Consider the following 230,686-nt stretch of genomic DNA (forward strand, 5'->3'; position numbering starts at 1 on the left):
ACCTCGAAGGACTACCTCAAGAAATTCGACGACACGTTCAAGCAGGAAAAGGACGCCGGCAAGGTGCCGGCGATTCCGAAGCGGGCCTGACCAACACAGGAATCCGCGAACCCTCTGAACGCAGCGACGGAGCGGCGCCAAACCGGCGCCCTCCCAACCTCTAGGCAATCTGCCATGCACCGGCTCTATCTCGTCCCGACGCTGATCATCAATTTCGTCATTGTGCTGGTTCCGGCATTGCTGACGGTCGCCCTGGCGTTCTGCAGCTGGGACGGCATTTCGACGCCGACTTTCTCAGGGCTGGACAATTTCCGGGCGCTGCTTGCCGACGGCGTCTTCTGGTCGGCGTTGACCAACAACATCATCTGGACCTGCATCTTCCTCGTCGTGCCGATCGCCATGGGGCTGCTGGCGGCCTCGATGCTGCTGATCGTCAGGCGCGGCAGCAATTTCTTCCAGGTCGTCTATTTCCTGCCCGTCGTCATCGCCACCGTCATCACGGCGCGGGTCTGGCAAGGCATGATCTACAGCCCGGTCACCGGGATTTTCGGCTTCCTGTCGCGCCTGGGATTGCCGCTGGCCAATCCGCTGGCGCAGCCATCGACCGCACTGTTCGGGGTCGCGACGGTCGACCTCTGGCATTGGTGGGGATTTCTCTGCGTGATCTTCTTCGCGGCACTGCGGCAGGTGCCGCAGGAACACATCGAGGCGGCGCGCATCGAGGGCGCCAATTACGGGCAGATGATGCGCTACGTGCTGCTGCCCGCGATCCGGCCGACCATCATGCTGATGATGATCATGACGGTGATCTGGAGCTTCCTCGCCTTCGACTTCGTCTACATCCTGACTCAGGGCGGACCGGCGTTTTCGAGCGAAGTGCTGTCGACGCTGGCCTACCGGCACGCCTTCTACGACCTCAATGTCGGCCAGGCGGCGGCAGCGGCACTGGTCATCAGCCTGTTCGGCCTGGTCGGCACATTCTTCTATGTCCGCCTGCAGACGCAGGAGGGCGAGCAATGAGAATGGTCGAGAGCCGGGCCACGCTGACGATCTCCTACGTCGTGCTCGGCATCGGTGCGTTCATCGCGCTGTTTCCGATCGCCTTACTGGTGCTCAATTCGTTGAAGCCGGCGGCCCTGATCGTGCAGAACCCGCTGGCGCTGCCCAACCCCATTCGTTGGGAGAATTTCGTCAACGCCTGGAATCACGCCAAGTTTTCGAAAACCTTTGTCAATTCGCTGCTGCTGTCCGGCACGACGATTGTTCTCGTCTGCTCGACGTCGTCGCTGTCGGCCTACGTGCTGGCGCGCAGGAAAATCGCCTCGTGGAAGATCTGGACCTTCTACCTGCTGGCGACGACCACGGCGCCGATCCAGCTCTATATTTTCCCGCTCTATTTCGGCTTCGCCAAACTCGGCCTGATCAACAACGTCTTCGGCGTCGCGCTGATCTATACCGCGCTCTACAGCCCTTTCGCGGTGATGCTGCTGAGGACGTATTTCATCGCCGTGCCGAAGGAGCTCGAGGAGGCCGCGCTGATCGACGGCGCCACCCATTGGCAGGTGTTTTCCAAGGTCATGTTGCCCATCGTCTCGCCGGGCATCCTGACGGTCGCGCTGATCATCGGGCTCAACTCCTGGAACGAATTCCTGATCGCCGCGACGTTCCTGCAGAAGGCGGACAAGGTCACCGCCGTGATCGGCTTCTACCTGCTCAGCGGGCAATACAGTTCCGACTGGGGTGAGATCATGGCCGCCGCGCTGATCATCGTGGTGCCGGTGGTGGTGCTGTTCGTCGCCATGCAGAAGCGGTTCATCGAGGGCATGGCGGGCGGCTCGGTCAAGGGTTGAACTTTTTCGGGCTGAACTTTTTTCGATTATCTGGAGCAGAACATGCAGATTCCAAACGACTATCTGGAACGGGTCTATGCCGGCGTGCTTGGCAAGCTGGTGGGTGTCTATCTCGGCCGGCCGTTCGAGGGTTGGACTTACCAGAAGATCATGAAGGAGCTCGGGCCGATCGACTATTACGTGCATGAGCGCCTGAACCAGCCGCTGGTGGTGACCGACGACGATGTCGCCGGCACCTTCACCTTCATCCGCGCGCTCGAGGACTACGGTATCTCGCCCGATCTGCCGGCCGAAGCCATCGGCAAAGCCTGGCTCAACTACATCGTCGAGGAGCGCTCGATCCTGTGGTGGGGCGGCTCAGGCAATTCGACCGAGCACACGGCTTGGCTCAATCTCAAGAAAGGCATTCCGGCGCCGCATTCGGGCTCCACCGCCACCAACGGTCTGACCGTCGCCGAGCAGATCGGCGCGCAGATCTTCATCGATGGCTGGGCGATGGTGGCACCTGGGCAGCCGGAGCTGGCAGCGAAGCTTGCCGAGCAGGCCGGCAAGGTTTCGCATGACGGAGAATCCGTCCATGCGGCGATGCTGTGGGCGGCGATGGAGGCCGAAGCCTTCGTATCCAGTGACATCGACCACCTCATCGATACTGGGCTGTCGGTTATCCCGCGCGACAGCTTGATCGCAAAACTCATCGCCGACATCCGCGGTTGGGTGAAACAACATCCCGACTGGCACGACACACGCCAGAAGATCGAGGACAAATACGGCTACGACAAATATCCCGGCAACTGCCATGTCGTGCCGAACCACGCCTTGATGGTGATGGCAGTGCTCTATGCGCCCGACGATTTCCAGAAGGCGCAGATGATCGTCAACACCTCCGGCTGGGACACCGACTGCAACGCCGGCAATGTCGGCTGCCTGCTCGCTTTGATGCTCGGCCTCGACGGCATCGAGGCCGGCCCGGACTGGCGCGGGCCGATCGCCGACCGCCTGCTGATCTCCTCGGCCGACGGCGGCAACTCGATCAATGACGCGGTGCGCACCGCCTATTACATCGCCAACCTCGGCATGGCGCTCGCCGGTGGAAATCCGCTCGATGCGCCGAAGGGCGGTGCACAGTTTCACTTCTCGCTGTCAGGCAGCCAGCAAGGCTTCCGGCCGGTTGAGGGTCATGGCTCCTTGAGCGGCGTTCGCATCGGCAATGTCGAATTTGAAAACGCCAGGGCGCTTACCGTGAACTACGAGGCGCTGGGTCCCGGCCAGAGTGCCGCGGTGACGACGCCGACATTCTCGCCGCGCGAGGTGCTGTCGATGCGCACCTACGATCTGATGGCCACGCCGCTGGTCTATCCGGGGCAAGTGGTCAAGGCACGCATCGTCGCCGATCGCCACAACAAGGGCGCGGTGTCCGCCCAGTTGCGCATTCGCGCCTATGATGGCGATGATCGCCTGCGCGACATCGACGGCGATGCCGTCACCTTGAATGCAGGCGAGGACCGCACGCTTTCATGGCGTCTGCCGGATCTGGACGGCCAGCCGATCGCCGAGATCGGCATCGTGCTGACCAGCGTCGGCAAGCGCGCGGACGGCCGTGTGCTGCTCGACTATCTCAGCTGGGACGGCATGCCGGAACTCACGCTGCACCGTCCCGCCGGCGATTGCGATTTCTGGCGCATGGCCTGGGTCAATGGCGTCAGCTTTTTCTCCAAGCGCTTCCCGCCGAGCTTCCGCATTTCGCAAAGCCGCGACGAGGGCATCGTCATTCACGGCACGCGGCAGTGGACCGACTACAAGGTTTCCAGCGACATCGTCATTCATCTCGGCAATTACGGTGGCGTGTGCGCGCGGGTTCAGGGACTGCGGCGTTATTACGCCGTGCGCGCCACCCGCGATGGCAAACTGCAGATCGTCCGCACAAGGGACGCCGACACGCTCGTCCTGGCGGAGACGAATTTCGATCTCGTCTTCGAAAAGGCCATCCCGGTGACGCTGACAGTCAAGGGCAACCGCATCGGTGCGCTTTTCGGCGGTGTGGCGCTCGAGGCGCAGGACACCAGTGCGGAGGCGTTCACGAATGGCGGCATCGGACTGCTGATCGCGGAAGGCGCCATGTCCACCGACAAGGTGCATGTGAGCGGGACCTGAACGTCTCGCGTCGACAATACCAGGAAAGATTCCGATGGCTTCAGTTGAAATCGCCAATGTCCTCAAATCCTACGCCGGGCACCAAGTCCTGCACGGCGTGTCGGTCAAGATTCCGGATGGTCAGTTCGTGGTGCTGGTCGGTCCGTCGGGCTGCGGCAAGTCCACGCTGCTGCGCATGATCGCCGGACTGGAGGACATTTCGGGCGGAACGATCAGCATTGGCGACAGGGTCGTCAACGACCTGCCGCCGAAGCAACGCGACATCTCCATGGTGTTCCAGAATTATGCGCTCTACCCGCATATGACGGTCGCCGAAAACATGGCGTTCTCGATGACGCTTGCAAAAGCGCCGAAGGCGCAAAAGGCCGAGCGGGTGGCAAAGGCCGCGGAAATCCTCGGCCTGACGCCGCTGCTCGACCGTTACCCACGTCAGCTGTCGGGCGGCCAACGTCAGCGTGTCGCCATGGGCCGCTCGATCGTGCGCAACCCACAGGTCTTCCTGTTCGACGAACCGCTGTCGAACCTGGACGCCAAATTGCGCGTCGCGATGCGCGCCGAGATCAAGGCGCTGCATCAACGCCTGCGCACCACCACCGTCTATGTGACGCACGATCAGGTGGAAGCCATGACGATGGCCGACCAGATCGTCGTGTTGAACAACGGCCGGGTGGAGCAGATCGGCACGCCGCTCGATCTTTACGACCACCCGGTCAATCTGTTCGTCGCCACCTTCATCGGTTCGCCGTCGATGAACATCATCAACGGTGTGGTCGCTCGCAACAACGGCACGCCGGTGGTGCGGACAAGCGACGGAACAGCGTTGCCGGTCGGTTCAGCCTTCGGCGTGGCGGACGGAAAGAAGGTCCATTACGGGTTCCGGCCAGAGCATTTGAGTGTCTGCGCGCCGGGCAAGGGGATCGCGGCATTGGTCGGCGTGGTCGAGCCGATGGGCTCGGAGACCCAGGTTCATCTGACGATCGGTGGCGAACCGGCTGTCGCCGTATTTCGCGAGAGGATCAGCGCCCGTCCTGGGGAAACGCTTTTTGTCGAACCCGATGTCGCCAAGTTGAACCTGTTCGACGCCGAGACCCGCCGATCCCTGGAGATTTGAGGAGCGATCCGACGGGCTCTCGCATCGTGCGCGTAACAGCCGTTTGAAATATTATTTGCCTCCAGGCCTTACCATGCAGCGCTGACTTTCTTCCATTCGGCGCGGATTGGAGTGTCCGTTGCTTTGATCGGAAGGCCCTGCGTGTCACCGTGGGTGCACTGTCCATGCCCAGGGTGCTTGCCGATGGTCGCTTCTACTTCTCGTGGGCAAGGGCGGGGAAAAGAAGGAACCTGACCATGCCCAGAATTGTGCCGGTACTCGATCTGAGCCGTCTCGAACAAGGTGCGTCCGAGCATCGCACCTTTCTCCTGGACCTGCGCACGTCGGCCCGGGACGTCGGCTTCTTCTATCTCGGTGGCCACGGAATTTCGGCCTCGGAGATCGATGACGTGCTCGACGTTTCGCGCCGGTTCTTCGCGTTGCCGGAGGCGGACAAACTGGCGATCGAAATGGTCAAGTCCTCGCAGTTTCGCGGCTACACGCGTGCCGGCGGCGAACTGACCAGGGGCGCGGCCGACTGGCGTGAACAACTCGACATCGGCGTCGAGCGCCAACCGATACCGCAAGGGCCGGGAATTGCGCCTTGGACGCGGCTGCAAGGGCCGAACCAGTGGCCCTCTGCACTGCCGGATCTCAAGCCGGCGCTGCTGGCATGGCAGACCAGGGCGACGGCGGTGGCGATCCGGCTGCTGAAAGCCTTCGCGCTGTCGCTCGATCAGCCCGAAGACGCCTTCGACGCGATCTACCGTGACGCGCCCAACCATCGCATGAAGATCGTGCGCTATCCCGGCCGTGACGCGACGGAGGGCGACCAGGGTGTCGGTGCGCACAAGGATGGCGGCTTCCTGACCCTGCTGCTGCAGGACAACAACAAGGGCCTGCAGGTCGAGTATGACGGAAGCTGGGTCAATGTGGACCCACTCCCCGGAACGCTGGTCGTCAACATCGGCGAACTGCTTGAACTGGCGTCGAATGGCTATCTGCGCGCCACCGTGCATCGTGTGGTGACGCCGCCCGCCGGCGTCGAGCGGATTTCCGTTCCCTTCTTCTTCAGCGCGCGGCTGGATGCGACCATACCGCTGCTGGATTTGCCCGAGGAACTGGCGGCGGAAGCACGCGGACCGGCGAGTGATCCGGACAATCCATTGTTTCGCGATGTCGGGACCAATGTCCTGAAAAGTCGTCTGCGCTCACATCCCGACGTCGCGCGCCGCCACTATGCTGATCTTCTGGAGACCGGAGCGGTACGGCCGTGAAGCCTTATGCATGTCGCCCAAAAGTGGTCCCGGTTTTGGGAGAACGACATGCATAAAAATAGAAACTTAAAGCAATGCGGAACAGATTTTCGCCGTTCTGCTCGTTCTTTGGAACGTCATTCGTCGCCAAGCCACTGAAATAAGCTCAAACAGGTAAAATCGTTCGGCGGTCTCCTCCCATTCCGCTGAACGGTGTTCCCCTCTGAAGGTTTTGACCTTCTTTTGGCCGGGCCGTTTTCGAGCCCGGCCATTTTTTGTGCCGTGGTCTTGGAAGGCGCGATAGCGGACCTCGGCGGTTCTTTTCCGTCTCTCGCGAAACCCTTCGGCGCGGCGGAAAGAAGCAGCATGGCGAGCAGAGTCGACATTGCATGAGGATGTCACTATATACCGGCGGCTTCGACCAGCGCGCCTGAGGGCAGCGCCCTCGAAGCAACTGTAAATGTGTTACGGATTGCGCCATCTATTGTGACGAAAATCGGCTCTGAAACCGGAAAAAAGCAAATAGAAACAGTGGCGCAAAGCTGGGCGTGATCCCGGCCAGCGGTACCGACCCCTCAGAAACAGAAAATGCTCTTGAACCCTCGATTTCCTTTGGCTCTGTGGACCTTGGACGAGATCGGCTTGCCGGTTGGCGACGACTCGGCTCGAATGGGCACATGCATCCTTCGCGGGGTGTCGACGTTTATGATTACCAACCGGCTTTGCCGCCAGGGAACAGCAGTATGAGTGAACACGCGATCGAGTTCTTGCGGGGATGGATCGGCGAAAAGGTCCAGTGCCAGCCTTCCCAGGCCAGGATCGACAAGCAGGCCGAGACGCTGGCCAGGGAATGCGCTGCCAAGGCGGCGGAGGTCGGCATCCCCCTGGAGGATATCCAGGAAGAAGTCGGCGACATTCAGGAACTGATTGCATCGCGGCTCGAGGAAGCGGCCGAGGCCGACGAGCACCAGCAGGCCTCCAGCAAGGCCGCGGAATGACCTTATAGGGGCACCCTGTCTGAAACGCGGGCTGCTCGGCCCGCGTCTTCTCTGAAACGCGGGCTACTTGGCCCGCGTCTTCGTATCAGCCATCCCGTCAGCCAAATTTTTCTTTCAGCCACATCTTCGGCAGCGCCGGCACGAAGTTGCCGTCGCGCCCAGTCATGTCGTCATTGGCGACCAAGGCGTTGAGGATCGCTTCCTCCACGCTCCGGATCACCGCATCGAAAAACGGATCGATGTCGGTGTCCGGAACAAACTCGGCGCTGGCGATGCGGCCTGATGGCGCCAGCGCCGCGCTCGCATTGGCGGTCGAGAAGGCGATAAAAATATCGCCTGAGCTGTGATAGCCGAAGCCGCCGGTCATGGCGACGCCGAGCGGCACGCGGCGGGCCAGCCGTTTCATCTGATGCGGCAGGAAGGGCGCGTCCGTGGCGATGACGGCGATGATCGAGCCCTTTTCGGCGCGCGGCGCGCCTTCGCGGATCGCCGGCTCGGCAAGTTCCGGCCCGGCACGCAGGCCACGAATGGTAAAGTTTCGCCGCTTGCCGAAATTCGACTGCACGAAGGCGCCGACCGTGTAGGTGCAGCCTTGCCATTCGACGATGCGCGATGCGGTGCCGGAACCGGCCTTGAAGCCGAAGGTGATCATGCCGGTGCCCCCACCGACACTGCCTTCCTCGATCGGTCCGCTGGCCGCACCGTCAAGCGCCTGGGCAACATGCTCTGATGTCAGATGATGGCCGTTGATGTCGTTGAGGAAGCCGTCATAGGTTTCCGCTGCCACCGGCAGGCCCCAGCCGCTGTCGAGTGCGGCCGGCAATATTTGCTGCATCCAGCGCAGCGTGCCGTCGCGCGAGACACCGCAGGAATGCGTGTTGGTGATGGTGATTGGGAAATTGAAAGCGCCGGTTTCCTCGACGATGTGCGAGCCGGTCAGTTCGCCATTGCCGTTCTGGCTGAAGATGCCGGCGAAGACCGGCGTGGCAAGCTCGGCGCGCGGCCTGGGCAGGATCGCGGTCACGCCGGTGCGCACCGGTCCCTTGCCGACGACGAGCGCGCCATCACCCGAAATCACCGTCGCGTAACCGACCGCTACGCCGGCCACGTCGGTGATCGCATTGAACGCCCCGGGCGTCCCGTCGAAGTCGATGCCGAAGCTTCGCGCGCGCGGCTTGCCGGAAGGCGTTGCCAGATGGTTCGGATTGTCGGTCATGGTCTCAGAACAGCGATCCCTGATTGCCTGGTGCCTTGGTCTTGGCCGCCGGCTTGGCCACGGCTTTCGGTTTTGCCGTGCCGCTGGTTGCAATCGCATCGGCGGTGCCGTCGGCGAACTCCAGCGAAAGCGCCATTCCCGACGCCACCTCGGCCGCATGTTTGATCACCGCTCCGTCGGCGTCCTTCACCAGGGCGAAGCCGCGCGCCAGAACGGCCTTGTGGGAAAGCGTGGTCAGCAGGCGCTCCGCCTGGCTCAACTGTCCGCGCAGGCGCTCGAGCCGGACAGAGATCACCCGATCCTGCCGCCGCGCCAGTGCCGCCAGCGTGTCTCCTTGCAGTTTCTGGCGTCGCACGATCGGTGCCGGCGAAAGCCGCGTCGCGGTGCGCGATAATCGTGCGCGGCGTTCGCGCACGATGGCAAAAAAAGCCGCCTGCGCGCGGGCGAGATCGCGCCCGATCAGCGTGCGGGCCTCATTCATGCGCCGTGACAGTGTGGCCGGCGTCAGCCTTTGGGCTTGAAGCCGTGCCCGCTTGCGGTCGACGCTGACGGACAGCGCCCGGCCGAGCCGGCTTGTCGCCTCGTCGAGGCGGCGGCGCGGCAGTGCCAGCAGTTGATCGGGCGAGGGGAGCGCGCGGGCGGCCGCACGGGCAGCCTGCCGCTTGCGCTCGAAATTGCGCAAGACCGCCGCCTTGAGTCGCGCGCCAAGGCTGGCAAGCGTCGCTTCGAGGTCAGCCCGCACCGGCACGGCGATTTCGGCGGCACCTGTCGGTGTCGGCGCCCGCACGTCCGCGACGAGGTCGATCAGCGTCCAGTCGGTCTCGTGGCCGACAGCCGAGATCACCGGAATGGCGGAGGCGGCGACGGCACGCGCCAGCGCCTCGTCGTTGAAGCCCCAGAGGTCTTCGAGGCTGCCGCCGCCGCGCGCCACGATCAGCAGATCGGGGCGCTGGATGGCGCCATCCCAGGCCAGCGCGTTGAAGCCATTGACCGCGGCGGTCACTTCCGCTCCCGCCGTCTCGCCCTGCACGCGCACCGGCCAGACCAGCACATGCAGCGGGAACCGGTCCTTGATGCGATGGATGATGTCGCGGATGACGGCGCCTGTCGGTGACGTCACGACACCGATGACGCGCGGCATGAACGGCAGCAACCGCTTGCGGCCGGTGTCGAACAGGCCCTCGGCCTGCAGCCGGCGTTTGCGCTCTTCCAGCAGCGCCATCAAGGCTCCGGCGCCGGCGGGCTCTAGATTGTCGATGACGATTTGGTAGTTGGATTTGCCGGGATAGGTGGTGAGCTTGCCGGTGGCGATCACTTCCATCCCCTCCTCGGGGCGGAATTTCAGCCGGCTCATCGTGCCCTTCCACACCACGGCGTCCAGCCGCGCGCGGTCGTCCTTTAGCGCGAAATAGGCATGACCGGACGAATGCGGCCCGCGATAGCCTGATATTTCGCCGCGCACCCGCACATTGCCGAAGACGTCCTCGACCGTGCGCTTCAGGGCGCCGGAAATCTCGCTCACCGTGTATTCGGTGGCGTTGGTGCGTGATTCGGATACTGCCTCGCTCATCGGCCGATTGGGGAACGGTTGAACGCCCGCGTCAAGGCGCCTGTGACGGACCACACGTCATAACGCGATCTTAAGCCTGGTTTGATTGACTTCGCTGCAACGAAGCTGGCCAAGGACGCATGAGCGCAAGCGCACATCGCAGCCCATTGACGCGTCAGGTCACGCTGACCGTGCTGGCGCTCGCCGCCTTCGCGCTGGCCATGGTCGTCGGATTTGGCTTCTACGCGGTCGTGCAGGCCGACCACGCCTCGCTTGAGCGCCAGAAGATATTCTTTGCCGACGGTTTGCAGGACCAGATCGCAGCCGTCGAGCGCGAGCAGGAAAGTGTCTCGGTCTGGGACGATTCCGTCACCAACGCCAAGGCCGGCAATCAGGCCTGGATGGCCGAAAACCTCAGCGTCTGGATGTATTCCTACTACGGTCACAACCGTGTCTATGTGCTGGACGATGCAAACCGGCCGATCCATGCCATGCAGGAAGGCAAGGTGGTGCCGCCGGCCGTCTATGGCGCGGATGAGCCCGCTTTGCTGCCGACCATCGAAAAGCTGCGCCTGCTGATCGCCCGACCGCGACAAGAGAACGCATCCGGCGGCCCGACCAAAATGGTCGCCGAGGACCTGGTGTCGCTCGGCGGAAAGCCTGCCATCCTCAGCGTCATGCCATTGGTGCCGAGTTCGGACCGGGTCACCCAGGCCCCGGGAAGCGAATATCTGCATGTCTCGGCCGAATTCATCAACGACGTCGTCATCGGCAAGATCGCCGAAAAATATCTGCTTGATGGCGCGCACCTGCTACCATTGTCGCAACCGGTCGGTTCGGCTGCCATTCCGCTGATGGATTCACGCGGTGTCATTCTCGGTTATATCGGCTGGGATCAGGAGCGCCCTGGCCTGACACTGGTGCGCAAGGCGGGTCCGGCATTGATCTTCGGCATGCTGCTTGCCGCGGGTGCGCTGGTGTTTTTGCTGCGGCGTCTGCGGCGTGCATCGCTGGCGTTGCAGACCAGCCAGGCGCAGGCGCAGTATCTCGCTTTTCACGATACGCTGACGGGCCTCCCCAACCGGGCTCTCTTCGAGGACCGGCTGCGGCAGGCCTTGTTGACGGCCGGGCGCGATACGGCAAGGATGGCGCTGCTCTATCTCGATATCGATCGTTTCAAGCACGTCAACGACACGCTCGGCCATCCGGCCGGCGACGAGCTTGTGCGCCAGACGGCTGCCAGGCTGCAGCGGACGATCCGCGAAATCGACACGGTGGCGCGGCTCGGCGGCGACGAGTTCGCGATCATTCTGGTCAATGTTCGCGACATCAGGGCAGCCGAGGATGTTTCGGAGCGGCTGCTGAGCAGATTGCAGGAGCCCTTCAGGCTGATGGACGACCAGGTCTTCGTCAGCGCTAGCATCGGCATTGCCCTGGCGTCAGGCCAGCAGGTCGATGCCGACGATCTGCTGCGCAAGGCCGATATTGCGCTTTACGAGGCCAAGAAGAACGGTCGCGGTCGCTATCAGGTCTTTGCCGGTGACATGGACGATCTCTTGCTGCGCAAGCGCAAGGTCGAGAACGAACTCCGCAATGCCCTCGTTGGCGGGACCGGGATAAAACTGGCCTATCAGCCGATTTTCGGCGCGGACGGAAGGACGATCGCCGGCGCCGAAGCTCTGATCCGCTGGGCGCATGAGATCCATGGCGCCTTGCCGCCGCAGCAGTTCATCGCCATTGCCGAGGAACGCGGCATGATCGGTGAGCTGGGCAGATGGGTGCTGCTCGAGGCCTGCCGGTTCGCCGTCGGCACGCAATTGCCCTGGGTGGCCGTCAATGTCTCGCCGCTGCAACTGCGTGACGCCGGCTTCGCCGAACAGGTCGCGTCGATCCTTGCCGAGACCGGGCTGGCGCCGGCGCGATTGCAGCTCGAGATCACCGAAAGCGTGCTTCTGGAAAACAACGACACCACCAGGATGGTTCTGGCGGCCTTGCGCCAAACCGGCATTGGCGTCGTGCTTGACGATTTCGGCACCGGCTATTCATCGCTGAACTATCTGCGCCGCCATGTCATCGACAAGCTCAAGATCGACCGTTCCTTCGTGCGCCTTCTCGACGATGACCGAAACTCCACCGCGATCGTCAAGGCGTTGATTGACCTTGCCATCGCTCTGGACGTCGAGGTCACAGCGGAGGGCGTCGAGACCGAGGCGCAAAAGGCATTGCTCGTCGGCATGGGCTGCCATCAATTGCAGGGCTATCTGCTGTCGCCGCCGCTTGAACCTGCCCAGCTGCTGGGCTTTCCGGGGCTCGCACTCAGTCAGAGCGGGCCGGCTTCGATCCAGGCGTAATCCTGCCTACCAGCCCGGCAGGATCTGGTTCGGCTTGGTTCGCCTCATCTTGCTGAAGGCGAGCGCCGCGAAGTCGAATGTCCCGGTCTCTTCGCTGATCGGCACGGAAATATTGTCCAGGCTTTCCGAAATGTGGCGGGCAAGCGCGTCGACGATCTCCGGTCGCGACGTCTGGCCTCGCATGATGCCGATGCGGCAATCGGGCAGGGCGCCGAAGCCGTCGGCTTCACCCAGCACCCGCATGCCGGGCCTCAGCGCGCATTCCGGGAGCACCGAGATCGCCAGGCCGGAAAGCACCGCAGCGGTGATGACGGTTGCCGAGAAGCTGGTGAACAGAATGCGATAGTCGCGGTTCTGCCGGTCGAGCACATCGACGGCGGCGCGCCGCCAGATGCAATTCGGCCGGCCAAAGGCCATCGGCAGCGTCTGCTGCTCGTGCGTCGCATGGTTGGCCGAGGTGACCCACAGCAGCGGCTCGCGCCGCACCACCTCCGACTGGCCGCGCGTGTCGTTTTGCGTCACCAGCGCTAGGTCGAGATTGCCGCGATTGATATGCTCGACCAGCCCTGGCGTCGGCTCGCAGATGACGGTCAGTTCGACGCGCGGATTGGAGCGCGTGAACCGCGCCATGATCTCGGGGAGGAAACGGTCGGCATAGTCGTCAGGCGTGCCGATGCGGATCGTGCCTTCTAGCCGCCGGTCGTCGAAGGCGGCCAGCGTTTCGCGGTTGAGATAGAGCAGCCGCCGCGCGTAGGAGAGCAGCTTGTCGCCTTCCTCGGTCAGTCTGTTGGTGCGGCCGTCCTTCTCGAACAGCGGCTTGCCGATCCGCTCCTCCAGCCGGCGCATCTGCATCGACACCGCCGACTGGGTGCGGTGCACCTCTTCGGCCGCCCGTGTGAAGCTGCCGGTATCGGCAATCGAGATGAAGGTCTGCAACTGATCGAGATCGAGCGGCGCTTTCATCGGCGTGATCCATCACTGGTGTTGATGCCTAGGATTAGAAACATTCGTTGGATTAATCAATCGGCTGATGTCAAATTGGCGTTGTCCACATGAAAGCATGTGAATTGGGACCGGAACGGCCGCTGTCGCCAGCGCCGTTAGCCAGGTTTCGTCCGTTCGAGTCTGAAGGAGACCGACATGACCACGTTCGATTTCGCCACCGAGACCTCGCGCATCACCTCGCGCCCGGCCGTTGCGACGCGCGTGGCAAACACCGTCTCCAACGTCTACCGCGCCTGGAAAAATCGCCGCGCCTTCTACCGCCTTGGCGAGCTGTCGGATTCCGAACTTGCCGATATCGGCCTGACGCGCGCCGACCTGCATGTCGCCATCGACGGGCCGTTTGGTCGCGATCCAACGGCGATCTTGCGAGAAATCGCCAGCGATCGCGTCGAAACGATCGAGGATCTCGCCCGCAAGGTGGCCTGATCGCCTGGATTGGTTGCTATCGTATCAGTTGCCGTGAACCTTTTTGAGGTTCGAGGCGACTGAAGAGTATGCAGGCTCCCACTCCCTGCCGGATCCCCGCCGGCCCGCCTGCACTCTGCCCGGTCCTCCCAGGACCGGGCTTTTCTTTTTTCTGCTTGGCCGAAGATCCGCCGCCAGCGCGCCAGCTATCGCCGGTCCATGTCCCGCTTGAACTGGTCGAAGATCGTTTCCACGCCCTTCTGGTACTCGTCACGCTGCTGGGCGCCGGTCTCGAACATCTTGCCAAACAGGTCGTCGAACGGGTTCCTCGGCCGGCCGCTCGGATTGGCCTGCGGCTGCGGCGCCTGACGCTGCTGTGGCGCCTGTGGCTGTTGCGGCGCCTTCTGTCCGCCCCCGCCGAAGCCGCCCCCGCCGCCTTGCCGCAGCATCTCCTCGAAGATTTTCCCCAGCGGATTGTCGCCATAGGGGCTCTGGGTCTGCTGCGGTTGCGATTGTTGCGGCTGTGGCTGCGGCGCGCCACCGCCGAACATGTCCTGCAGCACCTTGCCGAGCGGATTGTCGCCATAGGGATTGGGTGCCGGCTGTGGCTGGCTTTGCGGCTGCGGCGTCCCGCCGCCGAACATGTCCTGCAACACCTTGCCGAGCGGGTTGTTGTCCATCGGATTCTGGGGCTGCGGTGCTGGGCGCTGCTGCGGCGCCGGCGCCTGCATGCCGCCGCTCTGCCGCATCATCTGCTCGATGATCTCACCGAGTGGATTGCCGCCGCCACCACCGAAACCACCGGCGGCCTGCATCTGGCCTCCCGTCAATTGATTTGTCGTCTGCTTGAACAGTCCGCCCATGACCATCGAGGCGATGGCCGGCAGCATCTGCTGCAGGATCTGCTGGTTGACACCACTCGCTTGCGCGGCCTGGCTAGCCACGGCCCGCGACAGATCCTTGGAGCCGAACAGATGCCCGAGAATGCCGTTGCCCTCATCGACACCTTGCGGCGAGAAGGCTCTGGTCGCGTCCTCGAAATACTTGGCGTGCTGGCCGCTTGCCATTGCCGTCATGAAGGCGCCGAGCCCGTAGGGGTCGGCTGTGTTGCGCTGCAGCCCTTGCGAAAAGGCCGGCAGGAGAGCGGCGACGGCCGCCTGTGTCTGCTGCGTCGAAAGCCCGTATTGCTGGGCAAGCGCCTGCATGCCGTTGCCGTTCTGGGCCTGCGCCAGCATATCGAACAAGGTAGGCATCGGCTTCTCCTCCGGAAATCCTCGATGGAGAGCCTAATTCGTTTCGACGACCGATTGAAGCGGCTTTTGCCAATCAATCGGTCGCGCCGACTTCGCAAGGTTAGTAGGCGTATTCCATGAACACTGGCTCGATCGAGCCGCCCCAGCGCGTGTGATAGGCGGAGAGCATTTCCTCGGCGCTGGTGGTGCCGCGGGCGACGACTTCATCGAGCGTGTTGAGGAACGAGGTCTCGTCATAGCCGTCGCGGTTCTTGCGGCCGCGGTTCTTCAGCCCCATGCGCGAGATAACCATCACGTCGCGGGCGATCTCGCGCAGCGTGGTGTTGCGGAAGGGCGCGGAAATGCCTTGTTCGGGCACCGCGTTGCGCATCGCCAGCACTTCCTTGTAGCTCCAGCTGGAGGTCAAGGCCTCCGCCGCGTCGAGCGCGGCCTCGTCGTAGAGCAAACCGACCCAGAAGGCCGGCAACGCGCAGATGCGGCGCCACGGCCCGCCGTCGGCGCCACGCATTTCCAGGAAACGCTTCAGCCGCACATCGGGGAACAGCGTCGACAGATGGTTCGCCCAGTCGCCCATTGTCGGCAGCCAGTCCGGCACTTCATGGCGCGCGGCCCCGGCCATGAACTGGCGGAAGGTAATGTGCGTCATGTCGTGATAGCGGCCGTCGCGGATGACGAAATACATCGGCACGTCGAGCGCCCATTCGACATAGTCGGCGAAACCGAAATCGGGTGAGAAGCAGAATTCGAGCAGGCCCGAGCGCTGGTTGTCGGTATCGCGCCAGATGTCGCCGCGCCAGCTTTGCAATCCGTTCGGGTGGCTCTCGGTGAACGGCGAATTGGCGAACAATGCCGTCGACAGCGGCTGCAGCTTCAGCGACACCTGCATCTTGCGGCGCATGTCTGTTTCGCTCTCGAAGTCGAGATTCACCTGGATCGTGCAGGTGCGGTACATCATGTCGAGGCCCTTGGTGCCGACCTTGGGCATGTAGCGCGTCATGATCTCGTAGCGCGACTTCGGCATTTTCGGCGTCTCGGCCAGCGACCATTTCGGGCTGCCGCCGAGGCCGAGAAAGCGGATGCCCATCGGCTCGGCGATCTCGCGCACCTGCGCCAGATGCGCGTTGCCCTCGCGGCAGGTCTGGTGGATCGTCTCCAGCGGCGCGCCGGACAGCTCGAACTGGCCGCCGGGTTCCAGCGAAATCGCGCCCTGGCCGGTCGGCTCGACCAGGCCGATGATGCGGCCGTCATCGATGATCGGATCCCAGCCGAGCTTCTGCTGCATGCCTTCGAGGATGGCGCGGATGCCGCGCTCGCCGCCATAAGGCACAGGCGCGTTGCCGTCGACATAGAAGGGGAATTTCTCGTGCTCGGTGCCGATGCGCCACTTGTCGCGCGGCTTGTTGCCTTCGGCCAGATGCTCGACGAGTTCATCGACGCCTTCGATCGGGCGGAAATCGGTTGTGTCGCGCGCCATAATTAGCCCTCAGAGGCGATCGGACGACCGCCGGCGCTAAATGGACGAAATGTCAGCAGACGATCAAGCGAAAAATCCTGAGCCACAGGTCAACAGGAATTGAACGATACTACCCTGTCCATCCCTTGCAAGAGACCAAGTCTCACCAGTCTCCGATCGTTGCCTGGATCACCGCAAGGGCGGCCACTGCCGCCGTATCGGCGCGCAGGATGCGCGGGCCGAGCGGAATGGCCGTGACGAAGGGCAGGGCGCGCAGCATCTTGCGCTCGTCGTCCGAGAACCCACCCTCCGGCCCGACCAGCAGCCCAAGCTTCTTTTCCTTGACCGCCTGCAACGCCGGCAGCGGATTGTTGGTCGAGGCGTCCTCGTCGCAGAAGATCAGCCGCCGCTCTTTGTCCCAGCCGGCCAGCAGGCGATCGAATTTTTCCGCCTCGCGCACTTCCGGCACCGCCAGGATGCCGCATTGCTCGGCGGCTTCGACGACATTGGCGCGCAGGCGATCGATCGAAGGCTTGGCCACCTGCGTGTGCTGGGTGATGACCGGCTGCAGGACACCGGCGCCCATCTCGACCGCCTTCTGCACGAGATAGTCGAGCCGGCCCTGCTTCAGTGGCGCAAAGCAGTAGATGAGGTCGGGCAGCGGCGGCTGCGGCCGTTGCGGCGCCATAACTTTCAGCCGCACCGCCCTTTTCGTCTTCGCGGCGATGGCCGCCGACCACTCGCCGTCGCGGCCGTTGAAGACCAGGATTTCGGCGCCCTCGCCAAGCCGCAGCACGTGCTGGAGATAGTGTCCCTGCTGCTGGCCGGCATCGAATTCGATCTCCGGACCGAGGTCGTCGGGCACGAACAGACGTTGCATCTTGTAATTGGCGCGCATCACCGAGGAATGAGCGAGCCGGCCGCCGGCGTCAAGTCTCGGCCGCCGGATGCCACACCGGTCGAAAGCCATGCCGCAGGACGGCGAGCGTCGTGGCCGGCGTCAACAGCACAAGCGGCTTGCCGAGCAGGACGACATCGGCGGGCGGACCATACCCGGCAAACGACCAGCGCAGTGCCTTGCCGGCGCGCAAGGCATAGGCATTGCCGCCATCCGCAACCATCGCGCCGTCCGGAAGGCCGGCGAGCTCTTCAAGGGCCACCATCGGTGGCTTGCCGCCCGACGCCAGCCGCTCCTTGTGCAGCCGTTTGTCGACCTGCGGCGCGCGCGGCTCGGCAATGCCGAAGGCCTCGCCGAAACGCTGGACAAAGTCCTTGGCCCGTTCGCGCTGGCAAAAGAAGCAGGGGCGATGCCCCGCCGCTAGGGCCGTCACCTCGTCGAGGAAGAACAGCTCGGTCCAGCCCGCTTTGCCACCCAAATGGTCGTCGCTCTTTCTGTTGCGGCCCATTGGTTCGCGCCGCACATTGCGGAATTGGCACACGCAGATGATCCAGGCCTGAAGCGCCCAGCGCTTTTTCAACAGTGTCTTCGTTCCGGGGTCATGGACAATGCCGCGATTGCCGGTGAACAGCCCGCGCTCGGGCACGGCGTGGATGGCGCCGAACGGATCGACCCGGTTCTGCAGTGGCATAGTTTTCTCCCGCAACACGCATCTTGGCTGCAACGCTGGCGGCATGATATCGCTCGTCCCGTCCTTTTCATGTCAGCAGGGTTTTTCATGCGGGTGCTGGTGGTCCAGAACTACGACAATACCGGCCTTGGGCAGGTTGGCGCGGCCCTTGCGGAAGCGGGTGCCGATCTCGACCTGCGCTTGCCCTACAAGGGCGATACCCTGCCGGATGACGCGGCCGGGCATGACGCCATGGTGGTGCTCGGCGGCGGCCAGAATGCGCTGGCTGACGACGAGTACCCTTATTTCCCGGCACTGCTCGAACTGACCCGCGATTTCGCCGACAAGGATCGCGCCGTGCTTGGCATCTGCCTCGGCAGCCAGCTGGTTGCGCGCGCCTTCGGTGGTGAGAACCGTATCGGCGGCGCCAACGAGTTCGGCTGGCGCGGCGTATCGCTGACGCCGGACGCCAGGGCCGATCCGGTGCTGGCCAAGCTGCCGGAGAAATTTCCGATCTTCCAATGGCACGACGACACCTTCGTTTTGCCCGAAAACGCCGTAAGGCTCGCCGGCAACGATGTCGCCGAGAACCAGGCGTTTCGCGTCGGCCGCGCCGTCTACGGCTTCCAGTTCCATTTTGAGGCCGACCGGCCGATGGTGCGGGACTGGAGCACGTCCTTTGCACCGACCATCGCCGCGCGCCATCCCGACTGGGCCGGCAAGCTCGATGGCGAGATGGCCCGCAACGGGCCTGACGCCGATGCTGCCGGCCTGGCCATTGCCCGCGCCTGGGTGGCGACGATCTGAGCGTCGTCCATCGGTGCCCTCCAGCGTGACATAATTGGCACGCGGCGGTGAAACCGCCTGGGGAAAACGCCTTTCATTCTTGGCTTGTGTCCGGCCGCCATCCTAGAAGGCGCGCGCTCTGCATCGGCTGTGCAACCGCGACGAACCTTTTGTGTGACCCGCGCGACACACCGAAGATACAGAATGCGCCTAGAAGCGCGAAATCGTCGAAACTTTGAAGCGAATTTTCCGTTTCAACACATTGGTAACCGCCTGCTGCCCAGATGCAGAAAGCTCAACAAGAGATGACCTCCGTGAAAGCAGCGCTTCTGTCCTTTGCCATGTTGTCCGCCATCGTGCTGTGCGGCCTCGGCATCTATGCCGCCGACGCAGCCAACAACCACAACGCCGTCGACGGCTACGGCGTCACCGCCTCGCTTCGCTAAAAAGCGGGAAGCGTCTTTCGCGTCCTCGGACGCGCGAGGGCTCAAGCTTCCTTGATGGTCATGGTCAGGATGCGTTTGTCCGGGCCGTCGACGACGAGTGCGCTGAGCATGCCTGATTGCCAGGCAAGCGTGTCGACGTTGACGCGATTGGCCATCACCTCCGCCTCCGGCACGGGGGTGTGGCCATGCACGACGATCTTCGGGAACAGGCCGGTATGGTCGTGGAAGACATCGCGAATCCAGATCAGATCCTGCTGGTTCTGCCTCTCCAACGCGACGCCAGGCCTGATGCCGGCATGGCAGAAGAAGAAGTCGCCGAACGTCACCGAGAACGGCAGCGAGCGCAGGAAATCGACATGGTCCGGTGGCACGGCCTTGACCAGCGCCGCGTGACCCCGTCTCACCGTCTCCACCTTGCCGAACCAGCTGGCGTCGGCGGTCAGTGACACGCCATAGGACAGCGCCGTCTGGACGCCGCCATAGCGCATGAAAAGCCCTTCCGGGTCCGGGGTTCTCAGAAAATCGAGAAAGCCGATGTCGTGATTGCCGGCCAGCATCAAATGGCGCGGGTCGCGCTCTCGCGCTTCGATCAGGAAGTCGATGACACGCTTTGAGTCCGGTCCGCGGTCGACATAGTCACCAAGATGGATGACACGCCAGTCGGCAGGCGTCTCCTGCTCGATCTCGGCCTCGATGCGTTGATGCATGGCGACCAACAGGTCGAGCCGGCCATGCACGTCGCCGATCGCGTAAAGACGAATGTCGTCGGGGCCACACGCATCAAGGAAATGGATACCGGGTTCAGCCAACGTGTTGTTGTCTCCGTGGTCGGCGATCACGGACTTAGCGCCGGAGCTGGTCCTTGCCCATGTCGGTGACCAGACGTTTTCCGCACAGCGCCAGCGTGATGTCCATCTCCTTGCGGATGATTTCCAAGGCTTTGGTAACCCCTTCCTTGCCGAGCGCTCCCAGGCCGTAAAGAAATGGCCGGCCGATATAGGTGCCCTTGGCGCCGAGACAGAGCGCCTTCAACACATCCTGGCCGGAGCGGATGCCGCCATCCATATGCACTTCGATCGTGTCGCCGACCGCATCGGCGATCTCTTCCAGCGCCATGATCGACGATGATGCGCCGTCAAGCTGGCGCCCGCCATGGTTTGATACGATGATCGCGTCGGCGCCGGTCTTGGCCGCCATCAGTGCGTCTTCCTTGTCGAGAATGCCTTTCAGGATCAGTTTGCCGCCCCAGCGTTCCTTGATCCAGGCGACATCCTTCCACGACAGATGCGGATCGAACTGCTCGGTCGTCCATGAGGACAGCGAAGCGACGTCGCCGACGCCCTTGGCGTGGCCGACAATGTTGCGGAAGGTGCGGCGCTTGGTGCCGGCCATGCCCATCCACCAGCGCGGCCGCATCGCGATGTCGGCGATGTTGGCCAGCGTCATCCTGGGTGGCGCCGAAAGCCCGTTGCGGACATCCTTGTGCCGTTGGCCGAGGATCTGGAGGTCGAGTGTCAGCACCAGCGCCGAGCATTTCGCCGCCTTCGCCCGGTCGATCAGGTCGAGCACGAAATCCTTGTCGCGCAGCACGTAGAGCTGGAACCAGAACGGCTTCTTCGTCACCGAGGCGACGTCCTCGATCGAGCAGATGCTCATCGTCGACAGGGTGAACGGCACCCCGAATTCCTCGGCCGCCTGCGCGGCTAGCATCTCGCCATCGGCATGCTGCATGCCGGTCAGGCCGGTTGGCGCCAGCGCCACCGGCATCGCCACCTTTTCGCCGATCATGGTCGATTCCAGCGAGCGGTTGCTCATGTCGACCAGCACACGCTGACGGAACTTGATCTTGCCGAAATCCTCCTCGTTGGCCCGGTAGGTGCTCTCGGTCCAGGCGCCGGAATCGGCATAGTCGAAGAACATTTTCGGCACGCGCCGGCGCGCGAGATCCTTGAGATCGGCAATGGTGAGGATTTGGCTCATGAGGCTTCCCGCTGGTGCAATTGTTCGTCGACGGTTCGATCTTGGCCGGCTCTCACGAGCGTTTCCTCGCCGGCTCACTGTCGCCCGCCTCGGAGCGTTGTCTGAGCCTCAATCGCGAGACGCGTTGCCAGTCGCCGCTGCGCTCGGCCTCGGCCATCGATCGTTCGACATAGATCATGTGGTCCATCGCCGCTTGCCGCGCGGCCGCCGGATCGCCAGCCTTGACCGCTGCATGGATCGCCTTGTGCTGGGAAAGCAGTGCCTCGCGCGCGCCGGGGACCGTGAACACCAGCAGCCGGTTCTGGAACACGCCTTCCGACAACAGCCGGTAGCAGGAGCGCAGCGTGTGCAGGAGCAGGATGTTGTGCGCGCACTCGCAGATCGCCTGGTGGAATTCAACGTCGATTTCGGCCTCGTCGTCGAAATCGCCGGTGCGGTGCGCATCGTCCATGCGCGCCATGATGCGGTCGAGCAGCGCCAGGTCCTCCGGCGTGGCGCGCCGGGCCGCATATTCGGCCGCCACGCCTTCGATCTCGCGCCGGTATTCCAGATAGTCGGCCACCGCCTTGCGATGCGTCGAGATCAGGTCCGCCACCGGCTTGGTGAACAACTGGCCGATGATGTCGGCGACATGCGTGCCCCCGCCGGCCTTGGTCGTCAAGAGGCCGCGCCCTTCAAGCGCCTTCAGCGCATCGCGCAAGATCGGCCGCGACACGTCGAACTGGCGCGCAAGCTCGCGCTCGCCCGGCAACCGGTCGCCGGTGCGCAGCACCCCTTCGAGGATGAGGCTCTCGATCTGCTGCACCACCTCGTCGGCGGTGCGCGAATGCTCGATCCTGGAAAAAATGTCGCTCAACTAAAATGCCTGGAAGGTGAACCGGTGTCGCGCAGGATAAAGCCTGCGTCGCCAACTGGTCAAATTATTTATCCAATTGGTCGAAGTGAGTCGGTTTTGCCGCCCGACGCCATATCGTCTTCGGCTAAACTTTGCTGTTTGCGTCATCTGGCGGTTGGCACTAGAGGAACGCAATGCAAGAGGGTCTAGAGAAGTCCGGGGGACAAGCCGTGTCAGACGACCCGTCCAATCTCGAATTCCAGCCGCGCGCCAAGGGCAGCGTCATGGGTTTTCCCGCGCATGAGGGCCGGCCCGGCGCGCTTGGCGAGGTGCATGCACGGCCGCATCCGCTGATCGAAAAGCCGCGCGTCCTGGTGCAACTCGCCTTCATGACCGAGGGCGGCTCCGGCGTCGACCATGCGGTGCTGTCCGAACTGTCGCGGCGCCTCGGCATTGCCGCGCCCGACCGCCAGGCCCGCCACCACGCCATGAAATGGGGCAAGGGCTCGCTGCGCTGGGAGCGGCATACCGAGTTCTCGACCTATCTGTGGGAAGGGCCGCTTTCCGAAAACGGCAGGGCGCAGGAGGACTCGCCGTTCGGCAACGGGTTTTGCCCGCCAGGCACCGTCATCTCGGGCATCCGGCTCGAAATCCGCAGATGGACGCAAGCGAGCGAAAGGCTGATTGCCGGTTTTGACCCGACCAGCCTGTGCTATTCGCTGGTCGAGCGCGGCAACGCCGCCATCGTCACCGATTTCCGCCAGGATGGCGACGGCATGACCCGCATGCTGGTGCTCGACCGTGGCCTGACGCTGGCGCGCACCGGGGCGCTGTCGCAACGGTTGATCGACATCGAAACCTACCGCACGCTGGCCATGCTTGGCCTGCCGCTGGCGCTGACATTGTCCGGTCGCGCCCGCCGCATCGAGGACAGGCTGGCGCAGACCACGCTGGAAATGAAGGTCGCCGAGACCCGCGATAGCCAGACGCTGCTGGCCGACCTGACCGAGCTTGCCGCCGAGTTGGAGGCGGACGCGGCGTCCAGCCTTTACCGCTTCGGCGCCAGCCGCGCCTATGACGGCATCGTCGGCGAGCGGCTGGAGGCGCTCGAGGAAGAAGCCGTGCCCGGCTACGACACCTGGGGTGGGTTCCTGCAGCGCCGCGTCGCGCCGGCCATGCGAACCTGCCGCTCGGTCGAGGAGCGCCAGGCCAATCTGTCGCGCAAGCTGACCCGCGCCACGACGCTGCTGCGCACCTGGGTCGATGTCGAGGTCGAGAAGCAGAACCGCGACCTGCTGGCGTCGATGAACAACCGCGCCCGCCTGCAACTGCGCTTGCAGCAGACCGTCGAAGGCCTCTCGGTCGCCGCCGTCTCCTATTATGTGGTCGGTCTCATCGGCTATGTCGCCAAGGGCGCCTCGATCTTCGGCCATGCCTTCGCGCCGGAAGTCGTCACCGCCGCTTCGGTGCCGATCGCCATCCTGCTGGTCTGGTGGGGCGTACGCCGCGTGCGCCGGATGCATTCCGAACCCGGCAAGCTGGCCGGAGAGTAAGCTCCCTCCACCCTCCCCCTTGTGGGGGTGAGAAGCGGTCCGCGGAGCGGACGAAAAGCCAAATGCTTGGCTTTTCGAGCTTCGAACGCCCTGAGCCTGCGAAGGGCAAAGCGCCAACGCTATCTGCCCTGCCGGGTCCCCGCTGCTTCGCAGCGTCCCGGCGTTCGCTGGCCTTTCATCGTGCCACTGGCACGATGAATTCGCTTCGCGAACTGGCCGCTCACCCCCACAAGGGGGAGGGTAAAAGCAGCGGCAGATTGCCGCTGCGGAAGCCGTCCGACCGTGACTCCGGAATCTCCACAGCCGCAGGATTTGCAACCAACGCGCTTCACTGGTAAAAGATTTTGACCAGTCAAGCGAAACGAGGCTGCTGATGTCCGGCCTGGCCATGCCGAAACCTGACGACGCCACGATGCGCCGGCGCGACGAGATCGTCGCCGACATGCGCATCATCGTGCCGGGCGAGGGCGTCGTCGACGCCGCCAATTCCATGCGGGCTTTCGAGAGCGACGGCCTGACCGCCTATCGGCAACTGCCGCTGGTCGTCGTGTTGCCGCAGACGGTGGCGCAGGTTTCGCGCGTGCTGAAATACTGCAACGACCGCAATATCCGCGTCGTGCCGCGCGGCTCCGGCACCTCGCTGTCAGGCGGCGCGCTGCCGCTGGAAGACGCGGTGCTGCTGGTCATGAGCCGCTTCAATCGCATTCTCGCGATCGATTTCCCCAACCGCGTCGTCGTCGCCCAGCCGGGCGTCACCAATCTCGGCATCACCACGGCCGTCGAGCAGGAGGGTTTTTACTACGCCCCCGATCCATCCTCCCAGATCGCCTGCTCGATCGGCGGCAATGTCGCGGAAAATTCAGGCGGCGTGCACTGCCTGAAATACGGCCTCACCGCCAACAACGTGCTCGGCATCGAGATGGTGCTGATGAACGGCGAGGTGGTGCGGCTCGGCGGCAGCCACCTCGATGCGGAAGGCTACGATCTGCTCGGCGTCATGACCGGCTCCGAAGGCCTGCTCGGCGTCGTCACCGAGGTCACCGTGCGCATCCTGAAGAAGCCGGAGACCGCCCGAGCCCTGCTCATCGGCTTTCCGACCAGCGAGCAGGGCGGCCAGTGCGTCGCCGACATCATCGGCGCCGGCATCATTCCGGGCGGCATGGAGATGATGGACCGGCCGGCGATCCACGCCGCGGAAGATTTCGTTCATGCCGGTTATCCCCTGGATGTCGAGGCGCTGCTGATCGTCGAGCTCGACGGGCCGGGCGTCGAGGTCGATCATCTGATCGGCCTTGTCGAAGCCATCGCTTATAAGAACGGTTCGACCACCTGCCGCATCTCGCAGTCGGAGCAGGAGCGCCTGACCTTCTGGGCCGGCCGCAAGGCGGCATTTCCGGCCGTCGGCCGCATCTCGCCCGACTATTACTGCATGGACGGCACCATCCCGCGCAAGGAGCTGCCGCGCGTGCTCGCCGGCATGCGCGAGCTGTCGCAGAAATATGGTCTCGGCGTTGCCAACGTTTTCCATGCCGGCGACGGCAATCTGCATCCGCTGATCCTCTACGACGCCAATGTGCCGGGCGAACTCGACAAGGCCGAAAGCTTCGGCGCCGACATATTGCGGCTCTGCGTCAAGGTCGGCGGCGTCTTGACCGGCGAACACGGGGTAGGCGTCGAGAAACGAGACCTGATGCCGGAAATGTTCAACCAGATCGACCTCGACCAGCAGATGCGCGTCAAATGCGCCTTCGACCCCAACCATCTGCTCAACCCGGGCAAGGTGTTTCCGCAGCTTCGCCGCTGCGCCGAACTCGGCCGCATGCACATTTCCGGCGGCAAGCTGCCGTTTCCGGACATTCCGAGGTTTTAAGGGTGATGGCGGCGCTTGAACACCCCCCTCTGTCCTGCCGGACATCTCCCCCGCAAGGGGGGAGATTGGCTATCGATGACGTCTTCGCCAACCTTCCACCTTGGTGGGCGGGTGCGGCGTTGGAACTGCCAATCTCCCCCCTTGCGGGGGACATGTCCGGCAGGACAGAGGGGGGTGGGCAGGATCTCGGCATCTCCACACCGGTGTTTGGCACAGGCTTCGCCCCCTCTCCGTCTCGGGCTTTGCCCGAGCTACCTCTCCCCCGCTTCGCCGGGGCAAGGAACCAGAGATAGCCATGACCACATTCACCCCCACCACATCGGACGAAGTCCTGTCCACCGTCGGCTGGGCCGTGGCTGAAGGATCGCCGCTGGAAATCCTTGGCCATGGCTCCAAGCGCGGCATTGGCCGGCCGCAACAGAGCGAACACACGCTCGACCTGTCGAAACTCGCCGGCGTTACGCTCTATGAGCCGGCCGAGCTGGTGCTGTCGGCAAAAGCCGGCACGCCGCTGGCCGACATCGAAAAGCTGCTGGCGGAAAATGGCCAGCAGCTCGCCTTCGAGCCGATGGATTACGGTCTGCTGCTCGGTGGCGAACCCGGCAAAGGCACCATCGGCGGCGTCCTTGCCGCGAACCTGTCCGGCCCGCGCCGGCTGAAGGCGGGTGCCGCGCGCGACCATATACTGGGCATCAACGCCGTTTCCGGCCGTGGCGAGGCCTTCAAGTCCGGCGGCCGCGTCGTCAAGAACGTCACCGGCTATGATCTGTCGAAGCTGATGGCCAACAGCTGGGGCACGCTGGCCGCGTTCACCGACGTTACCTTCAAGGTGCTGCCATCAGCCGAGACCGAGATCACGCTTGCTGTCCGTGGCCTGCTCGACGATGCCGCTGCCAGCGTCATGGCGCTGGCGCTCGGCTCCAGCGCTGAAGTGTCGAGTGCCGCCCATCTGCCGGAGCGCATCGCCGCGCGTGTCGCCGGCGGCGCGCTCGGCAGCGAGGCCGCGACTTTGCTGCGCGTCGAGGGTTTTGGCCCCTCCGTCGCCTATCGCATCGCCGCGATGAAATCGCTGCTCGGCAAGGCCGGGCCGCTGGAGGAGATTTCCGGCGAAACTTCAACCGCCATATGGCGCGATGTGCGCGATTGTAGGCCCTTCGCCGACAACTGCGAGAGACCGGTCTGGCGCGTGTCGATGACGCCGGGAGAGGGCCACCAGATGGTCCTGACGCTGCGCATGCAGGCTGCCGTCAGCGCCTTTTATGACTGGCAGGGCGGGCTGGTGTGGTTGCGCATGGAAGAGGGCGACCCGGAAGCCGCTCTGCTGCGCGGGCTGTTGAGAAAACATGGCGGCGGCCATGCGACATTGGTGCGCGCCGCACCCTCCCACCGCGCCGCCTTGCCGGTGTTCGAGCCGCAGCCGCCGGCGCTGGCCGCACTCAGCCAGCGCCTGAAGCAGGAATTCGATCCCAAAAACATCCTCAATCCCGGCCGCATGGCCTAGGACTGGAATGGCGATGCAGACCAATTTTTCTGCTGCCCAGCTTGCCGATCCACATGTCGCGGAATCGGAAAAGATCCTGCGCAAATGCGTGCATTGCGGCTTCTGCACCGCCACGTGCCCGACCTATGTGACGCTCGGCAACGAGCTCGATTCGCCACGCGGGCGCATCTACCTGATCAAGGACATGCTGGAGAATGGCCGTCCCGCCGACAAGGAGATCGTCACCCACATCGATCGCTGCCTGTCGTGCCTCGCCTGCATGACCACCTGCCCGTCGGGCGTCAACTACATGCATCTGGTCGATCATGCCCGCGCCCATATACAGGAGACCTACAAGCGGCCGCTGCTCGACCGCCTGACCCGCGCCATGCTGGCCTTCGTGCTGCCCCATCCCGCGCGTTTTCGCGCGGCACTCAGGCTGGCGAAGCTGGGCAAGCCGTTCATTGGCCTGTTCGAAAAGGTCCCGGCGCTGAAGCCGCTCAGCGCCATGCTCAAGCTCGCACCGGCATCGATTCCCAAAACCTCGCCGATGGCCTCGCCAGGCATCCATGCCGGGCAGGGGACCAAAAGAGGCCGCGTCGCCATTCTCACCGGCTGCGCACAGTCGGTGCTTGATCCCGCCATCAACGAGACGACGATTGCGCTGCTGACGCGGCTCGGCATCGAGGTGGTGGTGCCGCAGGGCGAGGGCTGTTGTGGCGCGCTGGTGCATCACATGGGGCGGGAGCAAGCCGCGCTTGCCTCGGCCAGACAAAATGTCGATGCCTGGACGCGCGCCATCGAACAAGGCGGGCTCGATGCCATCGTCGTCACCGCGTCCGGCTGCGGCACGACGATCAAGGACTACGGCTTCATGCTGCGTCTGGATCCGGCCTATGCCGACAAGGCCGCACGCGTATCGGCGCTGGCCAAGGACATCACTGAGTATCTCTCGGGTCTCGACCTGCCAGAACCGGTGCGCAAACCCGGCACCATCGTCGCCTATCATTCGGCCTGTTCGATGCAGCACGGCCAGAAGATCACCCGACAGCCGAAAGAGCTGCTGGCCAGGGCCGGCTTCGTCGTGCGCGAGCCGCGCGAGGGTCATCTGTGCTGCGGCTCGGCCGGCACCTACAACATCCTGCAGTCCGAGATTTCGGCCAGGCTGCGCGACCGCAAGGTGAAAAACATCGAGGCGACGGGCGCCTCGATCGTCGCCACCGGCAACATCGGCTGCATCACCCAAATAGCTTCCGCCGCCAAGCTGCCGGTGGTGCACACGGTAAAACTGCTCGACTGGGCTTATGGCGGGCCGAAGCCGGACGGCATTCTGGAAGAGAGCCTTGTCGCCGCGCAGTAGAGTCGCCGCGTCGTGTCTCGGTGCTTACTCGGCCGCCAGCCTGTCGGCCGTGCCGTAGGTCGCTTCATAAAGCGCACGTTGCCGGCTGAGCGCCACCATCGTGTTGCGCAGCAGGATCGCGACCGTGATCGGGCCGACGCCGCCCGGCACCGGGGTGATCCAGGAGGCGACCTCGCGCACGCTTTCGGTGTCGACGTCGCCGACAATACGGCTGGACCCGTCAGGCCCGATCTCTGAATTGATGCCGATGTCGATGACCGCTGCGCCCGGCTTCACCATGTCGGCCTTGATCAGCCGTGGCTTGCCGACGGCGACGAACAGCGCATCGGCGCGCCTTGCGTGGGCAGCGACCGATCGCGTCATGTGGTGGCAGACCGTCACCGTCGCGCCTTCGCTCATCAGCAGGAAGGCGATCGGCTTGCCGACAATTTCCGAATGGCCGACGATGACGACTTCCAGCCCCTTGAGGTCGAGGCCGGTTTCCTTCAGCAGTTCGACCGAAGCGGCTGCCGTGCAGGGCGCGAGGTCGAGCTGGTTGTAGACTATGTTGCCGATCGAAGCCGGATGCATGCCTTCGACGTCCTTGAGCGGATGCACCGCCGCCTGCAGCGCCCTGATCGGGATATGAGCGGGAACCGGCCGCTGGATGATGATGCCGGTGACGCGCGGATCGGCGTTCAGGCCGTGGATGGCCGCTTCCAGTTCGCCCGAAGTGATGGTGGCGGGAAAGCGCCGTTCCTCGAAATCGATGCCCGCCAGTTGCGCCTTGGCGCGCTGGTTGCGCACATAGACGTCCACCGCCGCGGTATCGCCGACGGTGATCGAGATCAGCTTGGGCGGAAAGCCCTCGGCTTTGGCAATCGCCGCATCCTCGCGCACCGCGGCGATGATGCGCTGGGCAACCGGGCCGCCCTTGAGATAGCGGCTGTCGTCGGACAGGGGCATGGGTGAACTCTTTTTGCTTGGTCGCCGCCCACATAGCAAAAGGACATCGAAAAGGGCAGCACGAAAGCGAACCGCCATGCCTTTTGCGCGACGCGCCCAAGAATAGTCTCTCGTTATGCGCGCCAGGCTCCGGTCAAAACGGAAAGGGCAGCGCGGTTTCCCGAGCTGCCCTTTCTGACCGACCGCATCCCCATACGGCCCGTCCCCCGTTGTCTCTTCCGATCCCCAGGAAACGATCGCTTCCGGATCAGGTGATTCGCAGCACCCTTTATATCACCTCGACCGTGGTTCCGACATTGACCCGTTCATAGAGGTCGACGACGTCCTCGTTGCGCATGCGGATGCAACCCGACGACACCGCACCACCGATCGTCCACGGCTGGTTGGTGCCATGGATACGGTACTCGGTCGTGCCGAGATAGAGCGCGCGTGCGCCCAGCGGGTTCTCCATGCCGCCGGCCAGATAGGTCGGCAAATAGCGGCCCTTGGCGGCTTCGCGCTTGATCATTTGGGCTGGCGGGCGCCAGTCCGGCCACTCGCGCTTGTTGGTGATCTTGTGCGTGCCCGACCATTCGAAGCCGGGTTTGCCGGTGCCGACGCCATAACGCCGCGCCTTGCCGTCCTTCTCGATCAGAAAAAGGAAATTCTGCGTGGTGTCGATGACGATCGTGCCCGGCTTCTGCGGGCCGTCATAGGCGACTTCCTGCGGCAGATAGATCGGGTTGATCTGCGGGCGCATGGCCATGCGCTTGGCCGGCGCCTGCACCGCCGCCGTCTGCACCCGGTCGGGCCGCGCCGGTTGCGCGTAGTGAAGGCGCGGCTGCTGCACGACCTGGCGGTTCTGCCGCACGATGCCGGGCGCCTGGCCAAGCTGCAGCACCCAGGGTGCGGAAAGGTCGGGACTCACCATCACCGGCGGCCTGTCGGCATAGCGGTCGCCGGCGGTGGAGGGCGTGACGCCAGCGGCAAACACAGCCACGGCGCCGAGCACGGGAAACAGAACTGTCTTCATCGGAACGCACCTTGATCGTCTGATACAACCGGGTGGAAACGCCCCCCAGTTCAGCGATCATTGGCGCGCAAGCAGCAACCGAAACATGAATCGGAATGCGTAAAATGCGCAAGTGTCGGTAAAGCTTTTGGTGTGGTTACCGCCGGGTTCAGGAATCTGGTAAAGCCACGGTAAATGCAGCGCAAAAGCGCATTAACGAACGGATTTTGGTTATGGAAAAGGAAAACACCGGCCTGCTCGTCGGTCCCGACGGCGTCGCGCGCTGCTTCTGGCACGGCAATCTGCCTGACTATCTGCACTACCACGACCACGAATGGGGACGGCCGGTGGCGGATGACCGCCGGCTGTTCGAAAAGATCTGCCTCGAAGGTTTTCAGTCGGGCCTGTCGTGGCTGACCATCCTGCGCAAACGGGAGAATTTTCGCGCGGCCTTCGCCAATTTCGAATTCGACAAGGTCGCCGCCTTCACCGACAAGGACGTCGAGCGCCTGCTTGGCGATGCCGGCATCATCCGCCATCGCGGCAAGATCGTCTCGACCATCAACAACGCCAAGCGCGCCCGCGAGATGGTCGATGTATCAGGCTCGCTGGCCGCCTGGTTCTGGACGTTCGAACCCGGCCCGGACGAGCGGCCCGAAATCGTCGATCTCGCCCATCTGCGCGCCAACCCGACCACATCAGTGTCGGTCCGGATTTCGAAAGAGTTGAAGAAGCGCGGCTGGAGCTTTGTCGGCCCGACCACCGTCTACGCCTTCATGCAGGCCATGGGCCTGGTCAACGACCATCTCGAGGGCTGCGTCTGCCGCGAGGCGGTCGAGAAGGAACGGAAGGCTTTCAAAAGGCCGAAGTAAGCGTAGCGCTCTTCCTTCTCCCCTTGTGGGAGAAGGTGGCCGCGAAGCGGCCGGATGAGGGGTGTTCCGGGGAACACCAACGCCTCATTCCGTCCAGCACCCCTCAACCGTCTCGGCGCTGCGCGCCGATCCACCTTCTCCCACAAGGGGAGAAGGTCAGGCAGCGCCTACTTCATCAAGCGGGCAATCTCAGGTGCCGTTGACGCTGGCCAGGAAAAGCCCGGCGACGATCGCCGCTACGGTGGCCACGGCTGGATAGATCACCAGCAGGCCGGTCACCAATGCGTCGCGCATGGATGGCCCCTCGCTGGTGTCTGCCGGTGCGTCGAACGGGCCGGCAGCCTGGCTGACCATTTTCGGGGCGTGGATGTCGGCCGGGCGCAGGCGTGCTGGCAAGTCGCCGGCTTCACCGTCGATGGCATGGAATCTTGCTGTGCTGGTCATGGCCGAACCCCTTCGTGTCGGTGCGGGTTATCGGCCGTGATTGTGTCGGCACAATGCCGCACCCGTGGCGGGATTGTTTCATTTCCGGTGCGTTTTGTTTCAGATCTTGGCGCCCCTTTCCCTTCTCCCCTTGCGGGAGAAGGTGGCCGAGCGAAGCTCGGCCGGATGAGGGGTGTTCCAGCTTGGCACCGCCAGTACTCTGTCCAACACCCCCTCATCCGTCTCGGCGCTGCGCGCCGATCCACCTTCTCCCGCAAGGGGAGAAGGCAAAGCGCGCGCCCTTGCCGCACAAAGCCGCATCGGTTAGGACACGCGCGCTATGGAAAGCGGTAATTTTACCGCCCCACGAAGCCACGAAACACCGGGTGCCCAGCTCATGGCCGACAAATCGGAAAAGACGAAAGCGCGACTGCCGCGCGGTTTTGCTGACCGCGGCGCCGAGGACATCCGCGCAGTCGAAAAGATGATGGCGACGATCCGCTCCGTTTATGAGCTTTACGGTTTCGAACCGGCCGACCAGCCGCTGATCGAATACACCGACGCGCTGGGCAAGTTCCTGCCCGACCAGGACCGGCCCAACGAAGGCGTTTTCTCCTTCCAGGACGACGATGACCAGTGGCTGTCGCTGCGCTACGACCTGACCGCGCCGACCGCTCGCTTTGTCGCCGAGAATTATGAGCGCCTGCCCAAACCCTATCGCAGCTATCGTTCCGGCTGGGTGTTCCGCAATGAGAAGCCAGGCCCCGGCCGCTTCCGCCAGTTCATGCAGTTCGACGCCGACACGATCGGCACGCCGGGCGTGGCGGCGGACGCCGAGATGGCCATGATGATGGCTGACGTCATGGAAGCGCTCGGCATCAAGCGCGGCGACTACGTCATCCGCGTCAACAACCGCAAGGTGCTGGACGGCGTGCTGGAAGCGATCGGCCTTGGCGGCGACGACAATGCCGGCCGCCGGCTGACCGTGCTGCGAGCGATCGACAAGCTGGACAAGCTCGGGCCGGAGGGTGTGCGACTTCTGCTCGGACCGGGGCGCTGGGATGGCGGCAAGGAAGGCGAAGGCGACTTCGCCAAGGGCGCCGGGCTGAATAATTTGCAGGCCGAGGCGGTTCTTCTCGCGACAGCGAAGACTGGACAGGCTGGCCAGGATTCCAGCGTCAGCGCGAACGCGGTCTACCAGGAGGGCGTCAGCGAACTCTCGACGATTGAAGCCTTGGTCCGGGCGGCAGGATATGCCGAAAACCGTATCGCCATGGACCGTTCCGTCGTTCGTGGCCTCGAATACTACACCGGCCCCGTCTTCGAGGCCGAGCTGCTGGCCGAAATCCCCAATGAGGACGGCCAGATCGTGCGCTTCGGCTCGGTCGGCGGTGGCGGCCGCTATGACGGCCTCGTCTCGCGCTTCCGTGGCGAGCCGGTGCCGGCGACCGGTTTCTCCATTGGCGTGTCCCGGCTGATGACGGCGCTGAAGAACCTCGGCAAGCTGGACAGCGCCGACGTGATCGCGCCGGTCGTCGTGCTGGTGATGGACAAGGACACCGACAGCCTCGGCCGCTACCAGAAGATGGTAAGCGCGCTGCGTGCCGCCGGCATCCGCTCCGAAATGTATCTCGGCGGCGCCGGCATGAAGGCGCAGCTGAAATACGCCGACCGCCGCGGCTGCCCGGTAGCCATCATCCAGGGCGGCGACGAGCGCGCCAAGGGCGAGCTGCAGATCAAGGACCTGATCGAAGGCGCGCGCATGTCGGCCGAAATCACCGACAACGCCGAATGGCGCGCCGCGCGCCCGGCGCAGGTGACGGTTGCCGAAAGCGACCTGGTTGGTGAGGTGAAGAAGATTTTGGCGGCGCAGGCCGAGGAGAGGGCTCGTGGCGAGTAGAGGTCGCGTTCCTTCGCGCCCCCCTCTGTCCTGCCGGACATCTCCCCCTCCAGGGGGGAGATTGGCCGTCATCACCGCTTTCGCCAATCTTCTGCGTTGGATGGCTGGAGCCGCCGCCGAAGCCGCCAATCTCCCCCCACAAGGCAGGGGAATCGCACATGAGTAGATCGGGTCACTTGCGTGGTGGAGAGAAATTGATTCTGACGGACCTCTTGAAGACAGGAGGTCATGATGGTGTTTGTGGATATATTCGACGAGGTTCCGGACCCTCGAGACTTCACGGCCCAGCACGAATTGCCAGAGATTTTGTTCGTGGCGCTGGCGGCGGTGCTTTGCGGAGCGACGCACTGCACGGAGATGGTGCTGTTTGCCAAGTCGCGGCTCGATCTGTTGCGGCAGTTCATCCCCCTCAAGCACGGCGTGCCCAGCCACGACACCTTCAGCCGGGTGCTGGCCGCACTCGATCCGGTGGCCTTCAACGCCGCCTTCATGCGCTTCATGGCCGCCTTCGGCACACAGGCGCACATCGATGTGCCGAAAGGCCAAGTCGCCGTCGACGGCAAGAGCCTCAGGCGCGCCTACGCCAAGGGCTGCGCCCACATGCCGCCGCTGGTGGTTACAGTCTTTGCCTGCGACACCTTCATGAGCCTGGCTCAGGTCGTGGCACACAAGGGTGGCGAGGTCGAGGCTGCGATCGAGGCGCTCAAGCTGTTGTCGCTCAAGGGGTTGACCGTCACCGGCGATGCCTTGCACTGCCATCGCCGCATGACCAAGACCATCCGCGAAGGTGGCGGCAACTATGTGCTGGCCATCAAGGGCAACCAGTCGAAACTGGCAGTACAGGCCAATGCCGCCCTCGACGCGGCAGCTGCGAGCAAAAGAACCAGGTTCCATCAGGTCGACGAGGATGCCCATGGCCGCCACGAGGTGCGCCGTGCTTTCGTCGTCCCCTTCGCCCAGACGCCGGGCCAGAACGCGCTCGTCGACCTTTGCGCCGTCGGCCGTGTCGAAAGCTGGCGCACCGTCGATGGCAAGACCACCCACAAGGTCCGCTGCTATGCGTTGTCGCGCACAATGCCGGCCAAAGAACTGATCGCCTCCGTTCGCCGCCACTGGAGCATAGAGAATGAGCTGCACTGGCAACTCGACGTCCTGCTCTGCGAAGATCGCATCAGGGGTCGCAAGAACAACGCGCCGGCAAACCACGCCATACTTCGGCGCCTTACTCTCAACATCCTTAGAGCCGACCCGGAAAACATCCCGCTCAGCCACAAACGACTCAAAGCACGGTGGGCCGATCAAGACCTCATCAGCCTTATCACTCATATGCGATAGCCCTGCCCCTGGAGGGGGAGATGTCCGGCAGGACAGAGGGGGGCGCCGTGGAGCACCGACCTTCGGTCTAACCCGCTGGTCCCAAACCAGAGGGTCGTAGAGCATCGAGGTCGGCAAATTGACCTCCCGCTACCCCGCCATATCAGCCGACATCACAAACCTCTTCGCCACGCGCAACACGCATGCGGTCGAGGTCGCCGTGCTGCAGCCGGCCGACCCGTTCCTCGACATGGCGGGCGAGGATCTGCGTCGCCGTATTTTCCTCACCGAAAGCGAGACCGGGCAGGCGCTGTGCCTGCGGCCGGAATTCACCATTCCGGTCTGTCTCGACCACATAAGTTCGCAGGCCGGCACGCCGCGCCGTTATTCCTATCTGGGCGAAGTGTTTCGCCAGCGCCGCGAAGGCGGTAACGAGTTCTTCCAGGCCGGCATCGAGGATCTCGGCGATCGCGACACCGCGCAAGCCGATGCCCGCTCGCTTGCCGATGCGCACGCGCTGCTCGCCTTGGTGCTGCCCGGCCAGGCGCTGGCGATCACGCTCGGCGACCAGACCATTTTCGAGGCGGTGCTGGCAGCCCTTGGGCTGCCGCGCGGCTGGCGCATGCGCCTTGCCCGTGCCTTCGGCTCGGCGCCGATGCTGCAGGCGGCACTTGCCGATCTCGCCAACCCGCCGCGCAACGGCCAGCTCTCCGGTCCGGTCGCAGCCCTAGTGCTCGACGGCGACCTTGAAGGTCTTTCCGCGCACATCACCAGTGGCATGGAGGAGGCCGGCCTGTCGGCCTCCTCCGGGCGCGCGCCGGCCGACATTGCGCGGCGGCTGATCGAGAAGGCCGAATTGCGCAGCGTGCGGCTGTCGAACGAGGCTTTTGCCGCGCTGAAGACTTTTCTGGCGATCGACGTGCCGCTTGATGGCGCAGCCCAGGCCCTGGAGACCTTCGCCGCCGGCGCCGGGCTTTCGCTTGATACCGCGCTGGAGAAATTCGCCGCCCGCGCCAGGGCGATCGAGGCGCACGGCCTGCCGGCGGCAAGAATCCGCTACGATGCCGCCTTTGGCCGCCCGCTCGACTATTACACAGGCCTGGTCTTCGAGATCGCGGCGCAGGATGGCGACCGGCCGCTGGTCGGTGGCGGCCGTTATGACCGGCTGCTGACGCTGCTTGGCGCCAAAACGCCGATCCCCGGCGTCGGCTTTTCAGTCTGGCTCGACCGCATCGAGGCGTTGCGGGAGACGGCACCATGATCACGCTGGCGATCCCGTCGAAAGGCCGGCTCAAGGAACAGGCGCTGGAGGTGCTGGCCAAGGCCGGGCTCGCCGTCAGCCTGCCCGGCGACGAGCGCTCCTATCGCGCCCGCATCGAAGGCGCGGAAGGCATCGAAGTGGCGTTCCTGTCGGCTTCCGAAATATCGGGCGAGATCGGCCAGGGCGCGGTCGATCTCGGCATCACCGGCGAGGATCTGGTGCGCGAGAACCTCGCCGACTGGGAGGCGCGCGCCGAAATCGTCGCCCGTCTCGGCTTCGGCAACGCCGATGTCGTGGTTGCCGTGCCGGACATCTGGCTCGACGTCGACACCATGGCCGATCTCGACGACGTCGCCGCCGATTTCCGCCAGCGCCATGGCCGGCGGCTCAGGATCGCCACCAAATACTGGCGGCTGACCCAGCAATTCTTCTCGCAGAAACACGGCATCCAGGTCTATCGCATCGTCGAGAGCCTCGGCGCCACCGAAGGCGCGCCGGCTGCCGGGCTGGCCGATGTCATCGTCGACATCACCACCACTGGATCGACGCTGCGCGCCAATCATCTCAAGGTGCTCGGCGACGGCCTCGTTCTGCGCTCGCAGGCCTGTCTGGTGGCGTCAAGGAAGACGCGTGCGGCGGCCGATGAGGCGCTTCTGCGCGACATAGCCGCGAAGATGGCAGCGGCGGTCGGATAGCGATCCAGCCCCCGCGAGGGGCAGGGCTATCGCATACGGATTCTTGCGAAGATGGACCCTCACCCTAACCCTCCCACAAGGGGGAGGGAACGCTGCCGCGCTCTTCATCTTTGGCGTTGAAACCTCGACAATTTGCCGAGATCGGCGCCTACGGAAGTCTCCCTCCCCCTTGTGGGGAGGGGTTAGGGGTGGGGGTGTTCGTAGAGCGAAAGCCTCGGCTTCCCATATGCGATTGCCTCCCCACAAGGGGCAGGGATCGTACCATCGGCGGGATTTTCACCATCCCCTCAGGCTGATACGTTCAGGCCAATCCTGGGAGGAGACAGCGATGCCGATCAATCTCGACGAGCTGAAGAATGCCACCAATCTGCGCGGGCGTGGATCGCGCGATGGCGGTGTTTTCGTGGCCCCCGTCGATGGCCGGGCGCATGTCTCGGGCGAGCGCACCGTGCCGCTGCTCAACAAGACCATTCCGGCGCTGTTTTCCGACACGGTCGGCAAATATGGCACGCTTGATGCCGCCATCTTCGTCGACCAGGACAAGCGCTTCACCTGGAGCGAACTGTCGGACACGGTGGATGCGCTGGCCGCCGGCTTCCTGGCGCTCGGCCTGGAAAAGGGCGATCGCGTCGGCATCTGGTCGCCCAACCGCTGGGAATGGCTGGTGACGCAATTCGCCACCGCCCGCATCGGCCTGATCCTGGTCAACATCAACCCCGCCTACCGGCTGACCGAGCTGGACTATGCCTTGAACAAGGTCGGCTGCAAGGCGCTGGTCACCGCAGCCAAATTCAAGACCTCCGACTATCTCGGCATGATCGAGACGCTGGCGCCGGAAATCGCCACCGCCACGCCCGGCAAGCTCAAGGCGAAGAAGCTGCCAGCACTGAGGATCGTCATCCGCATGGGCGACGAGAACTCGCCCGGCATGTTCAATTTCGGTGACGTGCTGGCCATGGCCGGGCGCGACGAGCATGACAGCCTCGACCACATCTCGCAGGGGCTGAAGCCCGGCGATGCCATCAACATCCAGTTCACCTCGGGCACGACAGGGGCGCCCAAGGGCGCGACGCTGACCCACACCAACATCGTCAACAACGGCAATTTCGTCACCTCGGCGATCAAGCTGACCGTCGACGACCGGCTCTGCATCCCGGTGCCGCTCTATCATTGCTTCGGCATGTCGATGGGCACGATGGGCTGCGTGTCGAAGGGCGCGACCATGGTTTTCCCGGGCGAGGGGTTCGATGCCGGCGCCACGCTGAAAGCGGTGGCTCAGGAACGCTGCACCGGGCTCTACGGCGTGCCGACCATGTTCGTAGCACTCCTCGATCATCCGGATTTCCCGTCCTTCGATCTCTCCAGCCTGCGCACCGGCATCATGGCCGGCTCGCCATGCCCGATCGAGGTGATGAAGAAGGTGGTGTCGCTGATGCATATGGCGCAAGTGACCATCGCCTACGGCATGACCGAGACCAGCCCGGTGTCGTTCCAGAGCGGCGTCGACGACCCCTTGGAAAAGCGCGTCTCGACGGTCGGCCGCATCCACCCGCATGTCGAGGTCAAGGCGATCGATACGGATGGCGCCACCGTCGCGGTCGGCGCACCGGGCGAACTGTGCACGCGCGGTTATTCCGTGATGAAGGGCTATTGGGACGACGACGACAAGACCCGCGAGGCGATCGACACCGACGGCTGGATGCACACCGGCGACCTCGCCACCATCGACGCCGAGGGCTATTGCAACATCGTCGGCCGCGTCAAGGACATGGTCATCCGCGGCGGCGAGAACGTCTACCCGCGCGAGGTCGAGGAATTTCTGTACCGCCATCCCAAGGTGAAGGAGGTGCAGGTGTTCGGCATCCCCGACGCCAAATATGGCGAGGAGCTGTGCGCCTGGATCGTGCTCAAGCCGGGTCAGATCGTCACCGAGCAGGAGATCAAGGCCTTCTGCGCCGGCCAGATCGCCCACTACAAAATCCCGCGCTACATCCGTTTCCGCAGCGATTTGCCAATGACGGTGACCGGCAAGCCGCAGAAGTTCTTGATGCGCAATGCGATGGTCGAGGAGTTGGGGCTGGTGACGCAGAGGACGGCTTGAGGGCTGGCGCCCCGGTTGGGCTGCTTTGCGCCAACTGCCGGAGCATGGCGACGAGGCAATGAACGTCCCAATCGGGCCGGAAGCGGACCGGCAGGTTTCAGGCTATGATAGCTGACGTTGGAAATTATTCCGTGAAGGCCAGCAATCGACCCGTCGCGCACTTGCGCTAGTCTAGGATTCCCGCCCAATTCTGGCATTCGTGTCCGCTTGCGCCCAGGACGGCTTTATACATTCAGTGTTTGCCCCCTCAGGTCGAAAGGACTTGCTAGATGGCGGTACACACTACGATACTGTACAGGAACGATACTGTGCAGGATATCGAGTCGAGATTAAGCATGAAGATAGAAAGCATCCTCATTACGAACTTTCGAGGCATCGTGAAAAGCGAGGCGCGTGAGCTTGGTGACACAATTATAATTGCCGGGCAAAATGGATCGGGCAAATCGTGCATTTTTGACGCTATCCGCCTTCTAAAGTCGACATACGGTGGATATCAGCAGAATGAATGGCAGCAATTTTTCGGTGAATTCCAAATACAACTAACTGGCGGATCGAAAAACCTGAAAGGATTGTTCAACAATGAAGCGATGCCTTGTCATATAGAGTGTCATTTTAGATTACGGGAGAACGAGAAAATATATATCAATCCTAACGCTGTAGAACTTCTAGAAGAGACTATATGGCAAAGTGTTTTACCGGAAGCGTTTCAGTTTGGTGGCTATCATAAGGCTCTGTTCTCTATTCAGTTTAGAGAGCGTCAGCCTGAGGTAACCGCGCGCGTACAGGCAGAGTTACCGCTTCTCCTAGAAGAATTAGCAAAACCAACGATCGTCGGTGCCATCGAGATACAACCGGACGGACGCATAGCGATTTCGGAATCGCGCCTCCTATCGGTTGTGTTTAGCAACTACCGTCCTCGCCAGATCGGCGTCATCGATTTTCATGGCGCCCAGCGGCACTACGGACGCGAGAATGTGCAAGGCATTAATCTAAATCTCGAACAAGCGAACCAGACGTATAGTCAAAGCACATTGTATAACTACAACAATAAGTATAACAATGTTAAAAGTGAGATGGCTGGAAATTTTATCAAGGAGATTCTAGCGGAGAAGGCCGGGCCTACAGGGGATAACGCGCCGCAACCGTTGACTGCGACTTTGATAGAGCTTTTTGAAGCATTTTTTCCGGACAAGAAGTTTCTCGGTCCCTGTCCCACGACTGATGGCAGTCTATCCTTTCCGGTAATCACGCAATCCGGTACGCAACATGATTTGGATGAGCTAAGTTCTGGAGAGAAAGAGATATTGTATGGCTATCTTCGCATAAGAAGCTCAGCGCCACGTGATTCGATTATATTGTTGGACGAGCCGGAACTGCACCTCAACCCAAGACTTATCCGAGGACTACCAGAATTCTACCGAAAGCACTTGGGCGAAGCACTTCAAAATCAAATTTGGCTAGTGACGCATTCGGATGCCTTAATTCGTGAGGCAATCGGCAAACCTGGGTTTAACGTTTTCCATATGCTGCCCTGCGGGTCGGACGGCGCGGATGTGTCTCAATTGAGGCCTTTAACGGTATCGGGCGACCTTGACGCCGTTCTGGCAGACCTAGTCGGTGACTTGGCAGCTTATCGCCCTGGAGGCAAAGGTCTCATTTTTGAAGGTGGCGGGGATTCAGATTTCGACAAAACGCTCGCCGGATCGTTATTTAGCGAGGAACTCCGGGGTATTAATCTGATATCGGGGACAAACAAAATACGCGTTAACTGCTGCACGAGGTGCTTGAGCGGGCGCACGCGAGCGGTGCCGTGCCGACAAAGTTCTATGCGATTGTCGACGGCGATACCGAGGAACCGGTTGAAGACAGTCAAGCGGTAAACCGCCACGTTTGGGATGTGTATCACATTGAAAACTATCTTCTTGAGCCAGAACTCATCGCACATGTTGTTAGAACTATCGATCCAAGCCGGAGCGACGATTCCAACTCTGTTCGGAGCGCGCTAGAAGCAGCTGCCCGCAACGTTGTTCCTTCAGTGCTGATTCACCGAATCAGGTCTTCAACTAATTCCAAATTGGTTAGAGCGATAAATCTCGGTTTTTCGCCAAGCACGCTAACCGTTGCACACGACCTTCACGAGGCAATCTCAAGATCGATGACGCGCATGCAAGCAGAGATAGCCACAGGCCTCTCTGAGCCCTCGTTGTTGGTAGCCGAGCAAGCGCTTCGGGTAGAAATTGAAGCCAGTTTTGCGGACGGGACTTGGATAAAAAAGCTGCCCGGTCGTGACATACTTAAGCAGTATGTTTCATCGCAACAGATCGCCATAGGTTATGAGATTTTTAGGAATTTAATTGTCGGGCGGATGGTGGAAGTCGGTTTCAAACCAGTTGGGATGAAAGAAATCATTGACAAGGTTGCCGCTAATTAATTGCTTATCCTCAATTAGAATACATGTGGCGACTGATTTGAGGCGTAAAGCTGTCATCCAAGATTCAGCCTAGTTAGATTGTCTTTGGGTCATTAGCAGACCTTGATGGGTCCATTGCCCCAATCACCTCAGGCGCGGACCACGGCCCGCGCCTTTCTCATCTTCAACCTTCCAATCCTCAGTCCTTCTCGAACACTCGCGCCTTGGCAACCACACCCGCAATAGCGCCGCCGATCAATGGCGCGACGATGAACAGCCACAGCTGTCCGATCGCGGCACTGCCGGAAAACAGCGCCGGGCCGATCGAGCGGGCCGGGTTGAGCGACGTGCCGGTGACCGGGATGATGGCGAAGTGCAGTCCGGCCAGCGTCAGGCCGATGACCAGGCCGGCGAACGCCGTCGAGTGCTTTTCAGCGGTGACGCCGAGGATCACGGTGACGAAGGTGAAGGTGCCGATCAGTTCCCACAGGAACGCCGAGCTGACACCCCATTTCGCCACGTCCCAGCCATTGGCGCCGAAGCCGCCTGTGTGTCCGCCCGTCTGGCCGGAGACGATGATCCACAGCGCCAGCGAAGCGAGGATGGCGCCGATGATCTGCGCGATCCAGTAGGGGATGACGTCCTTGGCCGGCAGCCGGCCGGCGAGGAAGACGCCGAGCGTGACCGCCGGATTAAGATGCGCGCCCGAGATCGGACCGATCGCATAGGCGGCCGCGATGAGGCCGATGCCGAACGCCAGACCGATGCCTTCCTGGCCGAGCGGCAGCGCGCCGCCGAAGCCGCCCGTCACCACCGACGCCGTGCCGATGAACACCAACAGAAATGTGCCTAGAACTTCCGCAAGATAAGTTTTCATTGCCCTCTCCTCGTATCGATCCGCCGGTCCGCGTTTTCCGCGCCGCGAATCATGGGGGCAAGAGTATTCCCAACCGAAAAACTTGGAAAGCAAAGCGGTTGCGCCACATGCGGTGCTTGTAGTCGCCAGTTGCGAACATTAGAGACCTGTCATCTATTGATCGATCTGCTGTTGCCGGCTACGGACATTTACTGCTTGGGCGGATTCGCCAACCTCGGTCAGGATCACCTCGTCGCCATGAGACGGAAGCGGGGTTCAATCCAGACGTGAAAGGCTCTAAGAGCGGTTCATCGTTTCATGGAAACGCAGAACCGCTCCCTCTCTTTCTTCTGACGCAATTCCGAACGGAAAACCGTTTCACACTTTTCCTGGAATTGCTCTAAGAGCAGCCCCAGAGATCATGTTTTCGATTTGATGGAATGACGAATGCGACTGGGCGGACGGCTGGCTGCGGCCATCGAAGTGCTGGAGGACATCGGCCGGCGTCACCGGCCGGTGGCCGATGCGCTGAAGGATTGGGGCCTGTCGCACCGCTTCGCCGGCGGCGGCGACCGCGCGGCGATCGGCAACATCGTCTATGACGCCTTGCGCCGCAAGCGTTCCGCCGGCTGGCTGCTGGGCGAGGACACGCCGCGCGCCATCGGCTTCGGTGCGCTGCTGCTCGAATGGGGCCAGACGGCGCAGTCGCTCAACGATGCACTCGACGGCGACAAGTTCGCGCCGCCGCTGCTGACTGCCCCCGAGCTTCAGGCGATTGCCGAGCGCAGGCTTGCCGATGCGCCAGCGGCGGTTCGGGCGGATGTTCCGGATTGGTGCGCCCCGCTTTTCGAGCAGGCTTTCGGCGCTGATTGGGCCGTAGAGGGCGCGGCGCTGGCGACGCGGCCGCCGCTCGACCTCAGGGTCAACACCTTGCAGGCCAACCGCGACAAGGTGCTGGCCGAACTGACGGGAACCGGCGCGAAACCTGCCGCCCTCGCGCCGCATGGCATCCGCATCCCGCCGATCGACGGCGACGGCAGGCACCCGAACGTACAGGCCGAGCCGGCCTTCCAGAAAGGCTGGTTCGAGGTCCAGGACGAAGGCTCGCAAGTGGCGGCCGCCCTTGCCGGGGCCGAGGCCGGCATGCAGGTGCTCGACTTCTGCGCCGGCGCCGGCGGCAAGACGCTGGCGCTGTCGGCCGCGATGGGCAATACAGGCCAGGTCTTTGCCCATGATGCCGAGAAGGCGAGGCTGGCGCCGATCTTCGACCGCATCCGCCGTTCGGAAAACCGCAACGTGCAGGTCGTCGCCAAGCCGGCCGAACTTGCCCCGCTGGCGGGCCACATGGACATCGTTCTGGTCGACGCGCCCTGCACCGGCAGCGGCACCTGGCGGCGCCGTCCCGATGCCAAATGGCGGCTGACGCAGAGACAGCTCGACGCCCGCAAGGGCGAGCAGTCGGCGATCCTCGATGCCGCCAAAACCTACGTCAAGCCAGGCGGACTGCTGGTCTACATCACCTGCTCGGTCTTCTCCGAGGAGAATGGCGAACAGGTCGCGGCCTTCCGCGACCGCGACAGCGGCTTCGTTCCGGTCGATCACCGCGCGCTCTGGGACAGCCGTTTTCCCGGCCATGCGGCGGCCGCGCGCATCGGCCCGGCAGGCGATATCTCCCTGTCGCCGGCACTGAGCGGCACCGACGGGTTTTACTTCTGCGCCATGCGCAGGTCGGCCTGAACCCCACCGGATATCGCCAATCCCCGGCGGATGCGTGGTCTCCCCGCAAGGACAGGGCAATCGCATATGGATTCTTGCGAAGAAGGACCCCCACCCTAACTTGCCGGGGCGAGCCACGGGTCTCGCCCGTCCTTCGGACCCCCACAAGGGGGAGGGAAGCTGCCGCGCGCCTATCCATCATACTCGGCGTCGAACTTCGGTAGTTAGCCGGTATCGGCGTCTACGAGAGTCTCCCTCCCCCTTGTGGGGAGGGGTTAGGGGTGGGGGTACTCGTAGGGCGAAAGCCTTGGCGTCCAATATCCGATTGCCCCGCGCCTGCGGGTGTGCCTGATGTTGCAGTGCAGCAAAAGCATTTGCCTGTCGCCCATGCCTCTGCAATAAGCTTATCCGCATAAAGGAAGGCAGCGGCCATGGCAGCAAAGATCGTACCCGCCCCGGACTATGAGGATCGCGTCAGGACCTCCTTCGCGCGCCAGAAGGCGATGGCCACGATCGGCGCCGAGCTGAAGCTGGTGACGCCCGGCATCATCGAGATCGAGATGCCCTATTCGGCGGCACTGACCCAGCAGCATGGCTTTTTGCATGCCGGCGTCATTTCGACTGCGCTGGACTCGGCCTGCGGCTATGCCGCCTTCTCGCTGATGCCGGAAAACTCCGGCGTGCTGACCATCGAGTTCAAGGTCAACCTGCTGGCGCCGGGCAGGGGCGAGCGCTTCCTGTTTCGCGGCTCGGTGACCAAGCCCGGCCGCACCATCATCGTCGCCGACGGCCAGGCCTATGCCTTCGCCGCCGACGGCGAGGCCAAGCTGATCGCCACCATGACCGGAACGATGATGACCGTGGTCGGGCGTGATGGGATTGAGGGGTGAGTGGCCGGTTCGCCGCAGGCGAATTCATCGTGCCGGTGGCACGATGAAAGGCCACGAACGCCAGGAGCTGCCGCAGGCAGCGGGTCCCGGCGAGCGGCGGCGCAGATAAGCAGGTAACAAGGCAGGGAGGAGTAAATCGTGACCGGCAAAGTGTCTCGCCTCTCAGGCAAAGACGTTCTCTTCGTCATGGCGGCGCAAGCCGAATACGGCCCGCACCTGAAGCGATTGTTCGCACCTTTCATGACCGGCGTTGGGCCGGTCGAGGCCGGCGTCAGGCTTGGCGCCCAATTGTCCCTGATGAAGTCGCAAAAGGCCCTGCCGGACCTCGTCGTGTCGCTCGGCTCGGCCGGCAGCCGGACACTAGAGCAGACGGAGATCTACCAGGCCGTCTCGGTCGGCTACCGCGACATCGACGCCTCGCCGCTCGGCTTCGAAAAGGGCGCAACGCCCTTCCTCGACCTGCCGGTGACCGTGCCGCTGCCTTTGCGGATTCCTGAAATCAAGGAGGCGACGCTGTCGACCGGCGGCGCGATCATCACCGGCGCTGCCTATGATGCGATCGCCGCCGACATGGTCGACATGGAGACCTTCGCTTGCCTGCGCGCCTGCCAGCTGTTCGATATTCCACTGGTCGGGCTGCGTGGCATTTCCGACGGCGCGGCGGACCTGCGGCACGTCGGCGACTGGACCGAGTATCTGCACGTCATCGACGAAAAACTGGCTGACGCCGTCATGCGGCTCGAACAGGCGATCGGATCGGGCGCGCTTCGGGCTCAGTCAGCGCAAGAAGACGCAAGGCCGGTTTGAAAGACACGTCTTCCAACCCATTGCGCCGACTCGTTTCTTTCTCTAAACGCTCGCCATGAAAACAGCCAATCATCCCGACACCGTCCTGATTGTCGATTTCGGCAGCCAGTTTACGCAGCTCATCGCCCGCCGCATCCGTGAGGCCGGCGTGTTTTCCGAGATCGTGCCGTTCCAGTCGGCCGAAGCGGCGTTCAAACGCATCAACCCGAAAGCCGTGATCCTGTCCGGCGGGCCGGCCTCGACGTCGGATATCGGCAGCCCGCGCGCGCCGCAGATCGTCTTCGACGCCGGCGTGCCGGTGCTCGGCATCTGCTATGGCCAGATGGCCATGTGCGTGCAGATGGGCGGCGTCGCCGAAAGCTCCGACCATCGCGAATTCGGCCGCGCCTTCGTCGAGATCGAGAAGGACAATCCGTTGTTCGAGGGCCTGTGGGCGCCCGGCCAGCGGCATCAGGTGTGGATGAGCCATGGCGACCGGGTCATCTCCCTGCCCAAGGGCTTCGAGGTGTTCGGCAAGTCGGAAGGCTCGCCCTTCGCCATCTTCGGCAATATCGAGCGCAAGATGTACGGCATCATGTTCCACCCCGAGGTGGTGCACACCCCCGATGGTGCCCGGCTGCTGCGCAACTTCGTCCACAACATCGCCGGCATCGAGGGCGACTGGACGATGCGCGCCTACCGCGAGCACGCGGTCGAGGCCATCCGCAAGCAGGTCGGCAAGGGCAAGGTCATCTGCGCGCTGTCAGGCGGCGTCGATTCCTCGGTCGCCGCGCTGCTGATCCACGAAGCGGTCGGCGACCAGCTGACCTGCATCCTTGTCGACCACGGCCTAATGCGTAAGGACGAGGCGGCGGGCGTGGTGGCGATGTTCCGCCAGCATTACAATCTGCCGCTGATCCTGGTCGATGCCGCGGACAAGTTCATCTCGGCGCTCGAAGGCGAGGCCGATCCGGAAAAGAAGCGCAAGACCATCGGCCGGCTGTTCATCGAGGTGTTCGAGGAAGAAGCGAAGAAGCTCGGCGGTGCCGATTTCCTGGCGCAAGGCACGCTCTATCCCGACGTCATCGAGAGCGTCTCCTTCACCGGCGGCCCGTCGGTGACGATCAAGTCGCACCACAATGTCGGCGGCCTGCCCGCGCGCATGAACATGCAGCTGGTCGAGCCGTTGCGCGAACTGTTCAAGGACGAGGTGAGGGCGCTCGGCAAGGAGCTCGGCCTGCCCGAAGGCTTCATCGGCCGGCATCCGTTTCCCGGCCCCGGTCTCGCCATCCGCTGCCCCGGCGGCATCACGCGCGAAAAACTGGAGATCCTGCGCGAGGCCGACGCCATCTATCTCGACGAGATCCGCAAGGCCGGCCTCTACGACGCCATCTGGCAGGCCTTCGCCGTGCTTTTGCCAGTGCAGACGGTTGGCGTGATGGGCGACGGCCGCACCTACGAGTTCGTCTGCGCGCTGCGCGCTGTCACCTCGGTGGACGGCATGACGGCGGATTTCTACCATTACGACATGGCGTTCCTGGGTGCGGCCGCTACCCGCATCATCAACGAGGTACGCGGCATCAACCGCGTCGTCTACGACGTCACCTCGAAGCCGCCGGGTACGATCGAGTGGGAATGATTCAGACCCACTCAAACGCCGCCGAAACTAGGCCGATGCTCTCTGTAATCTATTGAAAATAAAAATAAATCATTTCAGGGACAGTCAGCAACTATCGGTGGGCAGAGATTGGCGGTGGCGGACCGCTTGACGGACCTCCGGCATATTGCCCGCTCCGATTTTTCAAAGTACCGTCACGAACAACGAGGCTCATGACGGTACTTTTTTTGCCTTAAAGCATTGAAAGTATAAGAGATTTCCTGCCGGGAGACCTCAAAATTGTACTGACGGTACTTTTCAGGAGGCAGCGGGCATGTTGACGGATGCCGCCCTTAAGGCGCTGAAACCAAAAGAGAAAATCTTCAAAATTGCGGACCGTGACGGCATGTATGTTCGCGTCATGCCCAGTGGCGCGATCTCGTTTCGACTGGATTACAGGCTCAATGGACGCCGCGACAGCGCATAGCGCCGGAATGCCCTTTCCCCAGCGTAAGCGTCAAACCTGATATGGTAGAGATCGTGCCACCGCCGATGGTGGAATCGATCCCAACCCTCTCATGAAGACGCGTTGTTGGAATGTGCAAAGGTCTGCGCGGCGTCTTCCAGCAGGCGCTTATCTGCTCGAATTTGCCCTTCGTTCGAGTCGGCAACCTCATTCGGAGTCCTCGCCACTGGGTTCGCCACCAAATACGAGAACATACGAAGGGCGACGGAGCGCGGCAAACCGACCTTAGAGGCGCTCCGCACTTGGTTTGCGAAGTTTATTTACAATTTTTGCACCTAGCGTTCGCTCTGCATACTCCGTCAGCAACGAGATCGCTTCGGCAGCGGTCAAATCTTCGCTGTGACCCCGCCTGAGCCAAAGCCCGTCGATCAGCGCCGCAAAGCCCTGGGCGAACCGATCAACGCCATTTGGGGTCAGAACACTGTTGAGTGCGGAGGAAAGGTTCGACCGCAATCTGCGATAGAAGAGCCGCTGAAGCATGGCATATCGGGCGTTCGCCGCTGCGGCGGCATAGAAGGACACCCAGGCGTTGGCGGTGTTTGCGTTGTAGGACGCTTCAGGAAAATTGCCTTCTATTATGGCGATCAGGCGCTCCCAATTGGTCTTCGCCTGCCGCAACCGCATCACCACATTGTCCATGAGGATCCGGTTCGCATAACGCACCATTTCGAAGAGCACCTCGTCCTTGTTCTTGAAGTAGTAGGTCAGGATGCCCTGCGACATGCCGGCTTCCTGACAGATCCTTGTTGTTGTCAGGCCATTCAGCCCGCCGTTGAGGAACACGCGGTGCGCCGCCTCGATCAGTTCGACGCGGCGGATATCTTCGATACGGGTTTTCGTTCTCGGGGCAGATTCCATGCCCTATGTGTAGTCCAACAAAAAGTCGTACGCTCTAACAATTTCTTGTATATATAAAAAATGGCACCTTTGTAGCTTGGGCGCTGGCCCAGATCAGCAAGAGGCCGATGGGAGAAGATATGAACCCAAGCATGATGAACGCGGCCGTTCTGGTTGCGCATGGGAAACCGCTCCAATTGGCTTGTCTGCCCGTGCCAAAGCCAGGTTCGGGAGAGATCCTGGTCCGTCTGCAGGCCTGCGGCGTTTGCCACACGGATGTCCACATCTGGCAAGGCGATGTTCGACCTGTCGATGACCCGAAGCCGTTTGTTCTTGGTCATGAGGGGGTAGGCAGGGTTGTGGAACTCGGTGGAGGCGTCGACAACTGGAAGATCGGTGAACCCATCGGCGTGCCGTGGCTTCACGACACCTGCCAGATCTGCGACGAATGTATCTCCGGTGCCGAGCCGTTTTGCCAGAAACAGCGGGCCCATGGCCTCAATGTTCCAGGCGCCTTCGCAGAACACGTCGTCGTCGATTCCCGCTTCGCGGTGCGTCTGCCGGAAGGGCTTGACCCTCTGCAAACCGCCCCGGTCATGTGCGCCGGCGTCACTGCATTTGGCGCCATACGCCGCGCCAACGTCCGCATCGGCGAGACCGTCGCTATCTTCGGCTGCGGTGGGCTTGGGCTCTATGCTGTCCAGATCGCCGTACGGGCCGGTGCCCGGGTCATCGGCATCGACCGCGATCCCGAAAAGCTTCGCCATGCCCGGGAGTTGGGCGCGGCTGCGACGTTCCTCGCCGATGATACGCTCGACGAGGCGTTTGACGCGGAGCATCGCGCCCATGCCTGCATCAATTTCGCGCCAACGGCCGCCACCTGGAAAGCCATGATCTCCGCCATCAGGCCGCGCGGACGCATTGTGGCCGCCGCCATGGTTTTGCAAAACGTTCCGCTAAACCAGGAATGGCTGACGGCCACGGGTGTGACCATCACTGGAACAAGTGTGGGAACGCGCACGGAAATGCAGCAGACTGTCGCAATCCATGCCGCCCGCCCTCTGCGCAACGAGATTGTGCCCATCACACTCAACGATGCAACCATGGCGCTACAGGCCTTGGCCGACGGTCGCGCGGCGGGCCGGTTCGTCATTGATTTTCGGCAGTAACAGCTTTCCGCCACGGAAATTCAAGGACGCACCGCGACCCGTTCGGCCTTGATCCGAGAGTTCACTCAAGCCGGATGTCTGTAGAGAAGAATAGCCTTCACGACACCAACCAGAGAGCTGTGTGAGGCGGGGTCGTTGAGCTTGAGCGGCCCTGGCTCGTGCAGGATCATGTTGATGAGCGCGCCATACAACATCTGAAGCGAGAGCCGTATTTGCTCGTCGGCGCCGCCGCCAAGTTTTGGCGACAGCAAGGATACGATGATGTCGACAAGTTCCCGCCCGGTGCGGCGTGCCGGCTCCCAGATTTCGGGCTTCGCGGCGGAATGGACCAGGGCAGCGCGCAGCACGCCCTCCGCGTCACCGCGAAACGTCTCTATGACAAAGCGCACAACGGCTTCGATGGCATCCTCTGCCTCAATCTTGTGCCAAGCCTCGGGCATGAATTTTTGCCGGGCGTCCTCGACCTGTGCGCTGAAAAGATATTCTTGCAGCAGGATCAGGAACGCCTCTTTGTCCTCGAAACGGGCATAGAAGGTTCCCACCGAGCAACCCGCCTCCTCGGCGATGTGCCCAATCGTCATCTCATCGAAGCTTTTGGTGCGGAGCAACCGCAAGCCCGCCGCAATCAGCGCATTGCGCTTGGCGAGGCTTCGAGGCTGCTTGCTGGGATGAACGCCAGCGATGCCTTGCAAGGATGGCCCCTCACGGTTCACCCGGGCTGCGCGCATGTTCGCTCTCCGATCTTGAACGCACGGCCAGCGATCGAGAAATTGTCCGGGAAGGTCTCCATCACGGACCACAAGGCATCGAATGCCGCCCGATCTCCCGTTATAGCCATGGGCAGCTTCGTCGGATGCACCTGCTCGTAAATCAGCGATGTGAGGGTATCTCTGGTCAACGCCACCTGTGCCTCTGCTGTTACGCCATTTACCAGGCTCAAAACGCCGTTGTTCAGATGTGTCGTGAACTCTTCTTCGGTATCGGTCACCTGCCAGGATAGCAATATATCCATCGTAGCAGCTTTCGCACCAATGACGCGGATGGCCAGGTAATCGAACAGGGCTCGCAAGGGAATCCTCGTGGAAAGATCGGCCGAGTCACGGATCGCTCCAATCTGCTGGACATCCCCCGCCAGTTCTCTTGCGGCCGACAAATGGGCGTTGCGCCAGGTCGCATTTTCGCATGTATGGCCGAGCGTCCGATGGGCCACCGCTGCAAGGGAACGGGCCTCGGCACAGTCCGGGTCCAACCACAGCACGTGATCGAGAATCTGGACGACCCATCGAAAATTGCCCGCGACCAGATCGTCCCGCGCGCGCTTGAGCACATTCGGGATGCCGCCCATGTAATCGATGATCTTTGCAGCAGCTTCTCGCGGCGGCAACGAATTGAGCGTAGCGGGGTTGCCGTCATACCAGCCTAGATAGTGCTGAACTATCGCGCGCACGTTCTGGGATACTGTGCCGTAGTATCCACGCAGGTGCCATTGGCGGGCGAGGCTGGGAGGCAGTTCCACCATACCGGCGATCTCGTGAGCACTATATCCCAGCTTCATCATCCGGGCGGCCTGGTCATGCATGAATTTCAAGGCATCGCGCTGTTGGGTGAGGAAATCTCGTACTTTGTTCCGCCCCCACCGTGGCCAATGATGGCCGCCGATCACAATTTCGGCGTCACCAAACTGCAGTGCGCGATCGACCGAGTTGCTCCAAAGGGACGCGTCACGGCTGAGCGATCCCCGGATCGTGTAGACGTTGTGAAGCGACGCGTAGCAATTGTCGGCAACATGCAGGACATGGCTCGCAGGCAGATAGATATGCATTCCCGCCGGCGCCTCGCCGGGTGCGTATTGGAATTCGATTTCCACGCCATCTATGGTCAAGCGCCCACCTTCGCGACCTATATGGTCCGTGGGCGGAAGGTAGCTGACCTTTCCGCCCTCGGTCGCCTTGCCAAGCCCACAATCGACATGGCCGCAAGGCCCGACACCAAGATGTTCGCCATACATGTAGTTGTTGCGGGGGGCGAGGCCCTCGGAGGCGACCAAGGATTCCGCCAGCACAAACGCCTCGAAGCCGGCCGGCGCGACCACGCGGGCGTTGGGCTCCGGGTCGATGCCTTTTGCACCGCCCCAATGATCCGAATGGGTGTGAGAATAGACGACGCCGACAACGGGACGCGGCCCTAATACCGTGTTCGCGAGTTCGAGCCCGACACGCGCGGTTTCGACAGTGTTGGCCGGGTCAATGACGATCCAGCCGGTTTTCCCAGCAACAAAAGTCATGTTCGCCAGCGAGTGACCGCGGGTCTGCCACACCCCGTCCGCGACTTCGAAAAGACCCCGGATGTTGTTGAGTTGAGCGAGACGCCAAAGGCTCGGATGCACGGTATCGGGGCGTTCCCCGGCAAGCATCAGATCATGGGGACGACTGTCCCAAACTATGCGTCCGCCCTCGTCCTGGATGACAAGGTCGGGCAGGTCCCTCAGCAAGCCGCGTCGCGCATCTTCGAAATCCTTCATATTCGCCCAGTCGAATTCATTGCTTGTTGCCGCTGCCACGTTCAGTTCGGCCACGTGTGCCTTCGCGGCTTCGTCAATTTCCACTCTTTGCATATGCTCATTCCTGGATTGATGTGGCCAAAGGGCAGGTCGGTTTCCGACTCGAAACAAAATACTTGAATTCGAATTCATATTCGATGAATATGGCTTGGAAGTCAAAGCTCGGCAAGTCGGATTTCAAGGGGAGAAGGAATATGACCAAGGTTCAGGGCGGCCTTTCACGCCGGCAGTTTCTTACAGCGACGGTTGGTGCGACCGCACTGTCAGCCGCATCCGTTCTCATGGTTTCAACGGTCAGGGCCGCCACGCCCAAGCGTGGCGGCACGCTGCGGTTCGGTGTCGGGCATGGATCCAGCACCGACAGCCTCGACCCCGGCACCTACGACAACAATTTCACCATCGCTCTGGGTTATATGCTCAACAATCACCTCGCGGAAATCAGCGCGGACGGCGAACTGACAGGGGAGGTGGCTGAAAGCTGGGTGTCGACGCCGGACGCCGCCACCTGGACTTTCAAGATCCGCAAGGGGATCGTCTACCATGATGGCCGGACCCTAACGGCCGAGGACGTGGTCGCATCGGTCAACTACCACCGCCGCGAGGGCTCGAAGTCGGCGGCGCTTGCGCTGCTGAAGCCGATCAAGGACATCAAGATCGACGGACCCGACAAGGTCGTTTTCTCGTTGAATGCGGGGAATGCCGACTTCCCCTATGTCATCTCCGACTACCATATTCCGATCCTGCCTTCGAAGGACGGCACGATCGTTGCCGACACCGGAATCGGCTGCGGCCCTTACAAGCTGGAAAAATGGCAGCCCGGCATCCAGGCGCGGCTAACACGCAATGCAAACTACTGGAAGACGGACCGGGCTCATTTTGACGCAATCGAAATGACGGCAATCGTCGATGCGACGGCGCGAACGGCGGCAATGATGAGCGGCACCATCGACGTCATGGATCGCTGCGAATTCAAGACGGTAAGCTTCCTCGAGAAGAACCCGGCCGTGAGCGTAAAGTCGATCTCAGGAAACCAACACTACACATTCCCGATGCTGACCAACAAGGCGCCTTTTGACGATCCTCACGTCAGGACGGCGCTGAAACTGGCGTGCCCACGCGAACAGATGGTCAAGACAATCCTCCAGGGACATGGAAGGGTAGGAAACGACCATCCAATCGGTTCTGGAATGCCTTTCTATGCAGCTGGGCTGCCTCAACGGACGCAGGATCTCGACAAGGCAAAATGGCATTTGAAACAGTCAGGCCTGACCAGCCTGAACGTCCAGCTTTCGGCTGCGGATGCTGCTTTTAGTGGAGCCGTGGACGCAGCCGAACTCTATTCTCAAGCCGCTGCAAAAGGCGGCATCAAAATAGACGTCGAGCGTGTGCCAAATGATGGCTATTGGGCAAACGTGTGGACGAAGAAACCCTGGTGCGCCTGCTATTGGGCTGGTCGGCCCACCGTCGATGCCATGTTGTCCCTGGCATATTTGCCGGACGGAGCGTGGAACGACACCAATTGGAAAAACCCGCGTTTCGTGGAACTCGTCACCGCCGGACGGTCCGAGCTCGACCCGAAGAAGCGCGCTCAGATCTATTTCGACGCCCAGGAAATACTCTCAAACGACGGCGGTACCGTCGTGCCGATGTTCGCGGACTATGTGTTTGCGACATCCAACAAGATCAAGCATGACAAAATCGCTTCCAACTGGGACATGGACGGACAGAAATTCAGTGAACGGTGGTGGTTCGGGTGAGTACTCAGACCCGGCCCTCCTGAACGCGGGCGTTCGCCGATTAACTAGTCTGAGCCCTTTGACGGTTCGCCACCAAATACGAGGACATACAAAGGATATGGCTGGGCTAACCACCCGCTAACTGATTGTTTTTGTTGAAAAGGCGAGGTCCCTCCGGGCCTACCATCTGCGCTCGGGCGGAGCACTATGCCTCCATGTGGTGGTGCCGTCGGCACCGTATACAACCGTGAAAGCCCCAAGACGCTATCTCGCTCGATCACCCTGTGGTGATGGCGCCAGCGCCTAGTGACCCGAGTTTGCTACCTATAGTACCTATGGTGGTAGTAGTGCCTGTGGTGGTGGTAGTGCCTGTGTTGATGGTAGTACCTGTGGTGATGGTAGTACCTGCGGTGGTATCTGTAGTACTGGTCGCCGTAGTGATCCCGATAATAATAATGACGATAGGGGACGAAGTACCCATCCCCGTAGTCACCATAAAAACCACCATCATCACCCCCGAAGGGCGAGAAGATAAATTGCGCTTGCGTAGGCGCAATGACAGCGGCCGTGGCAGCAAACGCGATCATGGATGCGAATATGAGCTTCCTCACGGTTACCTCCATCGTTTGATGTTTAAGAACGGAAATGCTGGCCTATTTGTTCCATCGCGGAGGAACGCGAAAATTATTAGAAACCCCACTTCTTCAGGGTTTTTTGCTGAGGAAGGCGTAGCGGCGATATTGCCGGATGATCCGCAGGCTCTGTCGGGGAGCAGTGTCTGAGACCGCAACGGCGGGCGATCGTCGCGCGCGGGATGGAGGAAATTCGCCTCCGCTGCGGGCGGTGAACAGGACGGCCGTAGGAGCGTCAGCATAGCGCCGGCTGGAGGTCGGGACGCGGGACCGACTGTCTCCGTCCGCGGTGGTCCGACAGCGTCCCCGATTGGTCAGGGGAAAATCGTTAGCACCCGATGACACCGACGGGCCGGTAGAGAAAGTGTCGGCCTGGAAGAGATGCCGCTTACTGAGCGCTTCGTACTCGGTTCAATGTAGTCGTGGATTCCACCGTAAGCGGCCTGTCCGCTATTTGCCCGGTACACTGTAAACCGGCATCAAGGGGACTCCTGTTGTTGGCGGCGTGACGTTTGCACAGAATTTGGGGCTTTTCGCTGGCGGTGTAGGAGTTGATACGTCCATCGGCTTAGCGAACGCGACCGGTCGATTGATGACGTTGCTGACGGCAGAACCAGCGAGTGTGCGCGTCACGGAAGCCGGAAAGCAGCGGTCGTTCAATTGCGGAATTCGGATGGAATTATATCGACTCCGACTATCACCCTGCAAAGCTGCGCCGATGGCGCTTGCAACGACGACAGGAAAACACCATCTACAGATTGATAGCGAACAAGCTGGAAACGTCGGTTCAAGTCCGACGGCCCCGACCAAATCGGGGTTTCGTCTAGGGTAGGACACCACACTTGGTAGACGCCGCTCCCTTCCGGTCGAGCGGCGTTTTCGTATCTTCTGTAAAAAGGCAACAAACGGCTCGCATTGTGGAAAGGCTAGCCTTGTAGCGCCGGCTAGTGCGTCCGCAACTCGAACTTGATCAGGAGTTGCATAAGCTGCCTGTCTGTCTCGTCACTTTCGCCATTTCCAGGTGACATCGGTGAGTGTTGCGAACTGGCTTGGCAATACCGTTTGAGCGGCAAGCGATGCGAGATTCCTCTGCCTGATAAGCGCTGACTAACAGGTTGTTTGCAATCTTTGGGGGATGCAGAAGCCCTGGAGGCCTGCGAAGTCGTAGCCTGTCAGTGATCATGATGCACGGTGCCCAACTTCGGCAATTCTGAAGTGTCCGCATCAAGCATTTGTTGTCAGCAGACCGTGCGCGCGGTCTAAAATAAAGGAACTGGAACGCTGCACCAGTGCCGCCCACCGCCCTTGAAACCATGCCCGGGTCTTCCATGTAATACGCAATAGCGCACAACTTTCCGAATGAGGAAGCGCCGGCAGATGCGTCTGCTCCCACCAGCAATTCAAGAGAGCATCGCCGTGCCGACCATCGTTGGCCGGCAGCGTTAACAACAGAGCGTTTTCCTCTTCGTTGTCAGACGAAGGGAGATACACAATGGCAAAGGTCGTTTGCGTTCTCTATGACGATCCGGTCGACGGCTATCCGACAAAATATGCGCGGGACGGCTTGCCGAAGCTCGACCGCTATCCCGGCGGCCAGACACTTCCCACGCCGAAGACCATCAACTTTGAACCAGGGGTCTTGCTCGGTAGCGTGTCGGGCGAACTCGGCCTGAGGAAATTTCTCGAAGGCGCAGGCCACAGCCTGGTAGTGACCTCGGACAAAGACGGTCCCGACAGCATTTTTGAACGCGAACTCGTTGACGCCGAAATCGTGATCTCGCAGCCGTTCTGGCCGGCATATCTGACCGAAGAACGAATCGCCAAGGCAAGCAGATTGAAGCTTGCGATCACCGCCGGCATCGGATCCGATCATGTCGATCTCCAGGCCGCCATGGACCGAGGCATCACGGTCGCCGAGGTGACTTACTGCAATTCGATCAGCGTGTCCGAGCATGTGGTCATGATGATCCTGGGGCTCGTGCGCAACTACATCCCGTCCTACCAGTGGGTCGTGAAAGGCGGCTGGAATATCGCCGACTGCGTCGCACGCTCTTACGATATCGAAGGAATGCAGATCGGAACCGTCGGCGCCGGCCGGATTGGCAGCGCGGTGTTGCGCCGGCTGAAGCCGTTCGACGTCAAGTTGCACTACACCGATCGCCACCGCCTGCCCGAGGCGGTTGAGAAAGAACTTGGCGTCGCCTTCCACCAGGATCCCGCATCCATGGTCGGCGTCTGCGACGTGGTCACGATCAATGCACCTCTGCATCCGGAGACGGAGAACCTCTTCGACGAGACGATGATCGCCAGGATGAAACGCGGCGCCTATTTGGTAAACACGGCGCGCGGCAAAATCTGCAATCGTGACGCCATCGCCCGCGCGCTGGAGAGTGGCCAACTCGCTGGCTATGCCGGCAACGTCTGGTTCCCGCAGCCGGCCCCCAAGGATCATCCGTGGCGATCGATGCCACATCACGGCATGACGCCGCACTTTTCAGGATCGTCGCTCTCCGCCCAAGCGCGCTACGCCGCGGGCACCCGCGAAATTCTCGAATGCTGGTTCGAAGGCCGGCCGATCCGTGAGGAATATCTGATCGTCGATGGCGGCAAGCTCGCCGGCGCTGGCGCGCATTCCTACAGCGCCGGCGACGCCACCCGCGGTTCGGAAGAAGCAGCACGCTTCAAGGCCAGGAGTGATCCGCGCTAGATCGATTTCCGCTGCGCTCGACTCGGACGGGAAGAAGACAAGGGTGACGTGGGGGGGCAGATCGACATGGTCCTGCTGCCAAGGTTGACGAAAAGACCAAGGCCGAACTCAAGAAAATTGGAGGATGATGCTGGCCGGTTTGAAAAGTCCGATAAAGAAGATTGATGTGTCTGTGCCTCTGATTAGCGTTAACACGCTAGGGCGGAGCGGTTGGACGGGACTCATCCAACCGGAACAAGTTCCGCGCATGCATTCTCAAATTTCGTTGACCGACAAGTCTTCTCGATGTGTCGCGATCTGCCATCTATTCCCCCACGCATCCTGCATCATCGCTCGTCGGTCGCCATAAGGCGTGTCCTTAGGTTCCTCGATCGACTCTCCGCCCGCGCCGATTGCACGCCGGTACGTTTCGTCAGTGTCTTCTACATACACATAGAGGAAAGCCGGCATTGCTTTGCGTTCGCCATCGCCGCTGACCATCACGATAGAGTCGCCAATCCTCATCTCTGCCGGCGCCCCGGTCCGATACTCGCCGGTCGCGTCGAATACGGTTTTGAGAAATTCGACCAAGCCCCTGACGTCGTCGGCGACGATTCTCGGTGTGACGCTGCGCCAGCCATCGGGCTGAAATTTGACCATTTACTCACCTATCAGTCAGCCACGACAGTTGCATGAGCGGCGAGGGGTTAGCCATGCCGCGCCTCGTAGGCTCTGCACGTTACCGGCGGATCGGCGCGGTTGGCGCTGCAGTCGTTTTCCTCGAGGGATCCTAAGCTTTCTGCCGCAAGTCGAACAAGACCGCGTGCTCGGGCTATAGGGCCAGGTTCGGTCCTCGGGGCGCTTACCCACGTAGGAACAGATGAATTTCCTGACCGGGATGTTCAGTGGACGGGTAGGGAGACCCATTGGCCGTGAAACCGCGAGCCCGCAAGATTCTCCGCATGGCGGCGTTGTTGCTGCGTGTTGTAGCGAACACGGCTGATCCGCTTGCGAATGACAGAGCCGCGTCGACGAGACGCCAGCCCAATTTATGACGGCGATGGCTTTCTGCGACGACCACATACCCTAGTTCTACTGGGTAGGCGGCGGCGTCCGCATTTGATTTCGACTTGGCAAAGACGGCGGTTCGATAGTCCGGCTCTGGATTTTTGATCGCCGCAGTTCCGACCAGCTTCTTACCGTCATAGAGCATGACTAGGCCCCGCGCACCCTTGATGCGTTCAAGCAGCCCATAGTGGGAAACTTCGCCCTCCGAAACAACCAACTTGACAAAGGCATCGAGTTCTTTGTCGGAATATCCATGCGGAGGCTTGGCGGTCAACGAACTGAGATGTTGCATTGCTTGAGCATAGGTCACTCAGATTGAGGTCGCAAATTCATCGGCACGGGCGGGCCGAGAGCGCCCTCCTCAGGTCGCGGATTTCATTTCGGTTGTGAATCGCGTTTCCCAAGGCCACGATATCTAAGTTGGGATAGGTGTCGCGCCATGTTTCCGCTGTCCATGTCCTCTGCCGCCTAACAGCACCTCGATCGGGGGCGTGAGGATTACGGAGTTGCAGCCACTCCCTCGAGAATTCCAGCCTGCCGTTGCGCACCCTGGCCGTTGATCGACTGTTTGTCTATCGCGGAACGATACGGGAAGAGCGCCGTCGAACGCCGCAAAGTGCAAAAAAATGCCCGATTGGTCCGATAGTTGGGGAAACCTCAAAATTTTTTGCGGCGATTTCCCCTTTAAAATCAATAGCGTAACTTTTTGACGGTCTAAATGTCGGAGTTTGCGCGACGCTGGAGAATATTTGACAGTGATTTCAATGGGTTATATGCTGTTTGAACAATCGAGTGGGAGCGGGGGAAACGGCGGCAATAGCGCGCAACTTCGGCGGACTTAAGCCATCGCCTACTTCAAGCGCGGTCGATTCTCGTGGGTACAGCCTTCCCTTCCAAAGCTACTTGGTCGATCTGAAACGCACCGGGCGTTGGATGTAAAGCGCCGTCGGTATGCGGTGGGGCATTGGCGTACAACGGCGTGTAAATCGGCGGGTCTGCTTGCGCGCCTTTGGTTCTCCACGCTCCTGAGATTGGTCAATCGGTCAGGAGAAATTACTTCGGCCACCCACGAGGCTCCTCGATCAAAGGTTCGATGGCCGCCCTGAGTGGCGGGGAGCCTGTGACCATACCGCATTGCACAATTTCACGGCCTTGCCCACAATGCAGGCATGGTCCGATCCTCCCTAGCCGTCCTAGTGATCGACGAAAATCGCATCCGTGCTTCAATCATAGAGGCGGGGCTGCGCGAGGCCGGCCATGAACGGGTCACCGTTGTTCATGACGTAACCGGCATTGCGCGGCGGATCGCCGAGATCGAGCCCGACGTCATCGTTATCGATCTCGAAAATCCCAACCGCGACATGCTCGAAAACATGTTCCAGCTTTCGCGCGCGGTGAAGCGGCCGATCGCCATGTTCGTCGACCGCTCGGACCAGGCTTCGATCGAGGCGGCGGTCGATGCCGGCGTGTCGGCCTATGTCGTCGACGGCCTGCGGCAAGAGCGTGTCAAGCCGATCCTCGACATGGCCGTCAGTCGTTTCAACGCCTTTTCGCGCATGGCGCGCGAGCTGGAGGAGGTTCGCGGCGAGCTTGAGAGCCGTAAGGTGATCGACCGCGCCAAGGGCATCCTGATGAAGTCGCGCGGCCTGAGTGAAGAGGCTGCCTACACGCTGCTGCGCAAGACGGCGATGAACCAGAACCGCAAGATCAGCGACATCGCCCAGAGCCTGGTGACCGCCGCCGGACTGCTGGGACCGGCGGAGGACGAATGAACATGGGCGCCGAGCACCAGATCACCGCCGGCTTCATGCCGCTCTTCGACAGCGCCGTGCTGGTCGCCGCAAGCGAGCTTGGCTTCGCCGCACGCGAAGGCATTGACCTCACGCTGCACCGCGAGACCTCCTGGGCCAACATCCGCGACCGCATTGCCATCGGCCACTTCGATCTCGCGCATATGCTCGGGCCGATGCCGCTTGCCTGCAATCTCGGGCTGACACCGCTCGCTTCCGAAACCATCGTGCCGTTCTCGCTCGGGCTCGGCGGCAATTGCATCACCATCTCCAACGCCGTCTGGGCCGGCATGGCGGCGCATGGCGCCGAACCCGATCTCGATCCGGCACGCGCCGGCGCCGCGCTGCGCGCGCTCATTCGCGAGCACGCTGCCTCCGGTGGCGATCCCCTTCGCTTCGCTGTCGTGCATCCGCATTCGGGACATAATTACGAACTGCGCTACTGGCTTGCCGCCTGTGGCATCGATCCGACGCGCGAGATCGAGATCGTCATCGTGCCGCCGCCCTTCATGGCCGACGCCCTGGCCACGGGGCGCATCGACGGCTACTGCGTCGGCGAGCCCTGGAACAGCGCCTCGGTGGCCGCCGGTACCGGCCATATCGTCACCGTCAAGGCGCTGTTGTGGCGCAACAGCCCGGAGAAGGTGATTGGCGTGCGCAAAGCCTGGGCAGAACAGAACCCCGAGGCGCTAGCGGCGCTGCTGCGCGCGCTGCACCACTCGGCGCGCTGGTGCCAGGATCCGGGCAACCATGGCGAATTGGCCGCGGTGATGTCCCAGCCCGGCTTCCTCGGCCTGCCGCCCGCGGTGCAGATGCCGATCCTGACCGGCCATCTCCAATTGGGCAGCGGGGCGGAGCTGGATATCGACGACTTCTTCCTGCCCTTCGACAAGGCGGCTAACTTTCCCTGGAAGAGCCATGCGCTGTGGTTCTACACGCAGATGGTGCGCTGGGGGCATGTCGAGCACACGCCGGAAAACCTCGCCATTGCGCGCGACTGCTACCGGCCCGACCTCTACCGCTCGGCGCTGAAGCCGCTCGGTGTCGCCCTTCCCGGCGCCAATTCGAAGGCCGAGGGCGCGCTCAAGGTCGCAACCGCGGTCGGCGCGACCGGGGCCGGCCTAGTGCTTGGTCCGGATGGTTTCTTCGACGGCCAGATCTTCGATCCGGATGAGATCGACGGCTACATTGCCGGCCAGAAATCGGCCCGCACGGAAGCCTGATCATTTCCGCGCCATTCTTGTGCATTGCACAAAAATTGTGCGTGCGATGGCTCTGATGAACAATCTTTGGCCTGCCCGCTATTTCGCCTGGCGCGCCAGAGACCGGTTCATATTACTGATTTAATTGATATTTTTCCTCTCGCATCAAACTGGCACGGTTCCTGCTTCGAAATAGCCAGGCCCTTCGCGGGCCACGGAACAGGCGCCCAATGGCGGGCGCCACAGGCAAAGCTGCCGCTCAGGTCAAGACGCGATCCGGATTTCCGGACGCGAAGACCTGGCCGGCGGCTTTTTTGTTTTGGAATCGCGTTCAACCGGAGACGACGATGAAGAAGACGATGAAGACATGGATCGGGACTGGCACATCCCTCAAGGATGTGACGCGCCGCGATTTTCTGGTCAGCAGTGCGATGACGGCTGGGCTGTTCGTGGCGGCCCGCAAGCTCTTCCCCTCCGGCGCCTATGCCGCCACCGCCGCTCCGGAAGTCACCGGCGCCAAGCTCGGCTTCATCGCACTAACCGATGCCGCGCCCCTGATGATCGCCAAGGAGAAAGGCCTCTTCGCCAAATTCGGCATGCCCGATGTCGAGGTGCTGAAACAGGCCTCCTGGGGCGCGACGCGCGACAATCTGATGCTCGGCGGTGCTGCCAACGGCATCGACGGCGCCCACATCCTGACGCCGCTGCCCTACCTGATGCACACCGGCAAGGTGACGCAGAACAACCAGCCGATGCCGATGGCGATCGTGGCGCGGCTCAACTACGACTGCCAGGGCATTTCGGTCGCGCAGGAATATGCCGGCACCGGTGTCGGTCTCGACGCTTCGAAGCTGAAGGACGTCTTCGCCGCCAAGAAGGCCGCCGGAAAGGACATCAAGGCCGCCATGACCTTCCCGGGCGGCACGCACGACCTCTGGCTGCGCTACTGGCTGGCCGCCGGCGGCATCGATCCCGACAAGGACGTCTCGACCATCGTCGTGCCGCCGCCGCAGATGGTGGCCAACATGAAGGTCGGTAACATGGACGTGTTCTGCGTCGGTGAGCCGTGGAACGAGCAACTCGTCCACCAGGGCGTCGGCTTCACCGCCGCCACCACGGGCGAACTGTGGAAGGGCCATCCGGAAAAAGCGCTCGGCCTGCGCGCCGAATTCATCGACAAACACCCGAACGCCACCAAGGCGATCCTGATGGCCGTCATGGAAGCCCAGCAATGGTGCGAGGCCAAGGAAAACAAGGACGAGATGGCCGCCATCATCGGCAAGCGGCAATGGATGAACGTGCCGGTCACCGACATCATCGGCCGCCTCAAGGGCGACATCAATTACGGCAACGGCCGCGTCGCCTCCGGTACCGACCTCTACATGAAGTTCTGGAAGGGCGGCGTCTCCTACCCGTTCAAGAGCCATGACTCGTGGTTCCTCGCCGAAAACATCCGCTGGGGCAAATTGGCGCCAACCACCGACATCAAGGCGCTGGTCGATCAGGTCAATCGCGAGGATCTGTGGCGCGAGGCGGCCAAGGACCTCGGCGTCGCGGCAGCCGATATTCCGGCATCCTCGTCGCGCGGTGTCGAGACCTTCTTCGACGGCAAGGTCTTCGATCCGGCCAACCCGTCTGCCTATCTCGACAGCTTGAAGATCAAGGCATCGGCTTGAACCAGCGCAAACGGCGCATTGCGCCGTTTGTCGCCCCGAGCGCAACGGCGCCTCTTGCGCCGTTGTCGCAGCAAATCCCGATCAAGGAGTATTTCCCAGACATGGCGATCCAGACTATCGAGGACAGCACGGTGAAGGCATTCCCCGCCAAGCCGGCCGAAATCATCGCCTTCACCGCCAAGGTGCGGCGCCGCTTCGACCCGGTCGTCATCGCCGGCAGGCTGGCGAGCACACTGGTGCCGCCAATCATCGTCATCGCCCTCATGCTCGTCGTCTGGCAGGTCGCCTGCTCGTCGCCCACATCAAGCCTGCCGCCGCCGAGCCAGGTGTGGAACGAGGCCTACGATCTGATCGCGCATCCGTTCTTCAACAATGGCCCGCAGGATATTGGCCTTGCCTGGCGGGTGCTGATCTCGCTGCAGCGCGTCGCCATCGGCTTCGGCCTGGCGGCGATCGTCGGTGTCGCGCTTGGCGCGCTGGTCGGCCAGTCGATCTGGGCGATGCGCGGCCTCGATCCGGTGTTCCAGATCCTGCGCACCGTGCCGCCGCTGGCCTGGCTGCCGCTGTCGCTGGCAGCGTTCCGCGATTCCAGCCCGTCGGCGCTGTTCGTCATCTTCATCACCTCGATCTGGCCGATCATCATCAACACCGCCGTCGGCGTGCGCAACATCCCGCAGGACTACCGCAACGTCGCCCGCATCCTGCGGCTCAACCCGTTCGAATTCTTCGTCAAGATCATGGTGCCGGCCGCAGCACCCTACATCTTCACCGGCTTGCGGATCGGCATCGGCCTGTCCTGGCTCGCCATCGTTGCCGCCGAAATGCTGACCGGCGGCGTCGGCATCGGCTTCTTCATCTGGGACGCTTGGAACTCGTCGCGGCTGCCCGACATCATCGTCGCGCTCGCCTATATCGGCGTCACCGGCTTCTGCCTCGACCGCCTGGTCGCGGCGGTCGGCGCCTTCGTCACCCGCGGCACAACGGCAAAGTGAGGAAAGCGCCATGACCGCTTATCTGAAACTCGACCATATCGACAAATCCTTCGCCCGGGGCGGCCAGGTCAGCGAGGTGCTGAGGGATATCAGGCTAACCATCGACAAGGGCGAATTCGTCTCCATCATCGGTCACTCCGGCTGTGGGAAGTCGACCTTGCTGAACCTGATCGCGGGGCTGACCAAGGTCTCCGCCGGGGCGGTGCTGCTGGAAGACAAGGAGGTTGATAGTCCCGGACCCGAGCGCGCCGTGGTGTTCCAGAACCACTCGCTGCTGCCGTGGCTCACCGTCTATGAAAACGTCAACCTCGCGGTATCCAAGGTCTTCGGCCGTTCGAAGAGCAAGGCCGAGCGGCATGACTGGATCATGCGCAATCTCGACCTCGTGCAGATGGCGCATGCCAGGGACAAGCGACCGGCAGAGATATCGGGCGGCATGAAGCAGCGCGTCGGCATTGCGCGCGCGCTGGCCATGGAGCCGAAGATCCTGCTGCTCGACGAGCCGTTCGGCGCGCTCGACGCGCTGACACGCGCCCATCTGCAGGACGCGGTGATGGATATCCATTCCAGGCTCGGCTCGACGACGATCATGATCACCCATGATGTCGACGAGGCGGTGCTGTTGTCCGACCGCATCGTCATGATGACCAACGGCCCGGCGGCCACCATCGGCGAAGTGCTTCCCGTGCCGCTGGCGCGTCCGCGCCGGCGCATCGGGCTCGCCTCCGATCGCACCTTCCTGCGTTGCCGCGAGGCGGTGCTGAAGTTCCTCTACGAGCGCCATCGCTTCGTCGAAGCCGCGGAGTAGACCAATGACCGAAAAACTCGTCATCATCGGCAACGGCATGGCCCCCGGGCGCATGCTGGAGCATCTGCTGGAGCAGGCGCCGGGTCGCTACACCGTCACCATCTTCAACGCCGAGCCACGGGTCAATTACGACCGCATCATGCTGTCGCCGGTGCTGTCGGGCGAAAAGGCCTATGAGGAAATCATCATCCACGGCGACGGCTGGTACATCGCCAACAACATCACCCTCTACAAGGGCCACAAAATCGTCGCCATCGATCGGGCGGCCAAGACCGTTACCTCCGACCACGGTGTCACCGAGCCCTACGACAAGCTTGTCATCGCCACCGGCTCGGTGCCGTTCATCATTCCGGTGCCGGGCCACAATCTGCCGGGCGTGCTGACCTATCGCGACCTCGACGATGTTCAGGCGATGATGCTGGCCGCCCAGTCGCGCGCCAAGGCCGTGGTCATCGGCGGCGGTCTGCTCGGGCTGGAGGCGGCTGCGGGTCTCAACGCTCAAGGCATGGACGTCACCGTTCTGCATGTCATGCCGACGCTGATGGAGCGCCAGCTCGATCCGGCTGCTGGCTGCCTGCTGCAGCGTGCGGTGGAGCAGCGCGGCATCAAGGTCATCACCAAGGCCAACACGCAGGCGATCACAGGCAACGGCAAGGTCGAGCAGGTGGAACTCGCCGACGGCACCATCATCCCGGCGACGCTGGTCGTCATGGCCGTCGGCATCAGGCCGAATGCGGCGCTGGCTAAAGAAGCGGGCATCGCCGTCAATCGCGGCATCGTCGTCGACGCCGGCATGCGCAGCAACGATCCCGACATCCACGCGCTCGGCGAATGCGCCGAGGTCAACGGCATGGTCTACGGGCTCGTCGCGCCGCTCTACGAGATGGCGCGCGTTGCCGCCAGCCAATTGGCCGGCAACGAGGCGGCGGCCTTCGTCCACATGGACACGCCGACCAAGCTCAAGGTCACCGGCATCGACCTGTTCTCGCTCGGCGACTTCGCCGAGGGCGAGGACAGGCAAGAGATCGTGCTGCGCGATGCCGCCGCCGGCGTCTACAAGCGACTGGTGCTCAAGGACGACCGCATCATCGGCACGGTGCTCTATGGCGAGACGGCGGACGGCGCCTGGTTCAACGACCTGAAGAAGAAGCAGACCGACATATCGCAAATGCGCGACACGCTTATCTTCGGCCAGTCTTACCAGGGGGGTGCCCCGCTGGACCCTATGGCGGCCGTTGCAGCCTTGCCGGATGATGCGGAAATCTGCGGCTGCAACGGCGTCTGCAAGGGCAAGATCACGGGTGCGATCATGGCCAAGGGGCTGACCTCGCTCGACGATGTGCGTGCCCACACCAAGGCGTCCGCCTCCTGCGGCTCCTGCACCGGGCTGGTCGAAAAGCTGATGGTGCTGACCATCGGCGACAAATACAACCCGGCGGCGGTCCAGCCGATGTGCGGCTGCACGACGCTCGGCCATGACGAGGTGCGCCGGCTGATCATGGCCAAGCGCCTGAAGACCATTCCCGCCGTCATGCAGGAGCTGGAATGGACAACGTCCTGCGGCTGCGCCAAATGCCGGCCGGCGCTCAACTACTATCTCGTCTGCGACTGGCCGGACGACTATGCCGATGACTACCAGTCGCGCTTCATCAACGAGCGCGTCCACGCCAACATCCAGAAGGACGGCACCTATTCGGTGGTTCCGCGCATGTGGGGCGGCGTCACTAATGCCGCCGAACTGCGCGCCATCGCCGATGTCGTCGACAAGTTCGAAATCCCGATGGTCAAGGTCACCGGCGGCCAGCGCATCGACATGCTGGGCATTCGCAAGGAGGACCTGCCGGCGGTGTGGGCCGACCTTGGCCAGGCCGGCTTCGTCTCCGGCCATGCCTATGCCAAGGGCTTGCGCACCGTGAAGACCTGTGTCGGTTCGGATTGGTGCCGCTTCGGCACACAGGATTCGACGGGGCTCGGCATCCGCATCGAGAAATTCATGTGGGGGTCGTGGACCCCGGCCAAGGTCAAGATGGCGGTGTCGGGTTGCCCGCGCAACTGCGCCGAGGCGACCTGCAAGGATGTCGGCGTCATCTGCGTCGACAGTGGTTATGAAATCCACTTCGCCGGGGCGGCAGGCCTCGACATCAAGGGCACCGAGGTGCTCGGCCTCGTAAAGACAGAAGACGAGGCGCTGGAACATATCGTGGCGCTGACACAGATGTACCGCGAGCAGGGCCGCTATCTCGAACGCATCTACAAATGGGCCAAGCGCATAGGCATCCCTGAGATCAAGCGCCAGATCATGGATGATGGCGAGAGGCGCAAGGCCTATTACGAGCGCTTCGTCTTCAGCCAGAAATTCGCCCAGGTCGACCCGTGGTCGGAACGCGTTTCCGGCAAGGACAAGCACGAATTCCAGCCGATGGCTTCGGTCGGGTTTGCTCAGGCTGCGGAGTGATGGAGATGAACTGGATCGCCATCGGTTCCCTCTCGGACATTCCGCGCCGTGGCGCGCGCTGTGTCGATACGCCGGAAGGCAAGGTGGCGGTCTTCCGCACCCAGGACGATCAGGTCTATGCCATCGACGACCATTGCCCGCACAAAAGCGGGCCGCTCAGCCAGGGCATCGTGCACGGCACGGCGGTGACTTGCCCCTTGCACAATTGGGTGATCTCGCTGGAGACCGGCAGGGCGCTCGGTGCCGACGAGGGCGTGGTGCGTACCATCCCTGTGCGGATCGAGGGTGAGCACCTGTTCATTGCGCTGGAAGCGCTGGCCAGCCGCGCGGCCTGAACACATGGCGATTGACGAAGCGCGCGAGGTGAGGACCACTTGCCCCTATTGCGGGGTGGGTTGCGGCGTGCTGGCGAAGGTCGCCGCGGACGGTGAGGTCAGCGTCCGCGGCGACCCCGACCATCCGGCGAATTTCGGCCGGCTCTGTTCCAAGGGTTCGGCGCTGGCCGAGACCATCGATCTCGACGGCAGGCTGCTTTATCCGGAGATCCATGGCCGCCGCACTAACTGGGACGATGCGCTCGACCTCGTCGCCTCCACCTTCTCGCGAACCATCGCAGAACATGGACCGGATGCGGTCGCCTTCTACGTCTCCGGCCAATTGCTGACCGAGGACTATTATGTCGCCAACAAGCTGATGAAAGGCTTCATCGGCTCGGCCAACATCGACACCAATTCGCGCCTGTGCATGGCCTCGTCGGTGGCCGGCCATCGACGCGCCTTCGGCTCCGACACGGTGCCGTGCAATTACGAGGACCTGGAACTCGCCGATCTCATCGTGCTGGTCGGCTCCAACCTCGCCTGGTGCCACCCTGTGCTCTATCAACGTATTGCCGCCGCCCGGGAAAAACGGCCAGGGATGAAGATCGTCTTGGTCGATCCACGCCGCACCATGACTGCCGACATCGCCGACATGCATCTGGCGATCGCGCCGGATGGTGACGTCGCTCTGTTCACCGGGCTGCTCGCCTATCTCGCCGAACACGACGCTCTGGATGACGCCTATATCGCAGCCCACACAACAGGCTCTATGGAAGCCTTGTCCGCTGCGGCCGAGCTCGACCTTGCCAGCATAGCTGCTGCCACCGGGTTGAGCGAGGACGAGTTGGAGCGCTTCTACGGTCTGTTTGCCGCCGCTGCAAAGACCGTCACCGTCTACAGCCAGGGCGTCAATCAGTCATCTTCGGGCACCGACAAGGTCAACGCCATCATCAGCTGCCATCTCGCCACCGGCCGCATCGGCAGACCGGGGGCAGGGCCGTTTTCGGTGACCGGCCAGCCCAACGCCATGGGCGGCCGCGAGGTCGGCGGCATGGCCAACATGCTTGCCGCCCATATGGAAATCGAAAACCTCGACCATCGCGACCGCGTGCAGCGCTTCTGGAACGCGCCTGCGGTTGCCGAAAAGCCCGGCCTGAAGGCGGTCGAGATGTTTCAGGGCGTGGCCGACGGGCGCATCAAGGCTCTGTGGATCATGGCCACGAACCCGGTCGATTCGATGCCGGATGCCGATGCCGTCGAAGCGGCGATCAAGGCCTGCCCGTTCGTCGTGGTGTCGGACGTGCTGGCCGAGACCGACACGGTCCGCCACGCCCATGTCCGGCTGCCCGCCGCAGCATGGGGCGAGAAAGACGGCACGGTCACCAATTCGGAGCGCCGCATCTCGCGCCAGCGCAGCTTTCTGGCCGTGCCCGGCGAGGCGCGGCCCGACTGGCAGATCATCGCGGAAGTCGGCAAGCGGATGGGTTTTGCCGAGGCATTTTCGCATGCGTCGTCGTCGGAGGTTTTCGCCGAACATGCCGCCCTGTCGGGGTTCGAAAATGACGGTGCGCGGGATTTCGATATCGGCGCTTATGCTGATGTCGATGGAGAAGACTACGAAGCGATGGCGCCTTTCCAATGGCCTGCACCGAGCCAAGACACCCCCCTCTGGCCTGCCGGCCATCTCCCCCGCAAGGGGGGAGATCGGATGTCGCATCCGCTTTCGCCAATCCTCAACGTGGGAGAAAAAGCAGGGACGACGAAACTGCCAATCTCCCCCCTTGAGGGGGAGATGGCCGGCAGGCCAGAGGGGGGTGTCCAAGCGGGACATTCGTTAGAAGAGCATGTCCGGGCTGAGCAGAGGCTGGAAGGTGACGTCAACACTCCTTCCATCACCCGCTTTTTCGCCAACGGTAATTTCTACACGCCCGACCGCAAGGGACGCTTCATCGCCATCCGCCCCACCGTCGAAACCCGCACCAGCCCGGACTATCCGCTCATCCTCAACACCGGCAGGGTTCGCGACCACTGGCACACCTTGACGCGCACCGGCAAAAGCCCGCGTCTGTCCCAGCACATCGCCGAGCCATTCGTCGAAATCCATCCACTGGATGCCGCGCAATACGAGATCGGTGACGCCGACATTGCGCGCGTCTCCAGCCCGCGCGGCGAGGTGTTGGTTCGTGCGTTGGTCACATCTCGTCAGCGGCAGGGCAGCCTGTTTGCACCGATGCACTGGACCGACCAGTTCGCCGCCAAGGCCCGGCTCGACGTACTCACCGCGCAACTCACCGATCCGTTCTCCGGTCAGCCGGCGCTGAAACACGTCGCGGCTCGCATTGAGAAATTCGCCGCAAAGGCCTTCGGCTTCGCCGTGACACGGCAACATCCCGAACCGGCGGCTGCGGCCTATTGGGCGGTTGCCAGATGCCGGGGCGGCTGGCGGGTCGAGCTTGCTTTTGGCGACGACGATATCGACTGGGCAGTTTTCGCCGGGTCGTTGTTTGTTGCGTCTCCGCAGGTTGAAATGCTCGCCTATCACGACCGCGACGCCGGCCAGCATCGCATCGCCGCATTTGACGGCGACAAATTGTTGGGCGCTTTGTTCGTCGGCCCTCAGCCCGTCGCCGTGTCACGTGGCTGGGCTGCGGAACAATTGAATGCCGATCATGCCGACCGGCGCGGGAGGCTTGCGATCGTGGCTGGGCGACCCGGCGGGAATCGCGTCGACCGTGGTGCTATCGTCTGCTCCTGCTTCGGCGTCGGCGCCAATCAGATCGCGGAAGCGGTGCGCTGCGGCTGCGCCAGCGTAGAGGCAATCGGCGCAGCCCTTGATGCTGGAACGAATTGCGGCTCTTGCCGTGCTGAGATCAGGATCATCGTCGACGCACAACGTCTTCAAGCAGCGGAGTGACCAGCGCCAGTGCCTGCCGCGAATGGCCCGGAGCGAGACCATACGGAACAATGCGGGAAGATTTTTGATTTTGGCCAACGAAAAAGCCAATGAAATCAACAGCCTTGGTATATCCTCCGGGCCTACCGTGACCATTGATTTCGCAGCTAGAAAATGCGCTAGTTAGTGCGGTGACAGCCATCCCTGCTGGACGGGCCGGGCTTGGAACGAGGACTCGTTCTTCGACAGGGAGTTCGATGACGTCGTTACGAAGGCTCCGTCGGTCGCCGATGCCGCCGCGTTTTGCTCGCTCGCCCGACAGGCTCCACATTTCGAATTTTTAGGATGCCATCTGAAAATGAAGGCAGCCGTCCCTCTACGCTGGTTGCCGTGACAAGTTTCTGTCGTGCCCGGTCAGCAGTTCGACCAAGCTGTCTTCAAATGTGTCGAGATCGGCGCCGAGATCCTGCGCGGGGCCGGTGAACACGAGTTTGCCTGTGGCGATGACGCTGATCTGAGTGCACAGAGTGCGAATCTCCTGTGCATCGTGGCTGCTCAGGAACGTCGTGACGGCCTCGCTGGAGGCAAGGTCCCGCAACAGTTTCCATGTCTCCCGCTTGGCCGGCAGGTCCAGGCCACGTGTCGGTTCGTCCAGGAACAGCACTTTTGGGCTTCCCAGCAGGGCGCGTGCGATTTCCACGCGGCGCTTCATGCCCGTGCTGTAGGTTCCGATCAACTTGCCGCGGAATTGCTCCGCCAACCCCACACTGGTCAAACACCGCTCGACCGTGTCGCGGACATCCTCGATACCCCGGATACGGGCGAAGTAAGCAAGGTATTCGCGGGCCGTCCAATCCGATTGGCTCTCACTCGTCTCGTCGCTGACAAGACCGATAAGCTTGCGGACAGCGAGTGGCTCCGATGCGATGTCGTGACCCCATAGTTTCGCACTGCCCCTTGTCGGTGGGAGCAGGGTCGTGAGCATTCGGATGGTCGTCGTCTTGCCCGCCCCATTGAGGCCGAGAAAGCCGTAGAGTTGGCCCTTTTCTACTTTGATGCTGATCTCATTGACCGCGACAAGGGAACCGAAGCTGCGCGTCAGGCCGGTCGTTTCGAGGGCTAGCTCAGTCATCGCGTTCGTCTCCAGCGCGTGAACATTGCAAGGAAGCACAAAAGGGGAAGGACGGCGCCGATGCCCGCCATCTCGGCAAGCGCGTTGGGCACGTGTGCCTCGACTGCCGCCCTGGCATTAATCGTGTTTGCCTGAGGGCTGCCATCCACAAGGTACGTGGCGTTGACATCGATCGGATAGCGTATGCCGCCTATATCCCAAGGCCGGTTTGGAAACAGGCTGATGGGAATACGGGCGACCCATCCCGTTTCGACGTGATGTCCTCCCGCATCCGCAGGCCCGATGCCTGGTGGATAGGTTCGCGTCTCGAGAGTTTGCAACATGTTGGAAAGAGCTCCCGGCGGGACTTGGACGTCCAGCCCGCTCTGGCCCGTGACCTGGATTTCCAACCGCGTCAGTCGTTGCTTGCTGTCGACTGGCAGGAACAGCAGGAGATCCTGACGGGTTGCCTGTCCGGTCGGCAGCGAAGGCCATTGGTCACGGTTGAGAAGGGTGTCGCAGCAAGCCGTGGGAGCGGGCTCATTCGGGTTGACGAGTGCAAGTGTGCCACCGCCCCGCAAGAACAGCCCCGGTATGTCCGGGGCACCGTTTTGGGGTGGCGCATCCTTGTTATAATTGGTGTCGCCGAAGAGCGCGGGGATCAGGACCAACGCAGCGAGCCCAAGCCCGATAATCATGCGCTGACCCGGGGAGGCTTCCCAGGATTCGACGCCCTGTGCCCGCAGGAATATCCACGCAGCCAGCCCAAATGATCCAACCACGATCAGGCACAGGCAAATCCATGTCATGGTCGTCGAAGCGGGAATGGCACTGGTGGCCAGGGTAAACCCCAGCCCGTTCTTGAGGAGCACGAGGGGGCTGGTCAGGGCAACGTGACCTGTGGCAGTCGCGCCATACCCTCGAGTGACCAGCAGTTCCTGCAACGGCACCAGCACGGCGTATACAAGCATCACCCCAACGCCCGTGGCGACGGGTGGCGCCACGCTTCGTCCGATGAACAATACGCCAATAAGGGTGCCGACGGCGACACAGACGAGCAGAATTCCGGGCGTCCAAACAAGGTAGCGGTTCAACAGGAAAGGCATGCCGACATTGGCCACGTAAACGGCAGCCAGGGGCGCAATCGCGAGATAGTATGCAGCCGCCAGCGTCAGGATGACGAGAATCTTTGCGACAAACCAATTCTGCCGGTCCACCGGCGCGGTAAAGACGCTTTCCACAAAACGGTTGGCGCGCGGGCTTGCGATCATTCCGGCCGCCAACGGCAGGAAACAGACGGGTGCAAGGAAGTAACCGATAGTGCCGTAACCGTCGAGCCAGCTATCCTGGGTGGCCACGGCAGCAAGGCCTCCCAAGCCCAGAAGGACAATCGCCACGCCCATCCATGCGAAACGCCCCCGCATGACGGCCCGCAGTTCTTCCTTATACAATGTTAGCATGGCGCTCCTGTCTCCTTCCATCTCGCGAATGAGGTCCGCCGGTGGGCTCGCCCCGGAGAAGCGCGTCGAACGTCTGGCACAAGGCTGACATTGTTCGATCACCCATCATGACGTTGTCGCGGACATGTGGCCGTCGGCGTGCTTCAATTCGCAAAACTCAACCTCGAAGGAGGTGCCGCCGCCCGGCCTTGCAACACAACGGACATCGCCGTTGTGGTGCCTCGCGATCTGCCTCACAAGGGCAAGGCCAAGACCGACGCCCCCTTCCTGTTCGCGCGTTCCGGCCGGGCGGTAAAATGGTTCGAAGATCCGTTCGCGCTCCTCGACGGCGACGCCGGGGCCTCGGTCGCACACAGAAAGCTTGATTGCTCCACCTCGACGCGCCAACGACACGTCAATGGCGGTGCCGCCGCCATAGCGACGGGCATTGTCGAGCAGGTTGCGGACAAGCCGACGCAGCAGCCGAGGCTCGCCGAAGACCGTGACAGGCTCCCCTTCGAGCGAAGCATCGGCCGCCGCGCACTCCTCGGCGGTGATCGCCAGCAGATCGACCGGGTGCATTTCGGTCACGATTTCGAGCGTCTCGAGGCGGCTGGCCAGCAGGATCTCGCCAACAAGCCCGTCCAGTTCGGCAATGTTGCTTTCGAACTCCTGCTGCAGCCATTTGTCGGCCTGCGGCTGTAGCATTTCCGCGCCCATTCGCAGGCGCGCAAGCGGAGAACGCAATTCATGCGAGGCGTTGGCGAGGAGCGTTTTATGGGCGGACAGCAGCTCGCTGATGCGCTCCGCCATCCGGTTGAAACTGTCGGCGAGCGCCGCGACTTCGTCCTTGCCGGAGACGTCGACGCGGCTCGACAGGTCTCCAGCGCCGAATCCGTCGACCGCTTTCTTCAATCCTTCCACGCGTCGGGTTAGGCGGCGCGTGATGGGATAGGCGCCAATTGCTACCGCAACGAGCGTGGCGCCAAGCAACAGGAATACGCTCGGGATTGGCTCGTCGTAATCAGTGGGACGGCGGAGCACCAGCACGCGCCCGTCAGAGAGTGCAAGTGTCCAAACCCAACCGTCGAGCGTAAGCCGTTCTTTGAAACTCCTGCCTTTCGCGTGTTCTGGCGGAGGAAGTGGTGCGCCCACCGAAGCGACGGACGTTCCGTCCGGGGAAAAGACGGCGATATCGGCCCGCCCCAGCCGCTTTTGGAGTTGAAGCAGCGTGGCTGCGAGGTCCGAGGGCACGGCGGTGGATGCAGACATGGCGACCTCGGCCAATGCGGTGTCGATCCCGACGCGATTTCCGGTCTGAACCTCTCCCAGCACATAACGCCACAGCAATCCGGCGAGCACGGCGAATACGCAAAGGCTCAGCAGCAGAGCGGCGTAGATATGCTGGTAAAGGCGTCTCATTCGATCTTGTCCGGCCGGTCATGATGACGGGCGAAGAGATAACCCACCCCCCGAATGGTCAGGATTTGCCTGGGTCGGCGAGGGTCTTTCTCGATTGCCGCACGGATGCGAGAGATGTGGACATCGATGCTGCGGTCGAATGCCTCAAAAGGTTCGCCCTTGACCATGTCCATGATTTGATCCCGGGACAGGACGCGGCCGGCCTGTCGGGCGAGTGCGACCAGGAGATCGAATTGATAGCTGGTGAGGCTTTGCTCAGCGCCGTTGACGCGCAGCTGTCGTGCCGCCGGATCGATTTCAAGCGGGCCGAAGCAAAGAAGGTCTTGTTGACGCGGACCCGCCTTGCGCCGCCGCAAAATAGCGCGCAGGCGGGCGACAAGCTCACGAGGACTGAATGGCTTGGGGAGATAGTCGTCCGCTCCGAGTTCCAGGCCAACCACACGATCCGTCTCGTCTCCTCGCGCAGTCAGCATCAGTATGGCGGCATCTGAAGTCACTCGAACCCGCCTGCAGACTTCGAGGCCGTCGATGCCTGGAAGCATCAGATCCAGAACGATCGCCGACACGCCGCCTCGCGCCAGGCGAGCCAAGCCTTCCTCGCCCGTTGGCATGTGTTCGACAGCAAAGCCGTTCTGGGTCAGGAAATCCGAGACCATTCCAGCAAGTCTGCGGTCGTCTTCAATCAGCAGTATGAGATCGGACATTTTCCGTTTGATGCTCCATCATGCCCATCGCCGCGCAAAGCCCAGTTTGGATAGCTGCCTCCTGTTCCTCGCGCCGTTGGCCGCGTCGAAGAACTCCCGGTCTCGCCGGAACAAGAACTTGGCGAGGTCATGGATTCCATAGCTGATAAAGAATGCCGCGAAGACGTCGATCGAGTAGTGGAGGTGGCCGAGAAGCACCGCCGCGCCGAAAAGTGCCGTGGCCGCCAGGAAGGCAAATCGCAGCCTCGAATCCTTCCAGAACATCAAGGCGAGAAGAAAAGGCGCGCCCGTATGGCCCGAGAAAAAGAGGTCGCCGCCAAAGGTGAACGACTGCATGATTGCATTCAGGTCGAACGTGCTTCTCGTGGGAAAGGGCCCAATGTGGGTCAGAATAATGAACCCCGACCTCACAAGGATGAAAAGGGCCAGCCCGTTGAAGACGAAAGGAATGCGCTGAGGTCGCGCAAGCAGAAGGACGCCGACGAACATCCACATGAAAAGCGGGCCGTCGACGAAGATGAAGTCCACATTCACGACCGGGACGTTGTCGAGAATGATGTCCGTCACCGGATTGCTGACATTCGCCGTCGCGAAAGTTCCGGCGTAGAAATTGGAAACGATGCTCAGCGCCAGCAAGATCATGCTGAAACCGATATCATAGACAAGGCGCTTGCCGAATTGGCGCGCAAGCCGACGGGACGGCCTGGCGGCTGGTGAAGGTTGCGTGTTTGTCATGGCAGCGGCTTTTGCGGTTGGTCGCGAAAGTCCAGCCAGGATTCGGTGAACGGCTTTTTCAGGAATGTCGCCCAGAAAAAGTTCATCGCGTATCGTAGCCCGATGCGCACTACGCCTTCGCCGACCAGGCGTCGCCCGGAGGAGAGCGCGGGCAATGAAAACGTGAAATCGACGTCCCCGACTTTGGAGAGGCGGCGGGCAAGTTCCGTATCTTCGCCGTAAAATGCAAAGTTCGGATTGAAGCCGCCGATGCGCACCAACGCGTCGCGCCTCACGACGAAGTTGCCTCCTTGCATCATCGATCCGACACGCAGGACATAACGGTTGAGAAGATAACAGACATAGCCCCCGCAATAAAACGCGCGCACGAGGGCCCGTGTACGCTTTGGCAGATCATAGTAGATAAGCGGCCCGCTCATGGCGGCGAGCTCGGGATTGGCCGCAAACGCTCGCAGGACCTTGTCTATCCATCCCTCGGTAATGATCGTATCGGCGTCGATGTTGGCGATCAGGTCGCCTGTTGCGACATGGTAGCCCGCGGATCGCGCACGAACGAGACCCTTGACGGGCTCATCGATGACGACGACGCCGGGATAGACCTCGGCTGTCTGACGCGTTTTGTCCGTGCTAGCATTGTTCACGACAATGATCTCGGCGGCGCATCGTGATCGCTTGATCTCAGCGACGATGGCCTCCAGCGTTCGTGGAAGGCACGCTTCCTCGTTATACGCCGGCACGACAAAGCTGATCTTGATGGCTTCTTTCATCGCTTGCTTTCCGTTCAATCAAGAGTTGATAGTGATGCTCCCATTGGTCCGCGATCCGTTCCGTTGCGAATTGCTTCACGTAGGAAGCACCGCCTCGGCCGAGCCGTGACTGCAAATCCGAATGGCCGAACAAATCCGCAAGACGATCCGCGAGCGACCCGACATCGGACGCCTCCACCAGGAAACCGCGGTCGCTTGCGACGTATTCGGGCAGGGCTCTTGCATTCGCGCCGATCACAGGGATGCCGCACGCCATTGCCTGAAGCAGAGCCATCCCCTGTGTCTCTGAGGTGCTCATGGTCACGAAGACGTCCGACGCCTGGAACAGTTCAGCGAGGCTCGATTTCGGCAGCGTCCCAACGAACCGCACGCTCGGCTCGAGGCCGATCCGTTGCACGAGGGCGCGAAGGTGGCGCTCCTGACTGCCATGGCCGGCAATGACGAGTTCCGCTGACGGTACCCGCTGCTTCAGCAGCGCAAGTGCGTGGAGGATGGGATCTATGTTCTTCTCTGAACCAAGCCTGCCGGCATAAACGATTGTGGGGCCATGGAGGCGCAGTTCCGTTCTGAGCTTGCGCTTCACCGCCTGGGAGACCGGCCGGAAGGTTTCCGTCGCGATAGGGTTGGAAACGACTTCAAGCGGCCGGCGGAGCCTGTCTTGGCCAAGCTCGTTGAAAACGGATTGCGATGGCGCGGTGACAAAATCGCAGCGATTATAATACCACAGAACGTAGGCAGTGGCGGCATCCATCCCGAATGGGAAATACGAACCGAATGCCTTGATGGCGGTGTGATTTGTTCCGGCAACAGGAATTCCCAGTCGCTTTCCCGCCAGAAGCGCGTTCAATCCAGCTCCAAAGAAGGTCTGGGTGTGGATGACGTCTGGCCGCGCGGTCGGTGGCAGACGGAGCCACGAAGCGGGCAGGGGGAAAACCGCTCGCGATTGCTTTGTCGAGGACGGAAACGGCATCGAGTGCAAGCGATGAACGTGGATTTGGGGGCCCAAATTCAACTCAACGGGTGCTGCGTTGATGCGATCGAATTCACGATGGCCGTAGCGCGGTACATGGAAATCGACAGCATGCCCTCGCTGTCCAAGCGCTGTCGCCAACGCTTCGATCGAGTCCTGGATCCCGCCGATCTCGGGATGGAAATTGTCGGAAAAGATGGCGATGCGCATGACGTCTTCTTGCCGCTGGTTATCTGGACAAGAGGAGATAGAGCAGGATCAGACCCGCGATCAGCAGAACGACGATGTAGTAAGTCATGTTTTGATCGATGGCGGCGTAGCCGGAGTGAAACACGTAGCCGAGGCAAATAAGAGCAAGGGATTTTGGCAACGTGGCTAGAAAATTTACTGTCAGGAACCGCCCAAACGACATCCGCACGATGCCTGCAGCAATCAAGACCGGTGCGCCGACCGCATGCGTGAGCTTTCCCGTGACGAGAACTTGGTCAGCCTTGCGGCGAAACTGGTCCTGAAAGTCGATTGCCCGCGCGATCGTGCGCTGGCTCGCCCACCTTGTCGCCATTCGAATTCCACCCCACCGCCCAAGCGCGTAAAGAGCTGAATCTCCCACCAAATCCCCAACCACGACGATCGCAAGCACAGGCCAGAAGCTGAGTTGGCTGCTGGCAACCAGGACCCCGCTGGCAATCGTCACGAGCGGTCCTTCAGCGATCGCCAGCGGGAGAAGCACCGAATATGGATGAGCAGACAGGAGGGCGAGAATGTTGCTTGGACTGAAGATCATTGGCCTAGACCACCGTCGTTGCTGCCACGCGGCTTCCTATGTGATCTCAGGCTAGATCACGGCTGTTTCCGGCTTTCCGTAGCTGAGTAAAGTTTTGTAAAGTCTGGCGACTCAAGTCCATCAGCGCGGCTCGATCACGATGTCCGCCATATGGCCTGAAGGAGAGGCGCGAGATACTGGCTGAGCTGATCCCGGCGAGATCACCGTGGGATTTCGAGCCTCGCAGCGGTGCGCAAGGCGGTCATCCGGCAGGCGGGCGCATCAAGTTCAGCGAACCAATGCCGGGGGAGGCCAGCGCAATTTTTCAGCTGCTCGACTAGGTTGGCATGAAGGCATGGTGTCGAAGCGCCGCGATAGCAAATAGCGGAGCCGCCGAGCAGCGCCTTGGCCTTGGTCAAGACAACCTGTTGACCTTCAGACACTTGGAGGGCGGATCTCGCAATGCGAAAACCGAGGTGGAGTTTGAACGACGCATATTAACGACTTGCGCTGGCGACCAGGCGGCAAAAGTGTTCGACCTCGTCAAGCGTATTGTAATAGTGCACCGAGGCACGGACTACCGCGTCGATACCGCGGGCGCCGAAATCGAGCCGCGCATAGGCCGAGCGCGAGACCGAAACATTGGCACCCGCGCGCTTCAGCCGTGCGGCCATATCGTCCGGCGGCTCGCCATGCTTGGTGAAGGTGACTATCGCACATTGCCGTGCGCCCCGGTCATGCAGGGTGACGCCCGGCCTGGAGTGAGCGGATCTTTCGGAACAAGAGGTCGCCCAGCCAGCGGTTGGTGCACCCAATTTCATCTGTCATAGCGCAAGCTCCGAACTATCCGCCATGAGCAGACTGAGGTGCACAGCAGGGTGCTATGGCGGGCGCGTGGTGGGCCATTGTCGTAGTGACGGACCACCTAGCGAACGGTTGCGATGCCGGCCAGGAATTGCTCGCGGTCGACGTGTTCGCGCAACTGCTCCGCCAACTGACGCACGAACGGGTTAGCACTCTCGACAATTGGAAGAAGGCTGGGGTTTGAGTTTCGGGTACCAAGCGTCAGGTTTTCACCACTGGTGAGAGGCGGCGATCTCGCTCAGGCACTACTGGCCGCCCCCATCAGGTGGTCCGAGTTTAGTATTAGTGAAGCGCGCGCTCGATGCGAAGATCACTTCGAGAAAAAGGAGCGCGTCAGGGTAGGCTGGGGTCGACGCGAGATATCCTCAAGACAATCAATCGTGCAGTAGGCCGTTGCACAATTCGATGCGCCTTTGGGAGAGCGCCCAAGCGGACCCGCGAAGGAGGCCGCACTGAATGTGTCTCTCGCTGGCGTCGGTCTCAGTGATCAATCCACAACGCTGAGGCGATCATCAATCTCCTGCAGGTCGCGTGCGTGTCGCAAGCGATGAAATCGCCTGCGACACTTCGGTGACTTGCGGTGCGATTCGATCGCAAGCGTCTTCGAAGGTCCAGCGGGTCACCGGGACAGACACGCCGACGGCTGCTACCGCCAGCCCATCGACGCCAAAAATCGGGGCCGCGATATTGATGTCGCCGCGGAAGAATTCGCCTTTCGCGTAAGCAAAGCCAGTCAGGCGAGCCTCGTCCAAGAGGCCTGTGATCTGATTTCGATCAGTAATGGTAGCTGGCGTATATCCGCGGATCTCGGAACGATCCAAAAGGGCATCCGCCTCGGGCTTCGTAAGCCCAGACAAATACGCGCGCCCCGCCGCAGTGCAATACATCGGATAACTGCCGCCTACAGGCAGTTGCACCGAAATCTGTCTATGGCCAGGAAAGCTCGTCACGAACACCATTTCGACGCCGGCCGGTTCCGACAGATTGACGGTCTCCCCGCACTTTATGTTCAGATCGAGAAGATAGGGGTTTGCGCTTTCGATTAGGCTGCTGGTTGTTGTGTAGCGCATGCCCAGTTCGACTGCCTTTGGGGTCAGGGAATATCTCTTGGAAGGCTGGGTTTTCTTCAAATACCCAAGGCCCTCAAGAGTATAAGTAAGGCGCTGGACGGCACTTTTACTAATTCCGGTAGCTGCCGCCAGTTCAGGAAGGTTCATCGCCCGCCGTTCGAGGCTGAAGGACTCCAGTATCGAGAATGCCTTGGACAATGAATGGTTGAACAGTGGGGATCCAGTGTCCGGTTCGCCAGGCGTCGATCTTGATCCTGTTTTCGTGAGCACTTTGCAGCCTTTGCGATGATTTTCGTCATTAAGACACCGTCGGTACGGATTTTGTCAATTCATATTTTCGATCCATTTAAATCGCATATCGATACAAAATATCTGTTGCGCAATACGAATGTATCGAATAGCCTTTGCTGATCGGAGCGAGTTTCGGGAACAAACGCGTTCCGTCCTGTCGAAACCCCGGGTGAAGCAGCGGTCGGAGAACGCCGCGTCTGGACCCGTGCAGCAATGAGGGGAAGATGATGAACAACAAGCGGTGGTTGCGCCTCAGCGGCGCGTTTCTAATCGGATGCTCGATCCTGGCGGCGACCTCGACCACGAAAGCCGAGGACGACGTCTATAGCGGGTATTCGGGTGAGGACTTTCTGTTCAATGGCGCTGGTCATAGCGGCACATTGAAAGCCGGTATCATGGACACGATCGCGGCTGATTTTGCCAAGAAGACCGGTGTCAACATGGCCTTCGACACCTTCTGTTGCGGCATCGCCAAGCTGGAGGCGGCGCAAGAGGGTGGAAACGTCCCGTGGACGATCGTGGCATTCTCGACCATGAGCGATCTGATCCTTGCGGAGCGGAACAACCTGCTGGTGAAGATCAATCCTGAAATCGTGCCGCTGGATAGGCTGGCTCCTGGGGGCTACGACGAATATGCAATCCACGGATACCCCTACGCTGCGGTGATCGCGTGGAACACGAACAAATGGCCGGTGTCGGGCAAGCATCCGCAGCCATAGAAGACATTTTCGATACGAAGGCTTTTCCGGGCAAGCGCTGCCTCTACAAGTACCCGCAATTCGGCGGCACCATGGAGGCTGCATTGCTTGCCGATGGCGTTGCGGCCGATGCCCTTTATCCGCTCGACACCAAGCGCGCATTCGCCTCGCTCAACAAGATCCGCGACGATATCGTCTGGTGGAGCAGCGGCTCACAGGGGGTGCAGCAACTCGTGTCCGGCGCCTGTGACATCGCATTGGTCTGGAATGGCCCGATCTCGGAGGCCATACGATCCAATGGCAGCCCTTTCGCCATCGCTTGGGGGCATACAATTTGGGACTATACGCCTGTCGCCATTCCGAAAGGAGTGAAGAATGAGAAGGCGGCCCAAGCCTTTCTCAAGATGATGGTTGAAAACAAGGAAGCACAAGAGAAGTTCGTCGCGCAGACCGCGTATGTCTTGATGCCGATGAAGGACCAGGTCGCCATTCCAGACGCGATCAAGGCCTGGGTGCTCGGCGGCGACAATACCAAGACCGCCATCCGTGAAGACGACAGATACTACACCGACAATATCGACGCGATCCTGAAGCAATTCAACAGCTGGGTCGTCAGCGGTGATATCCCGCAATAGAGCGTCCTGAAGGAATGGGGGCGAGCGCTCTCATTCCTTCCCAATCCGCCTTGTCAATTCCGCACAGCCTGTCCGTCCGAAACCGGACGCGAGCAGTTGAGACGCCATGCGCACCCTGTCGAACAAGAATGCCTTGCTGATCCTGCCGGGACTGTTGTTTCTGGCGGTGACGTTCATCTTTCCGTTGGTCGGCGTGCTGCTGCGCAGCTTCGATCCCGATGGCAAGCTTTCCTATACCGCGCCACGTTTCAGCCTCGCCAACTACATCGGTCTGGTTCACGATCCGGTCTACGGGATCATCCTGCAGAACACGTTCCTCGTTGCGGCAGTCGCGACACTGGTCACCGTGATCCTGGCCTATCCGGTGTGCTTCTTCCTCTCGCGACTGTCAGGCGGCTGGGGTGGCCGGCTTCTGGTGCTGGCCTTGTTTCCGTTCTGGACGTCGATACTGGTGCGCCTTTACGCCTTCACGCAGATACTCCCGCCCTTCGGCGCGATGTACACGACCACGGCCACGATCATCGGCATGGTCTACTACCTGCTGCCCTATATGATCGCGATCCTCTATGCGAGCATGCTCACCATCGACAACGAACTGATCAACGCCGCGCGCACCCTTGGCGCGACCATGATGCAGGCGCTGCGCCTTGTCTTTTTGCCGCTGACCAAGTCAGGCGTCTTTGTCGGCGCGGTCATGGTCTTCGTGATCAGCCTCGGCTTTTTTCTGACGCCGGCCCTTCTCGGCGGCGGCGCCGACCTGACGGTCGCCACCTACATCCAGCAGCAGGTCAACATCGCCAATTGGGGATCCGCCAGTGCCATGGGAACGGTGCTGCTGATCTTGACGCTGGCGATCTTCTTCGGCGCCAACAAGTTGTTTTCAGGCAATGAACTTACGGTCATCGGCGCCGGCAGTCAGAAGGGGGTTTCACGCAGGGAAGGCGTTCGCTTCACCTGGCCCATGATCCTCGGCCTGCTCTTTACGGTTGCGGTCTTTGTATTCCTGCTGGCACCGCTGGTCGTGGTCGTCTTTCTATCGTTTACACCCACGACCTATCTCCAGTTTCCGCCGTCGGGCTTTTCGGGGCGCTGGCACGCGCAGTTTTTCAATGACAGGGACTGGCTGGCCTCGGCCTGGCTCAGTCTGCAGGTGGCTCTGCTCACATCCGTTGCGGCCACGGCGCTTGGCCTGTTGACGGCCATCGGCCTGGTGCGTGGCAGCATTCCGGGCAGACAAGTGATCTCGGCACTGTTCCTAGCGCCCTTGATCGTGCCCGTTATACTGATGGCGGTCGCCCTGTTCGACTTCGCCAATCGCCTCCACATCGCTGGCACGATCCTCGGTTATGTCGTTGGTCATACGCTTCTGGCGTTGCCGATTACAGTCATGATCGCAAGCAATGCCTTGCGCTCGATCGGTACTGAACTGGAGCTGGCCGCCAGGACGCTCGGTGCTTCGCGGCGCTATGCTTTTTCCGCGGTGACGGCGCGGCTGATCGCTCCGAGCCTGGGCGTGGCCGCGATCTTCGCCTTCGTCACGTCATGGGACGAGTCTGTGATCGCCCTCTTCATGTCGACAGGCCGCCCGACGCTGCCAGTCCATATCTTCAATCACATTCAGACCGAGGTCACGCCCACGGTCGCCGCCGTGTCGACGATGCTGATGGCGGTCGTCCTGATCGGCGGTCTGGTGTTCAGCGTCGCATCCGCCGCGCGCAAACGCCGCCTCGCCGCCGGCTATTGAGGAGTGCGTCAACCCATGGCCACCACATCTCCCGAAAAAACGGACACCGGCGGCAGCGCGCTGCGTATCGAGAGCGTCAGCCATCAGTACGGAGCCTTGCCTGTCCTCGACAAGGTCAGCACCGAAATAGGCGCTGGCGAGTTCCTGACGCTGCTTGGCGCTAGCGGATCAGGCAAGACCACTCTGTTACGCATCATAGGAGGATTGATCACCCCATCTTCCGGGCGCGTGTATCTTGGCGGTCGCGATATCACGCATTCCACGCCGGAGCGTCGCGACATCGGCTTCGTATTCCAGAACTATGCCTTGTTTCCACACCTGACAGTTGCCGAAAACATCGCGTTCTCGCTGACGGTGCGAAAGTTGGATCGGGCCGAAACGGTCAGGCGCGTGACCGAGGCGATCGACATGGTCGGGCTCTCGGGACTCGCCAGCCGCTATCCCGGCCAGCTTTCGGGTGGACAGCAACAGCGTGTCGCACTGGCGCGAGCAATCGTCTTTCGGCCTGGCATGCTGCTGCTCGACGAACCTCTTGGCGCGCTCGACAGGCAGCTTCGCCAGCAACTCGCGGTGGAGTTGCGTGGCCTGCAGCGGCGCAGCGGCATCACCATGATCTATGTGACGCATGATCAGGAGGAAGCCTTCACCATGTCGACACAGGTCGCAATCATGCACAATGGCGCGATCCGGCAGATGGCGCCGCCGCACCATCTCTTCGGCAAGCCGGACGACCTCATGGTCGCGCGGTTTGTTGGCGACCTGAACAGTTTCCCAGGAACGGTCAGGGGGACCGAGGCGGGCAAGACTGTCGTCGAAACCGCAATCGGAACCATCTTTTCCGATAGGCCGGATTTCCTCGCCAAAGCTGGCGTCACCTGCGCCGTCCGTCCCGAGCATGTGCGCCTGTCGCCCCTGGCGACCCATGGCAACGCTTTCCCGGCCCGGGTCATCTTCGGCGGCAGCTGGCACCGGATCGAGTACGCGTTGCCGTCAGGCGTCATCATTCGCGCCGAGGGCAGAGGCGAGCCTGAAGCCATCAATGAAGGCGACGACGTCTTCATCACCTTCGACGCCAGTCGCGTCATGCTGTTCAAAGATATCTAGGAGAGGGTCCATGCAAGGAAAGTTTGCGAGTTTTTCGGAACAGGAACATCGAGCGCGGCTCGCTCAAGCGCGTGGCTTGTTGAAGGAGCAAGGGATCGACCACTGCATCAGCGTGGCGCCGGAATCTCTCTATTACTACGGCGGATACGATTCCTGGGTCAGCGTGAACAGCCCGCAAACGCTGATATTCTCGGTGGACGAGAGTGACCCGACCATCGTTTTGCGCGACACGGACGTGTCGCTCGCCCTTGAGAGCTCTTGGGTCAAGGACGTGCGTAGCTACCGCATGATGTTCGACGACATTCCCGGGACGTTTGCGGCTGTCGCCCGCGAAAAGGGCTTGCGGGGCGGAAAGGTCGCCATCGAAATCCAGTCCTATGCGATTCCGCATTCACTAGGCCTTGCCCTTGCGCGTGCGCTGGCGCCAGCCGAGATCGTCGATGCAACTGTGCTGCTGGGAATGCCCAGACTGATCAAGTCCGCCGCCGAGATGGCCTATTTGCGCAAGGCCGGCACTTACGCGCAGGCCGGCCTCGACGCCGCGCGGCAGGTGCTGAAGCTCGGCATTTCGGAAATAACGCTCGCGGGCGAGATCGAGCATGCGATGCGGGCGGCCGGCAGTGACTATTGGTCGATCCCAACCGAACTCGCCAGCGGCGACCGCTCAGCCGGCGGCCATGGCACCGCGCGCGAACGCATCATCGAGCGGGGCGATATCGTGCATCTTGAGTTCGCCGGCGTCGCGGCCCGCTATCATGCAGCCGCGATCCACACCATGGCGGCGGGCGAACCCAGCAAGCGGGCACGCTCGGTCTATGATGTGGGTCGTGCATCCCTGGCCGCTGGCATCAGGGAAATCCGGCCGGGAGCCAAGGTGAGCGACATCGAGGAGGCCTCGCTTGGGCCGGTGAGGGCCGCCGGGCTGGAACATGCGGCGGTCATGCGGTTCGGCTACGGGCTTGGCGTCGCTTATCCGCCAATCTGGCTTGAACCGCTGCAGATCAGCCGTGGATCCGACCAGATCATGCAAACGGGCATGGTCTTCGTTCTGCACGCATATCTGCAACTGGTTGACGAGCAACTGGGCATAATCCAGGGCGGCACCTACGCGCTTACCGAAAACGGCGTCGAGATGCTGATCGGCGGCGGCGATGTCGAGCTTGAGGTCGTCTGATCATGCCTGTCGAGATCGACCGGGTGGATTCGGACACGGTGCTGCCGCGACACGCGGACGTGGTCGTCGTCGGCGGCGGCATTATCGGGGTTTGCACAGCGCTGTTTCTGGCGGAGCGGGGCATCAAGACCGTGCTGTGCGAGAAAGGTGTGATCGCAGGAGAGCAGTCGAGCCGCAATTGGGGCTGGTGCCGAACCATGGGGCGCGATCCGCGCGAATTGCCCTTGATGCTGGAAAGCCTGAGACTTTGGCGCGGCATGAACGAACGTGTCGGTGCCGACACCGGCTTTCGGCAGACTGGCACGCTTTATATCTGCCCGGATGCCGCGGCCTTCGCCAAGCGTGAGGCGTGGCTGCCATTCGCGAAGGCGCATGGCGTCGACTCGAGGCTCCTGCGCGGGGCCGAGGTCAACCATCTTTTGGAGGGATCCGCGCAAGACTGGATGGGCGCGCTCCATACACCGGGCGACGGCGTCGCCGAACCAGGCTTGGCAGCTCCGGCGATCGCCAGGGCGGCGCGCAAACACGGCGCGTCGATTCTGACGAACTGCGCGGTTCGCGGTCTCGAATACAGCGGTGGACGCGTGTCCGGGGTGGTTACCGAGAAAGGCAGCATAGGCTGCGACCGCGTTGTGCTCGCCGGTGGCGCGTGGTCGAGCCTGTTTTGCGGGAGCTTCGGCCTGCGTCTTCCTCAGCTGAAGGTGTTGGCCTCGGTGTTGCGGACCGCGCCGGTCGCGAACGGCCCGTCCACGGCGGCCTGGGGTCCGGGTCTTTCACTTAGAAAGCGCCTTGATGGCGGCTATACCGTTTCAAATGGCCGTGTTGTTGCGGATGTTGTGCCCGACAGTTTCCGTTTTCTGAGAGAATTCCTGCCGGTCCTGCGTATGGAATGGTCTGGTATCTCGCTGAACATCGGTCGGCCTTTCTTCGATGAGTGGCATCGGACGCGACCGTGGCGGCTCGATGACGTTTCGCCGTTCGAACGCGTGCGTACCCTCGATCCAAGCCCTGTCGCAAAAGACATTCGTAGCGCACGCGCCAATCTCGAACGTGCATTCCCGGCTTTCAAGAACATTGCCGTCGCGGCAAGCTGGGGTGGGATGATCGATGCGACGCCGGATCTCATCCCGGTCATTTCGGAAGTGGACGCCATTCCGGGTCTTGTGATCTCGACCGGTTATTCTGGCCACGGTTTCGGCATCGGTCCGGGCGCAGGGCGGCTCACCGCCGATCTGGCCAGTCAAAATCGTCCTGTGGTCGATCCGACACCATTCCGATTTTCACGGTTTTCCGATGGCACCAGCATCAGACCTCAAGCCGGCCTATAAATGAACGATCGTCTGCGCAGCAGGAGCGACAAAATGAAGCCGTACTTTCAGTTCTACATTGACGCATCCAAGGCTCGGTCGAGCGGCCCAGTTTGCGTCCGCTGACAGGCAGGGAATATAGATAAATAAAATCAAATAGTTATTGGACGGCGCGTGCAAAAACTGCACACGAAAGTTCTGCTTCTCTTCCATTTTCGTTTCTGCGATGGAGTATCCGACGGGTATCTAGGACCCCCGTTGAACTGCGGCGCTGACCTGTCCTGCGAGGATCGTCGCAGGTACATCCGCGATCTGGCGTTTGCCAGATAGCCGACGTCGTTCACGATGGTTCCCTCAAGCCGCCGGCTGCATGGCCGCCCTCAGCAGCATGCCGAATAGATCGCGCGGCTCGTCGGGATCGGCGAGCAGGTCGAGTTCCTCATAGAGGCCGGTCGCCTGCAGTTGGTCGCGCACATAGCGCAGCGCCGAAAAATCCTCGATAGCGAAGCCGACGGAATCGAAAAGCGTGATCTGCTTGGCATCCCGGCGGCCTGGCGTCTTGTCGGTGATCACTTGCCAGAGCTCGGTCACAGGATGGTTGGGATCCAACTGCTGGATCTCGCCTTCAATGCGTGTCTGTGGCGGGAACTCGACGAAAATGTCGGAGCGCAACAGGATGTCCCTGTGCAGTTCGGTCTTGCCGGGGCAATCGCCGCCAACGGCGTTGATGTGGACGCCTGAGCCGACCATGTTGTCGGTGAGAATGGTGGCGCACTGCTTGTCTGCGGTAACGGTCGTGATGATGCCGGCACCTTCAACCGCTTCCTGCCCGGTTTCACAGATGGTGATGTCGAACCCCATGCCAGCCAGGTTCTTCGCGCATTTCAGCGAGGCTGACCGGTCGATGTCGTAGAGCCTGAGCCGATCGACGCCGGTCAGCGCCTTGAAGGCGATCGCCTGGAATTCCGACTGGGCGCCATTGCCGATGATGGCCATGGTGCGCGCGCCGCTCGGTGCCAGATACTTGGCCGCGACAGCGGATGTGGCGGCGGTGCGCAGCGCGGTCAGGATGGTCATTTCGGTGAGCAACATCGGGTAGCCGCTGCCGACATCGGCGAGCACGCCGAAGGCAGTGACCGTCTGCAAACCCTGGCGCATGTTCTTCGGATGGCCGTTGACATATTTGAAGCCATAGAGGCGCCCATCGCTTGTCGGCATCAGTTCGATGACGCCGTCATGGCTATGCGAGGCGATGCGAGGCGTCTTGTCGAAAAGCTCCCAGCGACGGAAGTCTTCCTCGATATAGCCCGCGAGCTCGGTCAGGAAGCGCTCGATGCCGATGGCAATCACCAGCTTCATCATGCGGTCGACGCTGACGAAGGGGACGATGTTCAGCTTTGCCGTTGTCATGATCAAAAGCTCCCAGAGTGGCTGCGAGTCGGGCGGTCCATGATGCGGCGGCCCATCAGGCTCGCCGTCAGGTCGACCATCAGCGTCGCGGTCCGGCCACGCTCGTCCAGAAAGGGATTCAACTCAACGAGGTCCAGGCTGGAGACGAGGCCGCTGTCGGACAGCATCTCCATCACCAGGTGCGCCTCGCGGAACGTGGCGCCGCCGGGAACCGTGGTGCCGACTGCCGGCGCAATCGAGGGGTCGAGGAAGTCGACGTCGAGACTGACATGCAGCAGCCCGTCTTCCGCCGACACACGCGCCAGGAAGGCGCGCAGCAGCGGCGCGATGCCATGCTCGTCGATGGCGCGCATGTCGTGCACGGTCACGCCCGCCTGGTTGAGCGCGCTGCGCTCGGCCGGGTCGACACTGCGCAGGCCCATGGTGCAGATACGCTTGGGATCGACCAGTGCCGGCAGATCCGGAAAATAGCCACCAAAACCCGGCTGGCCGCTGGCATAAGCGAGCGGAACACCGTGCAGATTGCCGCTGGCGGTGGTGTCGAGCGTATGGAAGTCCGGATGCGCGTCGAGCCAAAGCACGAACAGCGGGCGCCCGGTTTCGGCGGCGCGGCGGGCGAGACCCGACACGGTCCCGGCTGATATCGAATGGTCGCCGCCGAGAAAGATCGGCATGGCGTCCTCGCTCGCCGCGTAGGCGGCTTCGGCAATGGCGGATGTCCAGGCCGATATTTCGGGCAGTGCCTTCAGCGCCAGATTGCCGTGCACAAGGCGCCTTGCCGGAAGCGGCTGGACGGCGCCCATATCCTCGACAGAGTGGCCAAGGCCCAACAGCACGTCAGATAGTCCGGCGGTCCTCAGGGCACTCGGCCCCATTTCGCATCCCATCCTGCCAGCACCGTCTTGCACCGGCGCCCCGACGATTTTGCAACGCATTGGTTTTTCCCGCCAAATTCGAGTAGCGGGCAGGGGATCATGCCAAGCCGGCGATTTGAATAGCTATAATTGGCAATTCGATATGTCTCTAATATCATAACGGCAGCAGAATTGATCGGAATGGCACAGACAATGGATTCACTCGACGAACGGCTCGTGACGTTGCTGCGGCATGATGCTCGACGCAGTGTATCCGATCTTGCCGTCGATCTCGGCGTGTCGCGCGCCACGGTTAGGGCACGTATGGAGCGGTTGGAACGGTCCGGCGAGATCATCGGCTACACGGTGGTGCTTCGTGCCGACGCCGTCGATCAGCGCATCCGCGGCATCATGTTGATAGAGATTGAGGGCCATGCCGCCGACCGCGTGGTCCGGGCGCTTGGCGGCTTCCCCGAAGTCTCGACCATCCATACCACCAATGGCCGCTGGGATCTGGTCGTCGAACTCGGCACTGCCTCGCTGACTGACTTCGATGCGGTGCTGCGCCGCATCCGACTCATTGCCGGCATAACGGGCAGCGAGACCAGTCTTCTCTTGGCGACGCCACGCACGACGCGAGCACGACTGACCTAGCTCTTGTGAAAACAACCCAGGTCATTGGTGCCTGCGGCTGGCCGCCAGCCCTTCCGAGGGATGGTTTGCACAGAGATGCTGCCGGTTCTCCGCCGATTCCGTCATGCGGAATCCCGCAGCGCATCGGCGAGCCGTTCCCTTGCCAGCCGCAGTCGGCCGCTTAACTGGCGCCCCCGCTGCCAGAACACGACGTAGTGATAAATTGCGCTGGGTTCAAAAGGTCGGAACCTGAGGCCAAAGAACGCGCATTCCTTCGCGACCACACTGTTTGTCACCGAAATCCCAACACCGGCCGCAATGAATGCAGCCTCATGCCCGTTGGCGTCCACTTCAACGGCGATGTTCGGCTCGACGCCCATATAGCGCAGAGCGTTCAAATCCATCTGGTGAGTATTCTGTCGGGGTTCGATATCGATCATTGGCTCGCCGCGCAAATCTTCCGGCGTGATCAGGTCCTTGTCGGCTAAGCGATGCCCCGCCGGAAAGAGACAGACATTGGTCGCAGTCGCGACCGGCATCCAGTCAAAGAGTCTTTCGTCGAGGGGCAGACGTGACAGGCCCAGATCAGCCCGCCCGTTGAGCACATGCTCTGCGACGTCCTGGTAGCTGCCTGACTTGACGTGGAAGACACATGATCGGTCATCGACACGGATCTGCCTGACAGCTCGTGGGACAAGGGTGAAGCAAAAGATGTCGGGCGCCGCGATGCCGATTGCATGACCCTCAATCCCCTTGAGCGCCGCGATCGACTTTCCAACCCTGTCGAGGCTCAAGAACGTCCCGTCGATCTCGCGAAGCAACTCCCAGGCCTGCGCCGTGGCGACCAGCCGGTTTCCCTCACGCCGAAACAGCGGCACGCCAAGCGTCGTCTCCAACTGCGCGACCTGTTGGCTTACCGCCGATTGGGTGATGCGCAGGACCTTGGCGGCCTGACGTTCAGACCCCAGTCGCACGACCTCTCGGAAAATCTGCAGTTGGCGGAGCGTTACACCCGTGTTCGCAATCTCGACCAAGTTCAGCCTCCGTTGGTCGTCTCTGCCCGGCGCGCTTACGGCTTGGGAGCAAGCGATGATTACTTATCATGCGGCGGCGTGACCCCTCGATCAATCAGGAAAGATGGGCCGAAAACGCGCATTTTTGGCACAAGCGCATCATCAGCTATATTAGCACAGCTTATAAGAAAAGAATCTGGCTTATAAATTGACCCGTCCGCCTCCCTTGACCGATTGTTGTGGCAGATCACGGTCAAGCCTGGTCGCCGGCTGAGACGAACTCTCGGACGTCGCCTCGCCACTGCCGGGTTTCAACGCAGAATGGGAATGACGGATGATGCGACCTTGGTCGGCAGCAGTGCGGAGCTTTTCGCCCAGTTCCGGGAAGGCTCGATTGCCACAGCGGTTGGCGCGCATCGCATGTACGGCGGACGACGTTTCGTTGGCCCCCTTCGATCTCGACAAGTCAGGCTGCGATGACGTGGCGGCCCTCAGGGTAGAAGGACTTGAAAAATCGTTCGGCAATTACCCCGTTCTACGCGGCGTTACGCTCACCGCCCACCGGCACGAGGTGATCTGCATCCTGGGAAGCAGCGGCTCCGGCAAGAGCACGCTGTTGCGCTGCCTCAACCTGCTTGAGGTGCCGAACCGCGGGCGCATGTGGGCCTTGGGTGAGCGGTTGAAGCTTCGCGAGGCGGCAAACGGCCGTAGCGGCGCCATTGTTGACCGGCGCCAGATTCAACGGGTGAGGGCCTCCCTGGGGATGGTCTTTCAGAGCTTCAATTTGTGGCCGCACAGAACGATCCTTGAGAATGTCGCGGAAGGCCCAACGCACGTCCTGCGACAGCCACGGCGGGAAGCGATCGGGGTCGCGGAGCACTATCTCGCACAGGTCGGCCTTGCGGACAGGCGCCATCACTATCCGCCACCTTTCGGGCGGGCAGCAGCAACGTGCGGGCATCGCCCGGGCCCTCGCCATGGAGCCCGCCGTCCTGTTGTTCGACGAGCCGACCTCGGCGCTTGATCCGGAACTGACCGGCGAGGTGCTCAAGGTCATCCGGTCGCTGGCCGAGGAGGGGCGCACCATGCTCCTGGTAACCCATGAGATCGCCTTCGCCAGAGAGGTCTCCACGCACACGGCGTTCATGCACGACGGCAAAATCGAAGAAGAGGGGCCATCGCGGCAGCTATTCCTCGAGCCCGCTTCCGATCGGCTCCGCCAGTTCCTTCAATCGCATTATTGATTGGGCGACCTGCGTCATGAACGGCTTCACCATACAGTTCCTGCACGGCCTGAGCATGACGGTTCTGGTTGCTGCCATCAGCGGTGTCCTTGGAACCGCCGTGGGCCTCGCCGGCGCCGCGTCGAAGCTGTCGGCGTATCGGATCCCGATGTGGCTGGCCGAAATCTACACGACCGTTATCAGGGGCGTGCCCGAACTGCTGGTGATCCTCCTCATTTATTTCGGGGGAACGGCGGCGATTACCTTCGTGATTGGCCGCTATGTCGAGATCAGCGCTCTCTCGGCAGGAGTCATCGCGCTGACGGTCATTTTCGGCGCCTACTGCACGGAGATATTCCGCGGCGCCATCTTGAGCATCCCGCGTGGACAGTGGGAGGCTGCATCATCGATCGGCCTTAAGTCCCGGCACATCTGGTTACTCGTGATCTTGCCGCAGATGGTGCGCGTGGCGTTGCCCGCCTTCTGCAACCTCTGGATCTCCCTCCTGAAGGACACAGCGCTGATTTCTGTGGTCGGCCTGACGGACATTATGCGTGTCGCCTTCGTCGGTGCGGGCTCCATGCGGGCGCCGCTCACGTTCTATCTCGCCGCCTCGGCGCTCTACCTGTTGCTCACCAGCCTCTCGCTGTTGGCGTTCAGATTGCTCGAGCGACACTTCGTTGTACCAGGCCAGTTGCGCTGAAGGGTAACCCAGATGCAGCTCGACATCTTCCTCCAGAGTATCGCGACACTGGCCAACGCAGCGTTCCTGACGATAGCGCTGACGGTTCCATCGCTGATGATCGGGTTCGTCATCTCCGTGCCCTTGGCCTTCATGCGGGCATCGGACAGCCGATATCTCTCGTGGGCCATACTGACCTGCACCTACGTGTTTCGCGGCACGCCGTTGCTGGTGCAGCTATTTCTCATCTATTACGGCCTCGGCCAGATCGACGTGATCCGCCACAGCCCTCTCTGGGTGTTGTTGCGCGACCCCTTCTGGTGCGCGCTGCTCGCGTTCTCGCTGAACAGCGCAGCCTACACCACGGAACTCTTCCGGGGCGCAATCCAGGCGGTGCCGCGCGGGCTGGTCGAAGCCGCGGAAGCCATCGGGATGTCGCGTTTGCAGCGAGCCCGGCTCATCGTATTTCCAATCGCGTTCCGCGCTGCGTTGCCGTCCCACACCAATGAGGTCATCGGGTTGCTGAAAGCCAGTTCCCTGGCCAGCACTGTGACCCTTCTCGAAATCACCGGTGTAGCGCGCCGGCTCGTTTCCGAAACTTTCGCGCCATACGAAATATTCCTTGCCGCAGGCGTTATCTATCTCGCTCTCACATACCTGGTAACCGCGGCCCTCCGGTATCTGGAGGGGCATCTCGCCGGCGCTGAGCCGAAAGTTGCGCGCAACGCGGCGATGCTCTCGTTGCGGCGGGTTTTGCCATGACGGATGCGCGGTCTTCGTTAGCGTCCGCAGCGGCATCGTCCTGTTGGCGGGAGATCAGCCTTTCGGCGATCGTCCACAACTATCGCGCCGTCAGGTCGGCCGTGGGGCCTGCGGTCAAGATCTTTGCTTGCCTCAAAAAGGATGCCTACGGGTGTGGCGCGGACGAGGTCGCGGCTGTGCTTGCAGCCGAGGGGGTGGACGGATTCGCCGTTGCCTCCGCGCGAGACGCCTGTCGTATCCGCACACGGGCTCCCCGGACCCCAATTCTCCTCTACCCGGGCATAAATCCCCAATGGGCCAGCGCCGTCTCGGAGCAGGATCTTACAATCACCCTTTCGAGCGTATCCGAGCTCGATACCTGGGCGGTGACCTCGGAAAGGTTATCCGCATTCGTCAAGGTCGATCTCGGCTTCTGGCGCGCCGGCGCGCTTCCGGCCGAGGTTGAAGGATTGCTCCGTAGGGCCGCCGCTACACCCAATATCGACATCAAGGGCATATACGCGCATTTGAGCGAACTTGCGGGCACCGGACCGACCGCCAACGAGCAGTGGAGCCGCCTGAAAGATCTTCTGGCGTCCATCGGTCGGCCCGGATGCTTCTCGACCAGCACGCGCACGGCTTCGATCTCCTTGGTGAGATCGTCGTCGGTGTTGAGGACCAGGGTCTGGTAACCCGATAGTGCCGCTGTGTCGATGATGGCCCGCGTCGCATAGCTGAAAAACGAATTGCTGATGTCGGCCACGACGACGCCGATGGTTTGCGTGGTGCCCGCCCGCATGGCGCGCGCAACGACATTGGCGCTGTAGTTCAGCTCCCGAGCCGCCGTCATTATGCGTTCTCGGGTTTGATCACCGACGAGACCGTAACCGCCCAGCGCGCGCGCCGCGGTGGCGCGAGACACCTTGGCCCGCCGCGCCACGTCGATCAAACGAGCCGGCCGCTCGACAGTGCTCTTGCCGTTCCCGTTTGCGTTGTCTGCCACTGTAACCCGCTACCTCCGGTCCTTGGTGCAATCTAGACACTTGATGCGGACGTTGCCAGAGGGGCCGCCCACGCCATCGGCGGCCTGCGACGTCAATGCCGCGTCCGGCAGGTGCGAAATGAAGGAAGGGAGTGCCGCAACAAGTTGGTCCGCTAGGGTGACAGACCTTAGCCTCCGGCGACAGGCTTTTATCGAGGGCCCGATGGAAAGGCGGGGTTGTCGACGATCCTGAATTGCCCCCCTTTCTTGAGGATGAGTTTGCGCATCCCCCGCTGCAGGATTTCCCCATAGTCATGCCCGGCCAGCGGGTTGCAGACCCACACAAAGACGAGCTTGTCGGGGCCGACATTTATCGATCTGTGCGCCCAGTCCGGCGGGATGAACGCACACACGCCGGGCAGCATCTCGACGATCTCCGACCTGTCGTCGCGGCTCTCCAGCAGCAGCACGCCTCTGCCGCTTTGGGTGTAATAGACCTCACCCAGATCCCTGCGTGCGTGGAAGTGCCCCCTGGTCATGAAAAATTCGCCAGCGACGTCGCCCGGGTACATGGTGGTGGTGCCGAAAAAAAGATCGGCGCCGTCCTTTCTGTATTCGGAAACCTCGTAGACAAGAGGGTTGGCGTTCAGCCGAACCTGTTCGAGGAGCGCCTGCTTGTCCTGAAAGATACCAGCAAGCTCAGAAAGCCGCTTGGTGTAACGCCCTGTTTCAGGGGTCACTCCGCCCGTTGTCCCGTTTATCAGAACGCCCTCGGGAAGCAGCATGCCTACAATCCAATCATGTTGACGCGCTCAAGGCAGAAGGCGAGGGGAGGCAGGTGATCTGTCTCCCCCCGCCTGTGCGCCCAGGCGGAATCCCGGGCGCTTGGCCCGGAAAAACGTGTCCCTAGGCGGCTGCGAGTTCGAGCTGCTTTTGAACCATGCCGCGCAGGGCCTGCAGGTCCTTGGCGAACGCCCGGATGCCTTCGGCGAGCTTTTCGGTCGCCATCGCGTCCTCGTTCATCATCCATCGGAACGTTTTCTCGTCCATGGCGATCTTCGGATCGGGTTTCCTCGTATCCGGCGAAAGCTTCGGTACGAGCGTGCCTTGATCCTTCGAAAGCTCGTCGAGCAGCGGCGGCGCGATCGTCAGCCTGTCGCATCCGGCAAGCGCTTCGATCTCTCCGACATTGCGGAAAGAGGCGCCCATCACGACCGTCTTGATGCCGTTGACCTTGTAGTAGTTGTAGATATCGCGGACCGAGAGGACACCTGGATCCTCCTCGGCAGCGAACTCCTTGCCCATCGCCTTCTTGTACCAGTCGAGGATGCGGCCGACGAAAGGCGAGATCAGAAAGGCGCCGGCGTCGGCGCAGGCAACGGCCTGGGCCTTCGAGAACAGCAGCGTCAGATTGCAGTCGATGCCTTCCTTCTGCAGCACTTCGGCGGCTCGAATGCCCTCCCAGGTGGAAGCAAGCTTGATGAGGATACGGTCGTGTTCGATACCACGTTGCTTGTAGGCGGCGATGATGCCGTGCGCCTTGGCGATCGAGGCCTGCGTGTCGAAGGAGAGATCGGCGTCCACCTCCGTGGAGACCCGACCGGGAACGAGCTTGACCAGGGCAGCACCCACCGAAATGGCCAGGCGATCGGCCACGGCGGCGGCCACGGCCTGATTGTCGCCCGCCTGCCTCTTGCCCCAGGCGACGGCTTCTCTCACATCGTCGGCGAACATCGGCGTCGCCAGCGCTTTGAGCACGATCGTCGGATTGGTGGTGCAATCGACCGGTTTCAGGCGGGCGACGGCTTCGATATCACCGGTATCGGCCACGACCGTGGTGATCCTGCGCAGTTGATCAAGTTTGGATGTCATCGTTACGAATCCTTTTTTCCTGGGGCCTCATACGGGTAGCCTGTTCAGGTAGCCAAGCCGTTCTCGTCGAATTTGTGGATGTTTGACTTGTCTGGCGACAGGAAGACGGTGTCTCCCGGTCGGGCCGGGAACTCTCCGCCGGCGCGCGCCGTCAATGTGCCCACGCCCCCGACATTGACCTGCAGGAATGTGTCGGCGCCCAGATGTTCCCCGACGATCACATTGCCCTTCCAATCACCGTTTTGCATCGACAGCCCAAGATGCTCGGGGCGTACGCCGATCGTATTCGCACCGTACCGGGCAGCTGGCGCTCCCTTGATGATGTTCATCTTCGGTGACCCAATGAAGCCGCCAACGAAAATGTTGCGCGGATTGCGGTAGAGTTCAAGCGGCGAGCCCACGTGCTCGATCCTGCCTTGGTTAAGCACGACGATCTTGTCGGCCATGGTCATGGCTTCGACCTGATCGTGCGTAACATAGATCATGGTCGTCTTGAGCTGCTGGTGCAACTCGCTGATCTCGAGGCGCATGTTGGCGCGCAGCGCCGCATCGAGGTTGGACAGGGGTTCGTCGAAGAGGAAAGCCGATGGCTGGCGCACGATTGCGCGGCCGATCGCCACGCGCTGACGCTGTCCGCCCGAAAGCTGGCCCGGCTTGCGATCCAGATAGTTGCCCAGGTTGAGGATCCGCGCCGCGTCTTCGACCTTCCGGTCGATTTCCTGCTTGCCGACGCCTGCCATCTTGAGCGGAAAGGCGATGTTGTTACGCACGCTCATATGCGGATAGAGCGCGTATGACTGAAACACCATCGCGAGACCGCGAGCCGATGGAGCCTTGCCGGTTGCGTCCTTGCCGTCGATGATGATCGCGCCGCCGGACACGTCCTCCAGACCCGCAATCAGGCGCAGAAGCGTGGACTTGCCGCAGCCGGAAGGTCCCACGAAGACAACGAACTCGCCATCCTCGATGTCGAGATCGATCGACGTGATGACATTGGCATCGCCAAATGATTTGGAGACCTTCTGCAAGGTTATGCTGCCCATGGTTCTCTCCCCTTGTCCTACTTCACCGCGCCGAAGGTCAGGCCGCGCACGAGTTGCTTCTGACTGAACCAACCCAGGATCAGGATCGGTGCGATCGCCATGGTCGATGCCGCCGAAAGCTTGGCGTAAAACAGACCTTCGGGGCTGGAATACGATGCAATGAAAGTCGTCAGCGGCGCCGCTTTGGACGTTGCCAGGTTGAGCGTCCAAAAGGCTTCGTTCCAGGCCAGGATGATGTTCAGGAGCAGTGTCGACGCGATGCCCGGCAACGCCATCGGGGTCAGCACATGGACAAGTTCCTTGGCAAGCGACGCTCCGTCCATGCGGGCCGCTTCCAGGATTTCTCCGGGGATTTCCTTGAAGTAGGTGTAGAGCATCCAAACGATTATCGGCAGGTTTATCAGGGTCAGGATCGCGACCAGGCCGATCCGGCTGTCGAGAAACCCGCTGTCGCGAAACAGGAGATAAACCGGAATCAGCGCGCCGACCGGCGGCATCATCTTTGTCGACAGCATCCACATCAGCACATCCTTGGTCCGCTTCGTGGGGGCGAAAGCCATGGCCCACGCCGTCGGAATCGCGATGATCAGTCCAAGAAGCGTCGAACCGAGGGAGATGATCACCGAATTGGCGAAATGGTGGAAATAGTCCGAACGGGCCTGGACCTCGACATAGTTCTCTGTCGTCCATTCGAAGAACAGGAACTGCGGCGGAAAGGCGACCGCGGTCTGTTCCGTCTTGAAGCTCGTCAGGAATGTCCACAGGACTGGAAAGAAGACGATCACCGCGAGCGTCCAGACAATGGACGTCATGACGAGCTTGCGGCTGTGCGTGGTTCGCCTGGCCATGGTCAAGCCTCCAGATTCTTGCCGACGACGCGCAGCAGGCCGATCGCGACGATGTTGGCGAGCACGACCGCAACCAATCCGCCCGCCGAAGCTCCGCCGACGTCGAACTGCAGAAGGGCCTGCGAAAAGACGAGGTATGTGAGGTTGGTGCTTTCTGTGCCAGGCCCACCGTTGGTGGTGACCAGGATTTCCGCGAAGGCCGAGAGCAGGAATATGGTCTCGATCAGGATCACAACGGTGATGGCGCGTCCCAGATGGGGCAGGATGATGTAAATGAAACGCGAAACAGGCCCGGCCCCGTCCATTTCGGCGGCCTCCTTCTGTTCCTCGTCGAGCGACTGTAACGCGGTCAGCAGAATAAGCGTGGCAAACGGCAACCATTGCCAGGCGATGATCAGGATGATCGACAGGAGCGGGGCCTTCGCAAGCCAGTCAAACGGCTGCAAGCCCACTGAGCGAGCGAGCGCGGCGAACAGCCCGTTTGTCGGGTTCATGAACATGTTTTTCCACACCAGGGCGGCGACCGTCGGCATCACGAAAAAGGGGGCGATCACAAGTATGCGCGCCACTCCCTGGCCGTAGACCTCTTCGTTGAGGAGCAGAGCGAATCCGATTCCGCCAATGACCGAGATCAGCAGCACGCCAAGCACGAGCAGCAGTGTGTTGACCAGTGCCGAGAAGAACGCCGGATCCGTGACGAAGTAGCTGTAGTTCAGGAACCCGACATAGCGCTCCATGCCGGGACTGAGCAGATTGTAATCCAGGAAAGAGAAGTAGATCGTCATGACAAGCGGGACGATCATCCAGATCAAGAGCAGTACAACCGACGGCGCCATCATGACCCGTGCAGCGCTGCGTGTATGCAGATTTGCCATTGTCGCACCCCGTGGATTTGACACAGTGGGTGGCCGCCGATGCCGCGAGGCTATCGGCGGCCTTGCTCCGGTGAGCCGCGCCTATTTCGGATAGCCGGCCTTGGCCATCGCGCGCTCGGTCAGGTTCTGGGCTTGCTGCAGCGCCGCATCGACGGTCGTGTCGCCGGTGAGTGCCGACGAGAAGACCTGACCGACGGCATTCCCGACAGCCTGATATTCGGGCAGGATCACGTACTGCCAGAACGGGTACTGCGTCTTCTGCTTGCCCTCGCCGGCGGCCAGCATGGCGTCGAGCGTCATCTTGGCGAAGGGAGCGGCATCCAGATATTTCTGGTTTTCATAGAGCGACTTGCGGGTGCCGGGGGGCACATTCGCCCATCCCTCTTTCTCGGCGACGAGTTCGATATAGTGCTTGCTGGTTGCCCAGGCGATGAACTTCTCGGCGGACTCGGCCTTGTGCGAACCGGCCGGGATGGCCAGCGTCCATGCCCAGAGCCAGTTGCCGCGATTGCCGCTGCCCTTCTCATCCGGCGACACGGCAAACGCGGCCTTGTCGGCAACCGTCGACTGTTTTGGGTCCGACACGAAGGACGCCGCGACGGACGCGTCGATCCACATTGCGCACTTGCCTTGCTGGAAGAGCGCAAGGTTTTCGTTGAAGCCGTTGGATGACGCACCGGCTGGTCCGGCATCCTTCATCAGCTTGACGTAGAAACCAAGCGTGTCCTTCCATGACTGCTGGTCGAACTGCGGCTTCCAGTTCTTGTCGAACCATTTTGCTCCGAAGGAGTTGGCGAGGGACGTCAGCGACGCCATGTTCTCGCCCCAACCCGCCTTGCCGCGCAGGCAAATGCCGTTGACATCGTTTGCGCGGTCGGTGAGCTTTCGGGCGGCGTCGCCGATGAAGTCCCAATCGGGCTTCTCAGGCATGGTCAACCCGGCCTTCGCAAACAGATCCTTCCGGTACATAAGCAGGGACGATTCCGCGTAGAACGGGGCGGCATAGAGCTTGCCGTCCTCGGACGTCGCGTTGCGAATGGCCGGGATGAGATCTTCGACATCGTAGTCCGGACCGAGATTCTGGAGCGGAAGCAACCATCCCTGCTTGGCCCACAGAGGCACCTCATAGGTGCCGATCGTCAGGATGTCGAACTGCCCCGCCTTGGTGGCGATATCGACGGTCACCTTCTGCCGAAGGACATTCTCCTCGAGTGTAACCCACTGCAGCTGAATATCGGGGTTGGCCTTGGTAAAGTCATCCGTCAGCTTTTGCATGCGGATCATGTCGCCGTTGTTCACGGTGGCGATCGTCAGGGTCTCCGCGAATGCTGCCGTCGACAGCAAGCCCGCGGCTGCGATGATTGACGTTCTGATCAGGTTTTTCATTTCACTCCTCCATCTTGGTTTCTTCGCGACGCACGAAGGCCTTTTCACCGGAGATGCCGCCGGCGAATTCACAAAATCGGACGCGTTGGGTTGCTCAGCGTCTAGCCGAGGCCGTTGTCTCCATCGACGTTGCAGGTTTGGCCAGTTTCATTTCTCAACCTCACCGCGATATCCTCTTGCCTGCCGCGTGCCCCGCTACCACACGGTGTAGCCGCCATCGGCCAGTACGATCGAACCCGTCATCAGGCTTGCGGCATCCGATGCCAGGAACAGCACGATCGAAGCGATTTCATCGGTCTGGCCGACCCGGCCCATGGGCGTGTTGCTGAGCCAGATGTTGGTGGTCTCGATGTCGCTCCTGAGAGCAAAGCTGTTCATCGGGGTCTCGATGAAGCCGGGCGCGACGGCATTCACACGCACGCCGCGCCCCGCCCATTCAGCGGCCAGCGACCTGGTGATGTGATGAACTGCCGCCTTTGAAGCGTTGTAGTGGACGTTCTTCTGCGGCCGCGTAACGATCTCTCCGGACATCGAACCGATGTTGACGATCGATCCCCGGCGACGCTCGATCATCCCGCGGCCGAATGCCTGGGAGCACCAGAAGACGGCATTGAGGTTGACGTCCATCACCTCATGCCACTCGGTTTCGCTGATGTCTTCGCCAGGCGTCTGTCGGCCTATGCCAGCGTTGTTGACGAGCACGTCGATCGGCCGAAGCCTGCCGGCCATCGCTTTGACGGCAACGGTGTCGGTGACGTCCAGCTGCTCGAACGAGACGTCCTGTCCCAGGAGGCGTTCTTTCGCTTTCTCGATGGCGGCAAGACTGTGATCGAGAACGACCACATGCGCGCCAGCTTCAAGCAGGGCATCGACGCAGGCGGCGCCGATGCCCCCGGCTCCCCCGGTCACCGCGGCACGTCGGCCATCCAGTCTCAGCTTCCCCAGATATCCCATAGTCTTCTCCATCAGGAATCGGTGCCGACCATAGACAGGGCGAGCGACGCAACGCCCAACAGCCCGCAATTGTCGCCAAGTTGAGCGGGCACCACGGGCACGTCCTTGAAGGGAGCCATCGCGTCCTGCCGGATGCGGCGATGAATGCCGGCATCGAGCAGGTCAAAAGCCCTGGACACGCCGCCGCCCATGATGATCCGTTGCGGGCTGTAGAGATGCAGCAGCCCTGTGAAGCCAACACCGAGGAGGTCGGCCTCTTCCGCCATGAGCGCCAGGCATTCAGGGTCACCACCGCGTGCCCCTTCGACGGCATGGCGCGTCTCGATCGGACCCGCGCTTGCCTGGATTCCGAGATAGCCGGCTGGATTGCGCGTCGCTGCATTGGCTGCCCGTTCCCCAAGGGCCGTGCCGGCGGCCAGCGCCTCGAAGCAACCGACAGCACCGCACGAGCAGACTGGACCATCGGGTGCAATCCGGAAGTGCCCGACATGGCCGCCCATGCCCTTCCTGCCATGCAGCAATCGGCCGTCGACGACCACGCCCCCGCCGATACCCGTGCTTACGGTGACGTAGACGAGGTGTTCGAGGCCCCGACCCGCACCGTATTTCCATTCGCCGAAGGCTGCCGCAATGCCGTCATTCTCGAGCACGGCCGGCCGGTCGAATGCATCGGCCAGGCGGTCGCGAAGCGGGAACCCGTCCCAGCCGGGGAGCGTCGGAATGTGCTCCACGACGCCGGCCTCGGTATCGAGGGGACCTGGGGCACTCATGCCGACGGCGCGCACCGCATCAAAGCCGGTCTGCTTGCAAACCTCCGAGGCAAGCTGGCGGAACTGCGCCATGACGCCTTGCGGACCGCCGCCTACGTCTGTCCTTGCGGAGGCTCGCGCCAGTATTGTCCCTTTCTCCACCAGGGCGGCACGGACCTGCGTGCCGCCAAGGTCGAATCCAAGAGAGCGGCCTTCGTGCCCGGCCATCGGGTTAGCCTTCAACTGTTTGAGCATGGACCCAGGCCATCTGCTGCTCGAGGTTTTCCGCATTGAAGGCAAGCGAACCCATGACGATCGTCTCGGCGCCGGCGCGGCGCAGAGCGGGTACCGTGTGCTGGCGAATGCCGCCATCGGCTCCGAGAACAACTCTGTTTGCGCTTCTTTTTCGAGCGATCAGTGACGCCGCCTCGTGCAAACGGGACTCGGCCTGCGCATCGAGGCCCTGGCCCTTGATGCCGATGCGCGTTCCGAGCAGCGTGAGCATGCTGATGCGGTCCAGAAACGGTTCGGCTGACGCAACAGGGGTCTGCAGTTGCAGGACAAGCCCTGCAGCCAGGCCAAGGTCCGAAATCAGTCTGAGTCCGGATTCGATGTTCCGGTTTTCGGCGTGGATGCTGATCAGGTCGGCACCGGCATCAGTGAACTGACGGATCTGATCCTCAAGGATGCCGTCCGCTACCATCAGATGCACGTGCAACGGCTTTGCCGTATGCCGCCGGCAGAGGGCTACGAGATCCGGGAACAGCAACAGGGCGGGCGAGAAATGCCCGTCCGCGACATCGAGATGATAGATGTCGGTGAACGGGTCGACGCGCCGCATCTCCTCTTCGATGCGCCCAAGATCGGCTGACCACAAGGACATCTCCGCCAGGAGACGATGTGTCGGGAGGGCGTCGATCCAGTTGGCAAGGGGGCTCATTCAGACCTCATTGAGAAACGTGGCGAGCGCAGCCTGGAAATCGGCACGATAGGCCGCCGGGCTTTCCGCCTTCGGGGTGATTTCGACAAAACGCGCGTCCGGGATCCATGCGGCCAGAGTGCGCGCATGGGAGATCGGGTGAACGGCATCGCGCTCGTGACCGATCACCAGCGTCGGTACCGAAATCCTTTGGATTTCGTCCTCGCTGACCCCAGGCCCGTCGGCCGAGATTCCAGACAGCAGCGCTGCCGTCACGTCGATCGGCTGACGAGAGAAGAAGCCGCGTATGCTGTTCAAATTGTCGGGGCCGTGGACCTCCAGGCATGCCGCGATCTCCGAGTCCTCGAACGCCAGGCGTGCTTCCGTCGGCTGCATGCGCCCGAGCAGGTCCCCGGCAAGCGCATTCGGCCGCATGTTGTCTGGCGCGGGATCGGCAAGCCAGGCCGGGCGAGCGATCACCAGGGCCTTGATCAGCCCGGGCGAGCGGACCGCGATGCGGATCGATATCGCGGCTCCCATCGAGATGCCGCCAAGCACCGGGCGGACCATATTCGACCTCTCGATGTAGCCTGTGATGTCGTCTGCGAATGTCTCGATGGACAGAGCGTTTTTCGAGCCTGTCTCGGACAAGCCATGGCCGCGACACTCGACGGTGACGCACCGAAAGGCCGTATCAAGGGGAAAGACCTGAGCCGGCTGCGACGCGTCTCCACAAAGGCCATGCTGGAAAATGAACGGCGCTCCCGTACCCGTCTCGGCCACGGACAGGCGGAGGCCGCCGCTCTGGTGGGCCGACCGTTTCATGTCGGTTCTTCTCGCGCGCACAACGCCAGTCGCAGAAGCCGGGCAACCTCCGCCGCCTCCGCGGCGACAAGTCCGTGCGTGATGACATCGCCGGCAAAAGCCGCTTGCTGGAGACAGGACAGGTAGTGCGCAAAATCGATCACGCCCTTGCCCGCGGTGGCGAAGCTGCCATCGGGATTTCGGTCCTTGGCATGCGCGATTTCGATCCGGTCGCCCAGCAGGGAAATCGCGGTCTCGATGATCCGCCGCCGGTCATCCGCGGCCTCTCGTTCGAAGAGGTTGGCCGGATCGAAGACAATCCTGACCCGGTCGCTTCCAATCGTATCGAGAAGGTGGCGGGCCTTTTGGGCGGAGTTGATGACGTTGGCCAGTTCCGGCTCGACGCCGATGCGAACATCGAAGCGTTCGGCGATGTCGATCAGATGGCGAAACTCCTTCACCATCTCCGACCAGGCAAGCATGGATTCGTTGTCGGGGTGATAACGCCACTGGTCGTCGGGGTCACAGCTCCCGGTGCACACCGTCAACAGGCGGCAGCCCATGCGCGCGGCCTGCGAAGCAATCGCTTCAAAGCCGCGGCGGCCAGCCTCGCGGATCTGAAGGGAGGGATGGATCATGTTGTAGGTTGCCGAGATCGCGGCGATCCCGACTCCGGTCTCCCGGGAGGCGCCGAGAACCGCGTCGGCAATATTATCGCTGATGTCTTCAGGCAGGGAATTCAGGCCCGAGCACGCCATGTTGTACTGAACCGACTGATATCCTGCCGCCGCCGCGGCACTCAGCACAGTCCGGGGCGATGAGCCGGGAAAGGTCTTGGCGAAGATGCCGATGCGCATCACAGCGCCCCCGATACATCGGCAAGCCTGACCGGCTTTCCGGATCGGACCGATTGCGCGATCGCGACCATGCCCCTGACCGAGGCGATGCCGTCGTCGATGGACGCACCGGTCATGGGCGCGCCGTTCAGGACGGTGTCCGCAAACGCCTCGAGCTGGCGGCGATAAAAGTGCCCGTCCGCGCCAAGGATGCGCGTCGTGGCGCCGGTCTTTTCGCTGAAGATGTCGACGTCGCTCGTCTTGAAGAGCCAGGGATTGTAGGTTTTGCCGAGGATGCTGCCGTTCTCGCCGTAGATCTGGAAACCTTCGTGCCAGTCCATGCGCACGGAAACCGTCAGGTCGAGATGGCCGATGACGCCATTGGCGAACGCGACATCGACGAACCAGCAATACGCGCCGAATCGCTGGCGAAGCCTTGCGTCGACCTCGGTGATCGCTCCGCCGAAATAGCGCGCTGTGTCAATGAGGTGGCTGCCATGCGCAAGCATATAGTAGCGCTCCAAGTCAGCCTTCGGATTGACCGGGGGCTTCTTGGCGTTCGCGCTCTTAACCATGAGTGGCTGCACGGCGTCAGTAAGCTGGTAGCGATGCGTTGAATCGCAGTACCAGGCCTTCAGAGCGAGCATCTCGCCCATCTCGCCGTCGATGAATGCCTTGGCGCTCTGAAGGCCGGCGTCGAAGCGCTTCATGTGGCCGACCTGGAGTTGCTTTCCGCTCCTTTCGACGGCCTTCTTCAGGTCTTCGACCTCTTCGATGGAGATGCCGATCGGTTTTTCGCTCAGCACATGCTTTCCTGCCGAGAGCGCCTCCATCGCCGCGGGAACGTGAAATGCGTCGGAGGTGGCGATGACCACAGCGTCGAGGTCCGGATCCGCCAGCATCTCGGAGTAATCGCGAAACGCTTTCCTGGGGGCGTGTGTCGCCGCCATGCGTTCGCGCAGGTCGTCAGCTACGTCGCAAATGGCGTGGAGCTCAGCATTTTTCGCCTTCGTCGCGCTCTCAAAATGTGCCGCCTGGGAGATCGGCCCGCACCCGAGAATGCCGACCCTGAGCATCCGCTTTTCATCGTCCATTTCATCTCTTTCTATCGAAGCGTGTGGTCGTAGCCTGTTTCGGGCATCCATTTTGGGCCAGCGATGGACTGCTGCGGCTGTTGGACCAGGGGCGAGGAAGAGATTTCAGCACGCCACAAGTCTGCTGGGCCATTCTGGAGAGCGGCCAACATCCAGCTTGGTTTGCGGCCTCACCTCATCAGGGAGAACCTGTGCCTCCAGGAGAACGCCCGCGATGGACGTTGAAAGCGAGCAACTGTCTTGCGTCGACTGCCATTGGTTCCTCCCCGGCATCAGTCTCTTGTATAATTCCTTTACAAAAGAAACTAATTAAGGGCAACCATTTTTCTCACGACTGGGCGTGCATGGGCGCCAGCGCACAAATTGTCCGATGCGTCAGGGGTTGGGCGGCGCCAAGGGCCGCGACGGCGGCGTTCGGCCGCGCTCGTAGCTAGGCTTGCAACTCATTTTCAGAGATCTCGACCCTCGAAATATCGAAGGCATGATGGTGGGCGATCGTCGCGGCTCCTATGGCGCATTCGAACTTGCCGAGTTCCGAAAGTCGCACATCCGGAACCGGAAGTCCGGAGACAATCCCCTTCTGCACCGCGTCTCGAATGTTCTGAAGGCTGAACTCGAGCAATGGCCCCATCTCGCCGCCAAGGATCATCGTGGACGGATTGAACAGATTGACCAGTGAAACGATGCCCAGGCCTAACCAATGAACGAAATCGTTTACCGTCGCCGCCGCTTTCGCTTCGCCATGTGCCGCGGCGGCCGCGACTTCGGCGGACAGATTGGCAAACTCGGCCTCGCTGAGGTCGTCGGTGCCCCGGTAGCTCCTGGCCAACGCACCAAAATTGACCCAACTCTCCAGGCAGCCCTTCTGGCCGCAACTGCATTGCGATCCGTTGTCGGCAAGACGAATGTGGCCGAACTCCCCTGCAGCACCGTTCGCACCCCTGAGCAGCCGCCCATTCACGATTGCCGCGCCACCGCAACCTGCTCCAAGCTTGAGAAAGATGGTGCAGATGCTGGGCAGGTTGGGTTGCGTATACACAGCCCCGAACGCCGCGGCGTTTGCATCGTTCTCGACGATGCATGGAAGTGTTACCGAGCGAGATAGTTCTCCGAGAAAATCAACCGATTTCCACCCTAGAATTGGCAGGTTTATAACAAACCCATTGCTGGTCACTATCCCGGGGACAGTTACGCCCACGCTCTGAATCTTTTCCTTGTAACGTACCTGATTTTTGCAAGTCTCGAGGTAGTCGGATATCACAGTGACCGCCTCGGCGGGCGATATGTCCCTGGCAACGACGACCTCGCTCGACTCAACCACCCGCGACAAGAGGTCGATCATAGCGAAGCGAACCATCCCGACACCGATTTCGACGCCAAGAAAAAATGCGCCCTCACGGTTCAACGAGACCTGGCCGGCCGGACGACCTGGTTCCCGTGATGCTGACTTCGCCTTGGTGAGTTTTCTTGCTTCATTGACCAGATCTCTGGCCATCAGCCCGTTGACTAGCCGTGTTATCGTGGCGGGGGTTACGCCGAGGCCACGCGCGATATCCGCACGGCTGGCTGGGCCTTGTGTGCGCAGCATCGTCAAGATGCGAAGTTCGTTTAGATATTTGGCGAGGGTCTGATCGACCATGTCGGTATCTGCCGCGATTCTCTGCTGCGCGCCGCAGGCGCGGAGCTTCACGCTATCGCATTATTTTCGTTTCGAAACAAATCAATGCGAAATGCCGCCAGATTCGGCAAGCCCCTCAATCTGCATCGATTAAAGCGTGTCGCGATTTAAGGGATTCAGGATTCCCATAGATTTGAGTTCGTGATTCATTGCGGCTGAAAGGAGACCGCGATGGGCAAGCCGCTACCGCTTGAGTTGCGTCGGCGTGTTGTTGCGTATGTCGATGAGGGACATGGTCACCGCGAGGCTGCGCGCCATTTCCGCGTTTCGCCTCGCTTTGTGAACAATCTGATCAACCTGCGGCGGCAGACCGGTTCGCTTGAAGCGCGTCGGCAGGGCCATGTGGGCGGCGGCAAGCTTGAGCCGCATGCCGAGTTTGTCCGCTCGCGGTTGGCCGAGACCGGCGAACTGACGCTAGATGAGCTTTGCGTCGAGCTGGAGGTGCGCGGGGTGAGCGTGCACCGCTCCAATGTCGGTCGCCTGCTCAATCGCCTTGGGCTCAGTCATAAAAAAAACTCTACTGGCCAGCGAGCAGCAGCGGGCCGACGTGCGCCAGGCGCGTGAACTGTGGATCGGGCGGCGAAAGCGCTTCTTCAACAAGGCTTTGGCGCGGCTGATCTTCATCGATGAGACGTCGACCAATACCAAACTGACCAAACGCACCGGCTGGGCGCCGAAGGGCGAGCGCTTCAGGACGCATGCGCCATTCGGCAAATGGCAGACGCAGACCTTCATCGCCGGGCTGCGATGTCACGGTCTTGTCGCGCCGTGGATCGTCAACGCGCCGATGAATGCCGCCATCTTCGAACGCTACGTCGAAACGCAGCTCGCTCCCGAACTGTCGCCCGGCGATGTCGTCATTCTCGATAATGTCGGCTTCCACAAGAACGAGCGCGCTGCCCAACTGGTTCGCCAAAGGGGCGCATGGCTCCTGTTCCTGCCGCCATACTCACCCGATCTCAATCCGATCGAGATGGCCTACTCAAAACTCAAGGCGCGGCTGCGAAAGAAGGCGGCCAGAACTTTCGATGCCCTCTGCGACGCTCTCGGCGATATCTGCCACCTGTTCGAGCCAGCCGAATGCAGAAACTTCTTCAAGGCTGCCGGATATGAGGCCAATTAATCGCGACACGCTTTAGGTGTAGTGGCCGCTCTCGTAATTCCGTCGGCACGTGTCTGTCGCAGCGCATCATTAAATCTGCTCGCCTGTATGAATCGGCGTCGTCGATCTGGGGTGTCGATCACTGTTTGCGTTGAGAGCTCGATAGTCCCTCGATAATCGGGCAATCGGGACGGCTATCGCCTTGGCAACTGCGGACAAGGATGCGAAGCGTGTCGCGCAACTCCGTGAGCTCCACCAGCTTGCGGTCGATCTCGGCCAGCTTTGTCTTGGCCAGCGCCTTCACATCGGCGCTCTCGCGCTCCTTGTCGTTATAGAGTGAAAGCAGTTGTCGGCATTCCTCGACCGAAAAGCCGAGGTGGCGCGAGCGTTGGATGAAGCGCATGCGATGCACGTCGGCTATCGAATAGTCGCGATAGCCGTTGCTGGCGCGGTCAGCCGTCAGCAGGCCGATATCCTCGTAATAACGAATGGTCTTGGCCGGCAGGCCCGATTTTTCTGATGCAGCGCCAATGTTCATAGGGTTCTCCTAGGGTGAGTCGAACATCATGTAATGCTTCCAGTCACTGGAAGCTCAAGCCTTTGTTCGCCGGTGGAACCGTAAAAATGGTTCCCCCTGGCGCTCGGTCAGGCCTCGTAGGCCATCGACGTCATCATGCCGCCGACCATGTGATAGAGATGGTGGCAGTGCAGCGCCCATTTGCCGGGATTGTCGGCATCGAAGGCGATCGTGACCTGTCCCATGTAGGCCGGAACGAGAACCGTGTCGCGCACGGCACCCGCGAACCGCCTTCCGTTCACCGCGACCACCTGGAAGTGGTGCCCATGCAGGTGCATGGGATGCGACATGGTGGTGTGGTTCATGAAGGTTAGCTCGAAGCGGTCACCGGCTCTCACGGCAAGTGGCTTGTCCGAGCCGTGCACCACCCCATCCAGGGTCCAGACATAGCCGGAGCCTTCACCCAGCATCATGGTGTGCTTGCGCGCTACCCTTTCCACGAGCGGCTTCGCCGCCCGCAATTTTTGCTCCAGTTCGGCGCCGACAGCCGGAAAGTCCGCGTCAGCGGTCTCGGCGAGCTTGCCGACCGAAGAACCCTTGGCGGCGAGCACCACGCCGGTCCGCATACGGCCGCCTTCCTGCACGGCTAGGACTGGCCATGCGGTGGCTTCCCTGGGCAGTTCGAGCAGAATGTCAAGCCGCTGAGCGACCGCGAACTCGAAGCGCGAGCCGCCGATCGGCTCCACCGCCATGCCGTCGACCGCAATCAGTTGACCCGACAGTCTGCCAAGGTCGATCCACATATTGGTGCTCGCGGCACCGTTGATCAGCCGAAGACGCACACGCCCGCCCGGCTCGACCGCAAAGACCTCGGGATCATCGAGGGTTCGATCGTTGGCAAGAAGCGCATCGTATTGCACGCCCTGGAGATGGGACATGCCACCCATCTGCATGTCGCCGTGATCTATCGCGGCGCCTGTCGTCATGCCCGACATATCGTGCCCTTCATGTGCGGATGCCGCCGGCGGCTTGCGCGTCGCCGCCATGTCGTGACCGCCGGCCTTGAGCTCCGCGAGGATTTCGGCCGGGTCGCGGAAGGTGAAATCATGGAACAGCACCACGACCTCCTGGACATCCTTCGAAGCTTCCACCGGATCGAGGACGATCAGAGGTGCGGCAAGCAGATGCTGCTCCTGCAATCCCATGTGCGAGTGCATCCAGAATGTACCGGGACGAGCGACCGGAAAGTCGTAGTCGTAACCCCCGCCGTCCGGGATCGGCTCCTGTGAGAGGCCGGCGACACCGTCCTGCTGCCAGGGCGGGGTGAGCCCGTGCCAGTGAATGGCAGTCGGTTCGCCGACACGGTTTTCGAGCCGGACCCGGAAGGTCTCGCCGGCATTCATCACCAGGCCATGGCTTCCGGCTGGTTGCGTCAGACCGAGGATATTGGCTGCCTTGCCGTTGACTTCGATGACACGCCTGCCCGCCGTGATAATCGTTGGAGCGGAGCCTTGGGCCTTGGCGTGTGAAGCGAAAAGGGATGGTGCAGTTGTCATCAGGGCGCCTGTTGCTGAAAGTTTCAAGAAGTCTCTACGAAGCATAATTGGGGTCTCCATTCGGTGATTACGCCACGGCCTCGAAATCTTCTTCCGATGTGAAGAAGATATCGGCGTGGATGTCGGATGAGGCGACGCCAAGGGCTGCGAGCACGGAGCCTACGGCATCGACCATGCCGGGCGGGCCGGCGACATAGCCTTGGCGCCGGCGAGCTGCCGATGATCTTCAGCCAGCGCGTCGGAAACAAAACCGGTGCGCCAGCCTGTTTCGACAGCCTGTGAGAGGACCGGCACGAAGTCGAGGTTCGAAAAATGCTGTTCGAGCCAGCGAAAATAGTCGATGAGATAGAGATCGTCTTTCGTGCGAGCGCCAAAGTAGAGGTGGATCGGCTGGCTCATGCCGGCACCGAGCGCGGTCTCGACAATCGATTTGATCGGCGCCAACCCGCTTCCGCCCGCGACAGCGACGATGGGGCCACCATGGGCATCGCGCAGATAGGCTGAGCCAGACGGGCCTTCGATCTCGACCCTGTCGTGCGCTTTCAACGAAGCATGGATCAAACTGCTGGTGCGGCCCACCGGCACAAGCCTGACATGTAGCTCGACAAGCTCGTCGTCGGGTCGGCTCGCCATCGAATAATGGCGGGCGGGTGCTCCCGGCATGGTGAGCGAAAGATATTGCCCGGCAGCGAAACGGAAGGCGCAACGGTCATCCAGCCTTAGCCGGATGGCGAGGATGTCATGGGTTTTGCTCTCGACCGCGACGACTGTCGAAAGGCAGCTTCTGCACCGTCAGCCAGCGTTTCAGCGCCACGCAGTCGGGGCAGGTCGGGGTGGTGAAGATCTCGATCCAGGGAGCGACTTTGGTCGGCATGGGCGGCGATGGCTTCAGCCGTGCGGCGATTGTCGCCGGTGATCATAGCCACCTTCAGGCCCATATCGTGCAGGGCACGGATCGCCTGCGGCGTCGTCGGCTTGATCGGATCGGACACCGCGATGATTGCGGCCAGTCTGCCGTCGATGGCCGCATAAAGCGGGGTCTTGGCCTTGTAGCCCATGCGGATCGCGGTTTCCGCGAAGTGCTGAACCGAGATGCCGAGCTTGGCCATGTAGCGGTCGGCGCCGACAGCAACACGATGCTTCCCGACGCCGGCGCTGACACCGAAGCCGGGGATAGCCTCGAATGCGCTGGCTTCACCTGTCTTCAGCCCCTCTTCCTTGGCCGCGGCAACGATCGCCCAGGCCACGGGGTGCTCGGACTGGGCCTCCACGGCGGCGACCAGCGACAGAACCTTGGCGCGCTCAAAACCCCTGGCGACTTCGAGGTCGGTCATGACTGGCTTGCCGGCGGTCAACGTGCCGGTCTTGTCCAGCGCCACGATCTGCGTTGCCTTGAGCGACTGCAATGCCTCGCCGTTGCGGAACAGCACGCCGAGTTCGGCGGCACGGCCGGTTCCGACCATGATCGAGGTCGGCGTGGCAAGGCCCATGGCGCAGGGGCAAGCGATGATCAGCACGGCGACCGCGTTGACCAGCGCGAAGCTGACGGCTGGCTCCGGGCCGAAGAACAGCCAGACGGCAAAGGTCATTGCGGCAGCTGCCATGACGGCAGGCACGAACCAGGCGGTGACCTTGTCGACCAGCGCCTGGATCGGCAGCTTTGAGCCTTGCGCGGTTTCGACCATCCGGATGATCTGGGCCAGCAGCGTATCGGCGCCGACCTTCGTTGCGCGATAGGTGAAACTGCCGGTCTTGTTGATGGTGCCGCCAACGACCTCGGCGCCTTCGCCCTTGCTGACTGGGATAGGTTCGCCCGAGATCATGGATTCATCGATGAAGGACGAGCCCGAAAGCACGATGCCGTCGACCGGCACCTTGTCGCCCGGGCGCACCTGGATGACATCACCAGCGGTGACATCCTCAAGCGCGACGTCGACGAATTCGCCGTTGCGTTCGACACGCGCCGACTTCGCCTGCAGGCCCATCAGCCGCTTGATCGCCTGGCTGGTGCGGCCCTTGGCCTTGGCCTCAAGCACGCGGCCAAGCAGGATCAGCGTGATGATGACCGCCGAGGCCTCGAAATAGACGTTGGCGGTGCCGGCCGGCAGCACGCTGGGCACAAACGTGGCCACCACCGAGTAAGCCCAGGCCGCCGTCGAGCCGAGCACGACCAGCGAGTTCATGTCCGGTGCAAGGCGTAGCAGCGCCGGCACGCCCTTCTTGTAGAAGCGCAGGCCGGGGCCGAACTGGACGATGCTCGCCAGGACGAAAAAGGCTATGTAGCGCGGCTGATCGCCGACATTCATCATCAGCCAATGGTGCAGCGGCGGCAAGACGTGGGAGCCCATTTCGAGCACGAATATCGGCAGCGTCAGCACCGCGGCGATGCCAAAATCGCGCTTGAGGTTGGAGAACTCACGGTTGCGGGCATCCTCGCGACTGTCGGTTCCCGCCGAAGTTGCCGCGCGACGCGGCTCATAGCCGGCCTTGCGGATGGCGGCGTCGATCGCCGCGCGTGGCGTGGAACCGGTGAGCAACTCGACAGTCGCGCGTTCGGTGGCGAGATTGACCGAGGCGGACTTCACGCCTGGAACCGCGGCGATCGCCTTTTCGACACGGTTCACGCAGGACGCGCAGGTCATGCCCTCGATGTCGACTTCAAGCTTCGTAACCGGCACGTCGTAGCCGGCACCGCGGATCGCGGCGATGATCCCGTCGGAATCGATGGCACCGCCGAAGCTGACGTCGGCGCTCTCGGTGGCGAGGTTGACCGTAGCCGCCGTAACGCCCGGCACGGCTGCGATCGCCTTCTCGACACGGCGCACGCAGGATGCGCGGGTCATGCCCTCGATCGGGAAGCTCTGCCTGGCTGCTGCGGACGGTATTTTAGGCATGGCATTCATCGTTCCTGTCCTGTGTTCGAATGTGATGAACGGAGGCTAAGGCTTCCAGTCACAGGAAGGTCAACAGGGGTTGGAAGAGATTTTCCTCTCGCTCCAAGTTGCTGCTTTGAAAGTGTTTTTCTCGCGCGGACCAACAAGACGTTCGAAAATTGCGACGGCAACAAGCCGCTTGACCTTCCACTGGCGGGAACGCGCAACTTCGAGAAACGGCGCTTGTGCCGATGACGAGACAGGAAACCCAATGTTAAAATTGAACATACCCGACATGACCTGCGGCCATTGCGCCGGAGTCGTCACGAAGGCGATCCAGAGTGTCGATGCGGGCGCCGGGGTCGATGTCGATCTCAAGACCCAGACCGTGACCATCGACGCCAACTCCGACGGCGCCGCTTTCACCCAGGCACTTGAAGTGGCGGGCTATCCCGCAACCATCAGCGCCGCCCAATAACGACTATTTTCCGGGGGGCGGAGTTTCATCCCCGTCCCCAGCCCAGCATATCCCTCGAGCTTCGCGGGGACGGTGTGGGGCGGGCAGGCTTGGCCGGCCCGCCCCATGCTCGTTAGCCCAGCGGATCGCCTTCGACAGCCGCCATCGCGCTAACCTGGGAACGGGCTGCTCGCCGCAGCACCAGCTGTCGGATGACGACGTAGAAGACAGGCGTCAGGATCAGCCCGAAGAATGTCACGCCAAGCATGCCGGCGAACACGGCGATGCCCATGGCATGGCGCATTTCAGCACCGGCTCCCGTCGCAATGACCAGCGGCACGACACCGGCAATGAATGCGAGTGACGTCATCAGGATCGGCCTCAGGCGCAGGCGCGCGGCTTCGAGCACCGCGGCAATTGGATCCCGCCCCTTCTTTTCCTCTTCATAGGCGAACTCCACGATCAAGATGGCATTCTTGGCCGCAACACCGACCAGCACGACAAACGCGATCTGGGTGAAGATGTTGTTGTCGCCGTTTTGAAACTGGGGCATATATCAAGAACCAGACGCCGCCGGAGCCCGACGACGACGTCAACGTGACGTGAGTGCACCCCAGTCCGCCGAGCGGCGGACTGGGGTGCACTCATTCGGTGTCGCGTTGATCGAGCACTTCAAGCATGGTGGTCAACATGCTTCCGACTTCTTCCGAAATCTCCTCAGGGTGAATTCCCGCCTTGATGGCGTCCGCCGTCGCTTGTTCGGCGAGTTTCGTCGCAAGGGCCGGATCGGCCTTCGAATAGGGTGGAACATTTTCCTCCACCCATTTTTGCAGGAACTCGATGCCGCGAGCGCTCATGACGAACTAATGCTCGTCGGAGCAATTTCGTTCCGTTGACGTCTTCGATTGATATCGTTCGATGAATGATATCGTTCGATGAACGTCAGCATCGGTTCACGAGGTCGGGCGTTCTTCCCAAAAGGCTCACGTTACGATGAACGAGGATGCGGTTAACGATAGATGCGGAGACAGAGTGGCAAAATGAATCTGATGTGCGCCGCCGATGCCATCGCTGTCGAAGGAGACTGCGCCGGTCGTGCTGTTGTAGATAATGTGGTCGGTACTGTCTTGCGCACCCCTGCCGACGTGGAACGCGTCCTGGGAAAGGGTGCCCCCATGAAGCCCCGCAAACACAGTGTGGTCGAGTTGAATCTTGTCTTGGGTCACGTTGAAGTCAGTAACCTTGGCGACGTTGCCGGCCTTGAGGGCGGCACTGAAGACGAAGACGTCCTTGCCACCATTTCCTGTCAACACATCCTGCCCGCCACCACCGTTGATGATGTTGTTGCCGGCATTGCCCTGTATGCTTTGGGAGAACTCATTTCCCGTGAGGTTGATGGCGGTGGTGCCGGAGCGGTTCGTGGTGGCGAAATGCTCGATCTCCGACCCGGCCGAAAGCGCATAGCTCACCGATGCCAGCACGGTATCGTTGCCGCCGCCTTTCACCTCTATCACCCTATCGCCGGGGTTGTTGACAAAGTAGGTGTCGTTGTAGCCACCACCGATCATCGTGTCAGCGCCGGTGGTGCCGTGAAATACATCCGCGCCGCCAGTGCCGGTGAAAATGTGATCGCTGGGCGAGGTCACGACGGGCGTCGGCTGGGTCACCACGGGCGTCGGCTGGGTCACCACGGGCGTCGGCGGGGTCACGACGGGGGTGGGCGGGGTCACGACGGGCGTTGGCGGGGTCACCACGGGCGTCGGGGGCACAATGGTGGTGCCATGGTTGTGTTGAAGGAAGAGGGCTTGTAGCGCCGCCGAGTTTCCAAGCGCCGTATCGCCCTGCTGGGAACCCCATGCATAGGCATAGTCGAAGGCAGGTGACGGAACCAGGTTGGCCCAGTGGTCCAACATGGTCTGTTCCTGGGTGGCGGTGGGAAGGACGTATTTGCCGCCCGTATCGGTTGTAAAGCTGCCGCCCCCAAACGTCTGATAGACCGGAACCATCTGGCTGACCGGAATGCCCGAGTTGACAGCCGCGGCCACGGTCCTGTCGATCATGTTGTAGTCGACCGCGCTTGTTCCGGTGCGCACCGGATAGGGATCCAGTCCGTAGTAGTCGATATGCGTGTTGGCAGGATTGAAGGTGTTCGAAAAATCAGGATTGGCGGAAGATCCCATGTTCATCATGGTGATGAAGGACTTGGCGCCTGGCAAATTGGAGTGGATCCAGTCTGATTCCGCCTTCAGATTCGCGGCGGTTGCGTAGGTTCCCCATTGGCCGGTGGGGTCCGGTTCGTCGACAAGGAAGAAACCAAATGCCTTCGGATTGCCGATGAAGGGAGTGACCTTCTGGATAAAGGACGAGGTTACCCCGTTGGCCTCATTCAGCCAGACCAGACCTTTCGTGCCGGCTGGCAGCGCGTTGAGTTCGTCCACGGACGAAACGTCGACAAGATTGAATCCGGCGGTTGCGACTTCGGCGGCTGATCCACCCGAGGCATAGTGGAGAGTTGTCATGCAAATATCCTTCGTCTGATTCGGTAGTGCCCCATGCCTGCGTAGTGGAAATGGTATATTAGCGCCAAATCAAATAGCAGCACCCTTTGATAGAATCGTTGATCATCGCGAGGAAATCGCCGCGCGAGACGATGGCTGCCTTGGTTCCGGGAATGTTGGATTATCTAGAAAAACCTTAGCTAGCGCGGCAACGCGGGACTAGACTGTCCTTGCCGCTGCGGCGCTGCTGGATTTGTTGTGGATAGCTGCCAGGAAAGCGCGCAGTCGCCCTGGTTCATTCCATCGGCGCAGCTTAGGAGAGCGGGAATAGCGGCGAGTCCGCTATGAGCCGCTCACCAGGAAGGCGCCTTCTATCAAGGGACGATTGTGGCTGAGGTGCGGTTCAATGAGCATATCGAGGTGCCCGCCCACGATCGGAACTATGTTCAGACCGGCAAAGAAGGCGCCCCAGCCAAGATCTGACGGAACGCCCGTACGCCTGCACCGAAACAGGGTGGCGGTAATCGGCAGCGCGGTCTTCGGTTGCACGAGCCACTGGCCAAATGCGCGCATCCGTAGGATTTCCTCGAGTTCGAGGCGCAAAATAAATCGCGTTCTGGCGAAGGCCCTCCATTTCAGCCGATCGATGCCCCTCGCGAGCAGGGCCTCGGCACCCAGTCTGGCGAATATTTTCGCCAGGGCTCGCAAAATCATGCGATCCACCGTCACTCTATGCGCGCGGATACGCTGGGCGGTGCGTGCAAGAGTTTCACGGTAGTTGTGCTGCCCAGCCCCGATATTGGTGTCGAGGATTCCCAGGAACGTGACCGACCGGCCTGCGGCAACAAGTTTGGCGGCAACCTCGAACGCGACGCCGCCGCCGAGCGAATAACCGATCAGGTTCACATTGCCATCAGGCTGGACCTCGCTGATCTGGTCGACGATCGCATCCACCATCCGCGGTATTGTGCCATGTCCCTTCAGCAGGTCGTTCAAATCGCCATAGCGCGCGGCCACAACCCTGGCGACATTGCTCATCTCGACTCCGAAGGCTGCCAGGCTTGGACCGTAGCCGATCGATCCTGGCACGATGAACAAAATTGGCCTTGGGTCCGAGGCCTCGACAAGCGAGCTGCTTGTGTCTTGCTCTGGTGACGCTGCCCTGACGATATCGGCAAAGCTCATCCCGACGGTGAAAGCGTCCAGGTTGAGTTCCCGCCCAAGCGCCGTCTCGAGCTCCATGACGAATTGCAACAGCTTCAATGAATCGCCGCCCGCATCGTCCCAGTGGCTGCCAGCCGCCTTTTTGCCCGGGAGTATCCTCTCCCATACGGCCGTCGCGGCGCCTTCGACATCGAGCGGGTTTGCCGCCTGCCGGACGGCTGACGTCTTCTGGGCATCTTGCGCGTTCAGCGCGCAATCCAGTTCCCGCAATCTGACGCCGTCGACTTTGCCGCCTTTGAGCTGCGGTATCTCGGCGACACTGTGCAGTCGCGTGGGATGAACTGCCGGCGGCAGAGTTCTTCTGATCAATTCGCGCAATTCAGGAACGAGTTCGCTTCCGTCAGTTTTCGCGGGAACGACAAAAGCCACCAGTTCGTTCGCATCCGTCACGACTGCAACGGCATCCTTCACTTGAGGCGCTCGGCGCAGGACGAGTTCCAGTTCGGCAGGCTCGACCCGTCTTCCGTTTATTTTTATCTGACGTCCCTTTCGTCCGACGATCCACATCATTCCGGTGTCGTCGACTTTGACCAGATCGCCCGTTGCGAAGATCCGAAGCCGAGGATTGGCGGAACTCGCTTGAAGGGGGACGTTTCCCCCATCCGCCCAATATCCGAGAGTGGTGTAGTTGCCTCTGATCAGCAACTCCCCCTCATCGCCCGGGGCGACCTCGCATCCATTCTCATCCACGACGGTGTATTCGATCCCGGGAAGGACAAAGCCAACCGGGACCGTCGCGCCTCGTTCCGGGTAGTCCCACGGCAGGATCCATTGCGTGCCAGTTGTTTCCGTGGACGAATAGCTGATCTGTACAAAGCAGGAGCCGGGAACGTTGTCGCGGAGCCGGTCGATGTCGGACCATAGAATTTTTTCGCCGCCCACCCGCACGACCCGCAGAGACGAGAATGTGTCGGGCGCAGAACCACTCATCAACACTCGCACCAGCGCCGGAACGAGATAGACGACCGTCACCCGCCATTTCTGGAAATTGTCGCGCGCGGCGCGAATACCGGCACTCTCGATGTCCGAAAGGTACAACGTGGCACCGCACAGCATCGGGGTCATCATCTCGCGGCATCCGGCGATGGTTGCCGGCCCGGTCAGCGGCATGAACACATCATCGGAGCCGATGTGGCAGGCATCCACATATTGCTGAACGCGCTGGAGGATGGCCCGCTGGCTGTTTACGACGCCCTTCGGGGTTCCGGTACTGCCTGACGTGTACAGAACGATTGCCGGGGAATCGACTGAAACATCGGACGGCAGCACCGGCAAGCCGCCGCCCGGCGTTTGGGCCAGGCAACTGGCCGCATCGATCCATTTCAGTGACGAGGCATCCGGCCAGCCTACCGGCTTGCCCGGCCCCGGCTTGACGATCGCGGCCAGCCGCGCGCTGGTGGCAATTGCAGCAAGGCGCTGAAATGGATCCCGGGGATTTAGCGGCACGGCAGGTCGACCGGCGCGCATGGCGGCGAGCATGGCCACCGGATACCAGAGGGTGTTTCCGATCAGAAGCCCGACTGCCTTGCCCGCTGGGACTGAATCAGCGATTGCACCGGCCAGGTTTTGGACCGCGTTCAACAATTCCGAAAAGGTGAGGGATGTCGAGCCGTCACTGATTGCGATTTTGTCCCGGTATTTTTCGACAACTCGCTCCAGGTGCCAGAACGCCGGTTTTTCGGAGAAATCGTCGCCCATCCTGCGGAAGGGATAGCTGGTCGGGCCGTCCATGTCCAAAGGACGGGCGGATGGCTGTTTCCATGGGAAATCGTCTGGTGGGCCATTGTGGCGGGATATCGCGGCGTCCTGCTCCTTTGCTGGTCCGCGAATGGACGGCAAGGCGCGGGAGGGCAAGCTTTCTGAACGTCGGCGCCCAAACGCTTCCAACACAGCCCCCTTTTTGCTGAGCGGTTCCGCAGTGTCGTACGTGACCATGCTGGTCGTGGCATCGTTAGAACGAATGATTTTCGACGGATGCAGTTAACTCGGTCCGACATTTTTGGGCCTGGTCTGGGGTGGCCGATTCAAGGTCGTCAAGTGCGCAACCGTTGGCGGGATCGACTGCCTTCCGCCTCGGTGGTTTGGAGGGACAACGCAGGCTTTTGGCACGGCATGCCACGACCGATCCACCGCCTTGCCGGTCCGACATGTAGCGATCCGGTGCATCGCCGCATCGTCCAACGCGCTTTGCTTCATTCAAACAGACGAGGACAGCGGGGAGGCCTGCCCCTAGCGTGGTCTTGGGGTTGTGGGCACAGAGGCAATGAAACCGGACTATGAAAGCAGATCCAAAAGCCAGCCATTTCGCGCGTCTGAGATACCGCTGGTATCCAGGAGGGACAGGATGAGCCCACACCTGGTTTGCATCGGAGGCGAGGATCACCGCCTTAGAATCCCGTTCCTGCTGGAGCTGCGCGAAAGAGGCTTTCGAGTCACCGCGGTCTCAAGCGATGTCGGAGCCGACTTTTTACCCCATGGCATTCCCCATCGGCGATTTGGGTTCGACCGCTTTGCCAGCGGCGGCGGGGAATGGGGCGCTCTCAGGGCGGTCCGCAAATTGATGTCTGAACTGCGTCCGGACATCGTTCAAAGTTTCGACACCAAGCCCAATCTCCTGACCCCCTTGGCCGTGCGTGGGCAGGTTCCGGTCATCCGCACCATCAATGGTCTTGGTTGGACATTCTCGTCACTGGAACCGCGGGCTCTGGCCCTGCGTCCGATCTTTTGCGGCCTTCAGGGGCTCGCGTCATTCTGGACAGCCATGACCGTCTTCCAGAATCGCGACGATCAGGCGTTCTTCGAGCGCTATCGGCTGGTCGGTCGCGGCCAAGGGCGACTGATCCGCAGTTCTGGCATCGACCCGGATGCATTCTCGACAGCAAGGTATCGTGGCCCGTCGGCCACGACCATGCGCGAGGAACTTGGGCTTCAATCGGCCGAAATCATCATCTTTGTCGGTCGGCTGACGCGTCAGAAGGGGATCCCGACCCTGCTCAAGGCGGTCCCTCGCATCCTCTCCGAGAGGCCCAATGCGCGTTTCGTGCTTGTCGGTCCACAGGACTCCGAAGGTCCGTTTGCGGTCAACAAATCCGATATCGATCGATACGCTCCTTACGTAGTCGCCCTGGGGCCACGACGGGACGTTCCGGCCCTCCTTGGCATGGCTGATCTGTTCGCGTTTCCGACGCAATATCGCGAGGGTATCCCGCGTGTCCTGTTGGAGGCGGGATTGTCCGGATTGCCAATCGTTGCCTCAAGAATGCCCGGCTGCAATGACGTGGTTGAAGATGGCTGGAATGGCTATCTCGTTGCGCCGCGCGATGCCGATGGCCTCGCATCCAGAATAATCGAGATACTGTCCGACCGCGCTCGCGCAAAAATCATGGGCAGCCGTTCCGTCGGGTTAGTCCGGGAGCGCTTTTCGCTGTCTTTGGTCGTCGACCAGTATTGCGAGCTATACAAGACTGTCCTCGGCGGCAAATACCGCGGCAGTCCAGCACGATCGGTGCCCGCGGTCTTGATGGAAGAGGGCTCGCGAAACCCCCGATTGGGTGAGGCGCGGCAATGATCCGTGATGCACTCCTGGCCTGCGGCGTCGCGATGTCCTATGCGGTGCGGCTCACTATCCCGGGGCTGCCGGTAGGCTACAGCGAACTGTGCCTCACGCTTTGGATATTGCTGTCGATCGGGCGGGTTCTCGCCGGCGGCCGATTGGAGGTTACGCCGGCCCTGGCCCAACTTGCCCGTTTCTGGCTGCTCCTGACACTGGCTCTGAGTGTAGGCGCCATCACCGGCTATCTGACCACCGTACTGGTCTTCGATCCGTTGATACATGACACGATAGCTTACCTGCTGTTGGTCTTCATCACCTGCCTGACCGCCGCGGAGCCCGACGCGGGTCGCCATCTGCGTCGTACTGCCTGGTGGATAATCGCTTTCGCGAATGCAGGCTTTGTCGTTCAGCTGGGACTTGGGTGGGGCTGGATTCATCAATCTGGCGTCGATCCCTGGTATTGGGACCGCTTCAGCGGTTGGTCTGACAATCCCAACCAGCTTGCGCTCTATTGCGCTCTCTTTGGTCCTCTGGCCCTGCATCTTGCCACAACCACCAGCAATCCGTGGGGGAGGTACTTTGGGCTGTGCAGCCTCGTCCTCACCTTCTTTGTCGGAAGGCTGACGAAGAGCGATACCTACCTGTATACAACAATCCTGACTTGCCTGATCCTGCTTGGGCTGCGGGTTCGGGCTTGGCTCACAGCCGCCGGCGGCAAGGTCAGCCTTTCACGGCAACTTGCCCTCTTGTTCACGGTTGGGTTCCTTCCGCTGGCCATCTCCATGACGCCTTACGCCCTCAGCGAGGTCGCCAGCGCCGAAGACTTCGCCAAGAGCCTCACAAAGGACAAGGGCGGGCAAGCGACCGCGGAAACCGCCGAGCTTCGCCTCTACCTTTGGGACGAGGCATTGGACAAAGGAGAGAGATCTGGGTCGCTCGGCCTTGGTCCAGGCCCGCACCTTGATCGTCCCCCCGTCGTCAATCAGCAGTTTCTGCCGCGACCTTTCGAGGCCCACAGCACGATTCTCGATCTCTACACCCAAGGCGGCCTGATCTCGGTCCTGGCCCTTGTTTGGATGCTCGCCTCGGCCGCCTTGTGCGCCTGGCGCGCGAAACAGGACGCCCTCCTGGCGCTTGTGGTCTCGATCGCGGTCTTCAGTGTTCCGCACCTGATCATCCGCCATCCGATTGTGTGGTTCTCTCTGACCATCTGCCTTGTTGCCGGAACGCCTCGGGCGATCCCCGCGACTGTTCGCCAGAGGAGATATTAGGATGTGCGGGATCGCTGGAATTCTCTTGGCGCCCGATGCGGTCGATGCGAATTCGCTCAGGGCAATCGGGCCAATGACGACGGCCCTTCGTCATCGCGGGCCTGACGGCGAGGCATTTTGGATGAGTCGTGAAGCTGGGATCGCCTTCGGTCATCGGCGTCTGGCCATCGTCGACCTGTCCGAGGCGGGCCGCCAGCCCATGCATTCCGCAAGCGGCCGTTATGTCATCACCTTCAACGGCGAGATATACAATTTTCGCGATCTGCGCCGCGAACTGGAAGGCGCGGGCCACCGTTTCCGCGGCACCAGTGACACGGAAGTCATGCTGTGCGCGATCGAGAGCTGGGGTCTCGACGCGGCACTCACGCGCTTCGCCGGCATGTTCGCTTTCGGGCTGTGGGATATGAAGAAACGGATCCTCCACCTCGCCCGCGACCGAATGGGCAAGAAGCCGCTCTATGTCGCCTCGACACGTGAAGCGCTCGTCTTTGCCTCGGAGCTGAAGGCGATCAACGGCTTCCCGGGGTTCTCTCCCGAACTCGATCTCGATGCGGCGGCAACCATGCTTTCGAAGGGATGGGTGCCGGATGACGGTTGCATCTGGCGGGGCGTGTTCAAACTGCCGCCCGGTTCAGTCCTGTCTGTGACGGCAGCAGATTTTGCCAACGCTCGCGGTGCTGGCTCTCTTGCGCATCGCATTCGACGCTGGTGGTCGCTGGCCGACGTCGCCTCTAAGGCACGGCGGGAACCGATCGCCGGCAGCGACGAGGAACTCACGACCGAACTCGACAGCCTGCTTCGGCTTGCGGTCGGCGAACGAATGGTTGCCGATGTACCGCTTGGCGCCTTTCTGTCGGGCGGAATTGACAGCTCGACGGTTGTCGCGCTGATGCAGGCACAGTCCAGCAAGCCCGTTCGCACCTTTACCATAGCGTTCGGCGAGAGTGGGTTCGATGAGGCTCCTCATGCCGCCGCGGTTGCGCGGCATCTGGGCACCGACCACACGGAACTTCACCTTTCATCGGCCGCGGCGCGCGAGGTCATTCCGGAGCTGCCGCGGATTTGGGATGAGCCGTTCGCCGATGAGTCACAGATACCGACGCTGCTGGTGTCACGGCTCGCCCGGCAACACGTAACCGTGGCTTTATCGGGTGACGGTGGCGACGAATGCTTCGCGGGCTATTCTCGGCACTTCCTGGCGACCCGCCTGAGAAGGCAGCATTCGCTTCCATCACCACTTCGCCGGATGTTGGCGGCGGGGACCGGATTGCTGGCCCAGGCCTGCCAGAACGATATCGTCGGCAGCCTGCCGCTTTCGGCAGGCATGCGGCACGGATTGCGAAGTGACCGGTTGAATCGCCTCGCACGCCTGCTCGCGGCGGCAAATGAGGACGAACTGCTTCAGCGGCTGACGGTGTCTTCGACCAACAGCCTTGTTCTTCACAAGCCGCCGGCATCGAATGCCAGCGCATCGCAGCTCGACGACCTGCTGTCCCGTCTCCTATTCGACGACATGACCGGCTACCTGCCCGGCGACATATTGGTGAAGCTCGATCGCGCCACCATGGCCAACAGCCTCGAGGGGCGCTGCCCGATCCTGGACCATCGCGTCGTCGAATTCGCCTGGCGCCTGCCGACGGATGCCAAGGTCCGAAATGGCAAAGGCAAATGGATACTTCGCCAACTCCTTGATCGTTATGTTCCGCGGCGGCTGGTCGATCGACCCAAGCAAGGTTTCGACGTTCCGGTCGGGGCCTGGCTGAAAGGACCCCTGCGCGCCTGGGCAAGCGATATCATCGCCACGACACGCCTCTCGGGAGACGGGATTCTCGATTTTGCAAAGGTCGACGCTTGTTGGCGCGATCACCTGGGTGGAAGACAAGATCATTCTCGCGATTTGTGGCCGCTTCTTATGTTCCAGGCGTGGCGCAACGAAGCCATGCGGCGATCGGCGCCGGCAACACGCCTTTCTCACGACATCGAACTGACAGGGGTTTGAGATGGAAGGTTCCATAGCCAGCCGCACTAGGCTTCCGCGCGTCACGCAAATGGCGGTAGCTGCGCTCGAAACCAACTCGCGGATGCGGCGATCGCTGCGCGAGCCCATGCAAACGTCGTCTCCCTTCCATCAGCTCGTCGTCACCGTGGCGACGAGAAAATGGTTCCTGCTTGCCATCGCGGTTCTGGGTGGCATCCTGGCCGGGCTTGCCGGCCTTGCTCGCCCGGTGCTGTTCGAGGCGACGACTCAGATAATCATCGACGCTCCAAGCAGGAGTGCGGGTGTTACCGAGTCCGTTCAGGACTTGCTGGATTCGAGCATCGATGACCATCTGACGATGCTCTCGTCGCAAGTCCATCTGCGTCGAGTTCTGGCGGCGCTGCGCAAGGCCGAGGCAGCCGATGCTGCTGGAAAAAGCGGCTCGAGCGCCGCTTCGGGCGATCAGCGCAATACGGGCTCGTTCCTCAGCGGTCTCGTGAACAGCGTGTGGCCGCAAGGCAAGCCCGCGGCGGGAAGTCCGCAAGCAGCGGATGCCGCCGAACTGAAGACGCTGCGGAATGGAATGAGGGTTGGACAAGAGCTGCGGTCGCGGGTCATCACCATCGGCTACACCGATAACAATCCGGCGCGCGCTGCGCTGGTCGCGAACACATTCGCTCAGGTCTATATCGACGATCTCATACAGAAACGTCGTGCATCGGATCAGCTTGAACTGGAATCGCTGGTCGCCAGCCTGCCGCAAGTACAAGCCAATCTGGTCGACGCAACCGATCGTCTGGAGACGTATCGGCTGACCCATGGCGCTGTCGATCAAAGTGCGGCGAACAACGCGGCCAATGAGACAGCGGAACTCAGCCGACAGATTTCCTTGTCGAAAGCCGATCTCTCCGCCTCGGAATCACACCTTCGCCGTATCGAGGATTTGCGAAAGGCGGGCGCGGCTGTCTCGGTGATGGCTGAAGAAATCGGATCGCCGGTATTGGCCGATCTGGTGGCCCGCCAGCCGGGTGCCGCTGCGGACGAGGGTCTGGGCAACGCGATCAACCATGAGATGGAACAGGACGTCGCGCGCATCGCTGCCGAGGCAAACGTATATCGCGCCCAGGTTGCGGCCCTGGAGGGACGCAAGAGGGTGCTCGACGCGGCTGTGGCCGACATTGCGAACCAGCTTTCCGGCTTGCGTTCCCTTGAGCCGCAGGTGGCTATCGTAACACAGCACTACAACGATCTTCTTGGCCGGCAACAGGACTTGATACGGCGCATCGCGACGCCTTCGCCAGGTGTAATGATCCTTTCAGCGGCATGGCCGCCATCAAATGCGAAAACCCTGTCGCCAATTTTCCTGGTCCCGCCCGGTATGATCGTGTTCGGTCTATTGGGGGCGGTCCTCGTCATAGTCCGCAACAGCTTCAATCAGACCTTGCGCAGCGAAGCCGAAGCCGAAGCCGAACTTGGGATTCCGTGCGTAGGGCTGCTTCCCAAGGTTTCGGGAATTCACGCGAAACAGCTGCGTCATCTGGTTCTGAGCCAGCGGAACTCGCCGTTCAGCCGCGCCGTGACGTCCATTCTTGTCACTGCGGCGCCAACGCAGGGGAGGGGTCACCCGCCACATATCATCCTCATAACGTCCAGCGTCCAGGACGATGGCAAGACCGAGTTGGCGTGGAGCCTGGCGCTGGCGGCAACTCGACTGGGAGGAAGGGTGCTTTTCCTCGACCTTGACCGCAAGGATGCGCGGCTCACGAACGAGTTTCGTGGCGAATTCAGCACCGTCATGGCTCACAGTTCCTTTGGAGACTATGTGAGTGACCGCTGTCTCCTGCAGGATGCAATCACGAGAATGCCAGAAATCGGCATCGATCTCATGGCCGCTCCTGCACCCTCGGATGATCTGCTGACGCTTCTGTCCACGGTGGACAGGTCCCAGTTTACGGATGAACTGCTCTCGGTTTACGACGTCGTCATCATAAACGGACCCTTGGGACTCGGAGGGCCCGAAACCAGACTTCTAAAGCGCTGGGCGGATGCAGTCCTTTTTGCCGTCCGCTGGGCCAGGACGCGGCGCAGCATTGCCCGCGGTGTTCTGGAGCCACTCCGGGCCGGTGGGGCAGGCGCCGTTCCCATGGCGAGCGTGCTCACCCAGGTGAATCTCAAGAAGCATGCTGGCTATCGGATGGGGGACAGCGCCGACCTCCTGCTTGCGAGGGTTTGATGAGGACCGTCGTCTCCGCTCCCCAAAAATATCACAGGGAACCAAGTGCGTTCCCACGATTGAGCCTGACCCAGAATGATCATTGAATTTTTCGGACCGCCAGGATCCGGCAAAACAACGTTTGCACACGCGCTCGTTCGGCAGTTGCGTGGGAGAGGGTATCACGCCGAGGTTGCTCTCAGCCACAAGCCTAGCCGCAGGACCGGTAGCTTCGATCTCGGGATTTTGTTGTTTGTCTCGAGAATAACATCGGCAATATTTTCAACTTTAAAAATATTGCTGTCCTCCGGAGGAAGAGTGAACGATCTTTCCATTTCGTTGTCGATGGTAAGACTAATTCCGCCGAGCAGACGAATATGGCGTGCTCGAATCTGGCAATATATATTGCATCTCTCGCGTTGTTGGGGTCGTTCGCAGAAGTCGCCCGATATCATAGTATTCGATCAAGGGTACGTTCAAGCGATCGGCTCGCTGGCGATGTTCAACGGAGACACCGACCACGGTGTGCTCGCAAAGGCGCTCAGCCTCGCGCCGCCGGCTGATCTTACCGTCAGGCTGATGGTGCCATATGCGGTCGTGGAGGAACGCTTGCGACTGCGGATGGAGCATGAACCGCCGGCGGAACGAATTTTCGAGGCCGACTTGAACGTGAACATGCGCTCTTTTGGTGTGTTTGAATCTATAAATGATCTTCTGGCGATTTCCGGCCGAAAAGTCATCTCTATCGAAAATACCGACGGTCAATCGACCTTGAAAAGTATTCACCAGGTCGAGAAACAAATCATTTCGACGTTTTTGCGTGCGGATGGCGGGGCAGAACCTAGAGACCAAAGATACGCCTCACTCGATACCAACGCGGCCGATGTCGATAATTGCGTGTATCGAAAATCCCCGGACCATCCTCCCGGCGGTCTTGCCGCAAGACCCGTGCCTCCGAAGAGGGATGTCGGCTCGCGGCTTGCCCGGGCGAGCGTCTTCGCTCTCTTGATCTATATCGGAGGTGCTGGGTTGACCAGCCTTGCGCAGCTGGCCATTGCGCGCCTCATCGGACCCCACAACTACGGAATATATTCCTACGTTCTGGCGTGGACCTCCGTGCTCGCTTATCTGGCGACACTTGGGTTCAATGTATCCTTGTTGCGTTTTGTGCCCGCCTATAGAGCCAACGGGAGGCTTGATCTGGCGCGAGGGGTAATAAAATTCGCCCTGCAAAGATCGCTGGCGGCGGCGACGCTCTTCGGGATGACCGGCGCTGCCTTTGTCCTCTTCTTTTCGGATCATACGCAAAGAGGGCTTGAGATAAGTATCATGCTCGGCATGGCGGCGGTGCCCTTGATTACCGCTTACGCCCTTGGCGCTACGCTGGTACGTGCTTTCGGCGGCGTCATCTCGGCGCTATTGCCGGAGCGCATCGTGCGAGACGGGCTCCTGCTGGTGTTGGTTGCGATGCTGGCAAAGTCAGGATTGCGGGTGGTGGACGCACCATCGGTGATGCTGGCGGTGTTGATAAGTTCCGCCATCACGGTTGGGCTGGTGTTCATCACCGCGGCGAAATTCGAACCGCCCGGCTTGCGGCAAGCCCAGCCCAGTTATGCACCGAGGGAGTGGTGGCTTGCAGTCCCACCGCTCATGCTCATCACCGGTCTCGATGTTTTTGTCAGCCGGGCCGGGGTGCTGGTGTTGGGCTGGACACACCATATCCGTGAAGCAGGTATATTCGCCCTGGCATTGAACGTCGCGATGCTTGTGGGACTGTCCCGCATCGCCGTCGCTACCATGTTTTCGCCAACGGCAGCCGATCTGCATGCCAGAGGAGACCGGAAAGCTCTGCAGCAGTTGTTCGCACGGGCTACCCTGCTTTCTGCTGGCGGCGCCATCGCGGTGGCCATCCCAATGATGGTGATTGTTGAGCCGTTCTTGAGCTACTTCGGTGAGGGTTACATCGCGGGAGCGCCAATCGCGCGGGTTCTCATTTTGGGATATGTCTTTGTTGCGCTGTGCGGGCCTCAGCAGAATCTCCTGACCATGACTGGAAACGAATGGGCCGCCGCGACAACCATGATCGCCGGTGCGGTGGCCAACATCATAGCCTGTGCCGTGGGCGTCGCGATATACGGCCCCATTGGCGCTGCAGTGGGTGTCACGCTTGCCCTGAGCATCTGGAGCGTCGCGATGGCTATCTATATCGGCAAGCGACTGAAAATCCAGCCTGGCCTGGTTTTTGCCCTGCTCTCGCTCAGGCCGATCGGCGGCCAACAACGGAATTGGCGCTTGCGTTTGAGGTTTGGCAAATGAGAACTGTCTATCCATCGGTGATGTCCGTCACCATTGGGCCGACAGTTCAACAAAGCCGCGACGCGTATGATCGGCATTGCAGCCGATAGCTCTCCCTGATGGCTGGAGACACAAGGTCGTTGGATCTCAAAGAAGCGTCGACGTTCACCTGCCTCTCGGCACAACTGCGCCCTGCCGACACGGCCCTTGTGCTTTTGCGGTCTGCGTCCGTCATTTGAAGGATGCATGAGCTCTGGAAGGCGCGCCACAGTGATCCGGCAGAGCTTTGGAGCATCCATGCCTGACGAACAAGAGCCGGTTGCGACAATTTCAACGCCGCCGATGCGCCGTGAGTCCGAGACATCGACGCCTGTCGAAGCCCGGCAACGCGAAACACTCCCTCAGGTCCAGATCCTGCGCGCCATCGCAGCAACTTCGGTCGCGCTGCGCCACGCGCAGCATGACGCCGCGACCCTGGAATTGCAGGCTGGCAGCACCTTCCAGGCCTGGAACCCGATACCATGGAGTGCCGGAGTCGACGTCTTCTTCGTGATTTCCGGCTTGATCATGGTGCACTCGTCGCGACAATTGTTCGCAAAGGCGGGTGGCGCGCGTCTCTTCCTTTCCCGTCGGATCGCCAGGATTGTCCCGCTTTATTGGTCTGTCACCACGCTCTACCTCGGAGTGGCATTGCTCTCTCCCACCTTCCTCAACCAAAGCTACATCAATCTCAGGTTTGTTATCGAATCCTATTTGTTCATTCCGGCCGCTCGCCCTGACGGCATCGTTCAGCCCGTCTACGAACTCGGTTGGACACTCAATTATGAAATGCTCTTCTATGTGTTGTTCGCGGCTGCAATCGTACTGCCTATGCGTTGGGCCGTTGCGGTGCTGCTCACGACCCTGGCGGGGATGGTGGTTGCAGGCCGTCTCGCCGCGCCCCTGTCAGAGCCCCTCGCGTTCTGGACCAATCCGATCATCCTGGAGTTCGCTTTCGGCGCAACAATCGGAATCATGTGCGCCTGGGGCCTGCGGCCCTCTGGTTTCATCAGGGCCTGCGTCGCCGGAACGGGACTGGCCGCCCTGATGCTCGCGGCGGCATTTCCCGAAATCTCGATCGATTTTTCCCGCCCCCTTGTCTATGGCGTCCCCGCGGCCCTCATAGTCTGGAGTGCTGCCTTGGCCCCAAGCGAGCGGGGGCATGAAAGTCTGGCTGCTCGATGGGGAGCCGGCGTCGGCGATGCGTCATACGCTCTCTATCTGCTGCATCCATTCGTGATCCGCGCCATGCGCATCATCTTCTGGCGAACAGGCTTGATCGTGTTGCTTGGCCCGTGGGCCTTTATCGTATTGGCGCTGGCGACCACTTTTGGCGTGGCTCTGATCACCTACCGCTGGTTCGAGAAGCCGCTGACACGTCATGCCCGGCGCCTTTTGGGAGTGGGGGCTGGCGCCCGCCGGCAGCTTCGACCATTTCCGGTGACGGCGTATCCCAAGACAGACTGATTGAACACCGTAACCCGCGCGCAAGGTGGGGGCAGCAGGGCGAAAGCTCATCCGTTCGGTTTGAAATCCTCGGCCATGGGCCTGGGAGAATGAACCGGCACGATAGTTTGAGGTTTGTCGCCAACCGCCCGCGTTCTCGCGCCCTTGTGCCTGAATGAACGTTGCCGTTCTCGGCTGATGGGCAAATCCCTTCCATGAAAATCCCTGTACCATTCCACAAAACGGTGCACTCCGTCCTCGAGTGCTGTCGCCGGTGCGAAGCCGACAGCGCGGCGAAGATCGCTGACGTCGGCGCGGGTCTCCAGAACGTCGCCTGGGGGTAAAGGCACATCGACGCGAAGGGCGCGTCGGCCAAGGGCTGTCTCGATGATCGCGATCAGGCGGTTGATCTCTTCGGGCCGGTCATTGCCAATATTGTAGATTCGATGTGGCGCCGAACTGGTAGCGGGATCGGCCGTGCGACCGTCCCAAGCTGGATCTGCACGTGGTGGTGCGGCGAGCACTCGAACCACGCCCTCGACGATGTCGTCGATATAGGTGAAGTCTCGCCATACGTGTCCAGCATTCGCTATTTCGATCATTCGTCCTTCGGCTATGGCATGCGTGAACGTATAGACCGCCATGTCGGGCCTGCCCCAAGGGCCATAGACGGTGAAGAAACGCAATCCGGTCGCGGGCAGGCCGAACAGATGGCTGTACGAATGCGCCATCAATTCGTTCGAGCCTTTGGTCGCGGCATAGAGGCTGACCGGATGGCTGGCGCCATGGTGCTCGGAAAACGGTATGTTTCGATTGGCGCCGTAAACGGAACTCGACGAAGCGTAAACGAGATGGTTGATGCCGGCGTGTCGGCAGCCTTCCAGAACATTGAGAAACGCCACAATATTCGACTGCACATAGGCATGCGGGTCGGCGAGTGAATAACGCACGCCGGCTTGAGCGGCGAGGTGCACAAAGTGTGAGGGTCGAAAGTCGGAAAACAGAGCGTTTACGAGCGCCCTGTCGGCCAGGTCCATACGCTTTGGAACGAATCCCGGCTCGGCGCAGAGGCGTGCAAATCGCTCTTCCTTGAGTCTTGGGTCGTAGTAGGGCGTGAAATTGTCGACGCCTATGACGTCGACGCCATGCCTCAAAAGCCGCAACGCAACATGGAATCCGATGAACCCCGCGGCACCTGTGACGACGACCGGCCCTGCGCGTGCAAGTTCCAGCACAGCACCGTCCGACCGTGAACGAGCAGATTCCGCCGCGCTGGAAACAGCAGGCCCGCGGCATGGATCATCATCCAGCCTGTGGCCCGTCAAATTTGAGTCAGCCATAAAAAGTTACTCCCGTTCAGAGATCCGGGTCGCTGCCTGTGTCGGACAGCGCATCGAAATGGACAGAGACAGCACCGTCAGCTCCACGATCAGCGCAACCCGCGGCCGCGCACAAGGCGGCTGCGGTGAAACGGTCCAATTTCCGGTCGCCCAATTTCCGGTCGCATGAATCCGGGCGGATGCCGACGCCCGGCGAAATCGGCTATCTCATGGCTAGACCGAACTCACGGCAGGACCGAAATGCGCCCCAGAAGCGCCACCAACTCCGCCTGACGTTTTGTCTCCGTCTTGGCGAACAGCGAAGCAAGCTGGGAGCGGATCGTCGTGCGGCTGAGGTGCCAACTGCGGGCGATGTCCAGGGGCGCATCGCCGTGAGCCAAGCGCAACGCCAACTGCGTTTCAGCGCTGGTCAAGCCGAACATTCTTTGCAGTGTCAGAGGATTCGCCGCCGACGTGTTCTCCCGATCCAGCAACGCGACGATACTCGTCCCGTCAGGTGCGATGACGCCCATCTCATTCAGTATCACTGGCCTGTCGCCTCTGCTTCGGATCACCACCCATGAGAGTGAGCCCGGCTGAAAATGGACCGGAACATTCGCAACCAGCCGCCTCAGCGCGATAGAAAGCTCGCCAGCGGTATCGGCCGCTTCGCCCTGGCGCTCAAGCGTGTCTTGAGCGGCTGCATTCCATTCTATGACCCTCTTTTCGCGGTTCAGCACGAGATAGCCACAGCCGATGCGGTCAAGCATGCCGGCGATCGATTCCAAACTGCGCCGCTGCGGCCCGCCAACTTTGGTGTCTGATCGATCCGATTTGGTGTCTGATTTGGTGTCTGATCGATCCGAAAAGTGTGTCGAGCGTGCGTGACGAATATCCCTCAACACAATGTATTTGCTGCCCGCAACCGTATCGTTGCGCCTGTCAATCAGTGTCATCGCTTCTACCCCAGCCCGAGTTGTTTCTGACGCAAGTAAATTACTTGTGATTTACCGGCGGTTGTTTCTGGCTTTTGACCAGAATGTGCTCCTCTGCCTTGAATTTCGACACAGCTTAAGAAATACGCGGCGGGTGTGTTCCGCAGCGTTCGTTGTAATGTGCGTTTCTGATGAGCCCTTCCGACCCGATTCTATTCGCGGACAAAGGCAAGGCAATCCGGCAGTGGTACTAGGTTGTCCCCCTCGCGGCCTAGTCTCGACGAACTAGGCGGAAGGTTGTAGTCTGGCGCATGAGTTCGTATCTGCGCTGGCTGAAATCGAACGTGTCAGGCAAGCCGCTATCTTATGTGGCCTCCATATTGGTGCTGCTGATAGTTTCAATAGTATTCGAAGAAATAAATTCGATACATGTTGGTCAGGATGCAGTATTTATTGCTTTTATTCCTGCAATTATTATTATTGTGTACCTTGAAGGTCGTTTGGTCGCGATCGCTGCGACGGTTGTCATGGCCGCTGGCGGTTTGTGGGCACGCCGCGTCGTGAATGCTCAACTCTCTGCTGGAGACTGGACGCGCGCTATCTTCCTTCTGGTCTCAGGCGGCCTGATTGCGTTTATGTTCCACCGCCTGCGACAAGATTTGCGCGGGGCGCTTGATGTTGCAGAGGCGAGGCTCGCAGCCATCGATGCGACCGCGAGCCGCTATCGTTGGGCTTTCGAGCGCGCCGCCATGGGTTTTGCAAACACCAATCGACGTGGCGAACTGCTGCAATCGAACAGACGCCTTTGTGAGATGACAGGCTACGGAGAAAAGGAACTTGCCCAGCTACAGCTTGCGGCACTCGTTCATCCTGACGATCGAGATGCCTTGCAGGAGCTGCTGAGAGGTCTGGGCGATGGCGCCACTCCGTTCGCTGCGGAGGTCCGTCTGTTAAGAAAGGACGGCAAGGCATTCTGGGCTCGTCTGGCTCTGTCTTCGTCCCGACCTGATGAGGTATCCACCGAGAGCGTGTTCGTGGTGGTCGACGATGTTTCGGAGCGACGAACGGCACGCGAGGCGCTCCAGGCTCAGAAGGAATGGCTTGATCTCGCTTTGTCTGCCGGGCGACTGGGCACGTGGCGAATCGATCTCGAGGATGGGACAGTCGCGGGCTCTGGCAAGTTCTGGGACATTCTCGGTCTGCCCGCAACTCCCACCCGCCGCCTGGAACAACTCTCGGCCGTGGTTCATCCTGCTGATTGGCCGAAGCTGGCTGCCTCGGCAAACCCCTCGTCGGCAGTGAACTACGACATCGAGATTCGTGTCCGGCGGAAGGATGGTCATGTCCGCTGGGTCGCTTTGCGCGGACGTCTGGAAGAACACGACGATCGCCCGTTGCGCATCGGCGTGGCCGCCGATCTGACCGAGCTGCGACAATCCACGCTTCTGCGCGCCGCCGTAAGGAAACGCGAGCGCATCATGCTCGAAGAACGCCATCGGTTCAGCAACCTGTTCCCTGTGATCACGGCCCTGGTAAACATGATCAATGTTCCCGAGAACAACGTTGCCAAATACAAGGAGATGCTGATCGACCGGATTCGAACGCTGGAGGCGACGCATATGCTCCTGTCACGTCGTACCAGCACGTCAGGAATGCTCCACGATCTTGTGGCTCAGGGGTTGCATCCCTTTGAAGAGACTCAGGACATAACGATCAGCGGCCCCTCCGTCACAATGCCGGGTGGCGCCGCCGAGAGCTTTGCGATGGTTCTTCACGAACTGACGACCAATTCCGTGAAATACGGTGCGTTGGGAGATTCACAAGGGCGGGTCGACGTAAAGTGGGAGTTCGCATCCGACGGCGCAGGGAACGACGTCGTGTTCAATTGGGTGGAATCGGGAGGGCGGAAGAACTCAAGCGTCGTGCGCCACGGTTTCGGTTCCATGATAATCGGCGTGGACGGCGCGCCGCTTGTCGGTCATTCGCCGAAACTGGAAATATCGGAGTACGGACTGCGATATTCGTTGCGGCTATCGCGGAAGGAAATTGAATTCTGAAGCGCGTGCGACACGCTTCTAAGTTCTTTGTCCATGCATGTCCTCACCCAAACCGCCGCCCGCCTTGCGTGACATGCATCAGTTCACATTTTTCGACAGCCAAGCCTGCAGCAAAACGGCTGCTTCAGTCCGGTTTCGTACTCCAAGCTCGCGCAGAATGGCGGCGGCATGGATTTTCGTTGTCGCTTCGGCAATATCCAAATTGCGGGCAATCTCCTTGTTCGAGTACCCTTCCGCCATCAGCTTGAGGACGTCCTTCTGCCTCGATGTCAGGCGGCCGAGATTGCTGGCGTCCATGTGCCGTCTCGGTAGGTATCTCTGAGAAGACGGAGGTCCGTGCGATCCCTGTCCGGCAGACGTTCGCGACAGAAGCGCTGGAACATAGATGCGGCCGGCGAGGATCTCTTTCACGGCCAGCACGACTTCCTCGTCCTTTTGCGACTTTACGATGTAGCCGTGGAGCCCGATCGAAAGTGCCTTGAGGATCTCTGCGCGTGAATCATCGGCTGAAACGATGGCGAAGCGCGTATCAGGATAGGCAGACAGAACGTCGCCGAGCACTTCCTGATCGAACAGGCCCGGCATGTTCAGGTCCAGGATCGCGAGATCGATCGATGCTTGCTGTTCCAGAAGACTGACCACGGCATCGAAGCACGCGGCGTCGAATACTTCGACGCCCGGAATACCTGCCGTCAGTGCCAATCGCAATCCGTAACGATACAAGCCGTGATCGTCGGCGATGACGATCCGATACATTGAACTACCCCAACGCTCGCTCTGCCCGGCGAGCAGACCCGTCCAGCCCGCCGAAACTCCGTTACCCCGAGATGCACGGAACCGTGATGAGCTTATAGTCGTGGCCAACCACTGGTCGTTACATCACAGTGAGATCCACGGCGCCCCCGCCCGTAAACATCACATACGGCTAATGTAATCCTAAAAGGCGAAAAGCTTCAGTTATTTTTCTTAAACCTTACGTGAGGTGCCTGCCGGACCAAAACCGCTGTGCCGCACAGCCCCTTTGATGCCTTTGCCGGGCGGCCACAGGCCAGTTCCGGCACTTGGCGGATCGCTGTCTTTTCAGCTGCGAAAATCATGTGGGCTCCATTGGTCTCAGGTCCTGATCGCTTAGCTCTGCCCTCGATCCTTCGTGGCTATTTGATACCGGAAACGCGTTGAATCGTTACCATTCGAATGCACGACGACACTCGTTCAGAGTGGCCATACCATTCACCATGCGATGTTCGGATTGGCCCCAGGGCCGCTCTCCGAGCACTCATTCGGCAGCTGGCTCGCGACGATGATGTTCGGGCTGAATGGAGTTGGGAGGATTGGATGAAAGCGGTTATTCAATGCGGTGGAATGGGGACGCGCCTTCGGCCCTTCACATCGGTCTTGCCAAAGCCACTCATGCCGATCGGTGCCCGGCCCGTTCTCGAGTTGCTCCTGAAGTGGCTGCGGCGCAACGGCATCGAAGAGGTCTATGTCACGACGGGGTATCTCGGGCACTTGATCCGCAGCGTTTGCGGCGATGGATCGCAATGGAACCTGAAGATCAGATACACGCAGGAAATGGAGCCGCTCGGCACCATCGGGCCTCTCTCTCTGATCAGGGAAGAACTGAACGAAACATTTGTCGTGCTCAACGGCGATGTTCTTACCGATCTAAGCCTCAGCCGATTTGTAGCTGCGCACCGCATGCATAAGGATCCGGTTACGATCGCCACTGCCTGCCGCCTGATCAAGATGGACTTCGGTGTCATTGACGAGGTCAACAATGCCGTTCAGCTCTTTCGGGAAAAGCCGACACTCTCTCATCTCGTCAGCATGGGGATTTACTGCATGAACCCCGATGTTCTGAAGTTCATTCCTTCCGGTATCCCATTTGGATTCGATGATCTGATGCTGCAGATGATGCAGGGCGGCACGACCGTGCATGTGTACAAACATGACGGTCTTTGGCTCGACATCGGTCGTGTCGACGACTTTCAGAATGCACAAGCGATTTCTTGGGAAGAGCAGTCGACTTCAATCGAGGTCGCCGCCGCCGCTGCATGAAGAATTCGGATGTAGAGCCAATACCACAAATTATAATTGAGGAGGTCAAGATGCTCTTGGTGAGCGCCCCGATCCTAGGCGTGCCTGAGAAGGCAGCGCTATCGAAGGTGATTGATAGCGGTTGGCTTACCATGGGAGAGCGGGTACGAGCTTTCGAACAAGCCTTTGCCACCATGCACGGCGCGGAGGATTGCGTCGCGGTCGGTTCTTGTACCGCGGCGCTCCATCTCATTTTGCATGCCCTTGGAATCGGCCCGGGCGACGAGGTGCTGGTTCCATCATTGACCTTCGTGGCGACCACCAATGCGGTGCTGTACGTCGGGGCGACTCCGGTCTTTGTCGATATTGAGTCGGCCGACGTGCCGTTGATGTCGCTTGCGGAAGCCGAAGCGCGATGCACGCCACGCACAAAGGCGGTCATTCTCGTTCACTTCGCAGGCTATCTCGCCAATCGGGAACAATGGCAGCGGTTCGCCCGTGCGCGAGGACTGTATATTGTCGAGGATGCCGCGCATGCTCCCGGTTTGAGGGAAGTGGGGACGTTTGGCGCCGCGGCGGCCTTCAGCTTCTACGGCAACAAGAACATGACAACGGCGGAAGGGGGAGCTGTAATTGCCCGTGACCCCGATCTGCGCGACAGGATTCGCCAGGCCCGCGGGCACGGGATGACGACCGGGACACATCAGCGTCTGAACAGTCGTACGCCGCAGTATGATGTCACCATGCTCGGGTTCAACTATCGCATGGACGAGATGCGGGCGGCGATTGGACTGGTTCAGCTGCAGAACCTGCAGGAGTGGAACGAAATCAGGCGTATCCTGGTCGTCCTGTACCGCCGCCTCATCACGGAACGATGCCCGGCCGTGACAATTCCATTCAGCGAGCCGCGGACGTCCGCTTACCACATCATGCCGATCCTTCTGCCGCGCTACGCAAGGCGGCAAGATATTATCGACGAATTGCGGACGCAGGGGATCCAGACCACGATCCATTATCCGCCGGTGCACCAGATGACGCTCTATCGCGAGCTTTTTCCCGGCACCAATTTGCCGCGTACAGAGGATTTTGCTCAGCGTGAGCTGACAATTCCACTGCATCCCCAGATCACTTCACCTGTCGCCGAAGCGGTTGTGGCCGCTCTGGCAAGCGCGCTCGACAGCTGCGCCCAAACAGGAACTGCGGCATGAATGCGTCGGATCTTTCCCTTCACCGGCGTCTCGCCTCAGGACCCACGCATGGCTTTGCGAGACGTTCGATCGATCTCGCGGTCGCGAGCGCCGCGGCCGTCATACTGGCGCCGCTGATGCTGCTGATTGCCGTTGCGCTTCTGCTCGAAGGCGGCCGCTCCATCTTGTTCGTACAGACCCGCTTGGGCGCTGGGGGGCAGCCCTTCCGCATGTACAAATTCCGCAAATTCAGTGTGGACTGCAGCCCCCATGGCCTCGCACTGACCATGGTGGGCGACAGCCGCATGACCACGGTAGGCCGGTTCCTCGCCGCCACAAAGTTCGACGAGCTGCCGCAACTGTGGAATGTCCTCAAGGGCGAGATGGCGATCGTCGGCCCACGACCCGAGAGCCTGGCTTTAGCCGATTGTTTCCGGGGTGGCTTCGAGGCCGTTCTACAGTACAGGCCCGGCCTGCTGGGTCCAACCCAGGTTCTTTTCCGGCATGAGGCGCATCTCTTTCCCCGATCCGTGGATCCGATCCTGTTCTACAGGGAGGTGATGTTCCCCGCCAAGGCCAGACTCGACCTCTCCTACTATCCGCGGCGCACCATCGCTTCCGACATCGTCTGGATGGTGCGCGGCTTTCTGGCGGTTCTCGGCTGGGTACCACGGCCGCCGGTGGACATGTGAATCCCAAATCGGAAGCGCCTTAAGTCGGCCAAGGAAAGCGGTCATGAGCTACAACGGCAAGAAAGTTCTGGTGACGGGCGCGGATGGCTTTATCGGCTCGCATCTCACCGAAGCACTCGTTCGCAACGGGGCGGATGTCACGGCCCTGGCCCTCTACAATTCTTTCGACAGCCATGGGTGGCTGGACGATTTGCCAGACAACATTCGAGGCCAGCTGAAGCTCGTCCGCGGCGACGTTCGCGACAGCGCGTTCTTGAACCGGATCATGCGTGGCCAGGCCGTTGTGTTTCATCTGGCCGCGCTCATTGCGATTCCATACTCGTACGCGGCTGCTCAGTCCTATGTGGAGACCAACATCCTTGGAACGGTAAATGTCCTCGAAGCGGCACGGCAATGGGAGACAGAGAGGGTGGTGCATACCTCCACGAGCGAGGTCTATGGGACCGCCCTGACCATGCCTATCCGCGAAACCCATCCATTGCAGGGACAGTCGCCATATTCGGCATCCAAGATCGGCGCCGACATGATGGCGGAGTCTTACGCCAGGTCGTTCGATGTCCCGGTCGTCATCATGCGGCCCTTCAACACATATGGTCCGCGTCAGAGTGAGCGAGCCATCGTGCCGACCATCATCCGGCAGGCTCTGGACCCGAATTGCCCAGTGATCATGGTCGGCGACACAAGTCCGATCCGCGACCTTACTTTTGTCGAAGACACCGCCGCTGCGTTCCTGACCGCGGGCGTGGCCGGGCTCGAATTCGGCCGCGCCTACAATGCCGGCAGCCAACGCGCCGCGACCATCTCCGATGTATTGGGTCTTGTACTCGAATTGAGCGGCTCCAAAAAGCCGGTCCATCGCGACGAAAGCCGTCTGCGGCCGCAAAACTCGGAGGTCCGCGCCTTGCTCGCGGATTCCTCGCACTTCGAGGGCGAGACCGGATGGCGGGCCCAGACCAGCCTGCGCGATGGTCTGGAGCGAACCATCGCATGGTGGCGGGCGCGCCTTAGCCAAGGCCGGGTACGCCGCGAGAAGGGCTATATGACATGACCCTGCTCCGCCGGCATGCGTTGGCGCTGTCGCTGATTGCCGGTGCCATGTTCTTGAACATGTATATGGCCGGAAGCCTGGAAAACAGCGCATCGGCGCAACCGTCCGCCCCGGCTGCGAAAGACCTGCCGGACTATCTGCACGGAACAAAGGATCCGGCGTTTGGCACAATTTTCGTACGGATCACAAAACCCGGAATCCTTGGCCAAGGGATTACATGCGGCCAGAAATACTGCAGCCACCGTTATTCAAGCGCCCAGGCCTGGAACGCGGACCAGAGTCTTCTCCTTATCGTCAATGGCTGCGGCGCCATGTGCTTTCTCGACGGGCATACCTACGCTCCACTGTTTCGCCGCGATCGCTCAACCGAATGCGAATGGCATCCCAAGGATCCCAGCCTGATGATTTGCGTTGGTGGCCGGCAAATTTCCACCTGGGCGCCACGCACGGATCATGAGGACATCGTGTTCGTCTCGGCAACCTATCGCGACCTTCAGTTCGGGCCGTACAAGGGCAATCCGAGCCGCGACGGCAGCCGCCTTGCGGTGCGGGCAACCCGCAGCGATGGCAAGGCGGTGGTCTTTGGCTACGATCTCAAGCTGCGGCGGAAGTTTCCGGACATCGATCTTGCCCAACTTCCGGGAACCACCGACACATGCTCGATCTCCCCGCTCGGGATCAATATTCTATGCTCCCAGGAATTGCCGGACGGCAATGAGCCGAGCTTCATCTTTTCTATCGACGGCACCTTGCGCCAAAAGTGGACGGAGCATCATCGACCCGGTCATGGCGACATGACGGTCGATGCCGACGGGAACGAAATCTATGTAGGGATCAGCAAATCGGATCCGGACAAGTATCAGGTGATCAAGCGCAGATTGTCCGACGGCAAGGTCACCTCCCTGATGAGATATGGCGAAGCTCAGCACGCATCCCTCAGGTCCCTGGACAGGCCCGGCTGGGTGTTTGTGACCTATGGCGGAACTCCCGCCGAGATATCGCAGCACCAGGATTGGGCGCCATATGCGCAGCAGGTCATTGCGCTGCGCACGGACGGCAGTGGAGAGGTGCGACCTATCGTGAACACGCGCAACGCTCATTTCGACTACTGGAGCGAGACGCATGCTTCACCGTCTCCAGATGGCTCACAGATAGTCTGGTCGAGCAATTGGGGGGTGCCTGGTGGCCCGGTGTACGATTTTGTTGCCCGTGTTGATTGGCCTGGCAAGCCGGTGTCGGCTCAGAAGGAGATTGTCGCAAATGGCCTTCACTAAGCGAATCGTTCTTGCTTCGGTTGCTGCGATGTCCCTGACGTCGATGGCTGCCGCAGGCGACGTCGGGACCTATCAACTGTCACCTGGCGATACCGTGGAGATAGGGATTGCGCCAATTTCGGATCGAACGCAGCGAGCCGTGGTCCAGATGGATGGCAATATCGCCCTTCCCGAGGTCGGGATGGTCATGGTTGGGGGCCTGACCGCGCCCGAATTGCAGGCGCGCATGCAAACGCTTCTGCCGACCAAGATATTTCATGTGCGCCTGCCCGATGGGCGGGAGCAAATGGTTGTCGTCAAGCCGGACGACGTGACCGCTGTCATCGTCGACTACCGCCCGATCTATGTGATGGGCGACGTGCTTACCCCGGGACAACAAGCCTACCGCCCGCTCATGACCGTGCGGCAGGCACTCGCCGTCTCTGGCGGCTACAGTCTTTTGCGGTCGCGAGCAAGCCAGTCCGGACCCGATCCGATCGATCTCAGGCGCGATTACGAGGCACTTTGGGGGGAGTACACCAAGGACTATTTTCACGCTGCCCGTATCCGCGCCGAACTTCAGAACCAGGCGAATTTCGACGGGCAGACACCACAAGGGTCACCTTTGTCTCCCAGTGTCGGAGCCGCGATCGCCCAAGCTGAAGCGGACGCGCTGAAGATTGCGCTGAGCGATTTCCAGCAGGAGCAGAGTTTTGTCGAGAAGGGCGAGAAGGACGCAGCGGATCAAATCGAGGTTTTGGCCAAGCGCGAACAGGTCGAGACCGAGGGTGTGAAAGCGGATGAGGAAGACCTGGCGCGCGTAACAAAAGCGTTCCAGTCAGGCAATCTGACCAACAACCGGCTTGCGGACGTCCGGCGCGCCTTGCTTCTCTCTTCAAGTGGGGCGCTTCAAACGTCGGTCGAACTCATGCGGGCGCGACGCCAGCAGGAGGACTATGTCAGGCAGCACGAACGCAATGACAATCAGAGGAGGATTGGCTTGCTGACTGATTTGAAGGACACCAACATACGCGTCGCCGACGTCACCGCCAAACTCCACGCTGCCAGCGAGAAGTTGCAGCCATCCGGGGCTTCCGCCCAGCCACTGCCGATTGCCGGCGAAACAATCCACGCTCAGGTCACTCTCGTGCGCAAGGTCGGCGATGAGTGGCGCAAACTGTCGGCCGACGAAGATACGATCGTGATGCCAGGCGATACCATCGAAGCCAGATTCAGCAGTGATCTGCAAAGTGCGGCAATCCAATAGGTCGCCTGCATGGCCGGCTGCGGCGAACTCACTGTTCGATCGGGTAGTCGAACAAAACTCAAGGGGAGGTTTTGATGAGGCTTAATTCCAGGCGAGGGGTGAAGCTGACGGGGTCGACGACCGTGACTCAAGCGGCTGGCCCCGTAAATTATGCTTTCCAGACGCCATCGTCGGCACGAATTCCCTTTGCCGAGTCCCAGGCAGGTGAGGCCGGAACTTGGCAAAATCCAACGTCCAGCCAGAAGGCCCACTGCCAAGGGGACGGCGTGTCGGACGACTACAGGTCAAGCCATCGCACACCGGGCTACGGCGAACTCTACAACAAAACCCACGAATCCGGCTATTATGGCGCGCTTTGGGAGAAAATCGAGAGATCCCTGGTTCTGGATGTTCTGCGTCCGATGGGCGGAGCCGGCCGAACGTGCCTCGATTTCGCATGCGGAACAGGCCGCATCACGAACATCGCCGCTGAGCTCTTCGGCGAAGTGGTGGGCGTCGACGTCTCCGAATCCATGCTTGCCTGCGCGCAGGTTCCGCAGAATGTGAGACTGCGTCACATTGATATGACAACGCAGCCCCTCGGCGAAACCTTCGACGTCATAACGGCGTTTCGGTTCTTTCTGAACGCCGAGGATCGACTGAAATGGGAGGCGCTGAAGGCAATAAATGAGCAACTGAAGGACGACGGGCGATTTGTGTGCAATGTTCACATGAATGCGACGTCGCCCATCGGTTTGGTTTGCCGCCTGCTGAATCGTTTGTCTGGACGCACGATTCGCAACACGCTAAGCGCGGCGAGATTCAACGAGTTCCTGAGTTCTTCGGGTTTCGTCGTCGAGGCGATGATACCTTACGGCTATCTGCCCCGCCCGGGAAGCCTGTTGCCAGGGGTCTGTGAAGCGTTGATCGAGCCCGTCGAGAAGGCGTCCAGGACCCTTCGCGTGCCCGGACAACTGGCGCAGCATTTTCTGGTTGTTGCGAAAAAGCGCTAGAACATCGAGATCAGACACCGGGCCTTCTCCCCGGGCGAATCACCCCCGAAATGGATTGCGCGGTGCCGCATTGATGCCTGACATGCGACCGATGCCGCCATCCGACCCACCCGAAAAATAGCTTCCACCTCCGTTTTCCCCCGATTTGACATGTCGGTTCCGGGTTTCTCGGACCTGTGCCACGATTTTGCTACATTTTGCCCAAAGGCACATACGTTAGCGGGGCGTAATATTCGATATCGGAGAGGGAAGACGCTCCTGAAAACCCAAAGTTTGTTCACACTCGACGGAGCCAATGAGCCCGCGCGAGGACTGCTCATGAATGGTCGCAGGCCATGAATCCGGGTGGGCAGCGCTCGCCCGATCTGCGCACCGCTATGCTTGGCTGCACACCCGGGCTGGTTGGCGTTGGCGTGTTCTCGGCGGTCATAAACATTCTCGCTCTGACCGGCTCCGTCTACATGCTGCAAATCTACGATCGCGTTTTGCCGTCGCAGAGCGTTCCGACACTTGTCGGATTTACAATCGGGATGCTCGGCCTCTATGCGGTCTATGGGCTGCTCGATTTCGTGCGGCTTCGCCTATTGGTTCGAATCGGCAATCGCCTCCACAAAAATCTGCAGCAAAAGGTCTTCGCTCTCTCACTTTCCCTGCCGCTCATCGGCGGGCAGGACGCGGGCCGGGTGCAGCCGCTTCGCGATCTGGATCAGTTGCGTGGTTTCCTTTCCGGATTGGGGCCAACTGTCGTCTTCGACGCCCCGTGGATACCGTTTTATCTGCTGGTCATCTACCTGCTGCATCCATCGCTCGGCCTGTTGGCAACGTGCGGTGCGATTGTTGTCGTGCTGTTGACGGTGGTCGCGGAAATCCTTGGCCGCGGACCGGCCGCGCGTGCGTCCGAGACACTTGTGTCGCAGCGCAACCTTGCCGATTCCGGCCGCCGCAACGCGGAGGTCGCGCGCGCGATGGGCCTCTCCGGGCGGCTCGCCCAGCGCTGGAGCGAGGTCAATCATGCATATCTCAAGCACCAGGAGCGGCTTTCCGACATTGTCGGCGCCACCGGTTCACTGTCGAGGGCGCTGCGGATGGCCTTGCAGTCTTCCGTTCTGGGGCTCGGCGCCTATCTTGTGATCGGGGGTGAAGCTTCGCCAGGCGTGATCATCGCATCTTCCATCTTGCTGGGCCGCTCGTTGGCCCCGGTCGATGCGGCGATCGCCAACTGGAGAGGGTTTGTGGCGTTCCGGCAGAGTTATTCGCAATTGACAGCGACACTGGCCGCTTTTGGTAGCCATGGCGAACTCATGGAGCTGCCACGCCCGCAGGCGACACTTGCGGTCGAGGAGCTGACAGTGGCCCCGCCAGGTCGGCAAAAACCCACCGTTATCGATGTCGGCTTCCACCTATCGGGGGGCACGGGGATGGCCATCATCGGCCCAAGCGGTTCGGGAAAGACGACGCTCGTGCGCGCGTTGGTGGGCGTGTGGCGGCCGCTTCGCGGAACGGTAAGGTTGGACGAAGCCTCTCTCGACCAATGGGGTTCGGAACAACTCGGCGCTCATATCGGCTACCTGCCGCAGGATGTTGAGCTGTTTGATGGAACGGTCGCCGACAACATCTCGCGATTTGGCGACAAAGGCGATGCCAAGGGCGTGCTGGCGGCCGCCAGGGCCGCGGGCATCGACAAGATGATCATGCGTTTGCCTGAAGGTTTTCAGACACGCGTAGGCGATGGAGGGGCGGCGCTGTCGGCTGGACAGAGGCAACTCGTCGGGCTTGCCAGGGCACTTTATGGCGATCCATTTCTTGTCGTCCTCGACGAGCCGAATTCAAACCTGGACGTCGATGGCGATGCCGCCTTGGCTGGTGCGATCCTGGCGGTACGCCGACGTGGAGGCATCGTCGTCGTCGTTGCGCACCGTCCTTCCGCGCTCACCAACATCGACAAGGTGCTCGTCATGTCGAATGGAATGCTTCATTCCTTTGGCTCGCGCGAGGAGGTCCTGGCAAACGTTATTCGGCCCTTCCCATCAACCGAGGAGCGGCCAGGTTCGGTCGTCTCGCTGCAGAAAGGTATTGGCGGTCATGCGTGAGGTCTGGTCCTATGTCTGACGTGACGATGTCGTCATATGCTCCGGTTCGCGATGGGAGCCGAAGGGTCGGGACGAATTCGGCCGATGCGCCGGATGACATCCGGGCCAATCTGACCCTTGGCGTGGTGGTCACAGTTCTGTTGATTGTGGGTGGCGGGCTTTGGCTCGGTTTGACCAGGATCGCCGGCGCGGTGATTGCGCCCGCCACCGTGGTGGTCGAAAGCAACATAAAGAAAGTCCAGCATCAGACCGGCGGCACGATCGGGGGCATCTTCGCGCAAGATGGGGACCATGTGCAGGCTGGTGACGTGATGGCCAGGCTGGACGACACCCTGACGCGGGCCAATCTCCAAATAATCAGTGAGGATCTCGATCGCGCAAACGTTCGTCTTGCGCGGCTGGAGGCCGAGCGACAAGGTCTGCCGGAAATGCAGCTTCCCTCCAGCCTTCGGACACGGATAGGCGATCCGGGGCTGGCTGCACTCGTCAGCGGCGAGCGTGCCCTGTTCGAAAGCCGGGCCGCGGCGTTGACGGGCCAGAAGGCACAGTTGCAAAGCCGCTCAAAGCAACTCGAAAATCAGGTCGCCGGCCTCAAGGCGCAGCAGGCTGCTGAAGACCAGTCCGTGGTCCTGCTGAACGGGGATCTTGCCGATATCGAGGCACTTTTTTCAAAGAAGTTGGTGTCCAAAGAAAGACTAAGCAACATCCGATTGGATGCTACCCGGGCTCACGGAGAGGCAGGACGCCTCGCGGCGGCGGTCGCGGAGGCGCAGGCCCGCATTAGCGAGACTGAGTTGCAAATTCTTCAGCTCGACGAACAAAGGCGCAGTGAGGTAACGAGCGAACTTCGCGAAACGGAAGCCAAGCAGACCGAACTCGACGAACGCAAGGTTGTGGCGCAAGACGAATTGACCAAAACAACCATCCGCGCTCCGCAGTCGGGAACGGTACAAGAATCCTCTATCCACACAATTGGCGGCGTGATCGCCCCCGGGGAAGTGCTTATGATGATTGTCCCCGATGCCGACAACCTCGTCGTCGACGCGTCGATTCCTCCATCGCGCATAGATGACATTCGCCCAGGTCAGCGGGTCTCGATCCGGTTTCCGGCTTTCGATGCCGGCACGACGCCTGCTTGCCAAGGATCGGTCAAGCGCATCTCGGCGGATCTGATCAAGGATCAACAACGCCAGCTCTCGTATTTCTCGGCGCGTATCGATGTCGAAAACAAGGCGGCGTGCCTGACGGATGCCAAGGTGCTCAAACCAGGTATGCCAGCCGAGGTTCACATAAGCACGGACGAACGCAGCGTCTGGTCTTATTTGCTGAAGCCTCTTACGGATCAGATGTCCAAGGCCTTCCGCCAATGAAGCGGTGGCAATTCTTGCGTTCAAATTGACGTCATCCGTTGCCAATGCATGTCGCCCAAAAGTGGCCCCGGTTTTGGGACAACGACATGCATGAAAACAAAGACTTGCGTTGGCACCGCGATCGAATGCTCGCTTGTCCGCATGCGAGGGCGTGCGACAACAAGCGATCATGCTTTCGCGAAAATTGAATTGCACGTAAGAGCCTCGCCAGCCAAGGCGAGCGGCCCGACAGCCTTGGGAGGGGGGCCTCTCTGGCGGCCGGGCCTAACCGGCACTTGGGTGGGCTTTGGGTTACCGGCTGAGCCAGCATGCGCCTCAGCCGACGGAAGCGCATCATTCGAACGAACACTGTTCGTCGGGGCAGGCGCCGTTCAATCCAATTGTGCAAGCTCCGCCGCTCCGCCCACTTGGGCCAACTCCGGTTTCAAGCACAACAATTCAGGCTCGACCTTCGAATGAACGATAAGCTCATAGCCAAGGAGGGATAGTGTGGCTTTGGCGGCAACAAGGCTCGGATTTCGCAGGTAAAAAGGGGCAAGGCCATGTGCGGTATCGTCGGAATCGTCGGTCACACGCAGGTTGCGCCGCTCATCCTTGCTACGCTGAAGCGGCTTGAATATCGCGGCTATGACTCGGCCGGGGTCGCCACCATCGAGCATGGCGAGCTTGCCCGCCGGCGCGCCGAAGGCAAGCTGATCAACCTTGAGCGCCGGCTCAAGGACGATCCGCTCGACGGCACGATCGGCATCGGCCACACCCGCTGGGCGACGCATGGCGTGCCCAACGAGACCAATGCGCACCCGCATTTTTCCGACGGCGTCGCCATCGTCCACAATGGCATCATCGAGAATTTCGCCGAATTGCGCGAGGAACTGAAGCGCGACGGCTATTCCTTCTCCTCGCAGACCGACACCGAGGTCGTCGCCCATCTGGTGGCGCGCGAACTGGCCAAGGGGCTGAAGCCGGTCGAGGCCGCGCACCAGGCGCTGAAGCGGCTGCAAGGCGCCTTTGCGCTGGCGATCATGTTCAGGGGCGACGAGGACCTGATCGTCGGCGCCCGCAATGGCCCGCCGCTGGCCGTCGGCCATGGCGATGGCGAGATGTTTTTGGGCTCCGACGCCATCGCGCTCGCCCCGTTCACCAATTCGATCACCTATCTCGAAGACGGCGACTGGGCGGTGGTGCGCCGTGACGGCGTCACCATCTTCGACATCGATGGCAAAAAGGTCGACCGCAAGCGCCAGCAGTCGCTGTCGACCAGCTTCATGGTCGACAAGGGCAACCGGCGCCATTTCATGGAGAAGGAAATCCATGAGCAGCCAGAAGTGATTTCGCACACGCTGGCGAACTATCTCGATTTCGTCGGCGGCGTCTCCAAGCCGCTCGACCTGCCTTTCGATTTCGCCAGGATCGACCGGCTGGCGATTTCGGCCTGCGGTACAGCCTATCTGGCCGGCCTGATCGGCAAATACTGGTTCGAGCGCTACGCCCGGCTGCCGGTCGACATCGATGTCGCCTCGGAATTCCGCTACCGCGAAATGCCGTTGTCGAAGAACGACGCGGCGTTCTTCATCTCGCAATCGGGCGAGACCGCCGACACGCTGGCCTCGCTGCGCTACTGCCGCAAGGCCGGCATGAAGATCGGCGCGGTCGTCAATGTGCGGGAATCGACCATGGCGCGCGAATCCGACGTGGTGCTGCCGACGCTGGCCGGTCCGGAGATCGGTGTCGCCTCGACCAAGGCGTTCACCTGCCAGCTTTCGGTGCTGGCATCGCTTGCCGTGCGCGCCGGCGTGGCGCGCGGCACGATCTCGCGCGAGCAGGAAAAGACCTTTGTGCGCGAACTGTCGGAAGCGCCGCGCTATGCCAACCAGGTGCTGAAGCTCGACCATCAGATCGAAAAGATCGCGCGCGACCTCGCGCACTACAAGAACGTGCTCTATCTCGGCCGCGACACCAATTTCCCGCTGGCCATGGAAGGGGCGCTAAAGCTCAAGGAAATCTCCTACATCCACGCCGAGGGCTATGCCGCGGGCGAATTGAAGCATGGGCCGATCGCGCTGATCGACGAGAACATGCCGGTCATCGTCATCGCGCCGCACGACCGGATCTTCGAAAAGACCGTGTCGAACATGCAGGAGGTGGCGGCGCGCGGCGGCAAGATCATCCTGATCACCGACAGCAAGGGCGCGGCCCTGACGAGCGTCAAGACGATGGAGACGATCGTGCTGCCGGACGTGCCCGAAATCATCTCGCCGATCATCTACGCGCTGCCGATCCAGATGCTCGCCTATTTCACCGCCGTGTTCATGGGCACCGATGTCGACCAGCCCCGCAACCTGGCGAAATCGGTCACCGTGGAGTAGACCGGATGGCTAAGCCGCCGCCAAATCTTCAGGAATGCCGACTGTGTCCGTGATCTGAACCGACATGCCGGTTCTCATGGTGATCGGCAACACGCATCGTCACCGAGGCTGGGATGGCAACGAAGCGCGTCTGATCGGCCATATCCTAAAACACACCACCAATGCCTATGCCTCCACTAATGTCTGGTGGGGGGGCCGCGGGGCGTCTCGGGGCAACCTGTGAGCGCTTCGCAGTGTTGCGGCTGGAACCGGTTCGCGAGGAGCCGGCGTCCGACGCAACTTTAGCCGGCTTGGCCTTTACGATGACCGGCTGCTTGCAGATTCTGCCGGACCGTAGAAAGAGATCGCCGAGCAGCCCGACGGTCGGCTCGGTCGTCGATGCGACCTGCTTGGTATTTTTGTAATAGTCGGCGAGGGCGCGGACGGAACCCGTGCCCCAATCGCCATCCACCTGCGTCCGGTAGCAACCCAGGCGACGAAGTTCCGTCTGGACGCTGCGTGCAAGATCGCCCGCCTTGCCCTTGTCCGCTTCGCCCGCCGATGCGCCGACAATGAGGGTTTCGAGGCCGGAGACGACGCTCTGGTGAGCCTCTTCAACACTTTCGGTTGGAGACAGATTGGCCACCTGAGTGCCAACCGGCTCCGGTAACCCGGCTGACGGTCCCGGAATCTCGACCGACCGCAACGTCTGCCCGACGATAAGCACGGCAGTCTGCAGGTCGTTGGAGGCAAGTTCGACCTGCAATCTCTTCTTTGCGATGGGGTCCGCCAGAATTCGCGAAAGGCTTGCGCTCAACTGTGCTGGATCGAGTACCTGCTGCTCCGTGAAATAGAACTGCTCGCGCAGGTTCGATTGATCCCACGGCACTTGACGGCCAACTGTCAATGCTTCGGTTTCGTTGCGGACGCGGATCATCATGTCCGAGATGCTGAGCCCGGGAATCTCCAGATTCTTCAGCAACGCAACGGTGAACGGGCTGTTTGCGCCGCCGCCATCGGCCGTGACATTGCCGGGCTGAGTGGCAAAGGCAACGAAGGTGTTTTCACCGACGTCAACTTGCGCCAGACCATTGCCCGCGCCGGCGCCGGGGCCGAGCGGATTGTTGCGGCACGCGTCCAGGAATATGAATGTCTGGCGGTCCCGGCGCGCGAACCTCGCGATCACATCATTCAGCTTGATGGCGTGGGCCGTCAGCTTTTCCAGGCTTTCGGGATCAGGCGTATCGACCGGGAGCAGGTAGTTTTCGCCATTCAACTGCACGCCATGGCCGGCATAGAAAATCAAAACCGCACTGGTGGTTGGCAGCTTGGCGTCGGCGTCTCGAAGCAGTTTGGCGAAACCTTCGGTCGAAAGATCGGTTCCCGTCAGGACTTCGAAATTTAGCCGCTTGAGGCTCTCTGAAAGCCTTGTGGCATCGTTTGCCGCATTGGGGAGATGCTCAAGTCGGGAACTCTGATAATCGGAATTGCCGATCACGATCGCCAGCCGGTTACGGGATGGCGAGGACGGGGTTTGCTCGATCGCCGCATGGGCGCAAATCGAGGCGGCAAAGAGCAAAAGCAGAAATGCCGGAATTCGTAAAAAGGAACGGTTGCGATAGATCATGTCAGCATGCCCGTTTCGCCGTGCGACAATCGTGGAGCCGTCGAAGCGTGCCACGAAGCTGATGCGATCCTGCTTGCGTTTGAACCTGACGGCTCCAAAGGCCAACGAATTTTTATACCAAGACACGCTTCAAGGATAGGGCCGGGGTTCCCGGTCCACCCTGTCCGTGCACTGGCATCCCTCGACAAAGCGCCCCAGCATCGTGGCTGGTTGCTTACAAAACACGGAGAAGTTGTTTTTCGGCCACATGCTCAAAATTCGGTAAACACCGGCACGACGCCGCCATGTATCTGGAATCGATCCGCGATTCATTTTGTTCTTTCAATCAGTTGTGTCGACATCCTGTCGAAACGGCGCAGCCTCTTCATCAGGGGGCAATTCTCCAAAACCAGCACAATCGGGTATTCGCCAACTGAGATCGAACTGTATCCTCACAAAAAAGCAGGTGTTATATTTCCCAGATGCTGGGGGGCGTCGTTATGACGATCCGAAGAGTGCATTGACGGACGTGATCGCAGTTCGAAATTTTTGGGGATTTGGACGGGGACTTATTCGCGGAGAGGGATGATGGCCGGCAGAAACCGGATGTTGGGCTTGAGCGGCGTCTCGGCGCTGGCGATCGGCGCGGCTGCGTCCTTGATACCGGTGGATGCGATGGCGTGTCAGGCGAAGTCGAACGGGCAGGGCGGTGTAACGATAGATTGCCCGGCCCTGGATCCGACAGCCGGGCCTTTTTTGTCAAGCTATGGCAACGGCGACAGCACTATCTACCATGGCACCGGTCCGGACACTCTGAACATATCCGGCGGCAGGATTGCCAAAGGCGGCGGTCGGGTGAATGTCAATGGCGGCGTCGGCGGTAATCAACTCGATTCCAGCACTGGCGACATCGGCCTTCTCGGGGGTAACGACATCGTCGATTTCCAGGACGGCACAGTCGGCCTTCAAACCACGCCGACCAATATCTCTCTCGGTGACGGCGTGAACAGCTTCACCATGAGACAGAACATAAGCACGGGGGCGAGCGGAATTCTCTATGGCTCGGTCATCGGCGGAAACAATGCCGACAAGTTCAATGTCAGCAGTGGCCTCATCAACGGCTCCATCTTCGGTGGCGGGGGCGACGACAGTGCCATGGTGTCCGGCGATGCCCGCATCAACGGCGACAAGGCGGTTGGGCCGGATGCCGTTGGCCTCGAGGGCGGCAATGATTCCTTCCTGATGACAGGCGGCACGCTCGGCGGCGCCGTGAGCGGCGGCGCGGGCAATGACACGATCGATCTGCGCGGCGGCACGATAAACGGCTTCATCGAAGGCAATGATGGCGACGACCGGATACTCGTGTCCGGTGGCGTTCTGACCGGTGAAATCATCGGTGACCTTGGCAACGATACAATCATCATCAGCGGCGGAACGATCGGCGGGCCGGTTTCCGGCAATGAGGGCAACGACCATATCAGCATCTCGGGCGGCATGATCGGCACGACCACGGCTGCCGCCAATGTCGATCTTGGTACCGGGGTCAATACGTTCGACATGAGCGGCGGCACGGTCAACGGATCCGTTTTAGGGGAAGGCGGCGGCAACACCTATACGATCAGCGGTGGCACAATCACCGGATCGCTATTTGCCGGCGGCCTGAACGACAGCGTCACGATTTCGGGTACCGCCAACATCCAGGGCAATGCAATCGGCAGCTTCGCCGCTGTCGCACGAGGCGCCATAGTACTGGAAGGCGGCAACGATACGTTCAACATGACCGGCGGCACCGTCGGCGGCTCGGTCAGTGGCGACGACGGCAACGATACGCTGAATATCAGTGGCGGAACAATCAACGGCAATCTTGCCGGCGATAACGGCGATGACGTGATCACGGTTTCCGGCGGCACCGTCGCCGGCAACGTCACCGGCGGCGCCGGCTTCGACAATGTCTCGGTCACCGGCGGCGCCATCAATGGCGGCATCGACGCAGAGCACGTTCACCTGTCGGGCGGCACGATCGGCGGCGACATCACCGGAATCGGCCCCAACACCCTGATCATCGACACGGTGGGCGCGGTCGATCCGCTCAATCTACGCGATGGCGTCCTGTTCAGTGGAACCAATGCCAATGGAACCGTCACCGACACCAACCTCGCGGCGGGCGGCAAGAGCCAGAATTTTGCCGGGTTCGATAATTTTTCCGCCGACAATTCCACGCTGCGCTTCAATGGCGGCACGCAAGGCATCAACCACCTCAATCTGGGCAACGGCTCGACGCTGTTCATCAACGGCAACGTCAACATGCCGGGATCGATCATCGTGACGAATTCGCTGATCGACATGCGCAATGGTGTCGCCAACGACGTGCTGACGCTCGGCGGCCTCACCCTCAACGGCGCCCGCATCGGCCTCGACATCAACCAGCAGACCGTGCAGGCGGATCAAATCGTTGCCCACGCGTTTTCGGCCACTGGCGTCAACACCATCATTGTCAATCTGCTCGGCACGCCGCAATTCGCCCAGGCGACCGATATCCCGCTCATCGTCTCCACCAGCGGGCCGATTGCCGGGACCTTCGACGTCAAAGGCATTCCCGGCACACCGGGTTCGCTTTTCACCTATGTGGTCGTAGCTGGCCCGAATGGCGGCTTGTTCCTGCGTGCCACGCCGGCCAATTTCGGCATTGCAGCCGCACCCACCAGCGCCACCAACGCCGGCGCGGTCACGGTGGCAATCGACGCCCTCTACGGCATAAACCGCGACGCACTCGATGCCGACCTCGGTCTCTCGCCCGCATCCGGATCTGGAATGGTGCCGGTTTCGTCCAGCTTCGGCGTCTTTGCCTCCGGCCAGTTCGCTCATACCGAGCATGACGGCTACAACATCAGCGGCGGTGGTTTGGATGGCCCCGGCCCGAGCTTCGATGCCAATGATTTTTCGGCCGCCATCAGCCTGGATTTCAATGCCGCCAAACACTTCCAGTTCGACAATGAGTATGGCCTGAACATCGGCGTTTTCGCCGGCTACGCCTCGACCAAGGTCAGCCTCGGCGCGTTCCAGGGATTTGATGCCATCGGCGAAGGCACCAACAAGGCCGGCATGTTCGGCGGCTACGCGCTGTTCCGCAAGAACTACGATTACGCGCTGGTCTCCGCCTCCGGCTTCATCGGCGGAAGCGACGTGACGAACGGCGTGCTCGCCACCACCGGCAGCTATGACACCAAGGGTTATGCGGTCACGGGATCGGTCGGCCACATCTTCACGCTGGGCGAGCGTACCCGTTTCGATCTGCGTGGCGGCCTGCTTGGTGTTTCGTTCCGCGGCGATCCCTATACCGACAGCGGCGGCAATGCGTTCGGCAAGAGCCAGCTTTCTTTTGGCGCGATCAAGTTCGAACCCGGCATCTATGGCGATTACACGCTAAGCAACGGCATGGTGTTCAGCCCCTATGCGCGGGGCGAATTGCAGCAGCGTTTCGGTTACAAGAACACGACCGAAATCGACACCAGGAAGATCGCCTTCGATGATGCGGATTTTTCCGCCGCGCTGTCGACCGGCTTCAACCTGAAGATGTCGGAGTCGACCACCGTCAACGGCGAAGTCCGTGGCAAGGTGTCGTCCGACAGTTCTACCGTCGGCGCCAAGTTCGGACTGAAGATCGCCTTCTAGCCGGTGGGCTTGAGGCCGGAATTTCGGATCACCGGGAGTGGCGCGCCGCGCGAAGTTCCTGAGTTGTTGCCGTGGAAATAGCAGGAACGTCAAATCCACCGCACCCGAGCAAGGTGCTGGACCGCTATGCCCGGATCGTGGGCTGGCCAAGCACACCAAGCGAGATGCTCGCCAAGCGAGAGCAAGTGTTCTATGCTCTCTGTCGCCACCGCATGGTCGTGGTGTCGATACGGGGTTCTGTTGTCGTAGGCAGGGGGGTTCCATGTTCGAAGTCGTCGGAGTCTGGCGGAAAACACGGTCAGGAAGCTGGCTCGCCATAAGGACGCTTGGCTTGATCGTTGCGTTATCCGTGTTGCTTTTGCCCGGACTGGGAACCGCGAACGCACAGACGAACTGGACACTCGATCCGACCGCTTCGGTGCTCACCTATCAGTCGGTCAAGAAGAACACGATCGTCGAAACCAACAAGATCAGGAATATATCCGGCAGCCTTACTTCGGCGGGTGATGCAAAGGTCACCTTCGACCTCAATTCGGTCGATACGGGGGTCGACCTTCGCAACGTCCGCATGCGGTTCCTCTTCTTCGAGACATTCAAGTTTCCGTCCGCCGAACTGACCGCGAAAGTGGATCCCGCGGCATTTGCCGACCTGGCGACCAAGCGACGTGTGAAGGCGGTTCTTCCGTTCCGTCTCAACTTGCACGGGGTCGACAAGGACCTCGAGGCCAACGTCGTGGTGACCATGATCAGCGACAACATGGTGTCGGTCGCTTCGGAAGCTCCTGTCGCCGTCCATGTGGAAGATTTCGGCCTGTTGCCGAATGTCGACAAACTCCAGCAGGCGGCCAATGTGACCAACATTGTTCCCACCGCATCGGTGTCGTTCGATTTCGTGTTCACTGCTGACGGCAGCAAGCCGGCCCCCGTCCAGACCGTCGCGGCTAGCACCGAAGTTGGACCCGTCGCTACCGATGCTGCGAAGACCAACTTCAGCGACGAGGAGTGCCTCAACAGATTCGCGGTGCTGTCGCGCACCGGAGCTATCTACTTTCGATCGGCGAGCGCCCGGCTCGATGCCCAAAGCCGCCCGCTGCTTGTGGAGGTTGTCGGTGTCGTTGGCAAGTGCCCGGGCCTGAAGGTCGAGGTTTCCGGACACACCGATTCCGATGGGTCGCCTGTCGAGAACAAGCGCTTGTCGGAGCGCAGGGCCCAGGCGGTTGCCGACGCCATTGTCGCCGCGGGCATTCCTCGCACGCAGATCACCGCGACCGGCTATGGCGAGGATCGGCCAGTTGCCGCCAACGACACGCCGAAGAACAAGGCGCTCAATCGGCGGATCGAGTTTTCCGCCACCAAGCTCGTCAACTGAGGAAGGATCTGTTGTCCCGGTGGCTTTGGATCTGATCGCCCGTTGCGGTGGCCTTATACGCGCCATCGGGCTTGTTGCGCTGGCACTGCTTTTGACTTTGTCGGCGGCCAATGCCGAACGTCGTGTTGCTCTGGTGCTTGGCAACTCCCAGTACCAGCATGCTCCGGCGCTGACCAATCCGGTGCGCGATGCCCAGGCCATGGCCGAACGCCTGAAGAACCTGGACTTTGAAGTCGTTTCCGGCTTCGATCTGACCAAATTGCAGACCCAGACGACGATTGCACAGTTCGCAAAGCAGGTGCGCGGCGCCGACATTGCCCTTTTCTTCTATGCCGGGCACGGGTTGCAGGTTTCAGGCAGCAACTACCTGCTTCCGGTCGATGCGGCACTTGAGGACGAGACCTCGCTCGACTTCGAGGCTGTGCCTGTGGATTTCGTTTTGCGGCAGATGTCGCGCGAGACCAGCATAAGGCTGATTTTCCTCGACGCCTGTCGTGACAATCCGCTTGCCGAGGTGTTGGCAAAGACCGCCGGCATCAAGGGAGCAAGAAGCGGTCTTGCCGAAATCCCGATCGAGAATGGCGGCGCCGGCACGCTTGTCGCGTTCGCCACCAGTCCCGATCACGTCGCCTATGACGGATCGGGCGAACATTCGCCGTTCGCTTCGGCGCTGCTCGCGCATATGGGCGAAACAAATGTTTCCATCACCGAAGCGATGAACCGCGTTACCGCCGATGTCTTCAAGGCAACCGACGGCAAACAGCGTCCCTGGATCAATGTCTCGCTGACCACCGAGGTCGTCCTGCACAAGCTCGATCTCAACGCGCCGCTGATCGTCGGCGAGGCGAGCGCTCCGCATGCGGAAGGCGGTTCGGACGTGCGCAACGCCACGGCAAATCCGTCGGGCTCCGCTGACGACGCCCAACTTGCCCTCAATGTGCTTCGTCAGAAAATCCCAAAGCTTGCCTCGGACGATCCCATCTTTTTCGACCACCCCATCGATTTCGGCGATCCGGAAATCGATGGCAAGAGCATTGCGCAGCTTATCAAGGGCGAGCCACGCTTCAGTCCGGTGGAAGGGCTCGACAAGTCGGTATGGCAAGGCAAGCACTGCGACGGCTGCCATCAATGGAATGAGGCCCGTCTGTGCGAGCAGGCGAAAAATTTCGCCTCCAACGATGTCTCTGTTTTGCGCTTGCAGCATCCGCTTGGGACACGCTTCAAGGTGGCGCTGGCCAAATGGGCTCAAGGTGGCTGCAAGTAGGGCAGGAGGGTGAAGGCGTCCGTTCCGATTGGGATGGAAGCTCTAATATGCGTCCGCCGATTGGTGCTGCGCCTCGATCTCCGCCATCTGGATGCCCATTTCGACAAATGCTGAAAGAACGGAAAACCGGTCCGCGAGCGCGACACGTGCCAATCCGGCCAGAATCCCGGCATTGACCGCATGGGCAGCTGGAAAGGGTTGCAAGGCCGTCGTCGAGGCCATCGCCGAACTGTTGTCGCGCCATGCCGCGGCCAGGACAATCCAGCCGACCGGCGTCGTTGGCGGTGTCGCCGCGGCTGCGCTGACATCTGCCCGATGGCGGGGGCTGTCTGGTTCACTCACCCAGTCGCGAACAAGCGCGAGCAACTCGTGATCGGTCTGATCGAACAGGTCGGTCAGGTGGCTCAGGCATTCATGAGCCCACCAGACCGCGGCCCGCTCGGGAAGCAGGTAGGCACAGAATGTAATCGCTTCCTCGGGAACGCGCCCGGCGAGGAGGTCGCGGCAAAACTCGATCGAGCGCTGTTCGGTTGGAGGGGTTCGCATGTCCCGGGCAATAGCGGGACAAGCCATGAAAAGATCCCGTGCCGTTTTGAATCGGAGCCCATAGGCCATGAACGCCACGCTTTCATCGAGGAGCTTCGGCCAGTCAAGCCTCAGGCGCGGCGCGGGTCAAGTCTCAACCCGTGTCACGGCAAAATCAGTCGTGACTGTCATGTCCCCAATGTTTGTCGACAGACAATTGCCCGGGAATTTGGTATGATGCCGACCATCAAGATCGGATGCTCAAAACAGGAGGAGCCGCTATGAAGTGGAGCAGTTCAGCTTTTGTGTTGGCGGTCGTGTTTTTCTCGACCCATGCTTCCGCCGACCCCGCTCAGAAATCAGAAGACATTGTGAAGTTTTTTGCCGGTGCGGCCGATCTCGGCAAGTCTCGAGGAATTTGTGTCGGCTCCGAGGAGGAGTGCAAAAGCAAGAGCAAGGCAAATGACGGGCAAACAGGCAAATCCAGCCTCGACATGTTGATCAATTTCAGGCTGGATTCGGCAGAACTCGACACGACTGCGCGCGCCGAACTCGACGAATTCGCCAAGGCCCTGAAGGACAACCGGCTGAGCACGTTCAGCTTCGTCGTCGAAGGCTACACCGACGCCACCGGCACCGTGCACCACAACGAAGGCCTGTCGCAACGACGCGCGAAATCGGTGGCAGCCTTCCTGACGGCCAGCGGTATCGAGCCTGCCCGCATCAACGCGATCGGCATGGGTGAAAGGAATCCGCGCAGCCCCAACCCGTACGATCCTGTGAACCGCCGTGTGGAAATGCGGATAAAGACGCAATAGCCGGCCAAACGTCGCGGCAGTCCTGGGATGCCGCGACGGGCTGGTTCAAAGCGTATTCTGAATCGAGCCTATGAGGGCCGTGACGGCCTGCTTGTATTTTTCGAACTCCGGCGATGTTTGGCGGATTTCCGTGGTCGTTGTCTGCGGGCTGGCGTCAGTGGCCACACGGCTTAGCTTTTGGCCCATTTTCCGTTCGGCCCAGTCCACCACATAGCTGACTGTCTTGCCGGTGAGAAACGGGTTGGCCTGGATGACGGCCGACCCCAGCACGGCGCTCAGCTGCGCCGAACCTGTCGCCGACAGCACCTGATGCGCGCCTTCCATTCCCAGGAAATGACAGAGATAGAGACGGCCGGCGGTGATCTGGTGACCGCGCGCCCGAAGATAGGCCTCGCCTTCGCGCGCCAGATTGCGCACCATCTCGCGCGAGATCGTGGCGTCGTAGCGCAAAGCGAGCAGGTCGGCGGTCGACAGCGAGCGCGCAAGTTCCGGGCGGTAGGTGTTCATCATCCTGATCCAGGTCTTGGTTATGAACTGGCCGGCGCCGGTCGCTGAAGAATTTGGGTTCTTGGCGCGCGCGCTGCCACCACTTTCGACATGAACGATACGCTCGGTGAGCGTTTCGACAGCGGAATCGTTCGAAGCGACCGCCGTAACCGTGCCCAGCGGGTCGATCGCCTCGCCATTTTGATAAAGTTCGAAATGCAAATGAGGTCCGGTCGAAAGGCCGGTGGTGCCGATGTAGCCAATGATGTCGCCAGCTTTCACCTTGGTGCCGACGCCAGCCTCGATCGCAAATTTCTGCATATGCGCATAGCGCGTCTCGCGCCCGTTTGCGTGCGAGATCTTCACCAGATTGCCGTAGCTGCCTCCATCGCCCTGGAAGGTGATCTCGCCATCGAAGGCCGCTTCGATCGGAGTGCCCACCGGAGCCGCCCAGTCGACGCCCTTGTGGATGCGGACGGTTCCGAGAATTGGATGCTTGCGTGGCCCGAAGGTGGAGGTCATGACCCCGTTGACCGGCGTCACCATGCCGTTGGTGACTGTCAGCGAGCGAACCTGATCGTCACCCGTAACGCACGCAAACTGGCCGTCGCTCTGCTGGAAGACGAAACAGTCGAGGCTTTTTTCGGTGCCCTGGACGCCCACATAAAGCACCCGCCCGGCACCCTCGTCCTTGCCGCGCGGCGTCTGCGAATAGATCAGCACAAGGCGCTGGTCCTCGCTTGCAAAGGCGTCCAGATCCTGCCCTCTCGAGAGATACATGATCGCTTCGCCGATCACGCCGGTCGGAACATTGTTGCGGGCTGCCGTCGAGTAGATCGCGTCGAGCAGGCGATACTGCCTTTTGTGCGTGCCTTCCGCTTGTGCGCCCGAATAGTTGAACAGATCTTCGCGGACCCAAGGATCGACACCCGATACGAACGCGCCCGCGGCGTTGCGCGTCAGCGTGCCGACGAACACGTTCTTGGCGTAGATCGAAACCTGCATGAGAGACATCGTGGTCGTCTCGCGCGTCGGCCTGAAACCGCGCATGGCAACGACATAACCCGCTTCCAGACCATCCCGGCTGAAAAGCGTCTTCAGGGCTTCGCCTGCCAGCTTGGCGTCGTCGGCGGAGAAATGCGCATCGAGCGCAACGCTGTCCAAACTACGGTCGTTGAGGATCTTCACGAACGTGTCTTCGGTCGCTTCGAACCGCTGATACTCATTCGCGACGACCGCGACGCTTGTGTTGTTTTCGATCTGGGTCTTCTGGAATGCGGGAAGGGCTGCATCGCCGGCATCGATCGTTTCACCCCAGCCGGCTTCGGGATCGTCGGCGTCGGCTTGCGGGCCCGCAGTCGCCGGAGGCTCTTTGGTAGTGGGCGATGGCTGAAGATCGTTCTGGAGATCGCCGGACGGCGCGGCGGCGGTCTTTCGTTGCGCCTGGAAGAATGCGAAATCCTCCTGCGTCGACGGTATCGTCGTCATGAACTTCTCGCTGGCGCTAAGCATGACGTCGGACAGGATTTCGATCTGGGGAGAAACCCCGGCCTGATCGAGTTCCGCCGGGCGAGGGATCGCCCGGCCTTTCGTTGCGGCGCCGGCCTCGGGCGCCAGCGTGATCCACATCGGGTCTCCGGCGAGGTCGATAATGGCAGGCACATAGACGGATGCGTCTGCCGGTACATCGTCCACGCCTTCGACCGCGTGCAGCTCCTGGTCTTCGTCACCGAACGACCAATAGTCCGCGGTGAGATAGAAACCGGCGGCGATGGAAAGCAGGGCAGCCACAGCGAGACCGGCAAAGAGCCTGCGCCAAAGCGTGCGCCTGCGAAGGGCAGCGCGCGCCTGCTTCTTCTGCTTGAAGCTCGTGTCGATGTTGTGCGTCACGGATTGCTTCCGGTCAGGAAGAACGTCCACCGCACCTGTTCAAGCGTATCGACTTCGAGAAACTGCGCGGCGATATGGCCGCGCTGCCAGCATTCGTCGATGCCGCGGATCGAGAAACGTCGCCGCTCGATGCACATTTCGGTCGATCCGGTGAGGATCGCATGACCAAACACGTCCGTCGCGTAGATGTAGATGTAGCGGTTGGTCAGTTCCTCGCGGATGACGTTCACGCATTGATTTGCGCCGATGGTCCACCAGCCGTCGGTCTGGTCCGCATTGTCGATCTTCTGGCCGACGGCGAGATTGACGACGTCGAGCGTCTGGTTGCAGACGGTGAATTCGGCGCGCGCCTCGCTGGATGCCAGCACGGCCAGCAATGCGGCGCCGCAGAACACCGCGAGCCGCATGCGGCCCGTCAGGGCAAACAGGGCTCGAACCGGATCACGCTGCTTTATGGGCAGGGCAGACAAGCGGGGCAAACACGAGCGGCGGCGTTGCATCGGGCGCCCATGCTATCCGCCGAGCCGGAAATACTTGGCGGTGGCTGAGAACTGAGATCCGGTGGTCCCGATTTCTTCAAGAATTTTGGGGAGCAGCACCGAGGCTGGCGTGGGCGCGGAGAACCCAGCCGCCTTAATATCCCGGGGGCCCGTGATCACCATTATGATCTGCGGCACGGCCTTTCCGGCAGCCTTGTCGGCGGCGCCGAGACCAATCGGGATCTTGAAGGTAGCCCTGTCCGATTTTGCGACGATGCGATCGTCGAGATTGAACACCATGCCTTTGTGATCGATCAGCAGCACGCTGGAAACGAGCCCGCCACGCGTCACCAGTGTGCCGCTGATCGGCGTACCGTTCGGCACCGATGTCCGATCCAGAACAAGCTGCGGCTTGTCGGCCGCGGTCTGCCCCAGAAAGCGCAGAAAGTTGGTGACCTCGCATTGGCTGGGTTCAATGAGGCGGACGCTGATGTCCGGTTCGACATGGAATCTTGCCTGGAAATCGCCAAGCATGCGCTCGAATGGCTGGACCACCGTTCCAAATCCTTCGATCGCGGCGGCCTTGTCGGTTGCCGACGTCATGGTGGCATAAAAACAGTCACCGCCGCTGAAGTCGTGAACCCAGGAGACCCTTTGCGCGACGTCGTCGACGACTGGGGGAATCACTGGTTTGGGCAGGTTCAATGCGATGACAGGTTGGTCCGGCTGTTTGGCTGCCGGTGACACAGGCTTTTGGCTCTCGGCGTTTGCGACATCCGTCTGGCTTGCAGCGGGTTTTGGCGCCGGCGCCGTCTCCTTGGGCGGCTCTACAGGCTGGCTGGTTTGTGGCTCGGGCTTTTGGCTCCCGACAACCTCAGGCTGGGCCGGCGGCGGCGTTGCCGCCTTCACGGCTGCTGGCGGGGCTGGGGCGGTCGTCCGAGGCGGTGAAGCCGGCCTTTGACTGTCGCTGGCCAGCGTATCCGGCTGGATTGCCGGCTGTGCCTTTTGCGGCGGCGGCGGCGCGGTCGTTGCGGATGGCTTCGGGGGGACCTCGGTCTGCGCGGGGACTTCGGCGGGCTTGGCCGGCTGCGGCTTTTGAGCCACTGCTGCATCTGGCTGATTTTCAGTCGGCGGTGTGCTGGCCTCCGCTTTGGGCTGCACAGGCGGAACCGCCTTCGCTGGCTCAGGGGCGTTCGCGATGGTGTCCGCTGGAGCCGGCTTTGGCGTTTCCGGCGCAGGCTTCGATGGCTCTGGTGCGGAAAGCGATATCTTGCCGGCAGTCGGCGTCGCGGGCGTCATGAAGCCGCTCAGATACAGGCCCGCGCCGGAGGCGACAGCCAGCGTCGCCAAGGCAGCGATCGCGACGGTTCGGGTCTTTGTGGATTTCTTGGGCACATCAGCCGCGACCGCGCGCGGCGGGCCGACGACCGCCGAAGGTTGCGGTTCGGACAAATGCGCGGGCCGCACATGCCGGACGAAGGGCTGCCCACCCGAACCTTTTGCGGCTGCGGCGTCGTTCCCCTCGACATTGGCTGGCTGGGTCTGGGTCTTGGTATCCGGCGCAAAGGTTGCCCCGGCCCGCGGCAAACCCGGCCGGTCACGGGGTGTGATGGACGTCGGCGGCGTTGTCCCCTCATTGTCGTCACGCGTCATCCTGGCGATTTCCGCCATGCTGACCGGCCGGTCCTGCGGATCCGGCTGCAACATGGCTTCAACAATGTCACGAAAATCGTCATCGATGTCGGAGAGATCGGGCACGGTCCGGCGCTTTTCGATGACCTCGAACTGCGACCCGCTCATGTCGATCGGCTTCCCGCGCAAAGCGGCAACCAGCACCAGCCCCAGGCTGTAGATGTCGGACTGCTCACTGACGTCGCCGCCGTAGAGCCCGAGCTGTTCGGGTGAAACGTAATTGTACTTCCCCGCGAATTTTCCGCCGATCAAGGTCTCACCGCCCACTGTCGCTGATCGTGCGATACCGAAATCGATGATCTTTGCGCGGTCGACCCGGCCTCCCGGCAGGATGATGTTATCCGGGGAGAGATCTCGGTGTATGGCTCCAGCCTGGTGCACGGCGCTCAGGCCGGACGCGAGGCGATGGCAGAGTTTGCGGACCTCTTCCGTCGGCATCGCGCCACGTCGCATGATGTCGAACAGCGACTCGCCGTCGACGAACTCCATGGCAAGGTAGGGACGGCCGATCCCGGGATCGATCGTGAAGACGTGATACCGCACGACCGCGTCATGCGACAGGTGATTGAGGATCGATGCTTCCTTGCGGAACAGAGACAGGATCGTCTGGTCACGGGCAAACTCGGGCAGGACGATCTTGATCGCGACGTGGTCGCCGGTCTGGATGTTGTGGCCGCGGTAGACCTCCCCCATGCCACCGAATGCGATCCGCTCGTCAAGCTCGTATATGCCGCTGAGTTGCGTGCCGACGGCGGTGTTGGCCACGCCCGTCGATATTCGCGTCTTGTCGTCGGCGCTCATCAGCCTCAGCCCCCCGCTTTGTACAGATCTGGACGGGGCGATTGCCCATCGCGCCCGTCTCCGATCTTCACAAGCACGATAGTCACGTTGTCTGTCCCGCCACGCGCCAGCACCGTTTCCAGCAGGTTTTCGCAGGCTGCCTGAGGGGTCGCGGACACTGTCGCCGCTTCGATCTCGGCGTCGGTGACATGCGCCGTCAAGCCATCGGTGCTCAACACAAAAATGTCTCCCGGCAGGATTTCACCTTGCTGGAAATCAATGACAATCTCGTCGCTGACGCCGACCGCATGCGTAATGACATTGCGGCGCGGCCAGGTGAGCGCTTCGGCTTCGCTGAGCATGCCCTTGTCGATAAGCTCCTGAACTTCGGTGTGGTCTTTCGAGATCTGCGAGATCGAGGCGTCGCGGATCAGATAGACGCGGCTGTCACCCGCCCATATGCAGGCAAACCGCCCATCCATCGCCAACAGCGCGGCAACGGTGGAGCCGATGGTTATGCCGCGAGATTCGGATATGCTGCGGATCTCGGCATTGGCCCTGCTCAGCCTGTCCTCGAAGCGCGCCCGAAGATCCGGTGCGGAGCTCGCAATGCCGATCGTTGCCAGATGATCGACGATACTGGCTGAAGCGACCTCTCCGGCGTCATGTCCACCCATTCCGTCGGCTACCACCCAGAGGCCCGTTTGTGGCTCGACAAGATAGTTGTCTTCATTGAGCTCACGGACACAGCCTTTGTGGCTCACGCCGAAGCTTTCAAAAGGAAGGGCGACATTGTTCAATTTGCCACCAAGCGCTTCTCAAGCGTCCTCTGCGGCACACCTTGAGGGCGCTCGCTAGCGCCACTTTGCCACAGGCTCGAACATTAAAGTATCGAAAACTAAGGTCTGAGCGTCCGTGGTTTACGGGTCGGCGCCATGCCGACCAGATCAACCTCATCTCAAAACGCCTTGGGACAGCTGAACCCGGACAGCGCGGGGAGGAAGAAGGAGTTGGGGCCGGAGCCTGTCTGGATCGTATAGGTAACGTCGCGCCCGCCGATCACGAAACGTGCTTGCACGGTGTTGTCGTTGCTGGTGATGGCGGCCTTGTCCAGAAGCCGCTTCAATGCCCACGACCCTTCGAACTTGATGGCGGATTCGCGGCCTGGCATTGCCGGCGTCAGGCTTAGACTGGCGGACCCGGAGGCCGTACCGCTCGGCCAGGTCACCGTGCTCGGCGCGTTACCCGTCTGGTTGCTCTGGACGGTCTGGCCATCGACATCGAGTATCGCCGTATCGGCATCGCCATGCAGTGAGAAGGGGGTGAAGGTGACGCTGACCGACGGCACCGAACCGCCCGATGGAAAGAAGGCGTTGCGGATTTCCGCAGCCAGCTGGAAGTCTTTCAGGGTTGATTTCGACAGGTCGCGTCCAAAGCGCGCATCCTGCTTCCAGCTCCAATCCTGGCCGGTCATATCGATCAGCGAGGCAAGATTCTGTGCGAAGAACCGGTCCATCAGCCCGCCCGGGGCAAAAAGTTTCGCGAAATCCGCCATGGCAACATCCTCGGTGCCACTGCTGGCGAAGGGATAACGGCCGTTGATCGCCGCCTCGCAGGGGGCCGTGACCGTCTGGTCGAGTATCCGGTTCAAGTTTGCCACCGAGGTTTCGGCGACGTTGCCTTCAAACTCATCCGCCGTTGCGTTGACCATTCGGCCGAGTTGCTTGGGCAGGCGCGAGACATTGGCGCGAAGGGTGGCGATCTGCAGCTGCAGATTCGCATTGACGCGCTCTGTCTGCGAGGGGACTTCGGCCGCCAGCTGCAGGCTCTGGTAGATCTCGCTGAAATTCTGGGTCAGTGCATCGATTGGGCGGTGCCCAGCAGGGCCGCTCACAAGTGCCTGGAATGGTCTGAACTGCGCTTCGATGTTCGCACCCGGATTCAGGTTCTGCGTGTCGGCGGATTTTGTGCCGGCGCGGCTTTGCGATTTGCCGGTGGCGATTTGTATGCCAATGCGGGCCAGGCCCTTGGCCAGATCCGCCGGGTTGCGTGGCTGGTTTTGAGCCGTACCTGCTTCGACCTCGGCGCCAGGACCATTGCCGTCACCTAGGTCTCGCGTCAGCGCTGTTTCATTGGCGATCGCCGCGAACAGCTGGTTTATCGGTGAGGTTGGGGAGGCCGCGGCTGAAAGCACGATGTAGTGCGGCTTGTCCGTCAGCATCGCCTTGAATTTCAACTGGCCGAGAACGCCGTTCCACGCTGCCGCGAACTCCTTCCCGTAGCGATCGAGAAGTTCGGGGCCGAGCTTGAGCAATTGCCGATCGATGTCGCCTTGTTCGCCGCCGCCACCGAGAACCCACTGCTCGTCGACAAGCATCTGCGCAATGCGCGAAAGCTGGGCAAGATAGAAATTGTCGAAGCCGGCATGGGTGTAGATGCCGGGAACACGAAGGCCTGACAGATCGCTGCCATCGATGCGCTCGAACAGCAGCTGTGCTTCCGGGCCGCCTTTCAGGGAAACGGAAAAATCGTCCAGGGCTGCCGCGTAGATCGCCGACTTGATCAATGCGGAAGCTCGATCGGCAAGGCTCATACGCCCGAGAGAGCGTTGGGCGGCTTCAACAAGCGGCTGGTTGAGCTCGAAAACGGGATCATAGGCATGGCCCAAGGCAAGCATGGCCCGCAGGTGCTTTTCGAGTTGCTCGCGTCCTTCGCGGTTGTTCTCGCCTGGATATCGGTTCTGCTCCCAATCCTGCTTCATCCAGGAAACGATCAACGCGTCATCGACCTTCGGCGCCTTGCCGCCAAGCATCAGATAGATTTTCAACGGTTCGTAGAGCGCGATGGGATCGGCCATCTTGGCCTGGATCGTCCGCTCGGCCTGGATCAGCAGGCGCGATCGGAACATTCGCTCCAGTGCTTGCCGATAAGCCGTTTTGGCGGCCGAAAGAAGCCTGTCGCGCTGACTGAGGCCGAACGTTTCCTTGATCGGTGTCGGCAAGTCACCGGTTTCGAATCCGGCCGGCAGATCGCGCAGCTGGTCGAGCGGGCCGATGACGTTTTCAAGATCGACATCGGCAACCGTGGTCGTCTTGAGCAGCGGGTCCGCCGCCTCGCGATACTGGCCCATGGCCGTAGTTGTAGAGGCGATCAGCGACCGGTTGGCCGCGAAGCTCAGCGCCAGGGTGCCGAGTACCGCGGCCGCGATCAAAGCGATTGCGCCGAGGCCGCCAAATCTAGCGATCGCCGCACGCCTTGCAGCCGATTTGTCGTACGAAACCCATCCGGATTCGGCAAAAATGACGTCCGTCAGCAGATCATGCAAAAAGAAGCTTTTGCCGGTTCCGGAAAGATGAGGACGGGAATTGCCGCCGAAATTGCGGCCGATTGCCCCCAGCACCTGATCGATCGGCGTTCCCTCTTGCGTGCCTGACGAAAAATAGAGCCCGCGCAGGCTGACGTTCACTTGGCTGCGGGTCGGATCGAACAGGCTGGTGACAAAACTGGCAATTCGACCCCTCAGCGCGCCGAACTGTGCCGGAAAGCCAAAGATGGAGATGCGGGTGACCGGATCGGCTTCTTCCTGGAGGCGGTCGGCGATCTCGTCCGCCAGTCGTTTGGCCAGCGCATCGAATCCGGCGGGGGCCTCGGCGGCCATGTTCCTGTCGCGCTCCGCGGTCTGGAATGTCGCTCCCCATACCTTGCGTCTGCGCGGCTCGTCGAACCCGCCGAAGTAATCCATGAACCCGGAAACAAGATCGGCCTTGGTGAAAAGCAGATACACTGGAAACTGGATTTTCAGCGTCTCGTGTATTTCCCTCAGCCGGCTGCGTATCTCGACGATGTGGGCATCAAGCTGCTGATCGTCGAAGCTCATCAGATCGGCAAGGCTGATGGCCAGGATAACGCCATTTATCGGTTGTCTGGTGCGGTATTTCTTGAGCAGCGACAAGAAGGCGAGCCAGCTCTTCTTGTCGCTCTCGGCATTGGAGTCCTGCGTCGTGTAGCGTCCGGCGGTGTCGATCAGCACGGCCTGGTCGGTAAACCACCAGTCGCAGGAGCGCGTTCCGCCAACACCAGCCACCGGTTGGGCGTCCCCCGAACCCGCAAGCGGGAAATTCAGACCCGAATTGACCAGTGCCGTCGTCTTGCCGGTCCCCGGCGGGCCTATGATGATGTACCAGGGGATCTCATAGAGGAAGTTGCGCTTGCCGCTCGACCGTTTGAGCGCCGCCACGGCCTCATTCATGCGGGCTTCGAGCACCCGCGAATCGTCATCGCGGTCGTCGTTCTGTGCAACGACGGTTTCGAGCTTTGTTTGCGCCTTTCTCGCTTGCCAGAAACGCAGCCCGTAGAACAGCGCCAGCGTCGCCACGATCACACCAATGATGGTCGCGCGCAGCCAGGCAGGTCCCAGCGGGCGGGTATCGGCGAAGCGGATCAAGGGTCCGGCAAACCACACTGCCGCAGCGAAACCGGCCAACGCCAACACGCTGAATATCCGCAGCAGCCAACGCGTCATGGGTGCTTCCAGCAGGCCGTGCTCACAATGTTTCCTCCCTGGGAATCATCACATCGACACGGCGGTTCTTGGCGCGGCCCTCCGGCGTTGCGTTGTCGGCGATCGGTTCGTCCTCGCCCTTGCCATCGACCGTCAGTCGCGATGGATTGCTGAATTTCGCCGCCATCAACGCCTCGACAGCCTTCGCCCGGGCGACGGAAAGGTCGAAGTTGGATTTGAAGGCGCCCGACTTTCGCGGTTTCACATTATCCGTGTGGCCGACGATCCGGATTGGTCCGGGCTCGGGTTCCAGAGCAGCCGCAATGTCGGCGGCAATGGGCTGGAATTCCGGCTTCGCCTCCGCCCTGCCGGACTGGAACAGCAGGAGATTGTTGATTTCCACCACGATGAAATCGCCCTTTGTGCCGATGGTCAGCCCGCCGCCTTTGACGTCCTTGGCCAGTGCCGAGCGGATGCGATCGATCTGCGTGGTTGTGGCCGCGGGTGGGGTGACTTTCACCGGCTCGGCCAACGGCGCCACGCTGGCGCGTTCGATGGCGACCGGTGTCGGTGGGTTGAGGGCCAGCAATTCGCCGGCGGCGGCGTCGCCTTCATTGGTGATGAAGACCCGAAATGCGAAGAACGCCGCTGTCAGCAGCGCCGACGCCGCTGCCGCAACGACCCAAAGCGGCAGCCGGGCCGACGGCTGCGCCATCGTCGCCGCCAGTCCCTGCCAGTGCGGCGAGATGTCTTCACCGGCGCGCGCCCGGAAGTAACGAAGCGTCTCGTAGACGTCGCGTCGAACGCGTTCGAGATTGTTGTCTTCGCGCGTCACGCCTCGATACTGGCCCTCGAAACCCAGCGACAGGCAGGCATGCATCAATTCGAGCAGATCGTAGTGCGTCTCGGGATTGGCCAGTATCGTGTTCAGGGCTTCGTAGAAGCCCGTGCCGGTGGATTCTACGTGAAAGAACTGCCCCAGCATGCTGTGCTGCGCCCAGTCGTCATTCTTGGGCCAAGGCAGGTTGCCGATGAGATCGTCGGCGGTTTCGCACAGGATAAATTTCGCGATCCGCGCATCCTCCTCGGGCACGCCTGATTTCTCCATCGTTCGGTCGAATTTTTCGATCGCCTCAGTGACGTGTTGCGCCAGTGGCTCCGCTTGTCTTTCGACGGAGATGAGCCTGAGCTGCCCGAACAGCATCAGCAAAGGCGCCGCCGCGGCGAGAATAGGGTTTGCCGCGGAGTATTTGACGATGTCCGCGGCATCGAGCAGGGTCGCCTGCTCGATGGCTGGCGTCGGCGCGGCCGCGGAAGAGCCGGTGCCTGCCGCGGCGCCCAAAGCCGCACCTTGATAAATCACGGTTCCGAATGCCCAGCCCGGCGGGCGTCCGCCACCAGGATCGAACACCGTTGAATCCTTGACCCGAGAGGGTTGGCCCGCGTCCGCGACAGGGACCTGTGGAGCTGGCGGCGATTTTTGTTCGCGCCGTGGTTTTGCACGAATGACGGTCTTGCCCGCCGGGCCGAAGGGGTCGTCCTTCGAACTCATCGCCGATCTTCCGTGCAGGCGGCGTGCCCGCGATTGGGCGAGACAGGCGCAAAACGGTTTCTGGTCGGGTAAAGGAAATGCAGCCCCTGCCGACCGTGGCAGTCTCCGCAGGAGGATTGGCTAGAAAACGCTATCCCGCCACAACATGACATTTGCCGCAGACCCCCAGGTCAATGAGCCTTACCCGCTTGGCGAACTGTCGTATGTGATCGTAGTCTCAGAAATTGCCGATTGGAACCGGATGACGGGCGTCAAGAAGACTTTTCTTCGCCGACCGCTGTGCCATGCGTCTGTTGGCTTTGCGTTTCCTGGCTATACGTTTCTGGGATCGCCTATTTTTGCTTGTTGGCTTTGGCATAGGCCTCGCTGAAATAGGCCAGGAATATGTCCAGCATGCCGTTTTCGTGTGCCTCCTCCATGGTCCGCCATGTCGCGACATAGGCGTCCCAGGCCTGGCTCTTCTTCGACGTGAACGAGGTCGGCGGGAGTTTCCTGCCGATCGCCTCAGGCGACAGGTCGTCGAGCAGCCGGGAGAGCGCGGCCTGCATGGCTGCATAGGTGGCAAATTCGTGCGTCTTGAGATCGCGGAATGCATCTTCGAAACTGCGCCTGGCATCAAGATAGCCGGCCCTGCGACGGGCGAACATGATTTCGAGGATGTCGTCGGTTCCTGGAACGAACTTCAGCGGATTGTTGTCCGCGGCGCCGATCATCGTTCGTTGTGTGCTCTTGGCCAGCGTTTTCGCGGCCGCGCGTGCTTTCAGCAGCAAGGTCAGTTCCTCGACCACCGTGCGCAGGACCGCGCCGATTTCGGCGGCAACTTCATGCGGGTCGCGCAATTGAAGCAGTTCCGGCGAAATGCCGGCTCCAACCGCGATCGCCCGCAGCACCTCGTCTCCGGTTGAGGGCAGGGGTGTGGGGTGCGACGAGGAAGTCGGCGCCGGAACCCGCTGCCCGGACCGTTGCCGCGCGGGATCGAAGAAAGGCCCATCTCCGAATTCCAGCGGCTGGCCTGCCGCGACCGGTATTTCTCGCTGCGTCGAAACGTGGCCGGTTTGAGAATAGCCCGCCAGCGCGCGCTCCTCGTCGATCGATACGAAGATGACATAACGGCCGATCAGCATCCGGTCGCCATGGCCCAGCCGATGCGGGCCTGTCATGCGCTGGCTCGATCCGTTGATGAAGGTCCCATTGCGCGAGACATCGTGCAGCCAGAACCCGCCGGCCTCGTAGCGAACCTCGCAGTGCCGGCCCGAGATGAACTTGTCGGGGTCCGGCAAGGTCCAGTCACAAGCATCGCGTCCGATCTCGAAGCCGCGATCACGCGCCGCGTAGCTGGTCGGGATGCCAGCGGGCAAGGCGTCGATATTGTTGATTTGCAGACTGATATACATCCAGGATCGCCGTTGATCGATACTCGACCATTCTAGCAGTTTGCGCGCACAACAGGACAGCCGCGTTTCGAGCCGATGCATCGACAGGGCAAGGTTCAGTCGTCACCTGTCCTCTTTGGTCGGCGGGACAACATGTGGTAGGCTCCATGCGGCCTGGTGCGGCGGGTCGAAAAAGTTCCTGAACAGGGTGCGGGAACTTCAATCCACCGCGCTGGCGGCCGCGTCCAGGAGGGGCACGACCCATGCCGAATGAACGTGCCACCGTTGTCAAGACACCGGTTGGCCCCGAGTTGTTGACGTTCACGCATCTTGTCGGACGCGATGAGATCAGCCGTTGTTTTGCCTATACGGTCGGGTTCGTGAGCACCGACCCCGATATCGATCCGATGAAGATGCTGGGCGGACCGGTCTCGATCGAAGGTGAATCCGATCCGAAACGTTGGTTCAGCGGTCTCGTATCCGAGTTTCGCCTCACCCGTATCGAGGACCGGCTGGCGTATTACGAAGCTGTCGTCAGGCCGTGGCTCTGGTTTCTCGGCAATGCCACCGATTGCCGTATTTTCCAGAACAAGAGCGTCGTCGACATCGTCAAGGACATCTTCAAGAAATACAGCACGGCCGAATTCGATCTGCGCCTGCAGGGATCCTATCCCCCGCGCGAATACTGCGTGCAGTATGACGAGACCGATCTGGATTTCGTACAGCGGCTGCTCGAGCATGAAGGCATCCTGTATTTCTTCGAGCATGACGAAGACAAGCACACGCTTGTCCTGGCTGACGCGATGAGCAAGCTGAAGCCGGCGCCGCACTATGAGAAAGTGCTCTATAACTTTGAAGGCCAGGGTTCCCGGCGCGATGTCGAATACATCACCGAATGGATACCGGGCAGCTCGGTGCGGCCGGGCGCCTATGCCCACACCGACTATGATTTCAAGAAACCGGGCGCCGACCTGATGGCCAAGTCGGCCCAGCCGTTTGGTCACAAACAAGCCGCGGGTGAGAACTACCGCCAGCCCGGCGCGCATCTCGAAGTGGGCCGGGGCGACAGCCTAGCCGCGATCCGGCGCGAGGAAATCCAGGCCGTCCACCAGCGCATCGCCGCCGTCGGCACCGTGCGCGGCCTCTATTCGGGCTGCACGTTCAAGCTGGACGGATTTCCACGCGAAGACCAGAACCAGGAGTATCTGGTGGTCAGCGCCGAATACAGGCTGTTCGACCCGGGCTACAGAGCCCATGCCGACGTCGACAGCGAGAACTTCAAGGTAATCCTCGGCGTGGCACCGACTGCCTTGCCCTATCGTCCGCCGCGGATCACGCCACGGCCGATCATGCGTGGGCCGCAGACGGCGACGGTGGTCGGCCCATCCGGCGAGGAAATATTCACCGACAAATATGCGCGGGTGAAGGTGCAGTTCCATTGGGACCGTGTCGGCAAGAAGGATCAGAACAGCTCCTGCTTCGTGCGGGTGTCGCAGACCTGGGCTGGCAGCGGCTGGGGTTTCATCCAGATACCGCGCATCGGCCAGGAGGTGATCGTCGATTTCATCGAGGGTGACCCGGACCTGCCGATCATCACCGGCAGGGTCTACAACGCCTCGCAGATGCCGCCCTACGGCCTGCCGGGCAGCGCGACGCAATCGGGCTGGAAGTCGGACTCCTCCAAAGGCGGCGGCGGCTACAACGAGTTGATGTTCGAGGACAAGGCCGGCTCCGAACTGGTCAATTTCCAGGCGCAGAAGGACCACCACCTTCTGATCAAGCACGACCGCACCAAGCTGGTGCAGCACGACCAGTCCGACCGCATCGACCACGACGCCAAGCATTCGGTCGGTCACAACCTCGACGAGGACGTCGGCAACAACAAGACGGTCAAGGTCGGCGTCGACCAGACCACGAATATCGGCTCGAACGACACCGAAACGGTCGGCAAGAACCGGTCGCTGACGGTAATGGCCAACGAGACGATTCATGTCGTGTCGAACTCGACGGAGAACATCGATGCCAATCACACGCAGACTGTCGGCATAGTCCAAACCGTCACCGTCAAGGCCGCGCGTTTTGACACCGTCGGCGCCGCCGAGACCCGCAGCGTCGCCGGCGTTCAGACCAACAGCATCGGCGCGACCCGCTCCGTCAGCGTGGTGATGGGGCAGAGCCATGATATCGGGGCGGCGGATACTTGGTCCGTCGGAGCCAGCCAAATCGTAAGGATCACCGCCGACCAGAACTTTGACGTAGGCGGCGCTCATGCGTCACAGATCGGCAAGGCCAGATCGGCCAAGATTGGCGCCGATGACGCCACCGATGTTGCCGGCGGGCACACCCTGAAGGTCGGCAAGGCCAGCGCCGTGGACGTCGCCGATGACGGCAGTTTCAAGATCGGCAAGAACTTTGCGGTCGACGCCGGGGATTCGATTTCGCTGACCTGTGGCAGTGCCTCGATTACGATGAAGAAGGACGGGACTATCACGATCAGCGGCAAAGACATCACCGTCAACGGGTCCGGCAAGATCAATATCAAGGCATCGAGCGACGTCACCATCAAAGGCTCCAAGATCCATGAAAACTAGCCTCGGCTTTGTTGGTGATCGGTCGATGGCAAAGTGGTGCCTTACAGCTGCGCGTGCGGCCTGACTGATCCGTTCAGCACTTCAGCACCGCGCACCGCGAGAAATCGGCTTCCTTGCCCAAATGACCATCCTGGAGAACATTGTCGGGGAGCATGCCGAGCGGGTGGCCTCCTTGTGGGTGCAAAGGGACTGTCTAGCCCTTGAAGATCCTCCGGATCTGGATGCTGTCGGGGCCATAGACGACAGATTGGAAACAAACCTCGACGGCATAAGGGTCGCCAGCCAGGCAGCCTGGCCTTGCGTCCTCTCCCTCCATGAGGCTTGGCCGGGCAAGGGTGAACTCTTCGTCGTGACCTGGACAGCTCTCGAATTGGAAAGCGCCGACTATGTTGCGCAAGCCGTTGAAATCGGCCGCATGGCGATCGATGGCCCAAGCGGTTTGCTTGGCGCATTGGCATGGCATCCACCTCGCAAGATTGCGCCATGGGTGCGCGCGTGGATTGGCGCGCCTGATCCGTTCAAGAGGTTGCTAGGCTTGTCAGCCTGTGTGGAACACGACGTCGATCCAAAACAGATGCTGGTGCTAAGGCTTCGCGATCCTGAAGCGTCAGTCCGTGCCGTAAGCCTCCGGTTGGTCGCAAAGCTCGGCCGCGCCGATCTGGCGGCCGAAGTCAGAAACATGGTTATCGATGAGGACCAGCAGGTGCGTTTCTGGGCTGCCTGGGCTTTGAGCGAACTTGGCCTGGGGGAACTCGCCCTTCCTGAACTCAGAAGGGCGGCTACGCAAGGCGACGACAATGCGCTGCGCGCACTTCGGGCAGCGGTGAAGGCGGCTCCAGTCAAGGAGGTGCGAAGCTGGATTGGCTCGCTGCTCGCCTTGCCGCAGAACGCCTCCCTGGGGGTAAGAGCTGCGAGCATGCTGGGCGATCGAACGATTCTGCCGTGGCTGATCGAACAGATGGACAATCCCGCTCTTGCCGTGACAGCGGGTGCGTCACTGCTGGAGCTGTTTCCCGAGGCGCGGCAGCAGAGCGACCTCTTCACGAATGACCCTGGCGCGGCGGGGCTTCGTTTCGAGGAGCATTTCGGTGATCAGGCTGCAAGGGTTCCGCTTGCCGGCAAGGTTCTCGAATGGGCGCGGCGACAAGGATACGTCAAGTAGCCGAACAAGGGGTGACAGGCAGGCGGGCTGCAGCGGCGTTATAGAACATCAATCGTCGTCGGTGCGAGGCGTGTGAACGAGCGAGCCGAGCTGTTGGCCAATAGAGCATCCGGCGCACTTAGCGCCAAATCCAAAGCGGCGCTTCGCCTCTGACGCTGCGTCCCACTTACAAAGATCTCCCGCAGGTTCTCCGCTGCCAGAGGCTTGCCCAGTAAATACCTTTTGCCGGGACTAAAGCCTGTCTGGTTGCGCCGCCACCATTCGCGGACCTTGCGGATATCGGGCCAGACTAGGTCTTCGTCGCGAGCGGAGTGATCGGCCGGCAACGCATCCCCGGAATCCAGGTCAGCTAGCGGCTTGACGTGCATTGCTTCGCTCTCGAGCGATAATCCGGTGATGGTTGCAAAACTCTCGCCGGCCAACCGTGCAAGCGTCGGGTCACGCATGCGTGTGGTCAGCCACGGCACAAAGATCGGATCCCCCAGAATGCCGGCCCCGGCGGCAATCAGACGCTCCTTCGAACGATCGCCACGCAGACTGAGCAACCACTCCACGGCGCTTTGATGATCCGCGACTCTCAACAGCAGCTGCGCGCCCTTCCAGCCCAACCCGTCGACGCCCGCGTACATGCGGAGGATGTCCAGTGCCTGATGTCCATCACCCAGCAATGCGCAGGACCATGCCGCCCAGAATCGGCACTTCTCGTCCGGATCGTTCAGAGCTGCCTTGATATCGGAAAGCAGATCGACCCGCCCGACTTCGCCGGCGAGGCGCAACGCCCTGGCGCGAACCGCCGGAGCATCGTTCATGAACAGTGGAAGACGCGCCGCGGGATCGATCCGCCGAACGGAACATGCTGCCAAGCCGAGCAGGCGCCTACTCGGGCGCGGATGGTCCAGGAGGGAACTTACTCTCTCGCGAGCCAGGTGCGGCTCCACCCAGCCTAAGGCCGACACGACGGCTGGGAATAGTTCTGACGACGCTTCGGCGAGATTCAGGATATAGCCGATCCTGTTCCCGGACAGGCTCTCGAAGGCAAGAACCGCGGCCACAAAGGTTTCGCCTGGCTCCTGATACTGGTCAAAGGCTCGCTCCGCTATGTGCCAGCCCCACTCGCCCGCAACGCGAAGACCGTCGATATGGGCCTCCAGGCGATCGTCCAGACGGTTCAGATTCCTGAGATACTGGTCGGGAGCATCAAGCGCTCTGTTACGCTGCAGCCAAAGAAAGGCCGCGTCCTCGGCATGCTGCTCGACGATATGCTCGATAACGCGGCGCGACATTCGAGGCTCTAGTTAAGCTGGATCGAGCCACCCTTGATCTTGTTGGGGCCAGAGGAACGACTAAGAATGTACGTGCCACGCAGGATGATTTTGCCGGTGCGGGTCAGCGTGATGCTGGCCTTGCCGCAGCGAAGCACGATCTCGCGTTCGGCGGAAAGCTCCAGGCGTTCGCCATCGAGCGTCACGGCGACATCCTCCGCCGCAACCGGCGTCGGACGCAGGAGGCGGCCTAGAATGATCGCGCGATCGGGATCGCCACCGTCGAACATCACGACCACGTCGGTTCCGAAATCCGAAGCCTCAAGCATGGTTGCCGCGCGTGCAGCAACCATCCTGGTTTCGATTCCGTCAGAAATGGAGACGATCGGCTCGCCTGACCTGTCGCGGCCGATGAAGGTGCCGATGACAAGGCCGTCGCTGAGGCTGCCGCCGGCGTGCGAGAAGTCGGGGCGATCATTCACTATGCTTACCCCTTTCAAAACTCATCCTTACCATAGCCGCGCCTGCAAGACGACGCAACTCGGTAAGGCTCATGCGGCCAGCGAAGCACTGGTGGCCACGAGCTGCACGCAAAGAATGTAATTCTCTATGGTGCTGTATTTTACCTGTAGCGAATACTCGACAAAATGCCAGGTCGCATAACCGTCAAATTCCTCATCAAGCACATCGTCTGGCGGGCGACCCACCTTGTGCATCACTTGCTCAGGTGAGTCGTTGAACAATAGCCCTTTCGGAAGCTCTCCGGGCCAGCGTGCGCCCTCCACCTCGTGCTCGCGGTATAGCAAAACATTTGCGAGAATCTGGTCGCGGCCTCCATTTGGATAGCGAAATCGCAGTTCGATTCCGATATGCCGCGTGAAGCTGGCAACCGATCCGGTTTCGTCTTCTTCCAGATTCTGGTCGAGGCGCAACGGCGCGAAAGTCAATCGGACCTCCGGATCGGCGAGCGGCTTGCCCATGACGCGCGCGATCTGGTCGATCGTGGGCACCAAGGCGGCATCGGCATCGTCGGCTGGCATAACGGGCGGACGCATCAGGCAGAGCACGAATCCGATCCGCGCACCGTTATCGACGTAGCTGACGGTCAATCGGCACTCTGGCATCTCCCAGGTGTCGCGCAGATAGGACCGCCTGGTCGATTCATAAGCTGCGAGGCTCGCACGTACCGTGTTCTTGGCCTCGTCGAGTCCGATGTTGAAGGGCAACGGTCCCTTGTACGGTTTCACCTCGTCATGCTCAAGGTAGAAGTACACCTGCGACAGCAGCATGGGTTCGTTGTAGGGGTCGAAATCATCCTCGCCAAGCAGATGCGCGCGCGCTTCGAATCCGAGTTCTATGCCGAGTTGTCGATTGATCAGCCAGTCTTGAGCCGAAAGAACCGGGCCTTCGTCGCTTTCGTCGACGTCGATCGAGGGCTGACGAATGATGTTTAGGCTTGCAAGCAGCGCCTGCACGTCAGGATCCGTCGATGGTCGACCGAGAAGGGCAATTGACCTGCTGAAATTCATGAACGTAGATCGCAATCGTGGTTAGTCGGCTTCCGGCAGGCTTAGCATCAAGGCTTCGATAGAGGATCTGTCGCTGGTATATTGGGCGGTTAGCAAAAGATTGTCCGCAATAATCCAGCGATCCCAGCCAATGGCGCTTTCCGATTCGTTTGGTTTTCCAAACCGGGCACGCATGTCGGACTGGGAAGAATCTCTTTTTATGTCGTAAGGTAGCGGCCCCGTGTAAGTGGAGGTCTTATCCTTCTCAAGCCGAAGAACCACCCCGGTCAGGACGCAGTTGCCGGACCCCACAGGAGGTGGGTCTTCAAAGAGTTCTGCATCTTGAAAGTTCACGGTCATACCTGGGATGTCGACGAGAAGATCCAATTCGTCGCGCGGCATTACTAGCTTCTTGGTGACTCCGGCCGATCGTAGTAAAGATTTCACCGCCGCGTTTTCAGCTGTGTGGCCAAAAAGGTCGAGCCAATCCTTGTAATTTAGATGAGTCATTGGATGTACACCCTGTTACATTTTGTGCCTATTTGCACTCTTCTACAGCATCCCGGATCATCTGATCGAAATCGAATTTCTTGAGCTCCTTGACCGCAGCCGCGTAGGCCGGGCCGCAATCGGTGGTCTTGAGGTGATCCTGCAACGCCTTCGTGTCACGGTTGACAGCATCAGTCATGCTGTCCTTCGATTTTGCATCCTGTCTAATCTGCTTTTTTGTGTTCTTGCTACCGCAGGTCTTACTGAAACCGCGATGTGACTTGCGAGGGATTACGATCGCCATGCCGCGGGATTCGATTTTTCCCTTTGCGCATTCGTAGACATCCGCGGACATCGTATTGAACATGACCTTGGCGCGCTTAAAGAGAGTGGCCTTGGCAGGGATATGGTCACGTTCCCAGACCCTCGACCCGTCGGCGCGGCTTGCCTTTCCGCTGTTCTTGAGACCGCCATAGCTGCCCACTTCGCCGCATTTGTGCATCGGCTTGTTGTCCGGACCCTGCTTGTTTCCGGTCGAGGTGGCGGAGTTAGCTCCCATTGTTCGTCATCTGATCGCCGAGCAGTTGGATGTTCTTGCCTTCTGCCTTCACGTCCATCGAGCCGGGCGCAACGAACTCGGTCTTTCCTTGCGTAGCCGACGATACCACGCCGCCGCCGGTACCCTGGCTCGCCACATCAGGTGACGGCGCGCTCATGTAGTAGCTGCCTTTGATGGCGATCTTCTTGCCTTCGATCTTGACCGTCGACGTGGCGTCTGACAACCGGTCGGCGGAGCGTCCGAAATTCGGCAGCGGAACTGGCACGAACGGCGCCGGCGGTCCCGGCATCTTGCACACATTGGGCACATCCGCAGGCGCCATATCCATACTTCCCTCGGTCACCGGCGTCTTGGGTGGATTGACCCCAACGGAAACCATCACGCAGCCTTTCTTGGCGGGCTGGTAGGAAAGTCCAGCAGCGTCACCGCCCGCTGGCCGCCCTCGGAACTGGCCCAGAGCGCCGCCCGCGAACCGTGACTGTAGCCTTTGCTGGCGGCGGCGTAGGCGAGCGTCGCGAACAGCGGACCCGACGCCGCGCCGACGTCGCCCCAGCAGTCCGCAGGATGCAGATAGTGGGTTGCCGCATCTGAGAGATGCTGGACTCGCAGGATTGCGTAGACCAGTTCCTCACTGCGGTAGCGCTGTCCATTGAGATCGCAGTAGGTATCAGTGATATTGCGGCGGCCCATGTCGACGGCGGAGCGGAGTCCGAGGAAGGCGGAACTCAGCCCCTCGCCGACGCAAACCTCCTCCTCGCCGTGCCGCTTGATGGTGATCCGCTCGGGCGCGGTGCTGACCGCAGTCAGCCGACCCAAGGGTTGCAGGCCCAATTCTGATATCAGATGGCTGGGTGCCAGCAGGCAGGCACCCGCCGCTTCTCCCGGGAAGAAGCCGTCTCGGTTCACCTCGGATTTGAGTTGCCCCGTTTCATCCATCCATTTCAGCGTTTGGTACTCGTGATAGGAATCCACTCCTGCTACCACCGCTAGGTCCGTCTTGCCCTCATCGATCGCCTTGGCGGCGACACCAAACGCAAGCATTCCAGCAGCATGTCCGTGGGGCAAGTATTGTACGCGCAGGTTCGCCGGGCCAAATCGTTCCATCGCGGCACGGCCGAGCATTTCAGCGATGCCGTCCGGCAACCCTGGCCGCGGCTCCGGCGCACAGATGATCAGGAGCGTTCTCAGGCCGTTGGCCGACAGCGCCGCGGCCTGCGGCAGTTGCAGCAATGTCGAAAGCAGCAGTTCCTTCATTCGCTCTGCCAGCGGCACATCAGGGCCCATGACCGCATCCTGCGCCAGGCGCATGGGCTCGCCGTTGCGGTCGACGAAGAACGGATGCTCGGAAATTGCTGATATCCCAGCCCGCACCGCTGCGGCAGCGCTTTCGGGGCGCAGGCCAACCGGAGTCCGCGCTGCAAGGCCGGCCAGCCAGATTGGCGTCCGAGGGACATAGGCTGCGACGCTTGGCGTAGGCACCGTCATTCCATCACATCAGCTTTTTCAGGCGGACAGAGGTTTGATCGAGATAGTCGATGTCCTTATTGCATATGAGCGAGCTTTGCCAAACCATAATAACGCGCGAAGCATCCGGCTCTAGGATCACGGTCGCCAGTGTGCCTCGAGTGTGAATCGTCTCGCGTTTGATGCGCGTTGAGAAGCCAAACACCAGTCGCGGCAGATGGAAACGTATCGTGCCGTTCGGCGAGAGATTGATGAGTTGTACCGGCTCGCCACCGCGCAGATAGCCGGCAACCTGTTGATCCCGCGGCGCGCAGCAGTAATAGTGAGAGTCGAGATCTTCCGCCCAAAGCGGGAAGCGCGTCTTCTGCCAGGCCTCGTCATAGGTACCAGCGAGTTCCCGGCGCGGCGACCAATGACAGGCCACGGCGTTGAAACCAGCTGGCGCGGGGCGGCTGGCGACGGAAGAAACCAGGTTTGCTGGATCTTCGATATTGGGAAGCGGCCGCCCGAGACAGCCATTCGGGTTGGAGATGAAGCCCTGCCCGACAGGATTCCTCGCCTCCAGGCGATGATCCTTCGGATTGCTGGCGGTGCGATCCCAGCCGCCGAATGCTGCTTCATATCGGATCGGCATCTTGAGGAATGGATCGGGGCTCGCGATAACGCGTCGTCCGGCAAGGTTCACCGTCCACCAGCGATTGCCGAATACGCGTAGGCGCTTTTGGATTGGACCAACCTGGAATCCTACATCGAGCTCTGTGGTCGGCCTGCCGTTCAGTGACCAGCCGGTGCCATTGACAAGCACGTCCGTGCACGGCTTCACCCCGAAAAAATCGGCCTCGTAGATCAGGCTTTTCTCGTAGTCGCCGTCTAGGGGTTGCCCCTGTATGAACGGCGGCACCTGGTTCTCCGAGGGCCGCGTGCTTCCGTCGGCCAGTATGTCGAAGGTCGCCTTCACGCAGACCAGCCAGATCTTGTTCGCGGCCTTGTCCTGAACCCAACTCCCCATCGCAGGAAATCCGGTGCTGCTGCTGACTTCCCACATAGCGGCCGCGCATCCTCAGACTTGGGTAAAATGGCCGGCCAGAAAGGTTTTCCAAAACCGCATGCCGTTTCCGGTTGCTTGGGCACGCCGGGACATGTTCCTTGCCGTACGGTTCCGCTCCATCAACCTGCCTCCGAACCCGAAGATAGCAAGTTCTCAAGGGCAGCGCGTGGCGCGTCCGGCTCGACCTCGATTAGATCTTCCGAAACGATCCAGAGGACCATTTTTTCGACCGGGTCGCCCATCTGTTCGGGCATCGGAAACGGCAGCGCAATCAGCTCGGCGGCTAGTTCATCGGCATTCAACTGTCCGCCGCGGGCCGCAAATGCTGCGTTGATCACCTGTTCGAACCAGCCGGCAGCGGAGTACGCGAAAGACGTCGCCACGAAGGGCAGGGGGACACTGATCGCCAACGGAAATTGTCGACCGGCGCGGTCCATACTCGGGACGAAAATGCCGGCCGCCGGCCCCAGCATGCCCGGTCCTATGAGAAAGCGGATGGCGAGATGACCCGGCCAGGCGTTTGCGATTTCCCATGGTGCAAGATGCCGGGCCAGCCAATCGTCCCAGCGTCGCGTGAATTCTGCGGCCAGACCGCGCGACACGAAATCGCCTGTCGCCGGGATCTTTCCAAAGAAGCCCGGGGTCATATTTGCGGCGGACATGAGAATTTCTTGAACATTTCCAGGTTGTAGGGGTTCTCGACGCTGGCGGCCTTGAGTTCGAAATCGGCATACACGCCCTTCGTCCCCAAGCGCAGGCTGTAGACATCGGACAGCGACGTGCCGGCGAAGCGGCCGTTGCGTAGCATCCTCAGCCACGCCCAGCTGCCGGTTTCGTTGAGCATGATTTCGGGCGATCCGTCGATCGGTTGGAAAGCGAGCGAAATGACACCGGTGCCGTCCTTGCCGGGCCACGTCATTGGTTGCGGCCGCGTCGCGTTGTTGTAGTAGACGAGGCTCTGGCCATCGAGATTGAGCGTGACGCGCGTGACGTTGGGAGACAGGTCCTTCGGTTCGAGCGTGAAGCTCATCACCGGTCCGGTGCCACCCGGAAAGAGATCGTCGCGGATGTGCCTGGCCTGCTCGAACGCCGCCAGCGCCGAAGGATCGAGGCCGAAATCGGCGCGCCACTTCCATGGCTGGCCGGTCGTGTCGACATAGTTGATCAGGTGGTCGTTGATGAACCCGTCGATCAGCCCTGCCGGTCCGAACAACCTGGCGAAATCACGCACATTGACGTCCACCGCGCTGTCGGCGCTGAAGGGGTAGCGGTTGTTCAGCGCCGCCTGGCAGAAAGGCAATATGTCGGCTCGCCAGATGGCGTTGAGCTCCGAAGTGACCGCCTTTTGAGTCAAGGAACTGGTGTCACCGGCAATCCCGCCCAGCCAGCTGTTGATCGGGTCGGGCAGGATCTGTGCCTGCCTGGCCACCGCGCCCGTCAGTTCGGCAAGGCCGCCCTGCTTCTTGATAGCATCCTGCGGATTGGGGTTTGCGGTGACCGTCTGCAGCACGTTCGAAAGCGCGGTCAGCGCGACAACCGCGGCATCCAGGGCCGGCGGCTGGCCGTCGACCTCTGCGATGGTGCTCTTGAGCGGTTTGAAATGTTGGGCCACCAGATTGCCGGTTAGGTCCACCTCGCTTGCCGACCCGGCGCGGGGCAGCAGTTTCGCACCGCTGGTCGCCAGCTTGCCGAGCTTGCCAAGCTTGCCGAGCAATTTCGAGGCGCCGCCCTTGGCCGCCTTGTCGTCGGCAGTTGCGTCATCGGAGCGGGTCAGTTCGGTCTCCTGAACGACCGCTGTCAGCAGCCGCTTCAGCGCCGAATCGGCGCTCGAGAGGTCTTTCAGGTTTTCGCTGGCGACATTGAGGTCGGTCAAAGGTGCGAGCCTCATGTCCCGCAGGAAACTGTCCCATTGCGCGATATAATCGTCATAGTAGAGCTTCAGAATATCCTCGGACAGCGCCGAGACCGAGGTTTCGGAGTTTTCCGAGCAGCCGCCGGCGAAAACCGCGCGATCGAGCGCCGCCTGGGCGGCGACATCGTCGATGCGGTCGAGAATGACGTCGTGGAAGCCGGAATAGGTGAAGGCTCCGGAAATGCCGACGCGAAGTGTCTTGTCGGAACGCCGCGCAAACACCTTGCCGCCGTTGGGGCCGGCGAAATTGGCCGGGATCCAGTCCTTGAGCCCGGCCACCGCCGGATCGGCCAGCAACTGCTTGTAGGCACGCGCCGGCAACGAAATCGTGCACACCGTTTTCAACGCCTCGGCAACCAGGGCCTGGTCGGGCGCGATGTAGCTTTCGTCGACCGTCATCCGGCGGATGGCGGCAAGCTGATGCTCTTCGGCATCGGCGGTCGGAAATGGCGCCGCGGCCGCGAATTCGGGCAAGCTCTTCACCCACCAGTCCTGGGCGTAATCGGGATCCATCTGCGACAGGCCCGTCATCATGCGATAGGTCTTTAAGGCCCCGAGCATGAAATCCGGATCGCGGATCTGCCGCCACATGGTGGCCTCGAGCAGAGCGACCATGCGTGGCTCGAGGACGTTGCGCAGGGCGTGGTCGTATGTGTCGGTCTGTGCCCGCACCAGTTCCGCCGAGGCCGATGGCCCCAGCAGATCCTGGGCGGCGCCCGGCGGTGCCGTGCGGGCATTCGCAACCGCGCCAATCGCCTCGAGAGCGCTGTCCATGGCAGGCTGCTCCACCGACGCCTGGTTTGCGGCCACGGAGGTCAGCGGCGTTTGCAACGCTTCGAACTGGCCTGCCTGGGCCGAGATCGCATTGCGGTTGTCGTAGTAGGACCAGGTGAACACCGCACTGGCCAACAAGCCCGCTACTGCACATGCAGCCGCGGCACCGCGCCAGATCCAGGCGCGGCGGCGTTGCGCCAGCGGGTCGAACGTACCGAGGCCCGCCTCCTTGAAGATGACTTCGGTGAGCAGGTTCTTCAGGAAGAAGCTGCGTTTCTCGACCCTTGGTGCCGGCAGCACCCGCCTCGGCGGAAGGCCGAAGGACGATGACAGCGCCGCCGTCAGCCGGTCGATGGGCGCCCCTTCCTGCGTTGCCGACGTCAGATAGAGCCCGCGCAGCCAGGCGACCTCTTCATACCGGCTTTCGCCAAACATCGCCTCGATCAGCACCTGGATCGGTTCGGACAGGCTTGCGAGTTGGGCGGGAAATCTGAAGATTTCGGCACGGGCGGCGAGTTTTTCCTCATCCTCCAGGCGCGGCACCAGCCGCCGCTCGAGTTCCGTCGCCAGCGTCGAAATTTCCCGTTCGATGGTCTTGGCATCCACACGCGCATCCAGCGCGAAGGTCGTTCCCCAAACCTGCTCGCGCGAGGCGGTGGACAAGCCGCCGAAGAAAGCCTCGAAACCCTTGATCAGATCGGCCTTGGTCAGCATCAGATAGACCGGAAGGCGGATTTCGAGCCGGTCGTTGAGCTCGGCCAGCCGGCGGCGGATTTTGCGGCCATGCGCCTTGATGGCTTCGTCGCCCTCCGAAAGCACGTCGATCGAAAGCGCGACGATCACGCCGTTGAGCGCGCGGCGACCCCGGTGCTTCTTCAGCAAGTCGAGGAAGCCCAGCCATTCCGCCGCGTCCACATCGGGCTGGCTCTCCTGCTGGACATAGCGGCCGGCGGTGTCGATCAGAACCGCGTTTTCGGAAAAGAACCAGTCGCAGTTGCGCGTGCCGCCGACCCCCTGCAGGTCGTCGGTGAGGTCGATCGGGAAATTCAGTCCGGACTGCCGCAAGGCAGTGGTCTTGCCGGTGGCCGGCGGCCCGACGATCACATACCATGGCATCTCGCGCAGAAACTTGCGCCCGCCCAGCTTGCGGCGCTTCAGTTCGGCCATCACCTCGGCGAACTTGGCACCCACGGCGGCGACGTTCTCTTCGCCGGGGCTGAGCGGCTTTTCCACCGCTGGCGCGGCAATCTCGGCGACGAACATGCGGTTGGCACGGATCGCCCGGCGCTGGGCGACGATCAGCCAGATCAGCCAGAAGATGACCAGCAGCGCGATGATGACGATGCGCACATTTTCGGAAGCGAACGGTTCGTAGGGGCCGACCCTGACGATCGGACCGAACACCCAGATGACCAGGGAAAGCAGCGTGATGCCGATCAGCGTCCATAGCCAGCGCGATGTTAGAACCGCCCAAAGGAAGCGCAGGATGAACATCTCACAGCCTCTTTTCGACGAGCACCTCGACGCGGCGGTTCAAAGCTCGCCCCTCGCGCGTGCTGTCGCTGGCCACTGGATCGGTGGCCGCGCGGCCCTCGGAATGGACGCGGTCCTGCGGCACTCCGTTCTGGACCAGCATGTCGGCAATCGTCTGGGCGCGCGCCTCGGACAGTCGCTGGTTGGTCGACAGCGGATTGGTCTTTTGCAGGGGAATGCCGTCCGTGTGACCGATCACCGTGATGTTTCCGATCAGCTCCTGATTGGCGAGGATCACCTTGGCGATCGACCCGATCAGGGGCTCGAAGCCTTCGGTCAGTTGTGGCCGCGACGACTGGAACAGTTCGGGGTTGGAGGCCTGGATGATCAGCTTGGCCAGCGAAACGCTCTCGGTGCCGGTGAGGGCGGATTTGAGATCGGCCGGCGCGCCGGCCTGAAATTCCGGCAGCAGCGCAAAATCCACTTTCTCCGGCGGCGGGGCATCGACCTTGGGCGAGGTACGGCTGATGTCGCCGCGTGCGGGCGGCGGCAACGCGCGAACAAGTGCGGAAAGCTCGACCGCCCGGCTGCTCAGTCCCATCGAGAGCCCGATATGGATGGCCGTGGCAACAACGGCGGCTCCCAGCGCCATGACCCAGATCGGAACGATGAAGCGCTGCGGCTCGTCGGACGCAATCACGCCTTTCCAGTTCGGCGACAGTGGCGCGCCTTCAGCGTCGGCATCGCGCAGGAAGCGTGCCGCGGCCACGCGAACGGCATTGAGCGAGCGGTCGCCCGACCGGCCCGGCACACGATATTTGCCGCGGAAGCCGAGCGCCATGCAATCATACTGCAGTTCCAGCAATTCGCGATCGCGGTTCGGATGGCGCTCGAGTTCGTCGAGACGTGTGAAGAATTGCGTGCCGGCATCGACATCGCCGCGCAGCATGACCACAAGCGGCTGCCGCGGCCAGGCGCTGGCGCCGCCCCATGGCGTGTTCAAAGCCAGATCGTCGAGCAATGCCGCCACCACCCAGGCGGCCTGATCGGCCCGCTCCATCGAGGACCCCGCCGACATTGCCGTGTCGCGGGCCCGAACCAGTTCTTCGAGCAATCGGGTACGCAAGGCTTCCGGATTGTCCGGCGGCAGTGCGCTTTCAAGCTCGGGAGCGAACTCGAGCAAGGGCGCGAATGCGTTGACAAGCGCGTTCGGGTGGGTGCGGGATCGCTTTACCGCCGCGCCCGGCAAGAGTGGCGCCATCGGCCGCGGCATCGGCGCGCCGGTCAATCGTATGCGAGTGCGTTCGCGATCCTCCGACAGTCCGAAAGGATCATCGCGGCTCATGATCTCACCTGTTCACCGAATAGCAGTCCACCTGCGGCTCGCTTGGCAACACGCCCGAAACGCCGATGACGAAGCCGGGAGCATCGAGCAGCGACGCCCAGTGCTCGCTTTTCTGGTCCAGCTCGAGGCACAATCGATCGCCATCGTAAGGAATCTCGCGCGGCTGCGAATGAAGCGGTTTCAGCGGAATGCCTGGCAAACGCGATTTCCACAGGCCCTCGAACTGGTCGGCCGAGCCGACAGTCGCCTGATTGACGAATATCTTGCGCAGCGCGTCCTCCGACAGCTCCGAACCGACCCGGATGACGATCCGGCTGGCCACCAGCAGCTTCGGGTTGTCGATACGGATTTTCCAGACATTGGTCGAATGCCGCATGACGGGCAGCGCACGCGATTTCGGCTCGATGTAACGCAGGCTGAGGATGAGCGAGCGCAGCGCGTCCGCCAGCGCCGAATAGGCGGGGCCGGGCGCCATGTGATCGTAAGCGGGCAACTCGCCCAGCCGTCGTGCGCTCGATCCGTAGGTGGCCATCGAACCGGCGAGCCCGGCGAGTTCCAGGTAAAGCTCGGCCGGATGGAAGACATCCTGAGCCAGCATGTGGGCCAGCCGCGGCCGCGCCGCGTTGGCGAGATTGAGCATCAGCAAATCTTCGACGCTGCGCCCAGGCCCGCCCATGACCATCTTGCCATGCGCCTCGGCGATCTGGTCGAGGCCCGTGACAACTTCCAGCAGCAATTGCCGATACCAGGCCACGGCGCCGGTAACTAGTGTCGGTGGCAGGAAGGCCTCGTCCAGGGAGACGCCACCATCGGCCCGAACCCCTTTGAGGTCGGCTATCGGCAAGGCCGTGTAGCCACCGACCGACTTGCCAGGTGCAAGCAGCAGCGCCTGCGGACGGGCGATTTCGATTTCCTCGGGATCTGAACCGCCCAGGACGGCGTCACGCACCGAAACGATCCGGCCATGGTATCGTGCTCCGGATGCGGCGGCGTGTGCCGGATCGAAGCCGACACCGCCAGGAGGCTCCAGCGGCAAGGCGACAAGCACCGGCCCGGCACCCGTGTCCGGGGTGACCGGCAGCGGTCGCGGCGCGTCCATCATGTCTGGAATGGCGAAAGGTGTCCCGTCCGGGAAGATGCCCCGTGCGGACAGGATCGAGATCTGCCCGGCCTCCAGCAATGCCTGGTCCAGCGTCAGCTGTTGAAAGCCGAACGTATGCAATTGCCCGGCCTGCAACGCGCCGCGCACCGTCGCCTCGAAGAAGCGATCCTGCTGCTGGAAATGCTGGGTCCGCAGGAAAAGCCCTTCTGACCACAGCACCCTGTTTGCATCGCTCATGCCGCTACTCTCTGCATTGAGCTCCCCTTGTCCTGGCCGCTAGGCCGAAATGCCGCCTTTGCCAAGCGTGACATTGATCGTGAATTTTGATCCTGGCGACACCGACTTGGTTGTCCGCCAGTTCCTGCCGCCAGGCTCGCGGATCAGTGCAACGAAGCCCAGCGCCGTCGCGTCCGGCTCGACGGTGATGGTTTTGGAGGCGGATTTTCCCGGCCCGACGGCGATCTGGTCTGATCCGATAAGGTCACCTGCCAGCGCCGTGCCGGCATCCCCCTGCAGCGCAAAGTAGTCGGCGGAATTGAACTTGCCGGTGCTTTTCAGCCGCATCACGAGGATAGTCACCGGCCGGTCGCCGCCACCTGGCCCTGGGTTCATGCCAGCCCCGCCGGTCACGTTGACAGTGATCACCGATGGTTTCGGCGGACCACTCTGGCAAGCCGCAAGGAACCCCGTCGCGCCCAGGGCAACGACAAATTCACGTCGATCGATCATGTCTCACTCCTCCTCATATGCATCTCGAAAATCAGTGCCGATTTCGCCAAGGAAGCTCTTTTCCGCGCTCTCGGCGATTTCACGATGGCGTTTCTGGTAAAGCTCCCACAGTTTGGCGCCGCGCCCGCCCGAAAGCAGGGTGCCGATCGCTGAATTCGATTTCAGCTCTTCCTCGATCGCTGCCGGGTCAAAACGGTCAATCATCCGCCGTAAAGCGGCCTGTATGCCTCGCCAGGCGCGCACGTGATGTTGCGCGAGATCGCGAACCGCGTCGGCGATTGCCGCTTCGCCGGCGAGAAATCCGGGGCTGCGCTCGGCGATAAGCGTCACGATGGCGTCGTCGACCGTCGGCAGAAACTTGAGCGGATTGACTTCGGAGGCCCCGACCATGGTCTGGGCGACGCGAGCGTTCCCCTTTTCCTCGGCCCGCTTGCGCAGAAGCTGCATCAGGCCTTCCATCATCAGCCGATATTCGCGGCCAAACTTCTCCATTTCCGCGATGCTGTCGCGCCCGGGGAAATCGGCCTCCTCGACGCCCATGCCGCGCAGGAATGCGGAGCGAAGCGCCATGTCCCCCATCTGCGCCGCCGCCGGCAGGCGGGCGGGTTTGGGAGCAACGCCCACACGTGGGGGAGGGGCATCCGCCGGTTGCACGGGCAAATCCCAGGGATTGGCGGATTGTGGTCGTTGGGCAACGCGCTCGCGCTGTCCGGTCGAGCCGGCGCCGTTTGTCGAACTGGGTGCCGCGGCCGGCCCGAAGCCAAAATCATCATTGAAATCGGACGGCTTTCCAGCAGCCTGTTCGGCTCCGCGGCTGGAGGACGGCACCGCGTCGAGGCTGAATGGGTCCGCATGGCTCGCCGCGCCGCCCGGTTCGGGATAAGCGGCGGCATTTTTCGACACAGGCGTTGAAACCGGATCGAGGCTGAACGGGTCATCGAAAGCAGGCGAGCTGCGCTGGCTGGAGGTGGCGCGCTCGAACGCTCCAGCAACCGGCTGCTCGAACGGGTTCGGCAGATCGGCCGGACGTGGCCGTCGCGGCTCTTCTTCGACCTTGGCGGAAAAGAAGTCGTCTCGGCCGATGCTCACCGGCACCCGAGATGCCGGCGGCAGGCGTTCCGGAGCCGGCTGGCCGGCCGCGGGTGCTTGAGCGGTTGGCATTTGCAGGTCGACATGGACGATGTAGTCGCCCAGTCTCAGCCGCATGCCGCTTTGAAGGCGCGTCGATTTGCCGGCACCGAGCGGGCTGTCGGAGTCGTTTATGAACAATCCGCTGCTTGACGTGTCGGTGACGAAATATCCATCGCGCCCGCCAGAGATCTTGCAATGAGCTCGCGAAATGAACATGTCGGGATCGTCGATCCGCCAGCCCGCGTCAGCGCTGCGGCCGATCACCAGCTCGCCCTCGTCCAGCCGGGTCTGCCGTACCGCCTGGGTACGTGGCCCTTGCTCCAGCGTCAGCAGCAGACTCATGCCGCGACCTCCGCCATTTCCGGCCGCCATCCGACGATTGTCCGCAGCCGCATGTCGTCAGCATCGCCCCTTTCAGCGGGCCGCGCAAGCCAGGCGGTCCGGCCGAGCTGTACCGCTCCAATACGGGGCGGCGGCACTGCTTCACGCGCCAGCACGATGCGCAGATCGACGTCGAGCGATTCCCCGACCATGTCGCGAACGGCCTTCTTGAATAGCTTGAGCCGCTGGCCGCCAGGCAGGAACGCGTTGAAGTCTTCGTATCCCAGCGGGCCGACACGCAGTTCGATCCTGCTTTGGCGGTTGAAGACGCGCGGGCCGACCGTCGCCCCCCGGCCGAGCCCTGCATAGGCCTTTGCAAGGCGGGTCTGGAGCCCCGTCGGTATGGTTATCCAGGCTGCGATGAACTCCTTGATCTGAACCGGTACCTTGAATGCTTCCGCCAGGAACAGCGTCAGCCGTTCCGGGCCGTCGACCTGGCTGGCGAGCGAAGCCGCCTGGCGAAGCTTCACCGTATCGAGATCGGTGTTCTGGGTGCCGGGAAGTCCGATCCCGGCCATGGCTTCGAGCATGGCGCGAACGCGGCCGCCGACCGCGCGCTCGACCTGTACCGCCGGATGCGCATCCGCCCAGGCCCTGTAGTAGAGGGCGATCATGCGGTGCTGCAGAATGTTGACGAAGTCCACGAACGTCGTATCGCTGGTCAGCTGTGCGTCGGTGCCGGCGAACCAGCGCTGCGACAGGCGGTCCAGCACCCAGCGCGTCAGATGCAGCGGCATTGGACCCTCGGGTCCCAACAGGCCGAGATTTGCAACCGTGACCCGGGCCGGCGCCTCGTCGCTGGCTTCGCGGAATTGAACCAGGTCCCGCGCGGAAAAGGCGAGGCGCACATGCTGGCCGAGCCGCGCCGGCTCACGGTCGGGGCGGCCGGAATGGCCAAACCGACCGCCCCGCTGTTCGAGACGGCGCAGCAGTTCAAAAAAGTCGAACGCTTCAGACAGACCTTCGGCCGGTTTCCGGCTGGGCTTGTCTAGATCAGGTAGCGATTGCCGGGCGTCATCGGCCATGGCACATCCTCCTGCTTCTGCAGCAGCCGCGTGCGGGTTCGCACGAAGCCGTTTATTCCGGCATAACGGGCAAATAGCCGCGCCAGCAAGGCCGAAAGCAGCAAGGTACTTTGGCCGGCCAGGACCGATTGATCAACGTGCAACGTCACTTCTGTGCCGCGTCCGAAGCACATCGGCCCATCGATCTGCAGCCGTTCGATGACAGGCTGCGTGTCGATACGCACGATCGAATGCACATTGCGGGCAAGGCCCGGATCGCCGCGGTCGGCATAGAGGTCGAGCAGCGCATGCAGGGGGTCGATGCCGCGGCCTTCCTTGGCAAGGCTGAGAAAGTTGAGCGCGAGCTGCGCCACCAGCCGCCAGGCAAGATCGTCGGCCCGCGATTCACCGTCGGCCCCGGTGGGCAGTGCCGCGGGGATAGCCGGTTGCGGCGGACGCAGCGCGCCGAGAAGCCTGACGGTTTCGACCGGGTCGCCGGCCTCCAGCGTCAATGTCGGACTGTCATCGAGGATCGGCAGATCGCGATTGGTGCAAAGTGCCATGACGTCGAGACGCTTCAGCGGCCGGTTCGCCGGACTTGCGAGCGGCCGGGATATGGCCAGGAAAACGTCGTCCCCTGTGTATGACGTGCGGGTCAGGCCGTCGCGCCGCTCCTCTTCCGTCGCGCGGCGAGGGCGCCGCTCCGTCGAATAGACCCAGCCGCTGCCGCGATTCTGACCCAGGCTGAAGAGCTCGGGAATTTCGGCGTCGCTGCCCTCGGTGTCGGCGTCCTCGACACGGATGACCCGATAGATTTCGAAGTCGCGCGCCCGCGTCCGGTCCGCATGCAGCACCTGCCGCGTCTTGCGCGCATCGACCTCGACGACGTTGCACTCCCGTTCGAACAGATTGATGATCGGCGTCGCGAAAAGTTCGAAGTCCGCCGGCGTCAGATCGGCCAGCTCTGGCGCCGGACGTCTGAACAGGAAGATGATCTCGAGCCCGGCGCCGCATCCGCGCACGACAGGCTGCAGCCCGCAAACCCGTACATAGTGGAAGCGCTCGGGCATCATGAAGTATTCGCGCAGCAGGCGGTATCCTTCGAATGTCGGGCGCGTGCGCGGCATCAAGGCTTCGTCGTCGCTGATGCCGACCATTTCGGGTGCCGGCAAGGGTGACAACGGGTTGGCCTTGCCTTCCGGTCGTGCGCCTGCAGCCGTGCAGGCGCCGAAAATCGCGTCGAACAGAAGCGGGGCCTTGGTGCGTCCGGTAAAATAGAGGTCGAGTCGGTCGAGCGCCAATTCGTCGAGCTTGCCTTTTCCAGTCCGGGCCAGCGTGATGCGGAGCGCCGCCTCGCCGCGGACGCCGCCGACCGGCCCTATGCCCGCGGCCGCCAGCGCGCTGCGATCCTGAAAATAGCTGACGGACGTGATCGCTACCGGCCACAGGGTCATTTCCTGAGCGGTGGAGAAAGTGCAGCGCGTCGACAGGCCGGGCTGCAGGCTCGAAACCAGCCGCGTGTTGCGCTTGACGACATGGCCGGCGAGCATGGTCTGGACCTGCTGGCCGGGTTTCAGCACCACCATCGCCGTTGCCGGCGCCGGAGTGACCAGATCGGGATAAAGAACATCGAGCACACTGCGTGAAAATCGCGAGCGCTCGGCGTCGACCTTCAGCCGGGTGCGCGCGGCGAGGAAGGCGACGCCGTCCAGAAGCCGCTCGACATACGGGTCCGGACACGGGACCGTGTCGAGCGACAGGTTGCGCGCCACCGCCGGATGCATGTCGGCGAATTCCGCCGCAAGGCCACGGATATGGGTCAGTTCCTCCTCGTAATATTCGACGAAGACCCGATCCATCTCAGGCGTCCCTAATTTCCGTCCGCGCCAAGCCGTTATCGAGATTGATCGTGGTGCGCAGGCGCATGCGTTCCGGCGTCGGCGTCATGATCAGCACAGCGTCTATCTCGATCTTCAGGCCCACGGTCTTGTCGCCCAGGGTGACGGTAACCTTGGTTGCGCTTTCCTTGAGGCGGGGCTCGAAGGTTGCGAGCACCGACCGGATTTCGCGCGCCAGCACGTCGCGGTCAAAGTCGCGCGACGACCGGCCCGAAAAGGAAGGCACGCCGTAATTGACCACGCTTCGGCGCACCTCCGGAAAATCGGCGAGCGACGGCGGGTTGTCCCACATCTGTTCATTTTCCAGATCGGAAAGAAGCGGTGTGGCCTCGAAGCGCTCGGTGTTGAAGAGCGCCTCGATGTCGCGCCGCACCGCTTCCCTGAGGACACGAGCCGACACCACCACGCCACGGCTTTCAATCTCGACGCGGTGCTGGGTCTGAAAGGCCAATCGATGCAGACGGCGTTTCTGATCGGGTGTCAGTTCCGCATCGGCGTCGATGGCCCGCGCGTTGCCGGCAGCGAGCGTATCGAGACGGTCCGCGCCAAGCTCGTCGAGCAGGGCATGGCGCAGCCCGTCTATCTCCGAGGTCAGGCCCGGCAGGTCATTGACGAGGCGATCCCAAAGTGACGGCTGGACGGCCTCGCTTTTTGCCCGCAAGCTGCCCGTGATCTGCTGCTTGCCCGCGCCGGGTCGCCGAACCTCACTTGCCGACATAGACATCCATTTCGGCTTCATCGTTGCCGTCATAGACGAACTTGATCTTCTTGTAGGCGAAGCTGACCTCTTCCTGGATCAGGTCTTCCTCGTCCTCGGCCTGCGACATGTCGTATTCCATGATCGAGGCGTCGGTGAGGGTAACGACCAGGTAATCCTTGCTTGCGCCATCGATGGTCCGCCGTGCCGAAAACACCACCTCATTGAGGGCCTTGTTCTCGAACAACGCCTTTGCCAGGTAGGGCGAGGATTTGTCGTAGTGTTTGGTGAACTTGATCATGCCCATGGACACGCGGCCACGGCGTGAGAGCGAATTCGGATCATAAGGTGCGACCATCTTGTAGTCGACGCCATGGATTTCAATCTCGTCCGAGTGGCCGTCGCGGGTGCTGGGGCCTTTAATATCGGGAACCTTCAGAAAGCCATCAATTTTCATGGTTGTAGGCATGTTCTCTCTCCACCGCTTTCAAAAAAACAGGATGTTGTTTGCTGCAAATCAAGTCTTCACGGACGGTAGTTCCGACACCAGTCGGAGCGAGGCATTGATGCCCTCCAGCTGGTAATGCGGGCGCAGATAGAAGCGGGCATTGTAATAGCCGGGCCGCCCCTCCACGCTGTCCACCTGGACCTCGGCTGCGGCAAGCGGGCGCTTGGCGCGCGCCTTGTCGTCGGCAAAGGCCGGGTTGGCCAGCACGTAGCGGTTGATCCACTCGGTCAACCAGATCTGCATGTCGGAGCGCTCCTTGAACGAGCCGACCTTGTCGCGCGCGATGGCCTTGAGGTAGTGCGCAAAGCGTGAGACCGGGAACAGGTAGGGCAGGTTGGCGCTCAGCCGCTCATTCGACTGCGCGTCGGGGTCGACCAGCCGGCCGGCGCGCGTTTCATCGTCCTGCAGCGAATGGGCGCCGATGAAGGCGGCGAGATCGGTATTCTTCCGGTGCAGGATCGGCATCAAGCCAAGCTTGGCGAGTTCCGCCTCGCGCCGGTCGTCGATGGCGACTTCCGTCGGGCATTTCATCGCGATGGACCCGTCGTCGGTCGGGAAGCTGTGCACAGGCAGGTTCAGCACCGTGCCGCCGTTCTCGACGCCACGGATCTGCGTGCCCCAGCCGAACAGCTTGTGGCTGCGGTTGATGTTGACGCCCATCGGGAAGGCGGCATTCATCCAGACATATTTGTTGTGGTCGCCCTGCACCTCTTCCTCGAAGGTGAAGCCCTTCACCGGAACGGTATCCGTGCCATAGGGCAGACGGGCCAGGACGCGGGGCATGGTCAGGCCGATGTAGCGAGCGTCCTCACTCTCGCGCAACGACTGCCACGAGGCATAGGCCGGGTTGGAGACGATCTGCTGCAGGTCTTGCGGGTTCGGCAATTCCTGCCAGCTGTCCATGCGGAACAGGCGCGGTGAGGCAGCCGCGATGAACGGCGTGTGCGCCGAGGCGCAGATGCCGGAGATGTTGCGCAGCAGGCCGACGTCGCGCGGGTGGTTGGAGAATTCGTAGGCGCCGATCACGCAGCCGATCGGCTCGCCGCCAAGCATCGAATACTCGTCCGTATAGACTTTCTTGAAGATCGGGCTCTGATCCCACATCTGGCCTTCATAGTCTTCGAGTGTGTCGCCCAGCTGCTCCTTGGAGATGTTCATCACCCGGATCTTCAGCTTCTGATCCGTCTCGGTGTTGTTGACGAGATACCAGAGGCCGCGCCATGTGCCTTCCATTTCACGCACTTCCGGCGCGTGCAGGATCTCGTTGACCTGTGTCGTCAGCATCTTGTCGATGCCTGCTATCAGCGACTTGATCGACTTGATCGCATTGGACGAGATGGTCGTGGTGTCGGAACGGGACTGCGCCGCTAGTGCGAGATTGCGCACGAGTTGCTGCAGCTTCTCGCTGTCGTCCTTCTTGACCTTGAAATCCTTTTCGAGAAGTCCGCTGAATTCCCCAAGATCGATGGCTTCGGCCTCTGCGACGGCGGCGGTCTTTTGCTGTTCAGCCATGATCTATTCTCCCGCCTTGTCGTCGTCGGCCAGCGCCTGGTTGGCGATCTTGCCAAGCAGCGGTTCGTTGTTCAGAAGCTGCGCAATGCGCTTTTCGGCGTCGACGCGGCCATCCATGAAGCCCAGCAATTCCTCGAGCTGACGACGCATCTTGAGGATCTCGGCCAGTTGCGGAACTTGCTCGGCGATCTTGTCGGGGGCGAAATCACCCATTTTGGTGAAGGTGAGATCGAGCGCCAGTTCCTCGTCGCGCTCCTGGCCTTCGGCCTGCGGCAGCGTGTTCTTCACCCGGGCTTTGACGCGGGGCCCGAGCGCCTCCATGAACTTGGGGAAGCGGTTCGCGTCGGTCTCGACAAAGGAGCGGTCCAGCACCGACTTTGACGCTTCCCTGGTTTGCGAAGCGCCGGAAAGGTCGGCCATCACGCCCATCACAAAAGGCAGTTCGATCGTCGTCGGGCTGCCGTAGGTTTCCACGTCGTAGGCGATCTGCACCCGCGGCGCGCGATTTCGTTCGATGACCTTCGCTTTGCTTTCGGCTGGCATGGTTGTTACCTTTCATCCTTCTGAGCCGTCTTCTTGACATCGGGAACGCCGGCAAGGAGCCGGAATTCCTTCAGCCCCGACGGGGCGAGATCTTCCATCAGTTCAACGAAATCCATATGCACCATCCGGCGCACACGCCGAGCCAGGTGCGGGATGGGGCTCGACGGTTCGGTGCGGTCATAGAAGGCGACGACGAGGTCGAGGCATTTCACAACGTCGTCGCGCGAGGAAATCCGGTCGGGAAGCCCCGTGCTCGAGTCCGTGTAGCTTGCCATCGTATCGGCTCCATGACCGTTTCGAGCAGGCGTTGCCGGTTCTGCCGGCGCCGGCGTGGGCGGCTTGGCTGCGCCATTCGCCACACCGCCGGCTGCCGAATTCCGCTCGAGGGTCGTCAGCAAACGCTGCAGAAACCGCTTTAAGTCCGGAACGGGAGCGCCGCCGCCCTCGAGACGAGCGTTGAGGGCGGTCTCGACCGCATCGAGGGCCGCGATCGCTGCCTGGACGTCGGCGATGAGCAAGACCATCTCGGCGTTGGCTTGATCTATCTGTGCCGCGCATCCGGCACGCACCCGGTTCAAGAGCTGCGTGTGCGCACTGACCAGTGCGGCCTTTTCCGCGGCATTCAACCCCGAGGCGGCTTCCAGGAGCATGACACGGTCGTCGAGCGCACCCTTTTCTAGATCCTTGCCCTGAATCGGGCCGATCGAGCGCGGCGCAAAGAACGTCATTTGCCGCAGGTTCGCCAGCAACCCGTCCTGGCCATTCTGGAGGTCAAGCAGCGCGTTGATGCGGCGCAAGGCGGCATCGCGTGGCGAAGCGTTGGGCCGCAGTGCCGGATGCATGGTCTCCCAATGCTGATCGAATGTCCGCGCAATGAGGGTCAGGCCCTGCGCGAGCCCGGCCAGTCCTTCTTCATTGGCCAGCGCGCGCGTCACGATGACGAGAAGCCGCAGGTCCCGGCCATGCGCGCGCAATTCCTCTGCCTTTGCCAGCACCACGGGCCAGTCGACCGGAATGGTGCTTTGCGCGGTAGCCTTGTTGTGGCCGTCGTGGAGGACCTTGATCTGGGGTTCGGTCAGGCGCTCCAGCTCATGGAAAGCCGGGTTGTTGCGCAAATCCTCCCCGGACGGATTTTCACCGTCGAGCGGAGTAAGCCAGAGTGCGACATCAATCACACCAACCCCCAGCGAGCGGCCCTCAAAACCGTGCGTGACCCAACGTTACCACACCGTTGCACCTCACTACAATTCAAGGACTGCTCAAAATTAACAGAAGCTAAACGCAACCGCCCCCTAGTGCCGAAATCCGTGGCGTGATTGCCGGACCCTGTATGTGAAATGCATCGCATAGGGCGCAATTCCGTGGTTGTTTGCAGCCGGGTGGTACAGGACTTTGGACAAACGCAAGAAGCCGGCTGAACCGGGCATTGAGCCCCGTCCATCACACGCTTTGTCAAGTGACGGCTTATGTGGCAGGTTATCGGCTGGCAGATTGCAGGAGCACGTTCGATGGAACAGCGCCGGTCGTCGCAGAGCTTCAAGCGCAAGGAACTGGTCGGTAAGCTCAACCCTGTCGGTGTCCGTGCCTTCAAGGCCGCGGCCGACACCGCCAAACTGCGCGGCAATCCTTACGTCGAACTCGTCCACTTCATCGAGCAACTGGTGCTTTCCGATCGCTCGGATGTGCAAATGATAATCGCCGATGCGGGAGTGGAGGCGAGCCGGCTCACGGGCGATATGACCCGCGCCGTCGACAAGCTGCCTTATGGCGCAACGTCGATCGAGGAATTTTCCGACCATATCTTCCATGCCATCCAGGAAGCCTGGAACCTGGCAGCGCTCGAGTTCGGCGTCGAGGAAGTCCGCAGCGCACATATTCTTCTCGCCTGCCTGAGGACGCCGGTGCTGGAAGGCCTGCTGTCGAAGATCAGCGGCGAGTTTGACAAGATCGACGCCGCCGCGGTCATCGCGCGGTTCGCCGATGTCATGGAAGGTTCGCTCGAAGCCGGCGCAGCCATCGCGGTTCCGGCAGCCGAAACGCCGAAGCGGGGTCCGGGCGGGGATTCGGCGCTGGCGAAATACGCCACCGACCTGACCCAGCGCGCCCGCGACGGCAAGATCGATCCGGTCGTCGGCCGTGATCCGGAAATCAGGCAGATCGTCGATATCCTGATGCGCCGCCGGCAAAACAACCCGATCCTGACCGGTGAGGCCGGGGTCGGCAAGACAGCGGTCGTCGAGGGCTTTGCCTTGCGTATCGCCCAGGACGATGTGCCGCCCACCTTGCAAGGCGTGAGCGTGCGCATGCTCGATGTCGGATTGATGCAGGCGGGTGCAAGCGTCAAGGGCGAATTCGAAAAACGGCTGAAGGCCGTCATCGACGAGGTTCAATCGTCCGAAACGCCGGTCATCCTGTTCATTGACGAAGCCCACACCTTGATCGGCGCTGGCGGCGCGGCGGGAACCGGCGATGCCGCCAACCTCCTGAAACCGGCACTGGCGCGCGGCGAACTCCGCACCATCGCGGCAACGACCTGGGCCGAATACAAGCAGCACATCGAGAAAGACCCCGCGCTGACCCGCCGATTCCAGGTGGTAAAGATCGACGAGCCGTCGGAGGCGGTGGCCGTTCTCATGTTGCGCGGCGTGGCCGGCGTCCTGGAGCAGCACCACAAGGTGCAGATACTGGATGAGGCGATCGAGGCCGCGGTCGGCCTGTCGCATCGCTACATCCCGGCCCGCCAACTGCCCGACAAGGCGGTAAGCCTTCTCGACACCGCGTGCGCCCGCGTCGCCATATCGCAGTACGCCACGCCGGCCGAGGTCGAAGACATCATGCGTCGCCGCCAGGCGCTGGAGGTCGAGCACGGCATCATCGGTCGCGAGGCGGCAATCGGCATCGAGGTCACCGAGCGCCAGGCACGGGTCGACAGCGGACTTGCCGAAACCGAGGTTACGCTGGCCGCGGCGCAACAACGTTGGGATCGGGAAAAAGCCCTGGTTGCCGAGATACTCGAATTGCGTGCCCGGCTGCGCGGCGAAGGCGTGCCGCTCGATGCGGTGGAGACGCCGGAGACCAGCACCGAGACGGCAGGCGCGGACGCAGTAGAGACTGAGCTGCCCAAGACCGAAACGCCCAAAACCAAAACCGCCAAGACCAAAGCAGCCAAGACCAACGTGGGGACACCGGCGGCTGCCAATGCTCCTCCACCCGATCCGGCCGCCGATCTCGCCCGGCTGCGCGAGCTGATGGCAGAACTGGCCGAGGCGCAAGGCGAAACGCCGCTGATCCTGCCGTCGGTCGACCGCAACGCCGTCGCGGCGGTCGTTCAGGACTGGACGGGAATCCCGACGGGGCGGATGCTGTCGAGCCAGACTGAAAAGGCGCTGCGGCTTGCCGCGACCCTGTCCGAACGCGTGGTCGGCCAGGATCACGCCATGGAGATGATCGCCAAGCGTGTGCAGACCAGCCGCGCCGGGCTCGGTGCGCCGGAAAAGCCGGTGGGCGTGTTCCTGCTTTGCGGCCCCTCTGGTGTGGGCAAGACCGAAACCGCATTGGCGCTGGCAGAGACGCTCTACGGTGGCGAGCAGAACCTGATCTCGATCAACATGTCCGAGTTCCAAGAGGCCCATACCGTCTCGACCTTGAAGGGCGCTCCGCCCGGATATGTCGGCTACGGCAAGGGCGGCATCCTGACCGAGGCGGTCCGCCGCAAACCCTATTCGGTGATCCTGCTCGACGAGGTCGAGAAGGCGCATCCGGACGTGCACGAAATCTTTTTCCAGGTTTTCGACAAGGGCATGATGGACGACAGTGAGGGCCGGCGCATCGATTTCAAGAACACGCTGATCCTGCTCACCTCGAATGTCGGCTCGGAGGTGATCATGGAGCGGACCAGGAACGGCACGCTGCGGGCAGGGCTCGACGATCTGGACACCGCCTTGCGCAGCCCGTTGCTGAAGGTCTTCCCCGCGGCCTTTCTCGGCCGTGTGGTGACCATTCCTTACTATCCGCTTTCGGATTCGATGATCGAAGCGATCACCCGTCACCAGTTCGCCAAGATCGCTCGCCGGCTGCGTGCAACCAACGACGCGGAATTGGTGATCGGCGACGGTGTCATGGATCTGGTCAAGGCCCGCTGCACCGAAATCGAATCCGGCGGGCGGATGATCGATGCCATCCTGACCAACACGCTGCTGCCGGAATTGAGTCGCGGCGTGCTGAACCGGTCGCTCGGGGGCGAAAAGATGACCAAGGTGACCGTCGGCGCCTCCAAGGACGGCTTCACCTATTCTTTCGAGTAGCGTCAGGCGAATTGAAATCGGCAATTGCCGTCATCCGAGCTTCGGCGTCATCCATCTCGAAACATCTCCATCGCGAAATCTCGCGTTTTGTGGATGGCACGATGGATAAGCCGGACACCACGGTTCCATCAATGCAAGCCGAATTCGCGCAGCAGCTCCTCGCGGTAGCGCACGAAGTAGGTTTCGCTGCGGTCGCGGGGGCGGGCCAGGTCGACGTCGATCAGCCGCGCCGCGCTGCCTTTCTCCTTGGGCAGGATCATTGCAAGCATCTGGTGGCAACGGCACTGGCTGCAAATGCGGCAGGCGGCGATGGCGACGCGCAAGGCGCCGATGCTTTCACGCGTATTCGCAAACATCTGGAGGGGAAGGACAAGGCAGCGCTCGTCGACATGATCATGAACAGTGCCGAACGCGACCCGATCTTGTTGCGCAAGCTGGAAATGGCGTCGCTGTCCACGCAGAACGGCGATGAGGCGGCCCTTGAGGCGCGCCTCGGCAAGATGATCGATGGTGCAACCGCCACGAATGGCTTCGTGGATTATCGCGAGGCGCCCGACTGGGCGCAAGGCGTGGAGGAGGCGCTCGATGTGATCGCCTCTGTTTCAGACAAGCATGCCGGCATCATTGTGCGACTCGCCATGCGGGCTATCGATCGGATTGAGGTCGCCATCGACGAACTGGACGATTCCGACGGCCACTCAAGCGTGCTTCTCGACCGGGCATGCGAAATCCACCTGCAGGCTGCCAAGGTGGCACCTTGCAAACCCGTGTCCCTGGCGCGTGACCTTTTCGAACGCGAGATCAATGGTGACTACGACACCTTCGGTGGCGCGGCCGCGCGCTATAGCGATGTGCTCGGCAAAGATGGATTGGCCGAATACCGTCGCCTCGCCACGGAGGCCTGGGGTGAGTTGCCTGCAACCGCTGGCAAGAGCCGGACCGGTCACATACTGAACGGGGATCATTACAGGCTGCGGGAAATCCTCGACTTCTTCGCCGAACGAGACGGCGACGTCGAGGCGCGCATCGCGCTTCGCGCCAAGCATCTGTCGTCACAGGAAGCCTATCTGCAAATCGCCAAACTCTGCTCCTCGCACGGTCGCGCAGATGAAGCCTTGCGCTGGGTGGAGGACGGTCTGTGGCTATTCGAAGACGACCGGCCCGAAGAGCGGCTCGTTTTCTTTGCCGTCGAACTGCTGACCACAGCCGGTCGCGATGCGGATGCCGAAGCACATCTGTGGCGCGCCTTCGAGAAAGCGCCGAGCCTGGAACTGTATCGGCGGCTGTGCAAGACGGATGGCACGGCAGCGCGCGATCGGGCAGTCTCGCGTCTCCAGTCCAGACTGGCGGGTGAGAAGCCATCCAAGTGGCATTATCCGGCCGAGCTGCTCATCAGCATCCTGATCGAGGAGAAGCGGTTTGACCTGGCCTGGGCGAACACGCGCGAACATGGTGCTTCCGATGGGCTTAAGGAAAGGCTCGCGCGGGCCAGCGAAGCCACGCATCCGCGCGAAGCACTGACGATTTACGCCGAACGCGTCAACCGGTTGGCCGAGTTTGGCGGCAATGACGCCTATGCGGAAGCGGCGGTCTTGATCGGCCATATGGCCGGCCTGCGGACCGCGTCCGAACATGCCGCTTACCTGGCGGATGTGAAGGCCCGCTTCGGCCGCAGGCGCAATTTCATGAAACTGTTGACCTGACATGCGTCGCGCGGCGATCGACGAGCAAAACCGCTATATGCTGGAACGCCAGCGGCAATTCCGCGCGGCGGCGGATGTCGTCACCGATGCCTGGGTGCGCTTTCAAGAGGTGGCGGCGGTGGCTGTTATCGGCTCCGTCGCGAAGCCGCTTTGGAAAGAGGTGCCGCGCTTCAGCGACTTCCGGCGCGCAGGGATCGAGGTCTGGCATGAATGCAGCGATCTCGATCTGGCGCTGTGGCTCGACTCGCAGCAACGACTTGGCGAGCTGCGCCGCGCCGCCACTCTTGCCCTGCGCGACGCGTTCGAGAGGGGAACAGGGATCAGCGTTGCCAATCACCAACTGGATGTTTTTCTGATCGAATCCGGTAGCGACAACTATCTGGGTCGGCTCTGCGACTTCAATCGATGTCCGAAGGGAAAACACGACTGCCTGGTTCCCGGCTGTGGCGAGATCGCCTTCAACAAACGCGTCGAGGGTTTCACGCCGCATGCCGATCTGCTCGCCCCGGCCCAAAGCGCGACGCTCTACAAGCGTGGCGTCGGCCGGATACGCTCCGCGCTTGACCTGCCGCAGATCGGCTGAAGGCCAGCAACCCTGGTTAATCGCGCCCCACGGCACTTAGACGGTCATTTTCGTATCGGGCGCAGCAAGGTGAAGCGCACGGCGAAGGAAGTTACCTTCCCGCCTCGAAACAGTGCGTATACGAGCATACTTATATCCATACACGGTGTCTTCAGCTAGGCTGAGCGATGCGTGGAGGGAGAGCATCGGTTGCGAGGATTTGCGGAAAGCGTGATGCAGGGGCCGCGGACAGTGGCGGAGCAGGTCGCCAATGTGTTGCGCGAGGCCATAGCCAGCGGAACCTTGAAAGCAGGCACTCCACTGCGTCAGGATGAGCTGGCGGAGCAGTTTGGCTTCAGCCGGATGCCCATTCGCGATGCCCTTCGTCAACTGGAAGCCGAGGGCATTGTCACGATCCACCCGACAAAGGGCGCGCATGTCGCTGGGATGGACAGCGGCGAGATCAGCGAAATCTACGCCCTGCGCGAGTTGCTCGAAAGCGAGGCGCTCCGGCTCTCCGTGCCCAGCCTCGCCGGCGCGAAGCTCGATGAGGCGGAACAAGTGCTCGACCAGATCGACGCGGAGCGCGATGTCGGCCGATGGGGCGCGCTGAACCGGGCCTTTCATCTGGCTCTCTACGATGCCTGTGGCAACCATCGATTGCTGGCCTTGATCGAGGCGCATCACAATGCGGCCGATCGCTACGTCCGCATCCTCTTGTCGAATCTGGACTACCGCAACCGCTCGCAGAGCGAGCACCGCGACCTGCTGGCCGCCTGCCGTCGGCGCAACAGTGACAAGGCCGTAAGCGTTCTGAAGCAGCATCTTCGCGAAGGAAGCGAGACGCTTGTCAACGCGATAGAGGGAGATGGTCTGTCGCGAAAATCCTAGACCGAGTTGAAAGCGTGGCGGGGATTCCAATGGCGGTTGCCTCTGCGCGCGTTCACTGCCACATATTGCAACATCAACGTTCGACACGAGGATCGCCATGTCCCCCGACAGCCGCCTGGCGGCGCGTGCCCTTGCCCCGCGTCGCCACGACGAGATCCTGCGGCGCGTGGGCGCTCAGGGTTCCGTCAGCATTGCCGAACTGGCCGGGTTCTTCGATGTCTCGCGCGAAACCATCCGCCGTGACCTGAAGCTGCTCTCGGACCGCGGTCAACTCGACATCGTGCATGGCGGCGCCGCTCGTTTCGAACCGAGTGAACCGGCGATGAGCCTGCGCAGCCAGGAAAATGCCGTGGGCAAGGCGGTGATCGGCAGGGTGGCCGCTGGTCTCGTAAAGGACGGAATGGTGGTTTTCCTCGATTCCGGCACCACCACGCTGGCTGTCGCGCAAGCCATGACCGAACTGCGCAATCTCACGATCTGTACGGCGAGCCTGAAGATCGCGCTTCTCCTGTGCCACATGCCCGACATGCGCGTGCATATGCTGGGCGGCGAAATCGACCCTGGCGAGGAAGCGGCTTCGGGCATCGACATGCTTGAGGCAATGTCGCGCTTTCGCGTCGACATCGCCTTCCTTGGCGGCGGCGCGCTCTCACCCGACGGCGAGGTGACGGATTTCACGCGCGCCGGCGCCGAACAGCGCGGACGGATGATTGCGCTCGCCGGCAGGGCCTATTTCGTGCTCGACAGCAGCAAATTCGGCAAGCTGACGCCACTCAGGATTCCGAATTTCCAGCGCGCCGCCGGTGTGATTGTCGATGCGAAGCCCGAACCCGGCATTTCTGAAGCGCTAGCGCGCAAAGGGCCGAGCCTGATTCATCTCTGATGTGATATTTTGTGGCATTTTGTGTTGATATCTGTTTGGCAGAGAGTATGGTTGCGCCCTCTCACCAGACGGGCGGTCCCTCATGGCAAGCAAATTTCCAACCCACGCGCGCATCATCATTGTCGGCGGCGGCGCCATCGGCACGAGCATCGCCTACCACCTCGCCAAGGTGGGCGAGAAGGATGTGCTGCTGCTTGAGAAGAACGTGCTTACGGCCGGATCCACCTGGCATGCCGCCGGGCTGATGGGCCAGTTGCGCAGCAAGGTGAACCTCACCCGCCTGATGCAGTACAGTGCCGACCTGTGCGCCAGGATCGGCGCCGAGACAGGACAGGATGTCGGCTGGAAGAATGTCGGCAGCCTGCGGCTCGCCGCTTCCGATGCGCGCTGGGAGGAATTGAAGCGCGCCCACACGGCCGCCAAGAGCTATGGCTTCGATATGGAGCTGGTCGGTCCGGACGAGGTCACGCGGTTGTTCCCGCTGGTCGACACCAAGGACTTGCGCGGGGCCACATGGATCGCCTCGGACGGCCATGTCGACCCGCATTCGCTGACACACGCCTACGCCAAAGGGGCGCGTGCCGGCGGCGTGCGTATCATCGAGGGCGTCACGGTCACCGGCTTCACCATCAAGGATCGCCGCATCACGGCGGTGAAGACGGCCGAGGGCGACATCGACTGCGAGATCGTGGTCAACGCCGCCGGTCTGTGGGCGCGGCAACTCGGCGAATTGGCCGGCATCGACTTGCCGATCACCGTGGTCGAGCACGAATATTTCGTCACCGAAAAGTCGCCGCTTGTTCCCGACGACCTGCCGACACTGCGTGACCCCGACGCCAATTTCTACGTCAAGCCGGAGCCTGGTGCGATGGCGATTGGTGGTTGGGAAAAGCAGACACGCGCCGCCTATGGCCTTGGCAAGTTGCCCATGAGTTTCGGCCAGGAGCTGTTTGCCGACGATCTCGATCGCATTTCCGAAGTCATTGAAGGCGCATCGAACCGCATCCCGCTGCTTGGCGAGCTTGGCGTCCGCTCGGTGGTCAATGGCCCCATCCCGATCTCTGCCGACGGCGAGCCGGTGATGGGCCTTGCCGGCGACTATGAGAACTTTTTCGTTGCCTGCGGCTTTACGTCCGGCATCGCTGCCTCCGGCGGCGCCGGGCGTGCCTTGGCCAACTGGATACTGGAGGGCGATCCCGGCATGGATCTCTGGGCCTTCGACCTGCGCCGCTTCGGCCAGCCGCATGGCGGCCTCGCCTATCTGCGCGACAGCGCCATCGAGGCCTATTCGAAATACTATGCCATTGCCTGGCCGGAGGAGGAGCGTTCGGCCTGCCGGCCGCTGCGCCGCTCACCGCTCTACCAGGCGCTTACCGCCCAGGGCGCCGTCAACGGCGTGAAATTCGGCTGGGAGCGGCCGAACTACTTCCTCAGTCCAGGCGAAGCAAAGCCACCGCTCGAAACCTTCGAGCGTGCGCCCTACGCCGAGATCATCGGCCGCGAGCATCGTATCGTGCGTGAGGGCGTGGCGCTGATCGACCAGTCGTCGTTCTCGAAATTCGAGGTCTCCGGTCCAGGCGCGCTTGCCTATCTGCAGTGGCTGGCTGCAGCCAATGTCGACCGCGGCGAGGGCGCGGTGATCTACACCCAGTTGCTCAACAAACGCGGTGGCATCGAGGCCGACCTGACCATCATGCGACCGCGCGAGGAGATCTTTCATGTCGTCACCGGTTCGGCCTTTGGCACCCGCGACGGCGGCTGGATTCGCCACCACATGCCCCGCGATGGCTCAGTCACAGTGAAGGATGTGACGGGCGCCTTTGGCGTCAGTGCGGTCCACTTGCGCGCGCGGTGCTTGCCAAGGTCAGCGAGGACGATGTGGGCAACGTCGCCTTCCCCTATATGAGCTGTCGCAACATCCGCGTCGGCTGGGCGCCCGTCATGGCCGCGCGGGTCACCTATGTCGGCGAACTCGGCTGGGAACTGCACGTGCCCACCGAATACATGGCCTATGTGTACGAAGTGCTGAAGGGCGCCGGCGCGGCGTCCGGGATCGCCGATGTCGGCTACAAGGCGATCTCCAGCTTGCGCATGGAAAAGCGCTACCTGTATTGGGGCGCGGACATCACGCCCGACGACACGCCGCTGGAAGCTGGGCTCGGTTTTGCCGTGTCGATGAAGAAGGGCGATTTCTAGGGTAGGGAGGCGCTCGAAGCGCAAAAGCAGCGCGGCATCACGCGCAAGCTCGCCTGTTTCCGGCTCGACGATCCGCTGCCGGTCTACGGTGGCGAGGCGATGTCGGCGAACGGCCGCGTCGTCGGCATGACGACGTCTGGTGATTTTGGCCATACGACCGGTGCGCCCCTGGTGTTCGGCTACCTTGCAGGGAACGACATGGATTTGAGGGAGATCGAGGTCGAGGCTTTCGGACGCCGCAGCCGTGCCACGATTGTCGAACGCTGCGCCTATGATCCGGCCGGCGAGCGCGTCCGGATATGATGGTCGTGAGAAGCTCGGTATTGGCTTGAGGCGAGACACTTGAGGAGCTCGCCTACTCTAGGATGTGATATTTTGTGGCATTTTGTGTTGATATTTGGAATGCGCCTGTTATGATCCAGCACATGGCAAAACGGCAGGATTTTCCATGGCACATGAATTCCCCACGCAAGCGCGCGTCGTCATCGTCGGCGGCGGCATCATCGGCTGCTCGGTGGCCTATCACCTGACGAAACTCGGCTGGACCGATGTGGTCCTGCTCGAGCAGGGGCAGCTCAGCGGCGGCACCACCTGGCATGCCGCCGGCCTTGTCGGGCAGTTGCGCAGCCACGCCAACATGACCGGCCTGATCAAATATTCCACGCAGCTCTATGGCGAGCTCGAGGCCGAGACGGGGCTGGCCACCGGCTGGAAGAATTGCGGCTCGCTGTCGGTGGCGCGTACGGCAGACCGCATGACGGTGCTGAAACGCACGGCCGCGTCGGCGCGCGCTCAAGGGGTCGACATCGACGTCATCTCGCCCAAGGAAGCAGCCGAGCTGTGGCCGGTGATGGCGACGGACGACCTGGTCGGCGCCGTCTGGCTGCCCGGCGACGGCAAGGCCAACCCGACCGACCTGACGCAATCGCTGGCCAAGGGCGCGCGCAATCGCGGCGCAAAAATTTTCGAGCGGGTCAAGGTCACGGGCATCACGGCGAAGAACGGCGTCGCCTGTGGCGTCGAGACGGACCAGGGCGCCATCGCCGCCGAGATCGTCGTCAACTGCGCCGGCCAATGGGCGCGCAAGGTTGGGCTGATGTGCGGCGTCTCGGTGCCGCTGCACTCGGCTGAGCACATGTATATCGTCACCGGCAGGATCGAGGGCGTGCATCCTGGCCTGCCTGTCATGCGCGACCCCGACGGCTTCATCTATTTCAAGGAAGAGGTCGGTGGCCTGGTCATGGGCGGCTTCGAGCCGCATGCCAAGCCGTGGGGCATGAATGGCATTCCGGAGAATTTCGAGTTCGCGCTGTTGCCGGACGATTGGGATCAGTTCGAGATCCTGATGGAGAACGCGTTGGTCCGCGTGCCGCAATTGGCCGAGGCCGAGGTGAAGAAATTCTACAACGGTCCCGAGAGCTTCACGCCCGACAACAACTTCATCCTCGGCGAGGCGCCCGAATTGAAGAACTTCTATGTCGGCGCCGGCTTCAATTCGATGGGCATCGCCAGCGCCGGTGGCGCGGGCAGGGCGCTGGCCGAATGGATCGTCAACAGCGCGCCGACCATGGATCTGTGGCCAGTCGATATCAGGCGCTTCGCCTCGTTCAACAACAATCCGCGCTGGCTGCACGACCGGATCAAGGAGACGCTCGGCCTGCACTACGCGATGCCCTGGCCGAACCGCGAATTGGACACCGCACGGCCCTTCCGTCGCTCGCCGCTCTATGACCGGCTCGCCGCCAAGGGTGCCTGCTTCGGCTCCAAGATGGGTTGGGAGCGCGCCAACTGGGTTTGCGGCACCGGGAGAGAAGGCCGAGAACGACTATGCTTTCGGCCGCCAGAACTGGCACGAGGCGGTCCGCCGCGAGATGAAGGCGACGCGTGAAGCGGTCGCCATCTTCGACCAGACCTCCTTCGCCAAGCTTCTCGTCCAGGGCCGCGACTCCTGCGCGGTGCTCAACCGGATCTGCGCCGGCAATGTCGATACGCCGATAGGTACGTCGGTCTACACAGGCGTGCTCAACGCGCGCGGCGGCTACGAAAGCGATCTCACCGTGATGCGGCTCGACGCCGAGAAATTCCTCATCGTCACCGGTTCCGCGCAAGCGGTTCACGATGCCGACTGGATCGTCAAGAACATTCCGTCCGATGCCCACGCAATCCTGACCGATGTCACCTCCTCCTACGCGGTACTGGCACTGATGGGCCCGCGATCGCGCGATCTCCTCAGCAAATTGTCCCCGGCGGATCTTTCCAACGCCGGCTTCCCCTTCGCCGCCATCCGCGAGATCGATATCGGCTACGCCACCGCCTATGCCAACCGCATGACCTATGTCGGCGAGTTGGGTTGGGAATTGATCGTGCCGACCGAATTCGCCGTCGGCGTCTATGAGGCGCTGCATGAGGCAGGCCGCGCGTTTGGCCTGACCGACGCCGGCTACTATGCGCTCGATGCCTTGCGCATCGAAAAGGGTTTTCGTGCCTGGGGCCGCGAGCTGACGCCTGACATCAACCCCTGGCAGGCCGGACTTGGCTTTGCCGTCACCATCGACAAGCCGGGCGGCTTCATCGGACGTGACGCGCTCGTCGAGGCAAGGCCATCGGCGGCACCGGCCAGGCGCATCGTGCTGTTCACACTCGATGATGCCGAGCCTATGCTGTGGGGCGGCGAACTGATCCTGCGCGATGGCCAGCCGGTCGGCGAGGTCCGCTCCGCTGCCTACGGTCACACGCTTGGCCGCTCGGTGGCACTCGGCCTGATCGAGAACGAGGCCGGCGTCGATGCCCAGTTCCTGAGCGGCGGCCGGTTCGAGATCGATCTTGCCGGCGTTCGCCATGCCGCCACGGCGCATTTGCGCAGTCCTTACGATCCGAAGTCGGAGCGGGTGAAGGCGGACTTGGTCGAGGTGAGGGTTGCGGCTTAATCCGCCGACATCGAGCGTGCCATGTCGAGAAAGGCGCGCACGAGTTTGCCGCCGCTGCGTTCGCGCAGGCAGATCAACGCTTCATCCATCAAGGTTTCGGGAGCGTCGATGGTGATCGCGACCAACCGCGAATCCTGACCGAATTCGGCCGCCGAGACGAAGCCGATGCCGGCGCCCGAGGCGACGATCTCGCGGACGGCTTCGCGTCCCTCGGCCTCGATCGAAGGCCTCAGTTCGATCTTCGAAGTCGCGGCGAGGTCTTCGAGCTTCTGACGCGTCTTCGAGCCGCGTTCGCGCATGACAAGCGATTCCTGCGCGAGTTGCTTCAGGGTCAGCGATTTCTTGCCCGCCAGCGGATGATCGACGGACGCAAACGCGATGATCGGCGTCGAGTTGAGTTTCAGCACCTCGAAATCGCGCCCCGTCGGCACCTCGCCCAAGACACCGATGTCGGCATCGTAGCTGTAGAGGCTGCTGATCACCGTCTCGGTGTTGCCGGCGCGCACCGAGACCTGGACGCCGGGATAGCGAGCCCGGAAACTGCCGAGGATGTGCAGCAGATGATGCGCGGCATCGGCGACGATGCGCAGCGTGCCCGAACGCAAGGCGCGCGACTCCGTCAGAAGTTCGAGCGCCTGCTGTTCCGTGTCGAACATGCGGTGGGTTATCTCGAGCAGCTTCTGGCCCGAATGGGTCAGGGTGACCTGCTTCTTGTTGCGATTGAACAGCAGCACATCATACTCTTCCTCGAGCTTGCGCACCTGGTCCGATATGGCCGGCTGGGTCAGGAACAGCGCTTCGGCCGCCCGCGAAAAACCGCCGGAGATCGCCACCTGGTGAAAGGCCCGCAACTGAACGTAGCGCATCTTCTGTGCCTTCGAGATCCCCGAAATTTCCGGCAGCTTATCATAAGGTGCACTAACTAAAAGATAGAAATGAACGATTTGACTTATGTTTAGCCGACCATCAGCCTGACTGAGGGTCGACGTCTTTGCCGGCCGCGGGCACCGGAGGCGTAGCCATGCAATTTTCGATCATCCTGCTGCATCTGGCGGGCGCCGTCATGCTGCTGCTGTGGGCCGTGCGCATGGTGCGCACGGGTGTGGAGCGGGCCTGCGGCCCGACATTGCGCGATGCCCTGAGACAAGCCCGCGGTGCGCGGGTCAGGTCGGCGGGCGTAGGCACCGTGCTTGCCGTGCTGCTGCAGAGCTCCACCGCCGTCGCCATGCTGGCGGCCGGGTTTGCCGCCAGCGGCATGGTTTCGGTATCGTCCGGGCTGGCGATCCTGCTCGGCGCCGATCTCGGTTCAGCCCTGGTCGTCCAGGTGTCGTCGTTCGACCTCAGCTGGCTGGTGCCGGCGCTGATCCTGTTCGGCGGCGCGATGTTCCTGAAATTCGAAGCGCGCGGCATCAAGCAAAGCGGGCGCATCCTGATGGGTGTCGCGTTCGTTCTGTTGTCGCTGCACATGATCGGCGAGGCGACCGCGCCGATGCGGCAGAGCACGTTGCTGCCATTGGTGATCTCCTACCTCCGCGCGGATTACTTCACCGCCTTTGCCGCGGCTGCCCTGTTCACATGGCTGATCCACTCCAGCGTGGCGGCGATCCTGCTGTTTGTCACGCTTGCCGCCCAGGGCGTCTTGCCGGTCGAGGTCGGTCTGTTCTTCATTCTCGGCGCCAATTGCGGCGGCGCGCTGATCGCCGTGTGGCTGACGCGCGGCGAGGCTGTCGAGGCGCGTCGTGTCCCGCTTGGCAATCTGATCTTCCGTGGCACGGCTGCACTCGCCGCCTTGTTTGCACTTCAGGCCGTGGTGTTTCCGGCCCATCTGTTCGGCGCAAGCGAAGGCCGGCAATTGGTCAATCTGCATCTCGCCTTCAATCTGGCGCTGGTCGTCTGTTGCCTGCCGTTCACCGGCATGATGGAAAAGCTCGTCACCTTGCTGATCGCCGACAGGCCGGCGGCGAAGGCAGGCGAGGGTACGGACCTCATGTCGCGCCGCACCAGCGCGCTTGACCGCACCGTCATGCGGACACCCGGTCTTGCACTGGCAAGTGCTACCCGCGAATTGCTGCGCATGGGCGAAGTCGTCGAGGTGATGTTGCGTCCGGTGATGGATTTCTTCGACGCCGGCACCCCCGAGCAGGTCCGTCAGGCGCAGAAGCTCGATGACGAGGTCAACCGCGCCCATACCGAGATCAAGCTCTACCTTGCCGAGGTCAATCGCGGCAGCATGACTACCGTCGAGGCTCAGCGCGGCATCGAACTCACCGACTTCGCCATCAACCTCGAACGCGCCGGCGATATCGTCGCCAAGAACCTGCTCGTGCTCACGCAGGAGCTGCGCGAGAAGGATCTGCGTTTTTCACGCGACGGCTGGACCGAACTGGCTGGGCTTCACAACCGTGTCATGGCCAACATGCAGCTTGCGCTCAACGTGCTGGTTTCGAGCGATCTCGATTCGGCGCGGCAACTCGTCGTCGAGAAGGAGCGGATGCGCAAGCTGGAACGCATGAGCCATGACCGTCATCTCAAGCGCCTGCAATCGGGATTGTCGCAGAGCATCGATACCAGCGACATCCATCTGGAGGCGGTCCGGGCACTGAAGGAAATCAACTCGCTGATGGCGTCGGTCGCCTACCCCTTGCTGACACAGAGCGGCGATCTGCTTGAGAGCCGGCTGGCCAGGGGCGGCGGGGCAGCGGACGTGATGATTTCGGCGCAGGCGTGACGGGATTGCCGGCGGGCGAAGGCAAGATCTCTGTCATCGGATAAATCGATACTTCGATACAAAATAACGATTTTACAAATATGTCATTCAGGCCAAGAATAGAGCCACATCGAAGAAGCGACCTGTCGGAGGACAACATGCTCGCCGAAACCAAATTTGCCGCGGAACCGCTGGCCAGACCGGCGCTGGGCGAGCCCTATCTGCTGACCCCGGGACCGCTCACCACCGCCCATTCGGTCAAGCAGGCGATGCTGCGCGACTGGGGATCGTGGGATGGCGACTTCCGCGCCATGACCGCCGATATGCGCCGCCGCCTGCTGGCGCTGGCCGGTGACGCGAACGGCGAGTTCGATTGCGTGCCGATGCAAGGCAGCGGGTCCTTCTGCGTCGAGGCGATGCTGGGTTCGTTCGTGCCGAAGGACGGCAAGGTTCTCGTCCTGGCCAACGGCGCCTACGGCCTGCGCGCCGCACAGACCATGCAGTATCTCGGTCGTGCCTATACGCTGATCGACAAGGGCGACTATCTGCCGCCGCGCGGCGACGAGGTGGCGGCCGCGCTCGAAGCCGACCGTGCCATCACTCATGTGATCGCCATCCATTGCGAGACCAGTTCGGGCATCCTCAACCCGATCGCCGAGATTGCCGAAGCCGTCCAAGCCAAGGGCCGCAAGCTGCTGGTCGATTCCATGAGCGCCTTCGGCGCCGTCCCGCTCGATGTCAACGAGATCCGCTACGAGGCGATGGTCTCGTCGGCCAACAAGTGCATCGAGGGTGTGCCGGGCTTCGGCTTCATCATCGCCCGCAAGAGCGAACTGGAAGCCGCCAAGGGCCGCAGCCACTCGCTGTCGCTCGACGTTCATGCGCAATGGGCGCACATGAACAAGACCGGCCAATGGCGCTACACACCGCCGACGCACGTCGTTGCCGCCTTCCTCGAAGCGCTGCGCCAGCATGAGGCCGAAGGCGGCGTCGCCGGCCGTGGCGCCCGCTATACTGCAAACCGCGACGTGATGGTGGCGGGCATGCGCGAGCTCGGCTTCGAGACGTTGCTGAAAGACCGTTGGCTGTCGCCGATCATCGTCACCTTCTTCAACCCGGCCCATGCCAACTTCGCCTTCGACCGCTTCTACGATCTGATGAAGGACAAGGGCTTCATCATCTATCCGGGCAAGCTGACCGCCGTCGACAGCTTCCGCGTCGGCTGCATCGGCCAGATGGACGAACATGTCATGCGCCGCGTCGTCGAGGCGGCGGCGCAATCGCTAAAGGAAATGGGCGTCGACACCGCCGCGCCACCGCCGCGGCGATCGCCGAGCGCGCCAAACTCGCCGCCTGAAGCGGCAGATTTCGAGGATTTTCGATGAACCAGATGTCTCCCATCAACGTCGCGGTCAACGGCCGCACCTACGCCTGGCCGCGTGTCCCGGCCATCGCCATCTGCCTCGACGGCTGCGAGCCGGCCTATCTCGACGAGGCGATCAAAGCCGGGCTGATGCCGGCCCTGGTGAGGATCAAGCAGAAGGGCACGGTGCGCTTTGCGCACTCGGTCATTCCGAGCTTCACCAACCCCAACAATCTGTCGATCGCCACCGGCCGCCCGCCGTCGGTGCATGGCATTTGCGGCAACTATCTCTATGAGCGCGAGACCGGCAAGGAAGTGATGATGAACGACCCGCGCTTCCTGCGCGCGCCGACCATCTTCCAGGCTTTCTACGATGCCGGCGCCAAGGTGGCCGTGGTGACCGCCAAGGACAAATTGCGCGCCTTGCTCGGCAAGGGTCTCGCTTTCGCCGACGGCCGCGCGCTGTGCTTCTCGGCGGAAAAGTCGGACACCACGACATTAGCCGAGCACGGCATCGACAATGCATCGAAACATTTCGGGCTGCCGGTGCCGGAAGTCTACTCGGCCGAGCTGTCCGAATTCGTCTTCGCCGCCGGCGTCCAGCTGCTGAAGGAATTCCGCCCCGACATCATGTACCTGACGACGACGGATTATGTGCAGCACAAATATGCGCCCGGCGTGCCGCAGGCCACCGCCTTCTACGAAATGTTCGACAAGTACCTGACCGAGCTTGATGCGCTGGGCGCCGCGATCGTCGTCACCGCCGACCATGGCATGAAGCCCAAGCACAAGGCGGACGGCTCGCCTGACGTCGTCTATGTCCAGGATCTTCTGGACGAATGGCTTGGCAAGGACGCCGCCCGCATCATCCTGCCGATCACCGACCCCTATGTCGTGCATCATGGGGCGCTCGGCTCCTTCGCCACCGCCTATCTGCCGGCAGGTGCCGATCAGACCAACATCATGGCGCGGCTGGCCGAGATCGATGGCATCATGCTGGTTGTCGACAGCCCGACCGCCTGCGAGCGCTTCGAACTGCCGGCCGACCGCATCGGCGACATCGTGCTGATTTCGACCGAGAACAAGACGATCGGCACCAGTGAACACCGCCATGATCTGGCAGCACTCAACGAACCGCTGCGCTCGCATGGCGGACTGACCGAGCAGACGGTGCCGTTCATCGTCAATCGCGTGCTGCCGGAGCTGCCGAACGAGCCGACTCTGCGCAATTTCGATGCCTTCTACTACGCCACGCTTGCCGCGGCGCTGGCGGGCTGAGCCCTATGTCGACCCCCACTCCGTCGAGTTTCGCTCGACACCTCTCCCCGAGGAAGGGCGCTGAGCCGATTGCGCCGCGTTTGGAAACAATGGGGCGCTGACCTTGCCGAACTTCCTCTCCCCCGTCGATCGGGGGAGAGGTGGCCCGAAGGGCCGGAGTGGGGGTCGATCCTCCGCCGCAACACCCCCCAGGAATCTGCTGGAGCAGAGCACATGACCAAGCTTGACCCTGCCATCAAAGTTCGCCACGAGCCGATGCGCATTGCCGGCAAGAAAGTCGATGCCGATGGTGTCGTCGAGGTGCGCTACCCCTGGAACGACACCGTCATTGGCACCGTCCCTGCCGGCCGGGCCGAGCATGCCCGCCAGGCGTTCGAGATCGCCGCCGGCTACAAGTCGAAGCTGACGCGCTACGAGCGCCAACAGATCCTGTTCCGCACAGCCGAAGCGCTGGCCTCGCGCCGGGAAGAAATCTCCGATCTCATCACGCTCGAGCTCGGCATCTCCAAGACGGACTCGCTCTATGAAGTCGGCCGCGCCTATGACGTGTTCACGCTGTCGGCGCAGATGTGCATCCAGGATGACGGCCAGATATTCTCCTGCGATCTCACCCCGCACGGCAAGGCGCGCAAGATCTTCACCACCCGCGAGCCGTTGAAGGCGATCTCAGCGATCACCCCGTTCAACCATCCGCTTAACATGGTCTCGCACAAGGTGGCGCCGGCGATCGCCACCAACAATTGCGTGGTGGTCAAGCCGACGGAGCTGACGCCGATGACGGCGCTGCTGCTGGCCGACATTCTCTACGAAGCCGGCCTGCCGCCGGAAATGCTGTCGGTGGTGACCGGCTGGCCGGCCGATATCGGCAACGAGATGATCACCAACGAGAACATCGACCTGATCACATTCACCGGCGGCGTGCCGGTCGGCAAGATGATCGCCCGCACCGCCGGCTACAAGCGTCAGGTGCTGGAACTCGGCGGCAATGATCCGCTGATCATCCTCAATGATCTGTCCGACGAGGATCTGGCCAAGGCCGCCGATCTCGCCGTCGCCGGTGCCACAAAAAATTCCGGCCAGCGCTGCACCGCGGTCAAGCGCATCCTCGTCCAGGAAAGCGTCGCCGACCGCTTCGTGCCGCTGGTGCTGGAGCGGGCGAAGAAGATCCGCTTCGGTGACCCGATGGACCGCTCGACCGACCTTGGCACCGTCGTGCACGAGAAGGCAGCGACCCTTTTCGAAGCCCGAGTGCATAGGGCCGCCGAGCAGGGCGCGGACATACTTTACAATCCAGGCCGGCAAGGTGCGCTGCTGCCGCCGATCGTCGTCGATCGCGTGCCGCACACATCCGAACTGGTGATGGAAGAGACGTTCGGGCCGATCATCCCGATCGTGCGTGCCCCGGACGATGACGAGGCGCTGATCAAGCTGTCCAACTCGACAGCCTTTGGCCTGTCGTCGGGTGTCTGCACCAATGATTTCCGTCGCATGCAGAAATACATCGCCGGCCTTGAGGTCGGCACGGTCAACATCTGGGAAGTGCCGGGTTACCGCATCGAGATGTCACCCTTCGGCGGCATCAAGGATTCGGGCAATGGCTACAAGGAAGGCGTCATCGAGGCGATGAAGAGCTACACCAATGTGAAGACATTTTCGCTGCCCTGGCCCTGACCGGGCAGCAGCGCTGGCAGAACAACCGAGGGGGCGTTCCACGCTCCCTCATTCGCGTTTCGGAGACAGTGATGGCCGCGATATCTGAGCTTGTGCATACCGAGGGCGATTCCAACACGACAGCGGCGCGCATCCGCTGGGATGCGGGGCAGAACGATCCGCGCATCCGCGGCCTGCTCGATCGCGATGCGGCTGCATTCATGCACCAAAGCTTGTCCAGCCCTTGTCTTTCGACGATCGCGAAGGCTGAGGGAATCTGGATCGAGGACACTGCCGGCCGCCGTTTCATGGATTTCCACGGCAACAGCGTGCATCACCTCGGCTATCGCCATCCCAGGCTGGTCGCCGCGATCAAGGCGCAGCTCGACGACCTCTGCTTTGCGCCGCGGCGCTTCACCTGCGAGCCCGCCGTCGAACTGGCCGAGAAGCTGGCAGAACTTGCCCTTGGCGATCTTGGCAAGGTGCTGTTCACCACCGGCGGTTCGGACGCCATCGAAGTCGCGCTGAAGATCGCGCGCGCTGCGACCGGCCGTTTCAAGACGATATCGTTCTGGGATGCCTTTCATGGCGCCGGCTTCGGCGCCGCCAGCGTCGGCGGCGAAGCGACCTTCCGCTCCCACATCGCCGGTCCGATGATGACCGGCACCGAGCATGTCGCGCCCTGGGACGGCTATCGCTGCCCCTATGGCCACGATTCCCTGGAGGCGTCGGGGCTCGCTTGCGCCAACATGATCGCCTACGTGCTCGGCCGCGAGCAGGATGTGGCGGCGGTCGTCGCCGAGCCGATGCGAGCGACCCCCAACCCGCCGCCGCCCGGCTTCTGGAAACGGGTGCGCGAGGCCTGCGACCGGCACGGCACGCTGCTGATCTTCGACGAGATCCCGACCGGCCTCGGCAAGACCGGAAAATTCTTCGCCCACGAGCATGATGGCGTGACGCCCGACATCGTCGTTCTCGGCAAATCGCTGGGCGGCGGCATCCTGCCGATCGCCGCCGTCATCGCGCGGCGCGACCTTGACGTCACCGGCGGCTTCGCCATCGGTCACTACACACATGAAAAGAACCCGGTGACGACGCGCGCGGCGCTGACGACCATCGACATCATCCTGGAGGAAGGGCTGGTCGAGCGCGCGGCGGAACTCGGCCAGCATATGCTGGGGCGCATGCACGATTTGATGGCGCGCTCGCCCCATGTCGGCGATGTCAGGGGCAGGGGGCTGATGGTCGGTGTCGACCTCGTCGAGGATCGTGCCACGCGCCAGCCGGCGCGCGACCTCGCCGAACGCGTCTTCTACGCTTGCCTGGAGCAGGGGCTGAGCTTCAAGATCAGCCAAGGCAATGTGTTGACGCTGTCGCCGCCGCTGGTCATTTCGAAAACCGATCTCGACCGTGCGCTCGACATCGTCGAAGCAGCCGTGCTGGCGGCCTGACCATGAAAGCCGTGCGCACCGACCGTGAACTCGAATGCCCTGAAATCGACGCCGGCCTGCGGGCGAGGGGCGTCGAACTGGTGACGCTGCCGGACGGCGTCCCCGAGGCCGATCTCGTCAGAGCGGTCGCCGACGCCGATCTCCTGCTCATGTGCTACACGCCGATCACCGCCCGAGTGATCGAAGCCGCTCCCAGGTTGAAGGGCATTGTCAAATATGGCGTCGGCATCGATGCCATCGACATCCCTGCCGCGATGCGGCGCGGCATTCCCGTCGTCAATGTGCCTGACTATGCCGAGGAAACCGTCGCCGAAGGCGCCTTCGCGCTGATGATCGCGCTGGCCAGGCGGCTGCCGGCGATCACGGCGGCGGTGTCGCACGATGGCTGGATCTGGCCCGAGCAGCGCTGGCTCGGACGCGACATGTCAGGCGCCACGCTTGGGCTCGTCGGCTGTGGCAAGATCGGGCGCAGCATGGCGCGCATGGCCGGGCAGGGGTTCCGCGCGCGGGTTCTCGGTTTTGATCCTGGTGTCGATGCGGCAACAATGCACGCCGCGGGCATCGAGAAGGTCGACGACCTTCAGGCCATGTTGCGTGAATGCGACTTCGTCTCCATCCATTGCGTGCTGAACGACAGGACGCGCGGCCTGATCGGCCAGGCCGAGCTCGCTTGCCTGAAGCCTTCCGCCATCATCGTCAACGTCTCGCGTGGCGCGCCCTGATTGACGAGACGGCGTTGGTCGATGCGATCGTTGCCGGACGCATCGGTGGCGCCGGGCTCGACGTCTATTCGGTGGAACCGCTGGCCAAATCGGGCCATCCGATGAGCGCGCTTTTCAGCCGCGACAATGTCATTCTGTTTCCGCATCTTACCTTCTTCACGCAGGAGGCGATGCGCCGGCTCGAGGAGGACGCGCTCGCCCGCTGCTTCGAAATCCTCGACGGCCGGCCGGTGACCGTCCGCTCGTTCGACCCGCGGCTGCGGGCGCAGACGGCAGGCGTTTCGTTCGGCTGATTGCCATCATGTCTGCCGCCAATCGCCGGCCTTCCGCGAGGCTGGAATCACCGCCAAGACAGCGATACGACAGTTCCATGACAACTATCAGAAGAAGTTTGGCTCTCATAAAATAAATAGATTTTACTTATCGATCGCCAATCCCCAGAGTTGACACAACGACGACATCCACCCGGGCTACAAAGCCAAAGGTTCCAAGGGGCGCGGTCGTCATAGTGCATCGCAGAATGTGCCATCAATCACAGGGGAACTGATCCATGAAATCGCGAAATGCAACCATCTCCATGGCCTTCGCCGCGTCGCTGCTGGCGTCGTCGGCTCTTGTCGGACCGGCGCTCGCCGACGGTGTCGTCACCATCTACTCCGCCGACGGCCTGCATGACGGCAATGGCAGCTGGTTCGAAACCGAATTCGCCGCCTTCACCAAGGCAACGGGCATCACCGTGCAGTATATCGAGGCAGGCTCGGGCGGTGTCGTCGAGCGCGTCGCCAAGGAAAAGTCGAACCCGCAGGCCGACGTGCTGGTGACCTTGCCGCCCTTCGTCCAGCGCGCCGCGGCCGATGGACTGCTGCAGGACTACAAGCCTGAAGCAGCGTCCCAGATCGACGGCGGCACCGACAAATACCGGCCGCTGGTCAACAACTACATGAATTTCATCTACAACAGCGCCGTGCTTTCCGAGGCGCCAAAGAGCTACAACGACCTGCTCGACTCGAAGTTCAAGGGCAAGATCCAGTATTCGACCCCCGGCCAGGCCGGCGACGGCACCGCCGTCATGCTGCAGATCATCCACGCCTTCGGCGGCGAGGATGCCGGCTTCGGGTTCATGAAGAAGCTGCAGGACAACAATGTTGGTCCCTCCGCCTCGACCGGCAAGCTGACGGCGCTGGTCAACAAGGGCGAGCTGCATGTCGCCAATGGCGATCTGCAGATGAACATGTCGCAGATGGCCGATAATCCGAACATCAAGGTGTTCTGGCCGGCCGGCCCCGACGGCGTGCGCTCCACCTTCGCGCTGCCCTATGAAATCGGTCTGGTGACCGGCGCGCCGAATGGCGACAACGGCAAGAAGCTGATCGACTTCCTGCTGTCCAAGGAGGCCCAGTCGACGATAAGCTCCGTTGCCCTCGGCATGCCGGCGCGCAAGGACGTGACGCCGACCGATGCCAACTTCGCCAAGCTGCAGGAGGCGATGAAGGGTCTGACGGTATGGTCGCCGAACTGGGGCGACGCGCTGAGCAAGCTTCCCGACTACGTCAAGAAGTGGAACGAAGCGACCGGAAGTTGATCCGCAAGGGAAGCCCGGAGGAGCACGCCATGTCGGCCGCCGCCTTTACTGGTACCAGTGTGATGGACATCGACGCCGCGAAGGTTCGCGGCGCCGGTTCCAACGTCCACTTCGACAAGGTCAGCGTTGCCTATGGCGCGCATGTCGTCCTGCATCCGTTGACCCTGGACATCGCGCCGGGCGAAATCCTGGCGATGATCGGCCCGTCCGGTTCCGGCAAGACCACCGCCTTGCGCGCCGTGGCCGGCTTCGTGCGGCCCGCGAGCGGACGGATCCGCATCGGCGCAACCGACGTGACCGATCTGCCGCCCTACGAGCGCGGTCTCGGCATGGTGGTGCAGAACTACGCATTGTTTCCGCATATGCGGGTCGAGGACAACGTCGCCTTCGGCCTGCGTGCGCAAGGCGCCGACAAGGCGCTGATCGGCGAGCGGATCAAGGATGCGCTCTCCACCGTCGGCATGTCGGCCTATGCCAGGCGCTATCCGCGCGAGCTTTCGGGCGGCCAGCAGCAGCGCGTCGCCATTGCACGCGCTCTGGCCGTGCGGCCGCGTGTGCTCCTGCTCGACGAGCCGCTTTCGGCACTCGACGCGCAGATCCGCCGCAACATGGTCGAGGAGATTGCCCGTCTGCACCGCAGCCTGCCGGGCCTGACGATCCTCTACGTCACCCATGACCAGACCGAAGCGCTGACGCTTGCCGACAAGATCGCCATCATGCGCGATGGCTCGGTCTGTTCGCATGGGCCGACGACCGAACTCTACCGTCGCCCGCCGAACCGCTTCACCGCCGAGTTCCTCGGCCGCGCCAATCTTCTGTCGGTGACGGTTGCCGAGGCCGCGGGCGCGAAGGGTTTTGCCACGGCAAGGCATGGCGACACGCTGCTCACAGGCGCCGGCCGCGACGAGAAGGCCGGCGACAAGAGCCTGCTTTGCATCAGGCCGCAGCATCTGAGCCTGACGGCCGACGGCGAGCACACCAACCGCATCGTCGGCACACTCAGGGAAGTGCACTGGCAGGGCGAACTGACCCATCTCGTGCTCGATGTCGACGGCACGCCGGTGCGTGTCTCGGCGACGACGCTGCCGATCGCCTTGCCCGAAACCGGCGCCAAGGTGCCGCTGTTCTTTGCGCCCGCCGATACCTCGCTGCTGCCGGAAGACGCCGGTGTCTGACGCGGCCGTCATCAGGGCGCCAGTGGCGAAGATCGAGCCCGGAAAATTCTGGATCGTGCCGCCGGCGGCCCTGCTGGCGCTGCTGTTCTTCTATCCGCTGGCGCTCATCGCTCACCAGGCCTTTGTCGACGACAGCGGCGTCGCCAACTTCGCCGAGATCATTCGCGTCCTGCATTCGCGCTTCTTCCTCAACGCGCTGATCAACACGGTGACGATCTCGGTCGCGGCGACTGCCGGATGCCTGATCGTCGGCCTCGTGCTGGCGCTGATCCTGGCTTTCGTGCCGTTCCCTGGCAGCGGCTTCATCGCCAGGCTGATCGACACCTTCATCGCGCTGCCGACATTCCTGGTGACGCTTGCCTTCACCTTCCTCTACGGCTCCGCCGGCATGCTCAATGCCGGGCTGATGGAAGCCTTCTCGCTGCCGCTGCCGCCTGTCGATTTCCTCTATTCGACCTGGGGCGTGGTGCTGGCCGAGGTCACCGTCTACACGCCCTTCATCCTGCGGCCGCTGCTCGCCGCCTTTTCGCTGGTCGATCGCGGCCAGATCGAAGCCGCAAGCGTGCTCGGTGCCAGGCCGTTTCGCATCGTCCGTCAGGTCATCTTGCCGGCGGCAATCCCGGCACTCATCGCCGGCGGCAGCCTGTGCCTGCTGTTGACCGTCAACGAATTCGGCATTGTGCTGTTCATCGGCGCCAAGGGCGTCATCACGCTGCCGCTGCTGATCTATGGCAAGGCGATCCAGGAATCGGCCTATCAGGTCGCCTGCATCATCGCTGTGGTCAACATCGCGCTGTCGCTCGGCCTGTTCGGCCTCTACCGGTTCGCCGCCGGCCGGTTGGGAGCCTAGCCATGCTGGTCTGGTCGCGGCCCGGTCGTCTTGTCCTGTGGGTGCTCTTCGCGCTGCTATTCGGCGTTCTGTTCCTGGCGCCGCTGGCGGTCATCCTCTTGTCCAGCCTTGCCGATCAGTGGAACGGCGTGCTCCCCAATGGCCTGACGACGGAGCATTACGCCGACGTCGTTCGCGGTGCCGCGCGGAACGCGGTGAAGGCGAGCCTGGTCACCGGTTTCCTGGCCAGCGCGCTGGCGCTGGTCAGCGGCACCTGGGCAGCCCTTTCGCTTCGTCTTCAGGGCCATGCCTTGAAGCGGCTGCTAGGCCTTTTGTTCTTCATCCCCAGCGCCGTGCCGTCGGTGTCGGTTGGCCTTGGCCTGCTGGTCGCGTTCAGCCATCCGCCGCTGCTGCTCAACGGCACGGTCGCGATCGTCATGATCGCGCATTTCGTGCTGATCTCTGCCTTCACCTTCGGCAACGTCTCGGCCGGGCTGGCGCGGCTTTCGCCCGATTTCGAGCAGGTGGCATCAAGCCTCGGCGCGCGGCCGGCCTACCGGCTCTGGCATGTCACGCTGCCCTTGCTCGCACCCTATCTGGTCGCCGCCTTCGGCCTGAGCTTTGCGCTGTCCATGGGTGAGCTCGGCGCCACCGTCATGGTCTATCCGCCGGGCTGGGTGACGCTGCCGGTGTCGATCTTCAGCCTCACCGACCGTGGCGACATCTTCGCCGGTGCCGCACTCACCATGATCCTGGTGGCGGCAACGCTGGTCCTGCTGCTCGGGCTCGAGCGCATCACCGCGCGCGCCACGGGCTCGTAGGAATTGGTCCGAGTTTCAGCTCTGCGCCGGCTTGCGTTCGACGATGTAGATGTGGTCGGCCGCCAGCACCACTTCGCCGCGCTGGTTGATCACCTCGCAGCGCTCGATCACTCGTCCTGAGCCCGGCCGCTTGGGATCGTCTTCCTTGGCCGCGATGGTGGTGCGCGTGCGGATCGTGTCGCCGATGAACACCGGCTTGATGAAGCGCAGCCGGTCGTAGCCATAGGAAAAGGCGACAGGGTTGACGATGGTTGCCGTCAGTCCGATGCCGACCGAGAACACCAGCGTGCCATGCGCGATGCGCTGGCCGAACGGTGTCGTCTTCATGAACTCGGCATCCATGTGATGCGGGAAGAAATCGCCGGTATGGCCGGCATGCACGACGAAGTCGGTCTCGGTGATGGTGCGGCCGCTGGTGAGACGCGAAGCGCCGATCTCGTAGTCCTCGAAATACTGGATCTGTTCCATCAGGGTCTTTCCGCGATCGGCGTTGCCGGTGCCGCGCTCGAGCGATAGGCGGCCTCGACCAACGCCATCGTGCTCCAGGCATCCTCCACCGGACTGATCAGCTTCGCGTCCTCGCCCGCTGCAAAACGCTGGACATTGGCCATGCGGCCGACGAAGGCGTCGGGGAACCATTCTCCGGCCAACGGCACCGCGATCCAGTCCGTCCCGCCTTTCGGATAAATTTCCAGCACATCCGGTTCACCGCGCGGATAGTCGAGATTGAGGCCGAGCTTGAGATAGGCAGCACCCTCGGTGCCGCAGATGCGGAACTCGCAGGCCTGGTGCCGGCGGCCGAACTTGTGGTCGTGGTTGATCGACAGTGCGCAGCGCACGGTGTCGCCATAGTCGAGAATGGCGCTGGTGCGCGTCTGCGCCACCGCATGGTTGGGATGCCCGAGCGTCTTGGCGTGCACGCCTTGCGGATCGCCAAGCAGCTGCCGGATCAGGTCGAGATAATGGATCGAATGCATGGCGATCTCGACGCGCGGCGCCTTGAGCAGGAATTCCCACAGCTCCCACGGCGTCGCCAGTGCCAGCCAGGCATCGAAGTCGACGATCTCGCCGAGCCAGCCCTTGGCGATGGCGTCCTTGAGCGCCAGCATCATCGGTGCGAAGCGCAGCTGGAAATTCACCGCCGCCCGCAGCTTCTTGGCGCGGCAGATTTCTAGGATCGCGGTTGCCTCGGTGAGGTTGCCGCCCATCGGCTTCTGGATCAGCGCGACAGTGCCGTCAGGCAAGGATTTCAGCACGTCGGCATGGCGCGACGGCGGCGTCGCGAGGTCGAAGATCGCGCCTTCGACGGCTGCGGCTTCCTCGGCCGAACGAAAGGCTGTCACGCCCCATTGGTTGGCCAGTTTTTCAGCTCGAGCATGATCGGGATCGTAGAGGCCGGCAACCGGGAAGCCCGCCTTGCGGTAGGCCGGGAAATGCGCGTCGCCGACGATCGACCCGGCGCCGAAGGTGACGATTGGCCGGGGTTTCGAAGGTTTGGGCCAGGACTGGGCGAGTGAGGCAGGGTCGAAACCGCCTTCAATCATGATGGAAGACCTCGTCCATCGCTGCCCACCATTCGCCGTCCTTGCGCGTCGGCAGCGGTTCCTGGCTAGGCATGCAGACAGCCCACCATTCCTGCGTCTTCGGGTCGGCCGCCATCTTGGCCATGTCGGCCGCGTAGTCGGTACCGTGGTATTCGAAGGTGCTGAACAGCAGGTTCTCCGGCCGCTTCAGGTAGATCGAGTAGTTCTTGATGTTGCAGGCCGAGATCATGGTCAGCACGTCAGGCCAGACAGCGGCATGAAGACGGACATACTCCTCGACCTTTTCCGGCTTCAGGCCCAGAACCATCCCCATCCGCTGCATATCAGTCTCCTATCTGGTGATCGCCATGGTGAACTCGGCGATGCTCATGGCCTTGACCGCGTCCCAGTCCCAATCGATGCCGATGCCCGGCTCGTCGGGCGCCAGCGCCTGTCCATCCTCGATGCGCATGCGCTTGCCGGTCAACTGGTCGAGCTGCGGAATGTACTCGACATAGCGACCGTTCTGAACAGCGCAGGTCAGGCTGACATGCAGTTCCATCAGGAAATGCGGGCAGACTGGTATGTCGAAGGCCTCCGCCGCATGGGCGATCTTGAGCCAGGGCGTGATGCCGCCGATGCGGCCGACATCGACCTGGACGATCGAGCAGGCGCCTTTCTGCATGTATTCACGGAAATGGCGGATGGAGTAGAGCGACTCGCCGATTGCGATCGGCGTCGGCGTCGAGTTCGACAATCGCACATGTCCGTCGATATCGTCGGCTGGCAGCGGCTCCTCGATCCAGGCGAGGTCAAGCTCGCGCAGCCTTGCCGCGCGCCGGATCGCCTCGTCGACCGAGAACCCCTGATTGGCGTCGGTCATGATCTCGTAGCCGTCGCCGACCGCCTTGCGCACCGCCGACAGGCGGGCAAGGTCTTCCGAGCCGTGCGGCTTGCCGATCTTCACCTTCGAACCGCGAAAGCCCTTGGCCTTGGCGGCCAGCGCATCGTCGACCAGCGCCTGCGTCTCGATGTGCAGCCAGCCACCCTCGGTCGTGTAGAGCGGGCAGCGGTCCTTGGCGCCGCCGGCCAGCTTCCACAGCGGCAGGTTCTGCTTCTTCGCCCGCAGATCCCAGAGCGCGGTGTCGATCGCGGCGATCGCGATTGCCGTGATAGCCCCGATCGTGGTGGCATGCGTGGCGAATTCGAGGTCGTGCCAGATCGCCTCGATCATGTCGGGGTCGCGGCCGATCAGGCGCGGCACCAGATGGTCGGACAAGAGCCGCATCACCGACGAGCCGCCAGTGCCGATCGTGTAGCTGTAACCGGTGCCGACCGCGCCGTCGGAATCGGTGATCGTGACGATCGGCGTTTCCTGGCTGACGAAGCTCTGGATCGCGTCGGTGCGCTTGACCTTGGGTACAAGGTCCACCATCCGCAGTTCGACTTTCTCGATTCTGGCCATGTCGGTCAGCTCCGCAATGTCTTTCCGGTGTCGGCGGCGAACAGATGCGCCTGCGACATGTCGAGGCTCATGGCGACGCGCTCGCCCGGCCTCAGCGGCCTCGGGTTCAGCATGCGCGACACCCAGTCGGTGCCATTGAATTCGACGAACACCAGCGTCTCGTTGCCGAGCGGCTCTGTCACCGTGATCGGCAGTTCGACCTGATGAACGTCGGCGGCGCCACCGGAACTGATGCCATGGCCGGTCGGATAGATGTCGTCCGGCCGCAGTCCGAACACGACCTTGTCGCCGGTCGCGACATTGGTCTTGAACTGGCCGGGCAGCGGCAGCTTTTCACCGCTGGCGAAAACCATCTGGCCGTCGTCGATCGTCGCCTCATGCAGGTTCATCGGCGGCGAACCGATGAAGCCGGCGACGAAGCGCGTCGCCGGCCGCCGGAAAACCTCGTCGGGCGTGCCGACCTGTTCGATATGGCCATCGCGCATGATGACGATGCGGTCGGCAAGTGTCATCGCTTCGACTTGGTCATGGGTGACGTAGATCACCGTCGACCGCACCTTGGCATGCAGCTTCTTGATCTCGGTGCGCATCTGCGTGCGCAGCTTGGCGTCGAGATTGGAAAGCGGTTCGTCGAACAGGAAGACGTCGGGGTCGCGCACGATGGCGCGGCCCATGGCGACGCGCTGGCGCTGGCCGCCGGACAGCTGCGAGGGGCGGCGGTCGAGCAGCGTGTCGAGGCCAAGGATGGCCGAGGCCTCGGCGACGCGGCGCTCCATGTCCTCCTTGGCCGCGCCGGCGATCTTCAGCGAGAAGCCGAGGTTCTCGCGCACCGTCATGTGCGGATAGAGCGCGTAAGACTGGAAAACCATCGAGATGTTGCGCGAACGCGGCGGCAGGTCATTGACGACGCGGCCGCCGATCTCGATCGAGCCGGCGCTGATTTCCTCCAATCCGGCGATCATGCGCAGCGTCGTCGACTTGCCGCAGCCGGAGGGGCCGACCAGCGCGATGAATTCGCGGTCGGCAATGTCGAGATCGATGCCGTGCACGATCTCGATATTGCTGTAGCGCTTGGTCAGTTTGCTGAGGGAAACCGTTGCCATGGGATCAGCCTTTCACCGCGCCGGAGGTCAGGCCGCCGACAAGGTGTTTCTGGACGATGAAGGTGAGGGTGAGCGCCGGAATGATCATCACCACGGCGAGCGCGCACATGCCGCGCCAGTCGATGGTGAACTCGGCGGTGTAGTCGAGCAGGCCGACGGGCAGCGTCTTGGCGCTCACCGAGCGGGTCAGTTGCGAGGCCAGGGCGAATTCGTTCCAGCAGGTCAGGAAAGCGAAGATGGCGGCCGATGCGATGCCCGGCCCAGCGAGCGGAAACTCGACCTGCCAGAACGCCTGCCAGCGCGTGCAGCCGTCGATCTGCGCTGCTTCCGCGAGGTCCTTGGGCACCTGGCGGAAGAAACCGTCTATCAGCCAGATCGTGAACGGCACATTGAGCGCGACATAGGCCAGGATCAGTCCGAAATGCGTATCGATGATGCCAAGCCGCACATAGAGGAAGAACAGCGGCAGCGACAGTGCGATGCCCGGCACCGTACGCGTCAGCATCAGGCCGAGGAAGACGCTCGACTTGGCGCGGAAGCGGTAGCGCGCGAAGGCATAGCCGCCGGCCATGCCGATGGCGACCGCGATGACCGTCGACGTCACCGAGATGATCAGCGAGTTGCGGAAATATTCGATCACCGGGATGCCGCCCTTGCCTATGCCGCTGAACATGGCGACATAGGCGTCGAACGAAATCTCCTGCGGAATCCACACTGGCGGCTTGGCCATGATCTCGACGGTAGGCCGCAGCGACGACAGCACGATCCACAGGCCGGGCAGGCAGATGGTCAGCATCGCCAGGAACAGGCCGATGCGATAGACGATGGCAAACAGCCGGCGCTTCAGGCGGGCGGAGGAATTCTCGTCCATCTTCACCACTCCGCACCGATCTGCGTGCGCGCCGCGGCGAGCTTGTTGAAGAAATAGACGGTGAAGGCGATCGACAGCAGGATCGAGACATAGGCCATCGCGTTGGCCATGCCCATGCGCCCGTCGCTGTAAGCGGTGCGTGCCACCAGCGTCCAAAGCAGCTCGGTGCGACCCGCCGGCCCGCCATCGGTCATGATCTTGACGATGTCGTAGGCACGCGCGACGTCGAGCGAGCGGATGGTCATGGCGATATAGGCGAAGGGCATGACGAACGGCCACGTCACATAGCGGAACGTCTGCCACGGCGTGCAGCCATCGACGCGCGCCGCTTCGATCGGTTCCTTGGGCATGGCCAGCAGCCCGGCGAGGATCAGGATGGCGAAGATAGCCGTTGATGACCAGACCTCGGCGATCGAGATGGCGATGAAGGCGAGATGGCTCTCGATCAGCCACGGTATGGCGTTCTGCGTGAGCCCAAGCGACTGCAAGGCATTGTTCACCAGGCCGATATTGTCGTTGAACATGAATTTGAACTGGAAGCCGACCAGGATCGGCGAAAACATCATCGGGAACATCATCAGCGTGCGCAGGATGCGCTGGCCGCGTGTCGCCTTCTCGACCAGCATGGCGAGGCCGAGGCCAAGCAGCATCTCGAGATTGAGCGCAATGGTCAGCAGCAGAACCGTGCGGCCGAACGCCCACCAGAAATCGGTGTTGGACAGGATCGAAAGATAGTTCCTGATGCCGATGAAGACGTAAAATGTCTCGGGCCTCGTCAGCCGGAACGGCGTGAAGCTGGAATAGAGCGACAAAAGCAGCGGCACGACGACGACCGCCGCCAGCACGATCATGGCCGGAAGCAGCAGCAGGAATGGCGCGGATGGCTTGAAGCCCTTCATCGGGATCCTGTGAGGTGACGTGAACCGAACATCAATGCGGCCAGGAGCAGCTGAGGCGATCTTGGATCGTCCACTGCCCTTGTGCCGCAAGGCGCGATCGCCTCCCCCATCGCCGATGGGGGAGGCAGCCTTGGGAGGTTTCTAGAGCTTGCCGGCGTCTTGGAGGATCTGGGTCGCTTTTGCGACCGCTTCGTCCAACGCCTGCTTGGAGGTCTTGTCGCCAAGGATCGCCGCCTGCAATTCAGGATAGACGGCGTTCGAGATCTCGATCCACTCAGGCGTCTGCGGCACGGCAAAGGCGTGCTTGGCCTCTTCCTGGAAGGCGGCGAGAACCTCCTTCTTGTAAGGGTCGTTTGCTGCTTGCTGCAGGTCCCAGTCCCACACCGCGGTGCGGGTCGGCAGCGGACCGGCGGCCGCCTCGAGCTTCTGGCTGTCCTCGTTGGTCAGCCACCACACCAGGGAGGCCGCGGCCTCCTTGTTGGGGCAGTTCTGGGTCACCGAGAAGCCATGGAAGCCGGACCAGCCGGTCCGCTTGCCCGACGAGCCCTTCGGCGCAACCTTGACGCCGACATTGCCGGCGACCTTCGACGACTTCGGATCGTTGAAGAAACCGGCCCAGCCCGGCCAGTCGAGGTTGATGGCGACGGTGCCCGAAGCAAAGCCCTGGCCGAGGTCGTCCCACAAATAATTGGTGGTTCCAGCCGGCACGGCCTTCGCCTTGTAGAGATTGACGAACCAGTCGAGCGCCCTGATGCCGGCTTCCGAATTGAAGACCGGCTTGCCGTCCTTGTCGAGATATTCGCCGCCCTCGGCGACCACCATCTCGTAGAAGCGGCCGTTGATCGCCTCTTCCTTGCCGGCAAACTGCGTGCCGTAGAAATTGGGCGGGTTGGCGAAGAACTCGGCCTGGTCGGTGACTTCCTTCCAGGTGTCCGGCGGCACCAGATCATAGCCGTACTTCGCCTTGAACTTGGTTTTGTTGTCGGCGTTCTCGTACAGGCTCTTCTGGTAGTAGAGCGCCGAAACGTCGAACTGGGCGCGCGGCAGCAGTTCCAGTTTGCCGTCGATGGTTGCCGACTTGATCGTCGAAGGCACGAAGGCGTCGATCTCTGCCTT

Annotated in this window: 185 protein-coding genes and 9 pseudogenes (2 of these 194 running past the window's edge); 96 read left to right on the forward strand and 98 right to left on the reverse strand. The window is 61.7% G+C overall.

What is annotated here, in order from left to right; genetic code table 11:
• The 7 genes from BPNPMPFG_RS29135 to BPNPMPFG_RS29165 form a co-directional block, all read left to right on the forward strand.
• Positions 1-90 carry the 3' end of an ABC transporter substrate-binding protein gene (locus BPNPMPFG_RS29135; RefSeq protein ID WP_258592020.1) on the forward strand. 1,230 nt of this gene lie to the left of the window's left edge, so 90 of the gene's 1,320 nt are visible here — the last part of the coding sequence; its start codon lies off the left edge, out of view; it ends in the stop codon at positions 88-90.
• 84 nt (positions 91-174) lie between these two features.
• Complete coding sequence (locus BPNPMPFG_RS29140) at positions 175-1,020, forward strand: carbohydrate ABC transporter permease (protein WP_258592021.1); 846 nt, start codon at positions 175-177, stop codon at positions 1,018-1,020.
• A complete protein-coding gene (locus tag BPNPMPFG_RS29145; protein ID WP_258592022.1) occupies positions 1,017-1,850 on the forward strand; it encodes a carbohydrate ABC transporter permease in 834 nt (277 codons plus the stop codon). The genes BPNPMPFG_RS29140 and BPNPMPFG_RS29145 overlap by 4 nt, the downstream gene beginning before the upstream one ends.
• A 42-nt stretch (positions 1,851-1,892) precedes the next feature.
• Positions 1,893-4,001: an ADP-ribosylglycohydrolase family protein gene (locus tag BPNPMPFG_RS29150; protein WP_258592023.1), complete on the forward strand. Its 2,109-nt coding sequence runs from the start codon at positions 1,893-1,895 to the stop codon at positions 3,999-4,001.
• A 34-nt stretch (positions 4,002-4,035) separates the two neighbouring features.
• Positions 4,036-5,112, forward strand: coding sequence for an ABC transporter ATP-binding protein (locus BPNPMPFG_RS29155; protein ID WP_258592024.1), 1,077 nt, complete (start codon positions 4,036-4,038; stop codon positions 5,110-5,112).
• A gap of 236 nt (positions 5,113-5,348) precedes the next feature.
• On the forward strand, positions 5,349-6,368 hold the full coding sequence (locus BPNPMPFG_RS29160) for an isopenicillin N synthase family dioxygenase (RefSeq protein WP_258592025.1): 1,020 nt from the start codon (positions 5,349-5,351) through the stop codon (positions 6,366-6,368).
• Positions 6,369-7,090: 722 nt separating this feature from the next.
• A complete protein-coding gene (locus BPNPMPFG_RS29165; RefSeq protein WP_258592026.1) occupies positions 7,091-7,345 on the forward strand; it encodes a hypothetical protein in 255 nt (84 codons plus the stop codon).
• Between the two features lie 97 nt (positions 7,346-7,442).
• Here BPNPMPFG_RS29165 and BPNPMPFG_RS29170 read toward each other — a convergent pair whose 3' ends face one another.
• A complete protein-coding gene (locus BPNPMPFG_RS29170; RefSeq protein WP_258592027.1) occupies positions 7,443-8,561 on the reverse strand; it encodes a DmpA family aminopeptidase in 1,119 nt (372 codons plus the stop codon).
• A 4-nt stretch (positions 8,562-8,565) separates the two neighbouring features.
• On the reverse strand, positions 8,566-10,131 hold the full coding sequence (gene xseA, locus BPNPMPFG_RS29175) for an exodeoxyribonuclease VII large subunit (protein ID WP_258592028.1): 1,566 nt from the start codon (positions 10,129-10,131) through the stop codon (positions 8,566-8,568).
• Positions 10,132-10,250: 119 nt separating this feature from the next.
• Between xseA and BPNPMPFG_RS29180 the strand changes: the two genes are divergently transcribed.
• A complete protein-coding gene (locus BPNPMPFG_RS29180; protein WP_258592029.1) occupies positions 10,251-12,461 on the forward strand; it encodes a bifunctional diguanylate cyclase/phosphodiesterase in 2,211 nt (736 codons plus the stop codon).
• Positions 12,462-12,467: 6 nt separating this feature from the next.
• On the opposite strand, the gene BPNPMPFG_RS29185 is transcribed toward BPNPMPFG_RS29180, so the two are convergent.
• A complete protein-coding gene (locus BPNPMPFG_RS29185) occupies positions 12,468-13,424 on the reverse strand; it encodes a LysR substrate-binding domain-containing protein (RefSeq protein WP_258592030.1) in 957 nt (318 codons plus the stop codon).
• 177 nt (positions 13,425-13,601) lie between these two features.
• Between BPNPMPFG_RS29185 and BPNPMPFG_RS29190 the strand changes: the two genes are divergently transcribed.
• On the forward strand, positions 13,602-13,892 hold the full coding sequence (locus tag BPNPMPFG_RS29190; protein WP_258592031.1) for a DUF1127 domain-containing protein: 291 nt from the start codon (positions 13,602-13,604) through the stop codon (positions 13,890-13,892).
• 185 nt (positions 13,893-14,077) lie between these two features.
• Here BPNPMPFG_RS29190 and BPNPMPFG_RS29195 read toward each other — a convergent pair whose 3' ends face one another.
• From BPNPMPFG_RS29195 to BPNPMPFG_RS29210, 4 genes are all read right to left on the reverse strand, one after another.
• Entirely contained in the window at positions 14,078-15,124 is a 1,047-nt protein-coding gene (locus BPNPMPFG_RS29195; RefSeq protein ID WP_258592032.1) for a DUF937 domain-containing protein, read from the reverse strand.
• 100 nt (positions 15,125-15,224) lie between these two features.
• Positions 15,225-16,598, reverse strand: coding sequence for a glutamate--cysteine ligase (locus BPNPMPFG_RS29200; protein WP_258592033.1), 1,374 nt, complete (start codon positions 16,596-16,598; stop codon positions 15,225-15,227).
• 142 nt (positions 16,599-16,740) lie between these two features.
• The gene (locus BPNPMPFG_RS29205; protein WP_258596966.1) at positions 16,741-17,475 is read right to left on the reverse strand and encodes a 16S rRNA (uracil(1498)-N(3))-methyltransferase; all 735 of its coding nucleotides are present in this window, start codon (positions 17,473-17,475) and stop codon (positions 16,741-16,743) included.
• A gap of 31 nt (positions 17,476-17,506) precedes the next feature.
• Entirely contained in the window at positions 17,507-18,166 is a 660-nt protein-coding gene (locus BPNPMPFG_RS29210; RefSeq protein WP_258592034.1) for a hypothetical protein, read from the reverse strand.
• An 87-nt stretch (positions 18,167-18,253) separates the two neighbouring features.
• Here BPNPMPFG_RS29210 and BPNPMPFG_RS29215 point away from each other — a divergent pair, with 87 nt between their 5' ends.
• Both BPNPMPFG_RS29215 and BPNPMPFG_RS29220 read left to right on the forward strand, forming a co-directional pair.
• A complete protein-coding gene (locus tag BPNPMPFG_RS29215; protein WP_258592035.1) occupies positions 18,254-18,952 on the forward strand; it encodes a type 1 glutamine amidotransferase in 699 nt (232 codons plus the stop codon).
• A 293-nt stretch (positions 18,953-19,245) separates the two neighbouring features.
• Positions 19,246-19,377, forward strand: a complete 132-nt coding sequence (locus tag BPNPMPFG_RS29220; RefSeq protein ID WP_013893872.1) for a hypothetical protein — start codon at positions 19,246-19,248, stop codon at positions 19,375-19,377.
• A gap of 41 nt (positions 19,378-19,418) precedes the next feature.
• Here BPNPMPFG_RS29220 and BPNPMPFG_RS29225 read toward each other — a convergent pair whose 3' ends face one another.
• The 3 genes from BPNPMPFG_RS29225 to BPNPMPFG_RS29235 are packed head-to-tail and all read right to left on the reverse strand — an operon-like array spanning position 19,419 to position 22,213.
• Positions 19,419-20,186, reverse strand: coding sequence for a metallophosphoesterase (locus BPNPMPFG_RS29225; RefSeq protein ID WP_258596968.1), 768 nt, complete (start codon positions 20,184-20,186; stop codon positions 19,419-19,421).
• Between the two features lie 34 nt (positions 20,187-20,220).
• Positions 20,221-21,357 (reverse strand): alpha-hydroxy acid oxidase, encoded by a 1,137-nt coding sequence (locus BPNPMPFG_RS29230; RefSeq protein ID WP_258592036.1) that lies wholly within the window; start codon positions 21,355-21,357, stop codon positions 20,221-20,223.
• Positions 21,358-21,409: 52 nt separating this feature from the next.
• Complete coding sequence (locus tag BPNPMPFG_RS29235; RefSeq protein WP_258592037.1) at positions 21,410-22,213, reverse strand: FCD domain-containing protein; 804 nt, start codon at positions 22,211-22,213, stop codon at positions 21,410-21,412.
• A gap of 209 nt (positions 22,214-22,422) precedes the next feature.
• On the opposite strand from BPNPMPFG_RS29235, the gene BPNPMPFG_RS29240 reads away from it, so the two are divergent.
• The 4 genes from BPNPMPFG_RS29240 to glcF all read left to right on the forward strand — a co-directional run bounded on the left by BPNPMPFG_RS29240 (position 22,423) and on the right by glcF (position 28,455).
• Positions 22,423-23,745: a DUF3422 family protein gene (locus tag BPNPMPFG_RS29240; protein WP_258592038.1), complete on the forward strand. Its 1,323-nt coding sequence runs from the start codon at positions 22,423-22,425 to the stop codon at positions 23,743-23,745.
• Between the two features lie 373 nt (positions 23,746-24,118).
• Positions 24,119-25,615: an FAD-linked oxidase C-terminal domain-containing protein gene (locus tag BPNPMPFG_RS29245; RefSeq protein WP_258592039.1), complete on the forward strand. Its 1,497-nt coding sequence runs from the start codon at positions 24,119-24,121 to the stop codon at positions 25,613-25,615.
• A 295-nt stretch (positions 25,616-25,910) separates the two neighbouring features.
• Positions 25,911-27,116 (forward strand): FAD-binding protein, encoded by a 1,206-nt coding sequence (locus tag BPNPMPFG_RS29250; RefSeq protein WP_258592040.1) that lies wholly within the window; start codon positions 25,911-25,913, stop codon positions 27,114-27,116.
• Positions 27,117-27,129: 13 nt separating this feature from the next.
• Positions 27,130-28,455, forward strand: coding sequence for a glycolate oxidase subunit GlcF (glcF, locus tag BPNPMPFG_RS29255; RefSeq protein ID WP_258592041.1), 1,326 nt, complete (start codon positions 27,130-27,132; stop codon positions 28,453-28,455).
• A 24-nt stretch (positions 28,456-28,479) separates the two neighbouring features.
• On the opposite strand, the gene BPNPMPFG_RS29260 is transcribed toward glcF, so the two are convergent.
• The gene (locus BPNPMPFG_RS29260; protein ID WP_258592042.1) at positions 28,480-29,400 is read right to left on the reverse strand and encodes a bifunctional 5,10-methylenetetrahydrofolate dehydrogenase/5,10-methenyltetrahydrofolate cyclohydrolase; all 921 of its coding nucleotides are present in this window, start codon (positions 29,398-29,400) and stop codon (positions 28,480-28,482) included.
• Positions 29,401-29,668: 268 nt separating this feature from the next.
• Positions 29,669-30,412, reverse strand: a complete 744-nt coding sequence (locus tag BPNPMPFG_RS29265) for a L,D-transpeptidase (protein WP_258592043.1) — start codon at positions 30,410-30,412, stop codon at positions 29,669-29,671.
• A gap of 212 nt (positions 30,413-30,624) precedes the next feature.
• On the opposite strand from BPNPMPFG_RS29265, the gene BPNPMPFG_RS29270 reads away from it, so the two are divergent.
• Entirely contained in the window at positions 30,625-31,263 is a 639-nt protein-coding gene (locus BPNPMPFG_RS29270) for a DNA-3-methyladenine glycosylase I (RefSeq protein WP_258592044.1), read from the forward strand.
• A gap of 189 nt (positions 31,264-31,452) precedes the next feature.
• On the opposite strand, the gene BPNPMPFG_RS29275 is transcribed toward BPNPMPFG_RS29270, so the two are convergent.
• On the reverse strand, positions 31,453-31,707 hold the full coding sequence (locus tag BPNPMPFG_RS29275; RefSeq protein ID WP_258592045.1) for a hypothetical protein: 255 nt from the start codon (positions 31,705-31,707) through the stop codon (positions 31,453-31,455).
• Positions 31,708-32,083: 376 nt separating this feature from the next.
• On the opposite strand from BPNPMPFG_RS29275, the gene hisS reads away from it, so the two are divergent.
• The 7 genes from hisS to BPNPMPFG_RS29310 all read left to right on the forward strand — a co-directional run bounded on the left by hisS (position 32,084) and on the right by BPNPMPFG_RS29310 (position 41,388).
• The gene (gene hisS / locus BPNPMPFG_RS29280; protein WP_258592046.1) at positions 32,084-33,586 is read left to right on the forward strand and encodes a histidine--tRNA ligase; all 1,503 of its coding nucleotides are present in this window, start codon (positions 32,084-32,086) and stop codon (positions 33,584-33,586) included.
• A 228-nt stretch (positions 33,587-33,814) separates the two neighbouring features.
• Positions 33,815-34,921 (forward strand): ISAs1 family transposase, encoded by a 1,107-nt coding sequence (locus tag BPNPMPFG_RS29285; protein ID WP_258590727.1) that lies wholly within the window; start codon positions 33,815-33,817, stop codon positions 34,919-34,921.
• A gap of 118 nt (positions 34,922-35,039) precedes the next feature.
• Entirely contained in the window at positions 35,040-36,161 is a 1,122-nt protein-coding gene (locus BPNPMPFG_RS29290) for an ATP phosphoribosyltransferase regulatory subunit (protein ID WP_258592047.1), read from the forward strand.
• Complete coding sequence (hisG, locus tag BPNPMPFG_RS29295; RefSeq protein ID WP_258592048.1) at positions 36,158-36,856, forward strand: ATP phosphoribosyltransferase; 699 nt, start codon at positions 36,158-36,160, stop codon at positions 36,854-36,856. Before BPNPMPFG_RS29290 ends, hisG begins: the two co-directional genes overlap by 4 nt.
• Before the next feature lie 328 nt (positions 36,857-37,184).
• Positions 37,185-38,957: an AMP-binding protein gene (locus BPNPMPFG_RS29300; RefSeq protein ID WP_258592049.1), complete on the forward strand. Its 1,773-nt coding sequence runs from the start codon at positions 37,185-37,187 to the stop codon at positions 38,955-38,957.
• Between the two features lie 335 nt (positions 38,958-39,292).
• Entirely contained in the window at positions 39,293-40,837 is a 1,545-nt protein-coding gene (locus tag BPNPMPFG_RS29305; protein ID WP_258592050.1) for an AAA family ATPase, read from the forward strand.
• On the forward strand, positions 40,768-41,388 hold the full coding sequence (locus BPNPMPFG_RS29310) for a hypothetical protein (RefSeq protein ID WP_258592051.1): 621 nt from the start codon (positions 40,768-40,770) through the stop codon (positions 41,386-41,388). Before BPNPMPFG_RS29305 ends, BPNPMPFG_RS29310 begins: the two co-directional genes overlap by 70 nt.
• Before the next feature lie 178 nt (positions 41,389-41,566).
• On the opposite strand, the gene BPNPMPFG_RS29315 is transcribed toward BPNPMPFG_RS29310, so the two are convergent.
• On the reverse strand, positions 41,567-42,244 hold the full coding sequence (locus tag BPNPMPFG_RS29315; RefSeq protein WP_258592052.1) for an MIP family channel protein: 678 nt from the start codon (positions 42,242-42,244) through the stop codon (positions 41,567-41,569).
• 426 nt (positions 42,245-42,670) lie between these two features.
• Here BPNPMPFG_RS29315 and BPNPMPFG_RS29320 point away from each other — a divergent pair, with 426 nt between their 5' ends.
• The 5 genes and pseudogenes from BPNPMPFG_RS29320 to BPNPMPFG_RS29340 form a co-directional block, all read left to right on the forward strand.
• Positions 42,671-43,960: an RsmB/NOP family class I SAM-dependent RNA methyltransferase gene (locus tag BPNPMPFG_RS29320; protein WP_258592053.1), complete on the forward strand. Its 1,290-nt coding sequence runs from the start codon at positions 42,671-42,673 to the stop codon at positions 43,958-43,960.
• A gap of 410 nt (positions 43,961-44,370) precedes the next feature.
• Positions 44,371-44,829, forward strand: coding sequence for a PaaI family thioesterase (locus tag BPNPMPFG_RS29325; RefSeq protein ID WP_258592054.1), 459 nt, complete (start codon positions 44,371-44,373; stop codon positions 44,827-44,829).
• A 138-nt stretch (positions 44,830-44,967) separates the two neighbouring features.
• Complete coding sequence (locus BPNPMPFG_RS29330; protein WP_258592055.1) at positions 44,968-45,636, forward strand: 5'-methylthioadenosine/S-adenosylhomocysteine nucleosidase; 669 nt, start codon at positions 44,968-44,970, stop codon at positions 45,634-45,636.
• Positions 45,637-45,691: 55 nt separating this feature from the next.
• Positions 45,692-47,254 carry a glutamine-hydrolyzing GMP synthase gene (gene guaA / locus BPNPMPFG_RS29335; protein ID WP_258592056.1) on the forward strand — a complete coding sequence of 521 codons (1,563 nt, stop codon included), beginning with the start codon at positions 45,692-45,694 and terminating at the stop codon, positions 47,252-47,254.
• Between the two features lie 292 nt (positions 47,255-47,546).
• A pseudogene (locus tag BPNPMPFG_RS29340) lies at positions 47,547-47,693 on the forward strand (Arm DNA-binding domain-containing protein); the annotation flags it as partial.
• A 270-nt stretch (positions 47,694-47,963) separates the two neighbouring features.
• Here the strand turns inward: BPNPMPFG_RS29340 and betI are convergent.
• Complete coding sequence (betI, locus tag BPNPMPFG_RS29345) at positions 47,964-48,596, reverse strand: transcriptional regulator BetI (protein WP_258592057.1); 633 nt, start codon at positions 48,594-48,596, stop codon at positions 47,964-47,966.
• Between the two features lie 131 nt (positions 48,597-48,727).
• Between betI and BPNPMPFG_RS29350 the strand changes: the two genes are divergently transcribed.
• Positions 48,728-49,744, forward strand: coding sequence for an alcohol dehydrogenase catalytic domain-containing protein (locus BPNPMPFG_RS29350; RefSeq protein ID WP_258592058.1), 1,017 nt, complete (start codon positions 48,728-48,730; stop codon positions 49,742-49,744).
• Between the two features lie 65 nt (positions 49,745-49,809).
• On the opposite strand, the gene BPNPMPFG_RS29355 is transcribed toward BPNPMPFG_RS29350, so the two are convergent.
• Both BPNPMPFG_RS29355 and BPNPMPFG_RS29360 read right to left on the reverse strand, forming a co-directional pair.
• Positions 49,810-50,472, reverse strand: a complete 663-nt coding sequence (locus tag BPNPMPFG_RS29355; protein ID WP_258592059.1) for a TetR/AcrR family transcriptional regulator — start codon at positions 50,470-50,472, stop codon at positions 49,810-49,812.
• Positions 50,454-52,358 carry an alkyl/aryl-sulfatase gene (locus BPNPMPFG_RS29360; RefSeq protein WP_258592060.1) on the reverse strand — a complete coding sequence of 635 codons (1,905 nt, stop codon included), beginning with the start codon at positions 52,356-52,358 and terminating at the stop codon, positions 50,454-50,456. The genes BPNPMPFG_RS29355 and BPNPMPFG_RS29360 overlap by 19 nt, the downstream gene beginning before the upstream one ends.
• 20 nt (positions 52,359-52,378) lie before the next feature.
• Here BPNPMPFG_RS29360 and BPNPMPFG_RS29365 point away from each other — a divergent pair, with 20 nt between their 5' ends.
• The 3 genes from BPNPMPFG_RS29365 to BPNPMPFG_RS29375 all read left to right on the forward strand — a co-directional run bounded on the left by BPNPMPFG_RS29365 (position 52,379) and on the right by BPNPMPFG_RS29375 (position 57,379).
• Positions 52,379-54,061, forward strand: coding sequence for an ABC transporter substrate-binding protein (locus BPNPMPFG_RS29365; protein ID WP_258592061.1), 1,683 nt, complete (start codon positions 52,379-52,381; stop codon positions 54,059-54,061).
• A gap of 344 nt (positions 54,062-54,405) precedes the next feature.
• On the forward strand, positions 54,406-54,822 hold the full coding sequence (locus BPNPMPFG_RS29370; RefSeq protein WP_258592062.1) for a hypothetical protein: 417 nt from the start codon (positions 54,406-54,408) through the stop codon (positions 54,820-54,822).
• Positions 54,823-56,164: 1,342 nt separating this feature from the next.
• Positions 56,165-57,379 carry an NAD-dependent formate dehydrogenase gene (locus BPNPMPFG_RS29375; RefSeq protein ID WP_258592063.1) on the forward strand — a complete coding sequence of 405 codons (1,215 nt, stop codon included), beginning with the start codon at positions 56,165-56,167 and terminating at the stop codon, positions 57,377-57,379.
• Between the two features lie 255 nt (positions 57,380-57,634).
• Here BPNPMPFG_RS29375 and BPNPMPFG_RS29380 read toward each other — a convergent pair whose 3' ends face one another.
• Positions 57,635-58,018 (reverse strand): VOC family protein, encoded by a 384-nt coding sequence (locus BPNPMPFG_RS29380; RefSeq protein WP_258592064.1) that lies wholly within the window; start codon positions 58,016-58,018, stop codon positions 57,635-57,637.
• Between the two features lie 202 nt (positions 58,019-58,220).
• On the reverse strand, positions 58,221-58,736 hold the full coding sequence (locus BPNPMPFG_RS29385; RefSeq protein WP_258592065.1) for a GNAT family N-acetyltransferase: 516 nt from the start codon (positions 58,734-58,736) through the stop codon (positions 58,221-58,223).
• 859 nt (positions 58,737-59,595) lie between these two features.
• Here BPNPMPFG_RS29385 and BPNPMPFG_RS29390 point away from each other — a divergent pair.
• The 8 genes from BPNPMPFG_RS29390 to BPNPMPFG_RS29425 all read left to right on the forward strand — a co-directional run bounded on the left by BPNPMPFG_RS29390 (position 59,596) and on the right by BPNPMPFG_RS29425 (position 70,580).
• Positions 59,596-60,198: an ANTAR domain-containing response regulator gene (locus BPNPMPFG_RS29390; protein ID WP_258592066.1), complete on the forward strand. Its 603-nt coding sequence runs from the start codon at positions 59,596-59,598 to the stop codon at positions 60,196-60,198.
• 2 nt (positions 60,199-60,200) lie between these two features.
• On the forward strand, positions 60,201-61,439 hold the full coding sequence (locus tag BPNPMPFG_RS29395; RefSeq protein ID WP_258596969.1) for a CmpA/NrtA family ABC transporter substrate-binding protein: 1,239 nt from the start codon (positions 60,201-60,203) through the stop codon (positions 61,437-61,439).
• A gap of 326 nt (positions 61,440-61,765) precedes the next feature.
• Positions 61,766-63,094 (forward strand): CmpA/NrtA family ABC transporter substrate-binding protein, encoded by a 1,329-nt coding sequence (locus tag BPNPMPFG_RS29400; protein ID WP_258592067.1) that lies wholly within the window; start codon positions 61,766-61,768, stop codon positions 63,092-63,094.
• A gap of 101 nt (positions 63,095-63,195) precedes the next feature.
• Entirely contained in the window at positions 63,196-64,086 is an 891-nt protein-coding gene (ntrB, locus tag BPNPMPFG_RS29405; protein ID WP_258592068.1) for a nitrate ABC transporter permease, read from the forward strand.
• A 10-nt stretch (positions 64,087-64,096) separates the two neighbouring features.
• Complete coding sequence (locus BPNPMPFG_RS29410; protein ID WP_258592069.1) at positions 64,097-64,894, forward strand: ABC transporter ATP-binding protein; 798 nt, start codon at positions 64,097-64,099, stop codon at positions 64,892-64,894.
• Positions 64,895-64,898: 4 nt separating this feature from the next.
• On the forward strand, positions 64,899-67,349 hold the full coding sequence (gene nirB / locus BPNPMPFG_RS29415) for a nitrite reductase large subunit NirB (RefSeq protein ID WP_258592070.1): 2,451 nt from the start codon (positions 64,899-64,901) through the stop codon (positions 67,347-67,349).
• Between the two features lie 5 nt (positions 67,350-67,354).
• Positions 67,355-67,684 carry a nitrite reductase small subunit NirD gene (gene nirD, locus BPNPMPFG_RS29420; RefSeq protein WP_258592071.1) on the forward strand — a complete coding sequence of 110 codons (330 nt, stop codon included), beginning with the start codon at positions 67,355-67,357 and terminating at the stop codon, positions 67,682-67,684.
• Positions 67,685-67,688: 4 nt separating this feature from the next.
• Entirely contained in the window at positions 67,689-70,580 is a 2,892-nt protein-coding gene (locus BPNPMPFG_RS29425; protein ID WP_258592072.1) for a nitrate reductase, read from the forward strand.
• Between the two features lie 355 nt (positions 70,581-70,935).
• On the opposite strand, the gene BPNPMPFG_RS29430 is transcribed toward BPNPMPFG_RS29425, so the two are convergent.
• The 10 genes from BPNPMPFG_RS29430 to BPNPMPFG_RS29475 form a co-directional block, all read right to left on the reverse strand.
• Complete coding sequence (locus BPNPMPFG_RS29430) at positions 70,936-71,691, reverse strand: ABC transporter ATP-binding protein (protein ID WP_258592073.1); 756 nt, start codon at positions 71,689-71,691, stop codon at positions 70,936-70,938.
• On the reverse strand, positions 71,688-73,121 hold the full coding sequence (locus BPNPMPFG_RS29435) for an ABC transporter permease (protein WP_258592074.1): 1,434 nt from the start codon (positions 73,119-73,121) through the stop codon (positions 71,688-71,690). Before BPNPMPFG_RS29435 ends, BPNPMPFG_RS29430 begins: the two co-directional genes overlap by 4 nt.
• A gap of 114 nt (positions 73,122-73,235) precedes the next feature.
• Positions 73,236-74,531: a sensor histidine kinase gene (locus BPNPMPFG_RS29440; RefSeq protein ID WP_258592075.1), complete on the reverse strand. Its 1,296-nt coding sequence runs from the start codon at positions 74,529-74,531 to the stop codon at positions 73,236-73,238.
• Entirely contained in the window at positions 74,528-75,235 is a 708-nt protein-coding gene (locus tag BPNPMPFG_RS29445; RefSeq protein ID WP_258592076.1) for a response regulator, read from the reverse strand. The genes BPNPMPFG_RS29440 and BPNPMPFG_RS29445 overlap by 4 nt, the downstream gene beginning before the upstream one ends.
• A gap of 18 nt (positions 75,236-75,253) precedes the next feature.
• A complete protein-coding gene (locus tag BPNPMPFG_RS29450) occupies positions 75,254-75,877 on the reverse strand; it encodes a sphingomyelin synthase family protein (RefSeq protein WP_258592077.1) in 624 nt (207 codons plus the stop codon).
• An 89-nt stretch (positions 75,878-75,966) separates the two neighbouring features.
• Positions 75,967-76,737, reverse strand: a complete 771-nt coding sequence (locus tag BPNPMPFG_RS29455; protein ID WP_258592078.1) for a glycosyltransferase family 2 protein — start codon at positions 76,735-76,737, stop codon at positions 75,967-75,969.
• Positions 76,694-77,917, reverse strand: coding sequence for a glycosyltransferase (locus tag BPNPMPFG_RS29460; RefSeq protein WP_258592079.1), 1,224 nt, complete (start codon positions 77,915-77,917; stop codon positions 76,694-76,696). The genes BPNPMPFG_RS29455 and BPNPMPFG_RS29460 overlap by 44 nt, the downstream gene beginning before the upstream one ends.
• 19 nt (positions 77,918-77,936) lie before the next feature.
• Positions 77,937-78,491, reverse strand: coding sequence for a DedA family protein (locus BPNPMPFG_RS29465; RefSeq protein WP_258592080.1), 555 nt, complete (start codon positions 78,489-78,491; stop codon positions 77,937-77,939).
• A gap of 476 nt (positions 78,492-78,967) precedes the next feature.
• Positions 78,968-79,285, reverse strand: a complete 318-nt coding sequence (locus BPNPMPFG_RS29470) for an aminotransferase class V-fold PLP-dependent enzyme (RefSeq protein ID WP_258592081.1) — start codon at positions 79,283-79,285, stop codon at positions 78,968-78,970.
• A 561-nt stretch (positions 79,286-79,846) separates the two neighbouring features.
• Positions 79,847-80,602: an IclR family transcriptional regulator gene (locus tag BPNPMPFG_RS29475; protein ID WP_258592082.1), complete on the reverse strand. Its 756-nt coding sequence runs from the start codon at positions 80,600-80,602 to the stop codon at positions 79,847-79,849.
• Between the two features lie 317 nt (positions 80,603-80,919).
• On the opposite strand from BPNPMPFG_RS29475, the gene BPNPMPFG_RS29480 reads away from it, so the two are divergent.
• From BPNPMPFG_RS29480 to BPNPMPFG_RS29505, 6 genes are all read left to right on the forward strand, one after another.
• Positions 80,920-81,414, forward strand: coding sequence for a type 2 periplasmic-binding domain-containing protein (locus BPNPMPFG_RS29480; RefSeq protein WP_258592083.1), 495 nt, complete (start codon positions 80,920-80,922; stop codon positions 81,412-81,414).
• Positions 81,381-82,028 (forward strand): extracellular solute-binding protein, encoded by a 648-nt coding sequence (locus BPNPMPFG_RS29485; protein ID WP_258592084.1) that lies wholly within the window; start codon positions 81,381-81,383, stop codon positions 82,026-82,028. The genes BPNPMPFG_RS29480 and BPNPMPFG_RS29485 overlap by 34 nt, the downstream gene beginning before the upstream one ends.
• Positions 82,029-82,134: 106 nt before the next feature.
• Positions 82,135-83,772 carry an ABC transporter permease subunit gene (locus BPNPMPFG_RS29490; RefSeq protein ID WP_258592085.1) on the forward strand — a complete coding sequence of 546 codons (1,638 nt, stop codon included), beginning with the start codon at positions 82,135-82,137 and terminating at the stop codon, positions 83,770-83,772.
• Between the two features lie 15 nt (positions 83,773-83,787).
• Positions 83,788-84,876, forward strand: coding sequence for an ABC transporter ATP-binding protein (locus BPNPMPFG_RS29495; protein WP_258592086.1), 1,089 nt, complete (start codon positions 83,788-83,790; stop codon positions 84,874-84,876).
• 10 nt (positions 84,877-84,886) lie between these two features.
• Positions 84,887-86,050: a M24 family metallopeptidase gene (locus BPNPMPFG_RS29500; RefSeq protein ID WP_258592087.1), complete on the forward strand. Its 1,164-nt coding sequence runs from the start codon at positions 84,887-84,889 to the stop codon at positions 86,048-86,050.
• A gap of 2 nt (positions 86,051-86,052) precedes the next feature.
• Positions 86,053-87,378 (forward strand): NAD(P)/FAD-dependent oxidoreductase, encoded by a 1,326-nt coding sequence (locus BPNPMPFG_RS29505; protein ID WP_258592088.1) that lies wholly within the window; start codon positions 86,053-86,055, stop codon positions 87,376-87,378.
• On the opposite strand, the gene BPNPMPFG_RS29510 is transcribed toward BPNPMPFG_RS29505, so the two are convergent.
• From BPNPMPFG_RS29510 to rocF, 3 genes are all read right to left on the reverse strand, one after another.
• Positions 87,373-87,570: a hypothetical protein gene (locus BPNPMPFG_RS29510; protein ID WP_258592089.1), complete on the reverse strand. Its 198-nt coding sequence runs from the start codon at positions 87,568-87,570 to the stop codon at positions 87,373-87,375. The two genes, BPNPMPFG_RS29505 and BPNPMPFG_RS29510, sit on opposite strands and share 6 nt — an antisense overlap.
• A gap of 141 nt (positions 87,571-87,711) precedes the next feature.
• Positions 87,712-88,767 (reverse strand): ornithine cyclodeaminase, encoded by a 1,056-nt coding sequence (ocd, locus tag BPNPMPFG_RS29515; protein ID WP_258592090.1) that lies wholly within the window; start codon positions 88,765-88,767, stop codon positions 87,712-87,714.
• A 2-nt stretch (positions 88,768-88,769) separates the two neighbouring features.
• Positions 88,770-89,702 carry an arginase gene (rocF, locus tag BPNPMPFG_RS29520; protein WP_258592091.1) on the reverse strand — a complete coding sequence of 311 codons (933 nt, stop codon included), beginning with the start codon at positions 89,700-89,702 and terminating at the stop codon, positions 88,770-88,772.
• 132 nt (positions 89,703-89,834) lie between these two features.
• On the opposite strand from rocF, the gene BPNPMPFG_RS29525 reads away from it, so the two are divergent.
• Positions 89,835-90,275 carry an Lrp/AsnC family transcriptional regulator gene (locus BPNPMPFG_RS29525; RefSeq protein ID WP_258596971.1) on the forward strand — a complete coding sequence of 147 codons (441 nt, stop codon included), beginning with the start codon at positions 89,835-89,837 and terminating at the stop codon, positions 90,273-90,275.
• Positions 90,276-90,376: 101 nt separating this feature from the next.
• Here the strand turns inward: BPNPMPFG_RS29525 and BPNPMPFG_RS29530 are convergent, their stop codons facing one another.
• Complete coding sequence (locus BPNPMPFG_RS29530; RefSeq protein ID WP_258592092.1) at positions 90,377-91,288, reverse strand: LysR family transcriptional regulator; 912 nt, start codon at positions 91,286-91,288, stop codon at positions 90,377-90,379.
• A 460-nt stretch (positions 91,289-91,748) separates the two neighbouring features.
• Here BPNPMPFG_RS29530 and BPNPMPFG_RS43240 point away from each other — a divergent pair.
• The 4 genes and pseudogenes from BPNPMPFG_RS43240 to BPNPMPFG_RS43245 all read left to right on the forward strand — a co-directional run bounded on the left by BPNPMPFG_RS43240 (position 91,749) and on the right by BPNPMPFG_RS43245 (position 94,605).
• A pseudogene (locus BPNPMPFG_RS43240) lies at positions 91,749-92,511 on the forward strand (ABC transporter ATP-binding protein).
• Between the two features lie 16 nt (positions 92,512-92,527).
• Entirely contained in the window at positions 92,528-93,193 is a 666-nt protein-coding gene (locus BPNPMPFG_RS29545) for an ABC transporter permease (protein ID WP_258592094.1), read from the forward strand.
• 12 nt (positions 93,194-93,205) lie between these two features.
• Entirely contained in the window at positions 93,206-93,934 is a 729-nt protein-coding gene (locus tag BPNPMPFG_RS29550) for an ABC transporter permease (RefSeq protein ID WP_258592095.1), read from the forward strand.
• Complete coding sequence (locus BPNPMPFG_RS43245) at positions 93,931-94,605, forward strand: alanine racemase (RefSeq protein WP_413776889.1); 675 nt, start codon at positions 93,931-93,933, stop codon at positions 94,603-94,605. The genes BPNPMPFG_RS29550 and BPNPMPFG_RS43245 overlap by 4 nt, the downstream gene beginning before the upstream one ends.
• Before the next feature lie 182 nt (positions 94,606-94,787).
• Here the strand turns inward: BPNPMPFG_RS43245 and BPNPMPFG_RS43250 are convergent.
• From BPNPMPFG_RS43250 to BPNPMPFG_RS29620, 14 genes and pseudogenes are all read right to left on the reverse strand, one after another.
• A pseudogene (locus tag BPNPMPFG_RS43250) lies at positions 94,788-94,916 on the reverse strand (hypothetical protein); the annotation flags it as partial.
• A gap of 188 nt (positions 94,917-95,104) precedes the next feature.
• Positions 95,105-95,680: a glucose-6-phosphate isomerase family protein gene (locus BPNPMPFG_RS29560; protein ID WP_258592096.1), complete on the reverse strand. Its 576-nt coding sequence runs from the start codon at positions 95,678-95,680 to the stop codon at positions 95,105-95,107.
• 121 nt (positions 95,681-95,801) lie between these two features.
• Positions 95,802-96,767 carry a transaldolase gene (gene tal, locus BPNPMPFG_RS29565; RefSeq protein ID WP_258592097.1) on the reverse strand — a complete coding sequence of 322 codons (966 nt, stop codon included), beginning with the start codon at positions 96,765-96,767 and terminating at the stop codon, positions 95,802-95,804.
• Between the two features lie 44 nt (positions 96,768-96,811).
• Positions 96,812-97,810, reverse strand: coding sequence for an ABC transporter ATP-binding protein (locus BPNPMPFG_RS29570; RefSeq protein WP_258592098.1), 999 nt, complete (start codon positions 97,808-97,810; stop codon positions 96,812-96,814).
• Positions 97,811-97,827: 17 nt separating this feature from the next.
• Complete coding sequence (locus tag BPNPMPFG_RS29575) at positions 97,828-98,658, reverse strand: carbohydrate ABC transporter permease (RefSeq protein WP_258592099.1); 831 nt, start codon at positions 98,656-98,658, stop codon at positions 97,828-97,830.
• A 2-nt stretch (positions 98,659-98,660) separates the two neighbouring features.
• A complete protein-coding gene (locus BPNPMPFG_RS29580) occupies positions 98,661-99,533 on the reverse strand; it encodes a carbohydrate ABC transporter permease (protein WP_258592100.1) in 873 nt (290 codons plus the stop codon).
• Between the two features lie 81 nt (positions 99,534-99,614).
• The gene (locus BPNPMPFG_RS29585; protein WP_258592101.1) at positions 99,615-100,919 is read right to left on the reverse strand and encodes an ABC transporter substrate-binding protein; all 1,305 of its coding nucleotides are present in this window, start codon (positions 100,917-100,919) and stop codon (positions 99,615-99,617) included.
• A gap of 195 nt (positions 100,920-101,114) precedes the next feature.
• On the reverse strand, positions 101,115-101,873 hold the full coding sequence (locus tag BPNPMPFG_RS29590) for an SDR family NAD(P)-dependent oxidoreductase (protein WP_258592102.1): 759 nt from the start codon (positions 101,871-101,873) through the stop codon (positions 101,115-101,117).
• A gap of 11 nt (positions 101,874-101,884) precedes the next feature.
• Positions 101,885-102,877 (reverse strand): ROK family protein, encoded by a 993-nt coding sequence (locus BPNPMPFG_RS29595; protein ID WP_258592103.1) that lies wholly within the window; start codon positions 102,875-102,877, stop codon positions 101,885-101,887.
• A complete protein-coding gene (locus tag BPNPMPFG_RS29600) occupies positions 102,855-103,562 on the reverse strand; it encodes a ribulose-phosphate 3-epimerase (protein ID WP_258592104.1) in 708 nt (235 codons plus the stop codon). Before BPNPMPFG_RS29600 ends, BPNPMPFG_RS29595 begins: the two co-directional genes overlap by 23 nt.
• The gene (locus tag BPNPMPFG_RS29605; RefSeq protein WP_258592105.1) at positions 103,563-104,366 is read right to left on the reverse strand and encodes an alpha/beta fold hydrolase; all 804 of its coding nucleotides are present in this window, start codon (positions 104,364-104,366) and stop codon (positions 103,563-103,565) included.
• Positions 104,363-105,202, reverse strand: a complete 840-nt coding sequence (locus BPNPMPFG_RS29610) for a sugar phosphate isomerase/epimerase family protein (protein ID WP_258592106.1) — start codon at positions 105,200-105,202, stop codon at positions 104,363-104,365. Before BPNPMPFG_RS29610 ends, BPNPMPFG_RS29605 begins: the two co-directional genes overlap by 4 nt.
• Positions 105,202-106,275, reverse strand: coding sequence for a Gfo/Idh/MocA family protein (locus tag BPNPMPFG_RS29615; protein ID WP_258592107.1), 1,074 nt, complete (start codon positions 106,273-106,275; stop codon positions 105,202-105,204). The genes BPNPMPFG_RS29610 and BPNPMPFG_RS29615 overlap by 1 nt, the downstream gene beginning before the upstream one ends.
• A 430-nt stretch (positions 106,276-106,705) precedes the next feature.
• Positions 106,706-107,914, reverse strand: a complete 1,209-nt coding sequence (locus BPNPMPFG_RS29620) for an ROK family transcriptional regulator (RefSeq protein WP_258592108.1) — start codon at positions 107,912-107,914, stop codon at positions 106,706-106,708.
• A gap of 210 nt (positions 107,915-108,124) precedes the next feature.
• On the opposite strand from BPNPMPFG_RS29620, the gene BPNPMPFG_RS29625 reads away from it, so the two are divergent.
• Positions 108,125-108,517 carry an IS630 transposase-related protein gene (locus BPNPMPFG_RS29625; RefSeq protein WP_258592109.1) on the forward strand — a complete coding sequence of 131 codons (393 nt, stop codon included), beginning with the start codon at positions 108,125-108,127 and terminating at the stop codon, positions 108,515-108,517.
• A complete protein-coding gene (locus BPNPMPFG_RS29630) occupies positions 108,501-109,076 on the forward strand; it encodes an IS630 family transposase (protein WP_258592110.1) in 576 nt (191 codons plus the stop codon). The genes BPNPMPFG_RS29625 and BPNPMPFG_RS29630 overlap by 17 nt, the downstream gene beginning before the upstream one ends.
• Positions 109,077-109,194: 118 nt before the next feature.
• Here the strand turns inward: BPNPMPFG_RS29630 and cueR are convergent, their stop codons facing one another.
• The 4 genes and pseudogenes from cueR to BPNPMPFG_RS29655 all read right to left on the reverse strand — a co-directional run.
• Positions 109,195-109,593 carry a Cu(I)-responsive transcriptional regulator gene (cueR, locus tag BPNPMPFG_RS29635; protein WP_258592111.1) on the reverse strand — a complete coding sequence of 133 codons (399 nt, stop codon included), beginning with the start codon at positions 109,591-109,593 and terminating at the stop codon, positions 109,195-109,197.
• A 107-nt stretch (positions 109,594-109,700) separates the two neighbouring features.
• Positions 109,701-111,128, reverse strand: coding sequence for a multicopper oxidase family protein (locus BPNPMPFG_RS29640; RefSeq protein WP_258592112.1), 1,428 nt, complete (start codon positions 111,126-111,128; stop codon positions 109,701-109,703).
• Between the two features lie 159 nt (positions 111,129-111,287).
• Positions 111,288-111,866, reverse strand: coding sequence for an FAD-binding oxidoreductase (locus BPNPMPFG_RS29645; RefSeq protein ID WP_319946005.1), 579 nt, complete (start codon positions 111,864-111,866; stop codon positions 111,288-111,290).
• Positions 111,867-111,889: 23 nt separating this feature from the next.
• Positions 111,890-114,031: pseudogene (locus tag BPNPMPFG_RS29655) on the reverse strand (heavy metal translocating P-type ATPase); the annotation flags it as partial.
• Between the two features lie 241 nt (positions 114,032-114,272).
• On the opposite strand from BPNPMPFG_RS29655, the gene BPNPMPFG_RS29660 reads away from it, so the two are divergent.
• Positions 114,273-114,479, forward strand: coding sequence for a heavy-metal-associated domain-containing protein (locus BPNPMPFG_RS29660; protein WP_258592113.1), 207 nt, complete (start codon positions 114,273-114,275; stop codon positions 114,477-114,479).
• Between the two features lie 112 nt (positions 114,480-114,591).
• Here BPNPMPFG_RS29660 and BPNPMPFG_RS29665 read toward each other — a convergent pair.
• The 4 genes and pseudogenes from BPNPMPFG_RS29665 to BPNPMPFG_RS29680 form a co-directional block, all read right to left on the reverse strand.
• Positions 114,592-114,993 (reverse strand): annotated as a pseudogene (locus tag BPNPMPFG_RS29665) (efflux RND transporter permease subunit); the annotation flags it as partial.
• A gap of 109 nt (positions 114,994-115,102) precedes the next feature.
• Positions 115,103-115,315, reverse strand: coding sequence for a DUF768 domain-containing protein (locus tag BPNPMPFG_RS29670; RefSeq protein WP_258592114.1), 213 nt, complete (start codon positions 115,313-115,315; stop codon positions 115,103-115,105).
• A gap of 126 nt (positions 115,316-115,441) precedes the next feature.
• Positions 115,442-116,977 carry a calcium-binding protein gene (locus tag BPNPMPFG_RS29675; protein WP_258592115.1) on the reverse strand — a complete coding sequence of 512 codons (1,536 nt, stop codon included), beginning with the start codon at positions 116,975-116,977 and terminating at the stop codon, positions 115,442-115,444.
• Positions 116,978-117,298: 321 nt separating this feature from the next.
• The gene (locus tag BPNPMPFG_RS29680; RefSeq protein WP_258592116.1) at positions 117,299-120,115 is read right to left on the reverse strand and encodes an AMP-binding protein; all 2,817 of its coding nucleotides are present in this window, start codon (positions 120,113-120,115) and stop codon (positions 117,299-117,301) included.
• Positions 120,116-120,524: 409 nt separating this feature from the next.
• Here BPNPMPFG_RS29680 and BPNPMPFG_RS29685 point away from each other — a divergent pair, with 409 nt between their 5' ends.
• From BPNPMPFG_RS29685 to BPNPMPFG_RS29710, 6 genes are all read left to right on the forward strand, one after another.
• On the forward strand, positions 120,525-121,748 hold the full coding sequence (locus BPNPMPFG_RS29685; RefSeq protein WP_258592117.1) for a glycosyltransferase family 4 protein: 1,224 nt from the start codon (positions 120,525-120,527) through the stop codon (positions 121,746-121,748).
• Positions 121,745-123,004, forward strand: a complete 1,260-nt coding sequence (locus BPNPMPFG_RS29690; protein ID WP_258592118.1) for an O-antigen ligase family protein — start codon at positions 121,745-121,747, stop codon at positions 123,002-123,004. The genes BPNPMPFG_RS29685 and BPNPMPFG_RS29690 overlap by 4 nt, the downstream gene beginning before the upstream one ends.
• Before the next feature lies 1 nt (position 123,005).
• Positions 123,006-125,003 (forward strand): asparagine synthase (glutamine-hydrolyzing), encoded by a 1,998-nt coding sequence (gene asnB / locus BPNPMPFG_RS29695; RefSeq protein ID WP_258592119.1) that lies wholly within the window; start codon positions 123,006-123,008, stop codon positions 125,001-125,003.
• A 1-nt stretch (position 125,004) separates the two neighbouring features.
• Positions 125,005-127,215, forward strand: coding sequence for a GumC family protein (locus BPNPMPFG_RS29700; RefSeq protein WP_258592120.1), 2,211 nt, complete (start codon positions 125,005-125,007; stop codon positions 127,213-127,215).
• A gap of 297 nt (positions 127,216-127,512) precedes the next feature.
• Positions 127,513-129,510 carry a lipopolysaccharide biosynthesis protein gene (locus tag BPNPMPFG_RS29705; RefSeq protein ID WP_258592121.1) on the forward strand — a complete coding sequence of 666 codons (1,998 nt, stop codon included), beginning with the start codon at positions 127,513-127,515 and terminating at the stop codon, positions 129,508-129,510.
• A gap of 276 nt (positions 129,511-129,786) precedes the next feature.
• Complete coding sequence (locus tag BPNPMPFG_RS29710) at positions 129,787-130,995, forward strand: acyltransferase family protein (RefSeq protein WP_258592122.1); 1,209 nt, start codon at positions 129,787-129,789, stop codon at positions 130,993-130,995.
• A gap of 47 nt (positions 130,996-131,042) precedes the next feature.
• On the opposite strand, the gene BPNPMPFG_RS29715 is transcribed toward BPNPMPFG_RS29710, so the two are convergent.
• A complete protein-coding gene (locus BPNPMPFG_RS29715) occupies positions 131,043-132,206 on the reverse strand; it encodes an NAD-dependent epimerase/dehydratase family protein (RefSeq protein WP_258596976.1) in 1,164 nt (387 codons plus the stop codon).
• 332 nt (positions 132,207-132,538) lie between these two features.
• Positions 132,539-133,249, reverse strand: a complete 711-nt coding sequence (locus tag BPNPMPFG_RS29720; protein WP_258592123.1) for a helix-turn-helix transcriptional regulator — start codon at positions 133,247-133,249, stop codon at positions 132,539-132,541.
• Between the two features lie 290 nt (positions 133,250-133,539).
• Here BPNPMPFG_RS29720 and BPNPMPFG_RS29725 point away from each other — a divergent pair, with 290 nt between their 5' ends.
• Positions 133,540-135,285 (forward strand): PAS domain S-box protein, encoded by a 1,746-nt coding sequence (locus BPNPMPFG_RS29725; protein ID WP_258592124.1) that lies wholly within the window; start codon positions 133,540-133,542, stop codon positions 135,283-135,285.
• A gap of 78 nt (positions 135,286-135,363) precedes the next feature.
• On the opposite strand, the gene BPNPMPFG_RS29730 is transcribed toward BPNPMPFG_RS29725, so the two are convergent.
• On the reverse strand, positions 135,364-136,041 hold the full coding sequence (locus tag BPNPMPFG_RS29730; RefSeq protein WP_258592125.1) for a LuxR C-terminal-related transcriptional regulator: 678 nt from the start codon (positions 136,039-136,041) through the stop codon (positions 135,364-135,366).
• A gap of 579 nt (positions 136,042-136,620) precedes the next feature.
• Here BPNPMPFG_RS29730 and BPNPMPFG_RS29735 point away from each other — a divergent pair.
• The 10 genes from BPNPMPFG_RS29735 (at position 136,621) to glmS (ending at position 149,587) form a co-directional block, all read left to right on the forward strand.
• Positions 136,621-137,343: a nucleotidyltransferase family protein gene (locus BPNPMPFG_RS29735; protein WP_258592126.1), complete on the forward strand. Its 723-nt coding sequence runs from the start codon at positions 136,621-136,623 to the stop codon at positions 137,341-137,343.
• Positions 137,344-137,393: 50 nt separating this feature from the next.
• Complete coding sequence (locus BPNPMPFG_RS29740; RefSeq protein ID WP_258592127.1) at positions 137,394-138,530, forward strand: DegT/DnrJ/EryC1/StrS family aminotransferase; 1,137 nt, start codon at positions 137,394-137,396, stop codon at positions 138,528-138,530.
• Positions 138,527-139,201, forward strand: coding sequence for a sugar transferase (locus tag BPNPMPFG_RS29745; RefSeq protein ID WP_258592128.1), 675 nt, complete (start codon positions 138,527-138,529; stop codon positions 139,199-139,201). Before BPNPMPFG_RS29740 ends, BPNPMPFG_RS29745 begins: the two co-directional genes overlap by 4 nt.
• Positions 139,202-139,244: 43 nt before the next feature.
• Complete coding sequence (locus tag BPNPMPFG_RS29750) at positions 139,245-140,249, forward strand: NAD-dependent epimerase/dehydratase family protein (protein WP_258592129.1); 1,005 nt, start codon at positions 139,245-139,247, stop codon at positions 140,247-140,249.
• Positions 140,246-141,523, forward strand: a complete 1,278-nt coding sequence (locus BPNPMPFG_RS29755; RefSeq protein WP_258592130.1) for a hypothetical protein — start codon at positions 140,246-140,248, stop codon at positions 141,521-141,523. Before BPNPMPFG_RS29750 ends, BPNPMPFG_RS29755 begins: the two co-directional genes overlap by 4 nt.
• Entirely contained in the window at positions 141,510-142,769 is a 1,260-nt protein-coding gene (locus tag BPNPMPFG_RS29760; RefSeq protein WP_258592131.1) for a polysaccharide biosynthesis/export family protein, read from the forward strand. The genes BPNPMPFG_RS29755 and BPNPMPFG_RS29760 overlap by 14 nt, the downstream gene beginning before the upstream one ends.
• Positions 142,770-142,843: 74 nt before the next feature.
• The gene (locus BPNPMPFG_RS29765; protein WP_258592132.1) at positions 142,844-143,761 is read left to right on the forward strand and encodes a class I SAM-dependent methyltransferase; all 918 of its coding nucleotides are present in this window, start codon (positions 142,844-142,846) and stop codon (positions 143,759-143,761) included.
• A gap of 335 nt (positions 143,762-144,096) precedes the next feature.
• On the forward strand, positions 144,097-145,851 hold the full coding sequence (locus BPNPMPFG_RS29770; RefSeq protein WP_258592133.1) for a type I secretion system permease/ATPase: 1,755 nt from the start codon (positions 144,097-144,099) through the stop codon (positions 145,849-145,851).
• A gap of 26 nt (positions 145,852-145,877) precedes the next feature.
• Positions 145,878-147,221, forward strand: coding sequence for an HlyD family type I secretion periplasmic adaptor subunit (locus BPNPMPFG_RS29775; protein ID WP_319946006.1), 1,344 nt, complete (start codon positions 145,878-145,880; stop codon positions 147,219-147,221).
• A gap of 542 nt (positions 147,222-147,763) precedes the next feature.
• On the forward strand, positions 147,764-149,587 hold the full coding sequence (gene glmS / locus BPNPMPFG_RS29780) for a glutamine--fructose-6-phosphate transaminase (isomerizing) (RefSeq protein WP_258592135.1): 1,824 nt from the start codon (positions 147,764-147,766) through the stop codon (positions 149,585-149,587).
• Between the two features lie 145 nt (positions 149,588-149,732).
• Here glmS and BPNPMPFG_RS29785 read toward each other — a convergent pair whose 3' ends face one another.
• Positions 149,733-151,247, reverse strand: coding sequence for a caspase family protein (locus BPNPMPFG_RS29785; protein WP_258592136.1), 1,515 nt, complete (start codon positions 151,245-151,247; stop codon positions 149,733-149,735).
• 513 nt (positions 151,248-151,760) lie between these two features.
• Between BPNPMPFG_RS29785 and BPNPMPFG_RS29790 the strand changes: the two genes are divergently transcribed.
• The 3 genes from BPNPMPFG_RS29790 to BPNPMPFG_RS29800 all read left to right on the forward strand — a co-directional run bounded on the left by BPNPMPFG_RS29790 (position 151,761) and on the right by BPNPMPFG_RS29800 (position 157,477).
• A complete protein-coding gene (locus tag BPNPMPFG_RS29790; RefSeq protein ID WP_258592137.1) occupies positions 151,761-154,844 on the forward strand; it encodes an autotransporter in 3,084 nt (1,027 codons plus the stop codon).
• A gap of 262 nt (positions 154,845-155,106) precedes the next feature.
• Positions 155,107-156,213: an OmpA family protein gene (locus BPNPMPFG_RS29795; protein WP_258592138.1), complete on the forward strand. Its 1,107-nt coding sequence runs from the start codon at positions 155,107-155,109 to the stop codon at positions 156,211-156,213.
• 19 nt (positions 156,214-156,232) lie between these two features.
• Positions 156,233-157,477, forward strand: a complete 1,245-nt coding sequence (locus tag BPNPMPFG_RS29800; RefSeq protein WP_258592139.1) for a caspase family protein — start codon at positions 156,233-156,235, stop codon at positions 157,475-157,477.
• Positions 157,478-157,519: 42 nt separating this feature from the next.
• On the opposite strand, the gene BPNPMPFG_RS29805 is transcribed toward BPNPMPFG_RS29800, so the two are convergent.
• A complete protein-coding gene (locus BPNPMPFG_RS29805; protein WP_258596977.1) occupies positions 157,520-158,092 on the reverse strand; it encodes a DUF6931 family protein in 573 nt (190 codons plus the stop codon).
• Between the two features lie 191 nt (positions 158,093-158,283).
• Between BPNPMPFG_RS29805 and BPNPMPFG_RS29810 the strand changes: the two genes are divergently transcribed.
• A complete protein-coding gene (locus BPNPMPFG_RS29810) occupies positions 158,284-158,820 on the forward strand; it encodes an OmpA family protein (RefSeq protein WP_258592140.1) in 537 nt (178 codons plus the stop codon).
• A gap of 45 nt (positions 158,821-158,865) precedes the next feature.
• Here the strand turns inward: BPNPMPFG_RS29810 and BPNPMPFG_RS29815 are convergent, their stop codons facing one another.
• From BPNPMPFG_RS29815 to tagH (BPNPMPFG_RS29845), 7 genes are all read right to left on the reverse strand, one after another.
• The gene (locus BPNPMPFG_RS29815) at positions 158,866-161,196 is read right to left on the reverse strand and encodes a M23 family metallopeptidase (RefSeq protein ID WP_258592141.1); all 2,331 of its coding nucleotides are present in this window, start codon (positions 161,194-161,196) and stop codon (positions 158,866-158,868) included.
• Positions 161,193-161,603, reverse strand: coding sequence for a DUF1036 domain-containing protein (locus BPNPMPFG_RS29820; RefSeq protein WP_319946007.1), 411 nt, complete (start codon positions 161,601-161,603; stop codon positions 161,193-161,195). Before BPNPMPFG_RS29820 ends, BPNPMPFG_RS29815 begins: the two co-directional genes overlap by 4 nt.
• 105 nt (positions 161,604-161,708) lie before the next feature.
• Complete coding sequence (locus BPNPMPFG_RS29825; protein WP_258592143.1) at positions 161,709-164,168, reverse strand: serine/threonine-protein kinase; 2,460 nt, start codon at positions 164,166-164,168, stop codon at positions 161,709-161,711.
• 5 nt (positions 164,169-164,173) lie between these two features.
• Positions 164,174-164,947 carry a PP2C family protein-serine/threonine phosphatase gene (locus BPNPMPFG_RS29830; protein WP_258592144.1) on the reverse strand — a complete coding sequence of 258 codons (774 nt, stop codon included), beginning with the start codon at positions 164,945-164,947 and terminating at the stop codon, positions 164,174-164,176.
• A gap of 158 nt (positions 164,948-165,105) precedes the next feature.
• Positions 165,106-168,669, reverse strand: coding sequence for a type VI secretion system membrane subunit TssM (gene tssM / locus BPNPMPFG_RS29835; RefSeq protein ID WP_258592145.1), 3,564 nt, complete (start codon positions 168,667-168,669; stop codon positions 165,106-165,108).
• A 22-nt stretch (positions 168,670-168,691) separates the two neighbouring features.
• A complete protein-coding gene (gene tssL, locus BPNPMPFG_RS29840) occupies positions 168,692-170,200 on the reverse strand; it encodes a type VI secretion system protein TssL, long form (protein WP_258592146.1) in 1,509 nt (502 codons plus the stop codon).
• A 332-nt stretch (positions 170,201-170,532) separates the two neighbouring features.
• Positions 170,533-171,594: a type VI secretion system-associated FHA domain protein TagH gene (gene tagH / locus BPNPMPFG_RS29845; protein WP_258592147.1), complete on the reverse strand. Its 1,062-nt coding sequence runs from the start codon at positions 171,592-171,594 to the stop codon at positions 170,533-170,535.
• A 242-nt stretch (positions 171,595-171,836) separates the two neighbouring features.
• On the opposite strand from tagH (BPNPMPFG_RS29845), the gene BPNPMPFG_RS29850 reads away from it, so the two are divergent.
• Both BPNPMPFG_RS29850 and BPNPMPFG_RS29855 read left to right on the forward strand, forming a co-directional pair.
• Positions 171,837-174,164: a type VI secretion system Vgr family protein gene (locus tag BPNPMPFG_RS29850; protein WP_258592148.1), complete on the forward strand. Its 2,328-nt coding sequence runs from the start codon at positions 171,837-171,839 to the stop codon at positions 174,162-174,164.
• A gap of 121 nt (positions 174,165-174,285) precedes the next feature.
• Positions 174,286-175,326, forward strand: coding sequence for a HEAT repeat domain-containing protein (locus BPNPMPFG_RS29855; protein WP_258592149.1), 1,041 nt, complete (start codon positions 174,286-174,288; stop codon positions 175,324-175,326).
• Positions 175,327-175,364: 38 nt separating this feature from the next.
• On the opposite strand, the gene BPNPMPFG_RS29860 is transcribed toward BPNPMPFG_RS29855, so the two are convergent.
• The 21 genes from BPNPMPFG_RS29860 to tssA all read right to left on the reverse strand — a co-directional run bounded on the left by BPNPMPFG_RS29860 (position 175,365) and on the right by tssA (position 197,840).
• Positions 175,365-176,609 carry a TIGR02270 family protein gene (locus BPNPMPFG_RS29860; RefSeq protein ID WP_258592150.1) on the reverse strand — a complete coding sequence of 415 codons (1,245 nt, stop codon included), beginning with the start codon at positions 176,607-176,609 and terminating at the stop codon, positions 175,365-175,367.
• An 8-nt stretch (positions 176,610-176,617) separates the two neighbouring features.
• Positions 176,618-177,070, reverse strand: coding sequence for a DUF2345 domain-containing protein (locus tag BPNPMPFG_RS29865; RefSeq protein WP_258592151.1), 453 nt, complete (start codon positions 177,068-177,070; stop codon positions 176,618-176,620).
• 69 nt (positions 177,071-177,139) lie between these two features.
• Positions 177,140-178,063 (reverse strand): hypothetical protein, encoded by a 924-nt coding sequence (locus BPNPMPFG_RS29870; protein ID WP_258592152.1) that lies wholly within the window; start codon positions 178,061-178,063, stop codon positions 177,140-177,142.
• Positions 178,064-178,138: 75 nt separating this feature from the next.
• Positions 178,139-178,606 (reverse strand): DUF6392 family protein, encoded by a 468-nt coding sequence (locus BPNPMPFG_RS29875; protein ID WP_258592153.1) that lies wholly within the window; start codon positions 178,604-178,606, stop codon positions 178,139-178,141.
• Between the two features lie 28 nt (positions 178,607-178,634).
• Positions 178,635-179,144 carry a hypothetical protein gene (locus BPNPMPFG_RS29880; protein WP_258592154.1) on the reverse strand — a complete coding sequence of 170 codons (510 nt, stop codon included), beginning with the start codon at positions 179,142-179,144 and terminating at the stop codon, positions 178,635-178,637.
• A complete protein-coding gene (locus BPNPMPFG_RS29885) occupies positions 179,134-179,523 on the reverse strand; it encodes a PAAR-like domain-containing protein (RefSeq protein ID WP_051695559.1) in 390 nt (129 codons plus the stop codon). The genes BPNPMPFG_RS29880 and BPNPMPFG_RS29885 overlap by 11 nt, the downstream gene beginning before the upstream one ends.
• Complete coding sequence (locus BPNPMPFG_RS29890) at positions 179,523-180,452, reverse strand: beta-ketoacyl synthase N-terminal-like domain-containing protein (protein WP_258592155.1); 930 nt, start codon at positions 180,450-180,452, stop codon at positions 179,523-179,525. The genes BPNPMPFG_RS29885 and BPNPMPFG_RS29890 overlap by 1 nt, the downstream gene beginning before the upstream one ends.
• Before the next feature lie 181 nt (positions 180,453-180,633).
• Positions 180,634-181,653: a DUF2169 family type VI secretion system accessory protein gene (locus tag BPNPMPFG_RS29895; protein WP_258592156.1), complete on the reverse strand. Its 1,020-nt coding sequence runs from the start codon at positions 181,651-181,653 to the stop codon at positions 180,634-180,636.
• 122 nt (positions 181,654-181,775) lie between these two features.
• Positions 181,776-182,303, reverse strand: a complete 528-nt coding sequence (tagF, locus tag BPNPMPFG_RS29900; RefSeq protein ID WP_258592157.1) for a type VI secretion system-associated protein TagF — start codon at positions 182,301-182,303, stop codon at positions 181,776-181,778.
• The gene (gene tssM, locus BPNPMPFG_RS29905) at positions 182,300-185,836 is read right to left on the reverse strand and encodes a type VI secretion system membrane subunit TssM (protein ID WP_258592158.1); all 3,537 of its coding nucleotides are present in this window, start codon (positions 185,834-185,836) and stop codon (positions 182,300-182,302) included. The genes tagF and tssM (BPNPMPFG_RS29905) overlap by 4 nt, the downstream gene beginning before the upstream one ends.
• Before the next feature lies 1 nt (position 185,837).
• Positions 185,838-187,160, reverse strand: a complete 1,323-nt coding sequence (gene icmH / locus BPNPMPFG_RS29910) for a type IVB secretion system protein IcmH/DotU (protein WP_258592159.1) — start codon at positions 187,158-187,160, stop codon at positions 185,838-185,840.
• A gap of 4 nt (positions 187,161-187,164) precedes the next feature.
• A complete protein-coding gene (gene tssK, locus BPNPMPFG_RS29915) occupies positions 187,165-188,499 on the reverse strand; it encodes a type VI secretion system baseplate subunit TssK (protein ID WP_258592160.1) in 1,335 nt (444 codons plus the stop codon).
• Between the two features lie 39 nt (positions 188,500-188,538).
• Positions 188,539-188,991, reverse strand: a complete 453-nt coding sequence (gene tssJ / locus BPNPMPFG_RS29920) for a type VI secretion system lipoprotein TssJ (RefSeq protein ID WP_258592161.1) — start codon at positions 188,989-188,991, stop codon at positions 188,539-188,541.
• Positions 188,992-188,994: 3 nt separating this feature from the next.
• On the reverse strand, positions 188,995-190,464 hold the full coding sequence (gene tagH / locus BPNPMPFG_RS29925) for a type VI secretion system-associated FHA domain protein TagH (RefSeq protein WP_258592162.1): 1,470 nt from the start codon (positions 190,462-190,464) through the stop codon (positions 188,995-188,997).
• A complete protein-coding gene (gene tssG / locus BPNPMPFG_RS29930) occupies positions 190,461-191,528 on the reverse strand; it encodes a type VI secretion system baseplate subunit TssG (RefSeq protein ID WP_258592163.1) in 1,068 nt (355 codons plus the stop codon). The genes tagH (BPNPMPFG_RS29925) and tssG overlap by 4 nt, the downstream gene beginning before the upstream one ends.
• The gene (gene tssF / locus BPNPMPFG_RS29935) at positions 191,492-193,366 is read right to left on the reverse strand and encodes a type VI secretion system baseplate subunit TssF (protein ID WP_258592164.1); all 1,875 of its coding nucleotides are present in this window, start codon (positions 193,364-193,366) and stop codon (positions 191,492-191,494) included. Before tssF ends, tssG begins: the two co-directional genes overlap by 37 nt.
• Position 193,367: 1 nt before the next feature.
• Positions 193,368-194,123, reverse strand: coding sequence for a type VI secretion system baseplate subunit TssE (tssE, locus tag BPNPMPFG_RS29940; protein WP_258596981.1), 756 nt, complete (start codon positions 194,121-194,123; stop codon positions 193,368-193,370).
• Positions 194,110-194,571: an Hcp family type VI secretion system effector gene (locus BPNPMPFG_RS29945; RefSeq protein WP_258592165.1), complete on the reverse strand. Its 462-nt coding sequence runs from the start codon at positions 194,569-194,571 to the stop codon at positions 194,110-194,112. Before BPNPMPFG_RS29945 ends, tssE begins: the two co-directional genes overlap by 14 nt.
• A 48-nt stretch (positions 194,572-194,619) precedes the next feature.
• Positions 194,620-196,122 carry a type VI secretion system contractile sheath large subunit gene (gene tssC, locus BPNPMPFG_RS29950; protein ID WP_258592166.1) on the reverse strand — a complete coding sequence of 501 codons (1,503 nt, stop codon included), beginning with the start codon at positions 196,120-196,122 and terminating at the stop codon, positions 194,620-194,622.
• A 3-nt stretch (positions 196,123-196,125) separates the two neighbouring features.
• Positions 196,126-196,665, reverse strand: coding sequence for a type VI secretion system contractile sheath small subunit (tssB, locus tag BPNPMPFG_RS29955; protein ID WP_258592167.1), 540 nt, complete (start codon positions 196,663-196,665; stop codon positions 196,126-196,128).
• 5 nt (positions 196,666-196,670) lie between these two features.
• On the reverse strand, positions 196,671-197,840 hold the full coding sequence (gene tssA / locus BPNPMPFG_RS29960; RefSeq protein ID WP_258592168.1) for a type VI secretion system protein TssA: 1,170 nt from the start codon (positions 197,838-197,840) through the stop codon (positions 196,671-196,673).
• A 333-nt stretch (positions 197,841-198,173) separates the two neighbouring features.
• Between tssA and tssH the strand changes: the two genes are divergently transcribed.
• Positions 198,174-200,969, forward strand: a complete 2,796-nt coding sequence (tssH, locus tag BPNPMPFG_RS29965; protein ID WP_258592169.1) for a type VI secretion system ATPase TssH — start codon at positions 198,174-198,176, stop codon at positions 200,967-200,969.
• Positions 200,970-201,097: 128 nt separating this feature from the next.
• On the opposite strand, the pseudogene BPNPMPFG_RS29970 reads toward tssH, so the two are convergent.
• Positions 201,098-201,229, reverse strand: a pseudogene (locus tag BPNPMPFG_RS29970) (ABC transporter ATP-binding protein); the annotation flags it as partial.
• Positions 201,230-201,241: 12 nt separating this feature from the next.
• Between BPNPMPFG_RS29970 and BPNPMPFG_RS29975 the strand changes: the two are divergent.
• From BPNPMPFG_RS29975 to BPNPMPFG_RS30005, 7 genes and pseudogenes are all read left to right on the forward strand, one after another.
• Positions 201,242-202,672: a DUF6880 family protein gene (locus BPNPMPFG_RS29975; protein ID WP_258592170.1), complete on the forward strand. Its 1,431-nt coding sequence runs from the start codon at positions 201,242-201,244 to the stop codon at positions 202,670-202,672.
• A 1-nt stretch (position 202,673) separates the two neighbouring features.
• Positions 202,674-203,255 carry a hypothetical protein gene (locus BPNPMPFG_RS29980; RefSeq protein ID WP_258592171.1) on the forward strand — a complete coding sequence of 194 codons (582 nt, stop codon included), beginning with the start codon at positions 202,674-202,676 and terminating at the stop codon, positions 203,253-203,255.
• Between the two features lie 231 nt (positions 203,256-203,486).
• The gene (locus tag BPNPMPFG_RS29985) at positions 203,487-204,125 is read left to right on the forward strand and encodes a GntR family transcriptional regulator (protein ID WP_413776816.1); all 639 of its coding nucleotides are present in this window, start codon (positions 203,487-203,489) and stop codon (positions 204,123-204,125) included.
• 97 nt (positions 204,126-204,222) lie between these two features.
• Positions 204,223-205,008 carry a DeoR/GlpR family DNA-binding transcription regulator gene (locus BPNPMPFG_RS29990; RefSeq protein ID WP_258592173.1) on the forward strand — a complete coding sequence of 262 codons (786 nt, stop codon included), beginning with the start codon at positions 204,223-204,225 and terminating at the stop codon, positions 205,006-205,008.
• 82 nt (positions 205,009-205,090) lie between these two features.
• Positions 205,091-207,204, forward strand: a pseudogene (locus BPNPMPFG_RS29995) (GcvT family protein).
• Between the two features lie 99 nt (positions 207,205-207,303).
• Entirely contained in the window at positions 207,304-207,507 is a 204-nt protein-coding gene (locus BPNPMPFG_RS30000) for a glycine cleavage T C-terminal barrel domain-containing protein (RefSeq protein ID WP_258592174.1), read from the forward strand.
• Between the two features lie 145 nt (positions 207,508-207,652).
• A pseudogene (locus BPNPMPFG_RS30005) lies at positions 207,653-210,131 on the forward strand (GcvT family protein).
• Here the strand turns inward: BPNPMPFG_RS30005 and BPNPMPFG_RS30010 are convergent.
• On the reverse strand, positions 210,128-210,997 hold the full coding sequence (locus tag BPNPMPFG_RS30010) for a LysR substrate-binding domain-containing protein (protein WP_258592175.1): 870 nt from the start codon (positions 210,995-210,997) through the stop codon (positions 210,128-210,130). The pseudogene BPNPMPFG_RS30005 and the gene BPNPMPFG_RS30010 overlap by 4 nt on opposite strands.
• A gap of 155 nt (positions 210,998-211,152) precedes the next feature.
• Here BPNPMPFG_RS30010 and BPNPMPFG_RS30015 point away from each other — a divergent pair, with 155 nt between their 5' ends.
• The 11 genes and pseudogenes from BPNPMPFG_RS30015 (at position 211,153) to BPNPMPFG_RS30065 (ending at position 223,709) form a co-directional block, all read left to right on the forward strand.
• Positions 211,153-212,859 (forward strand): Na/Pi cotransporter family protein, encoded by a 1,707-nt coding sequence (locus BPNPMPFG_RS30015; protein WP_258592176.1) that lies wholly within the window; start codon positions 211,153-211,155, stop codon positions 212,857-212,859.
• A 137-nt stretch (positions 212,860-212,996) separates the two neighbouring features.
• A pseudogene (locus tag BPNPMPFG_RS30020) lies at positions 212,997-214,195 on the forward strand (2-aminoethylphosphonate--pyruvate transaminase).
• Between the two features lie 24 nt (positions 214,196-214,219).
• Positions 214,220-215,479: a phosphonoacetate hydrolase gene (gene phnA / locus BPNPMPFG_RS30025; RefSeq protein ID WP_258592177.1), complete on the forward strand. Its 1,260-nt coding sequence runs from the start codon at positions 214,220-214,222 to the stop codon at positions 215,477-215,479.
• 213 nt (positions 215,480-215,692) lie between these two features.
• Positions 215,693-217,150 carry a phosphonoacetaldehyde dehydrogenase gene (gene phnY / locus BPNPMPFG_RS30030; protein WP_258592178.1) on the forward strand — a complete coding sequence of 486 codons (1,458 nt, stop codon included), beginning with the start codon at positions 215,693-215,695 and terminating at the stop codon, positions 217,148-217,150.
• Between the two features lie 71 nt (positions 217,151-217,221).
• The gene (gene pbfA, locus BPNPMPFG_RS30035) at positions 217,222-218,580 is read left to right on the forward strand and encodes a (R)-1-hydroxy-2-aminoethylphosphonate ammonia-lyase (RefSeq protein WP_258592179.1); all 1,359 of its coding nucleotides are present in this window, start codon (positions 217,222-217,224) and stop codon (positions 218,578-218,580) included.
• Positions 218,581-218,582: 2 nt separating this feature from the next.
• Positions 218,583-219,302, forward strand: a complete 720-nt coding sequence (locus BPNPMPFG_RS30040; RefSeq protein ID WP_258592180.1) for an NAD(P)-dependent oxidoreductase — start codon at positions 218,583-218,585, stop codon at positions 219,300-219,302.
• A 14-nt stretch (positions 219,303-219,316) separates the two neighbouring features.
• Entirely contained in the window at positions 219,317-219,595 is a 279-nt protein-coding gene (locus tag BPNPMPFG_RS30045) for an NAD(P)-dependent oxidoreductase (RefSeq protein WP_258592181.1), read from the forward strand.
• Positions 219,596-219,852: 257 nt separating this feature from the next.
• The gene (locus BPNPMPFG_RS30050; protein WP_258592182.1) at positions 219,853-220,884 is read left to right on the forward strand and encodes a 2-aminoethylphosphonate ABC transporter substrate-binding protein; all 1,032 of its coding nucleotides are present in this window, start codon (positions 219,853-219,855) and stop codon (positions 220,882-220,884) included.
• A 29-nt stretch (positions 220,885-220,913) separates the two neighbouring features.
• On the forward strand, positions 220,914-222,059 hold the full coding sequence (locus BPNPMPFG_RS30055; protein WP_258592183.1) for an ABC transporter ATP-binding protein: 1,146 nt from the start codon (positions 220,914-220,916) through the stop codon (positions 222,057-222,059).
• A complete protein-coding gene (locus tag BPNPMPFG_RS30060) occupies positions 222,052-222,909 on the forward strand; it encodes a 2-aminoethylphosphonate ABC transporter permease subunit (protein WP_258592184.1) in 858 nt (285 codons plus the stop codon). Before BPNPMPFG_RS30055 ends, BPNPMPFG_RS30060 begins: the two co-directional genes overlap by 8 nt.
• 2 nt (positions 222,910-222,911) lie before the next feature.
• The gene (locus tag BPNPMPFG_RS30065; protein WP_258592185.1) at positions 222,912-223,709 is read left to right on the forward strand and encodes an ABC transporter permease subunit; all 798 of its coding nucleotides are present in this window, start codon (positions 222,912-222,914) and stop codon (positions 223,707-223,709) included.
• Between the two features lie 15 nt (positions 223,710-223,724).
• Here the strand turns inward: BPNPMPFG_RS30065 and BPNPMPFG_RS30070 are convergent, their stop codons facing one another.
• From BPNPMPFG_RS30070 to BPNPMPFG_RS30105, 8 genes are all read right to left on the reverse strand, one after another.
• On the reverse strand, positions 223,725-224,180 hold the full coding sequence (locus BPNPMPFG_RS30070; protein WP_258596982.1) for a MaoC/PaaZ C-terminal domain-containing protein: 456 nt from the start codon (positions 224,178-224,180) through the stop codon (positions 223,725-223,727).
• Positions 224,177-225,250 (reverse strand): Gfo/Idh/MocA family protein, encoded by a 1,074-nt coding sequence (locus BPNPMPFG_RS30075; protein ID WP_258596984.1) that lies wholly within the window; start codon positions 225,248-225,250, stop codon positions 224,177-224,179. Before BPNPMPFG_RS30075 ends, BPNPMPFG_RS30070 begins: the two co-directional genes overlap by 4 nt.
• The gene (locus BPNPMPFG_RS30080; RefSeq protein ID WP_258592186.1) at positions 225,246-225,575 is read right to left on the reverse strand and encodes an L-rhamnose mutarotase; all 330 of its coding nucleotides are present in this window, start codon (positions 225,573-225,575) and stop codon (positions 225,246-225,248) included. The genes BPNPMPFG_RS30075 and BPNPMPFG_RS30080 overlap by 5 nt, the downstream gene beginning before the upstream one ends.
• Before the next feature lie 9 nt (positions 225,576-225,584).
• Positions 225,585-226,697 carry a mandelate racemase/muconate lactonizing enzyme family protein gene (locus BPNPMPFG_RS30085; protein ID WP_258592187.1) on the reverse strand — a complete coding sequence of 371 codons (1,113 nt, stop codon included), beginning with the start codon at positions 226,695-226,697 and terminating at the stop codon, positions 225,585-225,587.
• Positions 226,698-226,702: 5 nt separating this feature from the next.
• Positions 226,703-227,800 (reverse strand): ABC transporter ATP-binding protein, encoded by a 1,098-nt coding sequence (locus BPNPMPFG_RS30090; protein WP_258592188.1) that lies wholly within the window; start codon positions 227,798-227,800, stop codon positions 226,703-226,705.
• Positions 227,801-227,804: 4 nt separating this feature from the next.
• Positions 227,805-228,671 (reverse strand): carbohydrate ABC transporter permease, encoded by an 867-nt coding sequence (locus BPNPMPFG_RS30095; protein ID WP_258592189.1) that lies wholly within the window; start codon positions 228,669-228,671, stop codon positions 227,805-227,807.
• Positions 228,672-228,673: 2 nt separating this feature from the next.
• Positions 228,674-229,570, reverse strand: coding sequence for a carbohydrate ABC transporter permease (locus tag BPNPMPFG_RS30100; protein ID WP_258592190.1), 897 nt, complete (start codon positions 229,568-229,570; stop codon positions 228,674-228,676).
• Positions 229,571-229,711: 141 nt separating this feature from the next.
• Positions 229,712-230,686, reverse strand: the 3' portion of a protein-coding gene (locus tag BPNPMPFG_RS30105) for an ABC transporter substrate-binding protein (RefSeq protein ID WP_258592191.1). It continues 345 nt past the right edge of the window; only the last 975 of its 1,320 coding nucleotides appear in the window; its start codon lies off the right edge, out of view; the stop codon is at positions 229,712-229,714.

The organism is Mesorhizobium sp. AR07 (assembly GCF_024746815.1).
In the GTDB taxonomy this organism is placed as follows: domain Bacteria; phylum Pseudomonadota; class Alphaproteobacteria; order Rhizobiales; family Rhizobiaceae; genus Mesorhizobium.

Excerpts from the sequence above, each read along its gene's own strand:
- BPNPMPFG_RS29140 (WP_258592021.1), top strand. The coding sequence starts at position 175 with ATGCACCGGCTCTATCTCGTCCCGACGCTGATCATCAATTTCGTCATT.
- BPNPMPFG_RS29145 (WP_258592022.1), top strand. The coding sequence starts at position 1,017 with ATGAGAATGGTCGAGAGCCGGGCCACGCTGACGATCTCCTACGTCGTG.
- BPNPMPFG_RS29150 (WP_258592023.1), top strand. The coding sequence starts at position 1,893 with ATGCAGATTCCAAACGACTATCTGGAACGGGTCTATGCCGGCGTGCTT.
- BPNPMPFG_RS29155 (WP_258592024.1), top strand. The coding sequence starts at position 4,036 with ATGGCTTCAGTTGAAATCGCCAATGTCCTCAAATCCTACGCCGGGCAC.
- BPNPMPFG_RS29160 (WP_258592025.1), top strand. The coding sequence starts at position 5,349 with ATGCCCAGAATTGTGCCGGTACTCGATCTGAGCCGTCTCGAACAAGGT.
- BPNPMPFG_RS29165 (WP_258592026.1), top strand. The coding sequence starts at position 7,091 with ATGAGTGAACACGCGATCGAGTTCTTGCGGGGATGGATCGGCGAAAAG.
- BPNPMPFG_RS29170 (WP_258592027.1), bottom strand. The coding sequence starts at position 8,561 with ATGACCGACAATCCGAACCATCTGGCAACGCCTTCCGGCAAGCCGCGC.
- xseA (WP_258592028.1), bottom strand. The coding sequence starts at position 10,131 with ATGAGCGAGGCAGTATCCGAATCACGCACCAACGCCACCGAATACACG.
- BPNPMPFG_RS29180 (WP_258592029.1), top strand. The coding sequence starts at position 10,251 with ATGAGCGCAAGCGCACATCGCAGCCCATTGACGCGTCAGGTCACGCTG.
- BPNPMPFG_RS29185 (WP_258592030.1), bottom strand. The coding sequence starts at position 13,424 with ATGAAAGCGCCGCTCGATCTCGATCAGTTGCAGACCTTCATCTCGATT.
- BPNPMPFG_RS29190 (WP_258592031.1), top strand. The coding sequence starts at position 13,602 with ATGACCACGTTCGATTTCGCCACCGAGACCTCGCGCATCACCTCGCGC.
- BPNPMPFG_RS29195 (WP_258592032.1), bottom strand. The coding sequence starts at position 15,124 with ATGCCTACCTTGTTCGATATGCTGGCGCAGGCCCAGAACGGCAACGGC.
- BPNPMPFG_RS29200 (WP_258592033.1), bottom strand. The coding sequence starts at position 16,598 with ATGGCGCGCGACACAACCGATTTCCGCCCGATCGAAGGCGTCGATGAA.
- BPNPMPFG_RS29205 (WP_258596966.1), bottom strand. The coding sequence starts at position 17,475 with ATGCGCGCCAATTACAAGATGCAACGTCTGTTCGTGCCCGACGACCTC.
- BPNPMPFG_RS29210 (WP_258592034.1), bottom strand. The coding sequence starts at position 18,166 with ATGCCACTGCAGAACCGGGTCGATCCGTTCGGCGCCATCCACGCCGTG.
- BPNPMPFG_RS29215 (WP_258592035.1), top strand. The coding sequence starts at position 18,254 with ATGCGGGTGCTGGTGGTCCAGAACTACGACAATACCGGCCTTGGGCAG.
- BPNPMPFG_RS29230 (WP_258592036.1), bottom strand. The coding sequence starts at position 21,357 with ATGAGCCAAATCCTCACCATTGCCGATCTCAAGGATCTCGCGCGCCGG.
- BPNPMPFG_RS29245 (WP_258592039.1), top strand. The coding sequence starts at position 24,119 with ATGTCCGGCCTGGCCATGCCGAAACCTGACGACGCCACGATGCGCCGG.
- BPNPMPFG_RS29250 (WP_258592040.1), top strand. The coding sequence starts at position 25,911 with ATGACCACATTCACCCCCACCACATCGGACGAAGTCCTGTCCACCGTC.
- glcF (WP_258592041.1), top strand. The coding sequence starts at position 27,130 with ATGCAGACCAATTTTTCTGCTGCCCAGCTTGCCGATCCACATGTCGCG.
- BPNPMPFG_RS29260 (WP_258592042.1), bottom strand. The coding sequence starts at position 29,400 with ATGCCCCTGTCCGACGACAGCCGCTATCTCAAGGGCGGCCCGGTTGCC.
- BPNPMPFG_RS29265 (WP_258592043.1), bottom strand. The coding sequence starts at position 30,412 with ATGAAGACAGTTCTGTTTCCCGTGCTCGGCGCCGTGGCTGTGTTTGCC.
- BPNPMPFG_RS29270 (WP_258592044.1), top strand. The coding sequence starts at position 30,625 with ATGGAAAAGGAAAACACCGGCCTGCTCGTCGGTCCCGACGGCGTCGCG.
- BPNPMPFG_RS29275 (WP_258592045.1), bottom strand. The coding sequence starts at position 31,707 with ATGACCAGCACAGCAAGATTCCATGCCATCGACGGTGAAGCCGGCGAC.
- hisS (WP_258592046.1), top strand. The coding sequence starts at position 32,084 with ATGGCCGACAAATCGGAAAAGACGAAAGCGCGACTGCCGCGCGGTTTT.
- BPNPMPFG_RS29285 (WP_258590727.1), top strand. The coding sequence starts at position 33,815 with ATGATGGTGTTTGTGGATATATTCGACGAGGTTCCGGACCCTCGAGAC.
- hisG (WP_258592048.1), top strand. The coding sequence starts at position 36,158 with ATGATCACGCTGGCGATCCCGTCGAAAGGCCGGCTCAAGGAACAGGCG.
- BPNPMPFG_RS29300 (WP_258592049.1), top strand. The coding sequence starts at position 37,185 with ATGCCGATCAATCTCGACGAGCTGAAGAATGCCACCAATCTGCGCGGG.
- BPNPMPFG_RS29305 (WP_258592050.1), top strand. The coding sequence starts at position 39,293 with ATGAAGATAGAAAGCATCCTCATTACGAACTTTCGAGGCATCGTGAAA.
- BPNPMPFG_RS29315 (WP_258592052.1), bottom strand. The coding sequence starts at position 42,244 with ATGAAAACTTATCTTGCGGAAGTTCTAGGCACATTTCTGTTGGTGTTC.
- BPNPMPFG_RS29320 (WP_258592053.1), top strand. The coding sequence starts at position 42,671 with ATGCGACTGGGCGGACGGCTGGCTGCGGCCATCGAAGTGCTGGAGGAC.
- BPNPMPFG_RS29325 (WP_258592054.1), top strand. The coding sequence starts at position 44,371 with ATGGCAGCAAAGATCGTACCCGCCCCGGACTATGAGGATCGCGTCAGG.
- guaA (WP_258592056.1), top strand. The coding sequence starts at position 45,692 with ATGAAAACAGCCAATCATCCCGACACCGTCCTGATTGTCGATTTCGGC.
- betI (WP_258592057.1), bottom strand. The coding sequence starts at position 48,596 with ATGGAATCTGCCCCGAGAACGAAAACCCGTATCGAAGATATCCGCCGC.
- BPNPMPFG_RS29350 (WP_258592058.1), top strand. The coding sequence starts at position 48,728 with ATGATGAACGCGGCCGTTCTGGTTGCGCATGGGAAACCGCTCCAATTG.
- BPNPMPFG_RS29355 (WP_258592059.1), bottom strand. The coding sequence starts at position 50,472 with ATGCGCGCAGCCCGGGTGAACCGTGAGGGGCCATCCTTGCAAGGCATC.
- BPNPMPFG_RS29360 (WP_258592060.1), bottom strand. The coding sequence starts at position 52,358 with ATGCAAAGAGTGGAAATTGACGAAGCCGCGAAGGCACACGTGGCCGAA.
- BPNPMPFG_RS29375 (WP_258592063.1), top strand. The coding sequence starts at position 56,165 with ATGGCAAAGGTCGTTTGCGTTCTCTATGACGATCCGGTCGACGGCTAT.
- BPNPMPFG_RS29380 (WP_258592064.1), bottom strand. The coding sequence starts at position 58,018 with ATGGTCAAATTTCAGCCCGATGGCTGGCGCAGCGTCACACCGAGAATC.
- BPNPMPFG_RS29390 (WP_258592066.1), top strand. The coding sequence starts at position 59,596 with ATGGTCCGATCCTCCCTAGCCGTCCTAGTGATCGACGAAAATCGCATC.
- BPNPMPFG_RS29395 (WP_258596969.1), top strand. The coding sequence starts at position 60,201 with ATGGGCGCCGAGCACCAGATCACCGCCGGCTTCATGCCGCTCTTCGAC.
- BPNPMPFG_RS29400 (WP_258592067.1), top strand. The coding sequence starts at position 61,766 with ATGAAGAAGACGATGAAGACATGGATCGGGACTGGCACATCCCTCAAG.
- ntrB (WP_258592068.1), top strand. The coding sequence starts at position 63,196 with ATGGCGATCCAGACTATCGAGGACAGCACGGTGAAGGCATTCCCCGCC.
- BPNPMPFG_RS29410 (WP_258592069.1), top strand. The coding sequence starts at position 64,097 with ATGACCGCTTATCTGAAACTCGACCATATCGACAAATCCTTCGCCCGG.
- nirB (WP_258592070.1), top strand. The coding sequence starts at position 64,899 with ATGACCGAAAAACTCGTCATCATCGGCAACGGCATGGCCCCCGGGCGC.
- nirD (WP_258592071.1), top strand. The coding sequence starts at position 67,355 with ATGAACTGGATCGCCATCGGTTCCCTCTCGGACATTCCGCGCCGTGGC.
- BPNPMPFG_RS29425 (WP_258592072.1), top strand. The coding sequence starts at position 67,689 with ATGGCGATTGACGAAGCGCGCGAGGTGAGGACCACTTGCCCCTATTGC.
- BPNPMPFG_RS29430 (WP_258592073.1), bottom strand. The coding sequence starts at position 71,691 with ATGACTGAGCTAGCCCTCGAAACGACCGGCCTGACGCGCAGCTTCGGT.
- BPNPMPFG_RS29440 (WP_258592075.1), bottom strand. The coding sequence starts at position 74,531 with ATGAGACGCCTTTACCAGCATATCTACGCCGCTCTGCTGCTGAGCCTT.
- BPNPMPFG_RS29445 (WP_258592076.1), bottom strand. The coding sequence starts at position 75,235 with ATGTCCGATCTCATACTGCTGATTGAAGACGACCGCAGACTTGCTGGA.
- BPNPMPFG_RS29450 (WP_258592077.1), bottom strand. The coding sequence starts at position 75,877 with ATGATCTTGCTGGCGCTGAGCATCGTTTCCAATTTCTACGCCGGAACT.
- BPNPMPFG_RS29455 (WP_258592078.1), bottom strand. The coding sequence starts at position 76,737 with ATGAAAGAAGCCATCAAGATCAGCTTTGTCGTGCCGGCGTATAACGAG.
- BPNPMPFG_RS29460 (WP_258592079.1), bottom strand. The coding sequence starts at position 77,917 with ATGCGCATCGCCATCTTTTCCGACAATTTCCATCCCGAGATCGGCGGG.
- BPNPMPFG_RS29465 (WP_258592080.1), bottom strand. The coding sequence starts at position 78,491 with ATGATCTTCAGTCCAAGCAACATTCTCGCCCTCCTGTCTGCTCATCCA.
- BPNPMPFG_RS29480 (WP_258592083.1), top strand. The coding sequence starts at position 80,920 with ATGATGAACAACAAGCGGTGGTTGCGCCTCAGCGGCGCGTTTCTAATC.
- BPNPMPFG_RS29485 (WP_258592084.1), top strand. The coding sequence starts at position 81,381 with ATGGCCGGTGTCGGGCAAGCATCCGCAGCCATAGAAGACATTTTCGAT.
- BPNPMPFG_RS29490 (WP_258592085.1), top strand. The coding sequence starts at position 82,135 with ATGCGCACCCTGTCGAACAAGAATGCCTTGCTGATCCTGCCGGGACTG.
- BPNPMPFG_RS29495 (WP_258592086.1), top strand. The coding sequence starts at position 83,788 with ATGGCCACCACATCTCCCGAAAAAACGGACACCGGCGGCAGCGCGCTG.
- BPNPMPFG_RS29500 (WP_258592087.1), top strand. The coding sequence starts at position 84,887 with ATGCAAGGAAAGTTTGCGAGTTTTTCGGAACAGGAACATCGAGCGCGG.
- BPNPMPFG_RS29505 (WP_258592088.1), top strand. The coding sequence starts at position 86,053 with ATGCCTGTCGAGATCGACCGGGTGGATTCGGACACGGTGCTGCCGCGA.
- BPNPMPFG_RS29510 (WP_258592089.1), bottom strand. The coding sequence starts at position 87,570 with ATGGAAGAGAAGCAGAACTTTCGTGTGCAGTTTTTGCACGCGCCGTCC.
- ocd (WP_258592090.1), bottom strand. The coding sequence starts at position 88,767 with ATGACAACGGCAAAGCTGAACATCGTCCCCTTCGTCAGCGTCGACCGC.
- rocF (WP_258592091.1), bottom strand. The coding sequence starts at position 89,702 with ATGCGTTGCAAAATCGTCGGGGCGCCGGTGCAAGACGGTGCTGGCAGG.
- BPNPMPFG_RS29525 (WP_258596971.1), top strand. The coding sequence starts at position 89,835 with ATGGATTCACTCGACGAACGGCTCGTGACGTTGCTGCGGCATGATGCT.
- BPNPMPFG_RS29545 (WP_258592094.1), top strand. The coding sequence starts at position 92,528 with ATGAACGGCTTCACCATACAGTTCCTGCACGGCCTGAGCATGACGGTT.
- BPNPMPFG_RS29550 (WP_258592095.1), top strand. The coding sequence starts at position 93,206 with ATGCAGCTCGACATCTTCCTCCAGAGTATCGCGACACTGGCCAACGCA.
- BPNPMPFG_RS43245 (WP_413776889.1), top strand. The coding sequence starts at position 93,931 with ATGACGGATGCGCGGTCTTCGTTAGCGTCCGCAGCGGCATCGTCCTGT.
- BPNPMPFG_RS29560 (WP_258592096.1), bottom strand. The coding sequence starts at position 95,680 with ATGCTGCTTCCCGAGGGCGTTCTGATAAACGGGACAACGGGCGGAGTG.
- tal (WP_258592097.1), bottom strand. The coding sequence starts at position 96,767 with ATGACATCCAAACTTGATCAACTGCGCAGGATCACCACGGTCGTGGCC.
- BPNPMPFG_RS29570 (WP_258592098.1), bottom strand. The coding sequence starts at position 97,810 with ATGGGCAGCATAACCTTGCAGAAGGTCTCCAAATCATTTGGCGATGCC.
- BPNPMPFG_RS29575 (WP_258592099.1), bottom strand. The coding sequence starts at position 98,658 with ATGGCCAGGCGAACCACGCACAGCCGCAAGCTCGTCATGACGTCCATT.
- BPNPMPFG_RS29580 (WP_258592100.1), bottom strand. The coding sequence starts at position 99,533 with ATGGCAAATCTGCATACACGCAGCGCTGCACGGGTCATGATGGCGCCG.
- BPNPMPFG_RS29585 (WP_258592101.1), bottom strand. The coding sequence starts at position 100,919 with ATGAAAAACCTGATCAGAACGTCAATCATCGCAGCCGCGGGCTTGCTG.
- BPNPMPFG_RS29590 (WP_258592102.1), bottom strand. The coding sequence starts at position 101,873 with ATGGGATATCTGGGGAAGCTGAGACTGGATGGCCGACGTGCCGCGGTG.
- BPNPMPFG_RS29595 (WP_258592103.1), bottom strand. The coding sequence starts at position 102,877 with ATGCTCAAACAGTTGAAGGCTAACCCGATGGCCGGGCACGAAGGCCGC.
- BPNPMPFG_RS29600 (WP_258592104.1), bottom strand. The coding sequence starts at position 103,562 with ATGAGCCCCCTTGCCAACTGGATCGACGCCCTCCCGACACATCGTCTC.
- BPNPMPFG_RS29605 (WP_258592105.1), bottom strand. The coding sequence starts at position 104,366 with ATGAAACGGTCGGCCCACCAGAGCGGCGGCCTCCGCCTGTCCGTGGCC.
- BPNPMPFG_RS29610 (WP_258592106.1), bottom strand. The coding sequence starts at position 105,202 with ATGCGCATCGGCATCTTCGCCAAGACCTTTCCCGGCTCATCGCCCCGG.
- BPNPMPFG_RS29615 (WP_258592107.1), bottom strand. The coding sequence starts at position 106,275 with ATGGACGATGAAAAGCGGATGCTCAGGGTCGGCATTCTCGGGTGCGGG.
- BPNPMPFG_RS29620 (WP_258592108.1), bottom strand. The coding sequence starts at position 107,914 with ATGGTCGATCAGACCCTCGCCAAATATCTAAACGAACTTCGCATCTTG.
- BPNPMPFG_RS29625 (WP_258592109.1), top strand. The coding sequence starts at position 108,125 with ATGGGCAAGCCGCTACCGCTTGAGTTGCGTCGGCGTGTTGTTGCGTAT.
- cueR (WP_258592111.1), bottom strand. The coding sequence starts at position 109,593 with ATGAACATTGGCGCTGCATCAGAAAAATCGGGCCTGCCGGCCAAGACC.
- BPNPMPFG_RS29640 (WP_258592112.1), bottom strand. The coding sequence starts at position 111,128 with ATGACAACTGCACCATCCCTTTTCGCTTCACACGCCAAGGCCCAAGGC.
- BPNPMPFG_RS29660 (WP_258592113.1), top strand. The coding sequence starts at position 114,273 with ATGTTAAAATTGAACATACCCGACATGACCTGCGGCCATTGCGCCGGA.
- BPNPMPFG_RS29670 (WP_258592114.1), bottom strand. The coding sequence starts at position 115,315 with ATGAGCGCTCGCGGCATCGAGTTCCTGCAAAAATGGGTGGAGGAAAAT.
- BPNPMPFG_RS29675 (WP_258592115.1), bottom strand. The coding sequence starts at position 116,977 with ATGACAACTCTCCACTATGCCTCGGGTGGATCAGCCGCCGAAGTCGCA.
- BPNPMPFG_RS29680 (WP_258592116.1), bottom strand. The coding sequence starts at position 120,115 with ATGGTCACGTACGACACTGCGGAACCGCTCAGCAAAAAGGGGGCTGTG.
- BPNPMPFG_RS29685 (WP_258592117.1), top strand. The coding sequence starts at position 120,525 with ATGAGCCCACACCTGGTTTGCATCGGAGGCGAGGATCACCGCCTTAGA.
- BPNPMPFG_RS29690 (WP_258592118.1), top strand. The coding sequence starts at position 121,745 with ATGATCCGTGATGCACTCCTGGCCTGCGGCGTCGCGATGTCCTATGCG.
- asnB (WP_258592119.1), top strand. The coding sequence starts at position 123,006 with ATGTGCGGGATCGCTGGAATTCTCTTGGCGCCCGATGCGGTCGATGCG.
- BPNPMPFG_RS29700 (WP_258592120.1), top strand. The coding sequence starts at position 125,005 with ATGGAAGGTTCCATAGCCAGCCGCACTAGGCTTCCGCGCGTCACGCAA.
- BPNPMPFG_RS29710 (WP_258592122.1), top strand. The coding sequence starts at position 129,787 with ATGCCTGACGAACAAGAGCCGGTTGCGACAATTTCAACGCCGCCGATG.
- BPNPMPFG_RS29720 (WP_258592123.1), bottom strand. The coding sequence starts at position 133,249 with ATGACACTGATTGACAGGCGCAACGATACGGTTGCGGGCAGCAAATAC.
- BPNPMPFG_RS29725 (WP_258592124.1), top strand. The coding sequence starts at position 133,540 with ATGAGTTCGTATCTGCGCTGGCTGAAATCGAACGTGTCAGGCAAGCCG.
- BPNPMPFG_RS29730 (WP_258592125.1), bottom strand. The coding sequence starts at position 136,041 with ATGTATCGGATCGTCATCGCCGACGATCACGGCTTGTATCGTTACGGA.
- BPNPMPFG_RS29735 (WP_258592126.1), top strand. The coding sequence starts at position 136,621 with ATGAAAGCGGTTATTCAATGCGGTGGAATGGGGACGCGCCTTCGGCCC.
- BPNPMPFG_RS29740 (WP_258592127.1), top strand. The coding sequence starts at position 137,394 with ATGCTCTTGGTGAGCGCCCCGATCCTAGGCGTGCCTGAGAAGGCAGCG.
- BPNPMPFG_RS29745 (WP_258592128.1), top strand. The coding sequence starts at position 138,527 with ATGAATGCGTCGGATCTTTCCCTTCACCGGCGTCTCGCCTCAGGACCC.
- BPNPMPFG_RS29750 (WP_258592129.1), top strand. The coding sequence starts at position 139,245 with ATGAGCTACAACGGCAAGAAAGTTCTGGTGACGGGCGCGGATGGCTTT.
- BPNPMPFG_RS29755 (WP_258592130.1), top strand. The coding sequence starts at position 140,246 with ATGACCCTGCTCCGCCGGCATGCGTTGGCGCTGTCGCTGATTGCCGGT.
- BPNPMPFG_RS29760 (WP_258592131.1), top strand. The coding sequence starts at position 141,510 with ATGGCCTTCACTAAGCGAATCGTTCTTGCTTCGGTTGCTGCGATGTCC.
- BPNPMPFG_RS29765 (WP_258592132.1), top strand. The coding sequence starts at position 142,844 with ATGAGGCTTAATTCCAGGCGAGGGGTGAAGCTGACGGGGTCGACGACC.
- BPNPMPFG_RS29770 (WP_258592133.1), top strand. The coding sequence starts at position 144,097 with ATGAATCCGGGTGGGCAGCGCTCGCCCGATCTGCGCACCGCTATGCTT.
- BPNPMPFG_RS29775 (WP_319946006.1), top strand. The coding sequence starts at position 145,878 with ATGTCGTCATATGCTCCGGTTCGCGATGGGAGCCGAAGGGTCGGGACG.
- glmS (WP_258592135.1), top strand. The coding sequence starts at position 147,764 with ATGTGCGGTATCGTCGGAATCGTCGGTCACACGCAGGTTGCGCCGCTC.
- BPNPMPFG_RS29790 (WP_258592137.1), top strand. The coding sequence starts at position 151,761 with ATGGCCGGCAGAAACCGGATGTTGGGCTTGAGCGGCGTCTCGGCGCTG.
- BPNPMPFG_RS29795 (WP_258592138.1), top strand. The coding sequence starts at position 155,107 with ATGTTCGAAGTCGTCGGAGTCTGGCGGAAAACACGGTCAGGAAGCTGG.
- BPNPMPFG_RS29805 (WP_258596977.1), bottom strand. The coding sequence starts at position 158,092 with ATGGCCTATGGGCTCCGATTCAAAACGGCACGGGATCTTTTCATGGCT.
- BPNPMPFG_RS29810 (WP_258592140.1), top strand. The coding sequence starts at position 158,284 with ATGAAGTGGAGCAGTTCAGCTTTTGTGTTGGCGGTCGTGTTTTTCTCG.
- BPNPMPFG_RS29820 (WP_319946007.1), bottom strand. The coding sequence starts at position 161,603 with ATGCGGCTCGCGGTGTTCTGCGGCGCCGCATTGCTGGCCGTGCTGGCA.
- BPNPMPFG_RS29825 (WP_258592143.1), bottom strand. The coding sequence starts at position 164,168 with ATGAGCGCCGACGACAAGACGCGAATATCGACGGGCGTGGCCAACACC.
- tssM (WP_258592145.1), bottom strand. The coding sequence starts at position 168,669 with ATGACGCGTTGGCTGCTGCGGATATTCAGCGTGTTGGCGTTGGCCGGT.
- tssL (WP_258592146.1), bottom strand. The coding sequence starts at position 170,200 with ATGAGTTCGAAGGACGACCCCTTCGGCCCGGCGGGCAAGACCGTCATT.
- tagH (WP_258592147.1), bottom strand. The coding sequence starts at position 171,594 with ATGTATATCAGTCTGCAAATCAACAATATCGACGCCTTGCCCGCTGGC.
- BPNPMPFG_RS29850 (WP_258592148.1), top strand. The coding sequence starts at position 171,837 with ATGCCGAATGAACGTGCCACCGTTGTCAAGACACCGGTTGGCCCCGAG.
- BPNPMPFG_RS29855 (WP_258592149.1), top strand. The coding sequence starts at position 174,286 with ATGACCATCCTGGAGAACATTGTCGGGGAGCATGCCGAGCGGGTGGCC.
- BPNPMPFG_RS29860 (WP_258592150.1), bottom strand. The coding sequence starts at position 176,609 with ATGTCGCGCCGCGTTATCGAGCATATCGTCGAGCAGCATGCCGAGGAC.
- BPNPMPFG_RS29875 (WP_258592153.1), bottom strand. The coding sequence starts at position 178,606 with ATGACTCATCTAAATTACAAGGATTGGCTCGACCTTTTTGGCCACACA.
- BPNPMPFG_RS29880 (WP_258592154.1), bottom strand. The coding sequence starts at position 179,144 with ATGGGAGCTAACTCCGCCACCTCGACCGGAAACAAGCAGGGTCCGGAC.
- BPNPMPFG_RS29885 (WP_051695559.1), bottom strand. The coding sequence starts at position 179,523 with ATGGTTTCCGTTGGGGTCAATCCACCCAAGACGCCGGTGACCGAGGGA.
- BPNPMPFG_RS29890 (WP_258592155.1), bottom strand. The coding sequence starts at position 180,452 with ATGCGCCTGGCGCAGGATGCGGTCATGGGCCCTGATGTGCCGCTGGCA.
- BPNPMPFG_RS29895 (WP_258592156.1), bottom strand. The coding sequence starts at position 181,653 with ATGTGGGAAGTCAGCAGCAGCACCGGATTTCCTGCGATGGGGAGTTGG.
- tagF (WP_258592157.1), bottom strand. The coding sequence starts at position 182,303 with ATGACCCCGGGCTTCTTTGGAAAGATCCCGGCGACAGGCGATTTCGTG.
- tssM (WP_258592158.1), bottom strand. The coding sequence starts at position 185,836 with ATGTTCATCCTGCGCTTCCTTTGGGCGGTTCTAACATCGCGCTGGCTA.
- icmH (WP_258592159.1), bottom strand. The coding sequence starts at position 187,160 with ATGAGCCGCGATGATCCTTTCGGACTGTCGGAGGATCGCGAACGCACT.
- tssK (WP_258592160.1), bottom strand. The coding sequence starts at position 188,499 with ATGAGCGATGCAAACAGGGTGCTGTGGTCAGAAGGGCTTTTCCTGCGG.
- tssJ (WP_258592161.1), bottom strand. The coding sequence starts at position 188,991 with ATGATCGATCGACGTGAATTTGTCGTTGCCCTGGGCGCGACGGGGTTC.
- tagH (WP_258592162.1), bottom strand. The coding sequence starts at position 190,464 with ATGAGTCTGCTGCTGACGCTGGAGCAAGGGCCACGTACCCAGGCGGTA.
- tssG (WP_258592163.1), bottom strand. The coding sequence starts at position 191,528 with ATGGCCGATGACGCCCGGCAATCGCTACCTGATCTAGACAAGCCCAGC.
- tssF (WP_258592164.1), bottom strand. The coding sequence starts at position 193,366 with ATGGATCGGGTCTTCGTCGAATATTACGAGGAGGAACTGACCCATATC.
- tssE (WP_258596981.1), bottom strand. The coding sequence starts at position 194,123 with ATGTCGGCAAGTGAGGTTCGGCGACCCGGCGCGGGCAAGCAGCAGATC.
- BPNPMPFG_RS29945 (WP_258592165.1), bottom strand. The coding sequence starts at position 194,571 with ATGCCTACAACCATGAAAATTGATGGCTTTCTGAAGGTTCCCGATATT.
- tssC (WP_258592166.1), bottom strand. The coding sequence starts at position 196,122 with ATGGCTGAACAGCAAAAGACCGCCGCCGTCGCAGAGGCCGAAGCCATC.
- tssB (WP_258592167.1), bottom strand. The coding sequence starts at position 196,665 with ATGCCAGCCGAAAGCAAAGCGAAGGTCATCGAACGAAATCGCGCGCCG.
- tssH (WP_258592169.1), top strand. The coding sequence starts at position 198,174 with ATGGAACAGCGCCGGTCGTCGCAGAGCTTCAAGCGCAAGGAACTGGTC.
- BPNPMPFG_RS29980 (WP_258592171.1), top strand. The coding sequence starts at position 202,674 with ATGCGTCGCGCGGCGATCGACGAGCAAAACCGCTATATGCTGGAACGC.
- BPNPMPFG_RS29990 (WP_258592173.1), top strand. The coding sequence starts at position 204,223 with ATGTCCCCCGACAGCCGCCTGGCGGCGCGTGCCCTTGCCCCGCGTCGC.
- BPNPMPFG_RS30000 (WP_258592174.1), top strand. The coding sequence starts at position 207,304 with ATGTCGGCGAACGGCCGCGTCGTCGGCATGACGACGTCTGGTGATTTT.
- BPNPMPFG_RS30010 (WP_258592175.1), bottom strand. The coding sequence starts at position 210,997 with ATGCGCTACGTTCAGTTGCGGGCCTTTCACCAGGTGGCGATCTCCGGC.
- BPNPMPFG_RS30015 (WP_258592176.1), top strand. The coding sequence starts at position 211,153 with ATGCAATTTTCGATCATCCTGCTGCATCTGGCGGGCGCCGTCATGCTG.
- phnA (WP_258592177.1), top strand. The coding sequence starts at position 214,220 with ATGAACCAGATGTCTCCCATCAACGTCGCGGTCAACGGCCGCACCTAC.
- phnY (WP_258592178.1), top strand. The coding sequence starts at position 215,693 with ATGACCAAGCTTGACCCTGCCATCAAAGTTCGCCACGAGCCGATGCGC.
- pbfA (WP_258592179.1), top strand. The coding sequence starts at position 217,222 with ATGGCCGCGATATCTGAGCTTGTGCATACCGAGGGCGATTCCAACACG.
- BPNPMPFG_RS30040 (WP_258592180.1), top strand. The coding sequence starts at position 218,583 with ATGAAAGCCGTGCGCACCGACCGTGAACTCGAATGCCCTGAAATCGAC.
- BPNPMPFG_RS30050 (WP_258592182.1), top strand. The coding sequence starts at position 219,853 with ATGAAATCGCGAAATGCAACCATCTCCATGGCCTTCGCCGCGTCGCTG.
- BPNPMPFG_RS30055 (WP_258592183.1), top strand. The coding sequence starts at position 220,914 with ATGTCGGCCGCCGCCTTTACTGGTACCAGTGTGATGGACATCGACGCC.
- BPNPMPFG_RS30065 (WP_258592185.1), top strand. The coding sequence starts at position 222,912 with ATGCTGGTCTGGTCGCGGCCCGGTCGTCTTGTCCTGTGGGTGCTCTTC.
- BPNPMPFG_RS30080 (WP_258592186.1), bottom strand. The coding sequence starts at position 225,575 with ATGCAGCGGATGGGGATGGTTCTGGGCCTGAAGCCGGAAAAGGTCGAG.
- BPNPMPFG_RS30085 (WP_258592187.1), bottom strand. The coding sequence starts at position 226,697 with ATGGCCAGAATCGAGAAAGTCGAACTGCGGATGGTGGACCTTGTACCC.
- BPNPMPFG_RS30090 (WP_258592188.1), bottom strand. The coding sequence starts at position 227,800 with ATGGCAACGGTTTCCCTCAGCAAACTGACCAAGCGCTACAGCAATATC.
- BPNPMPFG_RS30095 (WP_258592189.1), bottom strand. The coding sequence starts at position 228,671 with ATGGACGAGAATTCCTCCGCCCGCCTGAAGCGCCGGCTGTTTGCCATC.
- BPNPMPFG_RS30100 (WP_258592190.1), bottom strand. The coding sequence starts at position 229,570 with ATGAAGGGCTTCAAGCCATCCGCGCCATTCCTGCTGCTGCTTCCGGCC.